The sequence below is a fragment of the Stenotrophomonas sp. 63632_Sma genome (assembly GCF_056482875.1).
This window is the reverse complement of sequence record NZ_CM151220.1, coordinates 2,312,406-2,540,127: the sequence shown is the minus strand read 5'-3', so window position 1 is coordinate 2,540,127 and position 227,722 is coordinate 2,312,406. Positions and strand designations below refer to the sequence as shown.

Below are 227,722 nucleotides of genomic sequence, written 5' to 3'. Positions count from 1 at the left end.
GGTGGCGGCGATGGCCGGCGCGGTGGACATCAACTCGGTGGCGCCCGGCATGGCCGCGGCGCTGCTGTGTACCGCTGCCGGCCTCGGCGTCGCGATTCCGGCGCTGTTCGGCTATAACTACCTGGGCGCGCGTGCCGAGGCGATCGGCGCGGACATGGCGGTGTTCATCGACGAGTTCGCCGCGCGCCTGGCCGAAGAGCAGGACGGGCGCGGCCCGGCCGCGGTCCAGGGCTGAGGGGCGCGCCATGGGCCAGAAGGCGAAGTTCGGCATCAAGAAGCGCGAGAAGGGCATCAACGTGACGCCCTTCGTCGACGTGCTGCTGGTGGTGCTGGTGATCTTCATCCTGACCAGCAATGCCTCCATCCCCGGTATCGAGGTCAATCTGCCGAAGGCCAGCAACAGCGTGGCCCTGGAAAAGCCGAAGACCAAGGCGATCACCATCGACCCCAGCGGCCAGGTGTTCCTGGATGCCTACCCGGTGACGATGGCCGAGCTGGAAGACCGCCTGCGTACCGAGCGCGCGACCACACCGGATTTTCCGGTGATCGTACGCGGTGATGCGCAGGTGCAGTACGCCCGCGTGGTCGAGGTACTGGACCTGCTGCGGCGGCTGGAGCTGGCCCAGGTCGGCCTGGTCACCGGCAAGGCGCAGGGCTGAGGCATGACGGCCCATCAACCCCCTCGGCCGGAGCCCGGCATGCGCGGTCGCCAGTTGCTGGTGACCGTGGCCCTGGTGCTGGCCGCGTTGCTGGTGCTCGGTATCGCGGTGTGGTGGCTGTTGTTCAAGGACACCGCCAGCACCCGCCGGCCGGTGGTGCAACCGCCGATGCTGGCGCTGCCCCCCCCTCCGCCGCCGCCCCCGCCGCCCCCGGAAAAACCACCGGAGCCGGAGACGCCGCCGGAAGAGACGATGCCCGAGCCGGAGCCGCTGGATCAGCCGACGCCGGCCGAAGAGCCGACGCCGACGCCGGATAACAGCGATCCGGTGACGATGAATGCCGACGCGCAGGCCGGTGGTGACAACTTCGGTATCCAGTCCGGCAGTGGTGGCGGTTCGTCCGGCGTTGGCCGTGGTGGCGCCGGCAACGCTACCTACGGCCGCTACCTGGGCTACCTGATGCAGCAGGCGATCTCGCGCGACGACAAGGTCAAGCGCCTGGCGTTCCAGCTGCAGGTGAATGTGTGGCTGGCCAACGACGGCCGCCTGGAGAAGGTCGAGCTGGTACGCGGCAGTGGCAACGAGGAGGCCGACGCGGCCGTGCTCGATGCCCTGCGTCGCATCGGCAAGGTTGACCAGGCACCGCCGCCGTCACTCGATTTCCCCGCCCGCGTCCTGATCCAGGGCCGCCGGCCCGGGGCCTGATTCCCGACTTCCATGATTCCCCTTCTTTCGATGAGAACCGTGATGAACGACCACGTCCGCGCACGAACCGACTCCCGCCGCCCGCGGCCGGCCCGACGGGCGCTGCTGTGCTGCGCCGTGCTGCTCAGCCTGGCTGCACCGGCCGGTGCGATGGCCGCCGAAACCACCATGGTCAAGCTGATCAAGGGCCTGATCGCCAGTGGTGCACTGAAGCCCGAAGACGGCCAGGCGTTGTTGGTGCAGGCCGAAGCCGAAGCGGTGGCCGCACAACGCACCGCAGCCAGCGGCAGCACGGCCGCCAGCGGTGGCGTGGCCCTGGAAGCCGGCGACGTGCGCGTGCCCTACGTGCCGCAGAGCGTACGCGACGGCATTCGTGACGAGGTGCGCCAGGACGTGATGGCGCAGGCCAAGGCGGAAGGCTGGGCGGCACCCAACGAAGTGGCCGAATGGACCAAGCGCATCAAGGTCACCGGTGACATGCGTGTACGCAGCGAGTCGCGCTTCTACTCCGAGCGCAACAGCGACATCGTGAGCAACTGGGCGTCGATCAATTCCGGCAACGGCTTCGATACCAACACCAATACCAACCTGCAGCTGCCGCCGCTGCTGAACACCCGCCAGGACCGCCGCAACCTGTGGCGCATCCGTGCCCGCCTGGGCATCGAGGCCACCATTGGCCAGCACACCACGGCCGGCGTGCGCCTGGCCAGCGGCAGCAGCAATGGCCCGGTGTCGACCACCGAGCAGCTGGGTGGCGGCCTGAGCAAGAAGGACGTGTGGCTGGACCAGGCCTGGCTAGCCTACAGCCCGGCGGACTGGGTGACGGTGCGTGGCGGCCGCTTCGGCAATCCGTTCTGGACCAGCGACACGCTGTTCTCCAACGATCTCAATTTCGATGGTCTGGCCGCGAACCTGAAGTATGACTTCGATGGTGGCGACCTCGACCTGTTCGGCAACCTCGCGGTGGTACCGCTGGAGTACACCTCCGACAGCTCGCCGAGCCAGAGCAAGGTCAAGACTCCGAACGAGAACAAGTGGCTGTCCGGTGCCCAGGTGGGCGTGAACTGGCGCTTCAACGACGACAACGCGCTGCGCGCGGCGCTGGGTTACTACGACTTCAAGAACATCAGCGGCCGCCTGTCCTCGCCGTGCGCACTGTATGCAGGCGCGGTGGGCTGCGACACCGACTGGTCGCGCCCGGCGTTCATGCAGAAGGGCAACACCCTGATGCTGATCCGCGACATCGCGCGCAATCCGCTGGACCCGGCCAACACGCCCACCCCGCAGTATGTCGGCCTGGCCTCGGCGTTCCGCCTGGCCACGCTCAACCTGCGCTGGGATACACAGCTGGCCCAGGGCGTCGGCCTGCGCCTGGATGTCGACTACATCCGCAATCTGGCCTACGACAAGCAGGCCATGTTCAATCGTGCCAACAACGGCATCGTCAACAACTACGGCGCCGGTGGCACCGCCAGCATCGATACCTTCCGCAGCGGCGACACCGCATGGATGGTGCAGGCCACCTTCGGTGCCACCGAGCTGAAGGAGAAGGGCCAGTGGCAGGCGCTGCTGGGCTACAAGCACATCGAGGCCGACGCACTGCCCGATTCCTACAACGACCCGAACTTCCACCTGGGCGGCACCAACGCCCGCGGCTACTACGTGGGCGGCGCTTACGCGCTGGATGCACGCAGCTGGATCAGCGGCAAGTGGATGGCGGCCAAGGAAGTGTCCGGCGCGCCGCTGTCGATCGACGTGTTCCAGCTGGAGTTCAACACCGGGTTCTGAGTGGCGGGCGTGATGCGGATCACGTCGTGCGTGGCGGGGGCGCAGCGATGCGCCCGTCTAAGGAAAGGAGACCACGCGTTGTTCAAAAGGAGGAGTGGATGAGCCGTCGCAAGCTGTTCGAGAGTACCGAACCGTCCAGCCAGGTGCTGGGTGTTGGACCGGCCTATGTTTCAGTGGAGGGCCTGCGCCAGCACCTGGCCGAGTTCCTGCTGTATGCGGGCCGGCCGGTGGTGATCATGCGCGGGCGCAGCGAAGTGGGCTATTTCCTGCCGGCGCGCTGCTGGCGCCAGCGTGACGATGATCCGCTGGCGGCGGCTGCCGCCGACCAGCTGCTGGATGCGGCCGGTTTCCAGGCCGAGGACATCCAGCAGGTGGAGCAGGAATTCAACGCCATGCGCCAGCGCACCGTGCTGCATTCGCGGCGCTGAAGCAGATCCACGCCACGCGTGGATGGGGTTACGCTGCGCCCCCGCGCTCGCTGGTGATGCGCGCACCTTCACGCATCACCAGCGTCACCGGGGTCTTTTCCACCACCTCCAGCAACCGCTGCCACTGCGCATCGCTCAGCTCGGCGCTGGCATGCAGCACGCGGTGCACGTGGAAGCGTCCATCTTCGTCGCGTTCCGAGCGCAGCTCGGCATGGAACTCGCCCAGCTCCCAGCCCTTGCGTTGCGCATACATGCGCAGGGTGATGGCGGTGCAGGCGGCCAGCGAGGCCAGGTACAGATCGAAGGGCGCGAAGCCCTTGCCCTGACCGCCCAGCGAGGCGGGCTCGTCCGCGTCTACATCAAAGCTTCCATTGCTGATGTGGTGCAGGTAGTTGTCGCCGGTCGAAACAATGCGCGCGTAGGCCATCGGAGTCTCCATCTGTCTATAGCGTTGAGCCATGCTCGACCAACCCACTGTAAAGTCGAGCCGTGCTCGACTGCTCCAAAAGGCGGCGCCAGCCAAGGCCAGCGCCGCCACGAAATCACTCGGTACGATCGTACGAGAACTGGATGCCTGCCGTACCACCGGTTTCGATGAAGAGGTTCATGAACGCCGGCACCGTTTCCGAGCGGGCCCAGTCGCGCTGCAGCTCGCAGAACAGCTGCGGCACGCTGATCAACTGGCCCCCGGCTTGTTCGATGCGGCGTAGTGCTGCGTCATGCGCCGCCAGCGAGGTACCGCCAACGGCATCGACCACCACGTACACCTCATAGCCTTCCTTCAACGCATCCAGGGCCGGGAAAGTCAGGCAGGCCTCAGTCCACAGCGCAGTCATGATCAGCTTGCGACGGCCGGTCGCCTCCACCGCCTTGCGGAACTCGACGTCCTCCCAGGAATTGATGGTGGTGCGGTCGTAGGTGGGGTAGTCGCCCAGCACCTTGCGCAGCTGCGGAATCGGCGGCTTGTTCAGGCCGGTCTTGACGTTGACCGTCGAATGCACGATCGGCAGCCCGTAGGCCACTGCGGCCTTGGCGGTGCCGACGATGTTGTTGACCAGCAGCTGGCGGTCCATCGAGGCGATGGAGTTCACCTGCACCGGCTGGTAGTCGATGATGATGAAGGCGGAATTCTGCGGGGTCAGCAGGTGGTCGCTGGCCGGGTCGCGGATCGGTTCACTGGACATGGTGGGTCTCCGGTTGGGAGGGGGCCGGCGGCTGGCGGGCACCCCGGGGGCAGCTCAGCTGCGCTGCGAATCCAGCTGCTCCTGGTTCTTCTGCACGTCCTGCGCCTTCAGGTAGCTTTCGATCAGCAGCTGGTAGTTCGGGAAGATCTTCGTGTAGACCTCGGCCCACTGCTGGGCATCGTCGCGGTTCCAGCTGCGCTGGATTTCCGAGGTCACCGCGGCGGTGTCCATCGGCACCACGCCGGCCTGCACCACGCGGGCCAGGGTGATCTCTTCGGCCATCTTCGAATAGGTGCCCGAGGCATCGATCACCGCGAACACCTGGTAGCCATCGGCCACGGCGGCGATCGACGGGAAGGCCATGCACACGCTGGTGATGGTGCCGGCAATGATCAGCTGCTTGCGGCCGGTAGCCTTCACCGCAGCAACGAACTCAGGGTTGTCCCAGGCATTGATCTCACCCTTGCGCGCTACATACTGGGCATGCGGGGCGGCCTCATGGATCTCCGGAATCAGCGGACCGTTCGGGCCCTGCGGGACCGAGGCGGTGGTGATCACCGGCATCTTTGCCAGCGTGGCCATCTTCGCCAGCGCAGTGGCGTGGGCGCGCACGCGGGTGAATGGCATGTCACCGATGGTCTGGAACAGGCCGCTCTGGTGGTCGATCAGCAGCATCGCGGCGTTGTCCGGATCGATCACCGGGCGGGCACCATTGAAGTTGGCGGGGGTACTCATGGTCAGTCTCCTGGGGAAGGTGGGCGTTGGCCCATTGGCGCGACGGGTCATCGCCCGCCGCGCGGAAGCGCTCAGTGCGCGATCCGGCCGAAACGGCCGCTGTTGAAGTCGTTGACCGCCTGTGCGATCTCGGCCTGGCTGTTCATCACGAACGGGCCATAGCCCACCACCGGCTCGTCGATCGGCTCGCCGCTGAGCAGCAGCACAGTGGCGTCGCTGTCGGCGTCGACGAACACGTCCTCGCCGCTGCGATCGAAGGTGACCAGCTGCGCCTCGCCGACCGGCTGGCCGCCGTTGATCCGGACCGAGCCCTTCAGCACCACCACCGCCAGCGTGCGGCCATCGGCCACCGGCAGTTCGGCGTGGTGGCCCTGCTGCAGGCGGATGTCCCAGACATCCATCGGCGTGTGGGTACGTGCCGGACCGGCGTGGCGGTCGAAGCGGCCCGCGATGACACGCACGCGGCCGGCGCCCTCAGGCAGATCCACCGAGGGGATCTCTGCGTCAAGCAGGGTCTGGTAGCCCGGTGCGCCCATCTTGTCCCGCGCCGGCAGGTTGACCCAAAGCTGGACCATGTCCAGCGTGCCGCCGCGCTTGCTGAATTCCGGTGTGTGGAATTCCTCGTGGAGAATGCCGGAGGCCGCCGTCATCCACTGCACGTCACCCGGGCCGATGGTGCCGCCGGCACCGGTCGAATCGCGATGCGCGACCTCGCCCTCATAGACGATGGTGACCGTCTCGAAACCGCGGTGCGGATGCTGGCCGACCCCACGCGGGGTATCGCTGGGGGCGAAGGTGTACGGGCCGGCATAGTCCAGCAGCAGGAACGGGCTCAGGTGCTGGCCGTGGGTGTTGTAGGAAAACATCGAGCGGGCGGGGAATCCATCGCCCACCCAGTGCGGGCGGGGGGCGCTGTAGGTACCGGTGACACGCTTCATGGCGATCTCCTGGCCGGGGCTGCCGGCCGCTGTTCTTCGTTGCAGGAGACGATATCGCCGCGACAATTGGGCCGGTAGACGCCAATATTTGCCGTCATAGTCCCATCTGGTGAACAATGGCGGCAGGCCGTGGGCCGCAGGAGATCGCCCCGTGTTCATCGCAGATATCCGCCGTTGTGACCTCAACGACCTGTTCTATTTCGCCATGGTGGTCGAGCACGGCGGCTTCTCGCAGGCCGGGCGGGCGCTGGCGATGCCCAAGTCGAAACTGAGCCGGCGCATCGCGCTGCTGGAAGAACGGTTGGGCGTGCGCCTGATCCAGCGCTCGACCCGGCGTTTCTCGGTCACCGAGGTCGGCCAGGACTACTACCGCCATTGCAAGGCAATGCTGGTCGAGGCGGAAGCGGCCGAAGAAGCGATTGCGATGTCACGCGCCGAGCCGCGCGGCACCATCCGCCTGGCGTGCCCGATCGCGATCCTGCACGCGCGCATCGGCCCGATGCTGGCCGACTTCCTGGCCCTGCATCCGCAGGTGACGATGCAGCTGGACGCCACCAACCGCCGCGTGGACGTGGTGGGCGAGGGTGTGGACGTGGCGATCCGGGTAAGGCCGCCGCCATTGGAAGACAGCGACCTGGTGGTGCGCGTGCTGGCACGCCGGGTCTGGTGCACCAGTGCCAGCCCGGCGCTGCTGCAACGGTTGGGTACGCCGCAGGTGCCGGCCGACCTGGCGATGATGCCGACCGTCGATCTGGCCTCGCCCAGTCAGCAGCATGTGTGGGAGTACATCGGGCCGGACGACGTGCAGGCCAGCGTGCATCACCGCCCGCGCCTGGTCAGCGATGACATGATCGCGCTGCGCGCAGCCGCGGTGGCCGGGGTCGGGCTGTTGATGCTGCCGCGGATGATGATCACCGATGAGCTGGACAGCGGCGCGCTGGTGCCGGTGCTGCCGGAGTGGGTGCCGAAGCACGGCATCGTGCATGCGGTGTTCCCTTCGCGGCGTGGGCTGCTGCCTGCCGTGCGTGCGTTGATCGATTACCTTGCCGAGCGTTTCGAGGCGTTGGACGAACCGTAGTCCTTCATCCACGCATGGCGTGGATCTACTGCGGAGCCGAGCGTGGGCTCGGCGCTACCAGGCTTTGCTTGCCGCCTGCGGCTGCGCAGCCCACAATCCACATCCGGACCGTCGCCATCACGCCCATCATTCCCCGGTCCGGCCTTGGCACCTATGTCTCCCAATGCCCTGGCGCTGGTCGAGCTGCTGATCCGCGAGCGCCGTGCGTTGTCTCGCTTCATCGCGCGCTATCTCGACCCGGCCAGTACCGAGGACACCCTGCAGAACCTGTACCTGAAGGCCAGCAGCGTGCCCGGTGATCCACCGATCCTGGAGCCGCGCGGCTATCTGTACCGGATGGCCTATCACCATGCCCTCAACCGCAGCCAGGCCGACGCCCGCGAGCGGCGCGCGATGGCCGAGTACGCCGCCGACATGGCCGAGGCGGGCCACGACGGCGAGGCGCAGGCACTGGACCAGGCACAGCTGCGCGAGATCACCCAGACCATCCTCGCGCTGCCAGCGCAGGTCCGCGAGTGCTTCGTGCTCAACCGCTACCTGGGCCTGAGCGAGCGCGAGATCGCCACACGGCTGGGTATTTCCAAGAGCCTGGTCGGCAAGCACGTGCTGCGCGCGGCACTATTGATCCAACAGCACCAGCAGGGAATGCATCGATGAGCGGCGATTGCCGTGGGCAGATCGCGCCCGCCATTGTCACAACAGGAAAGCGCACCCGTTCGCGGTGCGGCAGGCCACAACCATGACCACGTCCGAACCCTCGCCGCGTCAGGCCAGGCAGGCGTTGCGCTGGGTGATCCGGTGCAGTGCAGGCCCGCTGCCGGAACGCCAGCAACTCACCCTGCATCGCTGGCTGCAGGCCGATTCACGCCATGCGCTGGCCTGGCGCCAGCAGCAGGCCTTCTGGCAGGGGCTGGATGCCGCCGGGCCCGACGTGCTGGCGGCGCTGCCTGAACTGACCGCCGACCGCCAGGGATTGCGTCCGGTCGCACCGCGCCGTCGCCTGCCATGGCTGTTGGCCAGCGCCGCCGCTGTGGTTCTGATGGTCGCGGCCGCACCGCAGGCGCTGTTGCTGGCACGCAGTGACCTGCGCAGCAGCGATACACCACGCGTGGTGCAGCTGGAAGACGGCAGCACCGCCGTGCTCGATGCGGGCACCGCATTGGCGGTTGCGTTCGATGGCCAGCAGCGGCACCTGCGCCTGCTGCGCGGCCAGGCCTGGTTCCAGGTGGCCCATGAGGCGCGACCGTTCCAGGTCGAGGCGGCGGGCGGCCTGGTCCGTGACATCGGTACCGCCTTCAGTGTGTCGATGCTGGATACCACGGTCACCACCCAGGTCAGTGAGGGTGTGGTCGAAGTGCGGCCGGGCGATGGCAGTGTGCAGCGCCTGCATGCGGGGCAGTCACGGGCGTTCCGTGACGGTCGCTGGCTGGAGTCTGTGCGGCTGGAAGATCCCGAGGCCGTGGCGCCATGGCGGCGAGGTGAGGTCGCGATCGACAATCTGCCGGCCGCGCAGGCCATCGCCGATCTGGCGCGCTATCGGCGTGCACCGGTCTGGGTACTGGGCGGGCAGGGCGCGAACGTGCGGGTCAGTGGCCTGTTCCACCTGCAGCAGCCGGAGACCGCCATTGATGCCGTGGCCGCACAGGCAGGACTGCGCGTGCAGCGCTTGCCCGGTGGCGCGCTGGTGGTGTGGTGAGGCCCGCGCAGCACCTGGATGAACGGGCCGCATGAAAAAAACATGAAAAAACCGTGGGCACCTGCAGTGTCCCGCTGTCTATAGAGGTATAGCCAGAGCGAAACACCGTTTTTCCTCAAGCCAGACACACCACCGGCACCGGATGTGCCCGTGGTCCAGCCACGCTTGAGGAGTTCCTGTCCATGCCGTCCACGGCATCCGCCTGTCATCGTCGCGCCACCGTTCTGGCCCTGGCCGTTTCCACCGCATTGCTGCCGCTGGCCTGGGTGCCGGCCGTGCAGGCACAACCGGCGATCGTCGCGCCGGTGCGCCAGTACGCCATCCCGGAGCAGCCACTGGCTGATGCCGTACGTGCCTTTGGCCGCCAGGCCGATGTGCAGGTGGTGTTCCGCAGTGACCTGGTGGAGGGCCGCCGCTCCAGTGCGGTGAGTGGCGAGTACAGCCAGATGCAGGCGCTGCAGCAGCTGTTGCGCGGCAGCGGCGTGCGCGCACAGCGTGGCATGGACGGTACCTGGAGCCTGCGGGCCGCAGCGGAGGCGGGTGAAGGGGAAGGGCTGCGGGTGACCGAAACACTGGACGTGGCCGGTCGCCTTCAGTCGGAAGGGGGTGAGGCGCGCGATCGGCGCGGCTACGATGATGTGTTCGCGCTGGACCTGACCACGGCGTATTCGGGGCGCGACCGGGTGGAGCGCTATCGCGGTTCCAATCCGGCCGACGTGGTCAAGGATCTGGTCGGCGTGTTCAGCGGCGATGCGCGCAACAGCGGCGCGCTGGACGTCAACATCCGTGGCATCCAGGGGCCCGGGCGGGTGCCGGTCAGCATCGACGGTGGCGAACAGGCGCTCACGGTCTGGCGCGGCTACAACGGCGTCAGCAACCGCAACTACATCGATCCCAACCTGATTGGTGGCATCCAGGTCATGAAGGGGCCAGGGCTGGTGCGCGATGTGCACAGCGGGATCGGCGGTGCGCTGGTGATCAAGACCATCGACGTTGACGACATTGTTGCTGCCGGCGAGCGCTTCGGCGGGGAGCTGAAGATCGAAGGCAGCAGCAATGCGGTGGCACCGCGCCTGCCGCGCCTGCACACCGGCGAGGATTACCGCACCGTGCCGGGGTTCCCGCAGGGCTCGCCGAACTCACCCTATAACGACCGCACCCTGGTGGTGCCGGTGAAGTCGCGCAGCGGCAACAACCCCTTCGATGGCGAAGACCAGGCCTGGCGGTTGGCACTGGGCGTACGCGGCGACAACGTCGACCTGATGGCTGCCTACGCCTGGCGCAAGCGCGGCAACTACTTCTCCGGCAGCAAGGGAAGCGCGTACTACGACCAGGACCGGCGCGAGCAGTACGAGTACCAGGGCATCGACTACATCACCACGCTGGCGCGTTACTTCAAACCGGGCGATGAAGTGCCCAATACATCCAGCGAACAGGAGTCCTGGCTGGTCAAGGGAACCTGGCAGATCAACGACGACCAGCAGCTGAAGGCGACCTGGCGGCGCACCTTGTCCCACTACGGCGAGATCATGCCGTCGCGCATCCTGTCCGCGCCCGACTACGGGCGTATCCAGTGGCCGCTCAGCCGGGTTGCGTCCGATGCCTGGAACCTGGAATACCGCTTCCAGCCGGCCGGCAGCCGCTGGCTGGACCTCTACGCCAACCTGTGGCGCACGGAGACGGACAGCGATACCTACAGTGCTGGCGGCTTCCCGAACTTCGCAGTGGGTAATCCGGCATGGAACCCGGATGCCAGCCCGATCCTGCGCAACACCGCGCTGGCCAACGCGCGCAACGACCGCACCGGCCTGATCCTGAGCAACCGCTTCGCCCTGCATTCGACCCTGGACCTGACCGTGGGTGGCAACTGGCAGTACGAGAAGCTCGGCTCGAGCGATCCGTACTTCGGTACCACCGATGGCTGGCGTATGTTCCCGCGTGCCGGGCGCCGACAGGAGGGCGAGGGCTACCTCACCCTGGAGTGGCGGCCGGTTGACTTCCTTACCCTCAATGCAGGCGTGCGCTACAGCCGCTACTGGGCCTTCGACGATTTCCTCGAAGCGCACCCCGAGCTGCTGACCAAGGGCGTAGGTGGCAAGGAGGCGCAGTACACCGTGAACGAGTTGCCGCCCCGTCCCGCCAATCTGCAGGCCCGCATCGACGCGTTGGAAGCACGCCGCGCCGTATGGGAAAAGCGTGGCATGGGCTGGTTCATCGATGACAGCATCCGTGCCTTGCTGGCGCCGTACGAGACGCCGCGTCCGGTCAGGTACACGCGGCCCTGGCTGCCCGATGCCGATGGCAACTACACCCGCGCCGGCAATCCCTGCCTCAATGGCGAAGTGGCGGCCATTCCCGGCGTGCAGCCGGTGTTCGCCGGCAGCGACCAGGTCTGCAACATCGGCAACAGCGTACAGTCGCAGCCGGTCGATGCACGCAACAGCCGCCGCCGCGACCATGCCTGGCTGCCGACCTTCTCGGCCACTGCACACCTGTCCCCGGCCGCCCGTGCCTACGTGCGTTACAGCGAAGCGGTGCGCTTCCCGAGCATGTTCGAAAGCACGATCGCCTTCTCCGGCAGCCTCAATCCGCTGCATGCGCTCAAGCCCGAGCACGCCTACAACTACGAAGTGGGCTACGTGCACAACCTGTCGGCCCTGTTCGGCAACACCGCCGATGCCGACGTCAAGCTGGCGTACTACGTGCACAAGACCCGTGACGTGATCGAGCGCGATGGCAACTTCCTGTTCGACAACATCGACAAGCAGACCATCCGTGGCATCGAACTGCAGGCCCGCTTCGACAACCGGCGCTTCTTCACCGATCTGGGCATCACCCGCACGTTGGAAAACGAGGTGTGTGACGAGAGCACGGCGGTGCTCCTGGATGCGAACCGCGGCCTGGTCCCGAACTGCGTGCAGGATGGTTTCGTCGGTGGCTACCTGCTGACCCAGGCCATTCCCAAACTGTCGATCAACTGGTCGCTGGGCACGCGCCTGTTCGATGAGCGCCTGGAGCTTGGCAGCCGCATCGTGCACTACCAGCGCCACGAGAACCCTGATCTGCAGGCCTACCGTGACCGCCTGCTGAGCGGTGGCAGCGGCCTGCTCTGGCAGAACGTGCCGTTCACCTGGGGAAACATCACCACCGTCGATGCCTATGCGCGCTGGCGCTTCAACGAGCATGCCAGCGTCGAACTGGTCGGCAGCAACCTCGGCAACCGCTACTACGTCGATCCAGCCACGCGGTCCACGCTGCCGGCCCCGGGTCGCACCCTGAAGCTCGGCGTCACCGCACGCTTCTGATCTCCCACCTTCAAGCGTTGTACCCGTAGTTCCCTCAATCAAGGAGCAATACCATGAAAATGATCTCCCGTTCGGTTCTCGCCGTTGCCGCCTCGCTGGCTCTGGTCGGTGCCGCGCATGCTGCCGATATCGTCGGTGCCGCCAGTGCCAAGACCGATGCCGAGCTGTACGTGGCGGTTGGCGAGTCGCAGGTCAATGGCGGCCCGCACCGCGCTGGCAAGGCCGGCATCGGTGTCGGTACCGTGTCCCAGGCCAAGCCGGTGGACTTCCAGGGTCTGAGCGCCTACTCGGCACCTACCACCGTCAATGGCGTGACGGTACGTACCCTGGCCATGCCGATCACCGGCGCACCGGGCAGCCACGCCGGCATGGGCCACTTCAACTTCGTCAAGGTCGGCAGTGGCGATGTCTGGTTCGGTGAATGGTCCAAGGATGGCGCCGCCGGTGGCTTCAACAACCGCCAGGTCTACTTCGTTGGTGACCGCGCCGGCACCACGCTGCCCGCTGGCGTGGCGTCCTACACCGTGGCTGGCCTGAACAAGTTCAACGGCAGCAACCTGCTGAGCGGCACCTTTGACGCCGACTTCGGCGCCGGCACCCTGGATGGTGCGCTGTCGGGCAACGGCCTGAACCTGGCCATCGTTGCCAACATCAACAGTGCCGACGCATCGTTCGCCGGTTCGGCCACCGCCAACGGCAGCGTTGCCGGCACCACCCAGGGGCAGTTCTTCGGCGCCAACGCGGCCGCCCTGGCCGGTATCGCCACCTTCAGCGGCAACAGCCAGTACGACACCGCCTTCGGCGGCAGCAAGAACTGATTGCCACGCCCCTGACGGGGCAGGGCAGGGACAAGCCGCGATCCGCCAGTCCCTGCTTCGGCCCGCTGCATGCACCACCACGGATCGACCATGCGCCATCCCATCTTCCTTGTCGTACTGCTGCTGGCGGCCGCCGACGCTCGCGCCCAGCAGGACGATCTTCGCCGCGTGCTCGAACAGGGCACCGACCTGCGCCACCAGCAGCAGGACCAGCAGCGCCTGCAGCAGGCCGAGTCGGAGCGACCGACCATCACCATCGACGGCCAGACCCTGCGCGTGGAGCGCACGGTCGACGATCTGGGCCAGGCGCTGTACCTGTCGCTGCAGCATCAGCAATGGGGCGCCGCGCAACGCTTCCTGGATGAATACATCGAACTGCCCGGCCACGACCCGTTGCTGCGCCACTATGCGCAGGGCGGCCTGGCGCGGGTGGCCGGCAATCACCACCGCGCGGCCAACGAGTACGAGGCGCTGCTGGAGGCACAGCCGGATTTCCTGCCGGCCCGCCTTGAACTTGCGCGCGTCTACGCCGAGGACCAGCGCGATCGCGATGCGGTGGCGTTGTTCACGGCGATCGCGGATGGCATCAGTGCCGATGACCCCGCCACCGCAGGTGTACGCGGTCGGGTGGACGCCTATCTGGCTGCGCTGCAGGCGCGCCAGCGCTGGAAAGGCGCGCTGTCCGCCGGCCCGGCATGGAGCGACAACATCAACCGTAGTTCGGCCAGCCGCACCTGCCTGTTTGGGGTAGGCGACACCTGCATCATCCAGCGCAATCTTCCCGATGCCCAGCGCGCCATGGGCCTGGACTATGACGGTAACCTCGAACGTCGCTGGGCCTTGAAGGGCCACCATGGCGTGTACGTGCGTGGCCTCGCATTCGGCCAGGCATGGCGTGGGCACAGCGCCTACAACGAGCTCAATGCCAACGTGCAGGCGGGTTACAGCTGGCGTAGCGCACGGCATACCCTGCAGATCGCCCCCAGCTATGACTATCAGGGCCTCGGCAACCGGGCCCTGCAAGGCGGTAGCGGGCTGCATGGCGAATGGCAATATGCGCTGGACGCGCGCAGCCTCCTCAAGCTGGAGGCCGACTGGAAGCGCCAGCGCTATCGCCAGCGTGGCCTAGCCAGCAATTACGACGGTGAGCTGGCCGCGGTGTATGCCACCTGGTTCCGTGCGCTCAACCCGCGCTGGACCCTCTTTGCCGGGCTGGACCTGAGTGACAGCAGCGCTGCCAACCCAGCCAACGGCTATCGCCAGCGCGGCGTGCGGCTGGGTGCGGCGCGCCGGTGGATGGGCACCACCGCCACCGTATTCGTCTCGTTGCGCGAGCGCGACTACGACGCGTGGAGTCCGCTGCTGGAGGCGCGGCGTGAGGACAGCGAACAGAACCTGATCGCCATCGTGCGCAGCGAGCGCCTTGCCGTGGCCGGGCTGGTACCCAGCCTGAGCCTGCGCTACGCGCGCATCGACAGCAACGTTGGCTGGCTGTACAGCCACGACCGCAGCCTGCTCAGCCTGAAGTGGGAGCGGGCCTTCTGAACACGCCGCTGCAATGCCGCGGTGAACGGGCCGTGGCTGCGATCTTCATCCATCATCACGCGCTCTTGTAGCCCGGTTCGCGCATCCTGCGGGCGTTGCGGCAGAGCTGGGCCGCGTGTATCGAGGAGCGCCGGTCGTGCTGGAAGCGGGCAACAAACCAGAGGGCCTGAAAGGGCTGCGTGTACTGGTGGCGGAGGATGAATTCGCCATCGCGATGTTCCTGGTCGACTATCTGGAGCTGAAAGGCGCACAGGTGGTGGGGCCGGCTGGTGACCTGCAGGCGCTGGGGCAGCTGGTCGATACCCATCCCATCGATGTGGCATTGCTGGACATCAACCTGGGCGGTGAGCAGGTCTATCCGCTGGCCGATCGGCTGGCCGAGGCCGGTACGCCCTTTCTGCTGACCTCCGGTTACGACGACAACCTGCCCAGCCGCTTCGCCAGCGCGCCGCGCTGTACCAAGCCTTATCACATCGAAACCCTGGTGCAGCAGCTGGCCGGGCTGGTGGCGGCGCCGCAGGTCTCTGCGGGCATCGCCTGATTGCGCGGCATGTCGCGCCGTCCTGAAGGCATCCACGCTGCCAAGCTGCGTGGCTCGATGCCGCCTGCGCCGCGCCTGCATGCGCGCCACGATGGCATGGCCGCGCGCATCGCCCGCCATGACTGGTCGTCCACGCCATTGGGCGCCTGTGAGCAGTGGCCGCCCCACCTGCGCGCCACCGTCGACCTGATGCTGGCCCACGGCTTCCCGATGATCGTGCTGTGGGGCGAGCAGCTGGTGCAGCTCTACAACGACGGCTATGCCGAGATCCTGGCCGACAAGCATCCCGGCGGGCTCGGCCAGCCGACCCGCGAGTGCTGGCCCGAGGTGTGGCATATCAACGGGCCGATCTACCAGCGCGTCTGGCAGGGCGAAACCATCACTTACGAGGACAAGCTCTATCCCCTGGCGCGCCGCGGGCGGTTGGAGGACGTCTGGTTCACCATTACCTACAGCCCGATCCGTGGCGAGGAGGGGCGCATCAACGGCGTGCTGGTGACCATGTTCGAGACCACAGCGGCACATGTTGCCCAATTGGCACGCGAGCGCGAAGAGCAGAAGCGGCGGGAGGCGGACCGGCGCCTGGCATTGGCCTTCAAGGTGCTGCCGGTAGGTGTCTGCATTGTCGACACCGAGGGGCGCTTGCAGCTGTCCAACGACCAGATGCGTGCCTACCTGCCCAGCGGCAAGGTGCCTTCCACGGATGAGGTGAACCTGCATCGATGGCGTGGGTGGCATGCGGACGGTAACGCCATCGAGGCGCACGACTTCGCCATCGCGCGCGCAATGCGCGGCGAGACCGTGGTGCCGGGGCTGGAGTTCCAGTACCTGCATGATGATGGCCGCGCGCGCTGGACCCGGGTCGCTGCCGCGCCCCTGCGCGATGGCGACGGTGAGGTCAGCGGGGTATTTGCCATCGCGGTGGACATCGACGACCTCAAGCGTGCCACTGAGCGTCAATCGGTATTGCTGGCCGAACTGCAGCACCGGGTGCGCAACATCATGTCGACCATCCATGCCATTGCCTGGCGGACCCGCGAGTCGGTCAGCAGTGTGGATGAATACGCTGAACGGTTGTGCGGGCGACTGATGTCGCTGGCACGCACGCAGAGCCTGCTGACCCGTGGTGCCAATGCCGGCGTCTGCCTGCGTGGCATGCTCGAAGAGGAGATCGCTGCGCAGACGCCGGCAGCGGCCGCCTACCGCCTGCAGGGCGAGGACGTGCTGCTGCCGCCGAAAGCAGCCGAAGTACTGTCCCTGGCGATCCACGAATTAGCGACCAACGCGCTGAGGCATGGCGCGCTCACCCATGAGGATGGCCGGATCGAGGTCACCTGGGATCTGCAGGTTCAGGCCGGCCAGCCATGGCTGGGCCTGCACTGGTGCGAGCGTCATGCCGAGGTGGAGGACTGGGAGCTGCCACGCCAGCGCGGCCTGGGCCGGGCGCTGATCGAGCAGCGCGTGCCGTACGAGCTGGCTGGCAGCGGGGAGCTGCGCTTTGGCCCACAAGGCCTGGATGCCTGGATCCGCTTCCCGTTGCGGGAGCGCGACAGCCTGCTGCAGACCGATGCTCCGGGCGCGGCGGCGGAGGGTTCCGTCAGGTAAAGGTCCATTTATCCCCAATTGGGCCAAATTGGGCATAATGGCCTCAACTATCCCCGTCTGGAGCCGTGCCATGACCCTGCCGCTGGATCTGCCTGGCCTCGAAAAGGCCCCGGCCTCGTCGGTGAAGACCCGTGGCTGGCCGAGCCTGATGCGCACCGTGCGCGAGAAGCAGGCACTGGTCATCACCAACCACAATCATCCGGAAGCGGTGATCGTGGATATCCGCACGTACCAGGAGCTGCTGGCCAAGGCCGCCGGCGGTGACGCCGGTGAGCGCAGTGAAGAACTGCTGCGCCTGCGCGGTGAGTTCGACCAGACCCTGGCCAGCCTGCAGCGCGGTGAGGGGCTGGGCAAGGTGCTGGGCCAGCCGATCCGCCGTGGCCGCAAGGTCACCCTCGGCCGTCCGCTCTGAACGATGGGGCGGATCCTGGTGCTGGCCGGCGTCAATGGCGCCGGCAAAAGCTCGCTGCTGGGTACCTGGCTGGAAGCCGAAGGACTGAGCTGGTTCAACCCCGATTCGTTCACCCGCCGCCTGGTCGAGGCTGGCTGGCCGCTGCCCGAAGCCAATGCCGAGGCCTGGCAGGAAGGCACCCGCCGCCTGCGCCAGGCCATGGCCGATGGCACGGACTTCGCCTTCGAAACAACGCTGGGTGGCAACACCATTCCGCGCCTGCTGCGCGAGGCCTGCGAGCACCATCACGTCGCGATCTGGTTCTGTGGCCTGGCCACGGTCGAGCTGCACATCGCCCGCGTGGCGGCGCGGGTAGAGGCCGGTGGCCACGATATTCCGGTGGAAAAGATCCACGCCCGCTTCGATTCGGCGCGCGAGAACCTGTTGGACCTGCTGCCGCACCTGGCTGAGCTGCATGTCTACGACAACAGCGCGCCGGCCGACGCAGAAGGCTGCGCCGCGCCCCTCCCGGTGCTGGCGATGGAGCGCGGCCAGCTGCAGTACCCGGTCTCGGTGGCCGAACTGCTGCACACGCCGGACTGGGCCAAACCCATCGTGATGCGCGCGATGGAGTTGGACACCCCGCAGTAGATCCACGCCATGTGTGGATGTCTTTCACGCATCGCGCGAAACCGCGCCGTGCACGACTGGGCGCCACCGGAGCTGCGGTTAGACTGACCGCACACTCATGGAGGACGACATGCACGGACCTGCGACGTTCCGCTCCACTTCGATCTGTCTGGTGCTTGCTGCGCTGGCGCTGTCCAGCCTGACGGCGACGGCCGCGCCTGCCGCGTCCAAGCGGGTGGCGCCGCCGCCCAGCCTGGTACAGGCCTACCACGCCGCCGAAGCCAACCTGCGGCTGATTCCCGGCGACGACATTGAATCCGATTTCCGTCCGGTGTGGACCGCTGTTGCCGACCTCGATGGCGATGGCCGTGCCGAGGTCGTGTACTTCTATACGTCCACCTACACCGGCGGCAGCTTCGCGCAACGCAATGTGGTGGCGGTGATGACGGCGCTGACGGCAAACGATCCGCGCGGCCAGGAGAACCCGAACAGCCTGTCGCCGGTGGAAGCAGAGGACTATGCCGCCATCCGCCAGTATGGCTATGGTGACGACGCGGTTGAACAGATTCCAGGCGCCATCCGCGCGATCCGCATCCAGGGTGATCGCATCATTGTCGATTTCACCGTCAGTGCCGGGGCGACGGTCTGCGAATGGAAGAGCCCGAACCGCCACGTCTGTCCGCCGGACGGAAACTACACATGGACGCTGCGTTGGACGCCGGGGAAGCTGACCCGCATCAAGAAATAGCGCCAGGTAGCGCCGGGCGTATCCGCCCGGCGCCACAGGCCCCATGTAGATCCAGGCCATGCGTGTGGCATTTCGCGGCGAGCCTCAGGCCGGTTTCGCCTGCTCGGGCTCTGCAACGTCCGGCAGCGGCGGCAGGCTCGGGTCCACCGTGACCGGCACATCGCTCTTCAACAGCGCCGCAGCTTCCCTGTCGCTGCCGACGGCCGGCGGTGAACCACGCAACGGCAGGCCGGCGGTTTCCTTCACGAACAGCATCGTGATCAGGCCGACCACCGCCGCGCCCATCAGGTAGTAGGCCGGCACCAGCGGGTCGCCGGTACGTTCCACCAGCCACGCGGTCACCAGCGGCGTGGTGCCACCGAACAACGATACCGAGACGTTGAAGGCGATCGACAGCGCGCTGTAGCGCACCGGGGTATAGAACAGCGCCGGCAGCGTGGACGGCATCGAACTGGTGAAGCACACCAGCGCCAGGCCCAGCAGCATCAGGCCAAGGAAGATCATCCAGTCGTTGCCGCTGCCGACCAGCAGCAGGCATGGAATCGCCAGTACCAGCAGCGCGATGCAGGCGCCGATGATCATCGGGCGGCGGCCCAGCCTGTCACTGAACAACCCGCCGACAATGTTCAGCGGCATCATCACCAGCATCACGATGATGATCAGCAGCAGGCCCTTGCTCTCGGCGTAGCCCATGGTGACGCTGAGGTAGCTGGGCATGTAGGTCAACAGCATGTAGTCGGTGACGTTGAACACCAGCACCAGGCCCATGCACACCAGCAGCTGGCGGCCGTGCACCTGGAACAGCGCGCCAAGCCCGGGCCGATCATGTTCGCGCTTCTCGGCTTCCTCGGCGAAGGCGCGGAATGCCGGGGTCTCTTCCAGCTTCATGCGCATGTACAGGCCGAGCAGGCCCAGCGGGCCGGCCACCAGGAATGGAATGCGCCAGCCCCAGTCCAGCATCTGTTCGCTGCTCAACAGCATGTGCAGCGCGGTCACGGTACCGGCGCCGGCGATGTATCCGCCCAGCGTACCGAACTCCAGCCAGCTGCCCATCAGGCCGCGGTTGCGGTCGGTGGAATACTCGGCGATGAAGGTGGCCGCACCGCCATACTCGCCGCCGGTGGAAAAGCCCTGCACCACACGCGCCAGCAGCAACAGCACCGGTGCCCAGATGCCGATCCGCTCGTAGGAAGGAATCAGGCCGATCGCAAAGGTACCCAGCGCCATCAGGATCATGGTGAACGCCAGCACCTTCTGGCGCCCATAGCGGTCGCCGAGCGGGCCGAACACCAGGCCACCGAGTGGACGCACCAGGAATGCCACGGTGAAGGTGGCAAAGGCCGCGATCACCTGTGCGGTGGGATTGCTCGACGGGAAGAACACCTGGCCGATGGTGACGGCCAGATAGCCGTAGACACCGAAGTCGAACCACTCCATGGCATTGCCGAGTGCAGCGGCACCGACGGCGCGCTTGAGCATGGGCTTGTCGACGACGGTGATCTCATCGACCTTCAGGTGGCGGCGGCGTTTGAACCAGCCGAAGTGGGCATGGGAATCGGGCGTGTCCTGCATAGGGGCTCCCTTGTAGGTATGGAATAGGGGAATGGGTGCTGTGGTGTGTCCCGGAAATCGGAAACGGCGATGCAGGCGCAAGTGGCGCAGGGGCATCGGAAGGGGGCGTGGGGGCCGGGGAATGTGTGCAGGCGCAACGCCACGCGCACGGCAAAGCACCGCCGCAAGGGCGGAAACGCGGCAACGGGATCACAACGGCCGCGCAGTTGGCAGCCGCGTGTCACATCAGCGTGTGGGGATGGCAGGCCGTGGGCCTGCGGGCGTCATCCGCCGGGATCCAGCGCGAGGCGATGGAAATGCAGGGCGGGAGCAATCGTGGCAAGCGAAGCGCCGGTCGGCAGTGCTTCCCACGTAACAGGTGCGCCCGTCACGTAGTGGGTCGTGTCGATCATCCGTTCATCATAACGGCACCGGCGTGAGCGTGCAGCGAAGCGGGCTGATCTGCACGCTGTGTTCCACGTCGCCTGTTCAGAAGGCTCAGGCCGACTTCGCCAGCAAACCGAACACCGTGCAGGTAATCGCCAAGGCGCCCGGCAGTGCCAGTTTCCGCGTGACCAGTGCGGCGCCGATCATCGTGAGCACCGAGAGCATGATGGCCAGGGCGAAAAACGGTTGGCCCTGCAGGAACTGGTGGATGCAGCCGGCGCAGCCGGCAATGGCCAGGCTGGTGGCGAAGCAGATGTGGAACAGTGAGCCAGCGTGCACAGAGGTTCCTCGCGATGATGGAGGCCATAGCGGCAGGCCTCCCGGTAAATTTAGGGCGGATTTCAGATTGCGATGACGGAATCACATCCTGTACGCGCTCTGGTGACATCGGCGTGCATAAGGTGGAGCACACACCCACTTTTCAAATTGATGGAGGATGCAATGGCGCGGACGATTCCCGAAGGAACGCTGATCGTGGTAGCCGACGGTGGTTCGGCACGGGTGTTTACCAACGTGGGCAGCAACCATCAGTTGACCCTGAAACAGGAGGGCGAGCTGCGCCTGCAGGACATCAGTGAGCAGGGCGTGTCCGGGCAGGGGCCTGCGGGTGCCGTGCCGAAGGACATGTCGGTCTCGCAGCTCAACGAGGCGACGTTCGCCAAGCAGGTGGCCGAACAGCTCAATGAGGATGCCTTGAAGAACCGCTATGCGCACCTGGTGTTGATCGCCGACCCGACCACGCTGGGTCGCATTCGTCCGCTGCTGCATAAAGAGGTCCAGGCGCGATTGCTCGGGGATATTGCCAAGGACCTGACCAACGCGCCGCTGGAAGACATCCAGAAGGCACTGGCGGCGTAGCGCTCATGCCGTTCATGCGTGATCACCTTCCGAACGAGCCCACCTCTGCGGGGGTGGCGGCGCAGGCTGGGTGGCAGGTGCTGGAGTTCGGTGCGCCCTGGTGCGGTCATTGCCAGGCCGCGCAGCCCGCGTTGCAGGCCTTCGTCGAAGCGAACGATCTGGCGCATTGGAAGATCGAGGATGGCAAGGGAAGGCCATTGGGGCGAGCGTTCAAGGTGAAGCTGTGGCCGACAGTGGTGCTGCTGCGCGATGGAGAAGAGGTCGCGCGGGTGGTGAGGCCGCTGGACAGCGCGGACCTCATGTCGTTGCAGAACGCGCTTCCCGGTTGACGATTGAACCCGGCGGGGGACACCGGGCAGTCGCACTGCAGCATGCGGCGTGACAGGCCCGGTGCTAGCATCCGGCTACCACCTGAATCGATCCAAACGCCGATGCCCACGCTGGACCGTCATCTCCTGATCGCTGTCGCCGCCACGGCAATGCTCGCTTCCGGCCTGGCGTCGGCCGCTCCCGCCAAAACCGCCGCCGACAAGGCCTACACCTCGGTCGACCCGTTCATTGGTACTGGAGGTGAAGGCCACACCTACCCGGGTGCCACGGTGCCGTTCGGCATGGTCCAGCTCAGCCCGGACACACGCATCCAGCCACGCGAAAAGGCCTATGGCTGGGCAGCCGGCTATCGCTACGACGACAGCAGCATCGTCGGCTTCTCGCACACGCATTTTTCCGGAACCGGTCATTCGGACCTCGGCGACATCCTGCTGATGCCGTTCACCGGTAATCCCGGTCTGGAGCGCGGTGATCCGGAAAAGCCGCGTAGCGGTTACGCGTCGCGCTTCCGCCACGATAACGAGAAGGCTGAGCCGGGCTACTACGCGGTCACCCTGGATGACTACAAGGTGCGCGCCGAACTGACCACCAGTGCGCGCGTGGGCGTGCACCGCTATACGTTCCCCAAGGGCACCGACGCCAAGGTGCTGCTGGACATGCGCACCAGCATGTACGACTACCCGGGCAAGGTGCTGTGGTCGCGGGTACGGGTGCGCGCCGACGGCACGGTGACCGGCTTCCGCGAAACCCGTGGCTGGGCGCCGGGCCGCCAGCTGTATTTCGCGATGCGTTTCTCGCGGCCGCTTTCCGGGCATGAGCTGCACAACACCGAGCAGGACATTGTCTACAAGGGCTTCCCGCCTCCGGGCGAGAAGGATCCGGCGCAGCGCGCACAGATCGAGGGGCGCCAGCTGGTCGGCACCTTCGCCTTCGGCAAGCTGGATGCACCGCTGGTGGTCAAGGTTGCGATCTCGCCTGTCAGCGAAGCCGGTGCCATTGCCAACCTCGACGCGGAAGTGGCCGGCTTCGATTTCGACCGCGTGCGTGCGCAGGCAAAGCAGGAATGGACGCAGGCGCTGTCGGTGCTCGATATCGATGCGCCGGAACATGCGCGACGCAGCGCCTATACCGCGCTGTACCACACGATGCTGGGGCCGACGTTGTTCATGGATGCCGATGGCCAGTACCGCGGTTCGGACAACGCCGTGCACCAGGCCAAGGGTTATACCAACTACTCCACGTTCTCGCTGTGGGATACCTATCGCGCGCTGCATCCGTTGCTGACCCTGGTGCAGCCGGAGAAGCGCAACAGCGACTTCGTCAATTCCATGCTGGCCCACCATGAGCACAGCCCCTACGGCATGCTGCCGGTGTGGTCATTCCATGGCCTGGAAGACTGGTGCATGATCGGCTACCACGCCGTGCCGGTGATCGCCGACGCCTACGTGAAGGGCATCCGTGGCTTCGACGCCGACAAGGCGCTGAAGGCGATGGTCGAGACCGCCAACTACGGCCCGTACGATGGCATCGCGCAGTACCGCGAATTGGGCTACGTGCCGATCGACGAGGAAGGCGAGGCCGCCAGCAAGACGCTGGAGTACGCCTTCGATGATTGGACCATCGCGCGCATGGCGCAGGCGATGGGAAAGACCGAGGTTGCCGCTACCTTCGACAAGCGCGCCGGCAACTGGCGCAATGCTTTCGACGAAGACACCGGCTTCATGCGCGCGCGCAAGCGTGATGGCAGCTTCCGCACCCCATTCGATCCCAGCGCCAGTGGATACGGCACCGACTACACCGAGGGCAATGCCTGGCAGTACTCCTGGTACGTGCCGCAGGATGTGGCCGGTCTGGCGGCAGCGCACGGTGGCAGTGACAAGCTGCTCGCGCGCCTGGACGAGGTGTTCAACGCCAAGGTCGACCCGTCCATCTTCGAGCACATGGAAGACATCACCGGGCTGATCGGCTGGTATGCGCACGGCAACGAGCCCAGCCACCACGTCGCCTACCTGTATTCGTATGCCGGCCAGCCGTGGCGCACGCAGGCGCGCCTGAAGCAGATCATGGATACCCAGTACGCCGACCGCCCCGATGGCCTGGCCGGCAATGATGACGTCGGCCAGATGTCGGCGTGGTACGTGTTCACCGCCTTGGGCTTCTACCCGGTGGCCCCGGGCTCGGGCGAGTACATCCTGGGTCGCCCGTTCCTGCCGAAGACCGCAATGCGCCTGCCGAACGGCAAGACGTTCACCATCGTGGCCGATGGACTGGATGACAAGCACACCTATGTGGGCAATGTGAGCCTCAACGGCAAGCCATTGCAGCGCACCTTCCTGCGCCACGACGAGATCCTGGCAGGTGGCGAACTGCGCTTCAGCATGCAGGCCGAGCCGAACAGGGACTGGCCGGGGCAGGGCGCGCAGGCGCCGTATTCGATGAGCCGTTGATGATGGGTAGGTGCCAACCAAGGTTGGCATCTACCGGAATCCGCCGGCTGGGGTGCTTTTGGTAGGTGCCAACCTTGGTTGGCATGCAGAACATCAACGGCGCCAACCAAGGTTGGCGTCTACCGGAATCCGCCGGCTGGGTGCTTTTGGTAGGTGCCAACCTTGGTTGGCACACGGGACGTCAACAGCGCCAACTAAGGTTGGCATCTACCGGGATCCGCCGGCCGAGGTGCCTTTGGTAGGTGCCAACCTTGGTTGGCACGCGGAACATCAACGGCGCCAACCAAGGTGGGCGTCTACCGGGATCCGCCGGCCGAGGTGCCCTTGGTAGGTGCCAACCTTGGTTGGCATGCGGGACGTCAACAGCGCCCACCAAGGTGGGCGTCTACCGCATGGCGTGACCGGGTAGGTGCCAACCTTGGTTGGCACGCAGGACGTCAGCGGGATCGAAACCGCATCCCCACCCGCGCGCCACCGATCGGGGCGGTATCGATCACCAGCGCCGCATCATGCCGCTGCGCGATCTCGGCCACGATCGCCAGTCCCAGCCCACAGCCATCACCTTCACTGCTGGCCCGGTAGAAGCGTTCCGTGACGCGCGCGCGCTCGGCCTCGGCAATGCCGGTGCCGTCATCGTCCACCCACACCTGCACGCCCTCGGCATCCTGCTGTAGTCCCAGGGTGATCACGCCTGGCACGGAACCGTAGCGCAGCGCGTTGTCCAGCAGGTTGCCCAACGCCTCGCGCAGCAGCTGCGGATCGCCCTTTACCTGCACGTCGTCGTCGGGCCCGTCATAACCCAGGTCCACGCCTGCAGCCAATGCACGGTCCGCATAGCGCTCCACCAGGCTACGCGCCAACGCGGCCAGGTCCACTGGCTGCAGCGGCAGTGCGCTGCCATGTGGATCTTCGGAGCGGCTCAGCATCAGCAGTTGGTTGACCAGATGCTGCAAGCGGGCCAACCCGGCCAGCGTGCCGGACAGCGCCAGCTGCTGGGCCTGCGGATCATGCTGGCGCAATGAGCTCTCCAGCTCCACCTGCATGGCCGCCAACGGTGTGCGCAGTTGATGTGCGGCGTTGCTGACGAAGCGCCGCTGCGCATCCTGCATCGCGTCCAGGCGCTGCAGCAGGGCGTTGTAGGCCTCAACCGCCGGCCACAGTTCGCGCGGTGCCTCCTGCGCCGGATCCAGCGGTGCCAACGGATCCGGCCGCGGGCTGGCCAGCTTCCGTGCGACCAGGTTGGCGTGGCCTGCGGCGGCGCCGGTGCCGGACCAGGCCAGCCACGCCGCCAGTGCCAGGATCGCGGCCTGGAACGGAACGCTGGTCAGCAGCAGCTTGCGTTCCAGCCGGTGGCGCTTGCGCAGTGTCTCGGCCACGCGCAGCCGGATGTCATGGCCCGGCCCGGCGCTGACCACCACTTCGACCATGCGCACCGGTTGACCACGCAGGCGCGCATCGTAGTAGACCGCATCGTCATTCGCGGCGGCGCTCGCCGGACGTGGCAGTGCCTCGGGCAGGTCGCCATACAGGCGCCCGCCATCCGCATCGACCACTTCGCCATGCACTTCGTCGGCGGTGTCCCAGGTGAACATGCGTGATACCGCCGGGGTGATCTCGATGGATGCGCGGCCGTCCTGCACCGTCACCAGCTCGGACAACGACATCGCCGAATCCAGCAGCCAGCGGTCGTAGACCTGGCCGGCGTAGAAGCGCGCCAGCGCGAACGAACCTACTGCGCTGCACAGCAGCAGCACCAGCAGCGGCAGCCACAGGCGTCGCAGCAGCAGGCCGCGCAGGCTGTGCACGCGCTCAGTCACCCACGGCCTCCAGCCGGTAGCCAAGGCCACGCAACATGCGGATGCCGACGCCGGCGCGCGCCTGTTCCAGCTTGCGGCGCAGGCGGCTGACATGCACCTCGATCACCGACAGGTTGGCCTCGTGGTCCCAGCTGTAGAGCCCATCGAACAGGCGCTGCTTGGTCACGGTGCGGCCGGGGTGCTGCATCAACGCTTCGACCAGCGACAGCTCGCGTGCGGTCAGCTCGATGCGCTGGCCGTCCACCTGCACTTCGTTGCGGATGCTGTCGAAGCACAGCCGGCCCAATCGCTTCTGCGCCGGTGCGTCACTGCGGCGGCGCGACAACGCACGCAGGCGCGCTTCCAGCTCGCCCAGCGCGAATGGTTTTGCCAGGTAGTCATCGCCGCCGCGGTCGAGGCCGAGGATGCGGTCCTCCACGCCATCGCGTGCGGTCAGGATCAGTACCGGCAAGGTGGCGCCATCGTTGCGCAGGCGCGACAGCAGGTCGAGGCCATCCACGTCCGGCAATGAAAGGTCCAGCACCATCACGTCATAGGGTGCACTGGCCAGCGCGGCCGGCGCGTGCAGCCCGCGCGAGAGGTGGTCGCACAGATGACCGGCGCCCTGCAGGGCACGGATCAGTCCATCGGCCAGTGCGGCGTCGTCTTCGATCAGCAGGATTCGCATTGCAAGCTTCGTGCAAGGTTGGGGCAAGTTTGGCGCAAGTCCGTCACCTTACCGTGACGTGCATGAATTTCTCCCCTCGTCTTGCGGTCGTACTGGCCGCCCTTTTGTGCGCGCCTGCGGCTTCGGCGCTGTCCCTGGCAGAAGCGCAGCGTGCAATGGAAGCGCACAACCCGGACCTGCGCGCCGCGGCACTGGAGCTGCGCGGGGTGCAGGGTGACGCGCAGACGGCGGCGCTGCGCCCGGCCACCGAGCTGTCGATCGGCACCAGCAAGATCAGCCCCAAGCACGGCATCGGACCGGGGCGTTGGCAGGACAAGCGGGTGGACAGCACCGTGGGCCTGGGCTGGACCTGGGAACGCGGTGGCAAGCGTGCGTTGCGCATCCGCCAGGCCGACGCGCTGCTGGAAGTCGCAGGGCTGGAGATGCTCGATACCCGTCGCCGACAACAGGTGGCACTGCATGAAGCCTATTTCAGCCTGAAGGGCGCGCAGGAGCGGGCCCAGATTGCCGACGCCAACCGGCAGAGTTCGGCCGAGCAGATGGCGGCGGCGGATAAGCAGGTTGCGACAGGGGCGATGGCACCGGTGGATCGCGCGCGCCTGGCTGTGGACGACCTGGCTGTGGCGGACGCGGCGCGCGAGGCAGCATTGGATCTGCGTGACGCGCGGAATGTGCTGGGGATGCTGCTGGGCAGCGATGACAGCCGCGACCTCAGTGCTGATGACCCCTGGCCGGATGCCAGCAGCGTGGCCGATGTACGCGCGTTCGACCCGCAGCAGCGCGCCGACCTGCGTGCCGCGCGCTCGCGCCTGGCGGTTGCTGATGCAGGCGTGGCCCTGGCGCGCAGCGAGCGCCATCGCGATATCCAGCTGGGCGTGGAGGCCGAACGAGAGCCGACCGACATCAGCGGTGTTACCTGGGGCGTGTCGTTGACCATTCCGCTGGGGGGGCCGTCGCGGGCGCGCGGCGCGATCCAGCGTGCCGAGGCCGACCGTGACAGCGCCGCGCTGGAGCTGCAGGTGCTGCAGCGCGAAGCACGCGCCGAGCTGGACCAGCTGCAGGCCAGCGCGCAGTCCGCCGCACAGCGCCGCAGCGACTATGAGGGACTGCAGTCCGACGCCGCACGCAAGGCGGTGCAGGGCATCGAACTGGCGTACCGGCGCGGTGCCGCCAATCTGACCGATCTGCTGGATGCGCGCCGCAGCTGGCGCGACTTCGAGGCCGCACTGATCGAGGCGCGCACCGACCATGCCATTGCACTGGCGCGCTGGGAAGCCGCCACATCCGTTGCCGAAGGAGAATCCCGATGAAGTCCACCGTCGCCTATCGCCCGCAGGCGCGATACGCCGTGCTGCCCGTCTTGCTGGCGCTGATCCTGCTGGGCGGCTGTGGTCGAGAGCCAGCTTCCTATCTTGAGGACGCACCTCGGGTCAGTGCCGGCCAGATTCAGTTTCCTTCCGACAGCCGCCAGCTGGACGTGCTGCGCAGCGAGACAGTGAGTGCCGGCGCCAGCGCCAGCCTGCAGCTGCCGGGCCGGGTGGTCTGGGATGAGACGCGCTCCAGCGCACTGCACACGCCGCTGTCGGGGCAGGTAGCGCGCATCGAGGTACAGCCGGGGCAGAAGGTGAAAGCCGGCCAGGTCATCGCCTGGATCACCTCGCCCGAGTTCGGCCAGGCTCAGGCTGAAGGTGCCCGTGGTCGCGCCGAGCTGCAGCAGGCACGCAAGGAACTGGACCGTACCCGCGAACTGCATGCGGCGGGAGTGGCGTCGGGTCGTGAACTGGACGAGGCCGAGGCAAACTTCGCTGGCAGTCAGGCTGATCATGCACGCGCTGCCGCCTTCGCCAAGGCCTATGGCAACGGCCAGCGCGTCGATCAGCGCCTGCCACTGCGCGCGCCCATCGATGGCGTGCTGGTGGAGCGGCGGATGAGCCCGGGCATGTCGGTCAGCCCGGACAGCGAACAGCCGTTGGCAGTGATTGGCGATCCGGACCGCCTGTGGCTGTTGCTGGATGTTCCTGAGAGCCTCGCCGGACGCTTGAAGGCTGGCATGCAGGTGAGCGTGCCGGGTGCAGATGGCCAGCCGCTGCAGGCGACCCTGCAGCATGTGGATGACTTCGTCGACAGCGAACGCCGCGTGGTGCAGGCGCGCGCCGAGCTGGACAATCGCGCACGCGGCTTCAAGGCGGGACAGTATGTGCGCGCCCAGGTGGCGTTGCCGGCCGAGGGCGGTGTCTCGTTGCCCGATGCGGCGGTGCTGCTGATCGACGGCAAGCAGGTGGTGTTCGTGGAAGAGGGCAAGGGCCGCTACGTGCGCCACGCCGTGCACGCCGAGGAGCTGGGTGACGGTCGACTGTGGGTGCGTGACGGTCTGGCGGCTGGCAGCAGGGTGGTGGTCGAAGGGGGCCTGCTGCTGCAGCAGCTGGTCGACAGCGCGCCAGCGGCCGCCAGCACCGGCGCGGGGCATGCCGCCCCATGATCGATCGCCTGATTGCCTATTGCCTGCGCCAGCCGCTGATGGTGATGCTGGCACTGCTGTTGTTCATCGGCGGCGGCATCGCCGCGTTCCGCGTGCTGCCGGTGGAGGCCTTCCCGGACGTCTCCGACACCCAGGTGACGGTGGTGTCGCTGCACCCGGGCCGCGCCGCCGAAGAGGTGGAACGCGAAGTGACGATGCCGCTGGAAGTGGCCTTGTCCGGCATTCCGCATTCGGTGCGGGTGTTCTCGCATACCCAGTTCGGCCTGTCGATGATCATCCTGACCTTCGACGACAAGGCCGACGACTATTTCGCGCGGCAGCAGGTGCTGGAGCGCCTGCAGGGCGTGGAGCTGCCGGAGGGCGTGACCCCGGAGCTGGAGGCGATGAGTTCGGCGGTGGGCGAGATCTACCGCTACGTACTCAAGGGCCCGCACATGACGCCGACCCAGCTGCGCACCGTGCAGGAATGGACGATGGAGCGCAGCCTGCGCACCGTGCCGGGCGTGGCCGATGTGATCAGCTTCGGCGGGTTCGCGCGCACCTTCCAGGTCAAACCGGACCTGGACAAGCTGCGTGATCGCGGCATCAGCCTCGGTGAATTCGCCGAGGCGCTGGAGAAGGGCAGCTCCAATGCCGGCGGCGGCTACGTGGAGCGTGGCCAGCAGCAGTTCCTGATCCGCGGCGTGGGCCTGATGCGTTCGCCGGGTGACTTCGGCAACGTGGTGGTGGCGCAGCGAGGTGGCACGCCGATCCTGGTGCGCGACCTGGCCGGCATCGCCGATACCGGCCTGCCACGGCAGGGCCTGGTCGGCCAGGACGACAATGACGATGCTGTGTTCGGCATGGTGCTGATGCGCAAGGGCGAGAATCCGTCCGACGTACTCGACGCCCTGCATGCGCGCATCGCCGAGATCGAAGCGAACCAGCTGCCGGCCGGGGTCAGCATCGAGCCGTTCTACGACCGCTCGTGGCTGGTGTCGACCACGCTGAAGACCGTCTTCCGCAACCTGCTGGAAGGTGCGGTGCTGGTGTTCCTGGTGCTGTGGCTGTTCCTGTACAACGCCCGCGCCGCGCTGATCGTGGCGGCGATGATGCCGCTGGCGCTGTTGTCGACCTTCCTAGGCCTGCACCTGTGGGGCGTGCCGGCCAACCTGCTGTCCTTGGGTGCGATGGACTTCGGCATCATCATCGATGGCGCGGTGATCGTCACCGAGCACATTGTCTCGCGATTGTCGAAGCTGCCACCTACGGCTGATCGGAAGACGCGGTTCTCGACGATTCTTTCCGCCGCATCGGAAGTGGGCCGGCCGACGTTCTTCTCGATGCTGATCATCATCGCCGCGCACATCCCGATCTTCACCCTGCAGCGCCAGGAAGGCCGCATGTTCGCGCCGATGGCGTACTCGGTGACCTCGGCCCTGATCGGTGCGTTGATCCTGGCGCTGACCGTGGTGCCGCTGTTCTGCTACTGGTGGCTGCGACGGGACCGCATGCGCGATGGCAATCCGCTGATGGACCGCCTGACCGGCTGGTACCGGCCGGTCCTGGAGCGTGCGTTGGCCCGACCGCGTGCGGTGGTGCTGACCGCGGTCGCATTGCTGGTGGGTACGTTGGCACTGGGTACCCGCCTGGGTTCGGAGTTCCTGCCCGAGCTGGACGAGGGCTCGATCTGGCTGACCGCCACGCTTGACCCCAGCACCAGCCTGGCCGAAGCACAGCAGCAGTCGCGGCGCATCCGCGAGCTGGTTGGAACCTTCCCGCAGGTATCGACGGTGGTGGCCAAGCTGGGGCGGCCGGAAGACGGCTCCGATGCCAAGGGCGCCAACCAGATCGAGGCACTGGTGGCGTTGAAGCCGGAGAAGGAATGGCCGAAGGGGGTGGACAAGCGGCAGCTGGTGAGCGACCTGCAGCGCACGCTGGAGCAGCGCATTCCGGGGCCGGAGTTCTCGATCTCACAGCCGGTGCGCGACAACATCCTGGAGAGCATCTCGCAGATCAAGGGCCAGGTGGTGATCAAGGTCAGTGGCTCGGATCTGGACGTACTGAACCGGCAGGCGCAGGCGATCCTGGGCCAGGTGCGTGGCGTGGAGGGCGTGGAGAGTGCCTTCATCGACCGTGATGGCTCCTTGCCGCAGCTGCAGATCGAGATCGACCGCGACCGCGCTGCGCGCTATGGCCTGAACGTGCGCGACATCGACGAAGTGATCGAGACTGCACTGGGCGGGCGCCAGGTCGGCGAGCTGTGGGAGGGCGACCGCAGGTTCCCGATCACGTTGCGCCTGGACGATGCCGACCGTGACCTGCAACGGCTGCGTACGGTGCCGGTGGGCATCGGCGATGGCCACACGGTGACGTTGTCCGACGTGGCCGACTTCCGCATGGCCAGCGGCGCGATCAATATCTCGCGCGAAAACGCACAGCGGGTCAAGGCGGTCAGCATCTTCATCGCTGGTCGTGACATGGGCAGCGTGGTGGCCGACATGCGCAAACGCGTGGATGCCAGCCTGCAGCTGCCGGAAGGCTACCGGCTGGAGTGGTCCGGCGAGTTCGAGAACCAGCAGCGTGCGATGAAGCGGCTGGGCTGGGTGATTCCGCTGTCGGTGCTGCTCATCTTCGTGCTGCTGTTCGATGCCTTCAAGGACATCAGCAGCGCAGCACTGATCCTGGCCAACGTGCCCCTCGCGATGATCGGCGGCATCCTGGCGTTGTGGTTGACCGGCATTCCACTGTCAGTGTCGGCGGCGATCGGATTCATTGCGTTGTTCGGACAAGCGGTGCTGAACGGGGTAGTGATGCTCAGTCGTTTCGCCCAGCTGCGCGAACAGGGCATGGACCTGCTGCAGTCGGTGGTGCAGGGCTCGCTGCAGCGCCTGCGCACCGTGCTGATGACCGCACTGCTGGCGATGTTCGGCCTGCTGCCGATGGCGACCTCGCATGCGATCGGTGCAGAGACCCAGAAGCCGCTGGCGGTGGTGGTGATCGGTGGCCTGCTGTCGGCGATGCTGCTGACCCTGCTGGTGCTGCCGACGCTGTACTACTGGGTGCACCGGCGCCGCGAGGCGCGCGCCGGATGATCGGCACCGTAGATCCACGCCATGCGTGGGTGCGACCCGGCCGCCAGGCATGGCCCGGTAGGTGCCCACCTTGGTGGGCAGGCGGCGACGCGCCCACCAAGGTGGGCGACTACCTACACCATCCCGCCATTGGCGCGCAGCACCTGCCCGTTGATCCACCCGCCATCGGCACCGGCCAGGAAGGCCACCGCACCGGCGATGTCCTCCGGCGTACCGAGCCGCTCCAGGGGATTCATCTTCGCCAGCCGCTCGATCAGTTCCGGTGACTTGCCCTCCAGGAACAGGTCGGTGGCGGTCGGGCCGGGAGCCACCGTGTTCACCGTGATGTTGCGCCCACGCAGCTCCTTGCTGAGGATCGCTGCCATCGTTTCCACCGCCGCCTTGCTGGCCGCGTACACGCTGTAGTTTTCCAGCCTGATGCCGACCACGCTGGTGGACAGGCTGATCAGGCGGCCGCCGTCGCGCACCCGCCGCGCGCTCTCGCGCAGCACGTTGAAGGCACCCTTCAGGTTGATGCCGATGACCCGTTCGAACAGCGCGTCGTCGCTGTCGGCCAGCGGCGCCAGCTGCAGCACGCCGGCGCTGTTCACCACCACGTCGATACCGCCGAAGCGCGCCTCGATGGCGTCGAACAGCTGGCGCACCGCCTGCGGGTCGGCCACATCGGCCTGCAGCGCGATGGTGTGCGCGCCAGTGGCCGTGAGTTCGGCGGCCAGTGCCTCGGCATCGTCGCGGCGGCCGGCGTAGTTGATCGCCACGGCATGGCCGTCGGCGGCCAGGCGGCGCGAAATGGCCGCGCCGATGCCACGGGAACCGCCGGTGACCAGGGCGATGCGGCGGGCGGAGGAGGTGGGCATGGTTGGTTCCAGCAGGGCGCGCCGGACTGGCGCAGTGCCATCTTCGCCATCTCATCAGTTCGGATAATCATGCATAATCCGCCAACATAATCCGGATTGCCGAACAATGGACCGATTCACGGCCATGCGCGCCTTCGTCCGCATCGTCGAGCGCCGCAGCTTCACCCGGGCCTCCGAGGACCTGGGCCTGCCGCGGGCCACGGTGACCGATGCGATCAAAGCACTGGAACAGCGGCTGGGCGTGCGCCTGCTGCACCGGACCACGCGGCTGGTGGTGCCCACCCTGGAAGGGGAAGCGTTCTATGGGCGTTGCCTGCGCCTGATCGCCGACATGGACGATGCCGAAGCCGCGTTCCGTGACGTGCCGCCACGCGGCCCGCTGCGGATTGAAGTGCATGGCACGCTGGGCCGGCACCTGCTGTTTCCGCATCTGCCGGACTTCCTGCAGCATTACCCCGAGATCGAACTGGAGGTCAGCGAAGGCGACCGCTATGTCGACCTGCTGCGCGAAGGCGTGGATGCGGCGTTGCGGGTGGGGACGCTGGCCGACAGCGATCTGGCGGCGCGCCGGTTGACCATGCTGCGGGAAGTTACGGTGGCCGCACCGGGTTATGTGCAGGCGCACGGTGTGCCCGAGACCATCGAATCACTGGAGCAAGGCCACCAGATGGTCGGCTATCGCTCCAGCGCCACCGGCCAGCTGATTCCGCTTGAGTTCCAGCAGGGTGGGCAGGTGCGCTATGTGCCGCTGCCCGCGCGGGTGAGGGTTTCCGGCGCGGACGCATTCCTTGGTGCCGCCTTGGCGGGTCTCGGCATCATCCAGGCACCGCGCTACCGGATGGACCCCTACATCGCGAGCGGGCAGCTGGTCGAGCTGTTGCCGGACGCGCCGCCGACACCGAGTCCACTGAGCCTGGTCTACCCCCGCAACCGCACACCGTCGCCGCGGCTGCGGGTGTTCATCGACTGGGTGGCCGGGGTGTTCGACCAGATGAGGTAGTGCCGGCCGCTGGCCGGCAACTGCAACACGCGTGATGTGCCAAGGTTGCCGGCCAGCGGCCGGCACTACCGGGCCGATGCGCTTGGCAGCACCAGCTCGAACACGGTGCCGGTTTCATCGGAGGCCACGCTTACCGTTCCGCCATGCGCCTGTGCAATCGCACGGGTGATCGCCAGGCCCAGTCCGGCACCTTCGTGGCGGCCACGCTCGCCGCGATAGAAGCGATCGAACAGGCGCGGCAGTGCTGCTTCGGCAATCGGCGGGCCGAGATTGTGCACGCTGACCCTGCACACGCCATCGCCCTCGACCAGCTGCACCCGCACCTCGCTGCCCACGGCTGCGTGCTTCAACGCATTCGACAGCAGATTGGCGATCGCCCGGTGCAGCATCAGACGGTTGCCTTCCACGCTCGCCACGCCGTCGCGGCGCAGGGTCAAGTGTCGGTCCTCGGCCAGCAGGTCATAGAATTCCAGCAGCGAATCCACCACCGCATCCAGCGCCACCGGCTCACGCGAGGGCAGTGCGCCCGGCGCTTCGGCCTGCGCCAGGTACAGCAGGTCGCCTACGGTCTGCGCCAACTGCTGCAGCTCCTCGGCGCACGAGGCCAGCGTCTCGCGGTAGGCCTCGTTGCTGCGCGGGTGGGCCAGCACCACCTGTACCTGGGTCAGCATGTTGGTGATCGGCGTGCGCAGCTCATGGGCCAGATCACCAGAGAACTCGGTCAGGCGCGCGAAGTCCTGCTGCAAGCGCGCCAGCATGCCGTTGAGGGTCTGCGCCAGCTGTTCCAGCTCGGCCGGCGCACTGCGCGCGTTCAAACGCCGCTGCAGGCGCCCGGCGGTGATCTGCCGGGCTTCATCGGCCAACGTGCGCAGCGGTCGCAGCGTGCGTCGCACTACGTAGCCGCCGAGCAGGCTGCTGGCCACGGCGGCGCCGATGATGGCGATCGCCAGAAGATGGCGGAAGCGCTGCAGGAAATCGGCATGGCGGTCGTCATCGATGGCCAGCAGGGTGACCAGCTGGCTGCCGTCGGCCAGGGTCTGGCGCAGGTGCAGCGCATGCATGCACGTTCCGTCGGCAAGGATCCAGTCGTGCCGCCGGAAGGCACTATCGATAGGCTGGCTGCGGGCGTGTTCGCGCAGCAGCGCCGGCGCGGTGGAGAACAGCACGGTGCCGCGCGCATCCACAATATGGAAGGCGATGTCGGGATGGTGGCTCAGCGCCTCTGCCAGTCGCTGCCCGCGAACGGACGCAGGCCCATTGCCGGCCAGGTCGCTGATCAACGCGACCTTGTTCTCCAGCTCGTTGAAATCCTGTGCGACCAGATCGTGACGGGCACTGACATAGATCCCCACGCCCAGTGCCGCCAGCACCAGCGTGGCCACGGTGGCGAACAGCAGCGTCAGCCGCACCGCGATGGAGCGGCGCAGGCTCATCCGTTGCGCGCGGCGCCGTCGTCCGGCGCCTCCAGCACATAGCCCATGCCGCGCACGGTAATGATCAGCTTGTCGGTGAAATCATCGTCGATCTTCGCGCGCAGGCGGCGGATCGCCACGTCGATCACATTGGTGTCGCTGTCGAAGTTCATGTCCCACACCTGCGAGGCGATCAGCGAGCGCGGCAGCACTTCGCCACGGCGCCGTGCCAGCAGCTCCAGCAGGGTGTACTCCTTCTGGCTGAGCGCGATGCGCTGGCCGCCACGCTCCACCCGGCGGCGCAGGGTATCCACCACCAGGTCGGCAATGACGATGCGTTCCACCTGGGGCACGGCCTGGCCACGGCGCAGCAGCGTGCGCACGCGCGCCAGCAGCTCGGCGAAAGCGAAGGGCTTGGCCAGGTAGTCATCGGCGCCCAGCTCCAGGCCCTGCACACGGTCGGCGATGCTGCTGCGCGCGGTCAGGAACAGCACCGGCAGCGGCCAGCCGGCTCCACGCAGCCGCGACAGCACGGTCCAGCCATCCAGGCCGGGCAGCATCACATCGAGGATGACCAGCTGGTACTCGCCACTCTCGGCCAGATGCAGGCCGTCGATGCCGTTGCTGGCGAGGTCGACCACATAGCCGGCCTCGATCAGGCCCTGGCGCAGGTAGTTGCCGGTCTTGGGTTCGTCTTCGACGATCAGCAGTTTCATGGTGCGGCCATCATCGCAGCTTGGGCGTGGGCTGGCTGCGCAGTCTCATGCCAGCGGATCCAGCGTGCCGAGAATCGCGACACAGGCCAGCACCAGCAGAGCCAGTACCGATTCGCAGGCCAGGCTGTGGCGCAGTGAACGCAGCGGCCTGGGCTGCCAGCCGCCGCGGATGGAGACCGCCAGCGCCGGCACCAGCCGCCAGCGATGCAGCGCGGCCAGGCCCAGCATGCCACCCACCAGTGCCAGCTTGAGCAGCAGCCAGCGTCCATGCGCGGCGCCGGTCAGGGTCTGTATGGAACCGCCGAGATCGACATAGGTATAGGTGCCGGTCATCGCCAGCAGGGCGACGATGATCGTGCCGGGCAGGGCGAAGCCGTGCGCGGCCTGCCATAGTTCGTGGGTGCGCTCGCGCAGGCTCGGCCCTTGCCGCCGCAGTGCCAACTGTACGATGGCGGCGATCGCACCGATCCAGGCACCGGCCGCCAGCAGGTGCACGATGCCGGCAGCAAGACGCAGCCGGCCAGCGACCCCATCGCCAGCAGCGGCGTGGCCGTTCCAGGCGAGGCTGGCCAGGGTCACCGTCGAGAGTGCCAGCAGTGCGGGGCGGCGCAGGCCCTGTACCGGGCGATTGACTGCCAGCAGCGGCAGCATTGCCAGCAGGGCCAGGATGCGCAGCAGTCCCGCCTCGCCCACCGGCGTACCGGTAAGAAACCAGCGCGCTGTCTCGCCATCGATGTCGACCGGTGATATGCCAAGCACGCCGGACAATCGGGTGACCACATCGATGCCGACCAGCACCAGTGCCACCAGAACGAGGGCCAGCGAGACGCTGCGCGGCAGTCCGGGGCGGACGAACAGCATCCGCCCGAACAGCAGCATCAGGGCCAGATACAGCGCCAGCCGCAGCGCATACGGCGAAAGCTCGGCCACAGCAGCGGCCTTACTTCACGGTGAAGCGGTAGGTGCCGGTGATCGGATGGCTGTCCTGGCCGACCGCGCGCCACTGCAGCGCGTAACTGCCGGCGGGCAGCGGCTTGGCAAAGCGCGCGCGCAGGGTGTGGCCGTCCTCGGAGATCTCCTGCGCCGTGGTTGGCATCGCCATCTTCATGCGGCCGTGGTCCATGCTCAGTTCGATGCGGGTGGCACGCGGCATCACCTTCTCACTGAACTGCAGCTCGATCTGGCTGGCCGGGGCCACGGTGGCATTGGCCGCTGGCGTCGAACGCACCAGGCTGGGATGGGCCAGCGCCAGCGGCGCGGCCGAAAGGCCGGACAGCAGCAGGGCGAGCGGGGCGACGCGGAACAGGGAGCGGGTCATATGCGGATCACCGATGAGGAAGTGGCCTGCAGGGTGACGTCCACCGCCTTTCGAGGCCCTGACTTGGACATTACCAGTTCGTAATGTTGGCGGCCGGCACTACCGGGCCCGTGACTGCGCGATCCATGCTGACGGCGAACAACCGACCACACGCCGGAACGCCGCGCTGAACTTGCTGGGATTGGCATATCCGCTGGCCAGGGCAACGTCGGTGACACGCCGGCCCTGCGCGAGTTCGGCGCGCGCCCGCTGCATGCGGTGCTGGGTCAGGAAGGCATAGGGCGGCAGGCCAGTGGCCGCACGCAGCGCGCGGCCGAACGTCGCGGCCTCCATCTGCACTGCAGCGGCCAGCTGTGGAACGGTCAGCGCCTGGCCGTGTTGCGCGTCGATGTAGGCCTCCAGTTGCCGCAACCGTCGTGCCGACAGTGGGGACACCGTGCCACGCGCCTGGCGCGGCTGACCGGCAAGCTGACCCAGGCGGTGCAGCAGCACCTGCGCGCCATGCTCGAGGAAGCCGGGCAGGCAAACATCAGCCTGCGCGCTGCACCACAGCGCCTGCAGCACCGAAGTGATCACCGGGTCGTGGTGCAGCCGCGCCGCCAGCGGCTGCAGGTGTTGCAACGCCCGCGCGTCATGGAGGAGGGCGTGGGTATCGATGGCGATGCCGAGCAGATCGACCGCGGGGCTGGCATAGGTGCCGGTGTCTCCTGGCAGCACCAGATTGAACTGGCCGGGCCGCCACGGCGCCTGCAGCAGGCCGTTGAGGGTGCGCTGCTGCAGCCGTCCGCCGCCGCCCACGGCCAGGCCCAGGCGAAGCTGGTGCGGATGGCCCATCTCGCCTTCGCTGGCCTCGAAGCGATGGCGCAGCAGCACCACCGCCCCGTCATCGCTGGCGTAGGCAGCAGGGATCTGCGACCGGGTTTCCTGCAGCAACTGGTCGGCGAGGGCGGGCATCACGGATCCGGGAATGGAGCGGCGCTGCCGGAAATGGAGTGGCGGCAGGGTGCGAATGTTACAGAATAACACTCTTGTCCCGCGCTGCTGCCGCCCGCGCGTCCGCCACTCCATCCGTCGAGGTTCCCGCTTTGAAGTCGTCCACGCCTGCTGCCGCGCTCATCGCAGCATCCCTGCTCGTTCCTGCCTTGCCCGCCCTTGCCCAGCAGGCCGACCCGGCCACGCTCGACGGTGTCCGCGTCACCGGTTCCAAGCGCGATACCCCTTACCTGAAGAGCGATCTGTCGGTGACGGTGCTCGACAGGCAGGCCCTGAAGGAAGCGGGCGTCACCGAGTTCCGTGACCTCGACAAGCTCGCGCCGAACGTCAAGTTCAACGCGATGGGCCAGCTCAGCAACATGTTCATCTCGATCCGCGGCATCGAGTCCAATCCATTCCTGGTCAATCGTGCCTCGGTCTACATCGATGGCATTCCGTTCCGCGAACTGAGCAATGCCGTGCTCAACCAGGTCGAGTCGGTGGAGGTGCTGCGCGGTCCGCAGGGCACGTTGTATGGCGCCAACAGCGAATCCGGCCTGGTGCTGGTGCGTACACGCGGCCCGGCCGATGCGCGCGAGGGCGAGGTCAACCTGCGCAGCACCTGGTTCGGCAATGGCAACGGCACGGCCCTGGATGGCTTCCTCGCCGGGCCATTGAGCAGGGACGGCAGCCTGTCCGGCTCGGTGGCGTTCATGGGCTCCGATGAGGATGCCTACCTGAAGAACCTCACGCCTTCCGGTGCGCGCGGCAAGGTCGGCGAAGGCTACCTCCAGGGCAAGCTGCGCTGGCGGCCGAGCGACTACGTGTCGGTGAACGCGCTGGCCTATCACCTGCGCACCCGCGCGCCGGGCATGTTCGAGTATGAATACCTGCCGCTGGATACCGGCCTCTACAACCGCACCTACGGCACTTCGCTCAATGGCGGGCGCCGTGCGGGTGACTTCACCTACATCAACGACGCGCCCAAGCGCACCGAAAAGGACGAAACGGTGGCCGGCCTCAGTGCGCAATGGCAGCTGCAGGCCGGCACGCTGGACGTGGCCGCTTCCTGGCGGGACGAGGAGGTGACCTCGGCCGGCTACGACTTCGACATGACCAACAGCCCGGCATTGGCCGGTCGCATCTACGACAGGAAGAAGGAATGGACGGCCGAGGCGCGCTTCAGCTCGCCCAGCGACCAGGCGCTGACCTGGATGGCCGGTGTGTCGACCTACCGCAACAGCAAGGATTCGATCCTCGGCACCTTCGTCGGCCCGGCGCTGCACGGGCTGGACAGCTACAACCTGGCACCGCGGCAGACCTCCAAGGGCGAGGACTACAGCGTCTTCGCCACCGCCAGCTATACCTTCCCGGCGGTGCCGAAGCTGACGGCCAGCGCCGGCCTGCGCCATGAGCAGGCACGGCGCTCCACCGAACAGCGTGCCGGTGCGCTGGATCTGGGCGCCGGTGGCCGCGTGCTGTACCGCGATGCCGCGCTGGCACATACCTTCTCGGCCACGCTGCCGCGGGTGTCGCTGCGCTACGACGCCACTGACGACCTGTCCTTCTACGCGGCCTCGGCCAAGGGCTACATTCCGGGTGGCTTCAATCTGGCTGCGGCGCAGAGCGATGTGGTCAACGACAAGGTGCTGCGCTACGAGTCCGAGCGCATGTGGAGCCATGAGCTGGGCTTCAAGATGAACCTGGCCGGCGGTCGTGGCCACATCGGTGGTGCGCTGTTCCACATCACCTCGGACAACTGGCAGGAGATCCAGGTGGCCACCGATGGCAACGGCCGCCCGATCTCGTCGGACTACGTCGGTTCGGATGCCTCGATCCGTTCGCGCGGTGCCGAGCTGGAGGGCGTGTTCGAAGTGCTGCCGGGCTTCACCCTGATGGCGAATGTGGGCTACGTCGATGCGAAGTACACCAAGCTGTGGGTCAGCGTGGACCAGAACCTGGATGGCAAGCGGGTCAAGCTGACCCCTCACTACACTGGCTATCTGGCGGCGCGCTATCAGTTCGAATCGGGCATCCATGCACGGCTGGAATCGCAGTTCACTGGCTCCAGTGCACTGGATGAACGTAACCGCGCGTTCCAGCCCGCGGTGGCCGTACTTGGTGCGCAGCTGGGCTATGAGACCGGGCCGTGGAGCGCGCGGGTGTTCGTGCAGAACCTGACCAACAAGCGCCGCATCAATGGCCTGATCTTCGACAACCTGGCCTTCGGGCGCGACGGCAACTACTACGGCCCGGTGGACAGCCCGCGGATCTTCGGCGCGGAAGTGGGGTACCGCTTCTGAGGAGGCGGGCCGCGCGCCGGCCAGCGGCCGGCGCTACCGGTCCAACGAAACGGTAGTGCCGGCCGCTGGCCGGCATCTTCGGAACGCTACCTGTGGCCGTGCAATGCCCGCCGGTTGCCGATGTGCGCGCATGCCAGCAGCACGCCACCGCAGGCGGTGGCCACGCCATGCCACAGCAGCGATTCCTTCAAGGGCAGGTACAGCGACGCCGACACCAGCAGGATCGCGCCAACCACGGCCAGCCGCACCGGCAGCCAGCGCCCATGCCGGTGCAGCCCGGCCGTGGTACTGGCCAGCGCCAGCGTCGAGGCCATCAATGCGAACAACCATTCCCAGCGCGACATCATCAACAGCAGCGTCATCACGCCGTGGCCGGGGTGCTGGAACGAGCGCAGCGCCATCATTGCCGCTGGCACGAAGGCCAGCAGCAGTGGCAGGGCGATGCAATGGGCGGCGCAGGCCAGCGACAGCCAGGCGCCGGCCAGATCGAAACGGGGATGCCAGCGTGCCGAAGTTGGCGGCTGGGCCAGAGCCCTTGCGGGGGTCGGGGGGATGTGGTCCATTATGTTACATAGTAACAATTGGAGTCTCCCCCATGAAGCTTCCTGCTGCTCTTTTCCTGCTGCTGGCTGCCAACGCGGCCCAGGCACACGATGTCCGCCAGCACGCGCCACACGTGCACGGCCAGGCCACTGTTGATCTCGCTCTCGACCAGGGAACGCTGGAGTTCGCCCTGCAGGCACCGGGTATCGGCATACTTGATTTCGAGCGACCGCCCGCCAACGCGACCGAGCAGGCCGCGCTGGCACGGGCTACGGCAGTGCTGAAGGGTGGCAGCTGGGTTACTTTGCCCACCGCGGCAGGCTGCCGTCTGGCCAGCGGTAAAGCCGATGCAGAGGGCTTCGACGCGACGGCCGCCGCGCCGCCGCCAGGGCAGCATCGGCACGCAGGTTTCAGCGCAACGCTGCAGTACCACTGTGCCAAACCTGCCGAGCTGCGCGCCATCGTCTTACGCCTTCCCGTGCTGTTCCCCGGCCTGCACGAAGTCATCGTCAACAGCGCAACCGCAAATGGCCAGAACCGCAGTGTGCTGACCCCGGACAATCTGCGCGTGGTGCTGGCTCCGTGAGCGCAGCACCGGTGATTGCGTTGGAAGACGTGCAGTTCGGCTACGACATGCGGCTGGTGCTGGATATTCCGAAGTTGTGGATCGAGCAGGGCAGCAGCGTGCTGTTGCGTGGAGTGAGTGGTGGCGGCAAGAGCACCCTGCTGGGCCTGCTGGCGGGTGTGCTGATGCCCGGCAAGGGCCGTGTCGAGGTGGCCGGCCAGGCGTTGCAGGGCATGAGAGGTGCCGCGCGCGATCGCTTCCGTGCCGATCACCTGGGCGTGATCTTCCAGCAGTTCAACCTGCTGCCGTTCCTCAGCGTGCGCGACAACATCGCGCTTGGCCTGCGCTTTTCGCGCCTGCGCAGCGCGCGCATCAGTGGGCCGCTGGATGCCGAGATCGCCCGCCTGCTGCAGGCCCTGCAGCTCAATCCCGAGCTGATGCAGCGGCGCGCGGGTACGCTCAGTGTTGGCCAGCAACAACGCGTGGCGGCCGCACGTGCGCTGATCGGCCGGCCGGCGGTGCTGTTGGCCGACGAGCCAACCTCGGCACTGGATCGCAAGGCCGCGACCGCGTTCCTGCAGTTGATGTCCGTGCAATGCCAGGCAGCCGGCACCACGGTGCTGGTGGTCAGCCATGACGACAGCCTGCAGCCGTTGTTCGACCGCACGATTTCACTGTCCGAGATCAACCACGCAGGTTGCACCCATGCTTGAACTTGCCTGGGCCAGCCTGCGCAGCCGCGCATTGAGCGTCAGCCTCACCGTGCTGGTGATCACCCTCAGCGTGGTGCTGCTGCTCGGTGTTGAGCGCGTGCGCACGCAGGCGCATGAAGGTTTCGCCAGCACCGTCTCAGGCACTGACCTGATCGTCGGTGCCCGCTCCGGGCCGGTGAACCTGCTGCTGTATTCGGTGTTCCACATCGGCGACCCGACCAACAACGTGTCCTGGCAGTCCTACCAGGAGCTGTCCTCGCTGCCGCAGGTGAAGTGGGCGGTGCCACTGTCGCTGGGCGATTCGTGGCGCGGCTACCGGGTGGTCGGCACCAGTGGCGGCTACTTCGAGCACTATCGTTACGGCGCGGGGCATGCGCTGGCATTTGCGCAGGGGCGGCCGTTCGACGATCTGTACGACGCCGTGATCGGCGCAGAGGTGGCGCACGCGCAGAAGGTCGGCCTCGGCGACGAGATCGTGCTGGCCCATGGCACCGGCGCGGTCACGTTGGCCACGCATGCCGACAAGCCGTTCCGTGTGGCTGGCATCCTGCAGCGCACCGGCACGCCGGTCGATTCGTCGGTGCTGGTCTCGCTGCCGGCCATCGAGGCGATCCATGTCGACTGGCGCTCCGGCGTGCAGCTGCGCAGCCAGAGCGTCAGCGCCGAGCAGGCGCGCCATCTGGACCTGACCCCGACCAGCATCTCCGCCTTCATGCTTGGCCTGAATTCGCGCATCGCCACGTTCTCGGTACAGCGCAGGATCAACGAGTATCCGGATGAGGCGATGCTGGCGATCCTGCCCGGCGTGACCCTGCAGCAGCTGTGGCAGTCACTGGGCACGGCCGAGCGGGCTCTGCAGCTGATCAGCGCGATGGTGGTGCTGCTGGGCATGTTCTCGCTGGTGGCGCTGCTGGTCTCGACCCTGCAGGAGCGCCGGCGCGAGATGGCGGTGCTGCGTGCCATCGGTGCACGCCCTGGCTATATCGCCAGCCTGCTGGTGGTGGAGGCGGTTGCGACCAGCGCGTTTGCCTGCGTGCTCGCACTGGCCGCACTGGTGGTGGCCAGCCTGGCCGGGCGTGGCTGGGCGCTGGCCAACTTTGGCCTGTCGATCACCCACATCTGGCCGGATGGCCGCGAACTGGCGTGGGTCGCAGGTGTGCTGGCGATCAGCGCGGTGGCCGGCCTGGTACCGGCGCTGCTGGCCTATCGGCGCACGCTGGCCGATGGCCTGTCACCCGGGGGCTGAGCATGCGCTGGTTGCCGCTGTTGCCAATCTTGCTGGTGCTGAGCGCCTGCGAACGCCCGGTCGATACCGGCGTGCAGGCGCTGACACCGTCGCCGGTGATCGATCGCGATGCCCCGGCAGCTGCCGAGGAACAGGAACTGGACTGGTTGCAGATGATGCCGAAGGAAGAACTGGCGGCGCTGGAGCGTGGCGAGGGCCCGGAGGTCGAGCACAACGGCAACCGGCGCATGCCGCAGTTCGGTACGTTCCGCACCGTGGACACCGTATTGCAGCGGCCGGTGCGCTTGCCGGGTTACGTGGTGCCGCTGGCCAACGCGCAGGACGGGCGGCTGACCGAATTCCTGTTCGTGCCGTACTACGGCGCCTGCATCCATGTGCCGCCGCCACCGCCGAACCAGATCGTGCACGTGGTGCTGCCGCGCCCGATCGAGATGCCGGACATGTATTCGCCGTTCTTCCTGGCCGGTACCCTGCGTGCCGAACGGCTGGACGATGATCTGGCCGGTTCCGCCTACACCATGCGCGATGCGCAGCTGAGGCCGTATGAACCGTAGTCATCTGCTGTTGGTGCTGGGATGCGTCTGGTTGGCAGGCTGTACGTCGCCGGGCGACGATGCCGTCGTGGTCACGCCGCAGGGCAAACCGGCGCCCTCCGCAACGACCGAGGCGCCCATCGACCGCTGGGATGCACTGCGGCCCGACGAAGTGACCTACCAGCGTCCGCCGCCGCAGATCGGCCTGTCACGCAATGGCATGGACGGGGTGGGCGGGCTGATCGATGACACCGGCTCGGGCACGCCACCGGGGCAGGAGATCGACCATTCCAACCCGGATCGCGCCAAGCAGTTCGGCTCTTCGCGCGTGGTCGACGCTGTCGACGGTCGCGCGGTGGATCTGGATGGCTACGTGGTGCCGCTGGGCACCAACGACGCGGGACTGGTCGAGGAACTGTTGTTCGTGCCGTTCTACGGGGCCTGCATCCATGTGCCGCCACCGCCACCGAACCAGATCATCCATGTGACCCTGGCCACGCCGATCGCACTGGGAGACCTGTGGGACCCGTACCGGCTTGCCGGCCGCCTGCAGGTCAAGCGCTTCGATGCGGATATCGCCAGCGCGTCCTACGACGCGGCGGCGGCGACACTGACGGCGATCCACAATTGATGCGTGCGCGCTGGACCATCGTTGCAGCAGCCTTGCTGGTGGTGGTTGCGCTGCTGGTGCGGTGGCAGCGGCAGGCTGCACCCATCGCGCCACCCGCGATCGCATTTCCGCCGCCTTCGTCCGATGCCCGCCAGCGCATCGAACAACGCCTCGGCGAAGACCACGCTTTTCGCAACGACGTGCTGTTCCTGCTTGCGGCGACCTTGCGCGACCGCTGCCAGCCGGCACAGACGGGGCTGCTGGCGCGCATGGCCAATCGTGCATCGTTGCCGGTGCTGGCGGCGGTCAGTGCGGTGACCCAGAAGGATCCAACGCTGGACCGGCCGATCTACCAGTACATCCAGCATCGTGCCGACGCCACGCGCTGTGGCCAGCCGCTGCAGATGCCGTTGGCCGGCGGGCGCAGCATGCAGGTGGACATCGAACAGTACGCGCGCACCTTCCCGGACAGCTATTTCGATCCGCAGCGCAGCAGCGAACCGCGTGATTTCGGCGGCCTGTCGCTGCAGCAGCGGGCCGGTAACGCCTGCAACAGCGTGGTGTATTCGGTGTTGCCGCTGGGTGGCACCGATTGGCGATGCAGCAGCCTGCGCGCCAATGCCCGTGCGCGGGTGCGCGGGCTGTGCGAGGACGAGCTGCGGCGGCAGCATGGGGCAACGGGCGGGGAACTGGACATGGCCGTGGGGCAGGGCATGCAGGGTGCGGTGGTGTCGGCGATTGCCGCGCTGCCGGAAGACTGCCGATAAGCGTTTACCAGTAGAGCCAGGCCATGCCTGGCTGGCGGTTCAGCCAAGCAGACTTGCCCCTACAGACCCTGAACTGGTGGATTCCGAAGATCATAACTATACAGGATATCCGGTATAGTTCTGGCTGTACTCCACCCCCACCAGGTTCTCCCATGGCTTTGTCCCAGCCCCTGGCCGGTGCTCCGGCCCTGGCGCGTGCCCGTCGCTGGGCGCTGTTGTTCACCGTCGCCGCCGGCCTGCTGCTGGTTACGCTCGACAACTCCGTGCTCTACACCGCACTGCCCACCCTGACCGAGGAACTCTCGGCCAGTGCCGGCCAGGCACTGTGGATCATCAACGCCTATCCGCTGGTGATGGCCGGCCTGCTGCTGGGCGCGGGCACGCTGGGCGACCGCATCGGCCACCGCCGCATGTTCCTGATCGGCCTGGTGGTTTTCGGCACCGCCTCGCTGGCGGCGGCCTTCGCCGACAGCGCCGCACAGCTGATCGCCGCCCGTGCGTTCCTGGCGGTCGGTGCAGCGGCAATGATGCCGGCCACGCTGGCGCTGATCGGCCTGAGCTTCCACGAAGAGCGCGAGCGCAACATTGCCATCGCGATCTGGGGCTCGGTGGCCATCGTCGGTGCGGGCCTGGGTCCGATCATCGGCGGCTGGCTGCTGCAGCACTTCTGGTGGGGCTCGGTGTTCCTGATCAACGTGCCGGTGGTGGTGGTGGCCTTCGTCGCTACCCTGCTGCTGGCACCGGAAGGCCAGCGCGATACCTCGCGGCCGTGGGACCTGGTGTCTTCGTTGCTGGCATTGGCGGCGCTGTCCGGCCTGGTGCTGGCGATCAAGTCGCTGATCGCCACGCCGCCGTCGTATGCGCTGGGTGCCGGTGCGCTGCTGTTGGCGGTCATTACGGGTGCGGCGTTCGCACGCCGCCAGCAGCAGCTGCCGTACCCGCTGCTGGACTTCGCGATCTTCCGCAATCCGGCGTTCCTGGCCGGCACGCTGTCGGCGGTGTTCACCCTGTTCGCGATGGCCGGCCTGCAGCTGGTCACCACCCAGCGCTTCCAACTGGTAGCGGGCTTCACCCCGCTGCAGGCGGGCCTGCTGGTGTCGGTGGCGGCGCTGGGCAGCCTGCCCAGTGCGCTGCTGGGCGGCAGCATCCTGCACCGGGTCGGCCTGCGCCCGCTGATCTGCGGCGGCCTGGCCGCAGGTGCGCTGGGTGTCGGCGTGGTGGCGTTCGGCTTCCCGCACGGCCTTGGCTGGGTGGTGGCTGGCATGGCGATCACCGGCTTTGGCATGGGCTCGGCCATCTCGGTGGCGTCCACTGCCATCCTCAACAATGTGCCGGCGCACCGCGCGGGCATGGCCTCGTCGGTGGAAGAGGTGTCCTACGAGTTTGGTGGCCTGCTCGCGGTGGCGATGCTGGGCAGCCTGAGTGCGGCAATGTACGGCGCCTTCCTGCCGGTCTCGGCGGACATGCCCGAGCTTGCCCGTGACGGCTTCACCCAGGCGCTGCACGTGGCACGCGAAAACGGGCAGGGCGAGTGGTTCGCGCTGGCCACGGCCGCGTATGACCGCGGCTACCAAATCGTGCTGCTGGTGATCACGGCAGTGCTGGCGATGGGCGCGACGATTCTGGCGCGCCTGCTGCGTGGCCGCGTTGGCAGCCGCGAGGGCGCGGCCGATCGCGTAAAATGAAACGATGAGAACCAGCAAGCGCGACCGCATCCTCGACGCCGCCGTCAACGTGATCAATCGTGACGGCGTGCGTGCGGTGACCTTCGAGTCGGTGGCGGCCGAGGCCAAACTGACCCGCGGCGGCCTGCTGTATCACTTCCCGTCGCGCGAGGCGCTGCTGCGCGGCATCGACGAGCATCTGGTGCAGGCCTGGGAAGCGTCGATGGAATCGCTGCTGGGCAAGACCGCAGGTGAGGCCACGGCGCTGGAGCGCTACCAGACCTTCGTGCGTGTGTCGGCGCAGAGCGCCACCCGTGCCGAGCTGATGTTCATGCTCGAATCGGCTGACCCGGACGCCGACGAGCGCCCGTGGGGCCCGGCGGTACGGCGCTGGGCGCCGTTGCCACCGTCGGCTGCGGAACAGGATCCGGCCGCGCTCGACAATTTCGTAGCGCGGCTGGCGGCCGATGGCCTGTGGATCTATGAAGCGATGTACGAAGGGCAGTTGGATGAAAGCGTGCGCGCCCAGGTGGCCGAACGCATCGCCGGGCTTCTGGCGAAACCCGACGTGTCGCCGCCCTTGTAGAGTCGAGCCATGCTCGACTGCTCTTCGCTCCGACCACGAAAACCCCGCGCTGCGCGCGATAGTCGACCAGCGGTCGACTCTACCCTTCTCCATTTACCCAGCCTGTGCTGCGGTCGCCGCCAACCACGCCCTCGGCGAAGCCCCCAATCGCTTGCGGAACGCCTTCGACAACGACGCGGTATCGGCAAACCCGACTTCGATCGCCACCTGCTTGACCGCCACCCCGGCACGCAGCTGCGCACAGGCCAGGCTCAGGCGCCAGTCCAGCAGATAACTGGCCGGCGTGGCCTGCATCACCTCCTTGAACACCGCTGCAAAGGCGCTGCGCGACATGCCAGCGGTGGCGGCCATGCGCGGCAGCGTCCACTCGTCCTGTGGCGCCTGGTGCATCGCCACCAGCGTACGGGCCAGCCGCGCATCGGACAGCCCGCGCATCAGCCCGTGGCTGACCCCGGCCGCATCGGGATGATCCACCACCCAGCGCAGGATCTGGATCAGCGCCACTTCGAACAGCCGGTTGGTCAGCAGCCGCGAACCGCAGCGTTGGCGGTCGGCCTCGGTGAACAGCAGATGCAGGGTGTCGTCCAGCTCGTCGATCGCGGCCAGTGGCACCACCATCACCGGCGGTAGCGACTGCACGATGGGATTGCGCGCGCCGCCATCGAAGTCGAGTGTGGCGCAGGTGAAGTCCGGGCCATCCAGTGGCGCATTGAAGAACACATGATGCAGCGGCTGCGGGTACAGCAGCAGGCTCGGGGTGTCGATCTTCAACCGCGGCAGCGCGATATCGCCGTCGGGGTGACGGACCTCCATTTCACCCTGGCGCAGGATGTGCAGGAACGCACGACCGGGCTGTGGCTCGAAGACATGGCGCCCGCACAGAGGTCCGCTGTGGAACAGCGCGGCCTGCACTCGGAAGCGTTCCAGCAGAGAGGACAGGCGGTCGGGTGCGGAGGTGTCGGTGGGCATGCTCATGGACGACTGGACAACATGTGTGGCTAATTACGACCAATACGTCCGTAGAGTCTACCTAGGATGAGCGGGTCGTCCAATCCGGGCGCTTTCCCAAGGAGATCCACCATGTCCCGTGTCCCCCTGATCGATGCCGCCAACACCACCGCCGACCGCCAGGCCCTGCTGGGCCAGGTCCACGCCGCGTTCGGCGCCACTCCGGCCATGTTCCGCGCCGTGGCCAACTCGCCGGCCGCCCTGCAGAGCATGTGGGGTTCGTTCGGCGCGCTGGGCGGCGGTCGCCTGTCGCCGTTGCTGGGTGAGCAGATCGCCGTGGCCATCGCCAACCGCAATGCCTGCGAATACTGCCTGGCGGCGCACACCGCACTGGGTCGCAAGGCTGGTGCCAGCAGCGAGCAGATGGCCGCCGCGCAGATCGGCCAGTCCAGCGATCCGGCCACCTCGGCGGCACTCGACTTCGCGCTGAAGGTGGTTGAACAGCGTGCACAGATCACCGACGGTGATGTGCAGGCGCTGCGCGCAGCCGGCTTCGATGACGAGCAGATCGTCGAGATCCTCGCCCATGTGGCGCTCAACCTGTTCACCAACTACGTCAACGTGGCGTTCGACGTGCCGGTGGACTTCCCCAAGGTGGCGCTGCGCTGAGGTCCATCAGGCCGGGGGCGTCTTGCTCCCGGCCGTTCTCAGTTATCGTGGCTTTCGTCCGCCTGCAGCCGTTCGGGATGGGTATACACATTGAACCCGCTCTCCCGCGCGAATCCGACCAGGCACAGTCCGGCGCTGCGGGCCAGGTCGATCGCCAGCGCGGTCGGCGCCGACACCGCTGCCAGCACGCTGGCACCCGCACGTATCGCCTTGCTGACCATCTCATAGCTGGCGCGGCTGGAAATCACCAGCAACCCGCCGTCGATGGCGTGCTCGTTGTGATGCAGGGCGCCGATCAGTTTGTCCAGCGCGTTGTGGCGGCCCACGTCCTCGCGCACCCAGCCGATGCGCCCACTGGCATCGGCCCAGGCGGCGGCGTGCGTCGAGCCGCTTACCGCATTCATCGGCTGATGTTGTGCCAGCGTGGCCAGTGCCCGCTGCAACGCGGCATGCGGATAGGTGCGACGCTCGCGGATCTGCGGCAGCGGGCGCAGCACATCCTCCAGCTGGCGCGTGCCGCACAGGCCGCAGCCACCGCGACCGGGCAGCAGGCGCCCATTGGCCGGATCCAGATCGGCACCGGGTGCGTCTTCGGAAACGGTCATCTGCAGTTCGATGCCCTCCAGCTGCGGGCGGACCTCGATCGACAGCAGTTGCGAGGGCGTAGTGATCAGCCCCTCGCTGAGCGAAAAACCCAGCGCGAAGTCTTCCAGGTCGCAGGGCGTGGCCATCATCACCGCGAAGGCGGCCCCGTTGTAGCGCAGTGCAACCGGCACTTCCTCGGCCACCACGTCGACCTGCTGCTGGTGCCCCTCGCTGCGCCAGCGCTGCAACGGGCGCTGGGCCGTACCGGCAGGCGGGATGTGCGGCGGGGTCGAGTCAGGCATGCAGCGCGTCCGGGCAAGGGAAATACGCAGGTGGTGGACCACCCACGGCTTCGAGAATAGCGCAGTGGCCGGGCGCTGACGCGGGTGTAACCGTTGTCATGGCACGCTGCGCTGAAAACAGCGCCTGCCTCTGGCGAAGCGGCCTTGTCCGTGCTTGACTGCGGGGCTGGCCGCGCTGCAGAAGCCGCATCTGGCCCGTCTCGTGCCGTTGATTGTTGTGTTCCTCCTGCCAGGTTCCCGAACATGTCCGAGCAGAAGCCGCCGCGTTACAAGCCCTACAACCAGCCGGCCGGTGGCTGGGGTGCCGCTGGTGCCACGGCCAAGGTGCTGTTGCAGCAGAGTGTGATCGGCAAGGGCTCGAAGGCGCTGCTGGCAATGAACCAGCCCGGTGGCTTCAAGTGCCCCAGCTGTGCGTTCCCCGATGCCGACGAACGCAAGAAGCTGGAATTCTGCGAGAACGGTGCCAAGGCGCTGGGTTGGGAAGCCACCCAGTTCCGTGCCGGCCGCGAGCTGTTCGCCCAGCACACGGTCACCGAGCTGATGGCGCAGACCGACTACTGGCTGGAAATGCAGGGCCGGCTGACCGAGCCGATGCGCTACGACGCGTCCACCGATCACTACGTTCCCTGCAGCTGGGATGAGGCGTTCGCCTTGATCGGCCGTCATCTGCAGGCGCTGGACAGCCCGCACCAGGCTGAGTTCTACACCTCCGGCCGCACGCCCAACGAAGCCGCGTTCCTGTATTCGATCTTCGTGCGCGAGTTCGGCACCAACAATTTCCCGGACTGCTCGAACATGTGCCACGAGCCGACCAGTCGCGGCCTGCCGCCGGCCATCGGCGTGGGCAAGGGCACCATCGTGCTGCAGGATTTCGAGCACGCCGAGGCGATCTTCGTGATCGGCCAGAACACCGGCACCAACTCGCCGCGGATGATGAGCAACCTGGTCGAGGCGCGCAAACGCGGCATCCCGATCGTGGCGGTCAACCCGATGCCCGAGCGTGCGCTGATCCGTTTCGCCGAACCGCAGGACATGGTGCAGATGGCCACGTTCGGTTCGACCGAGATCACCAGTGAGTTCGTGCACATCCGCATCGGCGGCGACCTGGCCCTGATCAAGGGCATGATGAAGGTGATGTTCGAGCGCGAAGCGCAGGGCGAGCGCGTGCTTGACCATGAGTTCCTGTCAGAACACACGGTGGGCCTGGAGGCGCTACGCGAAGACGTGCTGGCGCAGGACTGGGACGAGATCGTGGAGGTCTCCGGCATCACCCAGGCGCAGATCCGCCGCTGCGCCGAGATCTACATCCGCTCCAAGGCCACGGTGATCTGCTATGGCATGGGCCTGACCCAGCATCAGTATGGTTCGACCCTGCTGCAGCAGGTGGCCAACCTGCTGTTGCTGCGTGGCAACTTCGGCAAGCCCGGTGCCGGCATCGGGCCGATCCGTGGCCATTCCAACGTGCAGGGCGACCGTACCGTCGGCATCGACGAGAAACCCAAGCCGGCCTATCTGGACCGCGTGCAGCAGGTGTTCGGCTTCGATCCGCCGCGCGAGCACGGTCATCATGTGGTCGAATCGATCGAGGCGATGCTGGACGGCAGCGCCAAGGTGTTCATCGGTATGGGCGGCAACTTCATCCACGCCGTGCCCGATACGCCGCGCGCGTACGAGGCCATGCGCGGCCTGGAGCTGACGGTGGGCATCGCCACCAAGCTCAATCGCGGTCACCTGGTGCATGGCCGCGATGCCTTGATCCTGCCGGTGGTCGCACGTTCGGAGCGCATCGTTACGCCTGCCGGCGAGCAGTTCGTCACCATCGAGGACGCGATGTCGAACGTGACCGCTTCGCGCGGCGTGCTCGAGCCGGTCAGCACGGACGTGCTCCCGGAGGTCGAGATCGTCTGCCGCATGGCGATGGCAACATTGCCGCACAGCAAGGTCGACTGGGCGGGGTGCATGCATGACTACGCTCCCATCCGCGAGCTGATCGCGGCGGTGTACCCGGAGATCTACACCGGCTTCAACGAGCGTATCCAGCAGCCGCACGGCTTCCATCTGGACATTCCGCCGCGCCGCCGGGTGTGGCCCACGCCCAACGGCAAGGCCAACATCCTGGTGATGCCAGGCCTGCACGTGGACGCGCCGGTGGACGATCCCGGGATGCTGCGGCTGGCCACAGTGCGCTCGCACGATCAGTACAACACCACCATCTACAGCTACAACGACCGCTACCGCGGCGTGTACAACGATCGCATGGTGCTGTTCATGAACATCGAGGACCGGCTGGCGCGCGGGCTGGAGAAGGAGGCGCTGGTCAGCCTGGAGACAATCAGCGGCGATGGCGTGCAGCGGCGCATCGAAGGCCTGACCGTGCTGGACTACCCGATGCCGCGCGGCGCCCTGGCCGGTTACTACCCCGAGTTGAACCCGCTGCTGCCGCTGGACTATTACGATCGGGTCAGCGGCACGCCGGCGGCCAAGTCGATTCCGGTGCGGATGCGGGCGATGGCCGAGGCGATTGCGTGATGCGTTCATCGGCTATCATCAACGGGTGAACCTGCCTGGCCTGCTGCTGAGATGGATGCTTCTCCTTGCCCTGGTGCTGAATGCACCGGCGCTTGCGGTTGCCTCATCCTCGTACGCGGTGCAGTCCAGCGCGGACCATTGCGCCGCACCGCATTTGGCGGCCATGGCCGGATGCTGCGACGAGGCAGCATCAACGGTCTGCCAGAGCAATGAGTGCGAATGCCCGCCGGCCAGCCTCGGCATGCTGGCCACCCTGAGCGGAACGCCAGCGTCACCCTGGCGTGAGGCGCCTTTGCCAGCCAGCACCCAGCAACGCGCACCGCCGCCGTTGCTGGATCCGCTACGCCCTCCCATCGTGTGATTCCCTGCAGGCCTCAAGCGCCTGCCGTAGCTGCTCGACTCATTCTCGACTCTGCCTGTGCCTTCGATGCGCAGGCAGCGGGCCGCGTTGCCCGCATCTGCAAAGGAATCAACACCATGAACCGTTCTCTCTCCCTCGGCCTGCTGCTGGGCACCGTGCTGGCCAGCACCGCCTGCGCACGTGCAGCTGAAGAATCGCCGGCCGCACCGGTTGCCAGCCAAGCCCCGGCGGCACCGATCAAGGCCAGCCCGTCGCAGGTGGATCCGGCACTGCCCATCGCCATCGTGCACAAGACCGCAAGCTGCGGCTGCTGCGGCATCTGGGTCGACCACCTGAAGGCCGAAGGCTTCCAGGTGGATGTTCGCGATACCGATGACATGAACCCGATCAAGGTCCGGCTGGGTGTGCCGGTCGGCAAGGCGTCCTGCCACACCGCCGAGATCGGTGGTTACGTGGTTGAAGGCCATATCCCGGCCGAAGACATCAAGCGACTGCTGGCCGAGCGGCCGGCCGCGCGCGGCCTGGTGTTGCCGGGCATGCCGGCCGGCTCGCCGGGCATGGAAATGCCGGATGGCTACGTGCAGCCGTACACCGTTGAACTGGTGCGCAACGATGGCACCACCGAGCCGTTTGCCCAGCACGGCCAGGGCGGCTGACAGGCGGCGGTGCCGGTCGTCCTGACCGGCACCCTTCGGAGAGCCGAGCCCACCCTCGGCGTGCTCTTTGTAGAGTCGAGCCGTGCTCGACTGCTCTGCTTCAGTCGAGCAAGCTCGACTCTACAGAATCAGCGGGCCCCGGCTGTTTCCTTGGCCAGCTGCGCGTCGAACTTCTGTTCGGCCGCATCCGCGTAGGCCTTGCAGGTCAGTGCCTTGGCACCGGCCCTGGCACCCGCAGCGTAGTCCCAGTTGCTGGCACCCGGATGCGGGGTCAGCAACACGTCGCAGGGCAACGCCCGCACCGTCGCGAAGCTGCGTTTGTAGTCATCGACCAGGCGCGGATAGCGCGCATTGCCCTGCAGCTGGTAGCCCGGTGCACTCAGGCTGTCGGCATAGGCGATGCGCAGCGGCTTGCCCTCGCGGGTATCGGTCCAGGTCCACGCGGTGCTGCCCGGGGTGTGTCCCGGCATGAAGTGCGCGGTGAATTCTATGCCGCCCACCTCGACCACCTCGCCATCCATCACGATGCGGTCTGCACTGGCAGGCGGGTAGGTGATGCCATCGCCGAAGTGCAGGTCATCGCTGCCGCCACGCGCCAGCAGCACTGCCGATTCCGCGTTGGCGACCACATGCGCGCCGCTGCGGCGCTTCAGTTCCGCCACTGGGCCTGCATGGTCGGCATGCGCATGGCTGAGCAGGATCAGCCGCAGGTCCTGCGGTGCCACGCCGCGTGCCTTCATGTTGTCGAGCAGGTGGCCGGCCATCTGTGGCATGCCGCCGTCCAGCAGCACCGCACCTTCGCTGGTCTGTACCAGCAGCGCGGTCAGGTTCTCGGTGCCGATCTGCCAGGTGTGGTCGGCAATCTGCAGCGGTGCCATCGGCTGCAGCCAGGAAGCATCCACGGTGTAGGCCCGCAACTGCGGCAGGGGTGTCTCGGCGCCACTGGCGTGCGCGATCGGGAGAGCAGTGACCAGGGCGAAGGCGAGCGGGGAGAAACGCATGGTTCACGTCCGTTTGAAGGAGGCCCAGAAACTAGCATGGGCCTCCTTCATCGCGTCGCGCATAGATTTCATGGCTCCCATAAGGGCGCCATGGATCAGTACCGGTACTGCCACCCCAGCGTCAGCACCCGGCCGCGGCCCGAAAAATAGCTCGGGTTCGACGGCGTGGTCTGCGAGTAGTAGCTGATGTACTGCTTGTTCGCCAGGTTCTGCACGCCCAGCGTGAAGGCGTGCTTGTCCAGCACGTAGCGGGCCACAAGGTCCAACGTGGTGTAACCCTTGAACTCCGCCACCCGCGCGCCACGCAGGTCGAAGTCGCGGTCGAAGGCGTGGCTGGCCTGCAGGCGGGTGCTCAGCTGTGGTGTCCAGCTCTGCTCCCAGAATGCGGTCAGCCGGTTCGGCGCGATGTTGACGCCGGCCAGGTCGCTGTCGAGGCGGCCATCGACGTCGGCATCGTAGCGGCCGTTGGCCCGTGCATAACCCAGGCCCAGCCGGCTGTCGCCCAGGCGCAGGCGCAGGTTGCTTTCGAAGCCCTCCACGCGGGTGGCCTGGCGCTGCACCGCATAGGCATCGATGCCCGGATCGTAGATCAGCACCGAGCCCAGCTTGGATTCGGAGGTGTAGTAGGCGATGTCACCGCTGAAACGACCCTCGTCGTACTCCAGGCCGATCTCGCGGTTGTCCGACACCACCGGTGACAGGTCGATGAGATTGTCGACGCGTTGGCCGTCGCGATTGATTGCACGCAGCACACGGCCGACGTCGGCCACGGTGTAGCCTTCCGAATACGAGGCGTAGGCGTTGAGGCGGTCATTGATGTACCAGACCGCGCCGAAGTTGGGCAGGGTCTCGCTCATGGTCGGCTTGCCGCCAGCCACCTTGCGCGCGCCGTAGCGGGGCAGGGTGGTGTAGTCGCCTACTTCCAGCTCGCCCTTTTCGTAGCGCAGGCCGCCGGACAGCATCAGGTGGTCGGTTGGCCACCAGTGCAGCTGCAGCAGCGGCGACAGGCTTTGATAGGTGGTCTGCGGTACCCAGTTCATGCCGCTGGCCAGCAGCACCTGGTGGGTGCGGTCGCGCAGGCCGTCCAGGCCCAGGGTCACGTCCAGCGTGGTGTCGGCGATGCGGGCCCAGCTCTGGGTCAGCTTGAAGCCGCGCTTGTCCGATTCGTTCTGGGTCTGGTCCCAGGCGGCGTTGGCGCCGGTGTTGCCCCACGGATCCCACTGGCTGGCGCCATAGCGGCCTTCGAAGTCCACCGCGAAGGCCTGCGCCTGGAAGCGGCCACCGAGCAGGTCGGCGGCGCTGTAGTCCAGCGTCAACGAACGCGAGCGGTTCATCGGTGGATCCAGCGGCGTATCGCCGGGCACCGAAATGGTCGGGCGGCCGGTGCGGTAATCACCGTTCACCGCCAGGTAGTTGTCCAGCCCGCGCAGCTCGTAACGGTTGGCCATCAGCTGCAGGCGGTGGCCCTCGGGAATGTTCCAGCCCAGCTTGGCGAACACGTTCGACGAGGTCGAATCCATCAGTTCGCCCTGCGCGTTGGTACCGATCGAACGGCCCTGGCCGTCGTGATACAGGCCCTGCTTCTCATAGGCCAGGCCGGCCACCAGATCGAACTGCTCGCCGCGCACGCCGACCAGTGCCGAGCCGCGCTGGCCATTGTCATCGCGGCGGCTGGGCAGGGCCGAGCTGTAGCTGATGTTGGTGTCGAGCAGGAAGGCGCCCGGCTCGCTGGGCGCGCTGCGGGTGATGATGTTGACGATGCCACCGGTACCGCCGATGCCCTGCAGTGCGTTGGCACCGTGGATGACCTCGATGCGTTCGATCATCGCCGGATCGATGGTGTGCGAATCACGTGAGCCATCGCGCAGCGGCGTCGACTGCGGCACGCCGTCGACCATGTACAGGATGCCGCGGCCGCGCATGGTTTCGCCGTAGTTGGACATCTTCTCGCGCGCCGGGGCAAATGCCGGGATCTGCGCCGACAGCACGCGCGAGACATCCGAGCCCAGCGCCAGCTGCTGCGCGATGTCCTCGCGGGTCAGCACGGTGATGGTGTTGGGCATCGCGGTCTCGCCCTGCGGCATGCGCGCGGTCGAGGCCGATACCGTGACCCGGGCCAGCGAAGTGGTCGTGGCCTGGGACGCTGCCGATGACGCGGCCCGGGCCGGAGCGCGGGGCTTGGGGGATGCCGGCGTGGCACTCACCACGAACACCCCCGGCGAGCGCTCCTGCATCGCCAGGCCTTGCCCGGCCAGCAGGCGCTGCAGGGCGTCGTGCGGGGTGTAGCGGCCGTCGAGGGCGGGCGCGTTGCGGCCGCTCACGCTGTCGGCCGCGAACAGCAGCTGGATGCCACTCTGCCGCGCCAGCGAGTTGAGCGAAGTTTGCAGCGGGCCGGCCGGCAGGTGCAGTTCGACGGGTGCGGACGCAGCGGACTGCGCGGTGGCGGGCAGCGCCGCACACAGGCAGGCAGCGAGCAGGGTGGGGGCCAGGCGGCGCAGCGCGGCGGGCGGAACAGGGCGGGTCATGCGGGGGTCCTTCGGAAGGGTTCAAGCACTTGCCGGATGGGACGGCGCGCAACCCACCCTCGGCGTGGCAATCAATCGCGGGCGCGCAGATGCAGGCTGCCGTCGGCGGCGGTATGCACCTGGACCGGCAGGATCTCCGGCAGCAGCGCGACCGCCGTCTCGGCACGATCGGCATCGAACACGCCCGACACCTGCAGCGGACCCAGTGCCGGGTCGTCCAGCACGATCGGACGGTCGTGATAGCGCTGCAGGATGCGCAGCACCTCGCTCAGTGGCATGCGGTCGAACTGCAGCCGGCCGGTGGTCCAGTCGGCCAGGTCCGGATCCACGGCTTCCGGCGGAGACAGCGACCCCGGCTGGGCCAGCAGGCGCTGCCCCGGCTTCAGCCGCTGCTCGGTGCCGCCGCCATCCACGCTGACACCGACCTCGCCGCGCCACAGCGTGACCTCGCTGAGATCGCCCTGGCGGTCAACATCGAACACCGTGCCGTAGTTGCGTACCTGTACCGGCCCGGCATCGACCTGGAAGCGGCGCCATGCCGAATGCTGCACCTCGAAGCGCGCATGGCCCTGCGCCAGCAGCACCTGCCGCGAACGCAGATGGCGACGGACCTGCAGGTGGGTTCCTGCGTCGAGCAGCACGCGGCTGCCGTCCGGGAGCTCGATGTCGCGGCGCTCGCCGACGGCGGTCTGGTAGTCACGCACCTGCCAGGCCGGGTCGGCCAGCAGCAGCGCGGCGGCCGCCAGCAATAGCACCGGCAGTACCCGTTTCGCGCCAGATCCGCCGCGGCGCCGCTGCAACTGCTCCGGGCCTGGCAACGGGAAACGCTCCTTCAGTGCCTCCCGGTGCTGATCGAGCGTGTCCTCGGCGGACGGTTCGGTGGGCTGCGACGGCGGTGCCGGATCGGGTGATGCAGGACTCACCGCAGCGCACCGTGCAGCCGGCAGTCGGCCATGGCCAGGCGCAGATGACGTTCCACTGCCTTCAGGCCGATGCCCATCCGCTGCGCCACCTCGGCCTGGGGCAGCTCGTGGATCTTGTGCAGGATGAACACCTGCTGCCGCCGGCAGGGCATGCGCTCGATGCTGGTGGTCAGCCGCTGCAGCGCCTGCTGGCCCTGCGCCTGGCGCTCGGGTCCGGGGCGCTCGCAGGCGCCTTCGGGGAGCTCGGCGCGGGGCTCCACCCAGTGCCGGCGCAGATCCTCGGCGCGGCAGCGGTCGACCGCCGCATCGTGGGCGATCCTGCGCAGCAGCGCGATCGGTTGGCGGGCGTCATGCGCGGCCGGGCGTTCCAGCAGGCGCACACAGACATCGTGCACCACTTCGCGGGCCAGCCCGGGCGAGCGGAACCGGCGATGCAGGTAGTCCACCAGTTCCTCGTAGTGGCGCACCAGCGAGGTCACCAGCGGCAGCGCAGGTGGGCGGGGAAGTGTCGGCTGGGACATCCGGACGGGCAGCAAGGGTGAAAGGCGGGTGCCGGGAGGTCATCCCTGCGCAATGACGCAATACTAATGGGAACTGTTCTCGTTTGCCATGCCGCGATCGTCAGGGCGATTGTTCGCCGCGCCTGGAAAGTGAATCCACGATCATCGGCTGGAGCGCAGAATCGGCCACGGCTAGCCTGCCTGCAGGCTCAAGGAGGTGGACCATGCATGTGCTTCTGGTGATGGTGGGTGGCGTCGTGCTGCTTGGGGTGTTCCTGCTGTTCGGGCGGCTGTGGAGCGTGGGCACCTCACAACTGCCCACGGCCCTGATCGCATTCGTTGCCACCTGGCTGCTGGTGACGGTGGCCAACCTGTGGGTGGGCGTCAGCAGGGCCGGCTACGGGATACGTGAAGAACTGCCGATCCTGCTGCTGGTGTTCGCGGTGCCGGCCCTGCTGGCCGGTCTGCTCTACTGGCGCCTGGCGCGCTGAAGGAAAGCCATGAGTACACGACTGCGATTGCCGGCCCTGCGCCAGCGCGACGGCCACCACGCCCGCGTGACCTACGAAGAACTGTTCTTCGACCTGGTCTACGTGTTCGCGGTCACCCAGCTCAGCCACCACCTGTTGCACCACCTGGACCTGGCCGGCGTGCTGCAGACCCTGGTGCTGTGGTTTGCGGTGTGGCTGGGCTGGCAGTATGCCTGCTGGGTCAGCAACTGGTTCGATCCGGAGGCACCGCGCATCCGTGGCCTGCTGTTTGCCACCATGCTGTTGGCCTTGTTGATGTCCTCGTCCATTCCCGAGGCGTTCGCTGACCGCGCCTGGGTGTTTGCCGGGGCCTACGCCACCATGCAGGTCGGGCGCACCGCCTTCGTGCTGCTGGAGGTCGGTCGCACGCATCCCCTGACGCCGAACTTCCGTCGCATGCTGGCCTGGGTGAGCGTGTCGGCCTGCTTCTGGCTGGCAGGTGCGGCAGCCGAGGGCAATACGCGGTTGGCGCTGTGGGCGGTGGCGGTGGCGTGCGAATACGTCTCACCGATGTTCGGCTTCGCGTTCCCGGGGCTGGGCCGTTCGCACACCCGCGAGTGGACCATCGAGGGCGGGCACCTGGCCGAGCGCTGCCAGCTGTTCGTCATCGTCGCACTGGGCGAGACGCTGCTGGCGACCGGTGGCGTGCTCAGCGAGATCGAACAGTGGAGTGGGGCGGTGGTGTCGGCGGTGCTGGCAACGTTCGCCGGCACGATCGCCATGTGGTGGCTGTACTTCGGCATCTCCAGCCGCGACGCCACCGAGGCCATCAGCCATGCCGAAGACCCGGGCCGGATGGGGGCCAACTTCCACTATGTGCATGCGTTGCTGATCGCCGGGATCATCGCTACGGCGGTGGGCAATGACCTGGTCATGGACCACCCGCACGCTGCGGTGACGCCGGTGTATGCGACGGTGCTGGTGGCCGGCCCGTTGATCTACCTGCTGGGCAGCGCGCTGTACAAGCGCGTGGTATACGGGCGCGCACCGTACTCGCATCTGATCGGTGCGGTGGCGCTGGGCGTGCTGGGCGTGGTGGTGCCGCAGACCCATCTGCTGGCCGCTGGCTGGTTGACCAGCGCGGTGCTGCTGGCGGTGGGGTTGATGGATACGCGGTTGAAGCACCGTCTGCAACGGGCGTGATCAGCCCTCTGCCGGGTAGAGTCGAATGTTGGTCGACTGCTCTTCCACAAGGTTGTGGAAAATCCCGCGCTGCGCGCGATAGTCGACTGACAGTCGACTCTACCGCCGCCCTCTACCGCCTGAGGTGGCCTGGCCGAGCGCGGCGGCCATTGCCGCAAGCTTGCCGACCGTGTTGAGGTTGCGGGCGGTGCCCTGCTGGGCATAGGGAATCCGCAGGCGTGAGTCGGCCATGCCGTCGCCATAGTGGACGAAGATCTCGCGGGTACCCAGAGCCAGCTGCTCATCGCGCAGGCCGGTCACCCCGGCCAAGGGATCCGTGGGCAGTGCCTCATCCACGAACAGCGCGACCACGCGATTGCCGGCGGCATGCGGAAACGGATTGCGGGCGGCAACCGCTGCGATCTCGGCTGCGGAGCGCACCAATACACCCACCGGTTTTCCGGCATAGGCCTGCAGCCGTTGGCCAAGGGCTTTCCGCACGCCGGCTTCGTCAAGTCCGCTGCGGAACACCACGTTGCCGCTGGCGATATAGGTGCGGACGTCGGTGAAGCCGGCGTCTTCGCACATCGCCACCAGTTCAACCATCGGCAGCTTGCCGGTACCTCCGACATTGACTGCTCGCAGCAGTGCGACATGCACGCTCATGGGGAACCTGCCTGCAAGCGGTCGTACATGCGCACCAGGTCGACCAGCGTACGCGCGCCCATCTTGCGCATCACCTGCGCGCGGCGCACTTTCACCGTGATCTCGCTGACCCCGAGGTCGCCGGCGATCTGCTTGTTGAGGCGGCCGCGCACCACACCGTCGACCACCTCGCGCTCGCCGGCGTTGAGGGTGTTCCAGCGCTGCTGCAGGGCATCGAGTGCCTCGCCGTCACGGCGGCGCTGGCGGTCGATGTCGATCCCCTTGTGGATAGCATCCAGCAGCTCCTGGTCACGGAACGGCTTGGTCAGGAACTCGATGGCGCCGTCCTTGATCGCGTTGACGCCCATCGCGATGTCGCCGTGGCCGGTAATGAACACCACCGGCAGCTGCAGGCCGTGGCTGCCCATCGTGCGATGGAACTCCAGCCCGCTCTGGCCCGGCATGCGTACGTCCAGCACCAGGCAGGCCGGCGCATCTTCCAGCTCATGTTCGAGGAACGCCTGGGTGGAGGCGAAGGCCCGCACCTGCAGGCCCATCGAGGCCAGCAGGTCTTCCAGCGCGGCGCGCACCGACGGATCGTCGTCGATCACGTAGACGATGGGTGCCGGGTCGGTGATGGGTGCAGCGGGCTTACGCATGGGGAGAATCCGTGGCGATGGGCAGGTCGAACACGAAGCAGGCACCGCCGCCTGCCGGTCGTTCGGCGCGGATCTGGCCGTCGTTGGCCTCGATCATCGAACGGCTCAGGCTCAGACCAAGGCCCAGTCCGTGCGACTTGGTGGTCCAGAACGCATCGAACACACGCTCGGGATGATCGGCGGGCAGGCCGACACCGCGGTCGCGCACGCTGAGGCTGATCCGCTGTCCGTCGCGTTGGGTCAACAGGGACAGGCGGCGATCGGCAGCGGGCACTGCTTCCATCGCGTCCACCGCATTGAGGATCAGGTTGCCGATCACCTGCTGCACCTGCACGCGATCGGCTTGCACCAGCGGCAGGTCGGCATCGAGCAGCAGGGCCACGGCCACGCCGTGCTGGTCCAGCTCGCTGCGCGACAGCGCCAGCATTTCCTCCACCGCCTGGTTCAGGTCGAACGCGCGTCGTTCCGGTGCGGCACCCTGGGTCAGGCCGCGGATGCGGGCGATCACGTCACCGGCGCGATGCGCGTCGGCCAGGATGCGGGCCACGGTCTGCCGGGCCTTGTCCACGTTCGGTGGGTCCTGCGCCAGCCAGCGCTGGCAGGCCTCGGCGCTGCTGGCGATGGCCGCCAGCGGCTGGTTCACTTCATGGGCGATGGAGGTGGTCAGCTCGCCCACGGTCGATGCGCGCGCCACCCGCAGCAGCCGGCCCTGTGCTTCCTGCACTGCGGCCTTGGCCGCTTCCATCTTCAACGCCAGGTAGGTGGTGATGCCGATCACCAGCATGCCGATCACCGAGTTGACCAGGCCGATGCGGTAGGTGCCGAAGCGGGTGAGGAAGAAGCTCAGGGCGGTGAGTGCGATGCAGGCGATGGCCAGGCTGATCAGTCCGCGCGCGGCGAGTACGCGCGATGCGGCGAGGATGACCGCTGCGTAGAAGCAGGCCGCCGCCACGGCGTAGTCGGTGACGGTATCGACCAGGAAGATCGCCGCCATCACGACGATCAGGGCCAGCAGCACCAGCGGGCGGCGGGGCGACAGCGATGGCATCGGGGAAGCTCCCGGGCGTGGGCGGAAAGGATAGCAAAGCCGGCATTGGTGGATGCCGACCTGGGTCGGCGTGCTCTTGTGTGGTGGGTGCCGACCGTTGGCCGGCACAAACCAGAACGATGCCTGGTAGTGCCGGCCGCTGGCCGGCAACTGCACGGTACTTCCGGAGATCACGGGGTTGCCGGCCAGCGGCCGGCACTACCCCAGCGGTGGGCATGCCGAGGCGATGCACGGTGCGTCCGGGGATCATGAGGTTGCCGGCCAGCGGCCGGCACTACTCCTCCAGGCTGGCGTTCCAGAACCCCTGCAGCACGCCGGGGGTGGTCGCCAGCGTGGCCAGCACCGCATCCAGTTCACCGGCATCCACCGTGGTGGCATACAGTACGGCTTCTATCTCCACGTCACGCTCGCCGAATGGGCGCTGGTCCACCGCGCGTACCGGGTAGTGCGCCTGTTCAAGCAGCAGCAACAGCTGGTCCAGCACCTCGGCCTGCTGCTCGCGCTGGCAGACCACGTTGATTGCATAGGTCGCCTCGCTGAACGCCTCCGGCAGCGGCTGCCGCTGGATGCGGTTCACCACCGGCCGCAGCAAAGTGTTGGCGGCCAGCACGAACACGGCCGCCAGCACCGCCTCCGGCAGCAGCTTGATACCCGCGCAGGCACCCACCGCCGCCGAGCCCCATAAGGTGGCCGCGGTGTTCAGGCCGGACACCTGCGCACCGTCCTTCATGATCGCGCCGGCGCCGAGGAAGCCCACACCGGAGATCACATAGGCCACCACGTGCAGTGGCGACGGCGGGCCGCCGTACAGGTCGTGGAAGCGCACGGCCAGGTCCACGAAGACGGCAGCACCCACCGCCACCAGTGTATTGGTGCGCAGGCCGGCGGTGCGTTGACGCAGCAGTCGCTCCAGGCCGATAACGGTGCCAAGCACGAACGCCACCGAGAGGCTGATCAACGAGCTCAGGGTCGCGCCGGCGTTGAACGCCGGCAGGTTCGGATTGATGTCCATTGTGTTTCTCCCTGGACCAGGCGGCGGGCGCTTACTGCCAGCCGTAACGACGGATGTAGATCTTCTTCAGCAGGGTGGTCAGCACCGCGTAGCCGAACAGGATCGCCACCAGGAACGGCCAGTAGCCGGTCGGCAGGGCCTGCAGCTTGAAGTAGCCAGCCAGCGGGCTCATCGGCAGGGCCACGCCGATGGCCATGATCAGGCCGGTCATCACCAGCAGTGGCGGCGCGGCGATGCTCTGCAGGAACGGCACCTTCGGCGTACGGATCATGTGCACGATCAGGGTCTGGGTCAGCAAGCCGACCACGAACCAGCCGGACTGGAACAGGCCCTGGTCGGCTGGTGTGCGCGCATCGAACACGTACCACATCAGCGCGAAGCAACTCAGGTCGAAGATCGAGCTGATCGGCCCGAAGAACACCATGAAGCGGCCAATGTCTGCCGGGTTCCACTTCAGCGGCTTGCGCACCAGCTCCTCGTCCACGTTGTCGAACGGAATGGCGATCTGCGAGATGTCGTACAGCAGGTTCTGTACCAGCAGCTGCAGTGGCAGCATCGGCAGGAACGGCAGGAAGGCCGAGGCCACCAGCACCGAGAACACGTTGCCGAAGTTGGAGCTGGCAGTCATGCGGATGTACTTCAGCATGTTGTTGAACGTGCGCCGGCCCTGGATGACACCTTCCTCCAGCACCATCAGGTTCTTTTCCAGCAGGATGATGTCGGCGGCCTCCTTGGCGATGTCCACCGCGCTGTCCACGCTGATGCCGATGTCCGCCGCACGCAGCGCCGGTGCATCGTTGATGCCATCGCCGAGGAAACCGACCACCTTGCCCTGCGCACGCAGCTCGCGCACCAGCCGTTCCTTGTGCAGTGGCGTCAATCGGGCGAACACACGGTGGTGGTGCAATGCACGCGACAGTGTGCCGTCGTCCATGCGCTCGATCTGTGGTCCGGTCAGGATGGTGTCCGCGTCCAGCCCGACCTGGGCACAGACGCGGGCGGTGACCAGCTCGTTGTCGCCGGTGAATACCTTCACTTCCACACCATGCGCGGCCAGCGCCTGCAGCGCCTGCGCAGCCGATTCCTTCGGCGGATCGAGGAAGGCCACGTAGCCGACCAGGGTTAGCCCGCATTCGTCAGCCTGCGAATACACGGTCTGGCTGGCGGCGGTTTCCTTCATCGCCACTGCCACCACGCGCAGGCCCTGTTCGTTCAGTTCTTCGGTGGTCTGCCGCACGCGCGCCAGCCGCTGCTCATCCAACGGCTTGTCCTCGCCGTTCTCGCGCACCGTGCTGCATACCGCCAGCATCTCTTCCACCGCACCCTTGCAGATCAGCTCATGGTGGTCCTCGCGTTCGGACACCACCACCGACATGCGGCGGCGCTCGAAGTCGAACGGAATCTCATCCACCTTGTGGTAGTCCTGCGACAGCCGCAGCGAGCTCTGCAGCTCCACGTGCTCCAGCACCGCACGGTCGAGCAGGTTGATCAGCCCGGTCTGGAAATGGCTGTTGAGGTAGGCAAACTTCAGCACATCCTCCGAATCGTGACCGAACACGTCGGTGTGCCGTTCCAGCGCGATCTTGTCCTGGGTGAGGGTGCCGGTCTTGTCGGTGCACAGCACTTCCATCGCGCCGAAGTTCTGGATCGCATCCAGGCGCTTGACGATCACCTTGCGCCGCGACAACAGCACCGCACCCTTGGCCAGGGTGGAGGTGACGATCATCGGCAGCATTTCCGGGGTCAGGCCTACCGCCACCGACAGCGCGAACAGGAAGGCCTCGGTCCAGTCGCCCTTGGTCCAGCCGTTGATCAGCAGCACGAACGGCACCATCACCAGCGCGAAACGGATCAGCAGCCAGCTGACGCTGTTGACGCCGGCCTGGAACGCGGTGGGCGCACGGTCGGTGGCGGTGCTGCGCTGGGCCAGGGTGCCGAAGTAGGTGCGGTTGCCGGTGGCCAGCACCACGGCGGTGGCTGTGCCGGACACCACATTGGTGCCCATGAACAGCAGGTTGTGCTGCTCCAGCAGGCCGGCCAGGCCGTCGCCGGGGTGCGCGAACTTCTCCACCGGCAGCGACTCGCCGGTCATCGCCGCCTGCGCCACGAACAGGTCCTTGGCGGTCAGCACGCGGCAATCGGCCGGAATCATGTCGCCGGCCGACAGCACGATGTGGTCACCGGGCACCAGCTCACGGATCGGCAGGTCCAGCAGGCGGGCCGGGCGACGGCTGTGCAGGTGCGCACCGAAGTACTGGTCGGCCACATCGGCGGCCTCGGTGCCCGGATTGCGGCGCAGCACGCGTGCGGTATTGCCGACCAGTGCCTTCAGCCGCTCGGCGGCACGGTTGGAGCGGCCTTCCTGCACGAAGCGGATCAGCGTGGACAGCAGCACCATCGCGCCGATCACGATCGTGGCCTTGATGTCCTCGGTCAGCCAGGACACCGCCGCCAGTACGGTCAGCAGCAGGTTGAACGGGTTGCGGTAGCACTGCCACAGATGGCGCCACCACGGCAGCGGCTTTTCGTGATCCACCTCGTTGGGGCCGAGCGTGGCCAGCCGCTCCTCGGCCTCGTGCGGGCTGAGGCCATCGACGTGCGAGTCGAGCGCAGCCAGCAGGCGCGGCTCGTCCAGCTGCGACAGGGTGACCAGGCCGGTGGTGAGCGCGAAAGGTGCGGCTTCGGCACTGCCCGGGCCGAAGCCGGCTTCGGGCATGGCGCGACGGCCGAACAGGTTGCCTGCGCGACGGCTGCGCAGGAAGGCATTGAACCAGGCGTTGAGCAGGCTCATGGGAACTCCTTGAATGTCAGAGCCGGCCGCGGCCGGAACACGAACGGAACGGATGCAACGGTTCAGGCGTGGCGCATCGCCAGCACCGCCGGCGACCACGGCTGCATGTGCAGGCGCTGGCTGCCGCCGATGCACAGCGGCTTCATCGCATCGCGAAGGGGGTAGGGCAGATGGCGCAGCACGTTGATACGTTCGCTGATCGGCAGCAGCGACAGTGCATCGGCGACCACGCGCGGCGAACCGAGCGACAGCGAACGGGCGAAAATCACGGGGCCGTGCTGCAGCAGGTGGCTGCGCAGGGCGGCAACATCGCGCTCGCCGATCAGGCGGCGTAGGGTGATGTAGAGGATCTTGTAGGACATGGGGGTGATCTCCAGGCAGGCGGCGCCTGGCGATCCCCCGTCACTCAGGCAGGCAGGGACCGGCGGGCAGGCGCCAGGAACAGGCAACAGGCGGGCATACGGGGCGCGGTGCGCCCGGCAGGGTCGGGGTCCATCTGCGTCTCCATGAGGGGAGGGAGCCAGCCAGGGTTGCCCTGGCCAGTGGCGCCATTGTCCGCCCCTGAATGAGGCAGTCCTAGAGGCTCGTGGGTTAGCCCGGCTATACCTTGGTATAGCCGGGCAAGCATCGCGCCAATCGATGGCGCATCAAGGGATCAATGCGAGGCACTGGTCTGCTTGCACACGTCGTACTCGCCGCGGCTCAACGTCTTGTTGCGATCGGTATCGCAGGCGTGCAGTCGTTCTGCCCAGTCCGGCGCAACCGCATCGACTTCGGCCAGGGTGACGATGCCGTCCTTGTCCTTGTCCAGCGATTCATAGGCTGGAATCAACTTCACTTCGGTTACGTCCTCGGCCGCGGTGGCCTTGCTGGCTTCCTGCGTTTTGGAACAACCGCCCAGCAGAATGCCGGCCGAGAGGATGAGGAGAGCGGGAAGGTAGCGGAAACCGGTCATGGCGTGCTCCTGAGGAGGGGGCGGTCCACCGGTGTGGTGGCCACGGCCGGATCTTCGGCGGGGGACTGTAAGCCGGTTGCGAAGAATGCAGGCAAGCGTGCACGCAAGTAGGGCGCCGTTCACCGCGATGGCGCCGGTCCAGCGGGTCAGGACCGGCAGACTAGGAATCGCTTCAGATGCGTAGGACATGTCCGGCTTTTGCAACTTTTTGCATATCGAGATTGTGATGCGGTCGTGAAAATTCGCGCTCGCCTTTCCCTGCGGGCCCGCCATGCGTCGTCTTCTCTCATTGATTCTGTTGGTCATCCTGTCTGGTAGCGCGCACGCATCCACACCCCAGATCAACGTAGGCGTGCTGTTCGACTATCTGCAGCCCACGCACAGCAACCTGCTCAAGCGCATCCGCAACACCGGTGACGCCACGGCTTACGTGCGGGTTGAAGTCACCCAGATGCACTTCGATGCGGAGGGCAAGGCCAGCGAAACGCCGGTGGATACCACAGCGCTGGTCCGCAACACGCCGGATGCGCAAGGAGTCATCGCCAGCCCCAGTCGCCTGATCATCGCAGGCAATGGACAGCAGGCCACACGCCTGGTGTATCGCGGTGCGCGTGACCAGGAGCGCTACTACCGGTTGCGCTTCATCCCGGTGGCGCCAACGGCCGAGGACTTCTCGATCAGCGAAGAGCAGGCCCGGGAGGCTGCGGAGCTCACCTCGGCCATCCGCGTGTTCACCGGCTACGGCACGATCTTCTTCGTCGCGCCGGAGAACCCGCACTACGACACGCTCATCGAGCAACAGCAGGTACGCAATCGCGGTAATGCCACCGTGGTGCTGGACAACCTGCGCCAGTGCGAGCGCGACCGTCCCGATACCTGCACGCCGGGAATCATCGCGCATGTGCGTCCCGGCAACAGCTACGCGCTGCAGGCTGCCGAGCACCAGTTCCTGCGCTTCGAGCTTCGCGAAGGCGACAGCCAACGCAGCATCGACTCACGCCGTTAAGCCCACTTCCACCGTTGGATCTGTCCCGAACGGGCCTGCCAGGCGCCCGCTGGGACGGCGTTGCCCTTGCCTGGCACCTTGATTCCTACCCTTGAACCTGGAGTGCATCCATGTCCCTGAAGACCACCCTGCTGGCAGCGGCTACCGCCCTGCTGATCACCCCGGCCATTGCCCTGGCCGCGACCGAAACCAAGTCGATCACCGTCAACGTCACCGCTGATGTGCCGAACACCGCTGGCCTGCAGGTGTCCACCCCCGATGGCTGGGAAGGCCTGCCGCAGAACCTGCCGTGGGATACCGCCCGCCAGACCCTGGGCGATCTGACCGGCCGTGTCATCAACATCAAGTCGCCGGCGGCCATCACCGCCTATCTGTCTGCGCCGGCGCAGATGGCCTCGGCCGCCGACGTGGTCGACCTCGCCGTGAAGCTGGACAACGTGGTGGTGCCGGCCACCTCGGCCGCCAAGATCACGGTGGCCAATGCCGCACAGGCCGCGGCCGGCAAGTCGTTGGCGTTTGCCATTACCCCCACCGTGCCGACCGATGGCTACAAGCAGGGCAGCTACGGCGGCCAGTTCCACATGATCTTCGAAAGCGATATCTGACGATCATGCAGCTTCGTGCCCTTCCTGCCGCATCGCAGATGCAGCGGGAGGGCACGGGCATCCGCCCATGAAACGACCCGTCCGTCCCGCATCTCCGGCCCTTGCGCGATTGGCTGCCGGCATCGGCGCCGTGGTGTTTGCCGCGTCCAGCCATGCCGCCGGTCTTGCGCTGGGTGAGCTGCCCAGCCTGCTGGAGCAGCGCGAGCGCATGCCTGCGGAGTTCCGTGAGCACCTGTTCGGCAATCCGCTCACCGTGCGGGTGGAGCTGGACGGGCGCTACCTGGGCGACGCCGAGGTGCTGCTGCACGAAGACAATCGCGTGCAGCTGATCGGTTTCGGCGAAGCCCACGGCAGCCCGCTTCCGCAGACGGAGCGTTCGCGCTGGGCAGACGTGCTGGCCGAGCCGGTGGCGCTGGGTGTGTGCAGCCAGCAGTGTCGCGGATTGGCGGCGCTGCACTACAGCCTGTCCAATTCCCTGCTCAGCCTGCTGACCCAAGCAGGTGCGCACAAGGAAGGACGCCACGTCGCGCTGCCGGAGCGCGGCAGCCATGGACTGATCGTCCGCAACAGCGTGGCCGTGCATGGCGGCCAGGAACAGCAGACCTCCGCGCGCTACAGCGCTGAACTGCGCGGCAGCGTCGGCCGCTGGAGCACGGTAGGCAGTTACCAGTACTACGCCCAACCGGGTAGCCGCGAGCACTATCTCAGTGCCCTGCATGCCCAGCGCGAGCTGGGCGACCATTTCGTGCGTGCAGGCTACTTCCTGCCCACCTTCGAAGGCATCATCCGCCAGCCGCGCGCACCCGGCACGCAGATCGATACCGCGCTGGGCTTCATGCTCGGCTCCTCGGACGTGCTGCTGGCCGACACGCGCAGCCCCAGTGTGTACCCGGTCTATGTCACTGCCAGCCGCGAAGGCGTGGTGGAGATCCTGCGCGACGGCAACCTCCTGTCCACGCAGGCCGTCAAGCCGGGCATCCAGGAGATCGACACCCGGCGCCTGCCCGGCGGCATCTACGACGTGGAACTGCGGGTCATCGAGGACGGCCACGAAGCCTCGCGTGAGACCGCGTCGATCCACAAACCAAGTCGATGGAGCGACCCCAGCCGCCGCTGGCGCTACAGCGTGTTCGCTGGCCAACAGCGGGGCCTGCTCGATAGCGGTCGCGCACTGCAGGAGGGCAGGCTGGCCGCGGGTGCGGTGGTCAATTACCTGGTGCATCCGCGGGCGGTGGCCGGTGCCACCGTGCAGCAGATCGGCACGCGCCGCGCGGCGGGGCTGTCGATGGACTGGCAGGCCAGCGACCGCTTCAGCACCTACACCAATGCCTATACGTCCAGTGATGCCGGGCGCGGCGTCGACCTGCAGGGGTTGTACCGCTACCGCGCCGGATCGGTAGTGGCCAACCATGCGCGCAGCTGGGCAGAACAGCGCCAGCGTGTCCTGCCCGGTGACGGCTCGGTGCCGCGTTGGGAAACCCGCGGGGGCTGGCAGGACACCACCGCGGTATCGATCACCCATCGCTTCAGCCATCGCGACAACGCCAGCCTGCGGGTGGCGCGCAGCTCGGGCTTCACCAAAGGCACCGGCATCGATGTGTCCTATGGACGTCGGGAGACCCTGTTCGGCAGGCACGACGTGAACTGGCGGGTCTCGGCCTACGACCGCCCTGGCAGTCGCTTCACCCATTACCGCCGTCAGCGCGGGATCGACCTCACCGTCAGCGTATCGCTGGGCAGCGAGCGTCGCAGCTACAGCGGCAGCCTGGGCAGTCGTACCGGCGAGGGCGGCCAGCGCGACACCTACGTCAGCGCGGCAGCGACGCAGCGTGTGGATGGCAAGCTTGTGCAGACCGTGAACGGGATGATCAGTACTGAGCGCAGTGGCATTGGCGCTGGAGCAGGTGCGTACCTGCAGAGTTCGTTGCTGGAAGGTGATGTGCAGCTGTACCGTGGCGCGGGCTCGGGCCACGTCAGTGGCAGCGCCAACCTGGACAGCACGCTGGTGATCGGCGGTGGCCGTGCTGCGGTGCTTGGCCAGGGCCGCAGCGGCAGCGTGGATACCGGCATCATCGTCGACGTGCGCAGCGACTACTCCGACGTGATGCTGCGTGGCGACGACAGCCGGGGCGGCGGTGTGGAGTTGAAGCCGGGGCGCAACTTCGTGCCGGTAACCGCGTACCGTGCGGGCCACGTGCAGTTCGACTTCCAGGGGCGGCATGCTCCCGCGGCCACGCTGCAACCGGCAACCATCAGCTACCACCTCAACAAGGGTGGGGTGATGCACGCTACCGTGGATGTGTTGCGCACCTTCACCGTAATGGGCCAGGTGCTGGATGCCGACGGCAACGGCGTGCGCGGTGTACAAGTGATCAACCATGCCGGGCGCAGCGTCAGCCAGGAGGAGGGATTCTTCACGCTGGAGCTGAGCGCACGCGCGCCGGTGGTGGAGCTGCGCTATCCGAACCTGGTGAGCTGCGTGCTGACGATGGAAGAGGGGCGCTATCCACGGGAGGGGGATGTGCTGATGGTGGGTGGCATTCGTTGCCCCGTGTCATTGGCTGTGAAGTGATTCAGGACCAATAGGAGGTCTCAGTTGAGATGAAAGCGGTGATGGGTGTGGTGGTCTTGTTCATTCTGTCGCAGACATTTCCTGCAGAAGCGCAGGTGGTGGAGAGGACTGTCTCCGGTGAATTTCGGCCGAATGCGCTGAACCCGGGCAACACTTCCTTTGAAAACACGACACCACGTGGGGGGTTCTGCAATTGGCGGCCCGCTGAGTGCGACAGAAGCGGGGCCTACATCTTCGATCTTGGCGCGAGAACGTATTGGACCAAGTCTGGAGATGGCGATCCAGCATCTCGCAGGGATACCACATACGTGCGCTTCCCCGCCCCAAGAGCCGTCACGGTCCGGGAAGTAAGAACCGGTGCAGAGTTCGATGTGACCATCAGTTTCATGGCGATTTCGCTGTACTTGAGTTTCGGCCGGGGTCAGGATCCTTGGTACTACGGTACTGCGGGGGGCTGCACCGCTATTCGTGGGGCGGGCGGATTAGGTTGGTCACACGGAGGATGGGGTGTCCGCACTCCGTCCAATCCTCAGGAATGTTTCAGCACCGTTGCTAGAAACGGCCGAAGCTACTCATATCGGAATGTTGGAATTGGCCTCAATGTAGAGCTTCCGAATACGACCGCACTGCAGTCGGGGCGATATGAGGCTTCAGAAAGCTGGACTACTGGAGGAGCCGGGGCGGACATTGATCTTGGAGACAATATTACGGGGGTTGAGTCAATACGATTGAACTTCGTGTTTGATGTGATGCATGACTTCAATGTGCGCTTCTCAGAGTCCGCGCCCAGCGCGAAGCTGGCTCCAGAAGAAGGCTGGTCGCAGTGGATTGACCATGGTCGCCCACCCAAACGATTGAGTCAGGAACTGCCGTTCCATCTGACCACGTCGATGGACTTCAGTATGAAGCTTCGGTGCGAGTACGACGCGGGTGATCGCTGTGGGATACGCAACTCCCGCGACGACGTGATAGCGCCAGTGGAGATTGATGTGACGATTCCCGGTATGAGCACTGTGCGCGATGGACGGCCTGCGCAGAACACAGCGCTGCTGCCGGATGATGCGCGGGCGCCACGCTTCACCCCGGATGGCTATCTGATGCAGCGGCGTTCGACGCTGCGATTTACCGCTGGTCGCGAGGCGGTGACGGAGATGCTGAAGTCGCCCGGTTCGCATTGGCAGGGCAACATGACGGTGGTGTTCGACGCCAATCCGTGACAGGAGGGCAGAGCGGCTGGGTAGAGGCGACCAACAGCCGGCTCTACCTGCAACCGGCGGGATGCCGGTCAGCGGCCGCCACTACCCACGCCGTCAGAAGCGGTCGGCAAACGCGTCCGTGGCCCGCACCAGTGCATCGACCGTCGCCGGCTCGTTGGCGCTGTGGCCGGAAGTCACCATCTCCAGCTTTGCTTCCGGCCAGGCCTTGGCCAGGTCCCAGGCGCTGCGCGGCGGGCAGATGATGTCGTAGCGGCCCTGCACGATCACGCCGGGCAGGTGGCGGATGCGATCGATGTCGCGCAGCAGCTGGTCCGGTTCCAGGAAGATGCCGTTGCGGAAGTAGTGCGCTTCGATTCGGGCCTTGGCCAACGTGTCCAGCGGATCATCGGTGGACACCGCATCCACCTCGTGCTGCAAGGTGGCGGCGTTGTCCTCCCAGCCTAGCCAGGCTTGCGCGGCGGCGATGCGGGTGGCCTCATCGGCGCTGTCCATGCGCGTCCAGTAGGCCGCGATCATGTCGTTGCGCTCGTCCTCCGGGATATAGGCCTCATACCGATCCCAGCGCTCCGGGAAGATCCAGCGCGCACCACCGTTGGCCTCGGCAAACCAGCGGTTCTCGATCTCACGACCGAGGAACACGCCGCGTACGATCAGGCCAGTGGCGCGCTCAGGATGTGCCTGCGCGTAGGCCAGCGACAGGGTCGAGCCCCAGGAACCGCCATAGACCAGCCAACGCTCGATGCCGAGGTGCTCGCGCACCTTCTCGATGTCGGCCACCAGATCCTGCGTGGTGTTGTCGCGCAGCTCGCCGAACGGTGTGGAGCGTCCGCTGCCACGCTGGTCGATCAGCACGATGCGGTAGCGTGCCGGGTCGAAGAAGCGGCGATGGGTGGGCGAAATGCCGGCACCCGGTCCGCCATGCAGGTACACCACCGGAATCCCGTCGGGCGTGCCGCATTCCTCGATGTGCAGGGTGTGCAGATCGCTCACTGGCAGGGTGAACTCGCGGTAGGGCTCGATGGCGGGGTACAGGGTGCGCATGGCAGGCGTCTCACAAGCAGGGGCGGCCAGCATAGCGCCGCCGCCTGTGGCCTGCAGCGGCGGGCTCCTGCGCGGTGCTGGAAATGGGCTGGCCGATGCGCATAAGCTGCCGCGATGCAAGCGACCACGGCCGGGACGTCCACCTTCAACCTCACCCTCGGCAGCGGCGCACGCGAGCTGCTGAAGTGGATCGCACTGCTGACCATGACTGGTGATCACGTGGCAAAAGTGGTCTACGGCGGCTACCTGCCGGTCATAAGCGAACTGGGGCGCATCGCGTTCCCGCTGTTTGCACTGGTAATGGCCTGCAACCTCGCCCAGCCGGGTGCAGACCTGCGCAAGTCGATCCGTCGCCTGGCCGTATGGGGCGTGGTCGCGCAACCGCTGCATGCACTTGCCTTCGGTCCCTGGTTGCCACTCAACATACTGCTTACTTTTGCCCTGGCTGCGGTGGCGGTGCATGCACTGGCCAGCAATCGCCCACTGCTGTTGCTGCTGGCGGCGGGCATGGCGCCGATGCTGGTGGACTACCAATGGGCGGGCGTCGGCTTCGTGCTGCTCGGATGGCTGGCGTTCCGCCATGGTGCGTGGTGGCTGCTGCTGATCGGGCTTGCTGCAGTGTGCTGGGCCAACCACAACGGCTGGGCGTTGCTGGCCGTTCCTGTGTTGCTGTTGGCGGCGCGGGTGCCGTGGCAACTGCCGCGCTGGCGCTGGGCGTTTTATGGATACTACGTGGGGCATCTGGCGGTGCTGGCGTTGATTGCTCGTCTGCTTGCGTAATGTCGGAACTGGCATGTGGCATGTCCCTGAATGCCGGATGCGGTCAAGGAATGCGCGATGCCGATGCGGGTGAAGCATGCCGTCATCGGCGTAGTGCAAGTTGTTGAATCTTCGGCTCGATTGTCGATATGCGACAATGCTGCCACTGCGTGAACGTTGCTGTCTTTGCACTTGGGTTGTTGGCGCCTGCCACCCCGTTGTGCTCATGATGGGGTGCCATCGAAAAAGGATGGCCGGGGCCTGGAAACCCCGTTGGTCGCGTGTAGTTTGCGCTCGCCAGCCGGCGTCGCCTTGTGCGGCGTCGGCTGGCATTCCGTTCGAGCTTTATGGCGGGCGGTGCGTGGAGGTGGGTGAAAACCCACCTGCCGGTTAGTGCTTACGCGACCACCGGATTTCCAGCCACGTACCGTCCGCCGCCTTTGTTAAGGGCGGTGGTCCTGCATGCCTTGCACGGAGACCTGCCATGAATGCATCGGAGTTCCCCCATCAGCGCGCCCCGGCCAATGCCGATGAGGGGCACGACATCCCGCCCGATCCCAACAGCCTGACGACCCTGCTGCATCGCATCGGGTTGGGCGCGGCTGCTGACGGTCAGTCTTGGCCCGAGCGCCATCAACTGCCGGGCCGATGCATGGCGTTGGCCGATGCTGATGGTGCGCTGGCCGGACTGCGCATCGTGCAGGAAATCCTGCTGGCGGCAGAACGCGCCCGCCAGAATGGCGGCCCGGACCAGTACGTCGGCGATCGAGTGATGGAAGGGCTGAAGCTGGCTGCGCTGGCGTTGACCAGCCATGCCATTTTCCGCCTGCAGCCGGGTTGAACGGGTAGGCCGAGGTTCAGTAGATCCACGCCATGCGTGGATGCTTCTGGCGGATCAACATGGAGGCAGCCAGGCATGGCCTGGCTCTACTGATGAAGCGAGTCGAGCATGGCTCGACTCTCTAGGTGGCGAATGCCAGTAGATCCACGCCATGCGTGGATGCCTTTCAGAAATCCATGGTGGCCGACAACAGCACCGTTCTCGGCGCACCCAGCGCCAGGCTCGACAACAACGGCATGCCCCAATACGCCTTGTTGGTCACGTTGTTCACGCTGGCGCGCAGGGCAAGCGGTCGGCTCGCCACCGTGGTGCTGTAGCGCGCACCCACATCAAACAACGTGCGCCCCGGCACCGACAGGCGGTTATCGGCACTGATGTACTGCTTCGACATCGCGGTGGCATTGCCGGTCAGGGTCAAGCCCTCCAGCGCGGGCACATCCCATTCCACGCCCAGCTTGGCCTGCCGCTGCGCAACAGCAGTAGCAATGCGGCCTTCATTCACGCCACCGGCCGTGCGGGTCAGTTTCGGCTGCACGTAGGCCACGCCGCCCAGCAGGCGCACGCCGTCCAGCGGTGCACCGAAGAAGCCCCATTCCACGCCACGGTTCCGTTGTTCGCCACCGAACGAGAAGATATTCGTGACCGGGTCGGTGTAGCTGCTCGGGCGCTTGATCTCGTACACGCTGAAGGTGTGCGCGAAGCTGCCCAGGTCCAGTTTCAGGCCCAGCTCCTTCTGCTTGGTGCGGAACGGTGCGAACACATCGCCGGCATTGGCAGCGGTCATCGGTGCGGTGGCGCCCTGGCTTAGGCCTTCGATGTAGTTGGTGTAGACCGAAAGCTTATCGGTGGCCTTCGCCAGCAGGGCGGCGGCCGGGGTGGTGGCGCTCTCGTCATAGCGTGAGGTGCGCGTACCGCTGGCCACGTTGAAGGTCTCGCTGACCACCTGCTGGCGACGCACGCCTACGGTCAACTGCACGCGGTCATCGGCGAAGGACACGGTATCGGCGAAGCCGAGACTGTCCAGCCGCAGTTCGGTGTGCGAGATATGCGGCGCGATGAACGGCGCGGCCGGGCCCCACACCGGGTTGTAGAGGTTGGTGGTCCAGTCCCAGCCCGGCACGCTGCGGCGGCCGTAGTCGTTCTGGGTGTGCTGGTAGTGGGTCACGTTGGCGGCCCACTGATGGCTCACGCTGCCGGTACGGAAGCTGCCGCGCAGGCCGGCATCACCGGACTGCTTCTTGATGTCGAAGGCGAGCTGGCCGATCACCGTGCTGAAGTCGCCGGCTGGATTGAGGATCTGCGCGCTGATCGAACCGTTGTAGCGGTAGTCGGTCTTGCTGGTGCCATAGGCCAGGTAGGCCATCAGGTGTTCGTTGATGTCCAGCTCGCCGCGCAGCATCGCGCCCTTGTCCTGGCTGTCCACGTAGGCCCAGTCCGGGTTGATCAGGGTGTCGCCACGGGGCGGGCGCGGAATCGCCACGCCCGGCGCCAGGCCGACGCCACGGGCCGGGCCGTCCACGCGGTCGTCGGCGCTGTACAGATCGGCGGACAGGCGGGCGCGCTCGCCGCGCCAGTCCAGTGCCAATGAACCCAGCTGCACCTTCTTGCTCTGCTTGCCCACTGCGCCGTCGCCATCACGGTAGGCGCCGTTGAAGCGGATGCCGAACTGCTTGTCGGCGCCCAGACGGCGGCCCACATCCACATGGGTACCGAATTGCGCATCGGAAGCGAAGTTGGCGCTGACCCGCAGCAATGGTTGCTCGCTAGCACGCTTGGGCACCAGGTTGACGCTGCCACCGACCGAGCCGCCCGGTGGCATGCCGTTGAGCAGGGCGGACGGGCCCTTCAGCACCTCGATGCGCTCGAACATCTCCGGCGAGGTGCGGTAGTACGGCGCCATGCCGCTGAGGCCGTTGAAGGTGGTATCGCTGGTGCTGGAGGCGAAGCCGCGGATGGCGTAGTTCTCGCTCCAGGAACCAGTCACGCCGTTGCTGAACACCGTCGGGTCGGTGGCGGCGATGACGTCAGTGAGGTCCTTGGCCTGGCGGTCGCGGATGAAGGCTTCGGTGTAGCTGACCGTACTGAACGGCGTGTCCATGAAGTCCTTGTCGCCGAGCAGGCCGACCCGGCCGCCGGAGGCCACCTGTCCGCCGGCATAGTCGCCGGTCACCCGGCGCTGTTCCTGCACCTGCACCGAGGGCAGAGTGGACGGCACGGATTCGGCCAGCGCGGCAAACGAGGCCAGCAGCCCCATTGCCAGGACTGACACCCGGTAGCGCCGGGCCATCGGCGGATGCATCTGCCCGCGGCTCGCGGCGGCCGCTGCGGGCTGCAGGGGAGAGGAAAGGTGGTACACGGTCATGCCAGGTTCCTGTGAATCGCAGGTGCGAACGCGCCTGGCGCGCTGCCGACGGCAAGCACGGGGGAGGGCGCGGCGCAGGGTTGTCGGCTGGGTGGGGACCTGGCGGGAAGTGAGCCTTGGGCTCGATCGCGGACGGCGGCGGGGTTGCGAACCTCACGCATTCCGAATTAGTTGAGTAAATTAAACTAAACCATATGAAGCGGACAAGAGGGTCCCTTTGCTGGCACCCTCGCTACGGTATGAACATGCACCCTGAAACCCCGGCGTCGGCCCGTGGCCGTCCGCCCACCATCACCCCTGATCGTCTGGCCGACATCGGCATCAAGCTGGGCCTGCCGAACCTGACCATGGCCAACGTGGCCGCCGAGCTGGCGGTGACCCAGGCCGCGGTCTACAAGCGCGTGGCCAATCTGGAGGCCTTGAAGCGGCTGGTGGCCGACACGGTGTTCCAGCGCTGGCAGATTCCGCGAGCGTCGGCCGATGCACCGGGCGGTCTGCAGGCTTACCTGCTGGGGTTCGTGGATTCGCTGTGCGAAGTGGTGAAAGCGCACCCCGGGCTGCCGCCGTACCTGCTGCGTCGTTCGGTGGCGACCACGCCAATGCTGGAGAAGATCGCCTCGCACCAGGCCCATGTGGCCGAGGTGTTCGGCCTGCCGCTGGACAAGGCGCGCTGGCTGCTGGCCACGATCGCGTTCTACTGCATTGCCGGTGCGAATACGGTCTACGGGATTGCCGACGACGAAGAGGGCCAGGTGATCACCGAGTTCAAGCAGGGCATGCGTGCGCTGGTGATCGGTTCGCTGGAGGTGTTGGAACTTCGGTAGATCCACGCCATGCGTGGATGCCGTTGCACGGCTCCCCACGGCCCCATCCACGCATGGCGTGGATCTACAATGCAGCCATGCCTGCCACACCCACCCTCGATGATCTGCGCCGCTACGCGGTGGCGCGCACGCTGTTCAAACCCACCACGCTGCTGACCGCGATCCGTCGCCTGGGCTTCGTGCAGGCCGATCCGATCCGTGCGCCCGCGCGTGCGCAGGACCTGACCCTGCGCCATCGGGTGAAGGACTACCGTGCCGGTGATCTGGAGCGGCGTTATGCGCGCCTGCCAGTGGAAGAGGATTGCCTGGTGAACTACGGCTTCCTGCCGCGCGAACATCTGGCGCTGATGCACCCGCGCGTGTCCAAGCGCGAATGGGATGCCGAAACCCAGCGCCGCGCGGCGGACGTACTGGCCTTCGTGCGCGAGCGTGGCAGCGTGCATCCGCGTGAGGTCGACCAGGCGTTCGCGCATGGTCGGGTGACCAACTACTGGGGCGGCACCAGCAATGCCAGCACGCACCTGCTGGAGGGCATGCACTACCGCGGGCTGTTGCGGGTGAAGCGGCGCGACAGCGGCACCCGCATCTATGCGGTTGCCGACCACGCCGAGGCGGATGCCAGCGAGCAGGCGCAGATCGAACGCGCCGCCGCCCTGATCGACCTGGTGGTACGCAAGTACGCGCCGCTGCCATCGGCCAGCCTGACCTACCTGGTGCGCCTGCTGGGCTACGGCGCGCCACATCTGGCCGAGCAGACCCGGCAGGCGTTGAAGCTGGCCAAGCAACAGCTGGCCAGCTGCACGCTGGACGGCACCACCTGGTACTGGCCGGCCGACGAAAACCCGCGCTCGCGCCGGCATGTGCCGGACGATCAGGTGCGCCTGCTGGCCCCGTTCGACCCGGTGGTGTGGGACCGCCGCCGCTTCGAGCTGCTGTGGGGCTGGGTCTACAAGTTCGAGGCCTACACGCCTGCGCCGAAGCGCCAGTACGGCTACTACGCGCTGCCGGTGCTGTGGCACGACCAGGTGGTGGGCTGGGCCAATCTCAGCGTACGCGACGGTGAACTGGCGTCCAGCGTGGGCTACGCCGGCAAGTCACTGGCCCGCGACAAGGTGTTTCGCGGCGCGCTTGAAGACGAACTGCAGCGCATGGCGGAGTTCCTGTAGCGCCGAGCGGCGCATGGGTGCCTATCGCTCCCGGTGCCCACCAAGGTGGGCATCTACCAAAGCAACGCCGCGCAGGCCCGGTAGTCGCCAACCTTGGTTGGCGCTGGCTTCCATCGGTGCCCACCAAGGTGGGCATCTACCAGAGCAACGCTCCTAAGGCCCGGTAGTCGCCAACCTTGGTTGGCGCTGGCTTCCATCGGCGCCCACCAAGGTGGGCATCTACCGAAGCAACGCTCCTAAGGCCCGGTAGTCGCCAACCTTGGTTGGCGCCGTGGTGTATCGGTGCCCACCAAGGTGGGCATCTACCGATTCCACCGCCCATGCGCCACCATCACCAACACCACCACGCCCGCGGCAACGCTGGTGTGACCGGACAGCGCAGCCAGACCAGAACCCACGCCCAACCCGCGCATGGCAAACACGGTGCTGAACACCAGCAGCGCCCAACCTATGGCCCGCAGCTGCTGGGTTGCCTGCGCGCTCAACGCACGACGCAACACGTCCCGCTGATGGCGCTCCATCGCCAGTGCCAGGCAGGCGAACGCGGCCAGCGACAACACGAACAGAATGACGTGGATCATGCACTGGCCTCCGGTGCCGCAGTGCGTGGCGCGGCAGACGGCCGTGCACGCTTCACCTTCGGCGCATGCCGCCAGGTGCGCCACGCCAGCAGCGTGTGCAGGGCGGCCAATGCCAGTAGGGTCAGGTCGGTGCCAGCGAATGCCCAGTCGCCCGCGGCCAGCGTGCGCCACAGCGGATGCAGCGTGGTCACCGCAGTCAGCACCGGCAGCAGCGCCAGCAGCAACGCCGCCAGCAGGAACTGTTCGATCCATGCACGCTTGGGTGTGCGCATCGTGGCGTGCACGAACATGGCCGCCCAGGTCAGGAAGAACACATGCACCTCCCACGCCGCGCGCCCGTCCATGGTGATGGGCAGCAGGCGGTTGGCCCATAGATAGGCCGCCATCGCCACCGACAAGCCGGCGACGGTGGCGATGTTGAGACGCTCGACCAGGCGGAAGCCGAAGTAGGGGCGCTGCGGATCAGGCAGCTGCGCGCGGCGCTTGACCGTCCATAGCACCAGCCCGGTGCCGACCATGGCGGTGCCGGCCAGGCTGACGATGAAGTACAGCCAGCGCAGGGCGGCATCGGCGAAGCGGCCCAGGTGCAGGCCATACAGCACGCCCTGGGTATCGGCGGCGACGCCCGAGTGTTCCTTGATCTGCAGCAGCTGCCCACCGCTGCCGTCGAACAGCAGATAGTTCGGGGTGGTCGAAACACGGCTGGACTGCGCACGCACCACGGCCACGCGTGCGTTCTCGTCGCCGGGATTCTGCACCTGCACGCTGCCCACCGCGCCGGCTCCCCAGCGCTGCTCGGCCTGCTGCACCAGTGCACCGACGTTGGTGAGCGGAGCAGGGTGGCCGGCGGCCTTCTGCGGTGGCAGGAACAGGCGCATCTCGCTGACGACCTCGGCCTGCTGGCGCTTGTCCGGCAGCTTGGCCAGGCCCCACGGCATGTACAGTACCGCCAGCATCACCAGGCCGCTCCAGGTGATCATGAAGTGGAACGGCAGGCCGAGTACCGACAGCGCCGCATGCCCATCCAGCCATGAGCGCTGGCCCTTGCCCCAACGGAAGGTGAAGAAGTCGGCGAAGATCTTCTTGTGGGTGATCACGCCGCTGACGATCGCCACCAGCATGAACATCGCGCACAGGCCGACGATCCAGCGACCCCACATGGCTGGCATGTAGTGCAGATTGAAATGGAAGGCGTAGAAGAAGTCACCGCCGCCGGTGTCACGTGCCTGCAGCGGTGCACCGGTGCTGGCGTCGAACAGGCCCGAGTCGAAGCCATGCCGGCCACGCCCGCCCGGGCTGGCCCACATCGCCGACACCCACGGCATGCGCGTGCTCGGCAGGCTGAGGTTGATCTGGCTGGCCGCAGGCGTGTCGGCCATGATCGCCGTGACGGTACGCTGCGCAACCACAGCGGCGTCCGGCAACACGGCCGGTGTGGCGATTTCCGGGCGGGTGTAGCGCGAGAGCTCGTCGCGGAAGTAGCTGGCGGTGCCGGTGAGGAACATCGCGTACAGGATCCATCCGGCCAGCAGCCCCACCCAGATATGCAGGTCGGACATGGTCTGGCGGATGCCGCGTGGCTTCGGAGTGCGATCGACCTTGCTCATGCAGCGCCTCCGTTGCCGACCGTCTGTGCGATCAACCACAAGGGCAACGCGACGAGGAGCAGGCCCAGCCACGCGCGCCACGCCGAGCGCACCGCGAACACCCAGACCACGGCGCCGGCGTACAGCAGGAAGCTGGCCAGCATGCCAGTGAACACGGCCTGGCGACCATCGATGGGCAGCGCCAGTGCCGCGATGCTGCACAGTGCGGCCAGCACATAGCCGCCGAACAACGCGGCGATGATGCGTGAGACCAGGGGCAGCCAGGTCAGCACGGAGGCGGTACGGGAAACGGTCAAAGCACTTCTCCAGGGCACCACGCGCAATGGCGTGGCGCCCTTGAAACGAGGATCAGAAATCGATGGTGGCCGACAGCAGGGCGGTGCGTGGCGTACCCAGCCCCGAGCCGAGGCTGCCCGCCCAGTACGCCTTGTTGGTCACGTTCTGCACGGTGGCACGCAGTACCAGCGGATGGCCGGCCGCTTGCGTCGCATAGCGGGCACCGAGATCGAACACGGTGCGGCCCGCCACCCACTGGCTGTTGTCAGCAGTGATGTAGCCCTTGGACAGGCTGACCGCGTTGCCGGTGAGGGTGAGGCCGGCCACGGTCGGCACGTCCCATTCGACGCCGAGCTTGCCCTGCCATTGCGGTGTGGCCGTCGCCAACCGACCTTCGTTGACGCCGCCCTGGGTACGGGTCAGCTTCGGCTGCAGCCAGCCGATGCCACCGAGCACGCGCAGCTGTTCGGTGGCCTGGCCGAACACGGTCCATTCCACGCCCCGGTTGCGTTGCTGGCCTCCGAACGAGAACACGTTGGTCGCCGGGTCGGTGTAGGAGCTGGGCTTTTCGATCTCGTACACGCTCAATGCGCTGGCCAAGCGGCCGAAGTCGAACTTGGCACCGACCTCGCGCTGGCGGGTCTTGAACGGCGGGAACACGTCGCCCGCGTTGGCGGCGGTTGCCGGGGCGGTGCTGCCCTGGCTCAGGCCTTCGATGTAATTGGCATACAGTGACAGGCGGTCGCTGGCCTTGAACAGCAGTGCACCGGCCGGGGTGTTGGCGCTGGCGTCGTAGCGTGCGGTGCGCTTGCCTGTGCCGCCATCGAAGGTATCGCTGAGCACGGTCTGGTGACGGATGCCCAGGGTCAGCTGCACACGATCATCGATGAAGGACAGCGTATCGGCGATGCCGAAGCTGGTGGTGCGCACTTCCGCGGTCTTCGGCAGCGACGCATCACTGAAGCTGCGGTCGATGGCAGGGCCCCACTGCGGGGTGTAGATATTGGTTACCCAATCGCGGGCCAGCAGGTTGCGCTTGAAGCCGAACTTCTGGTCGTGCTGGTACCAGGCTGCACTGATGGCCAGCGCGTGATCGACCGCGCCGGTGCGGAAACGCGCCGACAATCCGGCTTCGGCGGTGTCCTTGCTGTAGATGAAGCGTTGGTGGGCGAAGTTGTTGCGGAAGTCGCCGGCGGTGTTGGTGATCAGCGTGGTGGCACTGGCGATGGAGTCGAAATCGGTATGGCCGTGGCCGTAGCTGGCATGCGCCTGCAGGTAGTCATTGATGTCGAACGACCAGCGCAGTGCGGCGGCCTGGTCCTTGACGGTGCTGAAGGTCCAGTCCGGTGCAAACAGGGTGCTGGCTTTCGGCGGGCGGGGCACGGCCAGGCCGGGCGCCAGCGAGACGCCACGGTTGAGGCCATCCACATGGTCGCGGCTGCTGAACAGGTCCAGCGACACCTGCGAGCGCTCACCACGCCAGTCCAGGCCGAGCGATGCGAGCTGCGTCTTGTGCTGCTGGTGGTCGGTGGCGGTGTCGCCGTCGCGATGCACGGCATTGAGGCGTACGCCGAACTGCTTGTCCGCGCCGAAGCGGCGGCCGACATCCAGGTGACCGCCCCACTGCGCGTCGCTGCCGTAGCTGGCGGTGAAGCGGGTCAGCGGCGTGTCGCCTGCACGCTTGGGTACCACGTTAACCGCACCGCCCACCGAGCCACCGGGCGGCATGCCGTTGAGCAGCGCGGACGGGCCCTTCAGCACTTCGATGCTCTCGGCCAGTTCGGGAGTGACGCGGTAGTAGGGGATCAGCCCGTACAGGCCACCAAAGCCGATATCCGACGAGGCGACACCGAAACCGCGGATGTTGAAGTAGTCGGTGATGCCACCACTGGAGCCACTGTTGTAGACGCTGGGGTCGGTCAGTGCGATGACCCGCACCAGGTCCGGCGCCTGGATGTTGTCGATGAAGTCGGCGGTGTAGCGGGTGGTGTTGAACGGCGTGTCCATGAAGTCGAGCTCGCCGAGCAGGCCGACGCCGCTGCCGCGCGTGACCTGGCCGCCGGCGTAGGTATCGGTGGGTGCGGTCTTGTCGGCGCGCACGTTCACGGTGGGCAACTGGCGGGCGCCATCGGGTGCATCGTTGGCGTGTGCGGCGGTGGCGATCAGCAGGGTGGGCAGCAACGCCGCACGGGCGGCCAGAGACAGCGCCGAGCGGCGTGGGAGGGGCAGGGTTCGCAGGGGGAGGGACATGGCGGTTCTCGTGTGGTGGGTCGTGCGATCGGCCAGCACGGCGCCGTCTGTGACCTGCAGGGGCAGGACGACGCGGGCTGTGGAATGGCTGGCAGAGGGCACGGCACTGCCGCTGTGGCAGTGCTGCACGCGAGGTGCGTGGGCGATCTGTGGCTGGGTGGAACGAAGCGCGGGGCGCGGATACTGCGGGGTGGATCAGATATCGTCGGCGAGGTCGTCGAGGTCCTGCAGGCCACCGCCGCGTGCCAGCACGCGCTCGTAGTTGCGGCGGCGACGCTGGTCGGTCTCGGTGGTGGTCTCGCCACGTTTCCAGTAGCCGGCCACGGCAACGTCGCTGCGTGGCAGGCCGACCGTTTCGATGAAGTGGCGGCGCAGGGCACGCATTTCCTCGCGCTCGCCGGCCGCCCAGACCGTGCTGCCGGGTTCCGGCCGCAGTTGGCGCGCCTGCTGCAGCAACGGCACGTCACCGGTGGCGAGGCGGAGCACGCGGACACCTTCAATGGCGGGCAGTTCGTCTACCGGGAATGCATCATCCGAGGCGATCCAGGCCTCTGCGCGCAGGTCGGCCGGCCACTGCTGCAGCAATGCAAACAGGGCAGGGATGGCGCTTGGGTCGGCGAACAGGAGGGCGCAGGTGCCCTCGCGCTGCGGTACCTGCAGATGGGGGCGCGGTCCGGTCAGATCGAAGGCATCACCGGGGCGCAGCGCACGTACCCAGGCCAGCATCGGCCCCGGCGCCTCGTGCAGCACTACGTCCAGGGTGAACTGGCGGGTGTTGGGATCGAGGCTGCGCACGGTGTAGATCCGTGACACATCGCCGAACGTGGCGCCGAGCTGGATGCGCACGGCGGTGTTGGCACGCTGCCAGGGCGCGAGTTCTGCATGTTCCGGCAGCTGGACCACGAGGCGCAGCAGGCTGGCGCACGGCTGTGCAACCGCGACCACCTGGACCTGCAGCGCCTGCAGGCCGCGATCATGGTCGGCGCCGCGCAGCGGCCCGGCCGGGGTGATTGAAGTGGGGGACGCGGACATCGACAACGATCCTGGACACTGCAAATGCGAATTAGTTACATCATAGTAAACTAAATTGATCGTGCCGCAACCGGGGCCTGTCCACGGACCGCAGCGACGCGTTGACCACGGCGTCGCTGCGGACCACCATGACGGCCCTTGCCCGCGCACCGCGCAGGAACCGTTACCGCATGGCTGCACCGAAAAAGACCGCTGCCCGTGGGCGACCGCCCACCATCACCCGCGAGCGCATCGCCGACGCCGGCATTGCCATGACGCTGCCGGGGCTGAGCTTCGTGGGCGTGGCGGCGGCGTTGGGGGTCAGCCACATCGCGCTGTACAAGCATGTGGCGAATCTGGCGGCACTGCGCGAGCTGGTGGCCGAGGCGATCTTCGAGCGTTGGCAGGCACCGGCACTGGATGCCGCTGGCCGGCGCAGCATCGAGGAGGATCTGCGTGCGTTCCAACGTTCACTGCGGACGCTGGTGGACGGGAATCCGGGCCTGGCGCCGTTCCTGGTCAGCCACGGCGCGAAGACACCGGAGATGCTGGCGCGCATCCAGCGCCACCATGCCGAATTCAGCCGCGTGCATGATCTGCCGCTCGAGCAGGCGGCGTGGCTGCTGTCGACCGTGGCCTATCACGCCGTGGCGTTGGCCGACACCGTGTACTCACGCCATGCGGTGGTGGATACCACGCGACGCCCGCTGGATCGGAAGGCGCAGGAGGCCGAGTTCGACCGCAGCATGGAAGCGTTGATCATCGGTGCATTGGCGATGTGCGGGCGCACGGCAGGCGCGACGTAACCGCCAATCCTGGTTGGCACCGTTGCCCCGGTAGTCGCCAACCTTGGTTGGCGCCGCGATACATCGTTGCCCACCAAGGTGGGCATCTACCGGTCACGCGGCGTCCTTGCGCTCCGCATCCTCCATGCCGGGGCTGACGCGGCGGCCGATGTCCTTCCGCGAGGTAACCGCCAATCCTGGTTGGCACCGTTGCCCCGGTAGTCGCCAACCTTGGTTGGCGCCGCGATGTGTCGGTGCCCACAAAGGTGGGCATCTACCGGTCAAGCGACATCCTTGCGCTCCGCATCTTCCATGCCCGGGCTGACGCGGCGGCCGATGTCCTTCCGCGAGGTAACCGCAAATCCTGGTTGGCACCGTTGCCCCGGTAGTCGCCAACCTTGGTTGGCGCCGCGATACATCGTTGCCCACCAAGGTGGGCATCTACCGGTCAAGCGGCGTCCTTGTGCTCCGCATCTTCCATGCCGGGGCTGACGCGGCGGCCGATGTCCTTCAACCGCGCCAGCTGATCCACCATCGACGGTGCATCATCCAGGCTGCCGACGAACGTCCACAGATAGGTCATCACTGCATACACATGGCCCGGGGTAACCCCATCGGTGGTGGCGAGACGGCCGATGGTGAGCGCGAACAGTACCGCTGCCGCTGCGCCAACGACCACGAAGGCACCCGCTTCGCGATCGGAGAGCAGGATGCGCAGCCGCGACAGCGTGGTGTAGTGGCGACGCAACACCGAGGGGCTGACCCGGTCAACCAGTCGGATTTCATGTTCCAGCCGGTTGTTCAGCCGCCCATGCAGCTGCTCGTTGCGGCGTGCGAACGACGGCATCAGCAACACTGCGCCAAGCAGCGCGATCAGGCTCGCTGCGCCCACCAGCGGTTCGATCACCAGCAGCATCACCGCCGCACCGAACATCGATACCAGCGCGGTGGCGATGATCGGCACGTGCTTCTCGAAGAAGTCGACGAACTCGCGGGCCAGCACCACGCGTGCGGCCGAGGTGGAGGTGGCGTGGCCCAGCCTGCGCTGTGCCTGTACCACATTCACCGCCAGGTCGGCATAGATGCGGGTGAAGGTACGGGTATCGACCGCACGGCGGGCGGCACCGACCAGCCAGAACAACAGCACCACGCCGGCGTAGGAGATGGCGTGGCCGATGTCGCCGCGGATGATCGCGTCCACCGCGAAGCCGGCAAACAGCGGATAGGCCAGCAGCAGCGCATTTTCCAGCGCCACCAGCGAAAAGGTGCCGGTGAGCTGCCACGGATAGGTTCGCAGGATGGCCTTGAGCGTGGCGGCCGCGTTCTGTTGGCCGATGCTGCCGGCGGCGGCCGCCGGATCGTGTGGGGGTTTCATGGGGATGCCTGGGTGGGTCGGAGTCAGGGCAGGGGACGGATGCCTGCCATCTCCCGGATCGCGCCCAGTATCTGCAGCCCTTTGGAGCGGGCATGGAGGATCGATGGAGATTGCGTGGAGAAGCCGGCGGCGTTCAGCGATGCAAATGCCCACCAAGGTGGGCCGCTACCAGGGCAGTGTCTACCGCCTCAACGGCGGGCATGCACCGGCCAGCGGATTTCGAAGGCACTGCCACCACGTTCGGTGGCCCGGCATAGCGCTGTTCCGTGATGGGCCACGGCAATCGCACGCACCACGGCCAGGCCAAGCCCGGAGCCACCACTCTGCCGCGAGCGGGAAACATCCGTGCGCTGGAAGGCTTCGAAGATGCTGTCGCGAAGGTCGTCCGGCACACCGGGGCCGCCATCTTCCACCGTGACGGTGCAATGGCCTTCGGCCAGCGTCACGTACACCCGCAGCGGGCAGGGAATGGCATGGCGACGCGCGTTCTCCAGCAGCGCCAGCACCGCCTGGCGGATGCGTGCAGGATCGCAATCCGCCAGCGACGGCCGTGCGTCCAGCGTTACCGAGAACCCGCTTTCGTTCAGTGCCTCGGACATGGCTTCCACCACCGCGGCCACCTGCACGCTGACATCGCTGCGCTGCAGGCGCAGATCCAGGTGGCCACTCTCGGCCAGGCTGACCACGCGCAGGTCCTCGATGATGCGGGTCAGGCCTTCCAGCTGGGTGAGCATGCTGTTGAACTGCTCCGGGCCCGGCTCGAACACGCCTTCGGCGATGCCCTGCAGGCGGCCGCGCAGGATGGTCATCGGCGTGCGCAGTTCATGCGCGATCGCCGCGTTCCAGAACACCCGGTTCTCGGACATCCGGCTCAGCCGTTCTGCCATGGAGTTGAAATCGCTGACCAGCGTGGCCGCTTCGGCCATCGTGGTATCACCACCGCGTGCACGCGCTTCCAGATCGCCACTGGCGACCCGGCGCAGGCTTTCGGCCACCGAGTTCAACGGCGTGATGATGCGCCGGGTCAGGCGCGAGGCGACCAGCGTGGCGAAGATGACGACCACGGTGGCGGTCAATCCGATCCACAGCCATTCCAGCCCGGACGGCATGATCGTTTCCGGCTCGTCGTACCAACGCGGGTAGAACACCTCCATCAGGTAGTAGAACAGGTAGAAGCCGCTGATCGACAGCACCGTCGAGCACAGCGAGGCGACCGTGATGGACAGCGTGATCTGGCGGCCGATGCTCTTGCCTTTGGGGTTCATCATTCAGTCCAGGAAGCGGTAGCCGACGCCGCGGATGGTGGCGGGAATGCCGATCACGCCGACATCCTCCAGCTTGCGCCGCAGTTTGCTGACATGGCTGTCGACGGTGCGTTCCTGCGCATCGCCTTCGGGCAGGCAGGCATGCAGGAGATCGGCCCGCGCATGCACCTGCCGTGGCGCACGCGCCATGTGCACCAGCAGCCGGAACTCGGTGAGGGTGAAGTTCAGCTCGTGCACCTGCTCGCCATGGCGCACGGTCACCTCGTGGCTGCGCAGGTCGATCTCGAAGGGCCCTTGGCGGATCAGTCCGTTGGGCGCTTCGACCAGGGGCCGGGAACTCCGGCGCAGCACGGCCTGGATGCGGGCGACGATCTCGGCCGGATTGAATGGCTTGGCCACGTAGTCGTCGGCGCCCACGCGCAGGCCGGTCAGCTTGTCCACGTCCTGGTCGAGCGCAGTGAGCATGATGACCGGGGTGTTGCCGATCCGTCGCAGTTCGCTCAGCACCTGCCAGCCATCCAGTTTTGGCATCTGCACATCCAGCAGCACCAGGTCCGGACGCAGTTGGCGGTGGCTGGCGAGTGCCGCCTCACCGTCGGCGGCGCGGGCGCTGCGCAGGCCGGAACGGGCCAGGTAAGCACTGAGGATGTCAGCGATTTCGCCCTCATCTTCGGCAATCAGCACCAAGGGTGCCTGTCGGGTACGGAGATCGTGTTTCATCGCGTGCTGCGGGTTCGGGGCAAGGGTGGGCAAGGGCGGGATCAGGGGCAGGGTCATCGTCGGCACTGCATGTCCTGCGCCTCTTCGTTGGCAGCCCAGGCCAGGGTGGCCAGCACCAGCGTGCGCTGCAGGCTGGGTTCCACTGCACCTGGGCCGCGCAGCTGCTGCAGCACCAGGGTGGACACCGCCGCCGGCAGCTTGCTCCAGCGCGATGCCATGGGGGTGGTGTTTACCCGGGCCTGCAGCCGCGAGGCCATGCCCAAGATGGCGCGCAGGCGCAGTGCCAGCAGGGCGACGACCACGAGAGTGGCTAGGGCGAGCAGCAGATGCAGGGTGACGTCGGCGACCGGGTGCGTTGCCGCCCAGACCGCCAGACCAATCAGCGCCAGTGACGCGAGAGCGCCGGAACGGCCGGTGCCACCGGGCCCATCGCTGCGGAACCCCACCAGGGCGGCGGCCCCGAAGCCCGCCAGCAGCGGGGGTAACGGATCCGGCGCGGCCAGCATCCAGCTGGTGGTCGATGCCAACACGACGGCGATCAACCACGGCGAAGGCGCACTCCACGCCAGGTAGGCACGGCGCACATCGATGGGTGGCAGGTCTGGATGGGAAAGGGACACGGCAGGCGGGCAGTCGGCGAGGCCGACGAGGCTAGCGACCGTTGATGGAGACTCGGTCGAGATTGTGTCGAGATTGCGTGGACGCAGGCTGCAGCATTCAGGCGCGGGGCTGGTGCCTGAACGGCTGCCGCGCCTCCATGCAATCTCCACAGTGGCTCCAAGAAACGTCCATCCGCGGCTTCCAGACTGCGGTTTCGGCGGTCGCATTGGGCGACTGCACGCAGCCGGGCGTTTCGATGAGCAACCGCAGGACCTGGATCATTGCCGCTACGGTGGCCACATTGGCCGCCGGCGCTGGATGGTGGGCGTTCGCCGGCGGCGATGATGCCGCGCTGATCACTGCGCCGGCAAGGGTGGCGGATCTGGAGAAGACCGTACAGGCGGTCGGCCGGGTCCATCCCAAGGAGCTGGTGGCGGTGGGTGCGCAGGTGTCCGGCCAGGTCAAGCGCCTGCATGTGGTGCTGGGCCAGCGCGTACAAGCCGGTGATCTGATCGCCGAGGTCGATTCGCAGCCGCAGCGCATCGCACTGCGCAGCGCCGAGGCGGCTACCAATACGCTGCGTGCCCAGCATGCCGCCAGCGAGGCTCGCTATGCGCAGGCCAGTCGCGCTTACCAGCGGCAGTCGCAGCTGGTGGCGTCGCGCCTGGTGTCACAGGAAGGTTTCGAAGCCGCACGCGTGGCACGCGATGCGGCACGCTCAGAGGTGGCCGCGCTGCAGGCGCAGATCGACCAGGCCGTGACCCAGGTCGAAACCGCACGGATCAACCTGGGCTATACCCGCATTGTGTCGCCCAGCGACGGCTACATCGTGGCCATCGTCACCAAGGCCGGGCAGACGTTGAACTCGATGCAGACCACGCCGACCATCGTGATGCTGGCGCAGATGGATACGATGACCGTGCGCGCCGAGATCGCCGAGGCCGACGTCGAGCTGGTGGCACCGGGGCAACCGTTGTGGTTCTCGACACTGGGGCCGAGCGGCCGCCGCTATGAATCCCACCTGCAGCAGCTGGAACCGGCGCCGTCCTCGATTGCCGACGTCGCCACCGGCAATGCGGGTGGCTCTGCGCAGACGCCGAAGGCGGTGTACTACGCCGGCCTGTTCGACGTGGCCAATCCCGGCCTGAAGCTGAAGCCCTCGATGACGGTGAAGGTGACCCTGCAGCTGGCACGGGTTGCCAACGCGCTGCAGGTGCCATTGACGGCGCTGACCGATTCGGATGGCAAGGACGGCAGCCGTGGAACCGTGCGCGTGCTCGACACCAAGGGCCGCGCCCAGGAACGTGCGGTGACGACCGGCCTGCGCACCGCCACCGCCGTGCAGATCCTGTCCGGCCTGCGCGAGGGTGAGAACGTGGTGGTCGGCCAGGCGCCCAGCGGCGGCGAATCCGAACCGACCAGCCTGCTGGGGATGTGAGCATGGCCGACGCACTGCTGGAACTGCATGGCGTATCGCGCGCCTATCGCTCCGCTGCCGGCGAGGTGGTGGTGCTGAAAGACGTTTCGCTGCGCATCGATGCCGGCGAGTTCATCGCCATCATCGGCCCCTCGGGCTCGGGCAAGTCCACGTTGATGAACATCCTTGGCTGCCTGGACCGGCCGACCGACGGCAGCTATCGGGTGAACGGCGAGGCCACCGAGCAGATGGCGCCGGACGCGCTGGCACGCCTGCGCCGCGAGCATTTCGGCTTCATCTTCCAGCGCTACAACCTGATGGAGAACCTGAGTGCCACCGAGAACGTGGCGCTGCCGGCAGTCTATGCCGGCGTGGAGGCGGACGTGCGCACTGCCCGTGCACGCACGCTGCTGGAAACGCTGGGGCTGGGCGAACGCATGGCGAACCGGCCGAGCCAGCTGTCCGGCGGCCAGCAGCAGCGCGTGTCCATTGCCCGTTCGCTGATGAACGGCGGCGCGATCGTGCTGGCCGATGAACCCACCGGCGCGCTCGATCACGCCAGTGGTCAGCAGGTGATGGCCGAGCTGAAGCGCCTGCATGCACAGGGCCACACGGTGATCCTGGTGACGCACGATGCAGCGATCGCCGCCAACGCGGCGCGGGTGATCGAGATCGCTGACGGCCGGGTGGTGGCCGACCGCGGCGAGCGGGGATCGCGTGCTGTGGCTGAAACTCCCGGGACCGAACGCGGCGCGTCGCCGGTCACCGAGCGCCGCGCACGCATGGACGCAGTTCGCGAAGCCGCGCGCATGGCCGTGCGCTCGATGCTGGCCCATCGCCTGCGCACGCTGCTGACCATGCTCGGCATCATCATCGGCGTAGCGGCCGTGGTGACTGTGGTTGCGCTGGGCAAGGGTGCACAGGCGCAGGTCGAATCACAGATCAACGAACTGGGCGCCAGTACGCTGGAGATCTTCCCGGGCTCGGATTTCGGTGACCCGCGCTCGGCGGAGATCGAGACGCTGGTGGTGGGCGATGCGCACCATCTTGCGGCATTGAGTTACGTGGACAGCGTAAGCCCGAACCTGAGCGGATCGGTGGCAGCGCTGCAGGGCAACCGGCGTGCCAACACCCAGGTGCTGGGCGTGGGGGCCGACATGCCCCGCGTGCGTGGGCTGCGGCTGAAGGCCGGCCGCTTCTTCACCGACGCCGAAGTCCATGCGCACCGTGCCGTGGGCGTGGTCGACCAGAAGGCCGCCAAAGCGCTGTTCAGCGACAGCCCGATTGGCAGCACGGTGCTGCTGGGCGGCATGCCGGTGGAGGTGATCGGTGTGGTCGGGGCCAATGCGTTCGCTGGCGTTGCAACCCCGACGGTCTACGTGCCGTATACCTCGGCGGCCTCGCGGCTGCTGGGCAGCGAGCGCCTGGAGAGCATCACGGTGCGTGTGCGCGACGACGTGCCCACCAACGCCGCCGAGGCCTCGCTGGGGGCCGAGCTGGAGCGGTTGCATGGCCGTCGTGACTTCTTCATCTACAACGCCGACCAGATCCGCAAGGCGGTGATGAAGTCCAGCCAGACCATGGCCGCGTTGGTTTCGGCGATTGCGGCGGTGGCGCTGGTGGTCGGCGGGGTGGGGGTGATGAACATCATGCTGGTCTCGGTGAAGGAGCGCGTGCGCGAGATCGGCGTGCGGCTGGCGGTGGGCGCGCGGCAGGGCGACATTCTGCGCCAGTTCCTGATCGAGGCCGTGCTGATCTGCCTGTTCGGTGGCGTGCTGGGGGTGCTGTTCGCATTCGGCGTGGGTGCGCTGTCCAGCCTGCTGTCGCTGGGTGTGCCGTTCCTGTTCACGGCGGGCCCGGTGCTTGCCGCGCTGGCGTGCTCGTCTGCGATCGGGCTTGGCTTCGGCTACTTCCCGGCGCGCAGCGCGGCACAACTGGACCCGATCCAGGCGCTGGCAGCGGAGTAGGCGCAGGCCCGGTGCGGGCATTTGTGGAGCCGAAGGCAACGGCAGGAGCCGTTGCCTTTGGCTCCACAGGTGCAGCCTCAGTATGAGGGACGCGGATGCGTGCGCACGCGTGCACGCTCGCGATACAGGCGGCTGTCGGCGCGCTGCAGGGTGTCGGCCACCGTCTCGCCGGGTGCATGGTGGGTCGCGCCCAGCGAGAAGGGCGTGGGTGACTGCCCGGCATGCTGCGCATACCACTGCTCCAGCGCGGCCAGCCGTCCCGGTTCCGGTGCAGTCAGCACCACCATGAACTCGTCGCCACCCATACGCACTACGCTTTCCATTGACCCCAGTGGAGCGCGCAGGAAGGCGGCGAACTCGACCAGCACCGTGTCACCCCGTGCATGGCCCTGGGTGTCGTTGATCTGCTTGAAATGATCCAGATCGAACATCAGGCAGGCCCAAGGCTGGTCGATCAGTTCGTCCAGGCGGGGCAGGAAGCGGCGGTTGTAGCTCTGGGTGAGGGGATCCTTGAAGGACATCTCGCGCAACTGCTGTTCCTGCATCCGCAGTGCGGTGACGTCCTGCGCATGGCCGAGCACGTAGGGTGGGGTGGCCTCGTTGTCGAGCACGTTGTGATACGCCCAGAAATGCCGGGTACCATCGGCGGCGATCAGCTCGATGACGCCGGCATCGGTGTGGTTGACTGCGATGCGTTCCAGATACGCCTTGAAGGCGGCGCGTTTCTCCGGCGGCATCAGGTCACACAGGCTGCGCCCGATCATGTAGCTCTCATCGAAGCCCAGTGACTGCACGGCCGCTGGGTTCACCGAGGTCAGCACGCCCTCCAGCGTGTGGGTGCAGATCAGGCCAAGGCTGTAGTGGAACAACCGCCGGTAGCGGGTTTCGCTGGCTTCCAGTGCATCCAGCGCGGCGCGCTCCTCGGTGATGTCCTGTATGGCCCCGACCAGCCGCGGCCGGCCATCGACCTGCTGCCGGCCTCCAACCACGCGGGTCCAGATGGCTCGTCCGTCGGCGGTGGTCATCGGCAGCTGCACCTCCCACGACGTGCCTTCATCGATGCAACGCTGCACCGCCGTGCGGATGATGTTTCGGCTGTCCTCGCGATAGAACGAGAGCGCAGTTTCGAGCGTCGGTTCGAAGTTGCTGCGCACGCCGTGGATCTGCTTGGTTTCGCGGGTCCAGCGGACCTCGTTGCTGACCAGGTCCATTTCCCAGCCACCCACCCGGGCCGCGCGGTTCGTGCGCTCCAGGAAGTCCTCGCTGCGCTTCAGCTCACGATGCAGGGCCTTGGCCTGGCCGACCTGGGCCATCAGCGTGCTGCGCTGCTCCAGCACCTGGGTGGTGACCCGGGCCAGATGCACCATCAATTCGCGCTGCGAGGGAGACAGAACGCCCGGCATCGGGTCGAGCAGGCACAACGTTCCAATGCGAGCGCCGTGCGCCGAGCCCAGCGAGATGCCGGCGTAGTGGCGGATGCGCGGGCCGCCGGTCACCAGCGGGTTGGTGGAGAATCGCGGATCCTGGCGCGCGTCCGGAACTTCGAACAGCTCATCCTGTTGGATCGCATGCGTGCAGAAAGAAATCTCGCGTGCGGTCTCGCTGACACCTTCCAGCCCGATGTTGGCCTTGAACCACTGGCGCTCGTCGGCAACAACTGAAATCAGAGCCATGGTCATGCCGGTAGCGGCACGCGCGGCGGCGACGATCGCATCGAAAACGGGCTCTGGCGGTGTATCGAGCAGATGCAGGCGGTCGAGTTCAAGCAGTCGTTCGGCTTCGTCCATGGCGCGTTTCAAGGCTGGGGGGCGAGGGCGGCTTCGGCGGCTGTCATGCACCACGCTAGTGCGTAGCGCGTTATGTATCGCCACGACGGGGTGACGCCGACGTGACGCGTCCCGGTCAGGGGTTGCGGGGCCCGCGCGAGGGGCGCACCGAAACGTGACGGTGGTCGCGAACATGCCAACGCCAGGGAAAGTCCACCGCACGGGTGATGCCGATGCGGGGCCCGACCACCGGATCCTCGGGGGGAGGCACGCCATCGCAGGCAATGACAATGCCGTGGCTGCCGGTCACCAGGTCTGCGCCATCGAAGCCGCGGTCCAGCCCGAAGGCCTGCGAGAGCTTGCCGGGGCCGCTGGCCAGATCATGGTCACGTCGGGCCGCCGGGCGCAGTTCGCGCATTCGTTCCAGCCCCGCCATCGGCTCGGCGGCCCGCAGCAGGACGGCGACGCCCTCGCCGATTTCGCCGCAGACCACGTTGCTGCCCCAGTGCATGCCGTAGGTGAAGTAGACATACAGATGGCCGGCCTCACCGAACATGCTGGCGGTGCGTGGCGTCTGCCCGCGATAGGAGTGCGCGGCCGGATCGATGCTGCCGGCATAGGCCTCGACCTCGACGATGCGCGCCGCGCGACCATCGTTGCGTACCAGCAGCTTGTTGAGCAGCTCGGGCGCAACGTCGGTCGAAGGGCGCTGGTAGAAGCGGCGCGGAAGGATCTGCAGTGAAGCGGGCAACCAGTCCGGCACGGTAGTGGCAGGCTCGGGTGAAAGACGGTGGCACTGTGGCATCGGTCAGGTGAAACGGGCGCAGACGCAGCATCATTCCGGCGCAGGCGGCGCGGCCAGTGCCGCGCGCCGCGCGGCATAGACTTCGGGCGTCTGGGGCTTGATGAACAGTGCAACCAGTTCCGGATACTCCCGCTTCACCGCCGTTTCGATGCGGGTGATGCAGGCTTCAATCTGCGGGGTCCGCCGATCGTCCTCGAACTCGGCACTGAGCATCGCCACGACCTGTTCCGGCCCCATCTGCATGGTGGTCACGCCGTTCGCGCGACGCAGGTCCGGATCGGTTTCGGCCACCGCCATGATTCGCTCGGCCACCGCGGGGTGGGCAGGCTCTCCGACCAGCAGGCCCTTGGTCTCACGCGCCAGAAGGAAGGCGGTTGCGGCCAGCACGCCGGCGATGCACAGTGATGCAACGCCATCAAGCACCGGCATTTCCAGCAGCTGGGCGGCCAGCAGCCCGATCAGCGCGAAGCCCAGGCCCAGAAGGGCGGCACTGTCCTCCAGCAACACGGTGAAGGTGGACGGGTCCTTGCTGCGGCGGAATGCTTCGAAGTAGCCGAGTTTGCCCTTGGTACGCCGGAATTCCCGCAGCGCTACCCACCAGGAAGCACCCTCGAACAGGATGGAAATGCCCAGCACGCTGTAGCTCAGCGCGTGGTTGCTGGCCGGTTCCGGCCGACGGATGTGCTGGATGCCCTCGTAGGCCGAGACGCCGGCACCAGCCGCGAACACCAGCAGGGCGACGATGAAGCTCCAGAAGTACAGCTCGCGGCCATAGCCGAAGGGATGTACCGGGTCAGGGGCCTTGCCTGCACGACGCAGGCCGTACAGCAGCAGTACCTCATTGAGGGTGTCGACCAGTGAATGCACGCCCTCGCTGAGCATGGCCGAGCTGCCGGAGATGCCGGCAGCAATGAACTTTGCGATGGCAATGGCCAGGTTGCCCGCGAGGGCGGCGTAGATGACCAGACGGGAACCGGTGGGGGCAGACATCAAGGCAAGGGGGAGGGCAGGTGGATGCCTGATCTTGCGGACGGGCATGTCCCCGAGATGTGCACGTGTCCGATGTGCCGGGGCCGGGCAGGCGCCCAACTGCCGCTGCGATCAAGCCGGTTAGGAGGCAGGATTGCAGACGCCAGGCCCTACGCTGGGGTCAGTCCTCGTGGCCAACCGTGTTCGAAGCGACGTTGACTATTCTCCGTAACCTGAAGAGACTTCGATGAATCACAAATTTTCCTGGTCCGCCCTCCTCAGTCTGTTGCTCTGCGCCAGCGTCGCGCGGATCTCCAACACCCTCCTGCTCGCTGCGGGTGGCAAATTTTTCGTAGCGGCAAGCGCAGTCCCGATCGCAAGCTGGGGACGCCCTGGATACGGGCTGCTGATCGTCATCGGGTTCCTCGCGCTGGCGACCTGGTACTTCGGCGAGCGCGCGAAGGCCGTGCATAAGGCTCTGCCCGCCCGTTTCTTCATCTGATACCACCGTTTTTGCCCGGGGTGCCGGCCAGCGGCCGGCACTACCGTTCAATCCGCCATCACACGACCAATCGCATCGGCCAGCAGCGCCCGCACCCGCTCCGGCGGCAGGTCCGGATCGCGCACGGCGCGCATGGCCAGACCTTCCACCAGCAGCCGCAGCAGCAGGGTGCGGCCTGCAATCTGCTCCTCGTCCACGATCCGGCCCTGATCGGCATCGCGCTGGCGCAACCAGGCATGGATCGCGGCACTGGTCTGCTTGTCATGGGTACGCAGCACCTCGGCCAGCATCGGGTCGCGATGCGCCTCGGCATTGATCTCTGCATACAGGGCCACGCTGGCGATGGCATTGCCGTGGATCGGCAGCACTTCGCCGCGCGCCCATTGCTGGTAGCACTCCAGCAGCCCATCAATCAGATCGGACGCCACCGGCATCTCGCTGATCGAGGCCTGGTCGTGGCGCAGCTGGCGCTCGATCAGGGCCAGGATCAGGGCGCGCTTGTTGGCGAAATAGCGGTACATCAGCCCCTGGCTGATCTCGGCCTCGGCAGCGATATCGCCGATCGAACCGGCATGGAAACCACGGGTGATGAAGCACTTCTGGGCGGCGTCGAGGATGCGCCGGCGCTGGGCTTCGGCATGGGCTTCGGCATGGGCGGCGGCAGGGGCGTCAGCGGGTGCGGCTAGGGCGGTTTTCGGCGTCATTGCATGAAGTCGGGGCGTCCAGAGGCGGGATAGTACGTCACAAAAGGTGTGAATGAACGGTCATTCATTTGTAATTCCCGCCTCCCAGACTGCGCCGGCCTTCTCCTTCCGCGAATGAGTCCGATGCGCCACGCCCTGCTGCACCGCCCGCTGCTCACCCTCGCCATTGCCGCCGCACTGCCGGCGCTGGCCCATGCCGAAGACAGTCCCAGCGCCGACGCCGAGGCATCCGCCGATGCCGCGCGCACCGTGGTCGCCCTTGACCAGGTGATGGTGACTGCGCAGAAACGCGCCACCAACCTGCAGGAGACCCCGATCTCGGTATCGGTGGTCGATGCCGAAGCGCTGAAGGACCGCAGCGCGATTTCGCTGGGCAACTTGTCCGATGGCTCCATCCCATCACTGCGGGTCACGCCGTTCGCTACCCGTAGTTCTGCGCTGAACATCGGCATCCGTGGCATCGGTGCCTCCGGCGACGCCAACCAACCGGCCCGCGATGCCGGCGTCGGCATCTACGTCGACGGGGTGTTCATGGGCCGCGCGCAGGGCCTGGGCAGCATGCTCTACGACGTGGAGCGCATCGAAGTGCTGAAGGGGCCGCAGGGCACGCTGTTCGGCCGCAATACCGAAGGCGGCGCGGTGAGCATCGTCACCAAGGCGCCGACCGGCGAGTTTGGCGGCAACGTCAGCGCGGGCGTGTCCAACTTCAGCGGCTACAACAGTGCGCTGCACCTGGATCTGCCCAAGGTGGGCGATGTCAGCTTCAAGATCGACGCCGTGCAGGCCAAGCGTGGCGGCACCACAGACAATCCGATGCGCGGCGAGCGTGACTTCAACAGTTACGACAAGCGCGGCGCCCGCCTGAGTGCGCTGTGGCAGCCGAGCGATGACTTCTCTTTGTTGTACGCGTTCGATCGCTCCTATGATGCCACCACGCCATATCACACTCAGGTGCTGGTGCCAGGCGCCTACCTCAGCCCCCTGCAGAAGGCCGGCGCCAGCCAGGATCGCCGCGACAGCGCCATCCTGGGCGGGCCGCAGGAAGACAACATCGGACGGACCAGTGGCCATCTGTTGAACCTGTCGTGGACGCTGAACGACAACCTGGAGTTGAAGTCGATCAGTTCCTACCGTGAACTCACCCAGGGCCAGTTCGACATGGGCCTGGTCGATGCGATTTCGGCCTATGGTGGCGCCGGTACGCCCTTCGGGCGTTACAGCCTGGCCCAGGTCTACCAGCACCAGTACAGCCAGGAATTCCAGCTCATCGGCAACACCTCGCAGGTGCAGTTCCTCGGTGGCGCGTTCTACTACCACGAGACCGCTGGTGACAATGCGCAGACCCCGAACATGCTGGTCTGGGGGCCGGGTGGCAACAGCTACACCGTGAATCCGGCGACCAACCCGCTGGATCTCTCGCGGGTACGCATCGATCGCGCCAGCAAGGCCTGGACCGACAGCCTGGGCGTCTTCGGCCAGGCCACGTGGACCCCGGAAGCGATGCAGCGGCTGCACCTGACAGCGGGTGGCCGCTATACCCGCGATGACAAGAAGGGCAGCCTGTACATCGTCAATGGTGCGGCGACCAACCTTGCGTTCAAGGATCGCTGGAGCCGTTTCGACCCGATGGTCAATATCGCCTACGACCTCGGCGAGCACGCGATGGTCTATGCCAAGTACAGCACCGGCTTCAAGGCCGGCGGTGCCAACTCGCGCTCGACCAACTACAGCGCGTTCGGTCCTGAAGAAGTGACGGCCTATGAGCTGGGCTTCAAATCGCAGTTCTGGGACAACCGCGCGCGCCTGAACCTGGCGGTGTTCGATTCGACCATCGCGCACAAGCAGATGGACTTCTCGCTGCCGTTCGACCCGAACAGCGGCGAAACCCGCACCACCATGGTCACGACGAATGCATTGAGCGATGGCAAGTCGCGCGGCGCGGAGCTGGAGTTCAACGTGATGCCGGTAGACAACCTCACCCTCGGCCTCAACTACGCCTATACGAAGATCGACGCGCAGACCGCGTCGGACCCGTTCGGTGCAGGGGTGCAGGTAACGGTCCAGCCGCTGCTGGCGCCGAAGAACGCCGGCAGCCTGTCGGTCGACTACCTGGTGCCGTTCGCGAACTTCTCGGCACTGAAGTTCCATGTGGACGGCAACTGGTCCGATGGCTACTACACCAGCGAGTACGACCAGATGCTGACCGACAGCTCGTTCGTGGTGAACGCACGGGTGGCGCTGGTGGATGTGCCGGTCAACAGCACTGGCACCACCATGTCGTTCTCGTTGTGGGCACGCAACCTGCTGGATGAGCAGCACCTGTTCTACAAGATCAACAGCGCGGCGCTGGGCCAGAGCGGCATCTTCAACGATCCGCGTACCTTCGGCCTGGAAATGGCCGTCAACTTCTGATTCGAACGGAGAATTCCATGAAGCACCGCTCTACCGAACTTGTCCTGGCCGTGATGCTCAGCCTGCCGATGGCCGCGACGGCTGTTGCCGCTGATGCGCCGCAGGCCGCCGCCGCGAAGCCGACGGCCGTTGCGAACGTGAAGCCCGTCGCTGCCGATGCGCAGCGCGTGATCCCGCTGCAGGGCGCCTGGAACGTGCGTACCTTCGCCGGCCTGCAGGGCCGCCACGGTCCGATTCCGGCCGATGCGTTCGTGCGCACCGCAGACCTCGGCCGCCTCACCGATGCCGACCGTGATGACCTGGCCGCGGCCGGCGTGAAGCTGGATATCGACCTGCGTACCGCCGATGAAGAGGCGCAGTCGCCGGACCTGCTGGCCAAGGATGATCGCTTTGCCTACCAGCGCATTTCGCTGATGGGCACCGAGAAGATGGACCTGCAGAAGATGATGACCAGCTTCCCGGATACGCTGGGCGAGGCCTATGTGCAATGGCTGGGGCACAGCCAGCCGCAGTTCAAGCAGGTGTTCCAGCGCATTGCCGCGCAGCAGGACGGTGCCGTGCTGTTCCATTGCACGGCCGGCAAGGACCGCACCGGCATCATCGCTGGCCTGCTGCTGGACCTGGCGGGTGTGCCGAAGGCAGAGATCGTGCACAACTACGCGATCTCCGCGCACTATCTGGAAGGGCAGCCGAAGGACAGTGCGATGAACGCGCAGATCATGGCGCTGATCAAGCAGAACCCCGAGATCGCCCGCAAGATGGCTGGCATGTCCGGTACCGCACCGGACAACATGGAGCAGTTCCTGGCGGCGTTGCACAGCCAGTATGGTGGTGCGGAAGGGTACCTGAAGTCGATCGGAGTGAGCGAGCAGGAGATCCAGCAGTTGAAGGTACGGCTGGGGCAGGCTGGCTGAAGACTGCCAGGCTGAAGGCAGGTGCCGGACAGCCCGGCACCTGCCGTGCGTCATCACGGCTGCGGCGGCGCTACCAGGATGGCGGCATCCAGTACCGGGAATGTCTGCGGTGCCTGGCCGGACGATGCGACCAGGCGGATCTCCAGCGTGGTCGTTCCCCCATCGGCGGCATTCAGTGCCTGCAGGGCCCCCAGTTTCTGCGGCAGCGGCACCGCGAACGTGGTTGGGTGGCTGTGATCCATCCCGGCCATGGTCGGCCCGAAGAACGATACGGTGCCGGCGTAGTACGGACTGTCGGCCGCCACGGAGGCGGTGCCCGCCGGTGCGTTGATCAGCACGTCGAACTCGCGCGTATTGTTCAAGCCGCGTGGTCGCTCCAGGGTCACTTCGGCAATCAACTGGCGCGGGCCCGATGTGGTCAGGTGCGCGCGCACCGCCTCATTGGGGACAGCCACGCGGACGGCGCCATCGGAGCGTGTGCCGCGCACCAGCCGCACCGCGCCGGCAGCTGCTGGCAGCGTGACCGCCTCCAGCATGTCGTTGCGGCGCGCGTAGACGTAGTCGTAGTCGAAGGCCCTGGTGGAGAAGAACGCACTGGCCGGACGCTCGCCAACGGGCTTGCCCTGTGCATCGACGAAGAAGCGGAACGGTTCGTTCATGAACTGGCGCCGCTGGTCGACATTGACGGGCATGATCGGCTTGCCGCGGGATTGCTGCAGCTGGTTCCACACATCCCACAGGCGGTCCATGTTGGCGTGGTGCAGGTAGAAGATCGGATCGAGTGGTGACAGGAAGTTGGTCATGTTGCCGTAGGGGCCGGGATCGACCGCGCCGACGCCACCGATGCAGTTGTGCACCTTGTTGTGCGGGAATCCTTCCAGTACCGAGAATTTCGTGGCGCCGTCTGGCTGCACCACATGCGAGGCGGTGCGTGAGCTGGTGAAGCTGCGGCTGACATCGTCGTTGTAGAACTCGACCGGCGACAGCCCCGCGTGGATGGTGTCGGGAGACACGGCCGAAGCGGTCTTTGCATCGAAGCCGGGATTCTCGCGCCAGAGGTAGCGGGCGCCGCAGGTGATCGCATAGGCCGCATTGCCCGAGATGCCGGTCTTTTCCGCGACGCTGTAGCCGGTCACATCGTTCCAGACATCGTCTGCAGTGAGGTAGCCGCGGAACTTGAGCTGGCCGCGTTGGCCTGCATCCAGGGTGTCCCAGTAGCGCTGCAACGCCGGGCGCATGAACCGGGTGAAGACCGCCAGGTTGCGCGTATACGGCGCGTAGGCGCTGTCAGTGGGCGTCAATACGCCGTCGAACATCGCCGGGGGAATCCGTGGCAGCTCGGTCCAGTCCCAGTAGGGCATGGCGAACTGCGGATCACCGCTGAGCGTGCGGATGGTCTGTTCGAAGTAGCCGACATAGCCACGGTGCCAGACGTAGAACCACCAGTTGCCGTGCGGGCAGTCCATCAGGTGCACGAAGGCGTTGCGGAACCAGTTGCGTGGATCGTCTGCCGGCAATGCCAGCATGGCCTTGATGCCGCGTGCATAGCTGGCCAGCATGCGCTGGCCTTCGGGGCTGGTGACGTTGTAGCGGTGGTAGCGTGCCTGTGCGGCCTTGCCGGCCGGCTCAGCACCGCTGGCCCAGGCCCCGGGTGCTACCAGTGACGCCAATGAAGCGCTGGCGGTGGTGGCAAGAAAATCACGACGTGTGTAGCGCATAGCCTTCCCCCTGGTGATTGGTTGAACCGCGTTGGGTTACAAATCACTGGCAGGACCGGCGGCAGCGTGGCGGCCGGCCCGACGGGGACATCCAGCCCCGCCGCTTCCACCGGCAGGTGCAACGATGGCAGGGGTGGAAGCGGCGGTAGTATAGGCATGGCAAACAGAGCTGATCTGCGAAGCAGGCCACAGTCGCAGGCGCGTACACATCTGCCCGGCTGAAGCTGTTCACCGTCGTCGTTGCGACGTTGTCGATCAGCCAGGCATGGCCTGGCTCTACTGGTCGGGTTTCACCCTTGCCACCCGTTTCCGGTACTCGTACACGTTGTCACCGCGTATGCGCTTTTCCTCGGTGCCGGTGACCCGGCCCACCTGCTGGTCTGAACCGGTCACGGGCTGCGCCTCGATCTCGGTCTCGTGCTCGAAGGAATGCGATTTGTCGGTGTTGCGGTAATAGCGGTACAACGCCCAGTACAGCGCGGTTGCGCCGGCCGGACCTGCCGCCAACAGCCAGAGGCCACTGTCGTCGCTCATGTCGATGCCACCAGGAAGGCAATTGCGAGGGCTTCAATGACGGTGCCGGTGGCAAGGGCCGCCAGCAGCATCTTCCATTGCTGCACGGGCACGCTGCCCATGGTTTCGCCGGTACGGCCGTTCACCGCGATGTAGTGCAGCATGCCGCCGTTCTTGCCAGGCTGATGGTACGAGTACAGCCAGACCGGCAGGTACATCGACACCCAGCGGGTGCCATGCACCTCCAGCTGTTCCTGCTCCCAGCGCACGCCGCGGTTGTAGCGCTTCACCGAGCCTTCCACCTGTGCGCGGGCAATCGACAGCAGCTGGTCTTCCAGCCGCGGCCGCAGCTTTTCCACATCCAGGTTGCGCTTCTCCGAAGTGAAGCCGGCCAGGTAGGAGGCGTTCCATTTCACCGCGTTCTTGGTATCGAACGGCAGGATGGTGTTGATGATGTTGTTGGTGTTGGCGCGGGTATCCAGGTTGCCGCGCTCGGCCGAGGATTCCAGCGGAAGATCGTCGACGGTGAAATCGACCTGGCGTTCGACCTGGTAGACATCGGCGTCGTAGAGGGTGCGCTTGTTCTTCTCGCTGCCGACCGTGTACTCACGGGTCTTGATCTCGCCTTTGCCGGCCACCGCAGCGCTGACATTGCTGTCGACGATCATGTAGGGCAGGAACACGCCCACCACGTTTTCAGGGGTGAACTGGTCCTTGAACGCCTTCAGCGCGAACATCCGGCGCTTGTCGACGAACTGGCGGATGCGCGCGACCGCATCGTCCTTCTTGATGTGGAAGGGCAGCACCGCATCGGGTACCGCGCCATTGGCAATCTGCTCGTTGACGCCGAAGACGTGGCGGCACCAGTGGCAGCGCGCCGTCATCGTGCTTTCGGTGTTGACCGTGACTTCTGCGCCACAGCCCGTGCACTTGAAGGTCATCAACGCCGAGGTGTCGGCATCGATGTCGCGTGCGCCGGAGGCGATGACGGTGCCGCGCAGCTGGTCGATGGCCTCGCCCAGCCCGAACTCCTCCTCGACGCGTGCGCCATGCCATTCGTGACGGCAGTACAGGCAGACGAGGATGTCGGTACCGGCCTTGGGCCGGATGTCGGTGGCGCCGCATTTGGGGCAGCGGTTGAGGCCGTCCTTCAGCTCGCTGGCCGAAGTATCGATGGCCACAGGATCGGGCGCTTCCACTTCATCGCGGATGGCCTGTGGCAGCTTCGAGGTGTCCAGCGGGAAGCTGCCGGGCAGGGGAGGGACGTCCTGCGGCGAACCGGGCCCATCCAACGACGCCGCCGGCAAGGGCGGCGGCGTCGCGGGCGCGGATCCGGGCAGCGGCGGTGGGCCGTTTCGGGGATCGGACATGTTCGTTGTGCGTCCTGCTGTTACAGGCCCAGTGCCTTGGCTTTCAGGGCGTCATAGTCGCTCTGGGTGATCAGGCCCAGGTCCAGCATTTCCTTGGCCTTCTTCAGCTTGGCGACCGGGTCATCCGCGGCCGGAGTGACCGGCTGCTGCATGCCACCCACTCCGAACATGCCCGAGGCCATGCCGACGCCGACCAGGCCGGCCGCGCCGCCGTTCTCGCCGGCCGACTGGATGCCCTGGGCGACACTGGCCTGCAGGTTGGAATTGCCGCGCGAACCGGACAACGCATCGGCGCGCTGCACGGTCTTCAGCAGTTCGCGGGTATTGGCGTCGTATTCAATCGAGACGATAGCGGTCTTGACGATGGCCAGGCCACGGTCGGACTTCCACTGGTAACCCTGTTCGACCGCAGCCGACAGGCTCTGCGCGAAGCCCAGCGAGTCCTGCTGCAGCTTGGTGATGCGGTTGCCCTTGCTCGGGTCGTTGGTATACAGGCTGAAGGCCGGCGCCAGCGAACCGACCACTTCATTGAACAGCTGGCTGGCCGCGGCGTTGTCCAGATCGGTGAAGTCGAACACCTGTCCCGGCTGCAGGTAGCTGGCCGGTACGAAGTTCTTCACAAACAGGATCGGGTCGATGATCTTCAGCGTGTACGAACCACGCGTGACCGCGCCGACCTGGGTATTGAGGAAGCCGTCGTCCCAGTAGATTTCCGATTGGGTGCCGAAGCGGTTGTCCGGCAGTTCCTTCAGCGAGACAAAGTAGGCCGCCTGCTGCGAGCCGGGCTGGCCGCCGAACTTGAAGCGTTCCCAGCTCTGCTTGATGAAGGTGCTGACCAGGCCGTCACCGGCGAAGATCGACTGCGAGTTCAGATCGTCAGAGCGCCACTCGTAGCCGCCCGGTTCGGCGACGAACGCGGTGATCGCGCCGTCCTGGAACAGCAGCAGGCCATAGCCCTCCGGCACGATGATCTTCGAGCCGTTGGTGATGATGTTGGACGAGCCGCTGGTGTTGGAGCCGCGGCCGGCATTGGTGCCCTGCGGCACCGCCGCGAACAGCGCCGCCGTGGACGGCAGGCCCGCCGGCACGGTGTAGAAGTCCTTCCACTGGTCGGCCAGCACACCGCCAACCGCACCCTTCACCGCCTGTACCAGACCCATGACCAACTCCCTGTGATTCGAGGGCAGGCACCATGCCTGCCGAGCTGGACTGAATATAGCAGTGGCCGGGGGCGGCTGTGGTGCCGGTGGGTGAATGCCGTCTCTGCCTTCGACCGCTTGTGCCGCGAATGGCTCAGCAGGTCCGGGCAGTAGATTGATCTGGCGTCAGGGCGCCCCACCGGGACATAATCAGCCTGCCTCGAGCGAGGCAATATGAAATTCAGAGTATCAACGGACGAACAGGGGGATTCATGGATGTTATTCGCGTTCTGGTTGAAGAGCCTTCCGAAGGCAATGTAAGAAACGGCCTGGCGTCGATGCGTTCGGGCATGGCACGTGTGGTTGAAGTAGGTGCCATGGAAATGGATGATAGTGTCCGGAAGATGGCCGAACATTTCTCGAAGATGCTGGAGGACGGCTTTTTGGCCTCGACTTCAGTCGTTGTGGATGAAATCGAACTTTCGTTGGCCGTAACCGCAAGCGGCGGCGTTGAGTTGCTCGGGAAGTTCTCTGCTGGGACCCAGGCGGGGCTTAAGCTCAAGCTCAAGCGGAAGGGCTGATGAGATGAGTACTGAGGCCAGCAGTTTCATCGAGCGTCGGAAGCGGGAGCAGGATCATCCTCTAGGCAAAGTGCGCCCGGAGCTGATCGCGGAGATTGCCGAGGAACTGGAACTACCTGCGGCAACTGGCTTGCCAGATGCCGCCTGTCGGGTGCAGATGGTTCTTCAGGATCTGCGGCCCCTGCTTCCAGAGTCCATCATCAGCCGCCTTGACGATGGTCGGATCTCAGCTGCGGAAATCTACGAGTACAACCCAGCCATATACGTCCAAACGTTCCAGGACGGGAGTTACGGCATCGTGATGACATCAGCGCTCCCCGAGTATCTCTATCGGGTCGCAAGGCCTCTTTCCAGTGCGCTCATTCGCCTTGAAAGCAACCCTTCCAAGGGGCTTGAGCTCGACGAGTTAGCGCGCATCCTGGGCGAGATTGTCTGGTGGCAGTGCGAGGGTAGTTTCGGCCCTGACTACGAAATCTCAAAGCATCAGCGCGTCTATGCCAGCGAGCTCGCCATGCGTGCTCAGCGTTTTCTGGTTGCACATGAACTCGCGCATGTGATGTGCGACGTTGAGGATAAGCTGCGAGAGGCGCGGCCAGAAGCCGTCGGGCCCGTGGAGGAGGAGCTTGTTTGCGACTACATCGCGGTGCAGCTCTCGATGCACGCCAGTTCGGCGCGTGATGATGATCCGAATTTCCACATGCTCAACTATGCAGCTGCGGAGTTCGCGCTACAGTCGTGGTCCTTGCTGGAACGCTTGGGCGATCATGCGACTGATGCGGGCTCTCATCCTGCTCTCCCAGATCGGCTTGGGGCGATGCGACAGGCACTGCGCGATTGCTGTGAGGATGAAGCGACGTTCGAACAGATCGTATTGGTTGCAGATCTGATCGATCGTGCATTCGCCCGGGCTGCTGATCTGTTGCCAGACATCGAAGTGCGGTTCTCCGCCGACGCCGATGCATTCGCATGCGACATCCATGCACTTCTTGATGAGTGCTCGCTCGAAGACGTCCCTGACTACTCCCGATTCCGGGAAGAGATCAGGCCCATTCTTGGGCGTGGCTATCCAGTAAAGCTCGTCGAGGCGGTGCTGAGTCCGGTGATCGATGGGTTCTTCCTCGCAAACCGATCGGGATCGCCTGAATTCTCTGATGAAGAGATCAAACGGCGCTTTCGCCGGATGAAGCTCCTCTATAGTCTGCAGGGCAATTATTCAAAGGCGATGGACACACTTCTGGAGTGTGTATTCAGTCGATACCGATAATGAGGGCAGTGCAGCCGTCCCAGCCATGCCGATGACTGGCTGGGACGAGTTGTTCAAGTAGCTACAACATGTACGGAATCTTGAACGCCAACGTGAAGTCCGGCGCATCCGGGGTCAACCCGATACCCAGCAGCGTCACCAGCGTGGTGTGCTGGTTCAGCGCATAGGTCACGCCCAGGTTAAGTGATGCCGCATTGGCATCACTGCCGATTACCTTCATCCACTTGCCGCCCTGGAAGCGGGTGGAAGCGCGTGCGCTGATGCGGTCACTGAAGGACAGGCTCAGGCTGGTCCGCTCGTTGAATGCGAAGGCCACGCCTGCGCCGAAGTACACCGAGCCGCCCAGCTTCACATCGCCCGGGTTCACCGTGTCCGGATTACTGTCGATGTCGTTGAACCCGCGCGGGATGGAGTGCACGTAGCCGATGTTGGCAAACAGGATGGCCGGGTCGGCGGTCTTCACCATCGACAGGCCCAGGTTGGCCTGCCATACGCCGTTGCCAGTGGGTTGCTCGCGCGGCACGGCGAAGCGGATGTAGTCGTCGTCATCGCGCTCGATCACCTTCCAGTCCAGGCCGTAGGGTGCGCGCCCGGTGGGGGCGGTGACGCCGCCGGTAAGCACGGTCTCAGGGCGCCAGCCGCGTTCGCCGAACAACCGGTAGTTCGCACTGAGCCCGATATCACCCAGGCCGTTGCCGTTGGTCTCTTCCTGTGCAATGGCGGCCGCTGCTCCGCCGGCGCCGCCCTTCTGGTATACGGTGCGCCGAGCCAGGTAAGGCACGTCCAGGTTGAGCGTCAGGTTCGGGCTGACACCCCAGCGGGCCGCCACGTTGTAGGTCAGCGAGTCGGACTCCACGTTCTCGATGGCGATATTGCCGAGGAAAATGGCGTCCAGCGCGAGGAAGCCGTTGAGGGTGAGCTGCTTGCGGTCGTAGCGGGCGTAGGTGAGGCTGTTCTCGATGGTGAAGCGGCGGGAGAACAGGGCCGATTGCTGTTGCTTCACGTCGTCCACGCTGCGCCGCGACTCCTGCTTGGCCTGTTGCGCCTCGGCGGCGGTACTGGCGTAGCCCTCGCTGCTCGGAGGGACCGCGGCGGCGGCCGCCTGCGCCAATGGCGCGGCCGGTGGGGCTGTGACCGGGCCAACCCGCCCGCTCAAGCGCGCCTGCATGGCCTGGACCTGCATGTCCAGTTCGCGTAACCGCCGCACTTCCTGTGCGTAGTTGGCCTTCAGCTGTTCCAGCTGGTTGGCCAGGGCCTGCACGTCAGCGCCATCGTCGGACGTCGGCGGTGCGGCAAGGGCGGTGCCCGCCAGCGCCGCCAGCGCCAACGGGGTGATCCTCATCAGGGTGTGCATGTTGGTGTCCTGCGTTGTGGAGCGTTTCCCCCAATGCCAGGCCCTGTTACTGGCCTGGCCCCATGCCGCGGTTCAACGCAATCGCCTGGGCCACGTTCTGGCTCAACGGCAGGTTGCTGCCCACGGCGTTGCGCACCAGCTCCAGCCGCAGCTGGTTACTGGCGATCTGGCCGTCACCGGCGAGGGCGATACCCTGGCCGACGCTGCCATTGCGGATCCACTGCTGCACCAGCCCCTGGCCATCCACCTGCAGCAGCAGGCGTGCCTGGTTGCCTTCCAGCACGGCGGTCGCGCTGGCGCCGGCCTGCTGCGCGGTGACGTTGCCTGCGCCATCAGAGAGAACGGCTGGCACGCCACCCTCGCGGACGGTCAGCGTGGTGACGTTGCGCGCGACATTGCCATCGCCGGCCACCTGCACGCTCTGCACCAGGCCGCTGGCGTTGGCCAGGCCGCTGCTGTCGATGCTGCGTCCGTGGGTATCGGGCAGCGGCGCATCGGCTGCCGTGACATGCACGCTGGGCTGGAAACTCAGCTTCGGCGCGCCACCACCACGGAAGTCCATGCCCAGGGTGAGGCTGCCCTGCAGCGTCGCGCCGTTGCTGGCCTGCCACTGCGACACCATGGTGACCCCGAACCAGGCAACGTTGTTGCCACCCACGGTGTAGCGCCCCCGCATCAGGCTCAGTTCCGGGTCCGGAATTTCCTTCAGGCCGCGACCGGGAGCGCCCTCTGCCGCCTGCAGGGGCAGGGAAGGGAAGGCCAGCAGCAGAGCCATCATCATCGGTTGGCAGAACATGGTCGAACCTCCTTCAGAACAGGTCGGCGTGGCTGAAGCCGAAGTCGACCAGTTCGGCATCGGTTATCGGCCCTTGCCGCGCGTAGAGCGCGCGGGCGCTTGGCCGTTCGCTGGGTTGCAGAAGAGCGGTGTTGCGATCGAAGTCGCTGCCGATCACCACGAAGACCGCGCGCGATGGCCAGGCGGCCAAGAACTCCGGAAGGGCCAGGCTGCGGTTGCCCAGGATCGGGTCGGCCACTTCCACGATGCCGTTGCGCACCTGCTTGAGCACCACGAAATGGCGGAAACCGCGCACGTCCATCAACACCAGTCCTGGCACGCGAAGGGTGCGCAGTCGTGTTTCATCGATGCGGTAGCCCCGACCGCGCATGCCCAGCGATTCCACGTAGCGCTTGATGTCGAGCAGCGAGAAGCCGCGCTCGGCTACCAGAGCGGGATCGGAGACCCCCATCATTCCCTCGATCACCGTCGCCTCGTCGGTATCAAGGTGGTAGGCGTGGCGCAGGATGGTGGCCAGCGCGGCGGCCCCGCAGCTGTAATCGGTGTGCTGCCGCACCACGTTGCGGTAGCGCCGCTCCTGCATGCTCTCCACCTTCTGCTGCAGCAACGCGCCATTGGGCAATACGCCGCTGAAGCGCACCTCGCCCGCCCACGCGGAGGCGGTACCCAGCAGCAACAGCATCGCCAGCAGGCGCATCGAGAGGCGGCAACGGATCATCACGTTCTCCGGCAGCAGGGGGGAGCCCCTGTCCCAAGGGGGAGGAGGAACAGGGGCTCCCGGGACCCGGCCATTGGCGGACGGCCGGGGTGTTGCGCTTACTCGCCGCTGCCGCCACCGCCGCCGGTGCTGGGCTGGGCGACGGCCAGGGCCAGGCTGTTGGCCTGCAGGTTGCCGGTGCCCGCAGCAACGTTCACGCCGATGTTGCCGGAGGCGCCGGAGAAGGCACTGCCGGACAACGCCGAGGTGTTGGTGGCGTTGACGTTCACCCAGCGCGTGGTGCTGACCGTGCCGCTGAGGCTGGCGTACAGATCGGCCACGCCCAGTTCGACGAACTGGCTGGTGCCACTCTCACGCGTATCGAAGCCCAGGCCGCCCACTCCCGGCCGGTTGGGGTTCATCGTGGCGTTCTGGATCTGGTTGTCCAGGTCGATGTGGCCGGTGCTGTTGCCACCCGGGTGTGGCAGCTCGCCACTCCACGTATCCAGGTAGTAGTTGGCCATCTGGTAGGCGTTGCCGGTACCGCGGTAGGTGCCCGCGCCATAGGCCAGCGTCAGGCCGCTGACGCCGCCACGCATGCCGACCTGCACGGTATCCGTGTAGGACTGCACGAAGCCGGCATTGCTGACCGTGTTGCCGGTGGAGACCTGGTTGGAGCTGATGCTCGACTGCGCCACTGCGGTGGTCGCTACCGAGGCCGCAAGCGCGTTCTTCTGCTCGTTGTTGTTGCCCGAGGCGATGTTCACGCCGATGTTGCCCGAAGCACCACCGAAGGCGTTGCCGCCGAGACCTGCGGCGTTGGTGACCCCGGAGTTCATGGTGGCGTTGCCGAAGCCGGCCTGGTTGACGAACACCTCGGCGTCGGCCATGCCGAAGCTGAAGGACGCGTCGGCAGCGGACAGCGACGCGGCATTGTCCTGCGCGTTGTTGTCGCCGGACACCACGTTGAAGCCGAGATTGCCCGAGGCGCCGGCACCCACGCTGTCACCGATGGAAGCACTGTTGGTGACCAGGCTGTTGCTGGTGACGTTGTTGCTGATCGACTGGCGGTTGTCGATCACGGCAATGGCCGCCGAGTCGAGGTCGATGTCGCCGGTGATGTTCGGGTCACCGGAGAAATTGATGTCGGTGCTCAGCCGCAGGTCCTTCTCCAGGTTCACGTCGACGCCGTGGTTGTTCTTTTCCTTGCGTTCGTCGGCCTGGATGTTGCTGTGTTTCTGCACATTGACATTGACGGTGCGGTTGCGTACGTCGTTGTCGGTGTGGTTGTGCGTGTCGTTACGGGTTTCGCTGACGGTGTGGTTGTGATTGATGTTCGCGTTGGCGTTCTGGTTGTCCCAGCCATTGGCCGCAGCGGCGGTCGAGGCAGTGGCAATCGCCATGGCGAGCATGGTCTGTTTGACGGTCGCTTTCATGGTGCCCTCTCTCTCATCAGGTGGTGCATCGGTTGGGTGGTTGTCACGGGCGGTCCTGCACGACCAGGCCCAATACGTTGGCCGTGTCGTTGCCGTTGCCCGCGATCTGATTGAGTTGCAGGACCCCGTCGAATCCCCGCAGTGCGGTGCTGGCTACACCTGCGCTGCGGGTGCCCGTCGCGACGCCGTGACCGGTGTCGTCCCGCCCCCCTGCCAACGCGGAACCCTCGGCGGCCAAGGCCGTATCGTCGGTTTCGCGTATGCCCTGTCGGGCCAGCGTCGCGCTGACGACGTTGAGCGTCGTGTTGGCGATGCCGCTGGCCTGGTTGATGGATGCGATGCCACTGGCACCGGCCAGTGCGTCACCGCCAATGAATGCAGTGGCCTGCAGCGGCCCGGACAGCACGCGGTTGCCCTGCTGCAGTTGCCGCGCATTGATCGCGACGTCGGCGCGATCACCCTTGGCGATACCCCGTAGGTTGGCCTGCACGTTGAGGTCGCCGGCGGCCTGGTTCACGGCGATGGCGCCATTTGTTCCGGCAAGTGCGTGGCCGTCGATGCGGGCCACGTCGAGATAGGCGAGCATGCCGCTGTAGTCATCGGCCCGGGTCGCCCAGGGCGCGGCAGCGAGCAGCAGAAGCAACCCGTGCAGCGGCTTCATTTTCCACCTGCCGGGGCCGTGCCCTGCAGCGGGAACTGGGCCAGTGCGCCGCGCACGGTATCGGCGATACCGCGGGTGCTGCTGCCGACCGCACCGAGCGGCCCACTCATGGCACCCCCCAGATTGCTGCCGACCATGCCGTCGCCACTGCGGCCCAGCGTGCCGCCCAGGGCCTGCTGGGTGACCCGTTCAACGGTGGTGCCACCCGGAGCCCCGATGGACGCAGCCTGGCCGGCGCCCATGCCGGCATAGTCCTCATCGCTCAACTCGTCCATGCCGGTTGTTGTGCCGCCGGCACCCAATGCGGTGGCGATCTCGCGCTGCGGCTTCGGGTCGGCAATCAGCGCCATGCCCAGCGGTGCCATGCGATATGCCGGGCGCGCGGATACATCCCGCAGCAGGACGATCTCGCCCGGTTGTGCCTTCACGCCTTGACGGGCGCCGGATGCGGATGCGCCCGCGCCAACCGACAGCAGGGCCACTGCCAGTGCTGCGGCCAGGCCGCGAATCAGGGTGGAGCCGTCCATGCCGATCTCCCGCGATGGGTGCGGCGGAACCACGCATCAACCGTGCCAACTCCGAAGTGCCCACCGGCCAATGTCGGCACCGTGCCGCACCTGACCGGGCTGCTGCCACGCTGTTACAGGCACGTCGTGGAATTGTTGGGATTTCGAAGCCCCAGGCACCGCAGGGCAAGGGCGGCGGGCGACTGTCGCATCCGTGTTACAGGTGGCGTCGCGGTCTGCAACGGTGCCGCTTCAGCCAGGAATTTCTTGACGCACTGCTCATTGCGCCGCCGTTTAGGGAAGCGCTAGGATCCGCCCAACAAAGGCCGCCCCGGTGGCCGTAGAGGTCCCGGCGGGGGGCGGCACGCCGGTGATTGCCTGACAGTCCGCCGACGGTGTCCGGATGCTGGGGGAAGCATGGCAGCGGTCCCGGAGGCTTCAACGTCACGTTGCGTGCTCTGGTTTGGCGAGCCGTTGGCGAACGAGCGCAGTGCGCTGGCGGCAGCAGGCTGGTATGTGCGCAGCATCCGTCCCGATCCCGCCATGGCGATTGGCCTGCGCGGGCGCGATCGCTTGCTCGCCGTGCTCGATCTGCGCCACCTCGATGCGGTCGCGCTGCAGCTGCTGGTACCGTGGATCGAGCAGCACCGGCATCTACCCTGGCTGGCGGTACTGCCACCGGGTGCCGGACCTGCTTCAGCGGCCTGGCTGCCGTTGCTGCAGCGATGCCGTGCCCGCTTCACGCTGCCGTTCGGCCTGCAGGATCTGGTCTGCGCAATGCGCCAGCAGTTCGACGCGGATGATCCGCCTGTCGACGCAACCTGCAGCAGGCAGGGACCGCACGCATTGATTGGCGAAAGCGCTGCGCTGCATGCGGTGCGCACGGTGCTGCACAAGTTCGCGCCGGTGGAGCTGCCGGTGCTGGTCACCGGCGAAACCGGTACAGGCAAGGAACTGGCCGCACATGCGCTGCATGCGTTGTCGGGGCGTGCTGGCAGGCCTTTCATTGCGGTGAACTGTGGTGCGATTCCGGCCAACCTGGTGCAGTCAGAGCTGTTCGGCCACGAACGTGGCTCGTTCACCGGTGCCGACAAGCGGCAGATCGGCGTGTTCGAATCCGCGCACGGCGGCACGGTGTTTCTGGACGAAGTCGGTGACCTGCCGTCGGAGGCACAGACCAGCCTGTTGCGTGTACTGCAGGAAGGCACCTTCGAGCGCGTCGGCAGCAGCCAGCCGTTGCGGGCGGATGTGAGAGTGCTGGCTGCCACCCACGTGGAACTGGAACACGCGGTGGCGCAGGGCCGGTTCCGCAGCGATCTCTACTACCGTCTGAACGTGCTGCGCCTGCTCATGCCACCATTGCGTGAGCGCGGTGCCGATGTGCAGCTGCTGGCCGAACACTTCCTGCGCTGTTTCCGGCAGCGCCACAGCGTGCGTGCACGCGGCTTTGCGCCGGCCGCACTGCAGGCCATGCGGCGTTTCGAATGGCCCGGCAACGTACGCGAACTGCTGAACCGTGTGCAGCGTGCAGCGATCATGGCCGAGGGCGAGCTGATCAGCGAGCGTGACCTGGAGCTGGGCGCATCGGTGGCGGTCCTGCCTGGGGCGATGCTGCACGATGCGCGGGGGCAGGCCGAGCGCGATGTGCTGCTGCAGACCCTGCGCCAGACCGGCTACAACGTTTCCGAGTGCGCGCGGCAGATGCAGATCTCGCGGGTGACGGTGTATCGCCTGTGCCGCAAGCACCGGTTGGAGCTGCCTGCGCAGCGCTGATCAGCCGGCCGCCAGGTGCTTGAACAGGCGCAACGGCTTGCCCGTGACGCGCTCGATCACGCCCTTGGCTTCCAGGTCCAGCTGCACGGCCTTCAACCACCAGCCGGCGGTGGCGCCTGCCGGGAACAGGGCGGTGGGCAGGTGCGGCAGCAGCGCCTGCTTGGCCTGCGCAACGGTCAACCCTGGCGGTTGCGCAGGCAGGGTCTGCAGCAAGGCATGGCGCATGGCGAGATACTTGGCACGATCCACGCGCTGGATGTGCCCGGGCGTGGTGATGCTCTCGATCTCGATCCGCTCGGGCTCAGACATGGCTATCTCCAGCGACTTCGATGCGTGGGCTGCGGAAGCCCATGGCGATCCACGCCTTCATCAACCGTGCATGGAACCGCAGCGACCGGGTCTGCAGGTTCGGCACATCGTCCGGAAGGACAGACGCATCAGGAAGATCACTGACCATCGTCCGCATCTCCACGGCGGGTCTTGCCGATGCGGGCCACAGCAGGCCATACAGGCTCAGCCAATGGCCGCCACTGAACTCCAGGAACAGCGGCGTATTGCAGCAGCCCGCCAGGACGCGGCGGCTGCCGCCCCTGCTGGACAAGCGCAACGCGCGCAGCATGGCATGTCCGGCATCGATGCTGACGCGATCCTTGCGGTGCATTACGAAGAGCGTCTGGCCGTGCGGGCCCAGGACGTCCGGTGCTCGGGGCATCGACTGCAGCATGGCGCCGGCCTTGCGGCAGCTGTCGCAGCAGCATTCGACGGTGGCAATGGGTTGGCCCGTGGCGGTCAGGTGCACCTGGCCGCAGGCGCAGGCAAGGGACTGGTGTGAGGCCATCTGCGTTTTCTCCTGGGGTTTCATCCTCTCGACGAACCGGGGCGCCGAAAATCGACACCATCTGCCTTCAAGGGCGCATCATCCGAAAGCGGATGCGGTACAGGTCCAACCCTGCACCGTCCGCGCGCCGCGCCGAATAGGTCAAGGTGTCGGGTTGCGAGCCATCCAGCATCGCGCCGTAGCTGTCGCCGGAGGCCTCGTTCAAGGGGGAGGGCAATGCAAGGCCCGCGTCATAACGGCCTCCACGCTCGTAGGCAATGAACTGGCGTACCGGTGCACTGCCGAAGTCCAGGGCGCGGGCAAACACCAGCGTCCGGCCGTCGCCCAGGAAGGTGGCATCGAACTCCTGCGCTGCGGTATTGAGGTCTCCCGGCAGCGGCCGTGCCGGCTGCGCCATGCCACGGACCATCGCTGCGACGTAGAGGTCATGGCCACCCGCACCGCCTGCGCGATCGCTGGAGAACAGCAGCGTGGCTGCGTCGGGCGAGAGCATCGGCGCGAATTCATCGGCCGCGCTGTTCACTGCCGGGCCAAGATTGACCGGCTCCCCGAATCGACCGTCGCTCCCCATGCTGACCCGGTACAGATCGTCGCCGCCCTGGCCGCCTGCGCGATCCGAACAGAAATACACCACGCGGCCATCGGCGGAAAAGGCGGGATCGAACTCACGTCCCGGCGTGTTGAACGGCACCGGCGTCGCCGGCCGCCAGCGCTGCCCGTTGTGGCGCGAAACCCATATGTCATACCCGCCCGGACCGCCGGGCCGGTTGCGGCTGAACCACAGTGCGGTCTTTCCGTCCGGGCTCAAGGTCAGTCGAATCTCGTCGTACTGCGTGGATGCAATGCCCGGAGCAAAGCGCTCGGCCGGGCCGACGATCTGCAGCACCCTGGATGGAGACGCGCAAGGCGACGCAGACACCAGCAGCATCACGGCCAGCAGCGCCTTCATGCCTGCCGCTCGAAGTCGCTGACCCAGTTGGTTTCCCAGCTGCGTCCGCCATCGGTCGAGGCCGCCTGTTCCCAGCGCGCCGAACGCGGGGTAATGCGTGACCAGATCACCCGCGTCTGGATTGCTCGTCCGTCGTGCTGGTCTTCGCCGAAGAAGCGACCGACACCGGCCTCGAAACGGCCGAGCAGTGGCGCGCCGATCCGGGTCGGTTCCCGGCCATCCAGCCACCAGCTCAGCCAGTGCCGCTCAGCCGCATTCCAGGCGCGGATGCCCATGCCGCGCAGCGGCGCTCCTGGCACGTCCATCAGATTGTCACCTACGTTGCCGAATCCTCCCAGTACCGGCCAGTTGTGCAGGGTGCCGTTGAACGCGTCCCACGCATCGCTGCCTGCCAGTCGGGCGCGCAGGCGACGATGGCGCACGTTCCAATGGCCCACCAGAAAATCAAAATCGCCCGGTGCATCCGGCAGCTTCGGAAGCGGCGAGGGGGCCGCAGCCGTGCGGCGGAACCAGTTGCGCCAGTTCACCTCCCAGTGCGCACCGGCGTCGTCGGAGAATGCCTGTTCCCACCACGGCTCCTCGCCGTGGATGGCGTGCCACCGGAACCACACGTCGATGGGGCGTCCGTCGATCCGGTCGGTGCCGCGAAAGTCGCCGGCATCGCCCTTGAAACCGCCGCGTACGGGGGCTTCGATATGGGCAGGATTGCGGCCATCGATCCACCAGATCGACCACGTGGAAGACACCGGATCAAAGGCACGCACGCCCAGGCCCCTGTAGGGACCCGAAGGCAGTGCCATGACGTTGTCATCGATGGTGCCGAGCCCGCCCAGGGTGAGCCAGACCGCGCTGGCGCCCGTGAAGGACTCCCAGCGGGTATCGCCCACCAGCCGCTCCTTCAGGCGTTGGTGCCGGACCAGCCAGTTGCCCTGCAACCATTTCCAGTCTTCGCTGTGACTGGCCAGGGCCCATCCGGAGGGCAGGGCGGTGGACGCGGCCGTGGCGGCCAGGGTGACCAGGAACTGCCGTCGATCCATATGCGTGATCCCCTACCGAAGGTGCCCCCATCGTTGCGGGTTCGAAGGGGATTGACCACGCAGATATCGGGGCTCAGGCTAAGTCACACTTATGGTCACCCAACGCCAGCTGCCATCGCTTGCCGCCATCCGCGCCTTCGAGGCGGCGGCGCGGCTGGGCAGCTTCGCGCGTGCCGCCGAGGAGCTCGACACCACTGCGGCATCGGTGAGCTATCACGTGCGGCGGCTGGAGGCCCAGACCGGTACCTGCCTGTTCCTGCGGCACGCACAGCACGTGGAACTGACGGTGGTGGGTGCCAGCGTCGCGCAGGAAGCCACCCGGGCATTCGACGCACTACGCGCCAGCTTCATGCGCGCCGCTGGCATGGATGCGGCGCGACTGCGCCTGTCCGTACTGCCAACGCTGGGCACCAGTTGGTTGACGCCGCGGCTGGGTACGTTCCGCGCCCGCCATGGGCAGCTCCTGCTGGAACTGGACCTGTCGGCAGAGCCGCAGGATCTGGCCGCCGGCCACTTCGATGCCGCCATCCGCAACGGGCATGGCGAGTGGCCTGGGCTGCAGGCCACGCCCTTGTTCCCCAGCGTTTTCATGCCGTTGTGTGCGCCGGCGCTGCTGCCGGCGGCCCGTGGGCTGGGCAGCACCGCGCTGGAGATTCCCCTGCTCGGTCGCCCGGATTGGTGGGCCCTGTGGTTCGCCGCGCACGGGCACCTTCCACCGCCGGCACCAGGGAGTCTGGTCACGCCCTTCGCCGTCGAGCATCTGGATGTCGGTGCCGCGATCGCAGGGCAGGGCATCGCCATCGGCTCGCCGATCCTGTTCCAGGCCGAGCTGGAGAGCGGGCGCCTGGTGCAGGCGCATCCGGGTGTCGCCAGCGACGGTCGCAGCTTCTGGTTCGTGGCGCCCTCGGCGCGGAGTGGGAGCGCCAAGGTCATCGCATTCCGTGACTGGGTGGTCGAACAGGCCGCCGAGGCACGGCACGCAGCACGCCATCATCTGGCCCAAGCGGTGACGCCGTGAACCAGAGCCCCGAACTGCTGCGACGCCTGCTGCGTGCCAAGGACCGGATGGACCGGGCCAGCCATGAGGAATGGCCAGTCACACGCCTGGCCGAGGTCAGTGCGGTGTCGCCGGCGCACTTCGCCCGCTCGTTCAAGCAGGCATTCGGGCTGCCGCCGCACCGGTATCTTCTCAGCCGGCGCATCGAACGGGCCGTGGCGATGTTGCGTGACACCGACCTGCCGGTCACCGAAATCGCCCTGCAGACCGGGTGGAGCAGCCTGGGCACCTTTGGCCGCATCTTCCGTGACATCACCGGTGACAGCCCGGGCAATGTGCGTGAGCGTGAGCGTGAGCGTGCAGGCCAGGCGGCGTCGGCCAGCGTGCCGGAATGCCACGCACGTGCCGCACAGCGACCGAACCTGAAGATCGCAGTTTTGGAGAAGCGTCGCCGCGAGGCGGTTGCTAACGTGGACCCCACCTGAGGGAGGTCCCATGACGAACACTGTGAACACGGTCGGCCTGTATGTGCGCGACCAGGATGAGGCGCTCGCGTTCTATGTCGGCAAGCTCGGCTTCGAAGTGCATACCGATGTACGCAACGGCAGCTACCGCTGGCTGACGGTACGCAGCCCGGGCCAGGACGGTTTCCAGCTGGGCCTGTTCGTGCCTGGCCCGCCCACCCACGATGCGGCCACCGCGCTTTCGCTGCAGCAGCTGGTGGCCAAGGGCGCAATGCCGCCGCTGGTGCTGGCCGTGGATGACTGCCAGGCGCGCTACACGCAATGGCTGGCGCTGGGCGTGGAATTCACCCAGGAGCCGATCGAGCGCTATGGCGCCGTGGACGCCGGATTCCGCGATCCATCAGGCAATGGCTGGAAGATGATCGAAGCCCGCTCCGAGACGAGGCGCCGGCAATGAGCCGCGGTGGCTGGGCACGGCCCGTGCACCGTTGGACCTCGATTGTGTTCACCCTGGCGGTGATCGCCAACTTCGCCGTTCGCGGGCTGGGGCAGGGCGAACCTGCAGCGTGGATCACCTATTCGCCGCTGCCGCCGCTGTTCCTGCAACTGTTCACCGGCCTGTACCTGTTCGCGCTGCACTACGCCGGAAGGCGCCGCAGCGCCGCATTCGTCGCTGCGGGCTGAGGCAAGGTCAGGCGACCGCGTCGACCGCATGGGCGGCAAGCAGGGCGGGTAGGTCTTCCATGCGCTGGAAGATCACCTGTGCACCCGCTGCACGCAGGGCCTCCGGCGTACTGTGGTGCGGACCGCCTTCACTGAAGCCGAACACGGTTGCGCCAGCGGCCACACCGGCCGTTGCACCGGTAACAGTGTCCTCGATCACCGCGCAACGCTTCGGGTCCACGCCCAGCGCAGCGGCGGCGGCCAGATAGACATCCGGATGCGGCTTGGTGTGCGGCATGTCCTGGCCGCTGAACACGTGGGCCCCGAAGGCATCAAGGATGCCGACCTTGCCCAGCTGCAGCTTCACCTTGTGCAGGTCGGCACCGGAAGCGCAGGCGATCCGCCCGCCGGTGGCCGCAGCGATCGCGCGCACGGCCTCGGGTGCCCCCTGGATCGCTTCAAGGTCACGTTCCAGTGCCTGGTTGCGCTGCCGGCGGAACTCCTCCAGCCATTCCTCGGTGAATGGCTTGCCGGTGCGCTCTGCGATCAGCCCTGCCAGATGGGCCACGGACTGGCCGAGGAAGACTTCACCCGCCTGCGCCGGGGTCAGCGGCCAGCCGCGTGCGGTCAGCATTTCCGAAAGCACGCGGGCGACCAGCGGCTCGGAATCAACGAGTACGCCATCGCAGTCGAACAGCACGGCATCGAAGGGGAAACGGGACATCTACAGCTCCAAGGGGCAATGCGGTGGTGCAATTGCCCGCCATTTTCCCATAGCCATCCTTGCGTGGCACCCGGAGCGGGTGCCATCCATTCCCGGCAGGCCGATCAGCCCAGATCACAGCCCGCCGGCTGCGGCCAGGTGGTGGCCGGCAGCATGTTCTTCAGCGAAGCGGGCGCGTTGATCGCCACATAGCTGGCGCCCAGCAGCTCCTCCAGGTCGGCGATGGTCACCAGGTAGTTGTCCAGGCTGCCCAGGTTCGCTTCATTCGGGATGATCCAGCTGATCGCCTTGGCGGTGCCGGTGTTCGGATCGCGGGTGATGATCGTCTTCCAGAAGAACTCCGGGGTCGGAATGCCGTGGCTGGCAAGGAAGTAATCGTTGGACGCGTCGCCGTAGACCACGCCGCCGTAGACATCCACCGGCGCGATGTCGCGGTAGCACTCGGCCACGTTTTCGGCCTTCACCCAGACGCCCTGATTGAAGCTGGAAACCTGCGGAACGATATTGGACATGTAGTTGGCGCGACGGATGTAGGTCGCGTTGTAGTCCATGTGGTTGGAGGTCACCAGATGGCCGCGGTCATAGCCGCTGCGGATGCTGGCATACGCAGCGGTGCTGTTCTGGCCGAGGCAGCCGGCCGGCAGGTCCGGGTCTTTGTAGAAGCTGGACGGGCGCGCGGCCGAACCGGTGTCTGCGGTCAGGGTGTATTCGTAGCGGGTGGCGCTGTGGATGCTGCAGTCGTAGGTGAGCACGAAGCCGCCCTTGTTGAGGGTGACGACCTGGGCCTGGGCAGCGCCGGCGAAGGCGCTGAGGACAAACGCGAAGAAGAAGGTTGCAAGGCGCATTGCGGTTCTCCAGCAGAAGTTCAGGGCGCAGCCGTCCGCCACGACCAGGCCGGGGCGAAGTCATGTGGAGACGTTGCGGAGTCGGGTGCTGCGGATTGCGGTAGGGCCTGACCGCATGGGTGGGGCCGTGCAGGCCCTGCGGTGTCGTAAGCGTCACAAGCTGTCGGCTTTCGGTCAATGACGAAAAGGCGAAGCTGTGACCGCCCGCAAGCACTGGAGATGTGTCAGATCAGGAAGCGGAGACTGAAACGAGCGCATGCTACTGCAGACGCGCCTCGCAACGTGCAGGCTGTCCCCTTCCCCCGCCGGATTTGAGCCATCACCAATCTGGGATTGATGTCGCATTTCTATTCAGGTGGTCAGGCTAAGCTGCGGCTGGGGAAGTCGGGCTGCCAGCACCGATGGGCCGCGCAAAGCGGGCCAGGTGCATACAGGGAAGGAGCTTGGACATATGCGCAGTTCGAAGGCCGCGTCGTACGCAGCGTCGGTGGCCGCCATCTTGGGTGGCTTTGGCCTGATCCCCTTCAGCGTCTCTCACCCAAGGGCGGCATCAGGCCGAGTGCTCGGTCCCATCCGGCCGATAACATCGTCGGGTCGAGCTCCATTGAGCCTCTGTCGACGATGCGAATCCGCTCATTGGACAACCTGCGAAACCCTATCTTCGCAAATGTCCATGAGTGCAAATGCACTCATCCGCATCGTGTTGGTCGACGAGCCGCGTTGACATATCCAATCACCTTCATTGCGTGAAGTTCGGCCCAACAGCACGGGCGCGATGATGATGTTCCACGTTTCGAGAAAAGAGGAGCGGACGATGCACAAGCAACGCTGGAGGAAGATGCGTGGGCTGGTGGGATTGCTTCTGACGACACTGGGCTTTTCGGTGTCTGCCAAATCCGGCGATATCGATCCAACGATCTACTCCTATTCGCGCGCCTATGGCGTGACAGAAAGGGAAGCGGCCCAGCGACAAACGGCTACGATGAGGGCGGGGCAGCTCGAAAGACAGTTACAGGCCCTGCATCCTGAGACGTTTGCGGGTCTTTACATCGAGCATGTGCCTGACTTCCGCGTAGTGGTGAAACTCACTTCCACGCCGGTACAGACCCTGCGAAGTTTCACGACGGATTCACGCTATACAGCTGTGATCGCCCCTCAATCAATGGAGATGATGCACGCGGTGCAAGACGAAGGAGACGCACAGTTGCGCTCCGCAGGCATCGAGTTTATGTCGGGCATCGACATCAAGCGATCCATGGTCACATTCCACGTCAAGGATGTTGACAGAGCAACCCGTGCAATGTGGCGTCTACTACGCGCAGTTGACTTCGTCGAGCTATTGCCCACCACCGGTTTTGTGGAGACCACCACTATTTCCGGAGGGCACCGGATCAATGGGTCTTCCCAACGCTGCACCACTGGCTTCAACGTCTTTGATGCCGATAACGATCTTGGCATTACAACTGCCGGTCACTGCGACAACGTGGCAACCTACGTTGGCCTTTCTTCACCACTTGTATTCCAGTCCGAGAACAATCAAGGGGACTACGATGTACAGTGGCACAAAGAGCCGAGTTCGGGCGCACGCCATGCTCAGAAGAATCAGATCGAGCTGGTTGCCGGGCCGACTCCGACACTGGACATTACCAGCACCCTGCCATCCACTTTTCTTCCAGTGGGCGCGTCAGTCTGCAAGAGCGGATATGCCGGCAGCTACATGTGCGGCACGATCATCGACAAGAATTCGCACTCGAACCATAATAATGCGATCGGCAATTACATCCGCGCCACTAGCACGACAGGTGATGCGATGTCAGTAGGAGGCGACAGCGGTGGCCCGGTGTTCGTAGGGAACGCAGCGGTCGGCATCATCCACGGGCGCGGCGACACGGGAACGGCTTACAGGAATGATCTGTTCTACATGCCCATCGAGCGCATCTCGTCCCTGGGTCTGACCGTACTCACCGAATCGTTCGATATCGAGAAAATCGACGAAGTGTCAGGGCGCTATGCATCGAACATTCCCGTGGAGATCGACTTTCGGGGTAAACCCAAGTTTCCGCTGACGCTCTCCATCACCTCTGTCAACTGCCTTCCGTCGCAGCCATGCGGAACGTGGTCCTTCGACTTCCCTGAGAAGACCCAGACGCCATTTGTGTACGCCTGGTCCTGTGCGCTCATCGAAGGACTCTGGTGGGATAGCCCACCCATTACCGCCATCCTGCAGAGCTCGCTCAAGGATGCGTCCGGTCTGGAAACTTCAGCGGTGGAACACAAGGTCAATTGCTCTGTCTTCTGATGTTGGCATTCGCTTCGTCCACTCAACTGGAAGGGCCTGTTGAAAGTCGCCGTTGCGCCGCCGTGTCTCACCGCCACTGATGGGGAATGAGGCATGTTGACGTCCATCCATCCTTAAGTGAGAAGGAGCGTCACAGTCTCGATCCGCGTGAAGCCGCGATTCGTCATGCTGCGTCGCAAGGTGCCACCCACCATTCGCACTGGTACGGTCCAACCCGTTGCACCACCACCGACGGGGACAGACGACGATGCGCAAGGTATTGCTGCTGTTGATCCTGCTGACCGGACTGGCGCCCACCGCCTGGGCCGCCACGGTCAAGACCACCCACCGGACCATTCCCAGCTGGGATGGAACGCCTCTCGGGGCCTTCGTCATCGAACCGCAGGACGCGGGCAGCGGGCGCTATCCACTGCTGGTGATGCCCAGCAGCTGGGCGGTACCGAGCGTGGAGTATGTGGGGGTGGCGCAGTCGCTGGCGCGGCGCGGCTATGTGGTGATCAGCTACAGTTCGCGGGGTTTCTGGGAGTCCGGCGGCAGCATCGACATCGCAGGGCCAGCCACGGTCGAAGATGTCAGCGCCCTGATTGATTGGGCGCTGGACAACACCCGCGCCGATCCGGCCCGGATCGGTGTTTCGGGCATCTCCTACGGCGCAGGCACCAGCCTGCTGGCGGCGGCGCGCGATCCACGCATCAAGGCCGTGGCGGCGCTGAGTGGCTGGGCCGATCTGCAGGCCTCGCTGTACAGCAACGACACCCCCAGCGCGCAGGGCATCGCCTTGCTGGTGGCAGCCGGCCTGGCCACCGGCCGCCCGGGACCGGAACTGACGACCATCAATCGCAATGTACTGGTCGGCAACTACCAGGGCGCGGTGGATTCGCTGTTGCCGGTGGCGGCGCAGCGCAGCCCCGGGTCCAGCATCGATGAGATCAACGCCAACCAGCCAGCGGTGTTCCTCGCCAACGCCTTCAACGACAGCCTGTTCCCGCCGGGCCAGCTGGTCGATTTCTTCACCCGGTTGAAAGGCCCCAAGCAGTTGCAGCTGCGCCATGGCGATCATGCGCTCAACGAAGCCTTTGGCGCTCTGGGTGTTCCCAACGAGGTCTACGATTCGGTGGGCGACTGGTTCGACCATTACCTCAAGGGTGAAGCCAATGGCATCGATCGCCAGCCTGCAGTACAGCTGAAATCGCAGAAGGGCAGCTGGAGTACCTATCCGAACTGGGAGGCGACCAATGCCGGCGCTGTCAGCTATGCGCTGAGCGCACCCAAAGGACTTCTGCTGCCCACGGGCGGCCTGGTCGCGAGCGGCAGCAGCACCGGCTGGAGTTACCGGATCGGCAGCGGGCTGCTGACCGCCGCCAATTCCGGCGTGGCGATGGCCTCCGGTGCATTGCAGATGATCAACCTGCCGCTGGGCGCCTATGTGCCCTTCGTGGGCCGCAACGCCGCAGGTGTCTGGCAGGGGCCGATCCAGTGGAGTGCGCAGCGCCTGGATGGAACGCCGGAGGTACGCTTGACCGTCACGCCCAGCCGCGCCAACACCACGCTGTACGCCTACCTGTACGCCGAGGATGTGCTGGGCAACGGCCAGCTGATCAGCCACAAGCCCTATACGCTGCGTGGTGCCACGCCGGGGCAGGCGAAGACCATCGACCTGCGGTTGGAAGCCAGCAGCTGGAACCTTCCGGCCGGCAGCCGCCTGACCCTGGTGGTGGACAGCGTGGACCTGCGGTACGCGGGCATCAGCCAGCTGGGTGGCACGGTGACCTTCAGTTCACCGGCGAACGCGCCGTCGATGCTGAAGCTGCCGCTGCATTGATGGAAGGCCGCGCTCGTTGCGGCGGGCGCGGTACGCCAGGCTGGAAAACTGCGAGACTGGCGTTGTTCCGGCAAAGGGATGAATCCATGGTCATTGCAGGGCTGCTGCTCGGTGCGGTGCTTGCGGCGCCCACCGCGGAAGGCGCGCCGAGCGATTGGTCGGACACGCTGTTGAAGGATCTGGACGCTGCCGACGCCGCCATGCGCGGCAGCCATCCGGGCGCCGTGGATCTGCGGAATCCGGGTTTCGTTCCGCAGCTGGAGGCCGCCTCGGCGCTTGCCCGCTCGCGCGCGGCCAATGTCGACAGCTTCGCAGGCTACTGGTGGGCGATGAAGGGTTACGCAGCCTCCTTCAATGACGGTCACGTCAGCCTCAACGCGCTTGCCGACGCTCCCGATCTTCCAACGCAGTGGCCGGGGTTCCTGACCGGTTTCGACGGTGATGCGCAGGTGGTCATGACCGTGGACGGTGGTCCGGGCCATCCGCCGCTGGGGGCTCGATTGCTGTCCTGTGACGGCATCGATGCGCAGACACTGGCTGCGCGCCGGGTGGGTGACTTCAGCGGGCGCTGGAACCTGCAGGCCAGCCGCATCCAGGGTGGCGGCGAAGTGCTGCTGGAGCAGGGCAATCCGTTCGTGTCCACGCTGCGCAGCTGCGTTTTTCAGGTGGATGGACGCGAGAAGCCCTACGCGCTGCAGTGGCAGCCACTGCAGGCGGCACAGCGCAAGGCGCGCCTGGCCGATACCCGGCGCAGCTTCCGCCCGGCCAATGGCTGGCACACGATGCCAGGCGGTGGCTATTGGATCACCACCAGCAGCTTCAATGCCGACCCTACGGAGCAGAACTTCAAGGAACTGACCGCGCTGCTCGAGCAGCTTGCTCCAGAAGCCGCAGCACTGCAGCAGGCACCGTCGGTCGTGCTGGATGTGCGTGGCAACAGTGGCGGTGCTTCGCAATGGAGCATCGAACTGGCGCGATTGATCTGGGGCCGTGCCGCCGTGGACGCGCTGTCCGATCCCAGCTGGGTGGAGTGGCGGACCTCCGAGGCCAACATCGCCCAGTTGCGCGGCTTCCTGCAGAAGCTGGTGCAGGCGCCCGACGCGTCGCCAGAGCTGCGTCGCATGCTGGAATCGGTGACGACGGGCATGGCACGGGCACGCGGCCGGGGTGAGGCAGTGTGGCGCGAGCCATCCGAGGCCAGGGCAGATACAGCTGCAACCGCAGGCCCGGCCGCTCCGCTGCGCAGGGGCAGGGTGGTGATCGTGGCCGATGCCTCCTGCGGCTCGGCCTGCCTCGATGCACTGGATCTGTGGAAACGGCTGGGCGCGATGCAGGTCGGCGTCGAGACTTCGGCCGACAGCCTCTACATGGATGTCAGGCCGGAGCGGCTGCCGAGCGGCCTGGCCAGGATTTCCGTACCGATGAAGGTTTTCCGAGGCCGGGTGCGCGGTTCCAATGAACCGCATGTTCCGGATCGTCGCTTTGACGGCGACATGCGGGACACACGCGCACTGGAAGCGTGGCTGCTGGCGCTGTGAGGACGCACCTGCCCATGACGCGGGATTCCCACGTGCTGTTGCCGGACGCAACGCTGGGTCAGCGCAGGTCCGGTGGATTCATCGAAGCGTCGCGGACACAGGGATCACCGGCGTCCGGTGTCAGGCGCGCCTCGATGTCCGGTGGAAACTGCGGAATCCTGCTGGTCTGCATCACCACCCAGCGCATGATCGTGTGCAGGTAGTTGAGTGGCAGCATCGTGAGCCACATGAAACCCGGGAGCTGCGCGTCTTCGGCGAAGATTCGCTCCTTGCCGGACGCGAAGCTCTCGCGCTTGCCGTCCAGCGGCATGCAGCAGTGCACCGCGTCCACGACGGCTGCCGGTCCTTCTTCCATGTAGCGCCGCAGGAACTCCCAGTGGGCATGTGCGTTCTCGATGCGAGAGGTCGCGATGCAGAACGCGAACGTCTCCCGTACTGTGACGCCATCCGCGTCCAGGATCAGTCCGCGGACATCCCAGTTGTACCATCCGAAGGTTCCGGTTCCGCGGCCAAGCGTGAAATAGACCTGGTCCCAGGGCACGCTGAGGGTGGTGCCATCCAGCCGGAACACGTGTATCTGCCGGTGCTTGCGATCGAGCGCGATCGGATAGTAGGTCCAGCGGAACAGCTCGAGGCAAGCCACCCAGATGCTCGCTGCAGTGAAGGCGGCCAGCATCGCCATGCCGATGAATATCGCCTCCCACAGGCCATTTTCGTTGGGTAGCCTGTTCACGATCAGCAACCAGAGCAGCATCAGCACGCCGCCCAGCCCGAAGGCAATGCCGATCGCGCCCAGCAGGGCTGCAAAGCCACGCGCGGCGAACCAGCGATCCACCGAAACCAGGCCGTTCGAATTCATTTTCACCACGCACAGCTGTGCCAGCGGCACGACATCCAGCCGCTTCTTCTGCAGCAGGCGGTGCTCGCGATCAAACGCATTCAGTGGGCGGTTGTTGGGAAACTTGCGCGTGTATCCGGTGTAATCCATGGGCGATCCCTGCGCGATTCCGGCGCCCGTTGGATTCTAGCGGGATTCTCCCGGGGGGAGATCAGCGACGAACGTCGAACGGGTGGCTCTCCATCAGTGCCCGGACTTCAGCTTCGCGGGCAGGGCTGAAGTCGCCGGGAACAGCGTGCTTCAACGCGCCCGCGGCCAGTCCGAAGCGGACGGTGCTTTCTGCGTCCAGACCGGACAGCAATCCGTGCAGGACGCCGGCGGCAAAGGCATCGCCACCGCCGATGCGATCAACGATGCCGGGCAGCGGCCTCGGAGGGGCCTGCGCGCGGGTTCCATCGCGTCCCAGCAGCAGCGCACCGAGCACGTGATGGTCGGCGCTGATCACCTCGCGCTGGGTGCAGGCCAGCCACCGCAGGTGCGGGAACGCGGCAAAGGCAGCGGCGGCAGCGGCTTCGGTTCGGGCGACCGCGTCGTCCTGCGCGAAGTGCAGCCCCAGCACCAGTTCGATGTCCCGATGATCGGCAAAGGCAATGTCGGCCTCGGCGAACAGCTCGCGCAGGATCGCCGCTGCGTCGCCATCCCAGCGTCGCCACAGTGAGGGACGGTAATTGCCGTCGAAAGACACCTGCACACCGGCCGCGCGAGCCGCACGCACGGCACCCAGCACCGACTCGGCCACGTTGGCGCCCAGCGCCGGGCTGACGCCCGAGACATGCAGCAGGTGCGCGCCGGACAGCAGGGCGGGCCACGCATGATCCTCGGCGCTGCTGTTTGCGAATGCAGAACCGGCCCGGTCATACACCACTTCACTGGCGCGCTGCACCGCACCGGTCGCCAGGAAGTACAGGCCCATGCGGTCACCCTCCACTTCACGCACGCCGGCCACGCCCACGCCATGCCGCCGCAGCTCGGCCACGGCATGCCGGCCCAGCGCGTTACCGGGTACTGTGCTGACCATCTGCACATCGTGGCCCAGGCTGGCCAGCGAGACCGCCACATTGGCCTCGGCGCCTCCCACATGAACCTGCAGCTGCGGCGTCTGCAGCAGTAGTTCACGACCGGGTGCGCCCAGGCGCAGCAGCAACTCACCGAAACAAACGACGCGGCTCATCGGTTCTCTCTCACTCGGGGGTGGTGCAGCCCAGCATGCGCAGATCGATGGCATCGGCCATGCGCCGGTAGCCTTCGTCGTTGGGATGCAGATGGTCGCGGGTGATCTCGTTGGGCAACGATTCGGCTGCCTTCGGGTCACGCAGTGCGGCATCGAAATCGATGATGCCATCGAAGCCGCTGTTGCCGCCGCGTGCCCACTGGTTGATCGTGGTGCGGGTGGCGGCGGACACGGGCTCGTAGCGCTCGGAACCGCCGAACGGGGTCAACGTACCCAGCCAGGCGCGGATGCCGTGCGCATGCAGCCGCGCCGCAACCTGTTGATAGCCCAGCAGCATGTCCGCCGCATTGCGTCCAGGCAGCGGCTGCGCGCCACCGCCGTGGCGGATGTCATTGATGCCTTCGAACAGGATCACCTGATCGGCATCGGCCACCGCGATCACATCGCGATCCAATCGTGACAGCGCACTGTGGCTGCGGCCATGGTCAAGCAGCTTGTTGCCGCTGATGCCCTGGTTGAGTACCACGAACCGGTTCGGGCAGGCCTGCTGCAGGCGCTGCGCCAACCGCTCCGGCCACTGGTTGAAGGTGCCGCGACGTGCGGTGGCGCCTTCCGTGATGGAATCGCCCAGCGCCACGATTACCTGGGGACGATCATCACGCTGCACCATCACTGCCGAGAACACGTTCTGCTGGTAGCTCAGCCGCACGCTGTCGGCAACCGATGTCTGCCTGCCGTCCGCTACCCGCACTTCGGTGCGGCGCACGGCGGGATGGGTAGGCTGCGGGAAGTAGGCCGTTACGCTGATCTCCTGCAGCGCCGCCACCGGCATCGGTACCGGGTCGCTCAGCAGCGCGGCACCCACCGGCACCTCGATGACCGCGCGGCCATCCACCGTTGCCGGCAGCGGTGCGGCCTTGCCGTTCTTCACTCCCACACGCAGGTCCTCGACCCGCAAGGGCGCCGTGCCGAGCTCGTTGCTGATGCGCAGCCGCAGCGCATCGCCACGGCTGCCGATACGCATGTCCTGGCGCACGGTCTGTGCGGCGAACTGTACCGGCGCATCGGACGTTCCGTCCTTGCGGTCGGGCGCGGGCGCGGCCGTCCAGGCAGTGACCCACACGGGTGCGGCCCACACAGCGGGCGCCGTCATGGCGGAGCAGAGCGTCAATGAAAACAGAAGTGTCCAGCGCTGCATGGGCAGGAGTCCGGTCAGGTGTCAGGAGAAGTAGGTGCCGCCGTTGACGTCCAGATTCGTGCCGGTGATGAACGCCGCCGCATCCGAGGCCAGGAATACAGCAGCGTCGGCGGCTTCGTCCGGTGCCCCTTGGCGGCGCAGCGGGGTAGCGCCGGCAACCGCCGTGCGCACTTCCGGCTTGGTGAACTCATCATGGAAGCGGGTGGCGATCATGCCGCAGCACAGTGCATTCACGCGGATGCCCTTCGGCCCCAGCTCCTTGGCCATGGCACGGGTGAAGGTCATCACTGCCGCCTTGGCGGTGGCGTAGATCGATGCCCCCGGGCCGCCGCCATCACGACCTGCCTGCGAGGCGAAGTTGACGATGGCCGCGCCGTCACGCATGTGCGGCACCACCGCGTGCGTGGTCAGGTAGGTCGAGGTCAGATTCAGGTCCATCACGGCGTGGAAGAACGCCGGGTCGATGTCGGCCAGCGGCCGACGCTGCACCATGCCACCGGCCACGTTAACCAGCAGGTCGATACGCTCGCCGAACGCGGCCTGTACCGCAGCGACCAGGCCGGCCACGGCGGCGGCATCGGTGACGTCGGCGCGATGCACGATGGCCTGGCCACCGGCCGCCTGGATCTGTGCCAGCGTTTCCTGGGCACTGGCTTCATCATGGGCGTAGTTGATGCAGACGCGTGCACCGGCGGCAGCCAGTTTGATCGAAACGGCGCGGCCGATATCGCGGCCACCACCGGTGACAATGGCCACCTTGTCCTGGAACGACATGCGGAAAACTCCTTGGTTTGCGGGGGAATGGATGTACTTGGAAAAGAAGGAGACCCAGGCTCAGCCGCCGCGACGGTCGAGCTTCTGGATAGGTCCGGTCCACCACCACAGCGCAGCCAGCGACAGCGGCACCAGCGCGGCAACGAGGATGAAGATCGGGGCGTAGGAATGGCGGGTCAGCACCGGCACCAGCCAGGTGGTGATCAAGGTGCCGGCGACCGCCGCCAGGCCACCCAGGCCTGCCAGCGTGCCCACCGAACGGCCGTCGAACAGGTCGCCGGGCAGGGTCTGGATGTTGCCGATGGCTACCTGGAAGCCGAACAGCACCGCAGCGATCGCCAGCACTGCCAGCAGCGGCTGGTTGGCCAGCACAGCACCCAGCAGGGCAGGGGCCATGATCACGCACCCCAGGGTGATGGCCAGCTTGCGGGCGCGGTCCACGCTGTGTCCGGCGCGGATCATGCGACCCGACAGCCAGCCGCCACTGAGGCTGCCCAGCATCGCGCCGACGAAGGGTACCCAGGCGAAAAGGCCGATCTGCTTGATGTCGAAGCCGAAGGTTTCAGCGAGATAGATCGGCAGCCAGGACACGAACAGCCACCAGATAGGATCCAGCAGGAAGCGGCAGGCGAGCATGCCCCAGCTCTGGCGATGGGCCAGCAGCTCGCGCACGCTGGCTTTGGGCGCCGCCTCTGTCTGCTGCCCGGCCTGGTCTTGCTGGATCAGCCGGCGCTCGGCATCGCTCACCCACGGATGCTTGTCCGGCCCGGCGCGGTAGACAAACAGCCACGGCAGCAGCCACAGGAAGCCGATCGCACCGACCAGCACGAAGGTGCCGCGCCAGCCCAGCCACAGATAGAGGCCGGCGATGGCGGGTGCGGAGACGATCGCGCCGATCGACGCACCCGCGTTGAACACGCCCTGCGCCAACGCGCGTTCGCGCGCAGGGAACCACTCGGCATTGGCCTTGACCGCGCCGGGCCACGCACCCGCTTCGCTGATGCCGAGCATCGCCCTTACCAGGCTGAAGGAGAGCATCGAATGGGTGATCGAGTGCAGCGCGATCGAGATCGACCACACGCTGATCGACAGGGCGAACCCCAGGCGCGTGCCGATCATGTCGAACAGGCGGCCGAACAGGAACTGGCCGGCGGCGTAGAACAGCATGAACACCGTTACCAGCAGGGCATAGTCGTCCTTGGTCGCGCCTACTTCCCTGGCGATTTCCGGCCACATTACCGCCAGTGCATTGCGGTCGATGTAGTTGATGACCGTAGCGACTGCGATCAGGCCCACGATCAACCAGCGCACTGCTGAACGCACCGGCACCTTGCGCAGGTTGGCCACCACGGCAGGGCCGTTCATTTTCCGTCACCCTTGCTGCGGTCCATGCGTGCATGGCTGCCGCTCCAGCGGTAGGCATGGCCGTCCAGGATCACGCTGTGTTCGCCCTTGGCGCTGCTGTCGTCGGCCACGCCGAGGGCGATGCGTGCACCGCTGGCCAGGCGCAGTTCGATCACCTCTGCATCGCTGCCCCGGCTGCGCACGATGTCCTTGATGCGGCTGTCCGCACCGTGCACGTACTCGGCGGTGCCGTTGTACTCGCCATGCGGCTCCAGCACGCTGAAGAACGTGACGTCCTTCTGGCCGTCCACGCGTTGCAGCAGGGCCGGTTCACGGCGCAGGTTGAATTCCGGATCGTTGGCACCGCTTTCCACCAGCAGCGCCTGCGCAGGCGCACTGCTGCCGAAGCGGTAGGTGTAGAAGCGCCCATCCAGCAGCCACGCCAGGGAACGCGGTTCGCTGCCGGGCGAGCTGCGTGCATCCAGCCACAGGTGCTGGTAGCCGTTGTCCTTGCCCAGCACCGGGCGCTGGGTGGGGAAGTGTTCTGCCTCGAAGCCGGTGGTGACGATGTGGCCGTTGAAGTGCAGCGGCAGGTCGTAGCGCGCGGCCTTGTCGCCGTGCACCTGCAGCAGGTCCAGCACCACCGGCAGGCCCAGGTCGGGGTGGCGCAGCAGCGCCTGGGTGCGGGTGAACACCACGCCGGGGTAGGCATCGCGCATGGTCGCCGAGGCAACCTGGGTATCGGCATCGGCCTGGAAGAAGCGCACCTGCGGGGCATGCTCCTCGCCGCGCTTCCAGTCGCCCTTGAAGTGGCTCTGTTCGTCCACCACCAGGGTGTTGTGGGCCACGGTCTGTTTGGCCCAGCTGCGGTTCTCGGCCAGGTAGATGCCACCCCGCTTGGCTTCCACGTTGAGGAAGCGGGCAGCGCCGTAGTCGGTCACCACCGGATTGCCGTTGTCGTAGAACAGCCAGTTGAGTTTGTCGAAGTGGCCATGGCCCATGCCCTGCATCGTGTCCTTCTGCACCAGCGCCTGGCCGCGTTCGCCGTTCATGCGCAGGATCGCCAGGCCACCGCGGTCGCCGTCCGGGCCATCGCGCAGCAGCATCGGACGGTAATCGAAGGGCTTGGCCTTGTTGGCGGCCAGTGCTTGCGCCACCTGTAGTCCCTCGGGGGACAACAGCAGGCGTTTCTGCTGCTGGGCCACCGACAACAGGCGGTCGTCACCGGTGCGCGCATAGGCGATGCTGATACCGGCCACCAGTTCCTCGGTATCGATGCCCTTGTCCAGGATGGCATCGTTGATCGGGAAGAACAGGCCGTCATAGCTGGACTGCACCAGCACATCCACGGCCTTCAGCAGCACGCCGTCGCGGCGCGCGAAGATCCTGCGCTGCGGCTCGTTGCGTTCGATGGCGTTGGCGAACAGCAGGAACGGTGCCAGTGCGTAGCGCTGGTAGTACGGGCCTTCCTCGTAATAGCCATCGGGCGAGAACAGCAGGTCGATCTGGCGAAGGAAGCCGAACTGATCGTTCTTCTGGCTGCCGCGCAACGATTTCTCCACCAGCTCAGGGTCGCGCAGCACGTAGCCGGTCATGCCAGTGGCGGCCACCGCCCAGGTGGCGTGGTTGTGGATCTGGTCGTAGTTCTTCGGCTCGCTGACGAGGAACTCAGCCATCGGCCGGAACACCTTCGATTCGATGGTGTCGCGGTCCTCGGCGGACAGCGCGTCGCGGATCGCGTCGTAGCCCTGGATGGCGTTGACCAGCCACACCGAATCGTTGAGCACCTGCCAGAACACGCGGCCTGGAATCTGTCCGCGGCCTTCGGGGTGCGGGCCCAGGGTGGGGTAGAGCCTGGCGTACTGCAGCAGCATGTCGCGCGCGTAGTCGACATAGACCTTGTCGCCGGTCAGCCGGTACAGGGTGCCGGCCGCCATCAGGGCCTGGTAGTTGCGCTTGTGCTGTTCATGGGTGCGGCCGCCGCCCTTGTCCTTCGGTACCGGCACGTCGATACCGGCCTTCATCATCTTCTTCAGCGATTTTTCCGTGCGCGCCTGTTCCTTGGCGAACCACGGGTAGCGGCCGCCTTCGCTGGCCATCCGCTGCCACTGCGCTGCGGTCACCAGCACCGGCGCGGTGTCGGCCTGCCTCGCTGCGGCAGCGGGGGCTGCGAACAGCGGCGCGGCCGGCAGCAGGGCAAAGGGGGTGGCCAGGGCCAGGGAGACGAACAGCGGCTGCAACCTCATCGATCAACTCCATTGCGGGTGCGTGACAGGGCAACTTCGCCCACCTTGGGATACCAGTCGACGCCGGTCGCCTCGCGCGCGGTCATCGCCAGGGCAGGATCGGCGCCCACGGCGGGCAGGGCGGGCGCGGCCACCCACAATCCGCTGGCAGCCTGCTGCAGGCTGACGCCACGCCCCTCTACGCCGCCCGGGAATACGGTGCTGGCTGCCGGTGACTGCACGTTGCCACTGAAGTCGATGCCGGCCAGCGAACTGGCGGCATTCGGCGGGTTCCTGCTGGTGCGGTTGACGATCAGGTTGGCGCTGAAGCGGCTGTTGCTGGCGGCGACCACGATGCCCTTGGCTTCATCATGGCCGACGCCGAAACTGATCTTCGCCACGTCCACGAAGGTATTGCGGCTGATCGTGGCATTCACTACCGGCGCATAGCCGGACAGCGGCGGATCGGCCTGCGCGTCCATCACCGCCAGCGCGGAACGGTTGCTGGAGCCGGCCAGCCGTTCGAAGTAATTGTTGCTGACGGTCTGGTCGGCATTGATGATGCGCACGCCGCCGGTGCCGGCCTTGTCGTCGCCCAGAAACACGTTGTCGATCACCCGGTTGCCGTTGCCATGGCGTAGCGTGAGCGCGCCGGCCGAACGGTAGAACACGTTGCCGCGGTAGGTATTGCCGCCGGACTTGTTGCTGATGATCTCGGTCTCGCCGTCGCAGCCTTCGAACCAGTTGTTCTCCACCGTACTGTTGGAATCGCTCAACGAAGTGTCGCTGGTGCCGACGCGGAGGGTTTCGCCGCCGTTGACGCCCAGCGCCGGGCGCGGTCCGAACCAGTTGTGGTCGATGCGGTGCTGGTTGTCCAGGCCCTGGGTGGCATCGCGCACCACCACTACCGTGGGCCCGGCGTTGGTCTTGCCGCGCAGCTGGCTGTGATCCAACCGGTTGTTGCTGCCATACAGCGATACCCAGTAGTCCTGGTCGCTGGCATCGGGGTTGGTGTAGTCATCGATCACCAGGCCGGTCACCCGGCTGTGGCGGGCCACCGCCTTGCTGGATTCGCGGAACGCCACCACCGCATCACCCGGCGTATAGCCGTTGCGGAACACCAGGTTGGACACCTGCAGGTAGCTGCCCGCCAGGCGCAGGTCCGAACGTCCGCTGAGGACGACCTTGCCGGCGGTCTGCGCGCGCAACACGATCGGCGTGGCTGCCGTGCCCTGGCCTTTCAGCAGCAACCGCGCGTCGGTCCAGGTGCCGTCAGCCAACACGATCTCATCGCCGGGCTGCAGCGCCGAGGCGGCGGTAGTGAACTCAGCGACATCGTGGACGAGCCAGCTGGCTGCACTTGCCGCTGAAGTGGTCAGGCACATTGCCAGACCAGTGGTCAGGCAAAACAGTGATGGATTGTTGAGCGGATATCGAGCAAGCGGACGAATGCGCATGAAATCCTTCCAGAGACGGCCGGGCCGTCGTTTCAGGGTTGGTCTGCATACCACTTCCCGGTCCGTTGTAAGCCAGCTTTCGCGCAAAGTCATGCTGCATGAGCACATTAAATTGCATTCAACTGGTATGGATCAAAGGCATTTGAACATTCGCATACCAATTGGTTGACATTTTCATGTCGCCGTGCCGAAGCTGCGTCCCACGCCTGGCATGCAGGCGATCCTTTGGGAGGAGGAAACCATGCGGCGACCCGCCGGAGCAGTGCACAGCATCTCGTTGTCCCCCACACCCCTGATCCTGGCGCTGCTTGCCGTGCTGGCGGGCATGCCCGCGGCCCAGGCGCAGTCCAGCAAGGACGCGTCAGGGCAGGATCCCACCACGCTGGACCAGGTGCAGGTCACCGGCATCCGCGAATCAATGCAGAGTTCGATCAACAAGAAGCGCGACGACACGGTCATCGCCGACGTGCTCTCGGCCGATGACATCGGCGACCTGCCGGCACCGTCGCTGGCCGATGCGATCGAGACCTTGACCGGCGCCGCCTCGACCCGCGACAAGACCGGCGCCTCGGAGATCTCCATCCGGGGCCTGGGCGCCTTCCTCAGCAGCACCAACTTCAATGGCCGCGAGATCACCAACGGCAGCGGCGACCGCTCGGTGAACTTCAACATGTTCCCGGCCGAGCTGATCAACACGGTGGCCATCTACAAGACCCAGCGCGCCGACATCATCGAAGGCGGCGTGGCCGGCACCATCGGCCTGGAAACAGTGCGCCCACTGGAGTACGGCAAGCGTGCAGCGCAGCTGGACCTGCGCGGCAGCTGGGCGGAGTACGACAGCAAGTACCGTCACAAGGACGGCATCGGCTATCGCGGCACCGCCAGCTACATCGATCAGTTCGAGTTCGGCAACGGGCAGAAGCTGGGCATCTCGCTGGGCTTCCAGCGCCTGGACGGCACCGATCCGGAAGAGAGCATTACCAGCGGTTCCACCTGGTATGCCTGCGATGGCACGCAGAACGTGGGCAATGCCAACTGCAACGAAGTGTCCGCGCAGGCCATCGCCAACGGCGCGCCGTACTACCTGGTGCCGAGCAGCCGCATCTACCGGCTCAAGCAGGAGCGCAACGACCGGCAGAGCGAGTTCGCCGCGCTGCAGTGGCGGCCAAATGATGTGGTTGAAGTGAACCTCGATTTCGAGCACACCGAGCGCAACTGGTATGAGAACCGCAGCGATCTGAGCCTGTCCAACGCACGACGCGGCATCACCCAGCGCGAGGTTGACGAAGACGGTATCGTGCGCCACCTGCACGGCAGCACCTCGATTGATTCCACCTCCAACCGCTACTGGCGTGGCGAGGAATACACCGGTGGTGGCCTGAACCTGATCCTGCGCCCGACCCCGGCCTGGGAGCTGTCTACCGATCTTTCCTACTCGCACACAAATCGCCTCGACAGCGAGCGCATGACCCGCCTGCGCGCCAACCAGCGCGACGTCAACAATGCCGTCGTGCCCGGTATCAGCAGTGGTGCCACCGGCTACGTGGACTATGACTGGGACTGGCACGGCGAAGTGCCCAGTGTTGCCCTGGCGCCGAACTTCGACCCCAACAACTGGGACGCCTATACGGGGGCGGCGCGGGTGACCTCCAGCGCCACCGAGAATGACCACAGGATCAAGGCCGGCCGCTTCGATGCCAGCTTCATGCCGGAGTCCGGTTTCTTCACCCGCATCAAGGGCGGCGTGCGCGCCAGCCAGGCCGACTACCGCCTGCGCGACAACACCCTGGTAACCGACTACGACCAGCGCGTGGCGGCCGACAAAGCGAAGATCATCGCCGCCAACCAGGCCTGCCGTGCACCCTTCCCGCAGGATGACTTCATGGATGCCGCCAGCGGCAACACGATCTCCTCGTGGGCGTACTTCGATCCGAACTGCCTGTACCAGTCGTTCCGCGGCAGCCTCGACAGCGGGCTGGATCCGGGTTTCCAGGATCCGAACAATGTCGATATCACCGAGAAGACACGCGCGCTCTATCTGATGGGTGAGTTCAGCAGCACCCTGTTCGGCTTGCCGGTGACCGGCAACCTCGGCCTGCGCTGGGTCAAGACCGATGTTCGTTCTGAAGGCGTGCGTACCGGGCTGCGCATCGAGGACAACGGTGACGGGACGATCCGCCTGCAACCCACCGGCGAGTACAGCACGCAGGTGTTCAAGGCGGGCAACGACAAGCTGCTGCCCAGCCTCAACGCGGCCTTCGAGCTGCGCCCGGACGTGTTGCTGCGGGTCGGTGCATATCGCGCAATGTCACGGCCGGACATTGCCGCGCTGGGTGCCGGGCGCACCATCAATGTGAGCAGTGATGCCACCTACGGCAACCTGGCCGACGCGCTGGATGACATCAGCGCCAGCGGCAACCCGGCCGCGCAGCCGCTGATGTCCTGGAACGGCGACCTTTCCCTGGAGTGGTACCCGAACCCGGACACGATGCTGGCCGGCGCGGTGTACTGGAAGCAGTTCAACGGCGGCACCGCCACTGCGCTGGTGCCGGAGACCTACACCATCGACGGCCAGAGCGTGACCGTGCCGGTGCGGCAGCAGGTAACCACCGACGAGAACAGCACGCTGACCGGCTTCGAGCTGACCGCTACCCATCGACTGTCGTACCTGCCCAAGCCGTTCGACGGGCTGGGTTTCAAGCTGAGCTACAACTACGCCGATGCCGACTACCGGACCCAGGACTCGCGACTGGGCGAGCAGCTGGCCAGCGATGGCACGATCATTCCGGCCATCGTGCCACCGGCTGGCCTGAGTGGTTTCTCGCGGCACGTGCTGTCCGGCTCGATCTACTGGGACGTCGGGCGCTTCAACATCCAGGCCATCGGCAAGTTCCGCTCGCACTACTACCAGGACTTCACCGGCAACACCGCGCAGCAGAACCGCTACTACGATGACAACACCAGCGTGGACCTGCGCCTGCGCTACCGGGTGAACAAGCAGTTGTCGCTGTCGCTGGAGCTGATGAACCTGACCAACGAGCCGCGCGTGGCCTACCAGCCGCTTTATGGGAACTTCCGCGAAGTGGTGACCTACGGGCGGCGTGCGTATTTCGGTGTACGATACAAGTTCTGAACAGGGCGGCGCGGCCAGTGGTCGCGCCGTCGCTCCAACCGGACCCTTGCCGGCCGCGGTGGCAGGGCAGGGACCCGGAAGGAATCGCCAAGGGTCAGCCGCATGTCCGCCAACCGCCTTTACCAGACCATCGCTGCCAAGCTCCGCAAGCTGATCGAGGATGGCGAATTTCCGCCGGGCTCGCGGCTGCCGGGCGAGCGTGAGCTGGCCGAACGGTTCGGTGTCAGCCGGGTCACCATCCGCGAAGCCGAGATCGCACTGGAAGCGCAGGGCTGGATCGCCATCCGCATCGGCTCGGGCGTGCATGTGAAACCGCGCCCGACGCAGGCGTCCGGCGGGCTGCCGGATGTCAGCGCCTTCGACCTCACCGCCGCCCGCGCGGTATTCGAGGCCGAGGCCGCCGCTCTGGCTGCCAGCAATCTGGATGATGCCGGCATTGCCGAGCTGCAGGCGTTGGCCGAAGCGCTGTGCCGTCGCGACCTGAGTGACGCGGAAGCCGGCGAGTACGACCGCCGCTTCCACCTGGCCATCGCACGGCTTTCCGGCAACCCGGTGGTGGAATTCTTCGTGCAGCAGATCTGGCGCATGCGCAGCGAACTGCCGCGGGTGACCGAGGTCTATGCCCGGGTCTGCCATGATGATGGCGCCAGCCGTGCGGACGAGCACATGGCGATCTTCGAAGCCCTGCGCGCGCGTGATCCGGTGGCCGCGCGCAATGCGATGCGCCATCACTTCCAGCGCCTGTTCGAAGCCATGCTGCAGGCGACCGAAAGCCAGGCGCTGGAGGAGATCCGCCGCCGTACGCAGCAGGACCGCGAACGGTTCATGGCAACGACGCGGATCTGAGCGCCGCGTTCAACACAATCGGCGCTGCGACCTTCAGCAGGGCAGCTCGCGCTCGAAGCCTGATGGATATGAGAAATGGGCATGACTGCGCCGATGCCCAGCCTGTCCGCAATGCCTACACTGCCCGCGGGTCATAGACGGCCCGTTGAGAAAGCTGCATACACACAAGGAGCAGGGTATGAAGTTCTCGCTGTTGGGCGCGGCGCTGCCATTGGTGCTGGCACTGAGTGGAGTCCCCGGTGGGGGCGTCAATGCAGGACCGATCGCGGGCACCGCGACCGCCACTGTAGTTACGAAGGCCACGTACGCGCCGGATTCGCTGGAAGCCGGCTACATCGTCGATTGGATCAAACGGAATTCGCCCGCCTACGCGCCGGCGTTGCAGACGGGCGAACTGGCCATCTCGCACAGCTATCAGTCTGCTGGCAGCCTGAAGCCGGCCGGTGCGGCGGGCCCGCCTGTTCCATTGCCTGCACGCGGTGTGGAGGGCGAGGTCATCTCGATCTCCAATACCTTGCCGAGCGGTGCTTCCGAGTCGTGGACATACCGGTGGTCGAGTGGGGCGTGGAAGCTGATCAAGTACAGCTTTGATGCATGCCAGGGCCCCGCCGCCATTGGTGCGAAGGGATCCGGCACGGAGATCGCTGCGAAGGGACCTTGCATCGACTGAGGGTGACCGGTCCTGGCAGAACTGAACCAGGTCTGCTGCAGAGCAGTGGTGCCCCGGGAGATCATCGTCCCGGGGCGCCGCTCCATACCTTGGCGTGCCCTGCATCGTGTCCTTCGAGCATTGACCTCGGCGATCGGGCGGGGATCACTTACGGCCCGAGCCAGTCGCTGGGTCATGCAACCCACGCAGCTTCTTCTTGTTGATCTTGCCCACGCTGGTCCGCTCGATCGATTCCACGAAACTGACCCGTTCCGGAATCGCATACCGTGAGATGTCCCCTGAGCGGCTTCGCGCAGCGACCAGTTCGATGATCTCCGCTTCGGTCACCTCACTGCCAGGCTGCCTGACCACCAGCGGCAACGGCCGCTCGCCCCATTTCGTGTCGGCGATGCCGATCACCGCGACTTCGCTGACCGCCGGATGCAGGGCGATGATGTCCTCCAGGGCGAGCGAGGAGATCCACTCACCGCCGGTCTTGATCACATCCTTGATCCGGTCGGTCACCCTCAGGTAGCCGCTTTCATCGATGTTGCCGATATCCCCGGTATGCAGATAGCCTCCTGCCCACAGTGCTGCAGATGCATCCGGGTTGTGCAGGTAGCCCTGGGTGAGCCAGGGTGCGCGCACGACGACCTCTCCGGTGGCGATGCCGTCGTGGGCGACATCCTTCATGTCCGGATCGACGATGCGCAGGTCCACCAGCGGTACCGGTATGCCGGCCTTGGTGCGCAGCGACAGCACCTCATCGGCATCGGTCATGCTGTCCACGTCGATCTGGGCGATGGTGAGCAGAGGGCAGGTCTCGGACATGCCATAGCCGCCGAAGATGTCGATGCCCCGCGCCAGCGCACGCTGCGCCAGCGCACGCGGCAGGGCCGCACCGCCGATGATCACCTTCCAGCCCTCCAGGTCGGTCTGCGCCGCGTCCGGATGCTCCAGCAGCATGTGCAGGATGGTTGGCACGCAGTGCGAGAAGGTCACCTTCTCACGGGCGATCAATGCCAGCAGCGTCGCAGGCAGGTAGCGCCCCGGATAGACCTGCCTGATGCCCATCGCCGTAGCCACGTAGGGCAGGCCCCACGCGTGCACATGGAACATCGGGGTGATGGGCATGTAGACATCGTCACGATGCAGGCGGCCTTGACTGGGTGCACCGCCAAGCGCGGCCATCGCCGCCAGCGAATGCAACACCAGCTGCCGGTGGCTGAAATACACGCCCTTGGGCAGCCCGGTGGTTCCGGTGGTGTAGAACACCGTGGCACGGGCGTTCTCGTCGAAGTCCGGGAAGCGGACGATCGGCGTGGCATCGCGCAACCCCGCTTCGTACTCGGTGGCGAAGCCTGGCGGCAGCGGACCGCCTGCATCGTCCAGCAGGATGCGCGTGCGCAGGCCCGGCAGCTGCTCGTCGATGGCGTCCAGCAGCGGCAGGAACTCGCGGTTGGCCAGGATCACCCGCGCCCCGCTGTGGTTCAGCGTGTAGGCGATCTGCTCTGGGGCCAGGCGCACGTTCACCATCATCAGCACCGCACCGATCATCGGCACAGCGAAGTAGGCCTCCAGGTAGCGGTTGCTGTCCCAGTCCATCACCGCCACCGTGTCGTCGTGGCCGACTCCCAGCGAGGTCAACAGGCCGGCCAGCTGGCCGATGCGCGCCTGCAGGGTGCGGTAGTCGAATCGGACCTGGTCGCCGTAGACGATCTCCTGTTCAGGGCTCACCGCCAGCGGCATCAGCAGCAGCTGCTTGATCAGCAGTGGATAGGCATTGGCATCGGGAGTGGGGGCGGATGACATGGCATTTCCTCGTGGGCGGCGTTGCGGTCGCCGGCCTTCTCCGCACCACACTAGCAAGCCCTTCCTGCTGCACCAGCGTACCTAGGTACCTGTTCCTGCGCGCACCCGATTTGATAATCTCGCCAGGACATGCCCACCCTGCTCATCGCCGACGATCACCCTTTGTTCCGCGCGGCACTGCATCGCGCGGCGGAAGAGGCGGTCGCCGATCTGCAGATCAGCGAAGCTGATTCGCTGGACAGCGTGCTGGAGGTGATCGAGAACCAGTCGATCGATCTGATGCTGCTGGACCTGCACATGCCGGGCAACCACGGACTGGCCGGGCTGGCCACGATCCGTGCGTTGCAGCCGGGCCTGGCGATCATCATCGTCTCCGCCAACGAGGAGCCGCAGGTCATCCGGCGTGCCATCGACCTTGGCGCCGCGGGCTATCTGCCCAAGAGCTCGGGTTTGAACGAGCTGCAGTCCGCGCTGCAGTCCGTGCTGGAGGGCGAGCGCTGGATCCCGGCGCTGCTGCGCGAACCGGTGGCCCGGGTGGCGACGTTCAGCAGGGATGCCGACCTGGCCGCGCGCCTGGCCAGCCTGTCGGCACATCAGTACAAGGTACTGGGGCTGGTGGCCGAGGGCCTGCTCAACAAGCAGATTGCCGACCGGCTGGGCGTACAGCTGCGCACGGTCAAGGCGCACATGACACGCATCATGGAGCGGCTGGGCGTGCGCAACCGCGCGCAGGCCATCCGCGTGCTGCACGAAATGGGATTGGCCGATCCGTCCCGGCAGATCGAAGAACTGCCTGAGCCCTGACCGGTCAGGGCGTGGTACTGGCCGCCAGCAGGTGGTTGATCGCCCAGCGCAGCGCCAACGGTTTGAACGGCTTGTTGAGCAGGGACAGCCCAACGCCGCGCACCGCCTCGCGCGTATCGCTGCCGGCATCCGCACTGAGGATCACCGTCGGACGCGGCCCATGCATGCCTACCAGCCGCTTCCACAGCGCAACACCGGTATCGCCATCATCCAGGTGATAGTCGAACAACCACAGCGCCGCCTCGTGCGCTGACGGTCCGATGTCATCGGCTTGGCCTGCCGCGATGACATCGCAACCCCAGGAAAGCAGCAGCTGCCGCATCGCCTCCAATGCGTCCGGGTCGTTGTCGACCACCAGCACGCGGACTCCCTTAAGCGCGCTGCTGGCGGCTGCCGGCGGCGAGCTGCGCGGGGTCGCAGGGGGTGCTGCGCGTTGCACGCTGATCGAGAAGGCCGAGCCGTGCTCGGGCACGCTGCGCAGGTGCAAGGGTGCGTGCAGCAGGTCGGCGATGCGGTGTGCGATGGTCAAGCCCAGGCCCAGTCCCTGGCCGTTGCTGCGATCGACCCGGTGGAATTCCTCGAACACCACCGCCTGCTGCTCCGGAGCAATGCCGGGGCCGGTGTCATGCACACCGATCAGCAGTGCCTGTCCCTGGCGGCGCACACCGAGCAACACACCGCCATGGCGGGTGTAACGAATGGCATTGGCCAGGAAGTTCTGCAGCACCCGGCGCAGCAGCAGGGGGTCGCTATGGACCCAGGCCTGGCTCCGCACATGGCGGAACTGCAGGCCGCGCGCCGCCGCCAGTACCGCGAACTCCTGCGCGAGCGGATCCAGGACGGTCGACAGCGCGAAGGGGCGCGGATCGGCGACCAGTCCACCCGCCTCAAGCCGGGAGATATCCAGCAGCCCGGACAGCAGGTCGTCGGTGGAGTCCAGCGCACCACGGATCTGGCGCAGGAAACTGTCGAGGAACTCCGATTCGATGTGCTGCGACATCGCATCGGTCAGCAGCTGCGCCGCATGCAGTGGCTGGATCAGGTCGTGGCCGACCGCCGTCAGGAAGCGTGTCTTGGCAACGTTCGCGCGCTCGGCTTCGTGCACTGCCTGTTCCAGCCGTGCGGTGCGGTCCTGTACGCGGCGCTCCAGGGTTTCATTGCTGCGCTTGAGCGCTTCCTCGGCGCGGCGGAAGGCGGTGACGTCGGTGAAGGTGGCCACGTAGCCACCGCCGGGCATTGGATTGCCACGGATCTCGACGATGGTGTTGTCGGGGAAGATCCGTTCGGACAGATGCGGCGTGCCACGCCGCATGTGTGCGGCGCGACGCTGCAGGGCCTTGTCGCGAGAGTCACCAGGGCCGTCGCCGATCTTCAGTTCGGCCAGCGCCCACGCTGTCAGATTGACCACCGGCTGCCCGACCTGCAGCAACTCGGGCGGAAACTTGAACAACGCGGCGTAGCGGCTGTTCCAGGCTACCAGCTGCAGCTGCGCGTCGACCACGCTGATGCCCTGGCTCATGTTTTCCAGCGCCGCTTCCAGCAGGCGCTGGTTGAAGCGCAGCGCCTGGGTGGCTTCGCCTACAGCACGGGTTACCGCATCCAAGGGCGCGGCACCGCCATCGCGAGCGGCCTCCACCAGCAGGCGCGCCATTCCCGCGCCGACCACGGCGCTCAGTTCGCGTTCGATGGTGATGACCCGGTCGTCGTCCAGCAGCTGCCCGGCATGCCCATCCATCAGTTGCCGGGCCCGCTCCTGGCCGAGGAAGCGTCCGGCCGTCCTGCGCAGCGAGGCTGCTGCCACCGCATCCCGTCGTCGCGGCAACGAGGGACGCACCGCGCGCGACACCAGCGCAACCGTCAGCAGGTTGACCGCCAGACTGGCGCCCATGCTGATGGCGATATGGCCCGATTGCAGGCGCAGCGAGACCACGGACAGCCAGTGCAGGTCATCGGGGCCCGAGGCTGGGGGCGTGGCAGGGATCACCATCGGCAGCAGCACCAGCCACAGCCAGGCCAACGACCCCAGCACGATGCCGGCGATGATGGCCGGAGAGGGCGTGCGCGGGCGATACACCGCCAGCAGGACCGCCGGCGCCAGCTGCGAGAGGGCGGTGAAGGACATCAGGCCGAAATCGCTGAGTGCCTCGGTGTCGCTCATCGCCCGGCTGTACAGCCACGACATCAGGAACACGGCGAGGATGCCGGCACGGCGGAAGGCCAGCACGCGTGGACGCAGGTCGGCCGCCGCGGCACCGCCGGCTATGCCGTCCAGCAACCGTGAGCCGAAGCCATGGTTGCCGAGCATGATCGACAGGGTCAGCCCCGAAAGGATCATCATGCCGGTGGCGGCGCTCAGGCTGCCCAGATAGGCCAGCAAGGCCAGCAGGTGGTGGCCACCGGCCTGCGGCAGCGCCAGCACGTATAGGTCAGGCGACACCGATGCGGGCAGCTGCGCGGCACCGGCCAGCGCCATCGGCACCGACGGCAGCCCGATCAGCAGCAGGTAGACCGGGAACAACCAGCGTGCCGTCCTCAGGTCCGAGGTCTGGCGCAGCTCGACCACGCCGACATGGAACTGGTGCGGCAGGGTGAACGCGGAGATCGCGCCCAGCGCGACCATGGTCAGATAGTCCGGCATGATGGCCGGTGGCGGCAGCTGCGCCATCTTTTCCAGCAGCGGCGTGCCCGCCTGGCGCACCGACAGCGCCGCATAGAGGCCAATGGCGAGCAGCGCCACCAGCTTCAAGACCGACTCCAGCCCCAGGGCGACCACGATGCCACGATTGGGCTCGGTGGCCGATGCCTTGCGTGCACCGAACAGCAGGGTGAACGCGGCCATTGTCAGGGCGAACCAGAACGACATGTCCAGCTGCGCGGCAGCAGGCGCGAAACGATCGCCCAGCAGCGCGCCCAGGCCCTGACTGACAGCCTTCAACTGCAGGGCGATGTAGGGAATGATGCCGAACAGTGCCACCAGGGTGATGGTGAAACCGAGGCCGCGATCGGCACGCAGTCGTGCGACGACCAGATCAGCGATGGTGGCACTGTTGTGCTGCTTGGCCAGCCGCCCCAGGCGGAGCAGGAACGGCAGGCCGAAGGCAAAGATCAACGCCATGCCGGCCAGGGTGGGTGGAATGGGGAAGCCCCATTGCAGTCCCTGCGAGGCCGCGCCGTAGTAGGTCCACGCGGTGCAGTGCACGGCCAGCGACAGCGCGTAGATGAGCGGCCATGCCTTCGAAAGCCGGTGCCCCCGGCGCTCACCCCACAGCGCCACGCCAAACAGCAGTGCGGTCCATGCAATGCAGGCGAAGAGGACGATGGAGGGCGTCAACATCGCTCCAGTGTAGGGAGAGAACCGGGCAGGGTGGTGCTAGGGGACGGCCACGATCAGTGACAGCTGCTCAGCGACCAGTGCCAGCTCACCATCGGCAACCCGCTCGACGGCCTTGCGCTGGGTCAGCAGCCACTGGCCCGGCTGGCGCGCGTCCAGCGACAGCAGCTGCGAGCGTACCCGTACCCCGGACCCGCTGGGTACCGGCGCCAGGAAGCGGACCTTGTTGAGGCCGTAGTTGAGCACATGGGCGATACCGGGGAAGCCGGTGAGGGCGGCCACATCGTCCTCCACAGTGAGCGAGAGCAGCAGGAAGCCGTGCGCGATGGTCTGCCCGCCCGGCAGCTGCGTCTGCGCGCGGTCTGGATCGACGTGGATCCAGTTGTGGTCGCCGGTGGCGTCGGCAAAGGCATCGATGCGCGCCTGGTCCACGTGGGTCACGCCACTCACCCGCTCGCTGGCCGCCCACTGCTGCAACGCCTGCAGCGCGGGAGGCAGGTTGCTGTCTGCACTCACGCCACACGCTCCAGCAAGGTCAGGATCGCGTCACGTGCCTCTGGCTCGGACAGCATCGGAGCGTGTCCCACATCCGGCACTTCCACCAGGCGGGCACTTTCCGAGGTGGCCGCCATCTGCCGCGCGACATCGGCCGGCAGGATGTCGGACAGCGCACCGCGCACCACCAGTACCGGCACCCGTGCGGTCAGCCCACGAACCGCACGCCACAGCACCGGCCGCAGCAACCACAGCAGCCACGGACGTGTCGTTCGGATCACGGCCGGATCGTAATCCAGCTCCAGCAGTCCATCGCTGCGCGGGCGGAAGGTGCGCACCGCCATCTGCCGCCAGTCGTCGGTACTGAAGCGAGGGAACGCGGCCTTGCCGATGGATTCCACGTAAGCGGTGGCCTGCACCAGGTCCATCGGCGGCACCGGCTTGCCGGCGTACTTGCCGATCCGTGCCAGCGCCTCACGCGGCACCTTGGGGCCGGCATCGTTGAGCACCGCGGCCGCGATCCGCTCGGGCGCGCGCGAGGCAAGGGTGATGGTCACCAGCACGCCCAGCGAGGTGCCGACGAATACCGCCTTGGCGATGTTCTGCGAGCGCAGCAGCGCAACCATGTCATCCGCATAGGCACGCGGGTTGTAGCTGGACGGGTCATATGCGCGTTCCGACCCTGCGCGACCGCGCAGGTCGACCGCGATCACGCGCCAGCCCTCGGCGGTGAGCACATCGGCAAGCGCATCGAAATCGGCGCCATTGCGGGTCAGCCCGGGAATGCAGACCACCGTGCCACGCGCTGCCTGCCCCGCATCGGGTGCATGGTCGCGCGCGTGCAGGCGCAACCCATCATTGCTGTTCCAGTACAGGTCGTCGTAAGACTGCGTCATGCAGAAGCTTCCTGGAGATCGTAACGGATGCGCTAGAAATCGTAACGGACGCTGAGGCTATATTGGCGTGGCGGACCATAGAAGCCAATCAGCGTGCCGACCGCCGGGATGTTGTAGCCGGTGGTGCGGTATTCCTTGTCGGCCAGGTTGGTGCCCTGCAGCGAGAAGGTCCACGCATCATCCAGGCGCCAGATGACGCCGGCATTGACCAGCCCGTAACCCTGCTGGCGGATCACCGGGCTCAGGTCGGTGGTCGGCCACACCTCGCTCTGGTAGCTGTAGCTCACCCGTGCCGACAGGTTGCTGCCATTGGCCAGCTCGGTACGGTACTCCACGTTGAATGCACCTGAGAATTCCGGTGCATTGGTGAACTTCATCTGCCTGGCCACGTTGACGCCACGATCCATGTACTCGTCGTACTTGGTATCCAGCCACGCCAGGTTGCCAGAAATCAGCCAGTGCTGGCTGGGCAGGTACTGGTACTCGACCTCCAGGCCCTTGACGGTACCCGCGCCGGCATTGGTGAAATCGCCGAAGAAGGAATCGTCGATGCCATCACCATTGGTATCCAGGCCGGTGAAGACCGATAGCTGGATGTCCTTGTACTTGTTGTAGAAGGCCGACAGATTGAGGAACAGGCGCTGGTCGAGGAAGGCCATCTTGCTGCCGACCTCGTAGCTGTCCACGGTCTCGTCATCGAACGGTTCGGCCGAGCGCGGCACGGCCACAGCGTTGGCGCGGATGTTGTAGCCACCGGACTTGAAGCCACGCGTGGCCAGGCCGTAGACCATGATGTCCGGAGTGATCTGGTAGTCCAGCGAGACCTTGGGCGAGACGTTCTTGAAGTTGGTCTTCTTGTCGAAGTCCGCGGTCACCGCCACCGGCCGGCTGAAACCCGGGTCGGCGTACAGGCGGTTCAGCACGATCGCGCGCTTGTCCTCGTCGGTGTAACGGGCGCCTACATCCAGCTTGAGTTTGCTGGTCAGGTCGAAGGTCCAGTCCGCGTACAGCGCGATGCTGTCGGTCAACACCTTGCCCTGGTTGTCGGCGAACTGCGCACTGAAGTAGTTGTTCTGGATCTGGCCGCCCGCCTCGCCACTGAACTGGTACAGGCCGACGACACCGCGCACCCGGCCGCCGGCATCGTAGTTCAATTGCACTTCGTTGCTGACCTGGTCGTCGTGATAGGTGCCACCCACGTCGGCCAGCTTGACCGGCGCGGTATCGAAGTCGATGTTGGCCTCGCTGTCCGATTCACGCTTGGCGACCACGTACTTCAGCGCAATGTCCTCGTTCGGCCGCCAGTTCACCGTAGCCGAGGCACCCTTGCTCTCCACGTTGTTGAGGTTGCGCATGCCCGAGCGGATGTCATAGCGGCTGTCCATCGGCGGGTATGCGCGCAGGAACGGATTGGGCGCCAGCATCTTCGAACCGCGCATGCCGGACTGGTCATCGATCCAGTCCAGTGCGAACTGCACGTCGAAGTCATCGCCCGCGTACGCGCCGACGTTCAGTCGGGCGGCATTGATCTGCTTGTCGCTGACCGGCTGGCCGTTGAAGGTGTTCTCGCCAAACCCGTCGTGGTTCATGCTGGCCACCGCCACGCGGGCGCGCAGGCCACTGTCGGCGCCGCCAATCGGGCCGCCGATGGCCGCCTTCGCATCCAGCTGGCTGTAGTTGCCCACGGTGATCTGGGCGAAGCCCTCGGTCTGGGTGGGCAGGCCGCGCGAGATGTACTTGATCGCGCCGCCGATGGTGTTCTTGCCGTAGAGCGTGCCCTGCGGGCCGCGCAGTACCTCGATGCGCGAGACATCGAACACATCCAGCAGCGCACCCTGCGGACGTGCGATGTAGACGTCATCCAGGTAGATGCCGACGCCCGGGTCCGCGCCCCAGGTGGGGTCGGACTGGCCGATGCCACGGATGTAGGCAGTGACCGTGCTGCTGGCGCCGCGCGCCGCGTAGATGGTCAGGTTGGGCACCTGCGCATCGAGGTCGCTGATGTCCTGGACATTCATCCTGTCCAGCGCCTCGGAGGTAAATGCGGTGACGGCAACCGGCACCTCCTGCAGGGTTTCCTCACGCTTGCGCGCGGTGACCTTGATGCTGTCCAGGTTGGTCGGCGAAGCGGATCTGCCTGCCGTCGGTGATTCCTGTGCCAGTACCGGCCCCGTGGCCAGCAGCGCGCCGATCATGAGACTCAAACAATTCCGTTTCATTCGGTCCTCCCCCAGGCATGAGCGTGCGGATGGCCCATTGCCACCCCTGCAGCCAAGGCTAGCGGTGTCATCGGCCAGCAGCGAGTGGACCTAGGTCCAGTCGGCAGCGGCCCGTGGATGCGGATACTGGGCGCGCCCCCAGCCGGAAGCGGTCCCCGGTACTCCTTCATCCACGACTCACGCACGAGGATCTGGTCATGAAATCCGGAATCGATTCGATCAAGGCGGTACTGCTGGTGTTGTGCAGCTGGCTGGCGATGGCGGGCAGCGCGGTTGCCGCTGGCCCGGCCGGGCATTGGGATATTGGCCTGTACGGCAATCTGTTCGGCGCCCGCGAGTACCAGGTATGGGTGCCGGCCGGCTATAACGACAGCCAGCCGCTGCCGCTGCTGCTGGTGCTGCATGGCTGTGTGACCGGGCCGAACCTGATGGGCGAGGCATCAGGCTTCAATGATGTGGCCGACACGGAGGGGTTCATCGTGGTCTACCCCCGGCAGAACGTCACCTCCAATCCGGCCCGCTGCTGGAACTGGCAGCTGCCGATCAACCAGGCCCGCGACAGCGGCGAAGCATCGATCCTGGCCGGCATCGTGGACAAGGTGAAAGCGAGCTACAGCGTGGATCCGCACCGGGTGTATGTCACCGGCATTTCCGCAGGCGGTGCGATGACTTCGATCATGCTGGCCTGCTACTCGGATGTGTTCGCCGCCGGCGCCATCCATTCCGGCGGCATGTTCAAGGGTGCGACCACGATTTCCGGTAGCGCCTATGCGTTGCTGGCCGGCAGCATCTATTCGCCGGACAGCAATGGCCGGCTGGCCTGGCAGTGTTCGGGCTCGCCGTCACCGCGTCCGATCCCGGTACTGGTGTTCCATGGCAGCGCCGATCTCACCGTCAATCCGGTGAACGGGCAGCAGGCCGTGCGCCAGTTCCTGCAGACCAATGACCTGGCCGACGATGGCCTGGACAACGATTCGGTGAAGTACCTGCCGACCAGCACCTACCAGGGGCAGGTGCCGGGTGGGCGCGCTTACACCGTGGACACCTATGCCTATGGTGGCAGGACGCTGGTGCAGCACTACGTGGTGCAGGGCATGGGGCATGCCTGGAGCGGCAGCCAGTCCGGCCTGCCGTTCACCGACCCGAAGGGACCGGATGCCACGCTGATCACCTGGTTGTTCCTGAAGGACTACCAGCGCTGAGGGGAAGGACAATCCTTGCCGGTGCGGGAGCCACGCGCTCCCGCATCCGTCAACGTGGCTCCTGCGGCCGCTGATCGTCGGCGTCCGATGCCCGCTGCCGAGTGCCTCGTTCCGCGAGGAAGCGCTTGGGTGGTGCACCCACGGTCTTGCGGAACATGGTCACGAACGCTCCGGCACTGTCGTATCCCAGGTGGTCCGCAACGGCCTGTACTGTCCTGCCTTTGGCCAGCAGCGGCAGCGCGACCACCACATGCAGCTGCCTGCGCCAGCGCCTTACGCTTAAACCGGTTTCTCCAGAGAACAGGCGTGACATGTTGCGCTCGCTCATTCCAATCCGGCTCGCCCAGACTTCAAGCGTTGCCCGTTCGGCTGGCGTGTCCAGCATTGCGTTGGCAAGCCGGCGCAACCTTGCATCGGATGGCATGGGCAGATGGAGCCACTCCGGTGGCGCGGCGATCAGCTCATCCAGGAACACGGCCATCAGGCGGTCCTGCGCGCTGCCGGGCTCGTAGTGCCCGGGAAGGGCGGACGCCCGCTCCAGCAGGGCCTGCATGAACGGGGTGATCGCCATTGCAGCGCAGTGCGTCGGCAGCCCCGGCACGACACCGGGTTCCACGAACACCACGAACCCGTGCGGCCGCCCACTGCTGCTGGCCCGATGGGACAGGCCACCGGGAATCCAGATCGCACCCTGTGGGGGAACCACCCACAGGCCGGCTGCGGTCTCCAGCATGATCAAGCCGCGCGTGGCAACCAGCAGCTGTGCCTTCCGGTGCGCATGGAAGGGCATCTGCCAGGCATCTGGAATGGGGTCCAGCCCAAGCACCATCACCGGAAGATCGACACGGTCCGGATAGTCGGGCCCAACCTCGCTCAGCCCCGCAATCGAAATCTCCACGCCGGACCTACGACCCAGAACTACGCCGGGCAGTACGGCGGCGCTTACTCGTCATCGCGTGCCGACACCGCTTCGCGCCTGTGCCAGATACAGATCAGTCCCATCAGGACATGGACGATCGGCGCGTCCTTTCCTGTGGTTTCGGTGGTCCGTGGCTGTTCAATCACGCTGACATCCTCTCTTGTTGAGGATGGGAAGCGTATGCGGCAAGCCCGCAGGCGTCATTCGACAGTTCCGCCAGGTGATTCACCAATCCGGCCATCTCTGTCGACGTGGCCCCAGGGAAGGGAGGGTTCGGCCCAGGATTACAGCGCCGGAACCGTGATCCTCTGCAGGTCGAGCTTGGCCCGCAGGGCGTAGTGCTTGCGGGTGACCGGTACCACGCAGGTCAGGCGCGGGTCGACATAATCCTTGAACAGCGGCGGCCGCGGCGAAGACAGATAGAACGCGCGATCCTGCTTGACCGCTGCCGGCAGCAGAACCTCGCTGAGGTCGCTGTCGGAGGCATCGGTGACGAGGCAGGGCGCATGGCTGAACCCGAGCCGGCGCAGCAGGTACAGGCGATGGGAGCCATTGGTCAGCACCATGCGCCTGCCGAACCGGGTGGCGCTGATCAGGTTGTCACTGAAACCCAGATAGATGACGACGGCGTGGCTGGCTGCGCCGAACGGCTCGTAGTCGGCGATGGCAGCCGGATCGAGGGTCGCCACATCGAGGAAGCGCAGGTCGTTCGAGGTGGACGCGAAGGTGTAGCTGCCATCGGACTGGGTGAAGCGCACTTCCGGATGTGCATGGCTGCCGCTGCGCGCGACAAGCTGCATGACCTCCTGCGCGGTGGGCGAGGCGGTCAGGGATGCCGCCAACTGATCGATGTGACGCAGGTTGATGCACTCCTGGAAGATCACCAGTCGATCGATCTCGACCATCTGCCAACTGCGTGGCAGAACACTCGTCATCCGGTGCATCGAGGGTTGTCGCAGCGTCTGCTCAGCCAGCGGCAGCATCTCATCCGCCAACGCATGGACATTGATGGCGTCGGCCTCACCGGCTTCCTTCTGCTGCAGCCTCAGCACCTCGGCACGTGCCGTCCGCCATTCCTCCACCAGCGCAGCCTCGTCGAAGCGTCCCGGGGGGCAACGCTCCCGTACGAAGCGGATGAGCTTCGGCAGGGGAAACATCCCCTTCAGCAGAAGCGTGGGATCCAGCCCGTCAGCACTGATTTCGGTGTTCATCCCTCTTGCCTCTCATGTGTCGCATCGACAGCGGGCCGTTGGCGTCGTTCGTCACGCCAAAATAATATGTTATATCGTAACATTTCGATGCCTTGGCGGCAATCGCCCCGCACTGTGGCGGCGATGGTGGCTTGGCTGCTCCGTATCCAATGCAACGCGATCCAACGCAACGCATGGATACATCCACTGACTAGAGGAGATGTTCATGAACGAGCTGATTGAGCTGGGTGTAGTGGCAGGACAGCAGAACCCTGAGGATCAGGGTGTGGGAGGCGAACTGATCGAGCTGGGCTCGGTGGTTTCGGAAACGAAGGCGCACAACCACGGCACGTTGTGGGATGGCGTGTTCCCGACCACGTCGCCCTGATCTTCCGCACAACGTCGCATCTGCGGTGCATGCCCTGCATGCACCGCTTCTCCGGTTCCGGCGCAGGAGCGCATGATGGAGCAGGCAGCCGCCCCGTACTTCCTGTCAAAGCACGCCCACGTCTGTGTCACCGGCGATGCGATGGTGATTCTGGACCAGGCCACGGGTAAGTATCTTTCCCTTGAAAGGCGCGGCGCCGCGGGCCTTGGCAAGCTCGTTCTCGATTGGCCCCTGCAGTCCGATGACGCAAGCACGCCAAGGCTTCTGCAGGCCTTGATCGACCGCCGCCTGATCACCGCGGACCCGCTGCTGGGCAAATCCGCCGCCAGCCCTGCCATTACGCTGCCACGGTACTGGGTGCGCGAGGGCGCACCTCGCGGCCGTCCACCGATCATGGCTCGGGACCTGCGTCGTTTCATTGTCTCGTGTGCCCATGCCGCCTGCAGCAGAACATTCCTTCCTTTCAGTGCCACGGTGTCTGCCGAGCGCCGTCGAGCGGATCACCACCACGGCACGCATGTGAGCATTGAAGAACTGGCGTCGCGGGTCCGGGTGTTCGACTGGCTACGACCCCTGGCCTTCAGGAAAACTGATGAGTGCTTTCTCTACTGCCTGGCGATGCGCGAGTTCCTGTCGAAGTACGGCATCGTGCCGCGCTGGGTGTTCGCGGTCAGAACCCAGCCGTTCGCCGCGCACTGCTGGTTGCAGCACGGCGATCACGTGCTGACCGACATTCCCTTCAACCTGCGCCGGATGGTTCCCATTCTGGTGCTGTAACCAAACCTGACGCATGTACCGATACATCGCCGTGCTCTGGAACACCCTCTCTGACGCCGCAACAGCCCAGGCGCAACAGGCCGTGCAACGCATCGAGGCCGCGCTGCCTGGCATTGGTTGCGTGTTGAACGACAACGGTGCTGCGATCTATGCGCAGAGTGACAACCCCGGCTATTTCGAATCCAGTCGATCGGATGCGCTGGTGGTACTCGGTGCGTTCTTCCACAAGGATTTCAGCGAAGGCACCGTGCCCGGCCGCGTGCGCCTCGATGCGGGCTCGGCCGACACCGCCTGCAGCAGCCTTGGCCGGAGCATCGTCCAGCAGTACTGGGGGCGATACGTGGCGTTTGGCTACCAGCCAGAGACAGCGAGTTGGTTCGTGCTGCGCGATCCCACCGCGGAGATCCCGTGCTACATGACCACCGTGGGCCAGTTGACGGTGGTCTTCTCCAACATGGAAGACTGCCTGCTGCTGGGCCTGCGCGAGTTCAACGTCGACTGGTCATTCCTGTCCTATTCGCTGCTGTATCCGTTTCGTGATGGCCTGCAGACCGGCTTTGAGGAAGTCACTGCCGTCGAAGCCGGTGAGGCGGTTTCGATCCGGAACGGCGAACCGGTGGGCCGGCAGTGCCAGTGGAATGTGGTGCGGCTGGCCCGCGACGCGCCGATCGAAGATCTTCAGCAAGCCGTGTCGCTGGCGCGTTCCACGCTGCTGGGCTGCATCGGTGCACTGGCCAGCCCGCACCGGCGCATCCAGCTGCAGCTGTCGGGCGGTCTGGATTCCTCGATCATCCTGGCCGGCCTGTTGCAGGCGCCGTCGGCACCGGAGGTGACGTGTGTTCACCACTACGATGATGGCATCGGCGCCGACGAACGGCTGTTCGCGCGGATGGCAGTGCAAGGGGCCAGTGATTCCTCGGGCAGGCGTTGCGAATACATCGAGTACCGAAGGCAACCTCACTGCGCGCTGGAAGAGATCATGACCTTCCCGCGTACAGCCCGGCCGGCGCATTGTTCCGGCTATCTTCTCCACCGCCGTGACGTGGCCTTCGACGGTGACACCGTGCAGTTCACCGGTGTTGGCGGTGATGCGGTGTTCCTGCGTTTCAAGGGCAATGCCGCTGCGATCGACTACGCCTGGCGGCGCGGCATCGACCGGGATTTCTTCCGCGTCGCCTTCGAAACCGCGCAGTCCGGCGATTCACTGTACGGCGTGCTGAAGGATGCGATGGTCCATGGTCTGCTCAAGCGGCCAGGCAGCATCAATGGCCGTTGGGGCAAACCGTGCCCATGGGTGCGGGTGGACCGCGCCGAACAGGATGGCCTGCAGCCGGCCTGGTTGCGGCATGCGCAGGCGCAGGGCCATCGCGTATCACCCTACAAGCTGGCCCATATCGGCCGGATGGTGTTCCCGACCAGCGTCCTTGATCCGTTCGAAGGCGCCGGCCACTGGCATGGTGTATCGCCGATCAGTGCGCAGCCGCTTGTTGAACTGTTCGCGCGCATTCCGCTGCACCTGCTCATCGCGGACGCGGAAGACCGCACCATCGCGCGGCGTGCAATGAAGGGACTATTACCGGATGCGCTGCTGTCGCGGAAGGTGAAATCCTATCTGGATGATCACTCCGTGGCGGTCACCCAGGGGCACAAGCAGTTCATCAGGAATCTGCTGGTTGACGGCATGCTGGCCAAGCGCGGCTATCTCGACAGCGCGCTGGCCGATGCCGGCATCCAGCAGGTCGGCCCGGACCACTCATCGCAGGTGCTCGGCATCTTCGGCCCGCAGATCAACATCGAAGCGTGGCTGCGGCGCTGGTCCGGCCAGCGTGGCGCGCAGGCGGCCGCCGTGGCCTAGGCGCTGCGGCTCATTTCTTCCAGGTACAGGCTCTCAAGATCGTTCGCGGTGATCGTGCTGGCATCAAGCGTCCTGCGCAGGCGGCCGGCCCGCATCAGGCCGATCGTGGTCGCCACCTCACGGGCACGGAACAGATCGTGGGTGGCCATCAGGATCGCTGTGCCGCGATCGCGTTCCCGCACGATCAGCTCGTGGAACTCGGCTGACGCCGTAGGGTCCAGGCCCGCGGTGGGTTCATCCAGCAACAGGGCCCTGGCTTCCTTGACGATGGCCAGTGCGATGCCGACCTTCTGCCGCATGCCCTTGGAATAGAGGCCCACGCGTCGCCCGAATGCGTCGGTCGCCAGGCCGGCGGACCTGAGTGCGTCCTTCAACCGCGCTGGCGAGCGTTCCTCGACACCGGCCAGGCGCGCGAAGTAGTCCAGATTCTCGTAGCCGGTCAGCTCGTCGTACAGCGCCACGGTCTCGGGGATGTACAGCAGCCGCCGGCGTACCTCCTGCGGCTGCTGGTGCGCACTGAGACCGTCCACTTCGGCCGCACCGGAGGTGGGTTTCAGAAAGCCAAGGAACAGCTTGATGGTGGTCGACTTGCCGGCGCCGTTGGCGCCCAGCAGGCAGAAGATCTCGCCGGGCTTCACCTCGAAGCTGACGTCATCCAGCGCCCGATGTGCACCGTGTTCCATGACCAGGCTTTTTGCAGACAGCATGTGGACGTCTCCTCAGGGCGTTGCCAGCCGGCTGCGCAATGCACCGGCTGCAAGCAGGACAAGCAGGGTGGCAATGATCAGTGCGGCGAGATCGGCCAGGACACCACGTTGGGCGACGCCGGCTGTTTCGTGGAACTGGAAGCGGGGCAGGGTGTCGTACTCTTCGAAGGTCTGCGGCGCGTCACGATCCAGATAGGCCTTGTGCAACAGCCGCCGCGCCTGCCAGAAGGAGTGGACCTGTCCCTGGAAGTCGAGCGCGCGGTCGGCATCCGAGCCTGCGATGCGGTCGAGCGCGTCCTGTGTCGCGACGGCCGGCAGCAGCAGCCGCACCTTGTCCAGAACCTGGCGATATGCGGCCTCGGCCTGCGCATGCGAGGCGATCAGGCGTTCCAGTTCCCGGTCAGCTGCAACCCGATCGGCGTAGGCCTGGCGCGCAGTGTCGGAGATGACGGGGGACGGCGAATTCACTGGCGCCGACCTCGCATGCTCGCGCCGCTGGCGCGTGGCGATATCGGACTGCATCGCCTTTACTTCGGTGGCGAACTGCATCTGTGACGGCGGCGGCGCGATCAGATTCACCGTGGCCAGCGCCAGCGACGGCGCCATGACCACGATCAGCAGCCACAGCGCGCCGGCGGCGATGGCCGCCTCGGTGGTGCGCCGGGCAAGGCAGCCGATCAGCAGTGCAAGGGCCAGCCAGAACGCGCCGTACAGGAGGACGGTCAGGGCCAGCATGGCCAGGCCCGCAGGACTGCGCGCGCCGGCCCCGATCGTCACCGCCAGGAGGATGGCCAGTGCGGGCAGCAGCACCATCAGGCCACGGGCCAGCACCTTGACCATCAGCAGGCGCGTTGCCGACACCGGCTGTGACAGCACCAGCGCCGCGATGCCGCGCTCGCGCTCACGGGACCACAGATCGTGGGTGGCCACGAGAATGACCAGCGGCAGCAGGAAGACGATGACGAAGGCGAGGTCGAACCGTCCCGCAGCCCGTGCCGCTGGATTGCCGATGTCGGCCCAGACGTGCTTGAGCAGCTGGGTCGGATCGCCCAGCGCGACCACATCGGCGGTGTAGGGGTAGGCGTCTGCCTGGCCGATCGACAGCGGTGCCATGGCGGCAGGCGCAAGCACCGGCTGAGTGCGGGGCAGCACCGAGGGCGCCTTGCCGACGAATGCCCGGCTGCGTTCCTTCGTCTGTTGTTCTTCCTGCTTGATCAGGGCGATGGCCGCCTCCCGCTGGTCCACCCATGCGCGGCCGTTCCACGCGGCGTAGGCACCCAGCCCGAGCAGCAGGACAAGCAGCACCGGCAGCGCTCGATCGCGCAGCAATCGGCGGATCTCATAGCGGGCAATCGACACAACGTTCATGGCGATCTCCCCAGCTTCCGAGCGGAGATGAGCACCACCACGCAACCCAGCATCAGCCAGACCAGCAGAATGACGAGATTTCCGCGCTGCGCGGCAGCGGTACCGGCCAGGGTCTGTTGCGGCGGCCGGTAGTGCACTGAACGGGTGATGCCGGCGATGTCGGCCACATGCTTCCCGCCTTGTGGTGCCTTGTGCAGTTTCACTTCCTGGTTGAGTGCCTGGATCAACCGATAACGGTAGTCCTCCACGCCGCGCAGGAACGCCAGATGCGCCGGGAAATCCGTGCCGGCGAAGGCGCGCGACCAGGACTGCAGCGCCAGCGTCGGCGAGGCAAGGCCAAACAGGCGCTGGGTGGCGTCCTGCTGCTGGTAGGTGGCATGCAGGCGATCGAAATGGCGGTTGTAGACGCGCGTCGAGTTGGCCTCGGCAAACTCCAGCGCCACACCGCGGAAGTTCAGCGGCAGGTCGTCAACGCTGTCGACCCGGTAGCGCGCCATCAACGCCGTGCGCAGGGCATCAAGGCGTTTGTCGGCCGGGTCATGGCCATCCGCGCCGTTCTCCGCTTCTTCGGTCACGCCGGTCCTGAACGCCGGTGCCGAAGGGGTCGGGTACAGGGATTCGGCAACCGCAGGCGCCACCCTCGGCAGCAGCAGTGTGGACACCACCCAGAAGCCGAGCAGCACGACCAGTGACGTCCGTGCCGAGCCGGCAAGTGCCGACACCCCCACGGTAAGTGCACAGAACACCAGCAGATAGAGCAGGTAGGCGGCCGCCAGTGCGAGCAGGGCGGCAAGATCCGTGGCGTCGCCGTACTGGATGGACAGCCCCGGAAGACTGATCAGCAGCATGGCCATCACCAGCAGCAGCGAGGCGGCCGCCAGGGCAATCAAGCGTCCACAGATCAGCACGCCGGCCGAGGCGCCGGTGCCGAGTTCCTGGCGCAGCGTCTCGCGGGCCACATCGCCGGACAGTGTGGCGAACCCGGCCAGGATGATCAGCAGCGGCGCCACCACCTGCAGCGCCCACGCCGCAGAGAAACCCTCGAAACGGCTGAGTGCGGTGCCACCATCCACGGCACGGTGCCGGGCCGGGTTCTGCGCGTGGCCCTCGATGAACACCGAGGTTCCCAGGTAGTCCGTCAGCCCCGGGTCCAGTGCAGCCAGGGGCCGCACAGGGGCAGCAATGGCACGCCCCACATGTGCGGCGCTATGCGGGTCGATTGTGCCCTGGCTGTCCCAGAGCCGCGCCTCTTCCTCGCTCATTGCCTGGCGCTCCTGCGCCTGCAGGGTCAGGCGTGCAGCACCACTGAGCACCGATGCTCCCGCAATCAGCAACAGGGCAAGGGCGAGCCACAGCACGCGCCGCTCGCGCCACATCAACGTGAACTGGGTTGCCGCAACAGCAAACGCCTGCTGGATGGCCATGACGGACCGGGACAAGGCAGGGGCTTCGGCGCGCATGGCGGCTTACCAGCGGTGGGTCAGCGACATGGACAGGAAGCGGCCCAGCGCTGTCGCATTGGTGGGGTCGTAGCCGGTGTTGATGCTGTTGACGATGAACGGCGGATCCCGGTCGAGCAGGTTCTGCACGTTGAACGCAAGCGAGGTGCCACGCTGCGGGTCCGCCGATGCACCGAAGTGGTAGGCGAGGTTCAGATCTACGGTCGTCCAGGAGCTGATGTGGGGCCGGGCGACATTGGCGGGGTCGCGATAACTGTCCACGTAGTTCACGAAGATCCCCGCCGCGGCCTGCTGCCGGCTCAGCGCGATGCCACCGCGCATCTTGAGGTCCACCGGGTAGTACACCGAATTCACCGCATCCACCTCGGGCGACGTACTGGTCACGCGCCGCTTCGACTCGATGATGTACTGCCCGGCCAGGTTCAGCCCGATGTGGGTCTGGCCGGCATCGAAGCCATAGGATCCGCTGAAGTCGACACCACGCTGCCGGGTAAAGGCGTTGTTGCGGAAGCGGTTGTCGAGGATCACCTGGCTGTTGGTTTCGTCCGTGCCTGGCGGCAACGCATACGGCCCCACGCGCGAGACGAACAGGCCCAGCCCCGATACGCCCAGCTGGCGTGCCTGCTGGATCTGCTGCTGCGTGGGATTGGTGGTCAGGATGTCTGCGTAAGGTGCGGTGGACTGCAGGAACAGCGACGGGAAGCTGCCGCCGAAGCCGCTGCCGATACGGTCGGCGTATTCGATGTGGTAGTAGTTCGCATCGATCTTGAGCCCCGGCAGCGACGGCGGCGCGAACGAGAAACCGCCGGTCCAGGTCTTGGCCCGTTCGGGGCCCAGATCGGGATTGCCATTGGAGAGCATCATCAGGATGGTGTTGCCATTGGCTGCACTCGGGTTGGGCACGTTCGCCACCACCACGGTGTTGTTCAACTGCATGTCCTGGTACACCGGCGCCCGGTAGGAACGACCATAGCTGGTACGGAACGAAAGCCCCTGGGTCGCCTCCCACAGCAGGCCAAACTTGGGGTTCAGCGTGGAACCGAAATCGCTGTAATCGTCATAGCGCGCTGCCGCAGTGAAGGACAGGCTGCGCACGCCCGGCATGTCCTTCAGCAGCGGGATGTTGAGCTCGCCGAAGGCGGACCTGATCGTTCGATGCAGATCGAGCGGCTTTTCCAGGCCGCGGTGATCGATCAGTTCATAGCCATCGCGGCGATAGCCCGCGCCGAATGCCGCGCGAACCCCACCGGCGGGCAGGCTGAACAGCTCTCCGTCGGCGACCACATCCAGGTAGCGGGATTCGGAGTTCGTATCGGTCGGTGGCGCCGTACTGGCCGAACTGCCGGTGATGGTGGTGCGCTGATAGGACACATCGCTCCTGCCGAACCCGGAATTCAGGCGCGCCTGCCACCCGCGTGGAAGATCCAGGGTGAGTCCCGCGAACAGGTCGAACTGGCGCGTATGCGGGAACAACCGGGTTTCGTCGGCCGTGCCGGAAATGGTGGTGTCCATCTCGCGCTTGGCGAACGAGCCGGTCACGTTCAGGGTCAGCACATCGCTGAGCTGCTGCACGCCGTCCACGTACAGGCTGTGGCGCTTCGAACCGGGATAGAGGTCGTACGGCTTGACCCGCACGTTCTTCGAGAAATCCTTGTCCACCGCCGGCAGGTTGCTCTGCTTCAGGAACTCGTAGCTGGCCAGCACATGGCCACCATCCCACGACCAGCCTGCCGACTGCGAGGCCTGGTATTCCTCCATGCCGCCGGTGGTCACGGCGCCGTAACGCACAGCGGTCTCATACCCGGTGAAGTCGCGGCGCAGGATGATGTTGACTACACCGCCGACCGCATCGGTGCCATAGATGGCCGAGGCACCATCGGTGAGGATCTCCACGCGTTCCACCGCACTCAGCGGTATCAGCGAGACATCCACGTACTGGTAGCGGTTCGACGAGGTCACGCGGTGGCCGTTGATCAGGGTCAACGTGGTGCCGGTTCCCAGACCGCGCAGGTTGATGGCGGTGCCCTGGCCGAAGTTGTTGCCGGTATCGCGGTCGACGCCAAGGTTGGCGACGTTGGCCCCATTGGCGCCACCGCCGAAGTTCTGCGGCAGTTTCTCGAACAGCTGCTGCACGGTGGCCACGCCGGTGCGGTCGATGGCCTCCTTGTCGATCACGATCACCGGCGAGGCGCCTCCGCCAATGGCATCGCGGATGTTGCTGCCGACCACCAGCACCTTGTCCAGGGTGGCGGTCGGCGCCTCGGGTGCTGCGCCTGCGGCCCGCGAACGCCGGGCATCGCCGGGGTTCTGGGCGATCGCAGGCACGCTGGCCAACAGTGCAGCGGCAATGCTGAGGGCCATGAGCGCGCGTGGCATGGCAGCGGATACGTTCGTCATTCCCCGGTCCATCGATCCCATCCGAAAGTGGCCTGCGACGTGGCTACGTCGCTCCTGAATGGATATGTTATAGCATATCATTCTGGGGTTGAGTCCACGCCGGAACCAGGCCGATGAAGAAGACTGCTGCTCCGCCGCCCGTCGCTGAAATCCTGGGCACGTACTGGAAGGCTGACCGCAGGCTGCTGCTGCTCATCGCCGGCAGTGTCGTGCTGTCCAGCCTGGCCAATGTTGCGGCGCCCTATCTTTTCTCACGTCTGATCGACCGTCTGCCCATCGACGGGGTCGGCGCTCTCGCGGGCGGCTTCCTGCTGTATGCGGTCATGCTTGGCGCTGGCAGCGCCCTGCAGAACACCGTGCAGTACCTGTCGTTCCTCAGCGGCGAGAATCTTGGCTTCATCACCAGTACCCGCTACTTCGCCCGTCTGCTGAAGAAGACCAACAGCTTCTTCCTGGAGTACAACGCCGCCGAGCTGCAGGTTGCAGGGGAGAAAGGCCGTGGCGCGCTGAAGATCGTGGTGCAGCTGGGGCTGGTGGCCTTCATTCCCAGTGCGCTGCAGATCCTGCTGACGCTGATAACGCTGGGTGCGTTGATCAACCTGCAGGTGGTGGCCATCGTGCTGGCCTACGGCACGGTAGCCGTCACGCTTTCCGCCATCGCTACCCGGCGCGCACGCATCCATCGCGAAGCTGCGGTCGAGGCCGGCCAGCAGAACGCGCGCTTCGTCGGCAATGCCATGAATGCCATGGAGACGCTGCGCCAGTTCGGCGGCAGCGGCTGGATGGTGCAGCGCTTCGAGCAGAAGGCCCAGGAGGTGCGCGACAGCTGGCGCGCCTACGTACTGCGGCGGATCGGCTTCATTGCGCTGCTGGGCATCGGCCTGGCGGTCGAGTTCATCGTTACCTTCCACCTGTTGCTGCCGCGCTACCAGAGCGGCGGCCTGAGCGTCGGCGACATCGTCCTGTTCAATCTGCTGCTGCTCCAGCTCAACATGCCGTTCGAGATGATCGCCCGTTCGATCGATGACGTTGCGCGCTCGTGGAGCATGCTGGCTCCGCTTTCCACCTTGTGGGCGGCGCCCGAGGAGCAGCAGGTGGCCGATGCCCAGCGCTTTGCGGGTGAAAGCGGCCGGCTGGCGTTCGAGCGGGTCAGCCACCGCTATGGCAACGGTCGCGGGGTAAGCGATGTGTCCTTCGAGGCCGAACGTGGCGGCATCAATTTCCTGATCGGGCCGACCGGGGCAGGGAAGTCGACGCTGTTCAAGCTCGCCCTGAAATCGATCGATCCCCAGCGTGGCCGGATCCTGGTCGATGGCCTTGACCTGTCCCGGATCGACCGTGCGGCCTGGCATGCCGCTGTCGCGGTGGTTCCGCAGGATGTCATCCTGGTCAACGAAAGCCTGGCCGACAACATCCTGCTCGGGCGCGCGCGTGATGATGATCGGCTGCGGCATGCCGCACGCAAGGCTGCGATCCTGCCGTTGATCGAGGCGCTGCCCGAGGGGCTGGAAACCACGGTGGGCGAGCGGGGCCTGAAGTTGTCCGGCGGGGAACGCCAACGCATCGCGATTGCCCGTGCACTGTATGGCGAGCCGGCGATCCTGTTTCTGGACGAGGCAAGCTCCGCGCTGGATGAGGCCACCGAACGCGAGATCATGGACCATATCCGCGCACTGGCGAACGATGTAACCGTAGTGGCCATCACCCATCGGCGAGGCATCGTGAGCCCGACTGACCGGGTGATTGATCTCGGGGGCGATCGCTGAGCGGCTTGGTCATGGCGACCGACCCGCGCCAGACCTAGAGCAGCAACAAGGCCCCGATCAGCGCAGGCGGCATCACCAGCGCGCCGACGCGCAGGAAGTCGAGCGCGCTGACATGCTCGCCCTCGCGGCGCAGCGCCACCAGCCACAGCATCGTGGCCAACGAGCCGGTCACCGACAGGTTGGGGCCCAGGTCCACGCCGACCAGCAATGCGGCGCGGGTCTGTGCCGGCAGGTCGGCCATCTGGCCCAGCGAGCCTGCGGCGAGGCCGACCGGCAGATTGTTGGCCACGTTGCTCAGCAACGCCGCCGCGCCACCGGCCAGCCAGCTGGCCTGGTGCGGTGATGCCTGCGCCACGGCCTGCAGCGCGCTGGCCGCCGCCTGGATGACACCGGTCTGTGCTACCGCTTCCACCAGCACGAACAGGCCGGCCACCAGCGGCAGTACGCCCCATGACACATGGCGCAGCAGCGGCAACGGGCTGCGTCGTTGGCGCATCGCCACCAGTGCCACACTCAGCGTGCCTGCGCAGAACGTGGCCAGGCCGAGCGGGCCGTTCAGTGCGGAGGTCACCAGCAGCACGGTGCCGGTGAACAACACGCCCAGCGCGCTCAGCCGGCCGCCTTCGGTCAGCGGGCGATGCGCCGGCGCCGCCACCAGCGGCTGCGCGATCTCGCGCCGATGCACCCAGCGCAGCACCAGATAGGTGGCGCCGATCGCGGCCAGCGACGGCAGCGCGAACTGTGCCAGCCACTGCATCAAGGGCGGCATGTGCTGGCCGTACACCACCAGATTGGCCGGGTTGGAAATGGGCAGCACGAAGCTGGCCGCATTGGCGATGAACGCACAGACGAACAGATAGGGCAGGGGGTTGGCACGGGCCGCCTTGCAGGCTGCGTAGACCGCCGGGGTCAGCACCACCGCCGTGGCATCGTTGGAAAGAAACACGGTCACCAGCGTGCCGACCAGGAACACCAGGTCGAACAGGCGTCGTCCCGAGCCTCCCGCATGACGGACCGCGTACAACGCCAGCCAGTCGAACAGGCCTTCGCGCCGGGCCAGTTCGGCCAGCACCATCATGCCGACCAGGAACAGATAGACATCGCGGCCCTCGGCCACCGCGTGCAAGGTCGTGCCGACCGACATCGCTCCCAGCAGTGGAAGCAGAAGAGCAGCCCCCAGTGCCCACACGTACTCCGGAATGCGGAATGGCCGTAACAGCAGGCCTACGGTGGCAATGGCCACGGCCGCCCAGATGAGGAAAGAGGAGTAGGAAGCGAGCATCGGGCGGGGTGTCTCAGCGGCGCCGACGCGTACCTCGCAGGAACGCGCCCGCTGCAATCACGGCAGTTCGGGGAAGGCGGCATCATACTCCGTGAGCCGCGCCCGAGCTGTGGAGCCCAGCCCATGCTTGTCTGCTTGCCGCGTGCCCCCGGCACCCACGCTCCGCGAACGTTTTCTTCGGGCGCTCTTCACCGTCGCTCCGCTTAGAGTGAAGGCCACTCAAAGTCTCACGCATGGAATCAACGATGTCCGAATACCGGGACTGGATCTTCAATGCCAACGGCCGAACCCTGGTGGCCCGGGTGGAGCTGGATGGCGACGGCGGCGGCACCATCAACCGCTACCAGTTGACTCCGGGTCCCGCGCAGTCCGGGCTGTGCATCAAGGTAGCCTCGCAGGCCGAAGCCGCAAAGAAGCTCGAAACCGAGGTGGAGAAGCTGCTCGGCCCAGAGTGGTGAGAGGGCTTCGCTACGGCAGAAGCGTTGAGAGGTCGCCAGCGCAAATCCGCAATCTCATTCCATGCGACGGCCGACCGTATTCTTCGGGCCATGCATTCACCCTCCAGCCCTCCCGATTTCATGACCGCTACCCGGCCCTCCGGCTGGGTGCAGAGCGGTGACCGCTGGGACCTGTGGTGGAACGGCCGCTGTGTGGCCAGCGTCGTGCCGCATGCCGTGCTCGGCGTCCGCCTGTTCCTCGCCGCGCGGAAATCACCCCAGCCCAAGGTCGTGGCCGCCGTGAATGCTCGCCAGGCCAAGCGCTACGCCGAGCGATGGTGTGCCGCCCGGCTTTGCCCGCAGTTGCGGTTGCGCGATGCGGTGGCGCGGCTGGTAGATACCGGTGCTCTATCACCTCCGGCGCCTACGCGGGAGCAGCGGCAGCAGGCCCGCCGCCTGGCCGAGGCCGGGGCGGGGGAGATGGGACGGATCAAGGCGGCGCTGGCGCCGCGGCCCCCGGCGATGCTGGCCAGGCCCGAGGTGCCGGGGCGGGGTGGAGCCTGGTCGATACCAGGCCAGGCTCCGTCAACCCGGCGGCCGGAAGGGAGTGCGTTCCCGGCCAAGGCTACGCCGAAAGTTCCTCGCGCACGATCCTTGCCCCTTCGCTGAGCGCACGCAGCTTGCCCCGTGCCACTTCACGGGCCAGTGGCGCCATGCCGCAGTTGGTGCTCGGGTAGAGCTTGTCGGCATCCACGAACTGCAGCGCCTTGCGCAGGGTGCTGGCCACGTCTTCAGCCGTCTCCACCGTGCTGGAAGCCACATCGATGGCGCCGACCATCACCTTCTTGCCGCGCACCAGCTCGATCAGGTCGATCGGCACGTGCGAGTTGTGGCATTCCAGCGAGATGATGTCGAGGTTGGAGGTCTGCAGCTTCGGGAACGACTCTTCATACTGGCGCCACTCCGAGCCCAGCGTCTGCTTCCAGTCGGTGTTGGCCTTGATGCCGTAGCCGTAGCAGATGTGCACGGCGGTCTCGCACTTCAGTCCTTCGATCGCACGCTCCAGTGCGGCCACGCCCCAGTCGTTCACTTCGTCGAAGAACACGTTGAAGGCGGGCTCGTCGAACTGGATGATGTCGACGCCAGCGGCTTCCAGCTCCCTCGCTTCCTCGTTGAGGATCTTCGCGAATTCCCAGGCCAGCTTCTCTCGGCTCTTGTAGTGCGCGTCGTACAGGGTGTCGATCATGGTCATCGGGCCGGGCAGGGCCCACTTGATCGGTTGCGTGGTCTGCCGGCGCAGGAACTTCGCATCCTCCACGAACACCGGCTTGGGCCGGCTCACGGCGCCGACCACGGTCGGCACGCTGGCGTCGTAGCGGTTGCGGATGCGCACGGTTTCGCGCTTCTCGAAATCGACGCCGCTGAGGTGCTCGATGAAGGTGGTGACGAAGTGCTGCCGGGTCTGCTCACCGTCGCTGACGATATCGATGCCGGCGTGCTGCTGTTCCTGCAGGGACAGGCGCAGGGCATCCTGCTTGCCTTCGGTCAGGCCTTCATCCTGCAGCTTCCAGGGCGACCAGAGCTTTTCGGGCTCTGCCAGCCAGGAGGGCTTGGGCAGGCTGCCGGCGGTGGAGGTAGGGAGCAGTTTCTTCGTCGACATTGCGTTCTGTGTCCTGGGGCGAATGGGGAATCGGTGGATCAGCGGGCAGCCCACTGCTCAAGCACGGCGCGATACGGCTTGATGAAGTGCTCTTCGGTGAATTTGCCCTGCTTGACCGCCAGCTGGCTGCGCTCTTCGCGGTCGTAGACGATGCGGGTGGAGGAGTAGTCCTGGTGCTTCAGGCTGGGCTGATAGACCTTGCCGGCCACGGAATTGGCGTTGTAGATCTCCGGCCGGTAGATCTTCTGGAATGCCTCCATCGTGCTGATGGTGCCGATCAGCTCCAGGTTCGAGTAGTCGCCCAGCAGGTCGCCCTGAAAGTAGAACGCCAGCGGCGCGACGCTGCCCGGCGGCATGAAATAGCGCACCTGCAGGCCCATCTTGTCGAAGTACTGGTCGGTGGGGGAGAACTCGCCCTGGCGATACTCCACGCCCAGGATGGGATGGTGGTTCTCGGTACGATGGTAGGTCTTGCTGCTGGAGACGCTGATGCAGATTACCGGCCCCTTGCTGAAATTGGCGCGGTAGGCCTCCGATTCCAGGAAGTGCTGGAACAGCTTGCCGTGAAGATCACCGAAGCCTTCCGGAATGCCGAAGGTGGCCTTTCCCTCGTTGCTGGCCGGCAGTACCACGCTGAAGTCGTAGTCGCGCACATAGGACGAGAAGTTGTTGCCGACGATGCCCTCGGTGCGCGCGCCGGTGTGCGTGTCGACGATGGTCGGGCGCAGCACTTCGATCAGCGGGAACGGATCGCTGCCGTCGGCTCCATCGATGTGCATCTCCACCGAGATGATGTCCAGCTCAACGGCGTAGCGGTCCGCACTCGGGTTGTCCCAGTGCGCCAGATCGTTGAAGCGGTTGTTGATCATGCTGATCGTGTTGCGCAGGTTCTCCTGGCGGGACTCGCCGCGAGCCAGGTTGGCGAAGTTGGTGGTGATGCGCGTGCCGTCAGCGGGCTGGTAGTCCTCGTTGAAAGGGATGCGCGTGATGCTGAAGGTGAAGTTCTCGGTCGTCATGGGCGGCGTTCCGGGTTGCGGGGGTGACATCCGAATGCGGGTCGCTGGCATTCGGCATTCAAAGCACTGCAGCGGTCTCGGCAGTGGCAGGCGCTGCGCGATGGGACAGGGCAAGCAGGGGCAGTGCCCGCTGCACTGCCAGCCGTGCGCGCTGGATCAGGGCCTCGTTGTGCACGCGGCCCTCGGCGAAATCGCGGTCGGTGGCGTAGACGCCGAGGGGCAGGGTGCGCGCCTGGAAGAAGCTGAAGAGCGGCCGCAGCTGATGGTCGATCACCAGTGCGTGGCGCTCGCTGCCGCCGGTGGCGGCCAGCAGGATGGGGGTGTCGACCAGCGCATCCTGGTGGATGAAATCGAAGAAGTGCTTGAACAGGCCGGTGTACGAACCGCGGTAGACCGGCGTGGCCACCACCAGTACGTCTGCCTGTTCAACGGCCACCAGCTGCCGCTCCACAGCCTCGGGCAGCTGCGAGCGCCACAGCGCACCGGCCAACTGCGGCGCCAGTTCGCCCAGCTCGATCAGGTGCGGCTCGCAGGCAACGTCCTCGCCGATCAGGTCCAGCAGGTACTCGGCCAGGGTTGCAGCCCTGGAGGGGCGCTGCAGTCCGCCGGAGACGGCGACGATACGGAGGGGGCGGGTCATCTGTTCGCTTTCAGCAGGAGGGGGAACTCCTTCGGGCGATCTGCGGGGGCGCAGTCCTGCAGGCCGGCGAGGTGACCGGGCTGGCAGGCAACCGAAGGCATGACCCGATCCTAGTCATGCCCTTCCATGACGTAAAATGGTATTACTTCACCAATCCATGAGCGGTATTCATCGTCATGTTGGAACGGATCCACCTCAGCATCGTGCAGCAGGTCGAGCAACGGGCCCCCCGCCCCCCCCCCCCCCGCGTGCCCAACCTGACCCAGTCAGCCCTGAGCCACAGCATGAAGAAGCTGGAGCAGCAGCTCGGCACCGATGTCTGGCTGCGCGAAGGCCGCAGCCTGCGCTTGACCCAGGCCGGGCAGTACCTGCTGGCGGTGGCCAACCGCGTGCTGCCGCAGCTGGACCTGGCCGAGGAGCGCCTGGGCCAGTTCGCACAGGGCGAGCGCGGCGCACTGCGCATCGGCATGGAATGCCATCCCTGCTACCAGTGGCTGCTGAAGATCGTCTCGCCGTACCTGGCCGCCTGGCCGGACGTCGATGTGGACGTAAAGCAGAAGTTCCAGTTCGGCGGTATTGGCGCGCTGTTCGGCTACGAGATCGACCTGCTGGTCACGCCCGATCCGCTGCTGAAGCCGGGCCTGAAGTTCGTGCCCGTGTTCGACTACGAGCAGGTGCTGGTGGTGGCCAGGAATCACGCCCTGGCCAAGGTGGATCACGTAAAGCCGCGCCAGCTCGGCCAGGAAGTGCTGATCAGCTACCCGGTGCCGTTCGAGCGCCTGGACATCTACAACCAGTTCCTGCTGCCGGCCGGCATCACGCCGCGGCGCCACAAGACCATCGAAACCACCGACATCATGATGCAGATGGTGGCCAGCGGCCGTGGCGTGGCCGCGATGCCGCGCTGGCTGGTGGAGGAATATGCCGCACGCATGGACGTGGTGCCGGTGCGCCTGGGGGCGAAGGGCATTCCCAAGCAGATCTACCTGGGTGCGCGTGAGGCCGATACGGGTATCGACTATCTGCAGGCCTTCGTCGAGCTGGCCCGGAACAGCACGCCGATCGCCGGCAATGCAGGCGGAGCCCGTTGATGCCCGCACCTGGATCGCAGCGGACGGAAACCTTCATCGACGCGTTTTCTCTGGAAGTGAGCGCGAAGGCCATGCCGGCACTGCGTGCGGAAGCGGATCGCATCGCTCCGGGAACGACGATCTCGATCCCTTACCTGGCGAGCGAGGACGACGACGCCCGGCTGGCGGCCGCGTGCACGGTGCGCGAACTCGGCTTCGAACCGATGCCCCATCTCTCTGCCCGCCGCATCGGGTCGCGTGCGGCGCTTGCGCGGTTCCTGGAACGCGCCACCAGCGAAGCGGGGGTAGAGAAGTGCCTGCTGATCGCCGGTGATCTTTCCGCGCCCGCAGGGCCGTTTGCCGACAGTACCTCGATCATCGAGACCGGCCTTCTTGAGCGTTACGGCATCAAGGTTGTGGCCATCGGCGGGCATCCGGAAGGCCATCCGGTGATGACCGCCGAGGACCGGTGGCACGTGTTGGAACGCAAATGCCAGGCCATCGAGGCGAGAGGCATGGCACCGCTGATCATCACCCAGTTCGCCTTCGATGCCGATATCGTGCTGGCCTGGCTGGATGCGCTGCGCGCCCGTGGCATCACGGTTCCGGTACTGGTGGGCGTGCCGGGCCCGGCCAGCATTGCGCGGCTGGCGCGCTACGCCGCGATGTGCGGCGTGGGTGCCAGTGCATCGATGCTGGCGCGGTACGGCATCTCGATCGGCCGGCTGCTGGGAACGGCAGGGCCGGAGGTGTTCATGGATCGCCTGCTGAGTGGGCTGACGGACGCCCATGGCCCGGTCAGCCCGCACTTCTTCCCGTTCGGTGGCATTGCGCCATCACTGGGCTGGATAGAGCGGTACCGGCGGCGCACGTCGACCGCCAACGTTTGATGCTCTATCGATGATCGCGTGGCTGGGCCCTTCAGCCCGGCAGTTCGCACTTCATCTTGCCGTCCACGTAGTACGGCTTGGGTACGTTCGGGTTCTCGCTGGTCTTCTCGAAGACCACCTCGAACGAAGCCGCATCGGGCGAGCCCTTGCGGTCGGTGCACGCGTCCTGCAGCTTCTTCTTGACCGCCGCGATGCCCGCATCGCGATTGGCACCGTCGGCGCTGTTGGTCAGGTTCACGGTTTCGGCCGAGGCCAGTGGGCTCAGTGCAAGCAGGCAGCCGGTCAACATCAGGGTGTGCAGCTTGGTCATGGTCATACCTCGTGGGTCTCCAATGAGGTCCCAGCATAGAGGCAGGCTGTTAAAGGCCCGTGGCCGCCCCGGTTTCGGGGCCGGTTCTCCCGCATTCGTCGTCGAACACGTGAGGTTGGTCGGACGTTTTCCCTTCGCGGGAGGTGTTCGGCTAGGCTGCAGCGACTGACCGCAAGGATGACGTCCCCCATGATCCGCTGGCTGTTCCTCGCGCTTGCCGCGCTGCCGCTCGCTGCCGGAGCCGTTGTCATCCGCCACGATGTGGACGATGCCCGATACCGGATCGAGGGATCCGAGTTTCCGGCCCTGGCTGACATGCCGGGCGAAGGGCAGGGCGTTCTGATCGCGCCGCAGTGGGTGCTGACAGCAGCGCATGCCGCGCCGATGGAAGGGATGGGGCAGGCCATCACCATCAACGGCAAGGACTACGGCGTGGAACGTGTGGTCGTGCATCCCGGCTACAGGAGAATGCCCGACGCACTGGGTAAGGAGGCGCTGGCGACGGGGAGCCCGGCGAAGATCCATGCGTTCCTTGCCGGGTCGGATGACATTGCACTGATCCGGCTCGCAGCGCCCGTGAACGATGTGCAGCCCGTGTCGCTCTATCGCGGCAGTGCCGAGGTCACGCAGGTCGCCGCCTTGATCGGAAAGGGCGCCACTGGCAATGGGGCGATTGGACTGGTGCCGGGCGGGCCGCATCGCACATCGCTGCGGCGCGCATACAACGCCATTACCGGTGGCAATGATCGCTACCTCTGGTATCGGTTCGATGCCCCGCCACAGGGCCTCCCACTGGAAGGCGTATTGGGCAACGGCGACAGTGGCGGCCCGCTGGTCATCGGGGAACACGGCGCGTGGCAGCTGGTGGGGCTGGGCTCGTGGATCAGCGCCGTTCCCGAGCATGCTCTTGAAGCCGGCTTCTATGGCCAGGTGGTGCACAACGTGCGGGTATCGCGCTATGTGGGCTGGATCGAGAGCGTCCTGGGCGCGCCCGACTACCGCCGCTCCGTAACACTCGAAGACTGACAGCTGTCACTGGCCGCGGGCCGCGTGATTGCCAATAGTGAGCGCCATGGCGAGGACACCTCGCTACCACTCATCACAAGGGGACCGCTCGTGAACATGCTCCAGCAGATCGTCTCGCAGACACCCGCCTGGGTCTGGCTTCTCCTGGCGTTCCTGGTCACACGCGGCATTGCCGCGATGAAGCCGGGCGAAACGTCACTGCAGAAACTGGCCGTCGTGCCTGCGCTGTTCACCGTCTGGGGCGCCTGGTCGATCAGCCATCGCTATGGAGTGTCCTGGAGCGCCTGGGGCAAGTGGCTGGCCGGCATCGGCACCGGCGCGGCACTGGGGTGGCTGCTGCTGGGCCACGTGAAGCTGACCCTGGATGGCGCCACCGGAACGCTCTGGCGCAACGCGGACTTCAGCCTGCTGCCGCTGCTGCTGATCACCTTCCTGGTGAAGTACGGCTTCGAAGTCGCATTTGCGGTGTCGCCGCCATTGATCGCCAATGCCGGCGCCAGTGCGGCCTACCTGCTGCTGTCAGGGGGCTTCACCGGCCTCTTCATTGGCAAGTACTGCTGCTATCTGGCCTCGTTGCGACTGGACGCGGCGGCGAAAGGGTGGAAAGCGGCAACCTGAACCTCATTTGCGCGTGACGCGTCACGCTAATGCTGGTTTCAGTGGCACGGGCAGGAAGGTGCGCCGCCACTGGCGGGGCCCCCAGCTCAGCATGCTGGTAGCGGGCATCGTTCCGGATGCCCGCTGCCCAAAGCCGCATCATTTCGGCATCAGTACAGTGTCGATCACGTGGATCACGCCATTGGACTGGCCTACATCAGCAATGCTGATGCCCGCTTTGCCTCCCTTGGCATCGATAACCCACAGCTTGCCTTCGTGGAGAGAGATCGTAAGTGGTTCGCCCTGCACGGTCTTCAGCGTCGCCTTCCCGCCATGCTTCCTGGCGTCTGCAACGAGCTGCGCGGAAGTGTAGGTGCCTGGCACCACGTGGTAGGTAAGAATCTTGGTCAGTTGTGCCTTGTTTTCCGGTTTAACCAAGGTGTCGACAGTCCCGGCAGGCAGCTTGTCAAAGGCTGCATTGGTAGGGGCGAAGACGGTGAAGGGACCCGCCCCGTTGAGGGTGTCGACCAGGCCCGCCGCCTTGACTGCGGCGACCAGGGTCGTGTGGTCCTTGGAGTTGATGGCGTTCTCGACGATGGTCTTGGTCGGATACATCGCTGCGCCACCAACCATGACAGTGTTGGCGGCGAAGCTGGAAGAAGCTGCTGAAACAAGGACGGCGAGGCTGACTGCGGCGGAAATTCTCTGGAGAGCGTTCACGGTGCGACCCTCGGATTGGCGCCCGCAATGCGCGGGCATCCTCATTACGGCCCGGGGCGCGGATTGGATGCAGCGGATTCTGCTCCAATCGTTTCGCGCCACGCAGTTCGGCAGGAAGGCCGCCATTGGCTTTGCTTACAGGCTCCAATCAACCCGCATGCCGGCGATCAACGCATTCGGCAGGTCGCGCTGGCGGGCGGGTTCGTTGAACTGGTCCGGATGCACGATGTAGTGCAGGTTCGGTGCGATCCGGAGCTGCGGGGTGAGCTGGATGCCATAGCTCAGTTCCATCATCACCTGGCTCCCGTGCGGCGTGCCGCTACCGCCTGCCGCGGCACGGGCAAGGCGCAGGTCCTCCAAGGCGATGCTGCTGTACTTCTGCTGGGTCACAACGAACGCGATGCTGTCCTGCGGCCGGCCGGCGAACGTGCCTTTCTGCACCACGCCCGCCTGCAGGAAATGATCCTCGATCAGCTGGCCGGAGGTGCCCTTGAGCGCCGCACCGAACAGGGTCAGGCCGCGCCCGGCACCATCCCCGGTGAGTTGCTGCTCGAAGCGGGCGAACACCCCGGAGCGACCACGGCGGTTCGCGTAGTCCTGGCCACTAGGCAGCGCCGGGGTGCCGTTGGCATCGCGCAGCGGATCCAGATAGGTCGAGTTGTCCTGCCAGCCACCGAGTTCGTAGCGGGCTTTCAGTCGTGCCGAAGCAGGGCTGCGCCAACCGAGCGTGTAGGGCACGATCCAGCCGGTGGCCTGACTGGTACTCCATTTCAGGCCGTGCTGGCCGTCCTCGGCCTGGCTGGGATCGACCTGGTAGGCGCCGACGCGCACATAGACATCGGGCGTCACCCAGGCCGTGGCATCGGCCATCCAGCTCGATACCGGCCACCAGGTGAAACTGCTGGTGCGGAACACGTAGGTCGGGTTGCCGCAGGCCGAATTGCCCTGGAAGTACTGGCACAGCTCCGAACCGAGGTGATGGATGTTGGCGACGCTGCGCCCGGCTTCCAGCACCAAACGGTCGTTCAGCAGTTTCTGTTCAAGCGTCAGGTTGGCCAGGCGCGTGCCCTGGCCGCCGTAGATTTCCTGCACCGAGGTGCTGTTGCCGGTACGGCTGTTGTCCAGGTTGGTGCCATGGCGGTTGATGCCGTAGGCCTTGATCGTCGCGCCCCGCCAGCCAAACGCAGCGTTCAGGTTCACGTCGGCACCGAACATCAGCTGGCCGGCATACGCCGTGCCGCCGCGCTTGCCGCCATCGAGCGTGGCGGCTGCCTCGCCGGTGTATGCCAGCTTGGGGGTGAAGACGTCACTCGCGTCGGCGGCTGCGGCCACGGACGGCAGGGCCAGCAGGATCGCTAACGGCAACAGGCGGCGGGAAGGGGAGGTCATGGGCGAGGTTCCGTTTACAGGGTGGGAGCCGTGACCGGCTTCTTGAGGACGCGCAGCGCGACGGCGGTGACGGCCACGCCGGCCACCAATGCCAGCAGGTAGACGCCAAGGTGCGTGACTGCGTTCGGGATCGGCAGCACGAACACGCCACCGTGCGGCACCTTCAGCTCGACGCCTGCGGCCATCGAGATCGCACCGGCCACGGCCGAGCCGAGGATCAGCGCCGGAATGGTGCGCAGCGGATCGCGTGCGGCGTAGGGGATCGCGCCCTCGGTCACGAAGCTGAGACCGAGCACGCCCGCGGCACCGGCGGTGCCGCGCTCCTCGGCGGTGAAGCGGTTGCTGAACAGCCATGTGGCCAACGCGATGCCCAGCGGCGGCGTCATGCCGCCGATCATCGTCGCAGCCATCGGCGTGTAGACCTGGCTGGAAATCAGTGCGGTGGAGAACGCGTAGGAGGCCTTGTTGACCGGCCCGCCCATGTCCACCGCCATCATTCCGCCCAGCAGCAGGCCGAGCAGGATGGCGCTGCTGCCCTGCATGCCGCGCAGCCAGTCGGTCAGCCAGGCCAGCAGCCCGGCGACCGGCGTGCCGATCACGTACATCATCAACAGGCCAACCAGCAGCGTGCCCAGCACTGGCAGGATCAATACCGGCTTGAGGCCTTCCAGGCTGCGCGGCAGGCGCAGCGCACGGTTGATCCAATGCACGCCGTAGCCGGCGATGAAACCGGCCAGGATGCCGCCAATGAAGCCTGCATCCATGTTGACCGCGACCAGGCCGCCGATCATGCCCGGCGCGATGCCCGGGCGATCAGCGATGGAGTAGGCGATGTAACCGGCCAGTGCCGGCACCATCAACATGAAGCCGGACTTGGCACCGATCTGGAACAGCGACCAGGCCAGCGTGCCCTTGTGTGCATCGTCGAAGGCATAGATGCCGCCGAGCGCGAACGCCAGTGCGATCAGCAGGCCGCCGGCAGTAACGAACGGCAGCATGAACGACACGCCGGTCATCAGGTGCTTGTAGGGGCCGGTGGCCCTGGCCTTTTCGGTGGTGCGGCCTGAAGCCGGCGTACCCGCCTGCACGCCGGCCTCGGCCAGCGCCTTGCGGATCAGGTTCTGGCCGTCATTGATCGCCGGCTTGGTGCCGCTCTTGAACAGGCGTTTGCCAGCAAAGCGCGACAGATCGACTTCGCGGTCGGCGGCGATCAGCACCAGGTCGGCGGCAGCGATTTCTTCGTCGCTCAATGCGTCCTGCGCGCCAACCGAGCCCTGGGTTTCCACCCGGATCGCGTGGCCCAGTGCCTTGGCGGCCTGCTGCAACCCTTCGGCTGCCATGAAGGTGTGGGCGATGCCGGTCGGGCAGGAGGTGACGGCGACGATGCGCTTGCCGGCGTCCGCGGTGGGCGCGGTTGCCGACGTCGCGGCAAGCTGCGCCAGCACGGCAAGCGGGTCGTCCAGCACTTCACCGAGGCTGGCGCGTACGACCTGGGCGTTGCCGAAGCGTGCGGCATCCGCCTCGCCGTCACCCACCAGCAGCAGCTGCGTTGCGGCGGCGGCCTGCGTGGCGGGCAGTGCCCCGGTCACGCCCTGGTCGCTGCGGATTTCGATCGCCAGTTCGAGCCCTTGCTGGCGGGCGGCGCGGCGCAGCGCTTCGGCGGCAAGAACCGCCTCGATGCTGCGTTCGCCTGCGGCGATGACTACGGTGGAAGCTTGCATGGGCACTCCTGGAATTCTTCGGGTTCGTCCTTGCAGGAGGGGGCGGGCCAGCCGCAGCACCCTCTGCAGGGGTTTCAATCCAACCGCTCGATCAGTACATCGCCGGTCCACGCGCGCACCTGCGCCGGGTCCAGGCGTCGCGCGTCGCCGCTCTCTAGCCGGCTCATCGAGAACGCCGTTGCCAGTCGGGCGCATCCCGTCAGATCCTGGGAGGGCTCCAGCAATGCGGCGGCAATGCCGGCGACCATGGCATCGCCGGCACCGACCGTGCTGCCGCGTGCCAGTCGCTCTGGTCGCGCGACCAGAGCGCCGCTGCGATCAATGAACAGCGCGCCGTCAGTGCCCATCGAGATCGCTACCAGTGCGACTCCGCGTTCCACCAAGGCCTGGCCCGCAGCCCGCAGGGCGCTGCGATCCGGCAGCGGCGTACCGGTCCAAGCCTCCAGTTCGTGGCGGTTGGGCTTGATCGCGTAGGGCAGTGCGCCCTGTGCGCCGCTCAACGCCGCGGCCAGCGCGTCGCCACTGGTATCCAGCAGTACGCGCGCACCGGCGGCGCTCGCCTGCGCCTGCAGTCTCGCCCATGCATCGGCTGGCAGCCCGGACGGCAGGCTGCCGGACAGCACCACCGGCAGGTCCGGCTGGAGCAGGGCGTCGAGTCGGCGCGATACCGCGTCCAGATCGGCGTCACACAGTGACAGGCCGGGCAGGTTGATGTCGGTGGTCTCGCCGCTGGCCTCTTCGACCAGCTTGATGTTGGTGCGGGTGCGGCCCGCAATGCGCAGGCAAGCGTCTGCGATGCCGCGCTCGGCGAACAACCCGCTGAACACGCCGTCGTTGCCATTGCCGAGCACGCCCATCGCGGTGGTCGGCACGCCCCAATCGGCCAGGCAGGCAGCCACGTTGATGCCCTTGCCGCCGGCGTCGTCGCGCGAGCTGCAGGCACGATGCACCTGTCCCGGATGCAGGTGCGCCAGCCGCACGGTCTGGTCGATCGCCGGGTTCAGAGTAACGGTGAGGGCCTGGGCGCTCATGCGTGCGCTCCATCAAGGGCACGCACCTGCTCGGCGGTTTCGCAGTCCAGCGCGGTGTTGGCCAGTGCTTGCAGATCGGTCAGCGCGTTGCCACGCAGGCGCGCCTTCACTGCCGGAATGTCGTTCGGGGTCATCGACAGTTCGTCCACGCCCAGGCCGGCCAGCAGCATTGCACCAAAGGGATCGCCGGCCAGGCCGCCGCAGACGCCAACCCAGCGCCCATGCAGGCGTGCACCTTCCACAGTGGCGCGGATCGCGCGCAGCACGGCCGGGTGCAGGCTGTCGGCCTCGGCGGCGAGTTCCGGGTTCTGGCGGTCGATCGCCAGCACGTACTGGGTCAGGTCGTTGGTGCCGATCGAGAAGAAGTCGGCATGGCGCGCCAGTACATCGCTCTGGGCTGCTGCGGCAGGGACTTCAATCATGATCCCGATCGGCACTTCGGGTGCCTCAAGCGCGGCGCGCAACCGTTCGCAGATGGCGCGCAGCGCGATCAGCTCGGGCACCGAGGTGATCATCGGAAACATGATGGACAGGCGTGCGCCGTCCTTCGCCGCGCGATACAGCGCACGCAGCTGTGGTTCCAGCAGGTCGGGGCGGCGCAGCAGCAGGCGCGCGCCACGCACGCCGAGGAACGGATTTTCCTCGCGTGGCAGCTCCAGGTGGGCGACCTGCTTGTCGCCACCGATATCGAGCGCGCGCAAGATCAGCGGGCGGCCGTCGAGTGCCTTGGCCATCGCCACGTACGTGGCGTACTGCTCCTCCTCGCTGGGCGTGCTCCCGCGCTCGAGGAACAGGAATTCGGTGCGCATCAGGCCGACGCCTTCCGCGCCTTGCTCCAGTGCCAGCGGCACCTGCTCGGGCAGGTTGACGTTGGCGCCGATGTCGATGCGGTGGCCGTCAGGGGTCTGTGCCGGCTGCGCGCGTTGCGCCGCTTCACGCTCGCGGATCTGCTGCTGTTCGGCGATCCACGCACGTGCCGAGGCGAGATCGGCCTCGGACGGAGACAGATAGAGGCGCCCGCTGCTGCCATCGATGATCGCCTCGCTCCCCGCGCTGATCGTCAGCAGCTCTGCGCCAGCGGCGACCAGCGCCGGCAGGCCCAACGTGCGCGAGAGGATCGCGGTGTGCGAGGTCGGCCCGCCCAGCGTGGTGGCGAGGCCGAGCACGCGACCGGTGTCGAGGTTGGCCGTGTCGGACGGCGACAGATCAGCAGCGAGCAGGATGCAAGGATGTGCAGGCAGGTCGGCAATGCCGCCACCCGCCGCGGACGGATCAAGCTGTACCAGTACGCGCCGGCCCACGTCACGCAGGTCGGCGGCGCGCGCGGCCAGCACCGGGTTGCCCAGTGCCGCCAGGCCGGAGGCGATCTGCTCGATGGCCTGGTGCCAGGACCACGCAACGCCATGGCCTTCGACCATCAGCTGGCAGGTACGGGTAATCAGATCGGTGTCGTCGAGCAGCGCGGCCTGCGCCTTGAAGATTGCCGCATCCGAGGCGCCGAGCCGGCGCTGGGTGTCGTCCTGCAGTGCGGCCAGTTGTTGGCGGGTGCGGCTGAGCGCGTCCTGCAGGCGCGCGCCGCCTTCGCCGAGCGGGGTGGGGCGGTCGGCGACCTCTGCCCGCGTGCTGGCCAGTACATGCACCGGGCCAATCGCCAGGCCAGGGCTGGCGCCGATGCCGACGATCGCCGCCTGTGCGTCAGGCGGATTCCAGCCCGCAACCGGCGCGGCCTTGCGCTGCGCCGCGCGCTCGGCATCGGCCTTTTCCTGCGCAATCAGCCCGTCCATGACCTTACGCAGCGCGGCCAGCAGGGCTGGGGCATCGGCGCCCTCGGCAGACACGCTGACCGCGTCGCCATGGCGCAACCCGAGCTGCAGCAGCGCCACCAGGCTTTTGGCATCCGCAGCCTGATCGCCCGCACGGACCTGTGCGCGGGCCGCGAAGCTGCGCGCCGTCTCGGCCCAGCGCGTGGCCGGGCGTGCGTGCAGCCCGTTGGGATAGGCGATGTTCCAGTCGAAACGGTCGGCCAGGTCAGTCACCGGCACATTGGGGGCCGTGGTCGCAACATCGCCGGTCAGCGCGCTGATGATCTCGCTCGCATCTGCCGTGGTGAACAGGCGCTGCAGCGTTGCGTCATCCTGGATCAGTCGGGTCAGCCGGCGCAGCAGGGTGATGTGGGTATCGGACTGGGCGGCAATGCCGACCACCAGGCGGGTGACCTGACCCGGATTCCACTCCACGCCTTCCGGAAACTGCAGCACGGCAATGCCATCGCGGCGCACCAGGTGACGGTCCTCGCCCAATCCGTGCGGAATGGCCACGCCATGGCCGAGGAAGGTGTTCGCCAACACCTCACGACGCCCCATGCTGGCCTCGTAACCGGGCGCAACGCAGCCGGCGGCGACCAGCATCTGCGCCACCTGGGCAATGGCGTCGGCCTTGTCGAGCGCCCGCGCATCCAGGCGGATCAGTTCCCGGCTGACGGGGGCAGGGGTGGTCAAGGGCTGCAAGGCGGGCTCCGGGAAGGGGGTGCTGTGGCGTATTGGGAACGTTCCCAGTTCCTATTTCAATGTGCACTGCACAAAAAGCCAATAGTCCTTTGGCGTTAGCATTGTCCTGAATGGCCATCCGGCCTCGAGCAGCGAAAGTTTCCGGGAACGGTTCCAATGAGCATCAGCATCAACGACGTCGCGCGCGTGGCGGGGGTCTCCAAGTCCACGGTGTCGCGCGTGCTCGGCGGCGGCCCGGTCAGCGAGGCCGTGCGTGGCCGGGTGGAGGCGGCGATCCGCCAGACCGGCTATCACCCCAACCTGCAGGCACGGCGCCTGCGTGCCCGGCACACCGGCATCATCGGGCTGATCGTGGCGGACATCCGCAACCCGTTCTTCACGGCGCTGATCCGAGCGGTGGAGGAGGTTGCCTATCGTGAAGGCCTGCGCGTCACCCTCTGCAACACCGACGAGGACCCCGAGCGCGAGGCGCTGTATCTGCAGTTGATGCACGAGGAGCGCATCAGTGGACTGATCTTCGCGCCCACCCGGACCACGGTGGGCCGGCTGGAGCGGCTCACACTGGACTATCCCACGGTGCTGGTGGACCGCGCCGCACCCGGCGGGTCGATCGACAGCGTGGTGCTCGACAATCCGGCCGCGATGGCGGGCCTGGTCGAGCATCTGGTCGCGCGTGGCTATCGCCGCATCGGCGGCCTGTTCGGCAGCACCAGCACCACGGCGGCCGAGCGTCGCGACGGCTATCTCGCTGCGATGCGTACGCATGGGCTGGAGCCGGATTATCGCGAGGTTGAGCCCACGGCTGAAGCGGCCATTGCAACGGTCGAACAGTGGCTGGCTGGCCCATCGCGGCCGGAGGCGCTGGTCGCCAGCAACAGCCTGCTGCTCATGGGAGCGTTGAAGGCCGCCCGCAGTGCAGGCCTGGCAATTCCGGACGCGCTGGCGCTGGCGGGCTTTGACAACGAACGCTGGACCGAACTGGTCGAGCCGGGCATCACCGTGATCGAACAGCCGGTCGAAGAGATGGGGCGCGCAGCGATGTCGCTGTTGCTTGAGCGCCTGCGCGCGCCGGAGCTGCCGGTACGCCGGCTGGTGATGACCGGCCGGTGCGTGGTGAGGGGATCAACGGCCTTGCGATGACCTCGCGGCTGTTTGCGGCCGTCCATCGATGGATACCCTCGCGTATATGTGGGTCATGGCTGCTCCTTCGCCCGGCCCCATTCCGCCGATGAACGTGGCCAGTTTTACGAACAGGCGTCGCACGCATGGGCGCAGCATGTTCAGCTCAATCCTCAGACGTCGTCTGGCAGTTTCGATTCCTGGCGGACGATGTGATCCCGGGATGACCGCCCCGGAACGTAAGCGCACTGACAACGGCCAGGGCGCAGGCACAAGCGCCCGCGTAAACCATGGCCAGTCGGTAGCCGAAAAGCAGCGACTGATGCGCTACGTCAAGGGACACTGCCTGGCCAGTGGCCGCCAGCTCATCCAGGTGCGCAGTACCTGCGGACAACCCCTCCGCAAGCGACCGCAGATGCGAAGGGTCACCGCCGGGCAGGTTCGTTTCAAGTGCGTAGTAAGTACCTTTCACCAGAATCAACCCCACCACCGCGATGTTGATGGCCAGACTGATGAATCTGGCACTGGTGTCCATGCCGGATGCCATGCCGGCGCGATCGCTGGGCACGGAACTGGTCGTCGTGTTGGTGATGGGCGTATTGATCACGCCCAGGCCCGAGCCTGCAAGAATGCAGCCTGGCAGCAGGGTCAACCAGCTCGCGTTTTCCGCGCCTGCACCGATCGCCATCATGAGCATCCCGCCGCCCATGGCAAACATCCCAGCGGGGACCACGCGCTCAGGCCCGAAGCGCACAGCGAGACGCTCGCCATAAGGCGGCAGCAGCAGCGACGGCAAAGTGTATGCCAGGACAGACAGGCCGGTCGCGATGCTTGAGTAGCCAAGTCCGTGCTGGAAGAACAGTGGCAGGTACACCATCAGTGGCCAGAAACTGAAGTTCATGCCCATCGAGCCCAGCAATGCGCCGGAGAAGCGCCGATTGCCGAAGATGGAAAAATCGAACATCGGGTCCGGCGCCCTGCGCTCGACCGCGATGAATACCGCCAGGCTGATGACGGCAACCAGAGCGGCCACCATGGAAGAGGCGCTTGCAAGGCCTGCAGGAATGCCCTGGGTGATGTACCAGGTGAAGGAAAAGACGGCCACTGACAGCGAGACGATTCCTGCAAGGTCCAGTTTCCGCTGGCTTGGCGCCCACGATTCCCGGATGCCCAGAACGGCGAGAGCCGTCGCGCCCACTGCCAGGGGCGCATGCACCAGGAACACCCAGCTCCAGCTGCTGATGACAACAACGCCAGCACCAATGACCGGCCCGAAACCCAGCCCTATGCCAAAGACCACGCCCCAGATGCCAAAGGCCTTGGCGCGCTGTGCGGAGTCACTGAACTGATGGGAAAGCACTGTAAACACGCAGACCAGCATTGCGCCTCCCGCCGCACCCTGCAGCGATCGAGCCACGATCAACGCCGTTCCGCTTCGAGCAAGACCGCAGGCCAGGGATGTGATGCCGAACAGCAACAGGCTGATCACGAAGATGCGCTTGCGCCCGTACCGATCCGCCAGTGCGCCAGCGGCCATCAGCACCGTCGTGCAGGCGAGGGTGTAGGCATTCATGATCCACTGCAGGCCGCTGAAGCTGCTGCCAAGCTCTGTCTCCAGAATCGGCAGGATGACCGGCACGCTGGAGATTTCCAGCCCGAACATCAGGGAAGCCAAGCACGCCGCAGAAAGCGTCAGGCGGTCTCGAGCAGCAGATGAAAGGGAAGTCATGGGTCTCCTCAGGCAGGTCCGGGATCTGGCGCACTGCCGGGTCGACTGCAGCTGCGCGTTTCAAGTGAGCGGCCATCTTGGAGGGACTTCCATGATGATAAAAATGATTTGATTTAATAGAATTGATCAATCCTCATCATGGATTGCCCCGGTGTTCTTTGACCCCGACCTGCTGCGCGCCTTTGTCGCCGTCGTAGAGACCGGCGGCTTCACCAAGGCGGGTGAGCGCATGAACCTCAGCCAGTCCGCCATCAGCCACCAGATCCGGAAGCTGGAAGAGCAGGCGGGCAGCGCCTTGCTGAAACGGACCACGAGAAGCGTGACTCTCACCGAAGACGGCGAAGACTTCCTGCGACATGCCAAGCAGATTCTTGCTGCCCAGAGCCTGCTGGTTCGCCGGTTCCAGAGGGCTCCCGTTACCGGGGCAGTGCGCCTGGGTGTGCCGGAGACCTATGCCGGCGACCGGCTGACCGCAATGCTGTCGCGCTTCTCCCGCAGGTTCCCCGCGGTGCGGCTGGATGTAGCCGTGGAGTCCTATGGGGCGCTGAACGAACAGATACAGGCGGGAACACTTGATCTGGCGGTGAACCTGTTCCTGCGGGAGGACGTTGAGTGGCCGGTTCTGAGGCGGACACGTTTCGTCTGGGCCATCGGTTCGGGATTTGAGCACGAACCGGAAAAGACGCTGCCACTAGCACTCGCGCCCAGCCCGTGCATGCACCGCGACGTGTGCATCGGAGCACTTGTTGAAGCCGGCCTGGAATGGCGCGTCACCTTTACCTCGGCGAACCAGCAGGGCCTGCGATCAGCTGCAAAGTCCGGGCTCGCCATCACTGTCGCTCTTCAGGATGACATCCAGGATGGCCTGATGATTGCGGGCAGTGGACTGGGCCTTCCTGTGCTCCCCGCAGCGAGCTTCCGGCTGATGCGCAGTGCAGCCGTGCGGACGCCTGCGATCGAAGCGTTGGAGGAACAATTGCTTCGCGCAGGCGATGGCGCGTGTTCGGTCCGCGCACTCAGCGCGGTGGGCTGAAGCGCAGCGCACGCACATTCCAGACCAAGCAGTCCATAACCGGCCTTCCACGTCGAAGTAGCATCGACGTTTGGAGCATTGAGCACTTCCGCTGAATGCGTTCGGTCTACGGAAGCTATTGGATGAACATGAAGCGGACGACGGCGGGCGGCCCCGCTCCCGTGCGCGGTGATCGGCGGGATACCGAGATCCGGAACTACGTGATGAACCTCGGCCCCCAACATCCTGCGGCACATGGGGTACTGCGCCTTGTGCTTGAGATGGATGGCGAGACCGTTGTGCGCGCGGATCCGCATGTGGGCCTGCTGCACCGGGGTACCGAGAAGCTGGCGGAGTCCAAGCCCTTCAACCAGTCCATCGGCTACATGGATCGGCTGGACTACGTATCCATGATGTGCAATGAACATGCCTACGTACGTGCGATTGAAACCCTTCTGGGAATCGAGGCGCCCATCAGGGCACAGTACATCCGCACGATGTTCGATGAGATCACCCGTATCCTCAATCACCTCATGAACATCGGAACGGGCGCGCTGGACCTGGGCGCCATGGCCGTGATGCTCTATGCATTCCGGGAACGCGAAGAGCTGATGGACTGCTACGAGGCGGTATCCGGCGCTCGAATGCATGCCACGTATTACCGGCCCGGCGGTGTGTACCGTGATCTGCCTGACCAGATGCCGAAGTACAAGGAGTCACGCTGGAAGAAGGGGAAGGAGCTGCGGCGGCTGAACGCCGCGAGAGAAGGGTCGCTGCTCGATTTCATCGAGAATTTCACCCGCGAGTTCCCGAACCGCATTGATGAGTACGAAACCCTGCTCACCGACAACAGAATCTGGAAGCAGCGCACGGTGGGCATTGGCGTTGTGAGCCCGCAGCAGGCCATGGACTGGGGCATGACCGGGGTGATGCTGAGAGGCTCGGGCGTGGCATGGGATCTGAGGAAGAAGCGCCCCTACGCGAAGTACGATGCCGTTGACTTCGACATTCCGGTCGGCACCGCCGGTGACTGCTATGACCGCTACCTGTGCCGGGTCGCGGAGATGCGACAGTCCAACCACATCATGAGGCAATGTGTCGACTGGCTTCGCGCCAACCCCGGCCCGGTGATGCTCCACAACTTCAAGGTGGCGCCGCCGTCCCGGCAGGAGATGAAGTCCGACATGGAAGCGCTGATCCATCACTTCAAGCTCTTCAGTGAGGGCTACCAGGTGCCGGCAGGTGAAACCTACGCAGCGGTCGAGGCGCCCAAGGGCGAGTTCGGTTGCTACCTGATCTCCGATGGCGCCAACAAGCCGTTCCGGGTGCACCTGCGTGCTCCCGGCTTCGCTCATCTCTCTTCTCTGGATGAAATCGTCAGGGGCCACATGCTGGCGGATGTCGTCGCCATGATTGGCACCTACGACATTGTATTCGGCGAAGTGGATCGATGAGGAACCGGGTCAGCCCACACATGGGCTGAGCCACGCTCCGGCGGCCGCGAAGGGAACAGCCATGTGCAGCCTGAGTAGGTCTTCCACGGTGCGTGCCCCGCCCATCTCCAGGTCGAGAATGCCGGGCTCCAGGATTGATCCCAGCAGAACACCGACCGCGATCGCATGAAGGCTGCGCGCCGCAGTGGCTGTATCAACGCCCTCACGGAGCTGGCCCAGTGCTCCTGCACGCTGGTATACAAGCTCCAGCATGCGGACCTCCGGCATCGCGCACGCCGCGAGCACGTCGCCTATGCCGCCCAGCTCATGTGATGCACCAGAGCGCAGCAGAAGCTCAACCGTTCGGCGAACGCGTGGGGTGCGGCGCGTGTGATCAAAGACCCTGACCAGGTCCGCAAACAGAAGCTTGAACGGGTCATTACACTGCCGGATGGCGGCTTCCCGCAGTCCTTCGGGTGCATCTGGCCGCCCTCGCGCGGAAAGTTCACCCAGCAGGTTCTGACGGGACCCGAAGTGCCAGTAGATCGCGCCGCGCGAATAGCCGCACTCGGTGGCGATCAGCTCCAGCGTGGCGCCGGCGGGCCCATGGCGCAGCAGGCACACCAGTGCGGCATCGAGGATCCTCTCACGCGTGGCGTGTGCGTCCTCCCTGGTTCTTCTAGCCATGGCACGGTTGCATCCCTGCTGTTCGATGAGCGCCCGGCCGCGCGTTCTGATCGTCCTTAGACAAGGCGATGGGACGGACCGTGGCCACAGCGCTGCACCGGGATCTGCGGCGTTTGAATGTCGATCTTCGGTTCATTGGCTGGGGCAGGGCAGGACAGTGAGCCAAGCCACAGACCATCGGCGGCGAGACGCGCAGACCTCAGCGCGGGATCGTCGGCCTCGGACGGCTCGGTGGCCAGCTTCTTCTTCATCCACTCGATCCACTGCGACGCGGATACCTGGGTCAGGTCCAGGCGGATGATCAGGGCCGAGAGCATTGCAACGTCGTGCCGCCTGCAGCCCTCGACCACCGATTCCACGTAGGCGTGGGTGAATGCGCCGGGGCGGAGCCCGTTGGCACGCATTCTCCGTTCCACATCCTGATTGAAGTTCTGCAGCCAGCACGAGAAAGTGGCGTCGATGAGATCCTGCTTGCAGTAGAAGTGATGGAACATCGCGCCACGGCTGACGCCCGAGCATTCGAGAATCTCACTGACGGTCACCGAAGACCGACCATTGCGGACGATAAGCGCTGCCGTTTCGCGGATGAGTATGCCGGGCACACGCACGGACGAACTGTGGGTAGCGTTCAAGAGAGTTTTCCTCATGTAGCGGGCGACGAACGATCCGCCAGGCCGGTACGGCCTGGCGGGTTGCCGTTCGAGCCAGTCAGTGATGCGCCGCGGATGCTTCGCTTTCGGCGCTCTTCCGGGAAGCGATGGGCCTGCCGATTTCAATCTCAGGGTCCCCCTTCTCGGGCTGCCATGCCCCCAGCGCCAGCTGCACCTGCACGTGGGCCATCAGCAGCCCGGCCTGTGCCGCCGCAAGCTCTCTGCGCGCCTTTTCGTGCAGCGCCTGCTGCTGCAGGCCGGCATCCTTCGGCTCGATTCCGGCGTCCACGCGGGAAGAGGCATAGGCCGAAGATCTGCTGCTGAGTGCCTCGGCATTTACCGCCTGCTGCATCCTGACCTGGGAACTCGTCCACGCATGCAGGGAGTCCTCACTCTCCTTCAGCGCCGTCAGCACGGTCTGCTCGAAGGCATGCCAGTTCTGATCACTGCCGGCGCGAGCGGCTTCCTCCCTGGCCTTCTTCCGGCCAAAGCTCAGCCACTCCCACTGAAGCTCCGGGCCGGCCGAGAAGCGCTTTGCACTGGAATCGCCCAGCGAACCGAACGGTGCAAGGATGCCGCCGAAAACATTCAGCGTGAGGCGCGGAAGGTGCGCGCGCTCGGCGAGTACGACGTTGCCAAGGCTTGCTCGCAGTAGTGCATCGGCCTTGGCGACGTCCGGCCGCCGCGCCAGGAGGTCGGTCGGCTGCGCAAGCGATGCAAGATCCGGTGGGGCCGGCAGTGGAGCCGGGGCCAGCAACGCCTCCCAGGCGTCATCCTGCGCGGTCGGCGGGCGGCCCGCAAGAACCGCCAATGCGGCCCTGTCCGCCTGCAGCCGGGTAGCGGTTGCCGCCTCCTGCGCCACCAGCTCGGCATGTTCGGATTCGACCGCAAGTGCCTCCCTGCGATCGACCAGCCCGGCCGCATACCGTGCCTTCACACGCACAACGCGCGCCTTGCTCAGCTCAACCTCCCGCTCAAGAGAGGCCAGGTTGATCTGGTCCATCCTGAGCAGGAAGTAGTTCTTCGCAACCTCGGCCTGGAGCACTGCGGCAGCTGATCTCGCGTCAGCCGCCGCCGCATCGGCCTTGCGATCGGCCATGGCTGCGGCGGTGCCAATGCGCCCAAACAGATCCAGCTCCCAGGAGAACATCTGTCCGGCGGACAGCAGCCTCTGGGAAGGGGGGCGGGGAAGATCCTGGCGATAGGGATCCGCTTCGATCTGGGCGGACTGCATGGCTTCGGCCTTGACCTGCAGCGCACCGCTCGGCAGATAGTCCTTGCGCGCCGCGCCTGCCAGCGCCCGCGCTTCCACCACGGCGGCAAGGGCAGACTTCAGGTCATGATTCCCGCGCATGGCCAGGCTGACCAGTGCATCCAAGTTGGGGTCGGAGAAGTCCTTCCACCATTGCCTGTTGGGCGTCCCGGGCAGCACATCCGCATCCAGCGCCGCCGGCGTGGGTGCCTGGCCCACATGATGCCGGGCTGCGGCGTCAGGGATCCCGGTCCTGGGGGCCACAGAGGCGCAGCCAGAAGACAGGGCCACAAGCACAGCAATCGACAGGCAGGCAACTCGGTTTCCAATAGCCATGATCATGCCTCCTCGGCCGGGTGAATGCGGTAGAGCGCGGCATACAGCGCTGGAATGAGACCCAGCGTGATCAGCGTTCCAAGGGCAAGGCCGCCGATCATCACGATCGACATGCTGGTCCACATGGAGCCGCCAAACAGCAGCAGCGGGACAAGGCCGAGAATGCAGACCATCTTGGTCATGACGATGGGCCGCAGGCGCTTTGCCGCAGCCTCTTCAATGGCCTGGAGAGGAGGCAAGCCATCGCGCTGGCCTTCGTCGATCGCATCGATGAGCAGAATCGCGTTGTTGACGATGATGCCGGCAAGTGCGAGCAGCCCCAGTGTTCCGATGAAGGTCAGGCTGGTGCCACTCAGCTTGAGTGCCAAGGTCGCGCCGATGACCACGAACGGAATGCTCGCCAGGACGATCAGGCTCTTGCGGATGCTCTCGAACTGCCATACGAACAACAGGAACATGGCAGCAAGGCAGAGCGGGAGCAGCTTCTCGATGCCTTCGTTGGCACTCTTGCTCTCTTCGATCTCGCCACCGAGTTCAACCCGCACGCCCTGCTTGCGGAATTCGGAAAGAAGTGGCTCGACCTTGTCCGCGATCCCCTGGGCGGTCAGCTCGGAGCTCTTTGCAAGCACGGTGACCGCGCGCGTCTGGTTCACTCGCTGGATTGAAGACAGCTGCGGCGCCAACCGAAGCTTGGCCACCTGGCCCAGGGGCACGCTTCCGCTGCCATCCGCCTTCTGGATCGGGAGTGCCTCAAGCTGGCCGATATCCGTGCGCAGTGCCGCCTCTCCGCGGAGGATGACCGGGAGAACGGTGTCGCCCTCACGATAACGGGAGATCGTTGCGCCGGTCAGCAGCATGTCCATGCTCTTGGCGATGTCCGCGCTGCTGATGCCTGCGGCCTGGGCCTTGGGTTGATCGACGTCCACATCAAGCTGGACAACCTGGCGTTCGGCATCGCTGGATACATCCACCATCCCCGGCGTGTCCTGCAGCGTGCGCAGCAGCTTCTCGGCGGCAATCCGATGTGCGCCGTCGCTGCTGGAGATACGGAACGTCGCGACGCCGGCATCCGAAGATCCCATCGAGAACCGCTTGGGCTCCACCCGCACATCCGGGAAGTGTGTTGCCATCACAGAACGCAGCCGCTCAATGGCCGCTTCATGCTTGACGCCCTTCGCAAGGGACAGCACGGCATACGCGCGGTGTCCTGCGGGAGTAGGGGGATTCAGTGCCAGAATGAAGCGTGGGCCACCATCGCCCATGTACAGGGCGTGGCTGGAGATCTCCGGAACGAGCTTCTCGTCGGCCAGTACCTTGCTGATCTGGTGAGCAACCGCCATCGTATTGGCCGGGCTGGAATCCGGGGACAGCTCGATGGCCATCTGCAGCTGATGGCGCTCGGACGGCGGCATCAGCTCGTTGGGGACGGTGGTGAACAGCCAGCCGGAGGTTGCCAGCAGCGCAACCATTACACCGATGTAGATGGCCTTGTGCCCGAGGATCCAGCGGACCTTGCCACGGTACCAGCCCGTCAGCCGCTCGACCGCGAGTGCGGTGCGGCTGAGTTCGGCATGGTGATGGGCAAAGTGCTTGCACAGCAGCGGAATCAGGGTAACGCCGATGACCAGCGACAACAGCAGGGCGATGGCCATCACGATGCCGAGACTGCGCAGATACTCACCGGTTTCCGTGCTGGAGATGGCCAGCGGCATGAACGCGAGGATGATCGCCAGCGAAGAAACCAGAAGCGGCACGAACATCGTGCTGCCTGCGTGAGCGGCAGCCTGGTCCGGCGTCTCACCCAGCGAAAGCCGCCGCTCCATGTCTTCGGCAACCACGATCGCGTTGTCAACGAACAAGCCCAGGGCAATGATGATTGCACCCACCGAGATCATGTGCAGATCGATGTTCAGGATCTTCATGATCGCCATCGTCCCCAGCACCGTGGTCGGCACGATGGCGCTGACGATCAGGCCGGTCCTCATTCCAAGGAACAGCACGACGACCGCCATGACGATGGCCAGGGTTTCCAGGAAAACCTTGGCAACGCGCAGCAGCTGGGTGGAAACAACCTCGGCCTGATCCGTGATCTGGACAAGCTGCATGCCGGCCGGCAGCGTTTCCGAAAGCCGTTCAACATCGCCTCGCAGCAGATCGGCGAAGCTGACCACGTTGAGCCCCGGTGCCATGGAGACCGCTATCACCACGGCCGGCGTGCCATTCACGAATGCACCGGTCATTGGCGGGTCCTGGGTCACCCGTTCCACTCGCGCAAGGGCGCCCAGCGGCACCGAGCCACCCTTCGGCAGCGGAATCGGCGTGCTCTTCAGCTGGGAGGGGTTGTCGGCGTCACCGCTCACGTTGAGCGTGATCTCCGAACCTCCGATCTCGACGTAGCCCGCCGGTGCAATGACATTGCGCCTGGAAACCGCATCGGCAATCACATTGGGGTTGAGCCCACGCGCAGCCAGGGAAGGCACGTCCAGGATGATCTGGACCTGCTCGTCCCTCACGCCGTGCAGCGAGACACGCTCGACCCCGGGCAGCCGGAACAACTCATCGCGCAGGCGGCGGGCTTCTGCCCGAAGCTCGCCTGCGTTATAGCCATCGCCGGTCAGGCCCATGGTCATCACCGCAACCCGACCGAATTCGTCGTCCACGACCGGGCCAATCGTTCCCTCGGGAAGCTGGCTCTGGATGTCTCCCATGCGTGAGCGCAACCGTTGCCACACGATGGGAATCTTTTCCGATTCCACGGTGGGGTAAAGATCAACGTAGGTGAACGCAAAGCCTGGACGAACAGTCGTCCGGATGCGCTTGACCTCCGGCATGCCACGAATGCTCTCCTCGATCGGGCGAGCGACCAGCTGCTCGACCCGGTCCACGCCGGCGCCCGGCATGAAGCTGAGTACCGTCGCCGTGCGAATGGTGATAGGGGGCTCTTCAGTGGACGGGAAGTCCAGCGCCAGAATGAGGCCGGTGAGGACGATCGCAACGATCGCCAGCAGGGTCAGGCGGGGACGCGCCAATGAGAATGACGAGAGGCTCATTGTTCTGATCCCATCTTCATGTCGACCGGTTTGATCTGCGTGCCCGGGCGGATGGCCTTGGCACCCGCAACCACGACGCGCTGACCGGCGGAAATCTGCCCGCTCACCTCGATCCAGTCACCGTGATACTGACCCAGATCTACTTCCGCCAGCTCGGTCGTCTTGCCATCCTTTGCCAGCCGAAGCACCTGGCCCTTGCCGCCAACGGCAGACGGCAGAACAGCCCGAAATGGCACTTGAAGCCTGGCTGGGCCTGTATCCGTTCCAGTGATCCGGACCGACCAGGTCGAACCCACGGTCGCCGCCTCGGGCACTGCGATGTATGCGGTACGCACGCCGCCTGCATCAACGCGGCCGTCGACACGGAGCACCTTGCTCGCCACGGTGTCCGAGCCGCTGATCAGGTTGACCACCTGCCCAACAGCCAGGGGAGCAGTGCCCGGAATCGCGACAGACAGCTCGCGGCCCGCACCATCGACCTGGATGGCAACAGCGCCGGGGCCCACGGACTGTCCAACTTCAACGTTTCGGGCAGCCACGACTCCGTCAAACGTTGCCTTCAGCGTGGCTTCGCCTTGCGACCAGCCGGCGAGCTCGTGCTGTGCGCGGGCATTGCGGACGGCCGCATTCGCAGCCGCCAGTTCGGCCTTCGCGGCGGTCATCTCCGCCGGGCTGAGCGCATCAGCCTTCTGCGCAACATCCAGTCGCTCGACGCGTCGCTGGACCTCGTCCAGTGCGGCCTGCGCGCGTGCGACGTCGCCGGCAGCGGACGCCTCCTGCGCTGCAAAGGGGACCGGATCCAGTCGAGCAAGCACCTGTCCCTTGCGTACAACGTCACCCGGTTCAACAAGTACCGCGGAGACCTTTCCGGAGACCGGGAAGGACAGCTGTCCTCGCTGCGTGGCACGCACGGTGCCGATGTAAGCGCGCTGATCGCCAGCAGCCTGTCGAACGGAGGCGACATACGCGGTGCGGGCTTCTGCCGTCCCGCTCTCTGGTGTATCGGAACATCCCGTCATCGCGGACAGGGCAATGGCCAGCGCGCTGAGACGAGGCACCAATGACCAGGTCATATGGGTTTTCACGTTCGATTCCTTGTATGGGTGGTCAGTTCCACAGACCAGCGCGGTGTGGTCAGGTCTGCAGGCGGCGTAAATTTAGGGGGATACCTGCACCCCGAACAGGACAGTTGTGGACACGCGGGGGCTCAAACAGGTCAACTGGGACAGATGGCGCGCCTGGTGATCCCTCGTCGCATGAGATGTCCCAGCCTGAATCTGGTCAGCGACGTGAGGGCATGGTTACTGTCGGTGCCCTCAAAGGGACATTGGAGGTCGGGCAGGGGACCCAAAAGGCCAGAATGTGTCCGCCACGTTGAAACAGGTCCCCTGGCGGCCCGACTATGTGGGCGTCGCACTACCTTTCGAATACGTGATGGCCCCTATCCCCAAGAATTTGCCGGCATTCAAGGACTGGCCTGTCGCCGGCGAGGATCCCGCGCTGGATGCTGCCGGTCTCCAGGCTTCTGAAGATCCAAACGCCGCAAGCGAATCGCAGATTGCCGAAATAGTGCCTACCGGGGCGAGGGCAATCCTCGGCTTGGTCGAGGACCGGGGGTTCTCTCCGGAAGAGCTATGCCGCGGGCTCGGCTTCACTTATCGCGATCTATCAATGAGGGACGTGAGGCTGTCCTACCGCCAGATGCGCCAGTTGTTCATGCGGGCTGAGCGTTTGCTGGGCGAACCTGCGCTGGGCCTGGCACTGGGAGCCAGACAGACGCCCATTTCCTGGGGCGTACCCGGATTGGCAATGCTCACCTGCGAGACCTACGGCGATGCACTGACGTACGGCCTCACCCATCAGCAAGCCATCGGCTCGATGCTGATCCACACGGTGGAGGAGGTGGGAAGGGAAGTGAGGATGGAAGTCCGGTTCAAACGATTCGACATTCAACTGGAGTCGGTGCTGGTCGAGGACGCGTTCGCCGGATTCGTTGCGGTCAGCAGATACGTGATTGGACCATCATTCGCGCCACTCAGGGTTGATTTCTCACTCCCCAAGCCCTCTGATCCTGAAGTCTATCGACGATTCTTCCAGTGCCCTGTCCGCTTCGATGCTGGCGTCAATCGCCTGACCATAGACTCACATTGGCTGAGCGCGCGCTTGCCCGGTTTCGATCGGGTCAATTCAAGAATTGTCCGAGAGCAGTTGGATTCACTTCTTCCAACGCGAGGGGGCCGCAATGAGATTGTTGAATCCCTGTCGAGCCACCTTCGATGTGATATCGAGTCAACGACCAAGCAGAGCGAACTTGCGAGCCTGATCAATGTCAGTGAAAGAACGCTCCGCCGCCGCCTGAGCCGCCAGGATTCCAGTTATAGGGAGATTCGGGACGAAGCGAGGTATGAGCGCGCCCGCGATCTCCTGCTGAACTCAGAGTTGAGCATCGCCGAAATTGCAGACGCGGTTGGATATTCCGACGCCCGTGCATTCCGCCGCGCATTCAAGCGTTGGGCGGGTTGCCTGCCAACCGAGTTCCGGGAATCCAGGTAGACAGCATCCACCCTGGTTCCAGCACGGCGGGTAGCCATCGGTAGAGACCGGGCCACCCAATGACGTCGGGGCTGCCGCCGGGCCGTGCTGCCGGTGGTGGTTGCGCGTCTGTAGTCCATTGCACCAGTGCGTGTGCAGTCCTCTCCAGCCACCCCTCCTTCACCTGGGTAGAACCATGAAGCGCATACGGCTGTTTGAATCGAAACTCGCGGCGAGATTCCTTGAGGTCGATCGATTGGCGCGGGAAGGCGCTACGTTGAAGAACGTGGCTGAGAACATGCGCACGATCACCATTGCGGTGACGATGCTGATCGTGGTGGGGCTGCTGATGGACGTTCCGGCGTCCGTCATTCGTGTGGCGGCCATCGCATGGGGGTGCTGGGCATTGGTCTATGCGCTGCTTGCCGCAGCACAAGCAGGACTTCTCTTTGTCCTGCTGCTTGGCGAGGTGGCCCTGTTGAAGCACATCCTCATCCGGATTGGATTTCTCAGAGGCGCCATTGCCACAGGATTCGCGGTGCTTGTCGTGATCATCATGGCAGTGTCGTGCGTGCTGTTCGATCCGAAGCACATGTTGCATTGGTGATTGCCGACATCCTGCCGACACCCTGCAATCGTCGGGCCCTGCATTCCGGACCGGCCAAGGCGAGCCCCGCACATGGGGGATGTTCGACCTCGATTGATTCCGTTCCACTCAACCTGTGAAAGTCATGCACTCTGCAATTCCCTGCTGCCGTCGTCATTCATCAGGCGGCGATCGAACTGCCACTCTGGCCAGAACATCCGGTTCCGGACGCGTCGCGAAAGGCAGCTTGTGGCGGCGGGTTCCGCGGCTCCTCGCAGGAGTGGGAATGCTGTTGCTGGCCGCATGCAGTCCGGTGCATGTGGTCAGGTCAAACCAGGCCAGGACCTATGCAGGTCTCAGCATCCACGGGGAGCGTCGGATGGAGATCGTGCCAGCGGGTAGCACGCACGGGCACTTCCAGACGGTGACTCTCGCCCCCGTCCTGCTGATGCCAGAGGTGGCTGCAACGCTGAGCCCGGGCGTCGGTGATCGCCTCAAGGCTGCCGTAAGCAGTCAGCTGCAGCGGCAGATCGACAGGCGCCTGGGCCGGAGTGGGGCAGGGCGACCGGGAACGGGGCTGTTGCTGCTTGCAAGGATCACCTCGGTGAAGGAGGTGTCTGTCGGCCTGAACATTGCCACATCGGTCCTGATGGGGCCGGTGAGCAAGGGGCAGCTTTCCCTCGAGATCGAGGCGATCGACGCAGGCACTGGCAGGCAGGTAGCACTGCTGCTGCTCGCCGACGAAGCCGATATGAGGGACATCCGGAAAAGCTACACCCCGGACGGTCATGCCAAGGCGCTTGCAGGCCGGTTCGCGATTGAGGCGGTGGAGTTCATCGCGCCAATGGTGCGATCACGGCAGCTTCCCGGAGAGCGCAACTGCCGTGCGCTTCACCCCGGTTCCCAGGCCTCATCCGAACCGCGGCTGCAGGAAAGGGAGGGGGTAGGGAGTTCCAATTGCAAATGACTCTCACTACACTTGCGGCATCCCACCCCTTCCGCCGCCTATGGCGGCCAGAACTCCGGCTCCCAACGTGAATTCCCCGCCCCACCTGTGCAGACCGCAGGCATTTGCCCTGAGGGTGATGTGTCCACGCTAGGCCCGGGCACGGGCAGCAACGCAGATCGGGCCTCGTCCACGGAGGCAGGCATTCCGGAAGACGCCTCGCCAATGGGCGGCAACCTCCTTGCGAAAGCCTATGCCCGCTGGCGCGGGCCCATTCTGCGCAGCCTTGCGCGTGTCAGAGGTGCGGACGGTGAGGACGCCCTGCACGACGGTGCAGTCAAATGGCTGGCGGCAAACCCTGCACTGGCCTCGTGCGACCAGCAAGGCGCCTATTTCCGGCGAACGGTGATGAACACCGTGGCCGATGAGTATCGTGAGCACACCGCAGGTCGCCGTCTCCAGACCCTGCCACTGGCAGATGCCGAGGATACGGGCCAAGCCATCACCAGCGATGAATCACAGTGCCCGTTGCAGCTCAGCGCCCAGCGGCAGCGCCTGGAGCGCCTGCGAGAAGCGCTGGCCGAGCTGCCGGAACGTCAACGCGAGGCCTTCGTGCTCTGCCGCTTCGATGGGCTGACCCAGGAGGACGTGGCCGCTCGCATGCAGATCTCCCGCCGCATGGTGGTCAAGCACCTGTCGCGAGCGGTTGCCTACTGCGAAGTGCGGGTACGCTATGCGTCTCTGGCACAGATGCAGGAACTGCATCGCCCGACCAAGGCGGGCGAGGCGTTGGCGCCTGCCATCGATGCTGATTTTCCCTACCGATGACCGATCTCCCTTCTGCCGCAGGTTCCGACCCGTTTGCCCTGCATGAGGCGGCCGCCGCATGGATGGTGCGGCGGCAGGATGAGGACTGGCAACCGGAAGAAGAGGCGGCCCTGCAGCACTGGCTGGCCGGGAGCGAAGCGCACCGACAGGCGTTCGCCGATGTGACCAGAACTTGGCACGACCTGGGCCTGCTGCCACGCCCCGTACTGGCCTCGGACGCGCATGCGGTGATCACCCCAGCAGTACCTGCACCTGCCGCTCTACGGCGGGGCAGGGCGGCGCGGCGTGCACGCTCGTGGCGCCTGCCCCGCATTGCGGCGGCTGCCGCCGCGGCAATGCTGGCCTTGGGGTACGTCGGCTACGGTTGGTACACCGCGCCCAGCTACGTACAGGACGTGGCCACCGGTGCGGGCGAGATACGTGATCTTCAATTGCCGGACGGCTCACGGATTTCACTCAATGCACGCAGCACGCTGGCGGTGCATTTCTATGGGTCCCGTCGTGAAGTGGTGCTCAGCCAGGGCGAGGCGTTCTTCGAGGTCGCCCCGGCGGCCGACCGACCCTTCACCGTCGATGCCCAGCGCAGCCGGGTGACGGTGGTCGGCACGGCCTTCAATGTGCGCAATGGGCCGGGCGAAGTCGTGGTCAAGGTGCTGCATGGGCACGTGCGGGTGCAGCCGGATCGCGCCGAAGGTGCCTCGCCGGTCAGCCTGCGCGCCGAACAGGGCCTGGCCGTTACCACGCTCACCGCTGCTTATCGCCCCATCGCCGCAAGCGCAGACAGCATTGGCGGTTGGCGAAATGGACGCCTGGTGTTCCGGCGCACCCCGCTGGACGAAGTGGCGCAGGAGGTCGGGCAGTATCTGGGCCATCCCGTCACGTTGGGCCAGCCAGGGCTGAAGTTCCTGCCGGTCTCCGGCTACGCAGCCACCGATGCCCCGGCCACCTTCCTGGAAGCGCTGCCGGATCTGTTGCCCGTGCAGGTGACCCGCACTGCCCAGGGCGGCTATCGCATCGACGAACGGCCTGTCACCCGCTGACGCCGGAACGAAAATTTCTTCCGGCGCGGGTTCCCACCCCACCGCCATTTTCCGTTTACCCCAGTGAGGCCAGTAGCGGCCAAGCATGATGGAGCGGTAATGGGGTACATGAAGATCAAGCGCGCACTTGTTGCTGGCGCGTTCTCTACGGGGGTACACGCCAAGCGGCTGCCGTTGCTGGCACTGTGCATTTCCAGCGCGCTGGCAGCGCCGACCATTGCACAGGCGCAGCCGGCTGCGCGCGTGCAGTTCGATATTCCGGCGCAACCGCTGGATGCCGCACTGCGCCGCTTTTCCGAGCAGTCCCGGCAGCAGGTGCTGTTCAGCGAATCGGCGGTGGCGGGCCGTCGCGCCCCGGCCTTGACCGGCAGCTACACGCCGCAGGAGGCACTGGCGCGCCTGCTGGAGGGGAGTGGCGTGCGTGTCAATGCCACCCGTCCGGGCGTGTTCACCCTGGCCCAGGAAGCAGCAACACCTGCGCGCAGCAAGGAGGCCCAGACCACCCTGCAGACCGTGAACGTGACCGCCAATGCCCCAAGCGATGGCGCTTACACGGCACGTGAACTGAGCCTGGGCAAGCTGGGGCAGAGCATCCGCCAGACCCCGCAGTCGGTCAGCGTGATCACCCGCCAGCAGCTGGACGACCGCAACCTCACCACGCTGGACGAGGCCCTGGCGCAGACCACGGGTGTGACCAAGACCGCCCGCAACTTCGGCAACCACAAGTTCTCGATCCGCAGCTTTACCGTGGACGACAGCAACTATCTGGTCGACGGCGTGGCCGGCATCGTCTATGCGCCCGTGGGTTGGCTGCCGATCGACACCGCGGTACTGGAGCGCGTTGAAGTGCTGCGCGGTGCTGGTGGCATGATGCTGGGTGCAGCCGACCCCAGCGGAGCAATCAACATGGTGCGCAAGCGCCCGCGCGACCAGGCTCATCTGGATCTGGCCGCAACCGTGGGCTCGTGGGACAACTACCGTGTCGAAGTCGATGGCGGTGGCCCGCTCAATGCCGCCGGCAGCGTGCGCGGCCGACTGGTCGCCGCCTACCAGGACCGCGATTACTTCCAGCGGGGCACCTCATCGAAGACGCCGGTGGCCTATGGGGTGATCGATGCCGATCTGGGCACGGATACCACGCTGACCTTCGGCCTGCGCCATCAGGCCAGTGACACCGACGGCTACTGGCTGTTCGGCCTGCCGCGCTACACCGATGGCGGTGCGCTGGACATCAAGCGTTCCACCTCGCTCATCCAGGACTGGAACCGGCAGGAGGGCTCCGTCGACGAAGCCTTTGCAGAGGCGGAGCACCGCTTCAACGAACGCTGGAAGGCACGCCTGTCGGTGAACCGCACCGAGTCGGACCTGGACCAGCGTGTCGCGGTTCCGCTGGGCGGGGTGGACCGCGCCACCGGCATCGGTTCGCGCTTCTATGACATCTATTTCAACCGCTCGCGCGTGCGTAGTGATGGCATCGACCTGCACACCACCGGCAGTTTCGACGCCTTCGGCCGCAGCCATCAGCTGCTGCTGGGCGCGATGTGGTCGCGCCAGCGTACCCGCCAGAGCTCGGCGGACCTGGCCATCGACGTGCCGATCAATGTCTACGCACCCGACCACAGCGCCATTGCGCAGCCGATGCAGCCCGCGTGGGACTGGTCAGAAAACGCCCGCGCCCAGCAGAGCGGCGTGTACAGCAACCTGCGTCTGCAGCTGGCAGAACCGCTGCACCTCACGCTGGGTGGCCGGCTGAGCTGGTTGAAGTACCAGTCCAGCGATGGCTTCACCGGCGCCAAGAGCCGCGACTACGAACAGAAGCACGAATTCACCCCGTACGCCGGCCTTGTCTACGACCTGGGTCCGCAATGGTCGGTCTATGCCAGCTACGCCGATACCTTCCAGCCGCAGAGCTCGTACGTCACCGCGTCCGGCTCGGTGCTGGATCCGGCCATCGGCGCCAACTACGAGCTGGGCGTGAAGGGTGAGTTGAACGATGGCCGCCTGAATGTCTCCGCCGCAGTGTTCTCCATCCGCAAGACCGGCAACGCCGTGGTGGACGAATCCGACCCGGGCAGCTGCCGTGGCTCGCTGGCGTCGTCCGATTGCTACCGCAATGGCGGCAAGCTGCGCAGCAAGGGCTTTGAGCTGGAGGCCAGCGGCGAACTGGCGCCGGGCTGGCAGATGATGGCGGGCTATACCCACGTCACCAGCCGCGACGATGAGGGCGCGACCATCAGCGCCGAGACGCCCCGCCACCTGCTGCGCCTGTCGACGTCCTACCAGCTGCCGGGCAAGTGGAACGCGTTCTCTGTGGGCGGTGGTGTATCGGCACAGAGCAGCTACTCCTATCCGGCCTACGACGACCCGGACTGGCGCATGGGCGCAGCGGGACGTGCCGTGTGGGACCTGCGGGCCGGCTACCGGATCAATCCGCGCTGGAGCGTAGGCGTCAACGTGGCCAACCTGTTCGACACCCGCTACTACGCGATGATCAGCCAGATCCGCCGCGGCAACTTCTTTGGCGAACCCCGCAATGTGATGCTGACGCTGCGCGGCTCGCTGTGACCTTCCGCAACCGGCGGGGCAACGGCCTGCCCGCCACGGGGCAGGCATGAAAGCGGGCTTTCGGCAGAGCATGTCGTGGCTGCACACCTGGTGCGGCCTCACCTGTGGCTGGTTGTTGTGCGCGATTTTCCTGACCGGCACGCTCAGCGTGTTCCGTGAGCCGATCACGCGATGGATGGAGGCCGGCCCCGTGCCGGTGTCCTCGCCAGCGGTGGACACCGCAACGCAGGCGGTGCGTGCGCAGCACTGGCTGGCCGCCAACGCCGCCGATGCCCGGGCATGGCAGATCCGTTGGCCTGCGCAGCACGGCTGGCCGCTGGAGCTGTCATGGGAGGATGGCGACGGCACTGCGCACGAACGCTGGGTGGATGCCCGCGCCGGCATGCCACAGCCTCCACCTCGTCTTCGGGAAACCGAAGGCGGGCGCAACTTCATGTCCTTCCATTACACCCTGCACGGCGGCATGGCCGGCTACTGGCTGGTCGGCTGGATCACCGCCTGCATGCTGCTGGCGCTGGTGTCCGGCGTGGTGGTGCATAAACGCATCTTCAAGGACTTCTTCACCTTCCGCCCGGGCAAGGGACAGCGCAGTTGGCTGGATGCGCACAACCTGAGTGCCGTGCTGACCCTGCCGTTCCTGTTCATGATCGGCTACACCGGGCTGACCTTCTTCTACAGCAGCTATCTGCCGTGGCCGGTGCATGCGGCCTATGGCGATGCCGATGACGCCTATGCGCGCTACGAAGCCGAGCTGGCGCCTGTGCAGCCAGCTCCGCCGGGCATCCTGGTATCCACCGCGCAACTGCCGGACGTGCAGCAACTGCTGGCACGCGCGCACGCCATCAGCGGGCAGCCACCGGCACTGATCGTGATCCAGGCGCCCGGCACCGTGCACAGCGTGGTGGAGGTGATCGGTCGCAAGCCCGTGGGGCGCGCAGACAGGCATCTGCTGACCGAGGCCAGCCGGGTGACGTTCGATGCTGCCAGCGGCGCGCTGCTGCAACAGCATGGTGCACATCCGCATGTCATTGGCGCCGTACAGGTGCACGAAACCATCGAAGCACTGCACAAGGCCGATTTCGGCGGCTGGCCGATGAAGTGGCTGTACTTCATCAGCGGCCTGCTGGGCACGGCGATGATCGCCATCGGCACGCTGCTGTTCTCCATCAAGCGGCGCAAGCGCAGCGAGCATGAGTTCGGCGCGGCCACGGCGGGCATCTACCGCTGCGTGGAAGCCTTCAACGTGGCATCGCTGGCCGGGGTGGCGCTGGCAAGCATCGTCTACCTGTATGGCAATCGGTTGCTGCCATTGGAAATGAGCGGTCGCAGTGCGTGGGAAATACGCATTTTTCTTGCGGCCTGCGCTGCCTCGGTGCTGCACGCGCTTTGGCGCCCACCTCGCCTGGCCTGGATCGAGCAGCTGTGGCTGGCCGCAGCGCTGTGCCTGGCACTGCCGCTGGTGAACATGGCAACCACCGGTCAAGGCATGCTGATGTATCTGCAGCGCGGTGCATGGCAGCAGGCCGGCGTGGAGCTGGTCGCACTGGCATTCGGGTTGATGCTGGCAAGAATGGCCCTGATGCTGCAGCGCCGCTGGCCACGGGCGCAGGAGGCGGCGCGCCCGGCCAAGCCTCCGGCCGGGCGGGAACCGGCCTATCGCTGGCAGGTGGCGAGCCGCGTGCTGGCCGCCTCGCTGGGCGGATACCTGATCACTGCCGTTACGGCCACGGCACTGGCGTTGTTGTTGCCCGTGCTGGCAGGGGTAAGGACAGCCGTTTCGGTCCTGGCCAGTTCACTGCTGGGGTTCGTGCTGTTCATTGCCGTTGCTGCGGGCGTCTTCAGTGCCCGCAGTGTTGGGAGGGTGTGGCTGAGTCTGGCGGCGGGGAGTGCCCTGATGGGGTTGCTGGTGGCGATGCTGCGGACGGGGTGAGGCCAGGGGGGGGCGTTGGCCTGTCACATGCTTCCGTCCAGGCTCTTCCGGAAGAACGCCCCCAGCGCTGCAAACGGAATCAGATCGGTGCGGTCGTACAGATCCACATGGCCTGCACCCTTCACCCACAGCAGTTCCTTCGGTTGTCCCGCCAGCCGGTAGGCCTCCTTACTGAATTCCTTTGAATGCGCCTGATCACCCGCAATGAACAACATCGGACGCGGGGAGATGGTCTCGATGTCGTTGAACGGATAGAAGTTCATGAACTTCACGTTGCTGGTCAGCGTCGGGTGGGTGGTGAGCTGCGGTGATGAGCCGGCCGGCGTGAATTCGCCACGCGGCGTTCGGTAGAAGTCGTAGAACTCGCGCTGGATCGGATGAGTTTCTGCCTCAAGCCTATGCACCGTGCCGGAGGTGTACTGTGCGGCGCCGCCCTCGGCTTCGACCCAACGCTGGCGCGCGGCAGCAGCAATCACGGCCTTGCGCTGCTCAACGCTCTGCGAGCGGTTGAGGGCACTGCGGTTCGCAGCGCCCATGTCGTACATGCTGACGGTAGCAATGGCTTTCATGCGCGGGTCGATCTTGGCCGCACTGATCACGAAACTGCCACTGCCGCAGATGCCAAGCAAGCCGATCCGTTCGCGATCCACCTGTGGCTGCGTGCCCAGGTAATCGACGGCTGCACTGAAGGCCTCGGCATAGATGTCCGGCGCAACTGCATTGCGGGGCTCGCCCGCACTTTCACCCCAGAATGACTGGTCGATAGCCAGGGTCACGAAACCTTGTTCAGCCAGCTTCTGTGCGTAGAGATCCGCACTCTGCTCCTTCACCGCGCCCATGGGATGGCCCACGATGATGGCGGGTAATGCTTGCCCAGGCCTGCGGTTCTTCGGCACGTAAAGATTGCCGACGATCTGCATGTGGTACTGGTTGTTGAAGCGCACCTTCTCGCTGGTGAGCTGAGTGCTGTGATAGAAGTTGTCCGCGCCGTGGGCCATGTCCTGTCCAACTGCAGTGAGGGGGATGGCCGCGAGGACCAGAGAAAGCAGCAGCGTCTTCATTCGCGCATCTCCGAATACTGTTCGTCGCTTACTTTCTCCAGCCACGTCACCGGGCTGCCATCCACCGCCTCGGCAATCGCGATGTGGGTCATCGCCACTGCGGCACTTGCGCCATGCCAGTGCTTCACGCCCGGGGCGATCCACACGGTGTCACCCGGACGGATCTGCTGGCGTGGCTGACCCCACTGCTGCACCCAGCCCACGCCCGCTGTCACGATGAGGGTCTGGCCCAGCGGGTGGGTGTGCCAGGCCGTGCGTGCGCCGGGCTCAAATGTGACCGTTGCACCGCCTACGCGTGCCGGCGCAGGGCGTTGGAAGCCGCCGTCGATGCGCACGTTGCCGGTGAAGTAGTCAGCGGGGCCCGCCACGGAAGATGCGCTGCCAGCAGGCGTTATGCTCAGATCGTCACTGGCCGGGCCGCCGCCGGTGGCAGGCGCAGCCATGGATATCAACGTGCCGAGAAGCATGGACATGGGGAGTACTCCAGGAGTTGGGGGATTACCAGGCGTAGGCATTGGGCGCCTCGCCACCGGGGCCAGGCCAGATCGCATCCAGTCGAGCCAGTGAGGCATCTGAGAGCTTCAGGGCAGGGGCCTTCAGGTTCTGCAAAAGCTGGTCCACCGTGCGCGGCCCGCTCAGCGCGGTGGTCACCACCGGGTTGTGCAGCAGCCAGGCCAGCGCCACGTCGGCGGGCACCTCGCCCAGCTCATCGCAGAACGTTTCATACGCTTCCAGCTGCGGGCGCAGCTGTTCGATACGCTGCAGGAGCTGCGGGGTAGCGCGTCGGCCATTGGCGACCTTCTTCAGCATGCCTCCCAGCAGGCCCATGCCGATCGGGCTCCAGGGGATCAGGCCCAACCCGTGGTAGCGCAGTGCCGGGATCACTTCCAGCTCCACCGTGCGCTGGGTCAGGTTGTACAGGCTCTGCTCGGCCACCAGGCCGAAGGTGTGCCGCGCGGTGGCCACGCCCTGGGCGGTGGCGATGTCCCAGCCGGCAAAGTTGCTGCTGCCCACGTAGGTGATCTTGCCTTCGCGGATCAGCTGTTCCATGGCCTGCCAGATTTCTTCCCATGGCGTGGCCCGGTCCACATGGTGCATCTGGTACAGATCGATGTGGTCGGTCTGCAGTCGGCGCAGGCTGGCCTCGCAGGCGCGGCGGATGTGGTACGCCGACAGCCGGCGATCATTCGGGCCCAGCCCCATCGGCTGGTACACCTTGGTCGCCAGTACCAGGCCATCACGCTTGCCACTGCGCTTGAGCCAGCGCCCAATGATCTCTTCGGAGAGGCCGAAGCCCTGCGCCATGCCCGGGGACTGCGGTCCGCCGTAGACGTCGGCGCTGTCGAAGAAGTTGATGCCGGCATCCACGGCGGCATCCATGATGGCGAAGCTGGTCGGCTCGTCGGCAAGCTCGCCGAAGTTCATGGTGCCAAGACCCAGCCGGCTGATCTTCAGGCCCGAGCGGCCCAGAGAGGTGTAGTGCATGGGGAACTCCTTCAGGAATGGACAGGCAGGCGATGGTGCTGCACCGAGCGCGCAGCGATGCAAGACGTCACCGCCGAGCCCATCAGCAGGACAGCGCTGAACCAGAACGTGGCGCGGTAGCCCTGGTGGTCCAGCAGCAGGCCGCCCACGGTCGCACCGATGGCGATGGCCATCTGCACCACGGCCACCATCAGGCCGCCACCGGCCTCGCCGTCATCGGGCAAAGTGCGGGCCAGCCACGACCACCAGGCCACGGGCGCCGACGTGCCAAGCAAGCCCCACAGGGCGAACAACACCGCCACCCTCGGCAGCGTGTTGCCGAGCAGGATCATGCACCCAGCCACCACGGCCATCAGTACGGGCAGCAGCACCAGTGTGCGGAAGAGTGCCTTGTGCACGAAGGGCTCGATCAACAACGTGCCGGCCAGGCCCGCAGCACCCATCAACAGCAGCAACAGTGACAACGTCGAAGGCGATACGTGCAGCGTGGCTTCCACGAATGGGCGCAGGTAGGTGAACAGCGAGAACTGGCCCATGAAGAACAGGCTCACGCCCGCCATGCCCCACGCCACCGGCGGGCGCTTCAACAGCGCGAACACATTCCACGAAGCGCGCCCGTCGGTCGCCTTCATCGATGGCAGCGCGGCGATCTTCCACAACAGGGCCACCACAGCCACCGGCACCAGCGAGAAGAACGCGCCGCGCCAACCGATGATGGCGCCGAAGTAGCTGCCCATCGGCGCTGCAATGACCGTGGCAAGCGCGTTGCCGCCGTTGACGATGGCCAGTGCACGGGGCACCTGGTGCGAAGGAACCAGGCGCATGGCGGTGGCCGCCGACATGGCCCAGAAGCCACCGATGGCCACGCCGATCAGCGCACGGCCCAGCATGAACACCGGGAAGCTGGGCGCCAGTGCCGCCAACGTTCCCGAGAGGATCATTGCGGTAGTGAGGCCCAGCAGCAGCCATTTGCGGTCCAGCTGCCCGGCCAGTGGCGAGACCAGCAGGCTGGTGACCAGTGCAAATGCACCGGACACCGCGATCGCCTGGCCTGCCTGGCCTTCACTGACCTGCAGGTCGGTGGCGATGGGCGTCAGCAGGCTGACCGGCATGAATTCGGAAGCGACCAGCGCGAAGGCGCCGAGTGACAGGGCCAACACCGCGCCCCATTCCCTGGGGGATGCCGAGCGGACAGGCGCGGCCATGCCTGCCCCAGCCGGGGGGAGATTGAGTGAACTCATGAAGGTATCCAGGCCCAGAAGGGCGACAACGGCGGAAGGTTCCGGCGGCCGGACCTCCCGTGGTGGGGGAGGGGGCCAGTCTGGACCACACGCTGGCGTTTGATTAGATAATCAATTTCGAATGGGTCAATTAGTTGCGCTAATCAATCCCTGTGACACACTGCACGCATGGCACGACGCAACTTCAATGACCTGCTGGCTTTCGTGACCGTAGCGCGGGAGGGCAGCTTCACCCGTGCGGCGGGCGTGCTGGGGGTTACCCAGTCCGCACTGAGTCAGGCCATCAAGACCCTGGAAGAGAGTCTCGGTATTCGGCTGCTGACGCGCACGACGCGCAGCGTTTCGCCGACCACGGCAGGCGAGCGCCTGCTGCAGTCGATCGGCAACCACTTCGACGACATCGAAATGGAGCTCGAAGCTCTTACTGCATTGAGGGACACACCGGCCGGGCAGATCAGGATCACCAGTGGCGACCACGTACTGCGCACGGTGCTGCTGCCCAAGCTGATGCCGCTGCTGCACCGCTATCCGGACATCCGCATCGAGTTCGATGTCAGCTATGCACTGCGTGACATCGTTGCCGACCGCTTCGACGCCGGTGTTCGCCTTGGCGAATCCATCGACAAGGACATGGTCGCCCTGCCCATCGGCCCACGCCTGCGCATGGCCACCGCAGGGACGCCGGGCTACTTCGCTGCGCACGGAATGCCGAAGGTGCCGGGCGATCTGACTGGTCACCGGTGCATCAACATCCGTCTTCCCACCAGCGGTGGACTGTATGTGTGGGAGTACGAGAAGAAGGGTCGCGAGATCAATGTGCGCGTGGATGGCCCGCTGGTGTTCAGCACGTCACCGCACATGGTCGATGCCGCGCTTGATGGCCTGGGCCTGGTGCATCTGCCCGTTGATGAGCTGGCACCCCATCTGGAAAGCGGCCGCCTGGTGCGGGTACTGGAGGACTGGTGCCCGCTGTTCCCCGGCTATCATCTGTATTACCCGAGCAGGCGGCAGCCTTCCCCGGCGTTCAGCCTGGTGCTGGAGGCATTGCGGGTCTAGGTCGATGTTGCCTCGATGACCGTCCGGCATCACAGCCGCGATGGGCTCACTGGAACTGGATCGCCGCCCTGCAGCCGGCCCTCGCGTGCGGGTTCTTCGCTACCGATCCGGAAACGTGCCGCATCCCAACCGATGCAGAACGCGGCAAGAGTTTGACCAGGCGGAACGCACGCTTGGACAGCCCACCCGTCTACTGGGCGGGGCACGTTCTACGAGTACCTTGCAATGCGTATTCTGGACCTCCTGGACACGCTGCGTTCACGGCCACCGACACCCGCGCTCACCACACTGCACCTCCCTTACGCACAAAGAGGTGCGACATGGCCACCTGTGATGTCTGCGGCAACAACTACGACAAGAGTTTCACCCTGCAGCAGGGCGGACGCAGCGGAACCTTCGATTCGTTCGAGTGCGCCATCCATGCATTCGCACCGCGCTGTGCACATTGCGACTGCGCAGTTATCGGACATGGCGTTGAAGGAAAGGGCCAGATCTTCTGCTGTGCACATTGCGCCGGTCATGCCGGTGTACAAGGTGTAGCGGACCGGGCCTGAGCTGCCTCGGTTTGACCCTGCCGATTACGCAGAGACCAGCGACGAAAGTCGAGCGACCCGGGCTGCACCCGAGTTCACCAGCACTGCCAGTGCACGCCGTTTCTGGGAGGGCATCGCCGCCACAGCTTCCAATGCCACCACGACCTCGAACTCCCTGGCGTTGGCGTCCAGCGCCGTGGCCAGGACACACGAGTCGGCCGTCATGCCAGTGAGGCAAAGACGGCGTACTCCCAGCTTGGCCAGCAGAATCGGCAAGGGACTGGCGAGGAACGCCGAGTGCTTGGGCTTGAGCACGAAATAGTGGCCGGGCAGGGGGGAGAGGGTTGTGGCAATTCGGGCAGCCGTCCCCCCGTCCCGCTGGCACTGCTCCACTTGCTGGCGGAAGTCCCGCTTCCAATCTGAGAAGTTGTCATTGGCATAGATGACTGGCCACCCTTGGTCATCGAAGTGGTCTCTCAGGCGGCGGATCTGCCGGGCCGCCTTCTCTGCCGCTGGCGCCAGCGCATCTGCACCTGGGAAGTCGAAACGACTGAACATGTCGATGATCAGCAGGGCGGTAGAAGGGCGGCGTGCCATGCCTCAATCTCCTGTCTGGGCATGGGGCGCTTCGACCGGCTTGGACTGTGGCGAATCCTTCTGGCGCAGGAAGATGGTCAGCACAACCAGAGACAGCACGGCCAGAAACTCACTTTGCCAGTTCTGCATGGATTCGAACCAGAACGTGCTGCTGGCCAGGTGCTCGAGAAAGCCCGGCACTGGCAGGCCCTGCAGCTGCTGCTCGGCTTGTTCGGCTCGCCAGCTTCCCAATGCGTGCAGCGTAAAGCTGGTCAGGAACAACAGGCCGAAGGCGATCGCAAGCGAGTGCCCGTAGATGACTTTCCATGCGCCACCACGCCTGAAGGGCCAAGGCGTCGGCCCCGGCTCGATGCGATTCTGTTCCTGCGCAGGGTCCAAGGGCCGCGATTCGGCCGAACCGCGCTGGCGCAGGCTGACCGTCAGAAGCACGTACATCCCCATCTGCAGGAATTCGCTCTCCCAGTTCTCAAATGTGGCGCTGACGAAATGCCCGGTTGCCAGGTAGTGCCAGAGATCGATCGGCGTGCGTCCGTGCTGCACCAGCTCCTGGTTGTGCACGTGATGTCCCGCAATTGCCTGCCCACCAATGAATACGACGGTGAGCACAAGCAGCACCAGCGAGAGACCGTTGCGCTTCCACATGCAACACCTCGTTCAGGCTGTTCCAGAGACCATCCATGAAGCTTGCGCGGTCGCAGCGCCATGACTTGTGATTGCTGCGCATCCAGAATGTGATGTGGTCTCAACGTTTCCCTGTTGGATCGGGATCAGGACGCTCGTAGTCCTCGGGCACGGCCTTCGGACCATCGCCGTCGTCAGGCATGTCGTGCTCCTTCCACTTGGATCGATCATTGCGCCGCTTGTCAGGCGTATGGGCCTTCGACTGATCATCCACGTCCGTGGTCGGATTGAAGGGGAGTTTGTCGGTCATGGGTTGCTCCTGCAGCAGGAGGTTGAAGCGTGCAATCAATCCGGTTAACGCGGTGACGTCGCGAAATGAACACCATGCACACCGGGATGTCACCGCAGGGGGAGGGGGGGGTTGCGATGCTGGAACCCCCTCTTGCTGGAGAAGCGCGATGCAGGCATTGACCTACCACGGCCGCAAGGATGTACGTGTCGAGACCGTGCCGGACCCGGTACTGGCGGCTGACGACGATCTGATCCTGCGTGTTACCGCTACCGCCATCTGCGGCTCGGACCTGCATCTGTATAGGGGCAAGATTCCCGATCTGCACGACGGCGATGTGCTGGGCCACGAATTCATGGGCGTCGTGGAAGAGGTCGGCAGCGGCGTCACCCAGGTCAACCCGGGGGATCGGGTGGTGATTCCCTTCGTGATCGCCTGTGGTGAGTGCTTCCACTGTCGGCTGGCCGAGTATGCCGCCTGCGAAACCACCAATACCGGCAAGGGCGCCGCGCTGAATCAGAAGGGCCTTCTGCCGCCGGCCGCGCTGTTCGGATACAGCCATCTGTATGGCGGGGTTGCCGGTGGCCAAGCGGAGTTCGTGCGCGTGCCCAAGGCGAATGTGGGCCCGCTACGTATTCCGGAAGGCGTAGCCGACGAGCAGGTCCTGTTCCTGTCTGACATCCTCCCCACCGGCTACCAGGCCGCGCTGAACGCAGGGGTGAAGCCGGGCTCAACGGTGGCCATCTTCGGTGCGGGCCCGGTAGGGCTGATGAGCGCGGCCTGCTGCCGGCTGCTGGGGGCGGAGACCATCTTCATGGTCGACCATCTTCGTTACCGCCTGGACTATGCGCGCCGGGCCTACGGGGTGACCCGCATCGATTTCAACGAGATCGAAGACCCGGCCGATTTCATTCTTGCCCACACCAGTGGGCGGGGCGTGGATGCCTGCATCGAGGCGGTAGGCTTCGAGGCCGAGGGCAGTGCGCTGGAGTCAGCATTGACCGCCGTGAAACTGGAAGGCAGCAGCGGCGTGGCGATCCGGCAGTGCATCGCGGCAGCACGCCGCGGCGGGGTGGTCAGCATCCCAGGCGTCTACGCCGGCTTCATCCATGGCTTCCTGCTGGGTGACGCGTTCGACAAGGGGCTGACGTTCAAGATGGGGCAGACCCATGTGCAGGGACTGATGCCGGAACTGCTCGACGCAATCATGGAAGGAAAGCTGGACCCGGGTGACATCATCTCGCACCGGATGCGCCTGGCCGATGCAGCGCAAGGCTATGCAATGTTTGATGCCAAGGACGACGACTGCCGCAAGATCGTATTGACACCTTGAGCGTGCCGACATGAGCGCGATCATCATGACGTGCGTCTATGCGCTCTGGTTGGCCGCCGGTTGGCTCGACTTCCATTTCCACCGGCGTACCGACCTGCCGCACACCTCTGCGTTGCGGGAAAGCTCATTGCACGGGCTGCAGCTACTGCTGATTGGCAGTGGCGTTCTGGCATGGCTCCTGCTGGAGAATACCCGGTCACTCGTCGCGCTCCTGGCGCTTCTGGTCACCGCACACGCGATCACCGGCTATTTCGACACCGTCAGCGCGGACGGTCGCCGGCGTATCAGTCCAGCGGAGCAGCACGTACACAGCGTGCTCGATGCCGCGCCCTGGGTTCTGCTGGGCTGGGTCGGCTGGCACGCGCAGCCGCGGTGGTCGCTGAGCGTGGATCCTGCGGCGCTTGAGGCCTGGTGGCTCGTTCTGCTGCCTGCGCTGGTGCTGGTGGTGCTGCCATGGCTGTGGGAATTGCAGCAGTGCCTGCGCGTGAGGCAGCAACGGCGTGGGACAGGTGCGTGAGGATCACTGCGCAGGGCATTCATTTGCCCGCCACACCTCCAAGACAGTGATGTGACCGCCTGCCGCCTACTTTCATGACATGTCTTCATTGCAGAAGCCCTCATGCAGGATGTGACGCCGCCATCATCATTGATCAACCGCGCCAGCCAGCTACTCGTCCAGCAGCCTGAACTGCCATTACCGGGATGCGGGCAGACACTGGATCGTTGGAGGGCGCTTGCGGCGTTGGGGGGCGAAGATCTCTGCCTGGCCAAGGTGCTGGAGGCACACTACGACGCGCAGGCGATCATGGCCGAGTTGAAGGCCCCGTCGGCTACTGAAGGCCAACTGTGGGCGGTGTGGGCCGCAGAGGGCCCGGCGAGCACACTCCGCATCGACGCCGAGGGCAGGCTGCGCGGGGACAAGCCCTGGTGTTCGGGCAGCGCCTGGGTGGATGCCGCATTGGTCACGGTTCGCAGCGCTCAGGGGGTGTGGCTATGCCAGGTCGCGGCGGAGCACTGGACGACGCTGTCGGGTGAGCCTTGGCCCGCCGTCGGCATGGCCGGGATTCCGTCCACCACCGTGCGCTTTGATGCCGCGCCGATGGTGATACTGGGCGCGCGCGATGACTATCTGCAGCGACCGGGCTTCTGGCATGGAGGCGCGGGTATTGCGGCGGTCTGGTTTGGCGCAGCGGTCGCGCTGGCCGAGCGCATGCGATCCGCCTGCACCGAGGGAAATCGCGCACGTCTACTGGGCGAAGTGGACCTCGCGCTGGCGCCGGCCGCGGCGCTGCTTCGCGAACTGGCGGCACGCATCGATGCCGAGCCCGAATCGGCGCATCGCGAGGACGTGGTGCGGGTACGTTGCGTGATCGAGCGTGCGGCCACGCGCGTGCTGGATCTGGCGGGTCGGGCCCTGGGCCCGGCCCCCATGTGCCTGGAAGACGCCCATGCCCACCGCTGCGCGGACCTGGCCGTGTTCCTTCGCCAGAACCACGCCGACCGCGATTGGGAGTGGTTGGGTGTGCAGCGGGCGGCCCAGGAGGCGACATGGGCGCTGTAGCCAATGCACCGCTGCAAGGCGAAGGAACCCAGGAGCAGGCATGGCTGCGCTGCCATTGGCTCTGGCAGCAGCCGATCACACCGGCAAGCGGGCTGTGCACAGGGCATGACCGCCTGGTGGTGGTCGCGCCGCACCCGGATGACGAAATCCTCGGCTGTGGCGGACTGCTCCATCACGCAGTGGGGCAGGGCATGGAGGTGAGCGTCGTTGCCGTGACGGACGGCGAAGCATGCTATCCGGGCGAGCCGTGGTGGACGCCAGGGCGCTTGCGGTCGGCACGGCGGGCGGAGCTTGCCGCGGCCCTTGGCGAACTCGGCATCCCGGCCGGTTCCATATTTCACCTGGGTATCGCCGACGGCGCGGTCAGCACGCACGAACAGGGCCTGGAAGGCTGGCTGCAACAGCATCTGCAGCCGCGTGACCTGGTCCTGGCGCCATGGCGGTTTGATGGCCACCCCGACCATGAAGCGGCAGGGCGTGCTGCCTGCCGCGCCGCCCGGGCGGTGGGGTGCCGCCGCTTGGAGTACCCGGTCTGGGGATGGCACTGGTTGGATCCGGCCTGTGCACATATGGCGTGGGAGGTGCCCAGACTGGTCGACATTTCAGCAGTGGCGGCCGCGAAACGAAACGCGATCGCGCATTTCCGGACGCAGACGGGCGACGTGCCGGGCTTGAACAGCCCTCCGGTGCTGCCCGCGCATGTACTGACCCGATTCTTCCGAAACTACGAGGTATTCCTGGCATGAGCGCGCAACCGTACTTCGATGACCTGCATGAGCAGGAGGACCCGTTCGGCTACCGAAGCCGATGGTATGAAGAACGCAAGCGTGCACTGCTGCTGGCAAGCCTGAGCCAGCGCCATTTCATTCGCGGGTGGGAGCTGGGTTGTTCCAATGGCGTGCTGACCGAGGCCCTGGCCGCCCGCTGCGAGCGCCTTCTGGCAACCGACATCAGCCCGCGTGCTGCGTTCCAGGCGCGCCGCAACCTGGCCCACCTGCCGCATGTGCAGGTCCACTGCGCCAGCCATCCCGAGCAATGGCCGCCGGGCCGCTTCGATCTGATCGTCTGCGGCGAAATGGGCTACTACCTGGGAGCCGGCGCGCTGCGCGAGCTGCGCACCGGTATCGGGGAAGCGCTTCGTGATGATGGACTGCTGGTGGCCTGCCATTGGCTGCCCTCGTTCCCGGGGCGCGCGAGCCGCACCGAGGTCGTGCATCGATGCCTCGGTGAAGGCCTGCAGGAGGCCTTCCACTATCGCGACGCGGACTTCGTACTGCAGGGCTGGACGCGCGGCGCGATGTCGTTGGCCCGACTGGAGGGCCTGCGGTGATAGGCGTGCTGGTTCCGGCCCACAACGAGGCCGCCAGCATGGAGCGGTGCCTGCAGTCGATCAGGAGGGCGGCCCTGAATCCCGGGCTGGGTGGCGAAGCGGTGGAGGTGATTGTTGCGCTGGACGATTGTTCGGACGCCACGGAATCCATCTGCGCCCAGCAACGGGTTGATACGCTGCGGTTGGATGCACGCTGCGTGGGCATCGCCCGGGCCGCCGCCGCCGCCGAGCTGCTGGGTCGGGGTGCAAGATGGCTGGCGAGCACGGACGCGGACAGCGAGGTACCTCCTGAGTGGCTGATCGCACAGCTTGAGGCACGCCCGGACGTCTTCTGCGGGCTGGTGGACATCGCAACGAACTGCAGCGCCGAGGAGCGCCTGCGCAAGGCGTTCCGGAGGCGGCAGCAATGGGGGGACGATCATGGGCGTATCCACGGTGCGAACCTGGGTGTTTCCGCCCAGGCCTATCGTGCGGCAGGCGGCTTTTCGCCGCTGCACTGCGGGGAGGACGTCCAGCTGGTGAGGACATTGCAGCGCCTCGGCGCTGATGTGCGGTGGGCGGGTGCGCCGCTCGTCATGACCAGTGCCCGCCTGGCAGGACGCGCGACAGGGGGATTTTCAGCCTATCTGGCGGAGATGGGAGCGGCGGGCGCCGCTTCGGCGGCGGGCCAGCCAATCCTGTTGACTTGAAAATCAGGCATTTCGGCGCGCCATGGCGGAATGCAACGGAAATGCTGTTAAAAACCCCGGTTCGCCGGGCAATATGTGACCAATTCACGTTTGGCGTTTACGGTCTCTCAACGACACCGGCCTTAGATTGAGCGACCGGGAGAGCAGGAGCGCCACCATGCCGAACAGAGCGATTGTCTATGTCAGCGAAGCCGTCGCTGGATTCACGTCCGCGCGCTTGGAAGCACTGATGGAAGATGCGGCCCGCTTCAACCGATCAGCGGGTGTGACCGGCGTGCTTCTATTCGACGGCCGGCACTTCCTGCAATACATGGAGGGCCCCGCCGATGGGCTGGATGTGGCCTTCTCCCGCGTCAGTGGCGCCGGCAGTCACACCGACCTGATGGAGCTTGCTCGCGGGCGTGTCGGGCAACGGCGGTTGCCGTTCTGGCCAATGCGCTGCCTGCCAGTCAGTGCGGATGAGCTGCGGATGATCGCCCTTGCTGACTGGACCAGTTTCATCCAGCGGGCGGCGACGAACCAGGCGGGAGCTACCGCGATGGAAAAGCTCCTCTCGATCGTCGAACCCTATGCTAAAGCGGCCTGACTGGTCGACGCGTTGCTGTAGGCCGACCCTCCCGAATTTCGCAGGGCGGCGCAGGACAAGTGAAACGGGTTTTCCCTTGCTGACACCCCACTGAGTTGACTGCGACGCAGGATCAGTGCGTGGTCAAGGGCGTGCAGGCATCGCCCATCACGCGTTGGACGGCCTGCTGCAACTGGGCGATGTGGAAAGGTTTGGCCACGAAGGCCGCGCTTCGGTGGCGCTGCGGCACCAGTTGGTCATAGACCGCAGACACAAACAGGAACGGGATGCCAAGCTCGGCCAAGCGATCGGCAACCGGAAAGACCACGCCGTCACGAAGCTCCACATCCAGCACGGCGCCATCGAACGTCTGCTTCTCCAACAGCCCCATCGCATCAAACACGCTATACGCATGGGTTACCTGGCCCCCCCCGTCTTCGAGCGCCTGCTCCATCAGTGCGGCCAGATCGAACTGATCCTCCACCAGCAGCAGGTTGCACCTGCGCCGGCTCATATCGGGTTGCATGCGCGCATGCCTGTATTGCCTCGGGAACTGCAGTGTGTGCTGTGCTGCATCAAGGCTGCGAGTGTGGAATGTCAGCCCGGTGCGAAGCTGGGAAGGTGTCGCCAATGCTGTCGAGGTGGCGTGGAAAGAGCCCGGCGTTCCTTGACGGCATTTTGGCAGCGGCCATGGATTATTGCCGCCATCTTCGACACTGGAGCTTCTGCCATGCATCGACCTGGAACCGATCCCGCTTCGCCACGCGTGCTGCGTGTCGAGAGCATGTCCCTGGACTGCGGTGGCACCGCCGTTGTTGTAGAGCTTGACCGGACACCCGAACGGGTATGGATGAAGTCGCTGAAGCGAGCCGTTCAGGCCAACACCGCCCTGGAGGGGGCGCAGGCCAAGTTCGATGGCCGTTTTGTGTATTTCGTGGGCATGGAGGAGAGTGGGAATCGCGTCCAGCATCACGTGATGCAGGCGCTGATTTCGGCGGAACCGGGCCGCGACCCGGCCAGGCCCAGGGGTTTCCCGGGCGCGGCACTCTCCAGCTCGATGACCGCCTGAGTGCGACCTGCGCCGATACGGCATTCCGCCTTGATTGCCACTGTCAGCCCATGCCGGCCGCCGTCGCGGCTGAAGCCCGCCATGTGCTGGCACGCGTGCGCACATCTGAAGCGCACGTTGCGTGTAGACGCGATGCGCAGCGGCCACGCCACAGCTCGACGCAACCTCCACACCGGTCTCACCGCGCGTACGATGCGCGTCGCTAAGGTAGGGCTGTCTGCAACAACCGGTGGTGTCATGCCTCTTCGCGCAATTGCCTATGTAAGTGAAGCGTCCGACAGCCTGACTGCGGAACGACTGCAGCAGCTTGTGATGGACGCGGTGCTGTTCAATGAATCCGCCGATGTCACCGGTACGCTGTTATTTGATGGCAGCCGCTTCCTGCAGTACCTCGAAGGCCCCGAAGCGGGGATCAGCAGCGCGTACAAGCGGATCCTGGCAGCCGGCAGCCACAGTGGCGTGGTCGAACTCAACCGGGGGAGGGTGGGCCGGCGGCAGTTCCCCCATTGGCGGATGTGCTGCGTGCGGGTGGATGAACTGGCGCTGGGAAAGATTGCCATCTCCGACTGGACAGGCTTCGTGCGCAGCGCATCGGCGCTGGCTTCAGGCACCAGCGCGCTCGATCGCCTGCTGTGGGTGACGCAGTCAAATGTGGACGGCGCCGCCAGCAGCGCTCTGGAACCTGACGGCTGGGTGGCGCGGTGAACACAGCTCCGTCGCCGCCTGGTCCGACACGCATTGGTTGCGCTGGCTGGTCGCTGTCCCGGTCGGCGCAGGGAGCCTTTGGGCAGGGCAATAGCGTTCTTCAGCGCTACGCCACCCGCCTGCCCATGGTCGAGATCAACTCCTCGTTCTACCGTCCGCACCTGCCCAGCACCTATGCACGGTGGGCTGCGAGCGTGCCGGACTATTTCCGCTTCGCAGTGAAGATGCCGCGCTCGATCAGCCATGAACACCGGCTTCGCGATGCAATGCCACCGCTGCAGCGGTTCCTCGATGGCGTGCTGGCACTGGGTGACAGGTTGGGTCCGCTGCTGCTCCAGTTGCCACCCAGCCTGGCATACGAACCGGCGACGGCGGAGGGATTTCTGCATGGTCTGCGTGCACGTACCCAGGTCGATGTGGCCTGCGAGCCGCGCCATCCCAGTTGGTTCACTATGGAAGCGGACGCCCTGCTGAGCGACCATGGTGTTGCCCGGGTTGCAGCGGATCCGGCACGGGCACCCTCAGCTGCGATTCCCGGCGGGGACCGCACGTGGAGCTATTGGCGCTGGCACGGCCAGCCGCAGATCTATCGAAGCGCCTACAGCGAACAGACCTTGGCGGGCCTGGCGCGGGAGCTAGAGCTCGAATCGGATACGCAACGATCAGTCTGGTTCGTACTGGACAATACCGCGCTGGGCCACGCCACCAGCAACGCCCTGCGCCTGCAGGCCCTGCTGCAGGAGGGAGAGCATGCCTGAGGGACCATCCATCGTCCTGCTGTGCGAGGCTGCGAGGCATTTCAAAGGGCACGTCGTCCGCGCGGTTTCAGGGAACAGTCGGATCGATCTGTCGCCACTTCAAGGACGCAGGGTGAAAGCCGTTCGAAGCTGGGGCAAGCATTTCCTGTTGGAGTTCAGCCACCAGACCCTGCGCATCCATCTGATGATGTTCGGCAGCTGGCGCATCGACGAACGGAAGCCAACCCCTGCGCGGGTGTCCCTGGAGTTCGACAATGGCGAGCTGAACTTCTATGCCTGTTCCGTAAAACTCATTGGCGAGCCATTGGACGACGTCTATGATTGGCGCGCGGATGTGTTGAACGATGCCTGGGATCCGAAGCTGGCCCGGCGCAAGCTGAAGGCAATGCCAGGCGTCCTGGTCTGTGACGCGCTTCTGGACCAGACAATCTTCGCCGGCGTCGGTAACATCATCAAGAACGAGGTGCTGTTCCGCATAGGCGTGCACCCGACCACTCGCCTGGGTAACCTGCCGCCGCGCAAGCTCACCGCCTTGATCACGCAGGCACGCACCTACAGCTTCGATTTCCTGGAGTGGAAGCGCCGCTTCGAGCTGAAGAAGCACTGGCAGGTACACACGCGCAGGATCTGCCCGGTCTGCGGTGGCCCGATCAGCAAGCTGTACATGGGTACCACCCGGCGGCGCACATTCTTCTGCCCGAACGACCAGGTGCTGTACGAACCCTGAGGCCGCCTTCCATGGCGGCCGGGCTGCATTCGACGCGGCTCAGGCAGCCTGCGCGGCCTTGGCATTGCCGCCGCCCTTGGCCAGCAGGGTCAGCTTTTCATCGGTCGCCTTCTCTTCCTCCAGCGTCTCCAGCAGCAAGGGAAGGGCATCCTTGTAGCCCAGCTGTTTGGCCAGCGCGGCGATGGTGCCGTAGGATGCAATTTCGTAATGCTCGACCTTCTGTGCGCCACCGATCAGGGCGGCATCGCGCACAGGGCCCTTGTCGATGCTGTCGATCACTTCCTTACCTTCCTCTACCAGACCTTCCATTGCCGCGCACTTGATGCGCTTCAGGCGGATCCCAAGCACCTCCACTACCTGGTCGATGCGCTCGATCTGGCCCTGGGTTTCTTCCAGATGCGTTTCGAACGCCGCCGCCAGATCCGGATTCTCGGCCGCACGGGCCAGGCGCGGGAGGGCCTTGGTCAGCTGCTTCTCGGCGCTGTAGATGTCCGAGAGTTCGTGGATGAACAGGTCTTCCGCCGTCTTGATAGCCATAGTGGGCTCCGCGTTGAGTGGAGCGCTCAGCGTAGGCGTCGCCCGGTTGCGCCAAAGCAGGGGCCAGGTGAAGGCTGCATGGGAACGTCAGCAGAAAGCCTGCGCGCCGTCTTCACGAAGCGGCGCCTGTCACTGTGTGTGGCTGCATTTCAATGCCGGCAGGCCTTCGGCATGGCTTCAGGATGGCATCGCAGCTTGGGACTGCTTGCGTCCCCGGTCGATGGCCTCCGTCGGAACAGCCCTGCAAGGCCCTGCCAGGCAGTGCCTTGCACCAGGACATCCACACGCGGGTCTGCCGTCGTCGCGGCGCCTTTCAGGCCTCGGCGGCCGCGTCCACCTCGCAGGGCATGCAACGCTCTTTCTTGAACTTGATGTCTGCCGCGGTCTTCGCCAGCGCCTCGTAACGCTGGCGAATCTCTTCAAGGTGAGCGGGCTCCATCGATTCCAGGTTCAACAGCTCCTGGTTGGCATCCTTGCTGACCCGGATCAGCTCATCCAGCTTGATGTGCAGCGCGGCCGTATCGGCGTTCTGCGTATGCTGGATCAGGAACACCATCAGGAAGGTCACGATGGTCGTTCCCGTATTCACCACCAGCTGCCACGTATCATTGAAGTGGAAGGCCGGCCCGCTGGCGGCCCAGGTGATGATCACCCCCAGCGCGGCGACGAATGCGCCCAGGCTGCCGGACAATCGTGCCGTTGCGGCCGCCACACGGGCAAAACCGCGCCGGATCACGCGTCACCTCCCGCGGCCTCCTTATCCGTGCGGCGGTCTGGCAGCGTGACCCGCTCCCCAAGGCGCTTGGCCTGCTCTTCCGGGGTTGGTGCAGCAACAAAGGGAGAGATCGGGTCACTGGCGGGGAAGGTTTCCTGCAGCGCTTCGTCATGGTTGCGGCGGTTGTGCAGCTTCGCCTGCAGTGGACTGACAGGATCGGGATTCTGCGCTTCCGGGTCCGGGTGGGGAAGGTCTTTCTGATCACGTTGCATGGTGAATCTCCAGGTTGATCACCACCAGTCAGGTGGCGGGCCCAGCATAGGAGTGCACTGTGAGCGGCCCCATCAAGAGTGGGGCAACGTGATGTCAATCCTTCAGGCAATACGCGTTAACAATCAGCAGGGCGGGGGAGCGTTGCACCGGCCGCGACGGCGCCAGGCCATCACCTGGCCCACCACGGCCGTCAACAGCAGCATCGCATTGGTGACCACGAAGACGGTGCTGCCCAGCATCGCGCTGTACACCGTAAACAGCGCGGACGCGGTCATCTGGCCCACGAACAGCCACTTCGATACCGCTTCGGGGTTTGGCGACTGCCACTGCTTCACCATCTGCCGGATCAACGTCGCCATCAGGACCGCCGTGGCGATCCAGCCAAGTACATCGGGATGCATGATCGCCTCCTATCGTGCAGATGACTCACGCTAGCCCTTGGCCGCGCAACGGCGTAGCAAGGGGAGGTGAAAGTGGCATTCCACCTCCTGCGCCCTCACACCATTCACTCCGCAGCAGCGAGAATGGCCTACCGGGCGCGCCCATTGCGCGGCCCGCCCGCCGAATGCAGGAACGCTGAAATGTCCAACACCCCCTTTGGTGAATCGTCATGCGCTGCCGCCGCCAGCGGTTGCGTCAAGGTGCGTGGTGCCCGCGAGCACAACCTCAAGAATGTCGACGTTTCCATTCCGCGTAACGCACTGGTGGTTTTCTCCGGCGTATCAGGTTCCGGCAAGTCATCGTTGGCCTTCGGTACCGTGTTCGCCGAAGCGCAGCGGCGCTACTTCGAATCCGTCGCGCCCTATGCAAGGCGCCTGATCGACCAGGCGGGCGTGCCCGATGTGGATGCCATCGACGGGCTGCCGCCGGCAGTGGCCCTGCAGCAGCAGCGCGGCGCCAGCAATGCGCGTTCATCGGTGGGCAGCGTGACCACGCTATCCAGCCTGGTGCGCATGATGTACTCGCGTGCCGGTGCGTACCCGGCCAACCAGCCCATGCTGTACGCCGAGGACTTTTCGCCCAATACGCCACAGGGCGCCTGCAGCACCTGCCATGGCCTGGGGCATGTCTACGAAGTAACCGAAGCGCTGATGGTTCCGGACCCGTCGCTGAGCATCCGTGAGCGCGCCATCGCTTCCTGGCCGCCGGCATGGCATGGCCAGAACCTGCGCGACATCCTGGTCACGCTCGGCTACGACATCGACATACCGTGGAAGAAGCTGCCGAAGAAGGACCGGGACTGGATCCTGTTCACCGAGCAGGCCCCCACCGTGCCGGTCTATGCCGGGTTCACGCCCGCCGAGACCCGCGCCGCACTGAAGCGCAAGCAGGAGCCCAGCTACATGGGCACCTATACCGGCGCGCGCCGCTACGTGCTGCACACCTTTGCCAATACCCAGAGCGCGCTGATGCGCAAGCGCGTGTCGCGCTACATGGAAGGCCGGTTGTGCCCGGCCTGCCACGGAAAGCGCCTGAAGCCGGAGGCGCTCTCGGTCACCTTTGCCGGGGTGGATATCGGTGAGTTCATGCGGCTGCCGCTGGACCAGCTGGCGGCGCTGCTGGAGCCCATCGCACAAGGTGATTTCGGCGCGCACAGCAAGGGCGCTCGCACCAACAGGAGCGCGACACCCCGCGATCGCGCCCGGAGGGCCGCGAGTGGCCAGGCGACCCACGAGGGCGCTCCGGACGTGCGCCTGACCTCGGCCTTGTCCGAAGAGAAGCGCCTCGCCGCACAACGATTGGCAGGCGGAGTCATGGCGCGTGTACGCCAGCTGCGTGACCTGGGCCTGGGCTATCTCTCGCTGGACCGTGCGACGCCAACCCTGTCAGCCGGCGAGCTGCAGCGCCTACGGCTGGCCACGCAGCTCAGCTCGCTGCTGTTTGGCGTGCTGTACGTGCTTGATGAACCCTCGGCCGGCCTGCATCCGGCCGACAGCCAGGCGCTGTACGACGCACTGGAACGGCTGCGCGACGGCGGCAACTCGGTGTTCGTTGTTGAACACGATCTGGAGCTGATGCGCCGCGCGCAGTGGCTGGTGGATGTGGGTCCGCAGGCGGGGGAACACGGCGGGCGCGTTCTCTACAGTGGCGAGCCCGACGGCCTGCGCCAGATCCAGGATTCACGCACGGCCCTGTATCTGTTCGACCAGGTGCCGGCGCCTGCCAGCCAACAGCGTAGCGCCAACCGCTGGCTGGAACTGAAGGGCATCCACCGCCACAACCTGCAGGGCGTGGACGCACAGGTGCCGCTGGGACTGCTGACAGCCGTGACCGGCATTTCCGGCTCCGGCAAGTCCAGCCTGATGGCGCAGGCGCTGCCCGAGCTGTTGCTGCTGCACCTCGGGCATGAGCCTGCCGACGACCGCGCCGATAGCGCGCCCACCGACGGACCGACCGTGATCGAAACGACGCGGGGCACATTGGCAGGCGATATGGACGCGATCCAGCGGGTGGTGCAGGTCGACCAGAAGCCCATCGGCCGCACGCCGCGCTCCAACCTGGCCACCTATACCGGGCTGTTCGATCACGTGCGCAAGCTGTTCGCCGCAACGCCGGCCGCGCGCCGCCGCCGTTTCGATGCCGGCCGCTTCTCGTTCAACGTGGCCAAGGGCCGGTGCGAGACCTGCGAGGGCGAGGGTTTCGTCAGCGTCGAGCTGCTGTTCATGCCCAGCGTCTATGCGCCGTGCCCCACCTGCCACGGTGCGCGTTACAACGACGCCACGCTGAAGGTGCAGTGGAATGACCGCAACATCGCCGAGGTCCTGCAGATGACGGTGGACCAGGCGCATGCGTTCTTCAGCGAGGAAGAGGCCATTTCACGCCCGTTGCAGTTGCTGCAGGAGATCGGCCTGGGCTACCTGCGGCTGGGCCAGCCAGCCACGGAGCTTTCCGGCGGTGAGGCGCAACGCATCAAGCTGGCCACCGAGCTGCAGCGCAGCCAGCGCGGGCGCACGCTGTACGTATTGGACGAACCCACTACCGGCCTGCATGCATCGGATGCGGACAGGCTGCTGGTGCAGCTGCAGCGGCTGGTGGACGCGGGCAATACCGTGGTGATGATCGAGCACGATATGCGGGCGGTTGCACAGGCGGACTGGGTGATTGACGTAGGCCCCGGAGCTGGCGGGGCAGGGGGCACCATCGTCGCGAAAGGAACGCCGCAACAGGTGGCTCGCGCCAAAGGCAGCAGGACGGCGCCGTTCCTTGCCAGGGAGCTGGCGCTTATGTAGAGCCGAGCCATGCTCGGCTGACGAAGAATCCACGCACGTGGTTCCAGCACTGCACTCATCAACAGATGCGGGCTATGGACAATCAGGGCATCCACTGCAGTGCAGGTTGTACTCAACGGGCTCGGCGGTGATTCCAGACGCATCCTTCAAGGTAATCCGCTCCCTCCAGGTCAACGGGGGAGGGGGAATGACGGGAGGCGGGTAGAGCACGATGGGGTAGAAGCAGGCCCATGTGTAGTTGAGCGGGGAGGGCATCTTGTCCGGCAACGTTTCCGTGGCGGGTTCGCAGGGCCCGCTCGGGCACACGGGGCGCTCCAGCGTCAACTCTATCGGGAACTTCGGAACTCCCTTGTACGCAACCGGAACGGAAAATGGCCTGAAATAATTTTCAGTGCGATCTGCGATGCCGGTAACTTCAAAGGCCTCCGTCAATACGGAAACACCAAGTGCTGAAACCCGCTCGATGGGCATGTAGAACAGGTCGTTCTCAAATCCCGTGTCTTCACCGCCCCGGCCGTGAATGACGCCGAGGGCCGCATTGTTCGAAAAGACCGGCCCACCGCTGTCACCTTCGACGCTGAGAGGACCTGGAGAAAGGTTGCGTGCACGGATGTACCTGCCTATGGCCCCATTATGATTGGACCTTGAATTCATATCCTCAATGGTCCCGCATGCGTAGTGGCCATGAATTCCACTCTTGCAGATCACATCCCCCACATGCGTCGAACTGGAGGGGAGCGTGCTGGTTATTTCGAGCGTCTGCGACGGACCATTGATCAGGGAGATTTCATTTGTCTGCGCGTGGCGCGGGCCCCTGGGCGGCTCTTTATGCCACTGGACATCGTAGTCGCCTACGTTCTGCTCGCTCTGGAAAACGAGAGGCGCGGCAATGCCCTGATAGGTCAGCGTATTGTCACAGTGACCGGCCGTGAGGACGCCAAGCTCACGATCTGCGTCGAAGACGTTGAAGCCAGTAGTGCAACTGAAGGCAGTACCGGTCAACTTATGGCCGCCGGAGATCGCGGTAGTGACAGTAAAGCCTTTCACTTGCTTGATCGCCATGAAATCGACAGCGCCCAGCAATGGCCGGAGTGCGCGTCTAGCGGCCGCTTCGTCCTTCACGTAAAAGGTCACAATGGACCGCTTGATATCGACGCCCGACTCGAACCCAACCTTCTTTGCGAGAAGCTGGGCCTCTGCCTCGGCTTGGGTCGCCAAGAGCATCTCGAGCGATTGAGCGGAAGTGCGGCCGGTAAATACAGGATCCTGCGTGTACTTTGCCAAGGTCTCTTTCGGCCTATTCGTGAACAGCACTACGATCTTGAATTCTGGCTCATGCTCAACGTACAAGCCACCAAACGTATCCGGCTCAGATGCCTGAATCCTGGCTTCCAGACCTGCCGCAGAGATCGATTTCATCGACCTGTATTTTGCTTCGGCCTCAGATACATTGAACGTTCGCGAGTAGGTGTGTGCCGTGGGGTTGCCAGTTATCGGCTGGCCGTGCAGGGAGAATGCGAACGCACCGAGGGCGGACAATGTCAGGGCACGCATGGATAGCTTCGTGCGCAGACTAATCATGGCTGCTCCTTTGCCTGACGCATCAAATGAATCGTCATGAGTGGGCCCGTACAGGCAGCCGGAATAGACGCAGCAAGACTCGAACGGAGCAGTTCACTTCCATGCCCCCCTCCGAATGATGCGGCGGTTCCGAATTCCATTATTTTCCCCGATCGGATGCTCTGCACGCCTACGGGAACGCCGCCCTTCATGGCCAGCGAGTAATCGTGAGGCCATGCTGCAAGATATGCCGTGCCACCTGGGTCCACGAAGTAGACACAGCCATTGATTGGCCTCAGTAACCCCCTGAGCAGTCCAGTTGCAAGGACCGCACTTTGCGCAGGCGAGAGCGTGACAAGTACCAGTGATCGGGCCTCCCTGGCGCTCGCCGACGGGGTCGCGGATGCGCCGCAGGTGGTCATCAGAAAAAGTAGAGCCGCAAGCGTTGCTGAAGAGCTGCCAGAGACCATGCACATCCCCACCTCCATGTCACAACCGATTGATGGTCCGCCTGGAAATCAATCGCATTATCAGCAATTAGGTTGCAGCGGACTTGAAGGTATTGACTTTCCCCGCCGTTAACTGTGACCACTTTCACGAACGCGTATTTTCAGCTTACCCGCTCCCTCCCTGTAAAGCAGAGTTATTGTGTGAAGGAGGGGGAGGATTATTGTCGGGGGCCGAGGTTCTGGCATGGCCATTTCCACGCCCTTGCAGCCGGGCCCGGATGAAATTCTGCACCGCCCGAATCCACGCGGCGACGGCTCTGACCGGGAAAGGACACGCGGCAGGGCAGAAACACGCTTATGTGGGACGGGCTCCGGCGCATTGCCGGAGCCCCTGTTGCTTACTTTTCCTGCAGGAAGCTCAGCAGGTCCTGGTTGACCTTGTCCTTGTGGGTGTCGGTCAGGCCGTGCGGCGCGCCCGGGTAAACAATCAGCCTGGCGCCCTTGATCAGCTTCGCCGACTGGCGACCGGAGATGTCGATCGGCACGATCTGGTCGTCATCACCGTGGATGACCAGCGTCGGCACATCGAACTTCTTCAGATCGGCGCGGAAGTCGGTGGCCGAGAACGCGGTGATCGAGTCGTACGTGTTCTTGTGGCCGCCCCGCATGCCCTGCGCCCACCACGCATCGATCAGCGCCTGCGACACCTTCGCGCCCGGGCGGTTGAAGCCATAGAACGGGCCCGACGGGATGTCCTTGTACAGCTGGGCGCGGTTGTCCATCTGTGCCTTGCGGATGCCATCGAACACTTCGATCGGCAGCCCGTTCGGGTTGTCGGCGGTCTTCAGCATGAACGGCGGCACCGAGCTGATCAGCACGGCCTTCTTCACTCGCCCGGTGCCATGCCGGCCGATGTAGCGCGCCACCTCGCCGCCGCCGGTGGAGAAGCCCACCAGGGTGACATCGTGCAGGCCGAGCGTGTTGATCACCGTGGCCAGGTCATCGGCGTAGTGATCCATGTCGTTGCCATCCCAAGGCTGGCTGGAACGGCCATGGCCACGACGATCATGCGCGATGACGCGGTAGCCGTGGTTGGCGAGGAAGATCATCTGCGATTCCCAGCTGTCCGAGTTCAGCGGCCAGCCGTGGCTGAAGGTAACCACCGGGCCGTCCTTCGGGCCCCAGTCCTTGTAGTAGAGCTGCACGCCATCGGCGGTGGTGATGTAGCTGGCGGTGCGCGCGATGCTGGTGACTGCCGCCGGCTTGGCCGGTTCGGCGGCCTGCGCGGACAGGCCGGCCTGGACCGAGAGGGCGAGGGCGGCAACGGCCAGGGAACGGGCAAAGGTGTTCATGCGGGGCGTCTCATGGGTGGTTGGTGAGACGTACTTTGCGACCGAAATCGGGCGTCTGGATGATGACATGTACGAATTTCTTGATAGATCGTCCTGAGCAAGCGTGCCCACGCGAAAGGCCGTCGTGCCGCCTGTTGACAGGGTAGAACGATCGTTCTACCTTGGCGCCGTGAACACAACCACCTCCGAAACCCAGCAGAAGATCCTGGCCACGGCCGAGGCGCTGATCTACCAGAACGGGATCCACGCCACCGGCATGGACCTGCTGGTGAAGACCTCCGGCGTTGCCCGGAAGAGCATCTACCGCCACTTCGAAAACAAGGACCAGGTTGCTGCTGCGGCATTGAATGCGCGTGACGTGCGCTGGCTCACCTGGTTCCA

Annotated in this window: 209 protein-coding genes (2 of these 209 only partly in view); 101 read left to right on the top strand and 108 right to left on the bottom strand. The window is 65.8% G+C overall.

Annotated features, from left to right (window positions below; all coding sequences use genetic code 11):
* The 5 genes from ACZK45_RS11830 to ACZK45_RS11810 form a co-directional block, all read left to right on the top strand.
* Positions 1-235, top strand: partial view of a DUF2341 domain-containing protein gene (locus ACZK45_RS11830; RefSeq protein ID WP_125893648.1) — the final stretch only. The gene continues 1,550 nt to the left of window position 1, outside the view; the window shows 235 of its 1,785 coding nt (coding positions 1,551-1,785); the start codon falls outside the window, past its left edge; the stop codon is at positions 233-235.
* 10 nt (positions 236-245) lie between these two features.
* Complete coding sequence (locus ACZK45_RS11825; protein WP_005409874.1) at positions 246-659, top strand: ExbD/TolR family protein; 414 nt, start codon at positions 246-248, stop codon at positions 657-659.
* 39 nt (positions 660-698) lie between these two features.
* Positions 699-1,364 (top strand): cell envelope integrity protein TolA, encoded by a 666-nt coding sequence (gene tolA / locus ACZK45_RS11820; protein ID WP_049399763.1) that lies wholly within the window; start codon positions 699-701, stop codon positions 1,362-1,364.
* 42 nt (positions 1,365-1,406) lie between these two features.
* Positions 1,407-3,152 carry a putative porin gene (locus tag ACZK45_RS11815; RefSeq protein ID WP_478444704.1) on the top strand — a complete coding sequence of 582 codons (1,746 nt, stop codon included), beginning with the start codon at positions 1,407-1,409 and terminating at the stop codon, positions 3,150-3,152.
* Between the two features lie 98 nt (positions 3,153-3,250).
* On the top strand, positions 3,251-3,580 hold the full coding sequence (locus ACZK45_RS11810) for a hypothetical protein (protein WP_478444703.1): 330 nt from the start codon (positions 3,251-3,253) through the stop codon (positions 3,578-3,580).
* A 28-nt stretch (positions 3,581-3,608) separates the two neighbouring features.
* Here ACZK45_RS11810 and ACZK45_RS11805 read toward each other — a convergent pair whose 3' ends face one another.
* The 4 genes from ACZK45_RS11805 to ACZK45_RS11790 all read right to left on the bottom strand — a co-directional run bounded on the left by ACZK45_RS11805 (position 3,609) and on the right by ACZK45_RS11790 (position 6,437).
* Positions 3,609-4,007 carry an OsmC family protein gene (locus ACZK45_RS11805; protein WP_071227964.1) on the bottom strand — a complete coding sequence of 133 codons (399 nt, stop codon included), beginning with the start codon at positions 4,005-4,007 and terminating at the stop codon, positions 3,609-3,611.
* Between the two features lie 115 nt (positions 4,008-4,122).
* Complete coding sequence (locus tag ACZK45_RS11800) at positions 4,123-4,764, bottom strand: hydrolase (RefSeq protein ID WP_005409869.1); 642 nt, start codon at positions 4,762-4,764, stop codon at positions 4,123-4,125.
* A gap of 54 nt (positions 4,765-4,818) precedes the next feature.
* Positions 4,819-5,499 carry a hydrolase gene (locus tag ACZK45_RS11795; protein ID WP_478444702.1) on the bottom strand — a complete coding sequence of 227 codons (681 nt, stop codon included), beginning with the start codon at positions 5,497-5,499 and terminating at the stop codon, positions 4,819-4,821.
* A gap of 71 nt (positions 5,500-5,570) precedes the next feature.
* Positions 5,571-6,437 (bottom strand): pirin family protein, encoded by an 867-nt coding sequence (locus ACZK45_RS11790; RefSeq protein WP_478444701.1) that lies wholly within the window; start codon positions 6,435-6,437, stop codon positions 5,571-5,573.
* A 151-nt stretch (positions 6,438-6,588) separates the two neighbouring features.
* Between ACZK45_RS11790 and ACZK45_RS11785 the strand changes: the two genes are divergently transcribed.
* From ACZK45_RS11785 to ACZK45_RS11735, 11 genes are all read left to right on the top strand, one after another.
* On the top strand, positions 6,589-7,515 hold the full coding sequence (locus ACZK45_RS11785; RefSeq protein WP_180838019.1) for a LysR family transcriptional regulator: 927 nt from the start codon (positions 6,589-6,591) through the stop codon (positions 7,513-7,515).
* A 153-nt stretch (positions 7,516-7,668) separates the two neighbouring features.
* Positions 7,669-8,172: an RNA polymerase sigma factor gene (locus ACZK45_RS11780; RefSeq protein ID WP_049462496.1), complete on the top strand. Its 504-nt coding sequence runs from the start codon at positions 7,669-7,671 to the stop codon at positions 8,170-8,172.
* An 82-nt stretch (positions 8,173-8,254) separates the two neighbouring features.
* Complete coding sequence (locus ACZK45_RS11775; protein WP_125893640.1) at positions 8,255-9,211, top strand: FecR family protein; 957 nt, start codon at positions 8,255-8,257, stop codon at positions 9,209-9,211.
* Positions 9,212-9,393: 182 nt separating this feature from the next.
* Positions 9,394-12,516, top strand: a complete 3,123-nt coding sequence (locus ACZK45_RS11770; protein ID WP_478444700.1) for a TonB-dependent receptor — start codon at positions 9,394-9,396, stop codon at positions 12,514-12,516.
* Positions 12,517-12,569: 53 nt separating this feature from the next.
* Complete coding sequence (locus ACZK45_RS11765) at positions 12,570-13,334, top strand: Slam-dependent surface lipoprotein (RefSeq protein ID WP_032129432.1); 765 nt, start codon at positions 12,570-12,572, stop codon at positions 13,332-13,334.
* Between the two features lie 90 nt (positions 13,335-13,424).
* Entirely contained in the window at positions 13,425-14,879 is a 1,455-nt protein-coding gene (locus ACZK45_RS11760; RefSeq protein WP_125893636.1) for a surface lipoprotein assembly modifier, read from the top strand.
* A gap of 136 nt (positions 14,880-15,015) precedes the next feature.
* Positions 15,016-15,420: a response regulator gene (locus ACZK45_RS11755; RefSeq protein ID WP_019337750.1), complete on the top strand. Its 405-nt coding sequence runs from the start codon at positions 15,016-15,018 to the stop codon at positions 15,418-15,420.
* A 9-nt stretch (positions 15,421-15,429) separates the two neighbouring features.
* Entirely contained in the window at positions 15,430-17,025 is a 1,596-nt protein-coding gene (locus ACZK45_RS11750) for a sensor histidine kinase (protein ID WP_478444699.1), read from the top strand.
* A 70-nt stretch (positions 17,026-17,095) separates the two neighbouring features.
* Positions 17,096-17,437 carry a type II toxin-antitoxin system prevent-host-death family antitoxin gene (locus ACZK45_RS11745; protein WP_005413623.1) on the top strand — a complete coding sequence of 114 codons (342 nt, stop codon included), beginning with the start codon at positions 17,096-17,098 and terminating at the stop codon, positions 17,435-17,437.
* A gap of 3 nt (positions 17,438-17,440) precedes the next feature.
* Positions 17,441-18,067, top strand: coding sequence for an ATPase (locus ACZK45_RS11740; protein ID WP_132810239.1), 627 nt, complete (start codon positions 17,441-17,443; stop codon positions 18,065-18,067).
* 109 nt (positions 18,068-18,176) lie between these two features.
* On the top strand, positions 18,177-18,794 hold the full coding sequence (locus ACZK45_RS11735; RefSeq protein WP_125893630.1) for a hypothetical protein: 618 nt from the start codon (positions 18,177-18,179) through the stop codon (positions 18,792-18,794).
* An 84-nt stretch (positions 18,795-18,878) separates the two neighbouring features.
* On the opposite strand, the gene proP is transcribed toward ACZK45_RS11735, so the two are convergent.
* From proP to ACZK45_RS11720, 3 genes are all read right to left on the bottom strand, one after another.
* Positions 18,879-20,366, bottom strand: coding sequence for a glycine betaine/L-proline transporter ProP (gene proP, locus ACZK45_RS11730; protein WP_478444698.1), 1,488 nt, complete (start codon positions 20,364-20,366; stop codon positions 18,879-18,881).
* A 263-nt stretch (positions 20,367-20,629) separates the two neighbouring features.
* Entirely contained in the window at positions 20,630-20,758 is a 129-nt protein-coding gene (locus tag ACZK45_RS11725) for a hypothetical protein (RefSeq protein WP_256200907.1), read from the bottom strand.
* An 85-nt stretch (positions 20,759-20,843) separates the two neighbouring features.
* On the bottom strand, positions 20,844-21,071 hold the full coding sequence (locus ACZK45_RS11720; RefSeq protein ID WP_197615645.1) for a hypothetical protein: 228 nt from the start codon (positions 21,069-21,071) through the stop codon (positions 20,844-20,846).
* 162 nt (positions 21,072-21,233) lie between these two features.
* Here ACZK45_RS11720 and ACZK45_RS11715 point away from each other — a divergent pair, with 162 nt between their 5' ends.
* The 3 genes from ACZK45_RS11715 (at position 21,234) to ACZK45_RS11705 (ending at position 24,427) form a co-directional block, all read left to right on the top strand.
* Entirely contained in the window at positions 21,234-21,650 is a 417-nt protein-coding gene (locus tag ACZK45_RS11715; RefSeq protein ID WP_019337746.1) for a baeRF12 domain-containing protein, read from the top strand.
* Between the two features lie 5 nt (positions 21,651-21,655).
* Positions 21,656-21,979, top strand: a complete 324-nt coding sequence (locus tag ACZK45_RS11710; protein ID WP_197615644.1) for a thioredoxin family protein — start codon at positions 21,656-21,658, stop codon at positions 21,977-21,979.
* Positions 21,980-22,081: 102 nt separating this feature from the next.
* Positions 22,082-24,427: a GH92 family glycosyl hydrolase gene (locus ACZK45_RS11705; RefSeq protein WP_478444697.1), complete on the top strand. Its 2,346-nt coding sequence runs from the start codon at positions 22,082-22,084 to the stop codon at positions 24,425-24,427.
* 437 nt (positions 24,428-24,864) lie between these two features.
* Here the strand turns inward: ACZK45_RS11705 and ACZK45_RS11700 are convergent, their stop codons facing one another.
* Positions 24,865-26,244, bottom strand: coding sequence for a sensor histidine kinase (locus ACZK45_RS11700; RefSeq protein WP_125893620.1), 1,380 nt, complete (start codon positions 26,242-26,244; stop codon positions 24,865-24,867).
* On the bottom strand, positions 26,237-26,911 hold the full coding sequence (locus tag ACZK45_RS11695) for a response regulator (RefSeq protein ID WP_125893618.1): 675 nt from the start codon (positions 26,909-26,911) through the stop codon (positions 26,237-26,239). Before ACZK45_RS11695 ends, ACZK45_RS11700 begins: the two co-directional genes overlap by 8 nt.
* Positions 26,912-26,973: 62 nt before the next feature.
* Here ACZK45_RS11695 and ACZK45_RS11690 point away from each other — a divergent pair, with 62 nt between their 5' ends.
* Genes ACZK45_RS11690 through ACZK45_RS11680 form a run of 3 tightly spaced genes read left to right on the top strand, consistent with a single transcriptional unit; the run spans position 26,974 to position 32,464 of the window.
* Positions 26,974-28,221, top strand: coding sequence for a TolC family protein (locus ACZK45_RS11690; protein WP_478444696.1), 1,248 nt, complete (start codon positions 26,974-26,976; stop codon positions 28,219-28,221).
* Positions 28,218-29,390 carry an efflux RND transporter periplasmic adaptor subunit gene (locus tag ACZK45_RS11685; protein WP_478444695.1) on the top strand — a complete coding sequence of 391 codons (1,173 nt, stop codon included), beginning with the start codon at positions 28,218-28,220 and terminating at the stop codon, positions 29,388-29,390. Before ACZK45_RS11690 ends, ACZK45_RS11685 begins: the two co-directional genes overlap by 4 nt.
* Positions 29,387-32,464, top strand: coding sequence for an efflux RND transporter permease subunit (locus tag ACZK45_RS11680; protein WP_478444694.1), 3,078 nt, complete (start codon positions 29,387-29,389; stop codon positions 32,462-32,464). Before ACZK45_RS11685 ends, ACZK45_RS11680 begins: the two co-directional genes overlap by 4 nt.
* Positions 32,465-32,577: 113 nt before the next feature.
* On the opposite strand, the gene ACZK45_RS11675 is transcribed toward ACZK45_RS11680, so the two are convergent.
* Entirely contained in the window at positions 32,578-33,321 is a 744-nt protein-coding gene (locus ACZK45_RS11675; RefSeq protein ID WP_478444693.1) for an SDR family oxidoreductase, read from the bottom strand.
* A gap of 106 nt (positions 33,322-33,427) precedes the next feature.
* On the opposite strand from ACZK45_RS11675, the gene ACZK45_RS11670 reads away from it, so the two are divergent.
* Positions 33,428-34,321, top strand: a complete 894-nt coding sequence (locus tag ACZK45_RS11670; RefSeq protein WP_197615637.1) for a LysR family transcriptional regulator — start codon at positions 33,428-33,430, stop codon at positions 34,319-34,321.
* Positions 34,322-34,386: 65 nt separating this feature from the next.
* Here the strand turns inward: ACZK45_RS11670 and ACZK45_RS11665 are convergent, their stop codons facing one another.
* From ACZK45_RS11665 to ACZK45_RS11645, 5 genes are all read right to left on the bottom strand, one after another.
* On the bottom strand, positions 34,387-35,754 hold the full coding sequence (locus ACZK45_RS11665; RefSeq protein ID WP_478444692.1) for a heavy metal sensor histidine kinase: 1,368 nt from the start codon (positions 35,752-35,754) through the stop codon (positions 34,387-34,389).
* Positions 35,751-36,449: a heavy metal response regulator transcription factor gene (locus ACZK45_RS11660; protein ID WP_478444691.1), complete on the bottom strand. Its 699-nt coding sequence runs from the start codon at positions 36,447-36,449 to the stop codon at positions 35,751-35,753. The genes ACZK45_RS11665 and ACZK45_RS11660 overlap by 4 nt, the downstream gene beginning before the upstream one ends.
* A 45-nt stretch (positions 36,450-36,494) precedes the next feature.
* Complete coding sequence (gene copD / locus ACZK45_RS11655; protein ID WP_279912154.1) at positions 36,495-37,379, bottom strand: copper homeostasis membrane protein CopD; 885 nt, start codon at positions 37,377-37,379, stop codon at positions 36,495-36,497.
* Positions 37,380-37,389: 10 nt separating this feature from the next.
* Positions 37,390-37,767, bottom strand: coding sequence for a copper homeostasis periplasmic binding protein CopC (gene copC, locus ACZK45_RS11650; RefSeq protein WP_125893600.1), 378 nt, complete (start codon positions 37,765-37,767; stop codon positions 37,390-37,392).
* 99 nt (positions 37,768-37,866) lie between these two features.
* Positions 37,867-38,721 carry a helix-turn-helix transcriptional regulator gene (locus ACZK45_RS11645; protein ID WP_478444690.1) on the bottom strand — a complete coding sequence of 285 codons (855 nt, stop codon included), beginning with the start codon at positions 38,719-38,721 and terminating at the stop codon, positions 37,867-37,869.
* 188 nt (positions 38,722-38,909) lie between these two features.
* Between ACZK45_RS11645 and ACZK45_RS11640 the strand changes: the two genes are divergently transcribed.
* Positions 38,910-41,042 carry a TonB-dependent receptor gene (locus ACZK45_RS11640; protein WP_478444689.1) on the top strand — a complete coding sequence of 711 codons (2,133 nt, stop codon included), beginning with the start codon at positions 38,910-38,912 and terminating at the stop codon, positions 41,040-41,042.
* Between the two features lie 86 nt (positions 41,043-41,128).
* Here ACZK45_RS11640 and ACZK45_RS11635 read toward each other — a convergent pair whose 3' ends face one another.
* A complete protein-coding gene (locus tag ACZK45_RS11635; RefSeq protein WP_125893594.1) occupies positions 41,129-41,605 on the bottom strand; it encodes a MerC domain-containing protein in 477 nt (158 codons plus the stop codon).
* A gap of 32 nt (positions 41,606-41,637) precedes the next feature.
* Here ACZK45_RS11635 and ACZK45_RS11630 point away from each other — a divergent pair, with 32 nt between their 5' ends.
* The 8 genes from ACZK45_RS11630 to ACZK45_RS11595 all read left to right on the top strand — a co-directional run bounded on the left by ACZK45_RS11630 (position 41,638) and on the right by ACZK45_RS11595 (position 48,269).
* Positions 41,638-42,171 (top strand): ZrgA family zinc uptake protein, encoded by a 534-nt coding sequence (locus tag ACZK45_RS11630; protein WP_180838717.1) that lies wholly within the window; start codon positions 41,638-41,640, stop codon positions 42,169-42,171.
* Positions 42,168-42,863, top strand: a complete 696-nt coding sequence (locus ACZK45_RS11625; RefSeq protein WP_478444688.1) for an ABC transporter ATP-binding protein — start codon at positions 42,168-42,170, stop codon at positions 42,861-42,863. The genes ACZK45_RS11630 and ACZK45_RS11625 overlap by 4 nt, the downstream gene beginning before the upstream one ends.
* Positions 42,856-44,109 carry an ABC transporter permease gene (locus tag ACZK45_RS11620; RefSeq protein WP_478444687.1) on the top strand — a complete coding sequence of 418 codons (1,254 nt, stop codon included), beginning with the start codon at positions 42,856-42,858 and terminating at the stop codon, positions 44,107-44,109. Before ACZK45_RS11625 ends, ACZK45_RS11620 begins: the two co-directional genes overlap by 8 nt.
* A gap of 2 nt (positions 44,110-44,111) precedes the next feature.
* Positions 44,112-44,663: a DUF3299 domain-containing protein gene (locus ACZK45_RS11615; RefSeq protein WP_197615627.1), complete on the top strand. Its 552-nt coding sequence runs from the start codon at positions 44,112-44,114 to the stop codon at positions 44,661-44,663.
* On the top strand, positions 44,653-45,273 hold the full coding sequence (locus ACZK45_RS11610) for a DUF3299 domain-containing protein (RefSeq protein ID WP_478444686.1): 621 nt from the start codon (positions 44,653-44,655) through the stop codon (positions 45,271-45,273). The genes ACZK45_RS11615 and ACZK45_RS11610 overlap by 11 nt, the downstream gene beginning before the upstream one ends.
* Positions 45,273-46,019, top strand: coding sequence for a hypothetical protein (locus ACZK45_RS11605; RefSeq protein WP_478444685.1), 747 nt, complete (start codon positions 45,273-45,275; stop codon positions 46,017-46,019). Before ACZK45_RS11610 ends, ACZK45_RS11605 begins: the two co-directional genes overlap by 1 nt.
* A 152-nt stretch (positions 46,020-46,171) precedes the next feature.
* Positions 46,172-47,704 carry an MFS transporter gene (locus ACZK45_RS11600; protein ID WP_478444684.1) on the top strand — a complete coding sequence of 511 codons (1,533 nt, stop codon included), beginning with the start codon at positions 46,172-46,174 and terminating at the stop codon, positions 47,702-47,704.
* A gap of 4 nt (positions 47,705-47,708) precedes the next feature.
* A complete protein-coding gene (locus ACZK45_RS11595; protein ID WP_478444683.1) occupies positions 47,709-48,269 on the top strand; it encodes a TetR/AcrR family transcriptional regulator in 561 nt (186 codons plus the stop codon).
* A gap of 93 nt (positions 48,270-48,362) precedes the next feature.
* On the opposite strand, the gene ACZK45_RS11590 is transcribed toward ACZK45_RS11595, so the two are convergent.
* Positions 48,363-49,244 (bottom strand): AraC family transcriptional regulator, encoded by an 882-nt coding sequence (locus ACZK45_RS11590; protein WP_180838710.1) that lies wholly within the window; start codon positions 49,242-49,244, stop codon positions 48,363-48,365.
* Between the two features lie 105 nt (positions 49,245-49,349).
* Here ACZK45_RS11590 and ACZK45_RS11585 point away from each other — a divergent pair, with 105 nt between their 5' ends.
* Complete coding sequence (locus ACZK45_RS11585) at positions 49,350-49,886, top strand: carboxymuconolactone decarboxylase family protein (RefSeq protein ID WP_125893574.1); 537 nt, start codon at positions 49,350-49,352, stop codon at positions 49,884-49,886.
* A 38-nt stretch (positions 49,887-49,924) separates the two neighbouring features.
* On the opposite strand, the gene fdhD is transcribed toward ACZK45_RS11585, so the two are convergent.
* Entirely contained in the window at positions 49,925-50,773 is an 849-nt protein-coding gene (gene fdhD / locus ACZK45_RS11580) for a formate dehydrogenase accessory sulfurtransferase FdhD (RefSeq protein WP_478444682.1), read from the bottom strand.
* A gap of 243 nt (positions 50,774-51,016) precedes the next feature.
* On the opposite strand from fdhD, the gene ACZK45_RS11575 reads away from it, so the two are divergent.
* Positions 51,017-53,302, top strand: a complete 2,286-nt coding sequence (locus tag ACZK45_RS11575; protein ID WP_478444681.1) for an FdhF/YdeP family oxidoreductase — start codon at positions 51,017-51,019, stop codon at positions 53,300-53,302.
* A 477-nt stretch (positions 53,303-53,779) separates the two neighbouring features.
* Positions 53,780-54,319, top strand: a complete 540-nt coding sequence (locus ACZK45_RS11570) for a DUF411 domain-containing protein (RefSeq protein WP_197615621.1) — start codon at positions 53,780-53,782, stop codon at positions 54,317-54,319.
* Between the two features lie 128 nt (positions 54,320-54,447).
* On the opposite strand, the gene blaL1 is transcribed toward ACZK45_RS11570, so the two are convergent.
* From blaL1 to ACZK45_RS11550, 4 genes are all read right to left on the bottom strand, one after another.
* A complete protein-coding gene (gene blaL1 / locus ACZK45_RS11565) occupies positions 54,448-55,320 on the bottom strand; it encodes a L1 family subclass B3 metallo-beta-lactamase (RefSeq protein ID WP_478444680.1) in 873 nt (290 codons plus the stop codon).
* A gap of 95 nt (positions 55,321-55,415) precedes the next feature.
* On the bottom strand, positions 55,416-57,845 hold the full coding sequence (locus ACZK45_RS11560; protein WP_478444679.1) for a TonB-dependent receptor: 2,430 nt from the start codon (positions 57,843-57,845) through the stop codon (positions 55,416-55,418).
* A 71-nt stretch (positions 57,846-57,916) separates the two neighbouring features.
* A complete protein-coding gene (locus ACZK45_RS11555) occupies positions 57,917-58,768 on the bottom strand; it encodes a FecR family protein (protein ID WP_478444678.1) in 852 nt (283 codons plus the stop codon).
* Complete coding sequence (locus ACZK45_RS11550; protein ID WP_032129471.1) at positions 58,765-59,289, bottom strand: RNA polymerase sigma factor; 525 nt, start codon at positions 59,287-59,289, stop codon at positions 58,765-58,767. Before ACZK45_RS11550 ends, ACZK45_RS11555 begins: the two co-directional genes overlap by 4 nt.
* Positions 59,290-59,492: 203 nt before the next feature.
* Between ACZK45_RS11550 and ACZK45_RS11545 the strand changes: the two genes are divergently transcribed.
* Together ACZK45_RS11545 and ACZK45_RS11540 are read left to right on the top strand one after the other, a co-directional pair.
* Positions 59,493-59,759 (top strand): hypothetical protein, encoded by a 267-nt coding sequence (locus ACZK45_RS11545; protein WP_125893560.1) that lies wholly within the window; start codon positions 59,493-59,495, stop codon positions 59,757-59,759.
* Between the two features lie 9 nt (positions 59,760-59,768).
* Positions 59,769-60,941, top strand: coding sequence for a low temperature requirement protein A (locus ACZK45_RS11540; protein ID WP_478444677.1), 1,173 nt, complete (start codon positions 59,769-59,771; stop codon positions 60,939-60,941).
* Between the two features lie 99 nt (positions 60,942-61,040).
* On the opposite strand, the gene ACZK45_RS11535 is transcribed toward ACZK45_RS11540, so the two are convergent.
* From ACZK45_RS11535 to ACZK45_RS11505, 7 genes are all read right to left on the bottom strand, one after another.
* Entirely contained in the window at positions 61,041-61,586 is a 546-nt protein-coding gene (locus ACZK45_RS11535; protein WP_478444676.1) for a DUF1697 domain-containing protein, read from the bottom strand.
* Entirely contained in the window at positions 61,583-62,224 is a 642-nt protein-coding gene (locus tag ACZK45_RS11530; protein WP_032129475.1) for a response regulator transcription factor, read from the bottom strand. The genes ACZK45_RS11535 and ACZK45_RS11530 overlap by 4 nt, the downstream gene beginning before the upstream one ends.
* A complete protein-coding gene (locus tag ACZK45_RS11525) occupies positions 62,217-63,272 on the bottom strand; it encodes a sensor histidine kinase (protein WP_478058304.1) in 1,056 nt (351 codons plus the stop codon). The genes ACZK45_RS11530 and ACZK45_RS11525 overlap by 8 nt, the downstream gene beginning before the upstream one ends.
* A 274-nt stretch (positions 63,273-63,546) precedes the next feature.
* On the bottom strand, positions 63,547-64,284 hold the full coding sequence (locus tag ACZK45_RS11520) for an MgtC/SapB family protein (protein WP_478444675.1): 738 nt from the start codon (positions 64,282-64,284) through the stop codon (positions 63,547-63,549).
* Between the two features lie 31 nt (positions 64,285-64,315).
* Positions 64,316-67,075: a magnesium-translocating P-type ATPase gene (gene mgtA / locus ACZK45_RS11515; protein WP_197615923.1), complete on the bottom strand. Its 2,760-nt coding sequence runs from the start codon at positions 67,073-67,075 to the stop codon at positions 64,316-64,318.
* A 62-nt stretch (positions 67,076-67,137) separates the two neighbouring features.
* Entirely contained in the window at positions 67,138-67,437 is a 300-nt protein-coding gene (locus tag ACZK45_RS11510) for a hypothetical protein (RefSeq protein WP_100434717.1), read from the bottom strand.
* Between the two features lie 293 nt (positions 67,438-67,730).
* Entirely contained in the window at positions 67,731-68,030 is a 300-nt protein-coding gene (locus ACZK45_RS11505; RefSeq protein ID WP_253143219.1) for an EF-hand domain-containing protein, read from the bottom strand.
* Between the two features lie 271 nt (positions 68,031-68,301).
* On the opposite strand from ACZK45_RS11505, the gene ACZK45_RS11500 reads away from it, so the two are divergent.
* From ACZK45_RS11500 to ACZK45_RS11485, 4 genes are all read left to right on the top strand, one after another.
* The gene (locus ACZK45_RS11500; RefSeq protein WP_478444674.1) at positions 68,302-69,036 is read left to right on the top strand and encodes a CS1 fimbrial subunit B flags: Precursor; all 735 of its coding nucleotides are present in this window, start codon (positions 68,302-68,304) and stop codon (positions 69,034-69,036) included.
* A gap of 110 nt (positions 69,037-69,146) precedes the next feature.
* Positions 69,147-69,641 (top strand): CS1 type fimbrial major subunit, encoded by a 495-nt coding sequence (locus ACZK45_RS11495; protein ID WP_100434714.1) that lies wholly within the window; start codon positions 69,147-69,149, stop codon positions 69,639-69,641.
* A 67-nt stretch (positions 69,642-69,708) separates the two neighbouring features.
* Positions 69,709-72,213, top strand: a complete 2,505-nt coding sequence (locus ACZK45_RS11490; protein ID WP_478444673.1) for a TcfC E-set like domain-containing protein — start codon at positions 69,709-69,711, stop codon at positions 72,211-72,213.
* Between the two features lie 29 nt (positions 72,214-72,242).
* Positions 72,243-73,430, top strand: a complete 1,188-nt coding sequence (locus tag ACZK45_RS11485) for a hypothetical protein (RefSeq protein ID WP_478444672.1) — start codon at positions 72,243-72,245, stop codon at positions 73,428-73,430.
* A 93-nt stretch (positions 73,431-73,523) separates the two neighbouring features.
* Here ACZK45_RS11485 and pip read toward each other — a convergent pair whose 3' ends face one another.
* On the bottom strand, positions 73,524-74,471 hold the full coding sequence (gene pip, locus ACZK45_RS11480; RefSeq protein WP_100434789.1) for a prolyl aminopeptidase: 948 nt from the start codon (positions 74,469-74,471) through the stop codon (positions 73,524-73,526).
* A 114-nt stretch (positions 74,472-74,585) separates the two neighbouring features.
* On the opposite strand from pip, the gene ACZK45_RS11475 reads away from it, so the two are divergent.
* Positions 74,586-75,251, top strand: a complete 666-nt coding sequence (locus ACZK45_RS11475; RefSeq protein ID WP_125894837.1) for a TraX family protein — start codon at positions 74,586-74,588, stop codon at positions 75,249-75,251.
* Positions 75,252-75,714: 463 nt separating this feature from the next.
* Positions 75,715-76,071 carry a hypothetical protein gene (locus ACZK45_RS11470; protein ID WP_478444671.1) on the top strand — a complete coding sequence of 119 codons (357 nt, stop codon included), beginning with the start codon at positions 75,715-75,717 and terminating at the stop codon, positions 76,069-76,071.
* Positions 76,072-76,237: 166 nt separating this feature from the next.
* Here the strand turns inward: ACZK45_RS11470 and ACZK45_RS11465 are convergent, their stop codons facing one another.
* Positions 76,238-78,433, bottom strand: coding sequence for a TonB-dependent receptor (locus tag ACZK45_RS11465; protein WP_478444670.1), 2,196 nt, complete (start codon positions 78,431-78,433; stop codon positions 76,238-76,240).
* 239 nt (positions 78,434-78,672) lie between these two features.
* Between ACZK45_RS11465 and ACZK45_RS11460 the strand changes: the two genes are divergently transcribed.
* Complete coding sequence (locus ACZK45_RS11460; protein WP_478444669.1) at positions 78,673-79,257, top strand: TetR/AcrR family transcriptional regulator; 585 nt, start codon at positions 78,673-78,675, stop codon at positions 79,255-79,257.
* 77 nt (positions 79,258-79,334) lie between these two features.
* A complete protein-coding gene (locus ACZK45_RS11455; protein ID WP_478444668.1) occupies positions 79,335-80,423 on the top strand; it encodes a DNA glycosylase AlkZ-like family protein in 1,089 nt (362 codons plus the stop codon).
* A 302-nt stretch (positions 80,424-80,725) separates the two neighbouring features.
* On the opposite strand, the gene ACZK45_RS11450 is transcribed toward ACZK45_RS11455, so the two are convergent.
* From ACZK45_RS11450 to ACZK45_RS11430, 5 genes are all read right to left on the bottom strand, one after another.
* A complete protein-coding gene (locus ACZK45_RS11450) occupies positions 80,726-81,004 on the bottom strand; it encodes a DUF3325 domain-containing protein (protein ID WP_478444667.1) in 279 nt (92 codons plus the stop codon).
* Positions 81,001-82,611, bottom strand: a complete 1,611-nt coding sequence (locus tag ACZK45_RS11445) for a PepSY-associated TM helix domain-containing protein (protein WP_478444666.1) — start codon at positions 82,609-82,611, stop codon at positions 81,001-81,003. Before ACZK45_RS11445 ends, ACZK45_RS11450 begins: the two co-directional genes overlap by 4 nt.
* Positions 82,608-82,907, bottom strand: a complete 300-nt coding sequence (locus ACZK45_RS11440) for a DUF3649 domain-containing protein (RefSeq protein WP_032129500.1) — start codon at positions 82,905-82,907, stop codon at positions 82,608-82,610. The genes ACZK45_RS11445 and ACZK45_RS11440 overlap by 4 nt, the downstream gene beginning before the upstream one ends.
* Positions 82,908-82,959: 52 nt before the next feature.
* Entirely contained in the window at positions 82,960-85,137 is a 2,178-nt protein-coding gene (locus tag ACZK45_RS11435) for a TonB-dependent receptor (protein ID WP_180837238.1), read from the bottom strand.
* A gap of 195 nt (positions 85,138-85,332) precedes the next feature.
* Positions 85,333-86,169 (bottom strand): siderophore-interacting protein, encoded by an 837-nt coding sequence (locus tag ACZK45_RS11430; RefSeq protein ID WP_012511171.1) that lies wholly within the window; start codon positions 86,167-86,169, stop codon positions 85,333-85,335.
* A 170-nt stretch (positions 86,170-86,339) separates the two neighbouring features.
* Here ACZK45_RS11430 and ACZK45_RS11425 point away from each other — a divergent pair, with 170 nt between their 5' ends.
* Entirely contained in the window at positions 86,340-86,954 is a 615-nt protein-coding gene (locus tag ACZK45_RS11425) for a TetR/AcrR family transcriptional regulator (RefSeq protein ID WP_478444665.1), read from the top strand.
* 427 nt (positions 86,955-87,381) lie between these two features.
* Here ACZK45_RS11425 and ACZK45_RS11420 read toward each other — a convergent pair whose 3' ends face one another.
* From ACZK45_RS11420 to ACZK45_RS11405, 4 genes are all read right to left on the bottom strand, one after another.
* A complete protein-coding gene (locus ACZK45_RS11420; RefSeq protein ID WP_006369083.1) occupies positions 87,382-88,308 on the bottom strand; it encodes an ABC transporter six-transmembrane domain-containing protein in 927 nt (308 codons plus the stop codon).
* 188 nt (positions 88,309-88,496) lie between these two features.
* On the bottom strand, positions 88,497-89,573 hold the full coding sequence (locus ACZK45_RS11415) for an ATP-binding protein (protein ID WP_253143205.1): 1,077 nt from the start codon (positions 89,571-89,573) through the stop codon (positions 88,497-88,499).
* A 3-nt stretch (positions 89,574-89,576) separates the two neighbouring features.
* Entirely contained in the window at positions 89,577-90,293 is a 717-nt protein-coding gene (locus ACZK45_RS11410) for a response regulator (protein ID WP_164162198.1), read from the bottom strand.
* A 53-nt stretch (positions 90,294-90,346) separates the two neighbouring features.
* Positions 90,347-90,913, bottom strand: coding sequence for a hypothetical protein (locus ACZK45_RS11405; RefSeq protein WP_478444664.1), 567 nt, complete (start codon positions 90,911-90,913; stop codon positions 90,347-90,349).
* Between the two features lie 236 nt (positions 90,914-91,149).
* On the opposite strand from ACZK45_RS11405, the gene ACZK45_RS11400 reads away from it, so the two are divergent.
* Positions 91,150-92,331, top strand: coding sequence for an efflux RND transporter periplasmic adaptor subunit (locus ACZK45_RS11400; RefSeq protein ID WP_197615911.1), 1,182 nt, complete (start codon positions 91,150-91,152; stop codon positions 92,329-92,331).
* A gap of 2 nt (positions 92,332-92,333) precedes the next feature.
* On the top strand, positions 92,334-94,277 hold the full coding sequence (locus ACZK45_RS11395; protein WP_478444663.1) for a MacB family efflux pump subunit: 1,944 nt from the start codon (positions 92,334-92,336) through the stop codon (positions 94,275-94,277).
* A gap of 77 nt (positions 94,278-94,354) precedes the next feature.
* Here the strand turns inward: ACZK45_RS11395 and ACZK45_RS11390 are convergent, their stop codons facing one another.
* From ACZK45_RS11390 to ACZK45_RS11380, 3 genes are all read right to left on the bottom strand, one after another.
* Complete coding sequence (locus tag ACZK45_RS11390; RefSeq protein ID WP_478444662.1) at positions 94,355-96,064, bottom strand: sensor domain-containing diguanylate cyclase; 1,710 nt, start codon at positions 96,062-96,064, stop codon at positions 94,355-94,357.
* Between the two features lie 115 nt (positions 96,065-96,179).
* Positions 96,180-96,806: a DNA-3-methyladenine glycosylase gene (locus ACZK45_RS11385; RefSeq protein ID WP_478444661.1), complete on the bottom strand. Its 627-nt coding sequence runs from the start codon at positions 96,804-96,806 to the stop codon at positions 96,180-96,182.
* Positions 96,807-96,878: 72 nt separating this feature from the next.
* A complete protein-coding gene (locus tag ACZK45_RS11380) occupies positions 96,879-97,838 on the bottom strand; it encodes a cation diffusion facilitator family transporter (RefSeq protein WP_478444660.1) in 960 nt (319 codons plus the stop codon).
* Between the two features lie 226 nt (positions 97,839-98,064).
* Between ACZK45_RS11380 and ACZK45_RS11375 the strand changes: the two genes are divergently transcribed.
* On the top strand, positions 98,065-98,319 hold the full coding sequence (locus ACZK45_RS11375) for a hypothetical protein (RefSeq protein ID WP_125894805.1): 255 nt from the start codon (positions 98,065-98,067) through the stop codon (positions 98,317-98,319).
* 47 nt (positions 98,320-98,366) lie between these two features.
* Here ACZK45_RS11375 and ACZK45_RS11370 read toward each other — a convergent pair whose 3' ends face one another.
* A complete protein-coding gene (locus ACZK45_RS11370; protein ID WP_478444659.1) occupies positions 98,367-99,023 on the bottom strand; it encodes a TetR/AcrR family transcriptional regulator in 657 nt (218 codons plus the stop codon).
* Positions 99,024-99,146: 123 nt separating this feature from the next.
* Here ACZK45_RS11370 and ACZK45_RS11365 point away from each other — a divergent pair, with 123 nt between their 5' ends.
* Together ACZK45_RS11365 and ACZK45_RS11360 are read left to right on the top strand one after the other, a co-directional pair.
* Positions 99,147-101,435, top strand: coding sequence for a TonB-dependent receptor (locus tag ACZK45_RS11365; RefSeq protein WP_185749967.1), 2,289 nt, complete (start codon positions 99,147-99,149; stop codon positions 101,433-101,435).
* Positions 101,436-101,452: 17 nt separating this feature from the next.
* A complete protein-coding gene (locus tag ACZK45_RS11360; protein ID WP_125894799.1) occupies positions 101,453-102,349 on the top strand; it encodes a tyrosine-protein phosphatase in 897 nt (298 codons plus the stop codon).
* 53 nt (positions 102,350-102,402) lie between these two features.
* On the opposite strand, the gene ACZK45_RS11355 is transcribed toward ACZK45_RS11360, so the two are convergent.
* From ACZK45_RS11355 to ACZK45_RS11340, 4 genes are all read right to left on the bottom strand, one after another.
* Entirely contained in the window at positions 102,403-104,067 is a 1,665-nt protein-coding gene (locus ACZK45_RS11355; protein ID WP_478444658.1) for a tyrosinase family protein, read from the bottom strand.
* 276 nt (positions 104,068-104,343) lie between these two features.
* Positions 104,344-104,601 (bottom strand): hypothetical protein, encoded by a 258-nt coding sequence (locus ACZK45_RS11350; protein WP_032127215.1) that lies wholly within the window; start codon positions 104,599-104,601, stop codon positions 104,344-104,346.
* Positions 104,598-105,950, bottom strand: a complete 1,353-nt coding sequence (locus ACZK45_RS11345; RefSeq protein WP_049461047.1) for a membrane protein — start codon at positions 105,948-105,950, stop codon at positions 104,598-104,600. The genes ACZK45_RS11350 and ACZK45_RS11345 overlap by 4 nt, the downstream gene beginning before the upstream one ends.
* Before the next feature lie 20 nt (positions 105,951-105,970).
* Positions 105,971-107,110 carry an SPFH domain-containing protein gene (locus tag ACZK45_RS11340; RefSeq protein WP_478444657.1) on the bottom strand — a complete coding sequence of 380 codons (1,140 nt, stop codon included), beginning with the start codon at positions 107,108-107,110 and terminating at the stop codon, positions 105,971-105,973.
* Positions 107,111-107,361: 251 nt separating this feature from the next.
* Between ACZK45_RS11340 and ACZK45_RS11335 the strand changes: the two genes are divergently transcribed.
* Both ACZK45_RS11335 and ACZK45_RS11330 read left to right on the top strand, forming a co-directional pair.
* Complete coding sequence (locus tag ACZK45_RS11335; protein WP_152906899.1) at positions 107,362-107,670, top strand: Pepco domain-containing protein; 309 nt, start codon at positions 107,362-107,364, stop codon at positions 107,668-107,670.
* A 4-nt stretch (positions 107,671-107,674) separates the two neighbouring features.
* Positions 107,675-108,934 (top strand): hypothetical protein, encoded by a 1,260-nt coding sequence (locus ACZK45_RS11330; RefSeq protein WP_478444656.1) that lies wholly within the window; start codon positions 107,675-107,677, stop codon positions 108,932-108,934.
* Between the two features lie 61 nt (positions 108,935-108,995).
* On the opposite strand, the gene ACZK45_RS11325 is transcribed toward ACZK45_RS11330, so the two are convergent.
* The 6 genes from ACZK45_RS11325 to ACZK45_RS11300 form a co-directional block, all read right to left on the bottom strand.
* Positions 108,996-110,288 (bottom strand): transporter, encoded by a 1,293-nt coding sequence (locus ACZK45_RS11325; protein ID WP_478444655.1) that lies wholly within the window; start codon positions 110,286-110,288, stop codon positions 108,996-108,998.
* A 46-nt stretch (positions 110,289-110,334) separates the two neighbouring features.
* The gene (locus tag ACZK45_RS11320) at positions 110,335-111,084 is read right to left on the bottom strand and encodes a hypothetical protein (protein ID WP_478444654.1); all 750 of its coding nucleotides are present in this window, start codon (positions 111,082-111,084) and stop codon (positions 110,335-110,337) included.
* Positions 111,085-111,097: 13 nt separating this feature from the next.
* Positions 111,098-111,802 (bottom strand): C39 family peptidase, encoded by a 705-nt coding sequence (locus ACZK45_RS11315; RefSeq protein ID WP_032127221.1) that lies wholly within the window; start codon positions 111,800-111,802, stop codon positions 111,098-111,100.
* Positions 111,803-111,900: 98 nt separating this feature from the next.
* Positions 111,901-113,217 carry an adhesin gene (locus tag ACZK45_RS11310; protein ID WP_125894785.1) on the bottom strand — a complete coding sequence of 439 codons (1,317 nt, stop codon included), beginning with the start codon at positions 113,215-113,217 and terminating at the stop codon, positions 111,901-111,903.
* A gap of 43 nt (positions 113,218-113,260) precedes the next feature.
* Positions 113,261-113,878: a hypothetical protein gene (locus ACZK45_RS11305; protein WP_125894783.1), complete on the bottom strand. Its 618-nt coding sequence runs from the start codon at positions 113,876-113,878 to the stop codon at positions 113,261-113,263.
* Positions 113,875-114,405, bottom strand: a complete 531-nt coding sequence (locus tag ACZK45_RS11300) for a hypothetical protein (protein WP_478444653.1) — start codon at positions 114,403-114,405, stop codon at positions 113,875-113,877. Before ACZK45_RS11300 ends, ACZK45_RS11305 begins: the two co-directional genes overlap by 4 nt.
* Before the next feature lie 396 nt (positions 114,406-114,801).
* Between ACZK45_RS11300 and ACZK45_RS11295 the strand changes: the two genes are divergently transcribed.
* Complete coding sequence (locus ACZK45_RS11295) at positions 114,802-116,157, top strand: sigma-54 interaction domain-containing protein (protein ID WP_478444652.1); 1,356 nt, start codon at positions 114,802-114,804, stop codon at positions 116,155-116,157.
* Here ACZK45_RS11295 and ACZK45_RS11290 read toward each other — a convergent pair whose 3' ends face one another.
* From ACZK45_RS11290 to ACZK45_RS11275, 4 genes are all read right to left on the bottom strand, one after another.
* Entirely contained in the window at positions 116,158-116,466 is a 309-nt protein-coding gene (locus tag ACZK45_RS11290) for a DUF6958 family protein (RefSeq protein WP_329913425.1), read from the bottom strand.
* The gene (locus ACZK45_RS11285) at positions 116,459-116,995 is read right to left on the bottom strand and encodes a GFA family protein (RefSeq protein WP_478444651.1); all 537 of its coding nucleotides are present in this window, start codon (positions 116,993-116,995) and stop codon (positions 116,459-116,461) included. Before ACZK45_RS11285 ends, ACZK45_RS11290 begins: the two co-directional genes overlap by 8 nt.
* A 67-nt stretch (positions 116,996-117,062) precedes the next feature.
* Complete coding sequence (locus ACZK45_RS11280) at positions 117,063-117,944, bottom strand: TolB family protein (RefSeq protein ID WP_478444650.1); 882 nt, start codon at positions 117,942-117,944, stop codon at positions 117,063-117,065.
* Positions 117,941-118,981, bottom strand: coding sequence for a hypothetical protein (locus ACZK45_RS11275; RefSeq protein ID WP_478444649.1), 1,041 nt, complete (start codon positions 118,979-118,981; stop codon positions 117,941-117,943). The genes ACZK45_RS11280 and ACZK45_RS11275 overlap by 4 nt, the downstream gene beginning before the upstream one ends.
* A 91-nt stretch (positions 118,982-119,072) precedes the next feature.
* Between ACZK45_RS11275 and ACZK45_RS11270 the strand changes: the two genes are divergently transcribed.
* Genes ACZK45_RS11270 through ACZK45_RS11255 form a run of 4 tightly spaced genes read left to right on the top strand, consistent with a single transcriptional unit; the run spans position 119,073 to position 121,126 of the window.
* Positions 119,073-119,999, top strand: coding sequence for a LysR substrate-binding domain-containing protein (locus tag ACZK45_RS11270; RefSeq protein ID WP_478444648.1), 927 nt, complete (start codon positions 119,073-119,075; stop codon positions 119,997-119,999).
* Positions 119,996-120,463: a helix-turn-helix domain-containing protein gene (locus ACZK45_RS11265; protein WP_478444647.1), complete on the top strand. Its 468-nt coding sequence runs from the start codon at positions 119,996-119,998 to the stop codon at positions 120,461-120,463. Before ACZK45_RS11270 ends, ACZK45_RS11265 begins: the two co-directional genes overlap by 4 nt.
* Positions 120,464-120,473: 10 nt before the next feature.
* Positions 120,474-120,899 carry a VOC family protein gene (locus ACZK45_RS11260; protein WP_071228312.1) on the top strand — a complete coding sequence of 142 codons (426 nt, stop codon included), beginning with the start codon at positions 120,474-120,476 and terminating at the stop codon, positions 120,897-120,899.
* Positions 120,896-121,126, top strand: a complete 231-nt coding sequence (locus ACZK45_RS11255) for a hypothetical protein (protein ID WP_478444646.1) — start codon at positions 120,896-120,898, stop codon at positions 121,124-121,126. The genes ACZK45_RS11260 and ACZK45_RS11255 overlap by 4 nt, the downstream gene beginning before the upstream one ends.
* A gap of 7 nt (positions 121,127-121,133) precedes the next feature.
* Here the strand turns inward: ACZK45_RS11255 and ACZK45_RS11250 are convergent, their stop codons facing one another.
* Positions 121,134-121,829 (bottom strand): HAD family hydrolase, encoded by a 696-nt coding sequence (locus tag ACZK45_RS11250; protein WP_478444645.1) that lies wholly within the window; start codon positions 121,827-121,829, stop codon positions 121,134-121,136.
* A 104-nt stretch (positions 121,830-121,933) separates the two neighbouring features.
* Positions 121,934-122,674, bottom strand: a complete 741-nt coding sequence (locus tag ACZK45_RS11245; RefSeq protein ID WP_478444644.1) for a DNA/RNA non-specific endonuclease — start codon at positions 122,672-122,674, stop codon at positions 121,934-121,936.
* Between the two features lie 814 nt (positions 122,675-123,488).
* On the opposite strand from ACZK45_RS11245, the gene ACZK45_RS11240 reads away from it, so the two are divergent.
* The 3 genes from ACZK45_RS11240 to ACZK45_RS11230 all read left to right on the top strand — a co-directional run bounded on the left by ACZK45_RS11240 (position 123,489) and on the right by ACZK45_RS11230 (position 128,333).
* Positions 123,489-124,973, top strand: a complete 1,485-nt coding sequence (locus tag ACZK45_RS11240) for a S1 family peptidase (protein WP_478444643.1) — start codon at positions 123,489-123,491, stop codon at positions 124,971-124,973.
* A 247-nt stretch (positions 124,974-125,220) separates the two neighbouring features.
* The gene (locus tag ACZK45_RS11235) at positions 125,221-126,795 is read left to right on the top strand and encodes an alpha/beta fold hydrolase (RefSeq protein ID WP_478444642.1); all 1,575 of its coding nucleotides are present in this window, start codon (positions 125,221-125,223) and stop codon (positions 126,793-126,795) included.
* An 86-nt stretch (positions 126,796-126,881) separates the two neighbouring features.
* The gene (locus tag ACZK45_RS11230) at positions 126,882-128,333 is read left to right on the top strand and encodes a S41 family peptidase (RefSeq protein WP_478444641.1); all 1,452 of its coding nucleotides are present in this window, start codon (positions 126,882-126,884) and stop codon (positions 128,331-128,333) included.
* Positions 128,334-128,391: 58 nt separating this feature from the next.
* Here ACZK45_RS11230 and ACZK45_RS11225 read toward each other — a convergent pair whose 3' ends face one another.
* The 7 genes from ACZK45_RS11225 to ACZK45_RS11195 all read right to left on the bottom strand — a co-directional run bounded on the left by ACZK45_RS11225 (position 128,392) and on the right by ACZK45_RS11195 (position 137,400).
* Positions 128,392-129,321 (bottom strand): DUF6708 domain-containing protein, encoded by a 930-nt coding sequence (locus ACZK45_RS11225; protein WP_125893106.1) that lies wholly within the window; start codon positions 129,319-129,321, stop codon positions 128,392-128,394.
* A gap of 61 nt (positions 129,322-129,382) precedes the next feature.
* A complete protein-coding gene (locus ACZK45_RS11220; protein ID WP_125893108.1) occupies positions 129,383-130,402 on the bottom strand; it encodes a sugar kinase in 1,020 nt (339 codons plus the stop codon).
* Positions 130,403-130,412: 10 nt separating this feature from the next.
* A complete protein-coding gene (locus ACZK45_RS11215) occupies positions 130,413-131,600 on the bottom strand; it encodes a GDSL-type esterase/lipase family protein (protein ID WP_478444640.1) in 1,188 nt (395 codons plus the stop codon).
* 21 nt (positions 131,601-131,621) lie between these two features.
* Positions 131,622-132,374, bottom strand: a complete 753-nt coding sequence (locus tag ACZK45_RS11210; RefSeq protein ID WP_125893112.1) for an SDR family NAD(P)-dependent oxidoreductase — start codon at positions 132,372-132,374, stop codon at positions 131,622-131,624.
* Positions 132,375-132,434: 60 nt separating this feature from the next.
* Positions 132,435-133,739, bottom strand: coding sequence for an MFS transporter (locus ACZK45_RS11205; RefSeq protein WP_049461096.1), 1,305 nt, complete (start codon positions 133,737-133,739; stop codon positions 132,435-132,437).
* Positions 133,736-135,964, bottom strand: coding sequence for an oligoalginate lyase (locus ACZK45_RS11200; protein WP_478444639.1), 2,229 nt, complete (start codon positions 135,962-135,964; stop codon positions 133,736-133,738). Before ACZK45_RS11200 ends, ACZK45_RS11205 begins: the two co-directional genes overlap by 4 nt.
* A complete protein-coding gene (locus tag ACZK45_RS11195) occupies positions 135,961-137,400 on the bottom strand; it encodes a polysaccharide lyase 6 family protein (RefSeq protein ID WP_478444638.1) in 1,440 nt (479 codons plus the stop codon). The genes ACZK45_RS11200 and ACZK45_RS11195 overlap by 4 nt, the downstream gene beginning before the upstream one ends.
* Positions 137,401-137,641: 241 nt before the next feature.
* On the opposite strand from ACZK45_RS11195, the gene ACZK45_RS11190 reads away from it, so the two are divergent.
* From ACZK45_RS11190 to ACZK45_RS11180, 3 genes are all read left to right on the top strand, one after another.
* Complete coding sequence (locus ACZK45_RS11190; protein WP_478444637.1) at positions 137,642-140,533, top strand: TonB-dependent receptor; 2,892 nt, start codon at positions 137,642-137,644, stop codon at positions 140,531-140,533.
* Positions 140,534-140,635: 102 nt separating this feature from the next.
* Positions 140,636-141,379, top strand: a complete 744-nt coding sequence (locus ACZK45_RS11185; protein ID WP_032127248.1) for a FadR/GntR family transcriptional regulator — start codon at positions 140,636-140,638, stop codon at positions 141,377-141,379.
* 178 nt (positions 141,380-141,557) lie between these two features.
* Positions 141,558-142,049 (top strand): hypothetical protein, encoded by a 492-nt coding sequence (locus ACZK45_RS11180; protein WP_253143186.1) that lies wholly within the window; start codon positions 141,558-141,560, stop codon positions 142,047-142,049.
* A 144-nt stretch (positions 142,050-142,193) separates the two neighbouring features.
* Here ACZK45_RS11180 and ACZK45_RS11175 read toward each other — a convergent pair whose 3' ends face one another.
* A complete protein-coding gene (locus tag ACZK45_RS11175; protein WP_478444636.1) occupies positions 142,194-143,840 on the bottom strand; it encodes a fatty acid--CoA ligase in 1,647 nt (548 codons plus the stop codon).
* 129 nt (positions 143,841-143,969) lie between these two features.
* Here ACZK45_RS11175 and ACZK45_RS11170 point away from each other — a divergent pair, with 129 nt between their 5' ends.
* Entirely contained in the window at positions 143,970-144,644 is a 675-nt protein-coding gene (locus ACZK45_RS11170; protein WP_032127250.1) for a response regulator transcription factor, read from the top strand.
* A 4-nt stretch (positions 144,645-144,648) separates the two neighbouring features.
* Here ACZK45_RS11170 and ACZK45_RS11165 read toward each other — a convergent pair whose 3' ends face one another.
* Genes ACZK45_RS11165 through ACZK45_RS11150 form a run of 4 tightly spaced genes read right to left on the bottom strand, consistent with a single transcriptional unit; the run spans position 144,649 to position 151,585 of the window.
* Positions 144,649-147,978: a hybrid sensor histidine kinase/response regulator gene (locus ACZK45_RS11165; protein ID WP_478444635.1), complete on the bottom strand. Its 3,330-nt coding sequence runs from the start codon at positions 147,976-147,978 to the stop codon at positions 144,649-144,651.
* Between the two features lie 36 nt (positions 147,979-148,014).
* Positions 148,015-148,491, bottom strand: a complete 477-nt coding sequence (locus tag ACZK45_RS11160; protein ID WP_253143184.1) for a MaoC family dehydratase — start codon at positions 148,489-148,491, stop codon at positions 148,015-148,017.
* A complete protein-coding gene (locus ACZK45_RS11155; protein WP_100434676.1) occupies positions 148,488-149,366 on the bottom strand; it encodes an alpha/beta fold hydrolase in 879 nt (292 codons plus the stop codon). Before ACZK45_RS11155 ends, ACZK45_RS11160 begins: the two co-directional genes overlap by 4 nt.
* A gap of 32 nt (positions 149,367-149,398) precedes the next feature.
* Entirely contained in the window at positions 149,399-151,585 is a 2,187-nt protein-coding gene (locus ACZK45_RS11150) for a TonB-dependent receptor (protein ID WP_478444634.1), read from the bottom strand.
* 197 nt (positions 151,586-151,782) lie between these two features.
* Between ACZK45_RS11150 and ACZK45_RS11145 the strand changes: the two genes are divergently transcribed.
* The gene (locus tag ACZK45_RS11145) at positions 151,783-152,787 is read left to right on the top strand and encodes an extracellular catalytic domain type 1 short-chain-length polyhydroxyalkanoate depolymerase (RefSeq protein ID WP_478444633.1); all 1,005 of its coding nucleotides are present in this window, start codon (positions 151,783-151,785) and stop codon (positions 152,785-152,787) included.
* A gap of 49 nt (positions 152,788-152,836) precedes the next feature.
* On the opposite strand, the gene ACZK45_RS11140 is transcribed toward ACZK45_RS11145, so the two are convergent.
* Positions 152,837-153,520 carry an AraC family transcriptional regulator gene (locus ACZK45_RS11140; RefSeq protein ID WP_238378259.1) on the bottom strand — a complete coding sequence of 228 codons (684 nt, stop codon included), beginning with the start codon at positions 153,518-153,520 and terminating at the stop codon, positions 152,837-152,839.
* A 470-nt stretch (positions 153,521-153,990) separates the two neighbouring features.
* A complete protein-coding gene (locus tag ACZK45_RS11135; RefSeq protein ID WP_478444632.1) occupies positions 153,991-154,917 on the bottom strand; it encodes a hypothetical protein in 927 nt (308 codons plus the stop codon).
* A 205-nt stretch (positions 154,918-155,122) separates the two neighbouring features.
* Between ACZK45_RS11135 and ACZK45_RS11130 the strand changes: the two genes are divergently transcribed.
* The 3 genes from ACZK45_RS11130 (at position 155,123) to ACZK45_RS11120 (ending at position 157,916) form a co-directional block, all read left to right on the top strand.
* Entirely contained in the window at positions 155,123-155,284 is a 162-nt protein-coding gene (locus tag ACZK45_RS11130) for a hypothetical protein (RefSeq protein WP_012511114.1), read from the top strand.
* A 75-nt stretch (positions 155,285-155,359) separates the two neighbouring features.
* Positions 155,360-156,061 carry a lasso peptide biosynthesis B2 protein gene (locus ACZK45_RS11125; RefSeq protein WP_180837151.1) on the top strand — a complete coding sequence of 234 codons (702 nt, stop codon included), beginning with the start codon at positions 155,360-155,362 and terminating at the stop codon, positions 156,059-156,061.
* Between the two features lie 13 nt (positions 156,062-156,074).
* A complete protein-coding gene (locus ACZK45_RS11120) occupies positions 156,075-157,916 on the top strand; it encodes an asparagine synthase-related protein (RefSeq protein WP_478444631.1) in 1,842 nt (613 codons plus the stop codon).
* Here the strand turns inward: ACZK45_RS11120 and ACZK45_RS11115 are convergent.
* The 4 genes from ACZK45_RS11115 to ACZK45_RS11100 are packed head-to-tail and all read right to left on the bottom strand — an operon-like array spanning position 157,913 to position 163,848.
* On the bottom strand, positions 157,913-158,623 hold the full coding sequence (locus ACZK45_RS11115; protein WP_478444630.1) for an ABC transporter ATP-binding protein: 711 nt from the start codon (positions 158,621-158,623) through the stop codon (positions 157,913-157,915). The two genes, ACZK45_RS11120 and ACZK45_RS11115, sit on opposite strands and share 4 nt — an antisense overlap.
* 12 nt (positions 158,624-158,635) lie before the next feature.
* Positions 158,636-159,991, bottom strand: a complete 1,356-nt coding sequence (locus ACZK45_RS11110; protein ID WP_478444629.1) for an ABC transporter permease subunit — start codon at positions 159,989-159,991, stop codon at positions 158,636-158,638.
* On the bottom strand, positions 159,988-161,430 hold the full coding sequence (locus tag ACZK45_RS11105; protein WP_478444628.1) for a DUF3526 domain-containing protein: 1,443 nt from the start codon (positions 161,428-161,430) through the stop codon (positions 159,988-159,990). Before ACZK45_RS11105 ends, ACZK45_RS11110 begins: the two co-directional genes overlap by 4 nt.
* A gap of 27 nt (positions 161,431-161,457) precedes the next feature.
* Entirely contained in the window at positions 161,458-163,848 is a 2,391-nt protein-coding gene (locus tag ACZK45_RS11100) for a TonB-dependent receptor plug domain-containing protein (RefSeq protein ID WP_478444627.1), read from the bottom strand.
* A gap of 113 nt (positions 163,849-163,961) precedes the next feature.
* On the opposite strand from ACZK45_RS11100, the gene ACZK45_RS11095 reads away from it, so the two are divergent.
* Positions 163,962-165,614 carry an ABC transporter ATP-binding protein gene (locus ACZK45_RS11095; RefSeq protein ID WP_478444626.1) on the top strand — a complete coding sequence of 551 codons (1,653 nt, stop codon included), beginning with the start codon at positions 163,962-163,964 and terminating at the stop codon, positions 165,612-165,614.
* 34 nt (positions 165,615-165,648) lie between these two features.
* On the opposite strand, the gene ACZK45_RS11090 is transcribed toward ACZK45_RS11095, so the two are convergent.
* Positions 165,649-166,896 carry an SLC13 family permease gene (locus ACZK45_RS11090; protein ID WP_197615182.1) on the bottom strand — a complete coding sequence of 416 codons (1,248 nt, stop codon included), beginning with the start codon at positions 166,894-166,896 and terminating at the stop codon, positions 165,649-165,651.
* Positions 166,897-167,141: 245 nt separating this feature from the next.
* On the opposite strand from ACZK45_RS11090, the gene ACZK45_RS11085 reads away from it, so the two are divergent.
* On the top strand, positions 167,142-167,354 hold the full coding sequence (locus tag ACZK45_RS11085) for a hypothetical protein (protein WP_012511105.1): 213 nt from the start codon (positions 167,142-167,144) through the stop codon (positions 167,352-167,354).
* 24 nt (positions 167,355-167,378) lie between these two features.
* Positions 167,379-168,002 carry a hypothetical protein gene (locus tag ACZK45_RS11080; protein WP_258015729.1) on the top strand — a complete coding sequence of 208 codons (624 nt, stop codon included), beginning with the start codon at positions 167,379-167,381 and terminating at the stop codon, positions 168,000-168,002.
* On the opposite strand, the gene ACZK45_RS11075 is transcribed toward ACZK45_RS11080, so the two are convergent.
* From ACZK45_RS11075 to msuE, 3 genes are read right to left on the bottom strand one after another with little or no spacing between them, the layout of a single operon-like run.
* Positions 167,959-168,993 carry a methionine synthase gene (locus ACZK45_RS11075; RefSeq protein WP_180837136.1) on the bottom strand — a complete coding sequence of 345 codons (1,035 nt, stop codon included), beginning with the start codon at positions 168,991-168,993 and terminating at the stop codon, positions 167,959-167,961. The two genes, ACZK45_RS11080 and ACZK45_RS11075, sit on opposite strands and share 44 nt — an antisense overlap.
* 38 nt (positions 168,994-169,031) lie before the next feature.
* Positions 169,032-170,009: a DUF1852 domain-containing protein gene (locus tag ACZK45_RS11070; RefSeq protein ID WP_121503311.1), complete on the bottom strand. Its 978-nt coding sequence runs from the start codon at positions 170,007-170,009 to the stop codon at positions 169,032-169,034.
* A 58-nt stretch (positions 170,010-170,067) separates the two neighbouring features.
* Positions 170,068-170,649 (bottom strand): FMN reductase, encoded by a 582-nt coding sequence (gene msuE / locus ACZK45_RS11065; protein WP_032127268.1) that lies wholly within the window; start codon positions 170,647-170,649, stop codon positions 170,068-170,070.
* Between the two features lie 176 nt (positions 170,650-170,825).
* Here msuE and ACZK45_RS11060 point away from each other — a divergent pair, with 176 nt between their 5' ends.
* On the top strand, positions 170,826-171,740 hold the full coding sequence (locus tag ACZK45_RS11060) for a LysR substrate-binding domain-containing protein (RefSeq protein ID WP_478444625.1): 915 nt from the start codon (positions 170,826-170,828) through the stop codon (positions 171,738-171,740).
* The gene (locus tag ACZK45_RS11055; protein WP_197615226.1) at positions 171,740-172,609 is read left to right on the top strand and encodes a methylenetetrahydrofolate reductase; all 870 of its coding nucleotides are present in this window, start codon (positions 171,740-171,742) and stop codon (positions 172,607-172,609) included. The genes ACZK45_RS11060 and ACZK45_RS11055 overlap by 1 nt, the downstream gene beginning before the upstream one ends.
* A gap of 31 nt (positions 172,610-172,640) precedes the next feature.
* On the opposite strand, the gene ACZK45_RS11050 is transcribed toward ACZK45_RS11055, so the two are convergent.
* Positions 172,641-172,919 carry a hypothetical protein gene (locus ACZK45_RS11050; protein ID WP_012511098.1) on the bottom strand — a complete coding sequence of 93 codons (279 nt, stop codon included), beginning with the start codon at positions 172,917-172,919 and terminating at the stop codon, positions 172,641-172,643.
* A gap of 189 nt (positions 172,920-173,108) precedes the next feature.
* Between ACZK45_RS11050 and ACZK45_RS11045 the strand changes: the two genes are divergently transcribed.
* Together ACZK45_RS11045 and ACZK45_RS11040 are read left to right on the top strand one after the other, a co-directional pair.
* Positions 173,109-173,945, top strand: coding sequence for a S1 family peptidase (locus tag ACZK45_RS11045; protein ID WP_478444624.1), 837 nt, complete (start codon positions 173,109-173,111; stop codon positions 173,943-173,945).
* Between the two features lie 96 nt (positions 173,946-174,041).
* Positions 174,042-174,563 carry a DUF6622 family protein gene (locus tag ACZK45_RS11040; protein WP_478445885.1) on the top strand — a complete coding sequence of 174 codons (522 nt, stop codon included), beginning with the start codon at positions 174,042-174,044 and terminating at the stop codon, positions 174,561-174,563.
* Positions 174,564-174,701: 138 nt separating this feature from the next.
* Here the strand turns inward: ACZK45_RS11040 and ACZK45_RS11035 are convergent, their stop codons facing one another.
* The 5 genes from ACZK45_RS11035 to ptsP all read right to left on the bottom strand — a co-directional run bounded on the left by ACZK45_RS11035 (position 174,702) and on the right by ptsP (position 181,910).
* Positions 174,702-175,301, bottom strand: a complete 600-nt coding sequence (locus ACZK45_RS11035) for a fasciclin domain-containing protein (protein ID WP_198283157.1) — start codon at positions 175,299-175,301, stop codon at positions 174,702-174,704.
* Positions 175,302-175,397: 96 nt separating this feature from the next.
* Positions 175,398-176,651, bottom strand: a complete 1,254-nt coding sequence (locus ACZK45_RS11030; protein WP_478444623.1) for a carbohydrate porin — start codon at positions 176,649-176,651, stop codon at positions 175,398-175,400.
* Positions 176,652-176,665: 14 nt separating this feature from the next.
* Entirely contained in the window at positions 176,666-178,372 is a 1,707-nt protein-coding gene (locus ACZK45_RS11025) for a PTS fructose transporter subunit IIC (protein WP_478444622.1), read from the bottom strand.
* Positions 178,373-178,446: 74 nt separating this feature from the next.
* Positions 178,447-179,403, bottom strand: a complete 957-nt coding sequence (locus tag ACZK45_RS11020; RefSeq protein WP_253143166.1) for a 1-phosphofructokinase family hexose kinase — start codon at positions 179,401-179,403, stop codon at positions 178,447-178,449.
* A complete protein-coding gene (gene ptsP / locus ACZK45_RS11015; RefSeq protein ID WP_478444621.1) occupies positions 179,400-181,910 on the bottom strand; it encodes a phosphoenolpyruvate--protein phosphotransferase in 2,511 nt (836 codons plus the stop codon). Before ptsP ends, ACZK45_RS11020 begins: the two co-directional genes overlap by 4 nt.
* A 156-nt stretch (positions 181,911-182,066) precedes the next feature.
* On the opposite strand from ptsP, the gene ACZK45_RS11010 reads away from it, so the two are divergent.
* Positions 182,067-183,050, top strand: coding sequence for a LacI family DNA-binding transcriptional regulator (locus ACZK45_RS11010; RefSeq protein ID WP_346484591.1), 984 nt, complete (start codon positions 182,067-182,069; stop codon positions 183,048-183,050).
* A gap of 145 nt (positions 183,051-183,195) precedes the next feature.
* Here the strand turns inward: ACZK45_RS11010 and ACZK45_RS11005 are convergent, their stop codons facing one another.
* Positions 183,196-184,758 carry an MFS transporter gene (locus ACZK45_RS11005; protein WP_478445859.1) on the bottom strand — a complete coding sequence of 521 codons (1,563 nt, stop codon included), beginning with the start codon at positions 184,756-184,758 and terminating at the stop codon, positions 183,196-183,198.
* 151 nt (positions 184,759-184,909) lie between these two features.
* On the opposite strand from ACZK45_RS11005, the gene ACZK45_RS11000 reads away from it, so the two are divergent.
* Positions 184,910-185,791, top strand: a complete 882-nt coding sequence (locus tag ACZK45_RS11000; protein WP_049401545.1) for a LysR family transcriptional regulator — start codon at positions 184,910-184,912, stop codon at positions 185,789-185,791.
* A gap of 128 nt (positions 185,792-185,919) precedes the next feature.
* Positions 185,920-187,224, top strand: a complete 1,305-nt coding sequence (locus ACZK45_RS10995) for an NADH-quinone oxidoreductase subunit D (protein ID WP_478445884.1) — start codon at positions 185,920-185,922, stop codon at positions 187,222-187,224.
* 9 nt (positions 187,225-187,233) lie between these two features.
* Here the strand turns inward: ACZK45_RS10995 and ACZK45_RS10990 are convergent, their stop codons facing one another.
* From ACZK45_RS10990 to ACZK45_RS10970, 5 genes are all read right to left on the bottom strand, one after another.
* On the bottom strand, positions 187,234-187,890 hold the full coding sequence (locus ACZK45_RS10990) for a TetR family transcriptional regulator (protein ID WP_132810136.1): 657 nt from the start codon (positions 187,888-187,890) through the stop codon (positions 187,234-187,236).
* A gap of 56 nt (positions 187,891-187,946) precedes the next feature.
* Positions 187,947-188,522 carry a TetR/AcrR family transcriptional regulator gene (locus ACZK45_RS10985; RefSeq protein WP_478445858.1) on the bottom strand — a complete coding sequence of 192 codons (576 nt, stop codon included), beginning with the start codon at positions 188,520-188,522 and terminating at the stop codon, positions 187,947-187,949.
* Between the two features lie 76 nt (positions 188,523-188,598).
* Positions 188,599-190,128, bottom strand: a complete 1,530-nt coding sequence (locus ACZK45_RS10980; RefSeq protein WP_153675660.1) for a TolC family protein — start codon at positions 190,126-190,128, stop codon at positions 188,599-188,601.
* A 2-nt stretch (positions 190,129-190,130) separates the two neighbouring features.
* Positions 190,131-193,178 carry an efflux RND transporter permease subunit gene (locus ACZK45_RS10975; RefSeq protein WP_478445857.1) on the bottom strand — a complete coding sequence of 1,016 codons (3,048 nt, stop codon included), beginning with the start codon at positions 193,176-193,178 and terminating at the stop codon, positions 190,131-190,133.
* The gene (locus tag ACZK45_RS10970; RefSeq protein ID WP_223276796.1) at positions 193,175-194,263 is read right to left on the bottom strand and encodes an efflux RND transporter periplasmic adaptor subunit; all 1,089 of its coding nucleotides are present in this window, start codon (positions 194,261-194,263) and stop codon (positions 193,175-193,177) included. Before ACZK45_RS10970 ends, ACZK45_RS10975 begins: the two co-directional genes overlap by 4 nt.
* Before the next feature lie 349 nt (positions 194,264-194,612).
* Here ACZK45_RS10970 and ACZK45_RS10965 point away from each other — a divergent pair, with 349 nt between their 5' ends.
* The 7 genes from ACZK45_RS10965 (at position 194,613) to ACZK45_RS10935 (ending at position 203,605) form a co-directional block, all read left to right on the top strand.
* On the top strand, positions 194,613-195,731 hold the full coding sequence (locus ACZK45_RS10965) for an AraC family transcriptional regulator (RefSeq protein WP_263010003.1): 1,119 nt from the start codon (positions 194,613-194,615) through the stop codon (positions 195,729-195,731).
* Positions 195,732-195,906: 175 nt separating this feature from the next.
* Positions 195,907-196,317, top strand: a complete 411-nt coding sequence (locus tag ACZK45_RS10960; protein ID WP_012511082.1) for a hypothetical protein — start codon at positions 195,907-195,909, stop codon at positions 196,315-196,317.
* Positions 196,318-196,582: 265 nt separating this feature from the next.
* On the top strand, positions 196,583-197,263 hold the full coding sequence (locus tag ACZK45_RS10955; RefSeq protein WP_180837104.1) for a DUF3313 family protein: 681 nt from the start codon (positions 196,583-196,585) through the stop codon (positions 197,261-197,263).
* Between the two features lie 204 nt (positions 197,264-197,467).
* Positions 197,468-198,070: an RNA polymerase sigma factor gene (locus ACZK45_RS10950; RefSeq protein WP_478445856.1), complete on the top strand. Its 603-nt coding sequence runs from the start codon at positions 197,468-197,470 to the stop codon at positions 198,068-198,070.
* Complete coding sequence (locus tag ACZK45_RS10945; RefSeq protein WP_346484585.1) at positions 198,067-199,110, top strand: FecR family protein; 1,044 nt, start codon at positions 198,067-198,069, stop codon at positions 199,108-199,110. The genes ACZK45_RS10950 and ACZK45_RS10945 overlap by 4 nt, the downstream gene beginning before the upstream one ends.
* Positions 199,111-199,218: 108 nt before the next feature.
* Entirely contained in the window at positions 199,219-201,675 is a 2,457-nt protein-coding gene (locus ACZK45_RS10940) for a TonB-dependent siderophore receptor (protein WP_478445855.1), read from the top strand.
* 46 nt (positions 201,676-201,721) lie between these two features.
* Positions 201,722-203,605 (top strand): PepSY-associated TM helix domain-containing protein, encoded by a 1,884-nt coding sequence (locus ACZK45_RS10935; protein WP_478445854.1) that lies wholly within the window; start codon positions 201,722-201,724, stop codon positions 203,603-203,605.
* Between the two features lie 23 nt (positions 203,606-203,628).
* Here ACZK45_RS10935 and ACZK45_RS10930 read toward each other — a convergent pair whose 3' ends face one another.
* From ACZK45_RS10930 to ACZK45_RS10915, 4 genes are read right to left on the bottom strand one after another with little or no spacing between them, the layout of a single operon-like run.
* Positions 203,629-204,666: an alpha/beta hydrolase gene (locus ACZK45_RS10930; protein WP_346484582.1), complete on the bottom strand. Its 1,038-nt coding sequence runs from the start codon at positions 204,664-204,666 to the stop codon at positions 203,629-203,631.
* Positions 204,663-205,139 (bottom strand): (R)-mandelonitrile lyase, encoded by a 477-nt coding sequence (locus ACZK45_RS10925; RefSeq protein ID WP_065723301.1) that lies wholly within the window; start codon positions 205,137-205,139, stop codon positions 204,663-204,665. The genes ACZK45_RS10930 and ACZK45_RS10925 overlap by 4 nt, the downstream gene beginning before the upstream one ends.
* A 25-nt stretch (positions 205,140-205,164) precedes the next feature.
* Positions 205,165-206,151: an aldo/keto reductase gene (locus tag ACZK45_RS10920; protein WP_346484581.1), complete on the bottom strand. Its 987-nt coding sequence runs from the start codon at positions 206,149-206,151 to the stop codon at positions 205,165-205,167.
* An 11-nt stretch (positions 206,152-206,162) separates the two neighbouring features.
* Entirely contained in the window at positions 206,163-207,392 is a 1,230-nt protein-coding gene (locus ACZK45_RS10915) for an MFS transporter (RefSeq protein ID WP_478445853.1), read from the bottom strand.
* Positions 207,393-207,560: 168 nt separating this feature from the next.
* On the opposite strand from ACZK45_RS10915, the gene ACZK45_RS10910 reads away from it, so the two are divergent.
* Together ACZK45_RS10910 and ACZK45_RS10905 are read left to right on the top strand one after the other, a co-directional pair.
* Complete coding sequence (locus tag ACZK45_RS10910; protein ID WP_197615165.1) at positions 207,561-208,448, top strand: LysR substrate-binding domain-containing protein; 888 nt, start codon at positions 207,561-207,563, stop codon at positions 208,446-208,448.
* Positions 208,449-208,768: 320 nt separating this feature from the next.
* Positions 208,769-209,002: a hypothetical protein gene (locus tag ACZK45_RS10905; protein WP_049422290.1), complete on the top strand. Its 234-nt coding sequence runs from the start codon at positions 208,769-208,771 to the stop codon at positions 209,000-209,002.
* 24 nt (positions 209,003-209,026) lie between these two features.
* Here ACZK45_RS10905 and ACZK45_RS10900 read toward each other — a convergent pair whose 3' ends face one another.
* From ACZK45_RS10900 to ACZK45_RS10890, 3 genes are all read right to left on the bottom strand, one after another.
* On the bottom strand, positions 209,027-209,578 hold the full coding sequence (locus ACZK45_RS10900) for a cysteine hydrolase family protein (RefSeq protein ID WP_346484579.1): 552 nt from the start codon (positions 209,576-209,578) through the stop codon (positions 209,027-209,029).
* Positions 209,579-209,581: 3 nt separating this feature from the next.
* Positions 209,582-210,220 carry a DUF6766 family protein gene (locus ACZK45_RS10895; RefSeq protein ID WP_197615163.1) on the bottom strand — a complete coding sequence of 213 codons (639 nt, stop codon included), beginning with the start codon at positions 210,218-210,220 and terminating at the stop codon, positions 209,582-209,584.
* Positions 210,221-210,320: 100 nt separating this feature from the next.
* Positions 210,321-210,509 (bottom strand): hypothetical protein, encoded by a 189-nt coding sequence (locus tag ACZK45_RS10890; protein WP_478445852.1) that lies wholly within the window; start codon positions 210,507-210,509, stop codon positions 210,321-210,323.
* Between the two features lie 148 nt (positions 210,510-210,657).
* Here ACZK45_RS10890 and ACZK45_RS10885 point away from each other — a divergent pair, with 148 nt between their 5' ends.
* The 7 genes from ACZK45_RS10885 to ACZK45_RS10855 all read left to right on the top strand — a co-directional run bounded on the left by ACZK45_RS10885 (position 210,658) and on the right by ACZK45_RS10855 (position 215,987).
* Positions 210,658-211,821 carry a zinc-dependent alcohol dehydrogenase gene (locus ACZK45_RS10885; RefSeq protein ID WP_478445883.1) on the top strand — a complete coding sequence of 388 codons (1,164 nt, stop codon included), beginning with the start codon at positions 210,658-210,660 and terminating at the stop codon, positions 211,819-211,821.
* A gap of 10 nt (positions 211,822-211,831) precedes the next feature.
* Complete coding sequence (locus ACZK45_RS10880; protein WP_478445851.1) at positions 211,832-212,338, top strand: hypothetical protein; 507 nt, start codon at positions 211,832-211,834, stop codon at positions 212,336-212,338.
* Between the two features lie 102 nt (positions 212,339-212,440).
* Positions 212,441-213,382, top strand: a complete 942-nt coding sequence (locus ACZK45_RS10875; RefSeq protein WP_478445850.1) for an acyl-CoA dehydrogenase middle domain-containing protein — start codon at positions 212,441-212,443, stop codon at positions 213,380-213,382.
* Positions 213,370-214,128, top strand: coding sequence for a PIG-L deacetylase family protein (locus ACZK45_RS10870; protein ID WP_197615161.1), 759 nt, complete (start codon positions 213,370-213,372; stop codon positions 214,126-214,128). Before ACZK45_RS10875 ends, ACZK45_RS10870 begins: the two co-directional genes overlap by 13 nt.
* Positions 214,125-214,712: a class I SAM-dependent DNA methyltransferase gene (locus ACZK45_RS10865; protein ID WP_180837078.1), complete on the top strand. Its 588-nt coding sequence runs from the start codon at positions 214,125-214,127 to the stop codon at positions 214,710-214,712. Before ACZK45_RS10870 ends, ACZK45_RS10865 begins: the two co-directional genes overlap by 4 nt.
* Positions 214,709-215,401, top strand: coding sequence for a glycosyltransferase family 2 protein (locus ACZK45_RS10860; RefSeq protein ID WP_197615159.1), 693 nt, complete (start codon positions 214,709-214,711; stop codon positions 215,399-215,401). The genes ACZK45_RS10865 and ACZK45_RS10860 overlap by 4 nt, the downstream gene beginning before the upstream one ends.
* A 157-nt stretch (positions 215,402-215,558) precedes the next feature.
* Positions 215,559-215,987: a BLUF domain-containing protein gene (locus ACZK45_RS10855; RefSeq protein WP_049463400.1), complete on the top strand. Its 429-nt coding sequence runs from the start codon at positions 215,559-215,561 to the stop codon at positions 215,985-215,987.
* A 112-nt stretch (positions 215,988-216,099) separates the two neighbouring features.
* On the opposite strand, the gene ACZK45_RS10850 is transcribed toward ACZK45_RS10855, so the two are convergent.
* Positions 216,100-216,492 carry a response regulator gene (locus tag ACZK45_RS10850; RefSeq protein ID WP_180837258.1) on the bottom strand — a complete coding sequence of 131 codons (393 nt, stop codon included), beginning with the start codon at positions 216,490-216,492 and terminating at the stop codon, positions 216,100-216,102.
* Positions 216,493-216,696: 204 nt separating this feature from the next.
* Here ACZK45_RS10850 and ACZK45_RS10845 point away from each other — a divergent pair, with 204 nt between their 5' ends.
* The 4 genes from ACZK45_RS10845 to ACZK45_RS10830 all read left to right on the top strand — a co-directional run bounded on the left by ACZK45_RS10845 (position 216,697) and on the right by ACZK45_RS10830 (position 219,225).
* Positions 216,697-217,035 carry a hypothetical protein gene (locus tag ACZK45_RS10845; RefSeq protein WP_197615158.1) on the top strand — a complete coding sequence of 113 codons (339 nt, stop codon included), beginning with the start codon at positions 216,697-216,699 and terminating at the stop codon, positions 217,033-217,035.
* Between the two features lie 237 nt (positions 217,036-217,272).
* The gene (locus ACZK45_RS10840; protein WP_134950744.1) at positions 217,273-217,740 is read left to right on the top strand and encodes a BLUF domain-containing protein; all 468 of its coding nucleotides are present in this window, start codon (positions 217,273-217,275) and stop codon (positions 217,738-217,740) included.
* A 125-nt stretch (positions 217,741-217,865) separates the two neighbouring features.
* Positions 217,866-218,498: a DUF72 domain-containing protein gene (locus ACZK45_RS10835; protein ID WP_478445849.1), complete on the top strand. Its 633-nt coding sequence runs from the start codon at positions 217,866-217,868 to the stop codon at positions 218,496-218,498.
* Positions 218,491-219,225: a DNA-formamidopyrimidine glycosylase family protein gene (locus ACZK45_RS10830; RefSeq protein ID WP_197615156.1), complete on the top strand. Its 735-nt coding sequence runs from the start codon at positions 218,491-218,493 to the stop codon at positions 219,223-219,225. Before ACZK45_RS10835 ends, ACZK45_RS10830 begins: the two co-directional genes overlap by 8 nt.
* 39 nt (positions 219,226-219,264) lie before the next feature.
* On the opposite strand, the gene ACZK45_RS10825 is transcribed toward ACZK45_RS10830, so the two are convergent.
* From ACZK45_RS10825 to ACZK45_RS10810, 4 genes are all read right to left on the bottom strand, one after another.
* A complete protein-coding gene (locus ACZK45_RS10825) occupies positions 219,265-219,762 on the bottom strand; it encodes a YciE/YciF ferroxidase family protein (RefSeq protein ID WP_005416567.1) in 498 nt (165 codons plus the stop codon).
* Between the two features lie 313 nt (positions 219,763-220,075).
* Positions 220,076-220,498 carry a low affinity iron permease family protein gene (locus tag ACZK45_RS10820; RefSeq protein WP_071228246.1) on the bottom strand — a complete coding sequence of 141 codons (423 nt, stop codon included), beginning with the start codon at positions 220,496-220,498 and terminating at the stop codon, positions 220,076-220,078.
* The gene (locus tag ACZK45_RS10815) at positions 220,495-220,749 is read right to left on the bottom strand and encodes a hypothetical protein (RefSeq protein WP_049463392.1); all 255 of its coding nucleotides are present in this window, start codon (positions 220,747-220,749) and stop codon (positions 220,495-220,497) included. Before ACZK45_RS10815 ends, ACZK45_RS10820 begins: the two co-directional genes overlap by 4 nt.
* Positions 220,750-220,872: 123 nt before the next feature.
* Entirely contained in the window at positions 220,873-221,151 is a 279-nt protein-coding gene (locus tag ACZK45_RS10810; protein WP_219630815.1) for a hypothetical protein, read from the bottom strand.
* Between the two features lie 180 nt (positions 221,152-221,331).
* Here ACZK45_RS10810 and ACZK45_RS10805 point away from each other — a divergent pair, with 180 nt between their 5' ends.
* Positions 221,332-223,980, top strand: a complete 2,649-nt coding sequence (locus ACZK45_RS10805; RefSeq protein WP_125893207.1) for an excinuclease ABC subunit UvrA — start codon at positions 221,332-221,334, stop codon at positions 223,978-223,980.
* Positions 223,981-224,052: 72 nt separating this feature from the next.
* Here ACZK45_RS10805 and ACZK45_RS10800 read toward each other — a convergent pair whose 3' ends face one another.
* Both ACZK45_RS10800 and ACZK45_RS10795 read right to left on the bottom strand, forming a co-directional pair.
* Positions 224,053-225,561 carry a S1 family peptidase gene (locus tag ACZK45_RS10800; RefSeq protein ID WP_478445848.1) on the bottom strand — a complete coding sequence of 503 codons (1,509 nt, stop codon included), beginning with the start codon at positions 225,559-225,561 and terminating at the stop codon, positions 224,053-224,055.
* An 826-nt stretch (positions 225,562-226,387) separates the two neighbouring features.
* Positions 226,388-227,341 carry an alpha/beta fold hydrolase gene (locus ACZK45_RS10795; protein ID WP_478445847.1) on the bottom strand — a complete coding sequence of 318 codons (954 nt, stop codon included), beginning with the start codon at positions 227,339-227,341 and terminating at the stop codon, positions 226,388-226,390.
* 169 nt (positions 227,342-227,510) lie between these two features.
* Between ACZK45_RS10795 and ACZK45_RS10790 the strand changes: the two genes are divergently transcribed.
* Positions 227,511-227,722 carry the 5' end (the start) of a TetR/AcrR family transcriptional regulator gene (locus tag ACZK45_RS10790; protein WP_478445846.1) on the top strand. 358 nt of this gene lie beyond the right edge of the window, so 212 of the gene's 570 nt are visible here — the first part of the coding sequence; the start codon lies at positions 227,511-227,513; its stop codon lies off the right edge, out of view.

Coding starts and splice junctions, on each gene's coding strand:
- ACZK45_RS11780 (WP_049462496.1), top strand. CDS start 7,669: ATGTCTCCCAATGCCCTGGCGCTGGTCGAGCTGCTGATCCGCGAGCGC.
- ACZK45_RS11570 (WP_197615621.1), top strand. CDS start 53,780: ATGAACCGTTCTCTCTCCCTCGGCCTGCTGCTGGGCACCGTGCTGGCC.
- ACZK45_RS11810 (WP_478444703.1), top strand. CDS start 3,251: ATGAGCCGTCGCAAGCTGTTCGAGAGTACCGAACCGTCCAGCCAGGTG.
- ACZK45_RS11195 (WP_478444638.1), bottom strand. CDS start 137,400: ATGCGCATTCGTCCGCTTGCTCGATATCCGCTCAACAATCCATCACTG.
- ACZK45_RS11055 (WP_197615226.1), top strand. CDS start 171,740: ATGCCCGCACCTGGATCGCAGCGGACGGAAACCTTCATCGACGCGTTT.
- ACZK45_RS11205 (WP_049461096.1), bottom strand. CDS start 133,739: ATGAACGGCCCTGCCGTGGTGGCCAACCTGCGCAAGGTGCCGGTGCGT.
- ACZK45_RS11320 (WP_478444654.1), bottom strand. CDS start 111,084: ATGTTCTGCCAACCGATGATGATGGCTCTGCTGCTGGCCTTCCCTTCC.
- ACZK45_RS11685 (WP_478444695.1), top strand. CDS start 28,218: ATGAAGTCCACCGTCGCCTATCGCCCGCAGGCGCGATACGCCGTGCTG.
- mgtA (WP_197615923.1), bottom strand. CDS start 67,075: ATGAGCCTGCTCAACGCCTGGTTCAATGCCTTCCTGCGCAGCCGTCGC.
- ACZK45_RS11560 (WP_478444679.1), bottom strand. CDS start 57,845: ATGACCCGCCCTGTTCCGCCCGCCGCGCTGCGCCGCCTGGCCCCCACC.
- ACZK45_RS10830 (WP_197615156.1), top strand. CDS start 218,491: ATGCCTGAGGGACCATCCATCGTCCTGCTGTGCGAGGCTGCGAGGCAT.
- ACZK45_RS11545 (WP_125893560.1), top strand. CDS start 59,493: ATGCATGTGCTTCTGGTGATGGTGGGTGGCGTCGTGCTGCTTGGGGTG.
- ACZK45_RS11140 (WP_238378259.1), bottom strand. CDS start 153,520: ATGCTGGAGACCGCAGCCGGCCTGTGGGTGGTTCCCCCACAGGGTGCG.
- ACZK45_RS11455 (WP_478444668.1), top strand. CDS start 79,335: ATGCCTGCCACACCCACCCTCGATGATCTGCGCCGCTACGCGGTGGCG.
- ACZK45_RS11575 (WP_478444681.1), top strand. CDS start 51,017: ATGTCCGAGCAGAAGCCGCCGCGTTACAAGCCCTACAACCAGCCGGCC.
- ACZK45_RS11360 (WP_125894799.1), top strand. CDS start 101,453: ATGAAGCACCGCTCTACCGAACTTGTCCTGGCCGTGATGCTCAGCCTG.
- tolA (WP_049399763.1), top strand. CDS start 699: ATGCGCGGTCGCCAGTTGCTGGTGACCGTGGCCCTGGTGCTGGCCGCG.
- ACZK45_RS10815 (WP_049463392.1), bottom strand. CDS start 220,749: ATGCAACGTGATCAGAAAGACCTTCCCCACCCGGACCCGGAAGCGCAG.
- ACZK45_RS11280 (WP_478444650.1), bottom strand. CDS start 117,944: ATGAAGGCGCTGCTGGCCGTGATGCTGCTGGTGTCTGCGTCGCCTTGC.
- ACZK45_RS11450 (WP_478444667.1), bottom strand. CDS start 81,004: ATGATCCACGTCATTCTGTTCGTGTTGTCGCTGGCCGCGTTCGCCTGC.
- ACZK45_RS11525 (WP_478058304.1), bottom strand. CDS start 63,272: ATGCCATCGCTGTCGCCCCGCCGCCCGCTGGTGCTGCTGGCCCTGATC.
- ACZK45_RS11325 (WP_478444655.1), bottom strand. CDS start 110,288: ATGCACACCCTGATGAGGATCACCCCGTTGGCGCTGGCGGCGCTGGCG.
- ACZK45_RS11050 (WP_012511098.1), bottom strand. CDS start 172,919: ATGACCAAGCTGCACACCCTGATGTTGACCGGCTGCCTGCTTGCACTG.
- ACZK45_RS11765 (WP_032129432.1), top strand. CDS start 12,570: ATGAAAATGATCTCCCGTTCGGTTCTCGCCGTTGCCGCCTCGCTGGCT.
- ACZK45_RS11350 (WP_032127215.1), bottom strand. CDS start 104,601: ATGAGCGACGACAGTGGCCTCTGGCTGTTGGCGGCAGGTCCGGCCGGC.
- ACZK45_RS11770 (WP_478444700.1), top strand. CDS start 9,394: ATGCCGTCCACGGCATCCGCCTGTCATCGTCGCGCCACCGTTCTGGCC.
- ACZK45_RS11760 (WP_125893636.1), top strand. CDS start 13,425: ATGCGCCATCCCATCTTCCTTGTCGTACTGCTGCTGGCGGCCGCCGAC.
- ACZK45_RS11585 (WP_125893574.1), top strand. CDS start 49,350: ATGTCCCGTGTCCCCCTGATCGATGCCGCCAACACCACCGCCGACCGC.
- ACZK45_RS10840 (WP_134950744.1), top strand. CDS start 217,273: ATGCCTCTTCGCGCAATTGCCTATGTAAGTGAAGCGTCCGACAGCCTG.
- ACZK45_RS10935 (WP_478445854.1), top strand. CDS start 201,722: ATGAAAGCGGGCTTTCGGCAGAGCATGTCGTGGCTGCACACCTGGTGC.
- ACZK45_RS11300 (WP_478444653.1), bottom strand. CDS start 114,405: ATGGACGGCTCCACCCTGATTCGCGGCCTGGCCGCAGCACTGGCAGTG.
- ACZK45_RS11305 (WP_125894783.1), bottom strand. CDS start 113,878: ATGAAGCCGCTGCACGGGTTGCTTCTGCTGCTCGCTGCCGCGCCCTGG.
- ACZK45_RS11115 (WP_478444630.1), bottom strand. CDS start 158,623: ATGCTGTCTGCAAAAAGCCTGGTCATGGAACACGGTGCACATCGGGCG.
- copC (WP_125893600.1), bottom strand. CDS start 37,767: ATGACCCGCTCCCTGTTCCGCGTCGCCCCGCTCGCCCTGCTGCTGTCC.
- ACZK45_RS10885 (WP_478445883.1), top strand. CDS start 210,658: ATGCAGGCATTGACCTACCACGGCCGCAAGGATGTACGTGTCGAGACC.
- ACZK45_RS11465 (WP_478444670.1), bottom strand. CDS start 78,433: ATGACCGTGTACCACCTTTCCTCTCCCCTGCAGCCCGCAGCGGCCGCC.
- ACZK45_RS11415 (WP_253143205.1), bottom strand. CDS start 89,573: ATGAACCCCAAAGGCAAGAGCATCGGCCGCCAGATCACGCTGTCCATC.
- ACZK45_RS11315 (WP_032127221.1), bottom strand. CDS start 111,802: ATGATCCGTTGCCGCCTCTCGATGCGCCTGCTGGCGATGCTGTTGCTG.
- ACZK45_RS10930 (WP_346484582.1), bottom strand. CDS start 204,666: ATGAAGACGCTGCTGCTTTCTCTGGTCCTCGCGGCCATCCCCCTCACT.
- ACZK45_RS11635 (WP_125893594.1), bottom strand. CDS start 41,605: ATGGACCACATCCCCCCGACCCCCGCAAGGGCTCTGGCCCAGCCGCCA.
- ACZK45_RS11245 (WP_478444644.1), bottom strand. CDS start 122,674: ATGCGCCTTGCAACCTTCTTCTTCGCGTTTGTCCTCAGCGCCTTCGCC.
- ACZK45_RS11025 (WP_478444622.1), bottom strand. CDS start 178,372: ATGCAAGCTTCCACCGTAGTCATCGCCGCAGGCGAACGCAGCATCGAG.
- ACZK45_RS10910 (WP_197615165.1), top strand. CDS start 207,561: ATGGCACGACGCAACTTCAATGACCTGCTGGCTTTCGTGACCGTAGCG.
- ACZK45_RS11690 (WP_478444696.1), top strand. CDS start 26,974: ATGAATTTCTCCCCTCGTCTTGCGGTCGTACTGGCCGCCCTTTTGTGC.
- ACZK45_RS10950 (WP_478445856.1), top strand. CDS start 197,468: ATGGGCGGCAACCTCCTTGCGAAAGCCTATGCCCGCTGGCGCGGGCCC.
- ACZK45_RS11425 (WP_478444665.1), top strand. CDS start 86,340: ATGGCTGCACCGAAAAAGACCGCTGCCCGTGGGCGACCGCCCACCATC.
- ACZK45_RS10875 (WP_478445850.1), top strand. CDS start 212,441: ATGCAGGATGTGACGCCGCCATCATCATTGATCAACCGCGCCAGCCAG.
- ACZK45_RS11595 (WP_478444683.1), top strand. CDS start 47,709: ATGAGAACCAGCAAGCGCGACCGCATCCTCGACGCCGCCGTCAACGTG.
- ACZK45_RS11200 (WP_478444639.1), bottom strand. CDS start 135,964: ATGAGGTTGCAGCCGCTGTTCGTCTCCCTGGCCCTGGCCACCCCCTTT.
- ACZK45_RS10865 (WP_180837078.1), top strand. CDS start 214,125: ATGAGCGCGCAACCGTACTTCGATGACCTGCATGAGCAGGAGGACCCG.
- ACZK45_RS11675 (WP_478444693.1), bottom strand. CDS start 33,321: ATGCCCACCTCCTCCGCCCGCCGCATCGCCCTGGTCACCGGCGGTTCC.
- ACZK45_RS11130 (WP_012511114.1), top strand. CDS start 155,123: ATGAACGAGCTGATTGAGCTGGGTGTAGTGGCAGGACAGCAGAACCCT.
- ACZK45_RS11745 (WP_005413623.1), top strand. CDS start 17,096: ATGACCCTGCCGCTGGATCTGCCTGGCCTCGAAAAGGCCCCGGCCTCG.
- ACZK45_RS11500 (WP_478444674.1), top strand. CDS start 68,302: ATGCGTCGTCTTCTCTCATTGATTCTGTTGGTCATCCTGTCTGGTAGC.
- msuE (WP_032127268.1), bottom strand. CDS start 170,649: ATGACCCGCCCCCTCCGTATCGTCGCCGTCTCCGGCGGACTGCAGCGC.
- ACZK45_RS10855 (WP_049463400.1), top strand. CDS start 215,559: ATGCCGAACAGAGCGATTGTCTATGTCAGCGAAGCCGTCGCTGGATTC.
- ACZK45_RS10890 (WP_478445852.1), bottom strand. CDS start 210,509: ATGACCGACAAACTCCCCTTCAATCCGACCACGGACGTGGATGATCAG.
- ACZK45_RS10800 (WP_478445848.1), bottom strand. CDS start 225,561: ATGATTAGTCTGCGCACGAAGCTATCCATGCGTGCCCTGACATTGTCC.
- ACZK45_RS11390 (WP_478444662.1), bottom strand. CDS start 96,064: ATGGACGAAGCCGAACGACTGCTTGAACTCGACCGCCTGCATCTGCTC.
- ACZK45_RS11355 (WP_478444658.1), bottom strand. CDS start 104,067: ATGCGCTACACACGTCGTGATTTTCTTGCCACCACCGCCAGCGCTTCA.
- ACZK45_RS11615 (WP_197615627.1), top strand. CDS start 44,112: ATGCGCTGGTTGCCGCTGTTGCCAATCTTGCTGGTGCTGAGCGCCTGC.
- ACZK45_RS11035 (WP_198283157.1), bottom strand. CDS start 175,301: ATGCCCGCGCATTGCGGGCGCCAATCCGAGGGTCGCACCGTGAACGCT.
- ACZK45_RS11040 (WP_478445885.1), top strand. CDS start 174,042: ATGCTCCAGCAGATCGTCTCGCAGACACCCGCCTGGGTCTGGCTTCTC.
- ACZK45_RS11165 (WP_478444635.1), bottom strand. CDS start 147,978: ATGTTGACGCCCTCCATCGTCCTCTTCGCCTGCATTGCATGGACCGCA.
- ACZK45_RS11170 (WP_032127250.1), top strand. CDS start 143,970: ATGCCCACCCTGCTCATCGCCGACGATCACCCTTTGTTCCGCGCGGCA.
- ACZK45_RS11180 (WP_253143186.1), top strand. CDS start 141,558: ATGAAGTTCTCGCTGTTGGGCGCGGCGCTGCCATTGGTGCTGGCACTG.
- ACZK45_RS11150 (WP_478444634.1), bottom strand. CDS start 151,585: ATGAAACGGAATTGTTTGAGTCTCATGATCGGCGCGCTGCTGGCCACG.
- ACZK45_RS11100 (WP_478444627.1), bottom strand. CDS start 163,848: ATGACGAACGTATCCGCTGCCATGCCACGCGCGCTCATGGCCCTCAGC.
- ACZK45_RS10995 (WP_478445884.1), top strand. CDS start 185,920: ATGAAGCGGACGACGGCGGGCGGCCCCGCTCCCGTGCGCGGTGATCGG.
- ACZK45_RS10920 (WP_346484581.1), bottom strand. CDS start 206,151: ATGCACTACACCTCTCTGGGCCGCTCGGGCCTGAAGATCAGCCGGCTG.
- ACZK45_RS10965 (WP_263010003.1), top strand. CDS start 194,613: ATGGCCCCTATCCCCAAGAATTTGCCGGCATTCAAGGACTGGCCTGTC.
- ACZK45_RS11445 (WP_478444666.1), bottom strand. CDS start 82,611: ATGAGCAAGGTCGATCGCACTCCGAAGCCACGCGGCATCCGCCAGACC.
- ACZK45_RS11250 (WP_478444645.1), bottom strand. CDS start 121,829: ATGTCCCGTTTCCCCTTCGATGCCGTGCTGTTCGACTGCGATGGCGTA.
- ACZK45_RS11610 (WP_478444686.1), top strand. CDS start 44,653: ATGAACCGTAGTCATCTGCTGTTGGTGCTGGGATGCGTCTGGTTGGCA.
- ACZK45_RS11510 (WP_100434717.1), bottom strand. CDS start 67,437: ATGTCCTACAAGATCCTCTACATCACCCTACGCCGCCTGATCGGCGAG.
- ACZK45_RS11045 (WP_478444624.1), top strand. CDS start 173,109: ATGATCCGCTGGCTGTTCCTCGCGCTTGCCGCGCTGCCGCTCGCTGCC.
- ACZK45_RS11340 (WP_478444657.1), bottom strand. CDS start 107,110: ATGGGTCTGGTACAGGCGGTGAAGGGTGCGGTTGGCGGTGTGCTGGCC.
- ACZK45_RS10835 (WP_478445849.1), top strand. CDS start 217,866: ATGGTCGAGATCAACTCCTCGTTCTACCGTCCGCACCTGCCCAGCACC.
- ACZK45_RS11735 (WP_125893630.1), top strand. CDS start 18,177: ATGCACGGACCTGCGACGTTCCGCTCCACTTCGATCTGTCTGGTGCTT.
- ACZK45_RS10925 (WP_065723301.1), bottom strand. CDS start 205,139: ATGTCCATGCTTCTCGGCACGTTGATATCCATGGCTGCGCCTGCCACC.
- ACZK45_RS11460 (WP_478444669.1), top strand. CDS start 78,673: ATGAACATGCACCCTGAAACCCCGGCGTCGGCCCGTGGCCGTCCGCCC.
- ACZK45_RS11725 (WP_256200907.1), bottom strand. CDS start 20,758: ATGATCGACACGACCCACTACGTGACGGGCGCACCTGTTACGTGGGAA.
- ACZK45_RS11240 (WP_478444643.1), top strand. CDS start 123,489: ATGCACAAGCAACGCTGGAGGAAGATGCGTGGGCTGGTGGGATTGCTT.
- ACZK45_RS11645 (WP_478444690.1), bottom strand. CDS start 38,721: ATGCCCGCCCTCGCCGACCAGTTGCTGCAGGAAACCCGGTCGCAGATC.
- ACZK45_RS11430 (WP_012511171.1), bottom strand. CDS start 86,169: ATGTCCGCGTCCCCCACTTCAATCACCCCGGCCGGGCCGCTGCGCGGC.
- ACZK45_RS10990 (WP_132810136.1), bottom strand. CDS start 187,890: ATGGCTAGAAGAACCAGGGAGGACGCACACGCCACGCGTGAGAGGATC.
- ACZK45_RS11420 (WP_006369083.1), bottom strand. CDS start 88,308: ATGAAACCCCCACACGATCCGGCGGCCGCCGCCGGCAGCATCGGCCAA.
- ACZK45_RS11670 (WP_197615637.1), top strand. CDS start 33,428: ATGGACCGATTCACGGCCATGCGCGCCTTCGTCCGCATCGTCGAGCGC.
- ACZK45_RS11060 (WP_478444625.1), top strand. CDS start 170,826: ATGTTGGAACGGATCCACCTCAGCATCGTGCAGCAGGTCGAGCAACGG.
- ACZK45_RS11095 (WP_478444626.1), top strand. CDS start 163,962: ATGAAGAAGACTGCTGCTCCGCCGCCCGTCGCTGAAATCCTGGGCACG.
- ACZK45_RS11680 (WP_478444694.1), top strand. CDS start 29,387: ATGATCGATCGCCTGATTGCCTATTGCCTGCGCCAGCCGCTGATGGTG.
- ACZK45_RS11660 (WP_478444691.1), bottom strand. CDS start 36,449: ATGAAACTGCTGATCGTCGAAGACGAACCCAAGACCGGCAACTACCTG.
- ACZK45_RS11290 (WP_329913425.1), bottom strand. CDS start 116,466: ATGTCTGAGCCCGAGCGGATCGAGATCGAGAGCATCACCACGCCCGGG.
- ACZK45_RS11520 (WP_478444675.1), bottom strand. CDS start 64,284: ATGGACATCAATCCGAACCTGCCGGCGTTCAACGCCGGCGCGACCCTG.
- ACZK45_RS11345 (WP_049461047.1), bottom strand. CDS start 105,950: ATGTCCGATCCCCGAAACGGCCCACCGCCGCTGCCCGGATCCGCGCCC.
- ACZK45_RS11270 (WP_478444648.1), top strand. CDS start 119,073: ATGGTCACCCAACGCCAGCTGCCATCGCTTGCCGCCATCCGCGCCTTC.
- ACZK45_RS11630 (WP_180838717.1), top strand. CDS start 41,638: ATGAAGCTTCCTGCTGCTCTTTTCCTGCTGCTGGCTGCCAACGCGGCC.
- ACZK45_RS11740 (WP_132810239.1), top strand. CDS start 17,441: ATGGGGCGGATCCTGGTGCTGGCCGGCGTCAATGGCGCCGGCAAAAGC.
- ACZK45_RS10805 (WP_125893207.1), top strand. CDS start 221,332: ATGTCCAACACCCCCTTTGGTGAATCGTCATGCGCTGCCGCCGCCAGC.
- ACZK45_RS11665 (WP_478444692.1), bottom strand. CDS start 35,754: ATGAGCCTGCGCCGCTCCATCGCGGTGCGGCTGACGCTGCTGTTCGCC.
- ACZK45_RS11550 (WP_032129471.1), bottom strand. CDS start 59,289: ATGTCCCAGCCGACACTTCCCCGCCCACCTGCGCTGCCGCTGGTGACC.
- ACZK45_RS10810 (WP_219630815.1), bottom strand. CDS start 221,151: ATGCATCCCGATGTACTTGGCTGGATCGCCACGGCGGTCCTGATGGCG.
- ACZK45_RS11225 (WP_125893106.1), bottom strand. CDS start 129,321: ATGGATTACACCGGATACACGCGCAAGTTTCCCAACAACCGCCCACTG.
- ACZK45_RS11110 (WP_478444629.1), bottom strand. CDS start 159,991: ATGAACGTTGTGTCGATTGCCCGCTATGAGATCCGCCGATTGCTGCGC.
- ACZK45_RS11335 (WP_152906899.1), top strand. CDS start 107,362: ATGGATGTTATTCGCGTTCTGGTTGAAGAGCCTTCCGAAGGCAATGTA.
- ACZK45_RS11490 (WP_478444673.1), top strand. CDS start 69,709: ATGAAACGACCCGTCCGTCCCGCATCTCCGGCCCTTGCGCGATTGGCT.
- ACZK45_RS11075 (WP_180837136.1), bottom strand. CDS start 168,993: ATGTCGACGAAGAAACTGCTCCCTACCTCCACCGCCGGCAGCCTGCCC.
- ACZK45_RS11600 (WP_478444684.1), top strand. CDS start 46,172: ATGGCTTTGTCCCAGCCCCTGGCCGGTGCTCCGGCCCTGGCGCGTGCC.
- ACZK45_RS11705 (WP_478444697.1), top strand. CDS start 22,082: ATGCCCACGCTGGACCGTCATCTCCTGATCGCTGTCGCCGCCACGGCA.
- ACZK45_RS11210 (WP_125893112.1), bottom strand. CDS start 132,374: ATGTCGTTCCAGGACAAGGTGGCCATTGTCACCGGTGGTGGCCGCGAT.
- ACZK45_RS11135 (WP_478444632.1), bottom strand. CDS start 154,917: ATGAACACCGAAATCAGTGCTGACGGGCTGGATCCCACGCTTCTGCTG.
- ACZK45_RS11365 (WP_185749967.1), top strand. CDS start 99,147: ATGCGCCACGCCCTGCTGCACCGCCCGCTGCTCACCCTCGCCATTGCC.
- ACZK45_RS11530 (WP_032129475.1), bottom strand. CDS start 62,224: ATGCGTAAGCCCGCTGCACCCATCACCGACCCGGCACCCATCGTCTAC.
- ACZK45_RS11470 (WP_478444671.1), top strand. CDS start 75,715: ATGAATGCATCGGAGTTCCCCCATCAGCGCGCCCCGGCCAATGCCGAT.
- ACZK45_RS11825 (WP_005409874.1), top strand. CDS start 246: ATGGGCCAGAAGGCGAAGTTCGGCATCAAGAAGCGCGAGAAGGGCATC.
- ACZK45_RS11030 (WP_478444623.1), bottom strand. CDS start 176,651: ATGACCTCCCCTTCCCGCCGCCTGTTGCCGTTAGCGATCCTGCTGGCC.
- ACZK45_RS11535 (WP_478444676.1), bottom strand. CDS start 61,586: ATGAGCGTGCATGTCGCACTGCTGCGAGCAGTCAATGTCGGAGGTACC.
- ACZK45_RS11070 (WP_121503311.1), bottom strand. CDS start 170,009: ATGACGACCGAGAACTTCACCTTCAGCATCACGCGCATCCCTTTCAAC.
- ACZK45_RS10900 (WP_346484579.1), bottom strand. CDS start 209,578: ATGGCACGCCGCCCTTCTACCGCCCTGCTGATCATCGACATGTTCAGT.
- ACZK45_RS10975 (WP_478445857.1), bottom strand. CDS start 193,178: ATGAGCCTCTCGTCATTCTCATTGGCGCGTCCCCGCCTGACCCTGCTG.
- ACZK45_RS11275 (WP_478444649.1), bottom strand. CDS start 118,981: ATGGATCGACGGCAGTTCCTGGTCACCCTGGCCGCCACGGCCGCGTCC.
- ACZK45_RS11085 (WP_012511105.1), top strand. CDS start 167,142: ATGTCCGAATACCGGGACTGGATCTTCAATGCCAACGGCCGAACCCTG.
- ACZK45_RS11695 (WP_125893618.1), bottom strand. CDS start 26,911: ATGCGAATCCTGCTGATCGAAGACGACGCCGCACTGGCCGATGGACTG.
- ACZK45_RS11370 (WP_478444659.1), bottom strand. CDS start 99,023: ATGACGCCGAAAACCGCCCTAGCCGCACCCGCTGACGCCCCTGCCGCC.
- ACZK45_RS11800 (WP_005409869.1), bottom strand. CDS start 4,764: ATGTCCAGTGAACCGATCCGCGACCCGGCCAGCGACCACCTGCTGACC.
- ACZK45_RS11795 (WP_478444702.1), bottom strand. CDS start 5,499: ATGAGTACCCCCGCCAACTTCAATGGTGCCCGCCCGGTGATCGATCCG.
- ACZK45_RS10945 (WP_346484585.1), top strand. CDS start 198,067: ATGACCGATCTCCCTTCTGCCGCAGGTTCCGACCCGTTTGCCCTGCAT.
- ACZK45_RS11220 (WP_125893108.1), bottom strand. CDS start 130,402: ATGAGCCGCGTCGTTTGTTTCGGTGAGTTGCTGCTGCGCCTGGGCGCA.
- ACZK45_RS11330 (WP_478444656.1), top strand. CDS start 107,675: ATGAGTACTGAGGCCAGCAGTTTCATCGAGCGTCGGAAGCGGGAGCAG.
- ACZK45_RS10895 (WP_197615163.1), bottom strand. CDS start 210,220: ATGTGGAAGCGCAACGGTCTCTCGCTGGTGCTGCTTGTGCTCACCGTC.
- ACZK45_RS10880 (WP_478445851.1), top strand. CDS start 211,832: ATGAGCGCGATCATCATGACGTGCGTCTATGCGCTCTGGTTGGCCGCC.
- ACZK45_RS10850 (WP_180837258.1), bottom strand. CDS start 216,492: ATGCAACCCGATATGAGCCGGCGCAGGTGCAACCTGCTGCTGGTGGAG.
- ACZK45_RS11475 (WP_125894837.1), top strand. CDS start 74,586: ATGCAAGCGACCACGGCCGGGACGTCCACCTTCAACCTCACCCTCGGC.
- ACZK45_RS11815 (WP_478444704.1), top strand. CDS start 1,407: ATGAACGACCACGTCCGCGCACGAACCGACTCCCGCCGCCCGCGGCCG.
- ACZK45_RS11395 (WP_478444663.1), top strand. CDS start 92,334: ATGGCCGACGCACTGCTGGAACTGCATGGCGTATCGCGCGCCTATCGC.
- ACZK45_RS10795 (WP_478445847.1), bottom strand. CDS start 227,341: ATGAACACCTTTGCCCGTTCCCTGGCCGTTGCCGCCCTCGCCCTCTCG.
- ACZK45_RS11805 (WP_071227964.1), bottom strand. CDS start 4,007: ATGGCCTACGCGCGCATTGTTTCGACCGGCGACAACTACCTGCACCAC.
- ACZK45_RS10845 (WP_197615158.1), top strand. CDS start 216,697: ATGCATCGACCTGGAACCGATCCCGCTTCGCCACGCGTGCTGCGTGTC.
- ACZK45_RS11120 (WP_478444631.1), top strand. CDS start 156,075: ATGTACCGATACATCGCCGTGCTCTGGAACACCCTCTCTGACGCCGCA.
- fdhD (WP_478444682.1), bottom strand. CDS start 50,773: ATGCCTGACTCGACCCCGCCGCACATCCCGCCTGCCGGTACGGCCCAG.
- ACZK45_RS11775 (WP_125893640.1), top strand. CDS start 8,255: ATGACCACGTCCGAACCCTCGCCGCGTCAGGCCAGGCAGGCGTTGCGC.
- ACZK45_RS11710 (WP_197615644.1), top strand. CDS start 21,656: ATGCCGTTCATGCGTGATCACCTTCCGAACGAGCCCACCTCTGCGGGG.
- ACZK45_RS11190 (WP_478444637.1), top strand. CDS start 137,642: ATGCGGCGACCCGCCGGAGCAGTGCACAGCATCTCGTTGTCCCCCACA.
- ACZK45_RS10915 (WP_478445853.1), bottom strand. CDS start 207,392: ATGAGTTCACTCAATCTCCCCCCGGCTGGGGCAGGCATGGCCGCGCCT.
- ACZK45_RS11375 (WP_125894805.1), top strand. CDS start 98,065: ATGAATCACAAATTTTCCTGGTCCGCCCTCCTCAGTCTGTTGCTCTGC.
- ACZK45_RS11295 (WP_478444652.1), top strand. CDS start 114,802: ATGGCAGCGGTCCCGGAGGCTTCAACGTCACGTTGCGTGCTCTGGTTT.
- ACZK45_RS10870 (WP_197615161.1), top strand. CDS start 213,370: ATGGGCGCTGTAGCCAATGCACCGCTGCAAGGCGAAGGAACCCAGGAG.
- ACZK45_RS11185 (WP_032127248.1), top strand. CDS start 140,636: ATGTCCGCCAACCGCCTTTACCAGACCATCGCTGCCAAGCTCCGCAAG.
- ACZK45_RS10825 (WP_005416567.1), bottom strand. CDS start 219,762: ATGGCTATCAAGACGGCGGAAGACCTGTTCATCCACGAACTCTCGGAC.
- ACZK45_RS11155 (WP_100434676.1), bottom strand. CDS start 149,366: ATGACGCAGTCTTACGACGACCTGTACTGGAACAGCAATGATGGGTTG.
- blaL1 (WP_478444680.1), bottom strand. CDS start 55,320: ATGCGTTTCTCCCCGCTCGCCTTCGCCCTGGTCACTGCTCTCCCGATC.
- ACZK45_RS11750 (WP_478444699.1), top strand. CDS start 15,430: ATGTCGCGCCGTCCTGAAGGCATCCACGCTGCCAAGCTGCGTGGCTCG.
- ACZK45_RS11620 (WP_478444687.1), top strand. CDS start 42,856: ATGCTTGAACTTGCCTGGGCCAGCCTGCGCAGCCGCGCATTGAGCGTC.
- pip (WP_100434789.1), bottom strand. CDS start 74,471: ATGCGCACCCTGTACCCCGCCATCGAGCCCTACCGCGAGTTCACCCTG.
- ACZK45_RS11285 (WP_478444651.1), bottom strand. CDS start 116,995: ATGGCCTCACACCAGTCCCTTGCCTGCGCCTGCGGCCAGGTGCACCTG.
- ACZK45_RS10960 (WP_012511082.1), top strand. CDS start 195,907: ATGAAGCGCATACGGCTGTTTGAATCGAAACTCGCGGCGAGATTCCTT.
- ACZK45_RS10955 (WP_180837104.1), top strand. CDS start 196,583: ATGCTGTTGCTGGCCGCATGCAGTCCGGTGCATGTGGTCAGGTCAAAC.
- proP (WP_478444698.1), bottom strand. CDS start 20,366: ATGCAGGACACGCCCGATTCCCATGCCCACTTCGGCTGGTTCAAACGC.
- ACZK45_RS11380 (WP_478444660.1), bottom strand. CDS start 97,838: ATGTCTGCCCCCACCGGTTCCCGTCTGGTCATCTACGCCGCCCTCGCG.
- ACZK45_RS11590 (WP_180838710.1), bottom strand. CDS start 49,244: ATGAGCATGCCCACCGACACCTCCGCACCCGACCGCCTGTCCTCTCTG.
- ACZK45_RS11310 (WP_125894785.1), bottom strand. CDS start 113,217: ATGAAAGCGACCGTCAAACAGACCATGCTCGCCATGGCGATTGCCACT.
- ACZK45_RS11605 (WP_478444685.1), top strand. CDS start 45,273: ATGCGTGCGCGCTGGACCATCGTTGCAGCAGCCTTGCTGGTGGTGGTT.
- ACZK45_RS11400 (WP_197615911.1), top strand. CDS start 91,150: ATGAGCAACCGCAGGACCTGGATCATTGCCGCTACGGTGGCCACATTG.
- ACZK45_RS10980 (WP_153675660.1), bottom strand. CDS start 190,128: ATGGCTATTGGAAACCGAGTTGCCTGCCTGTCGATTGCTGTGCTTGTG.
- ACZK45_RS11145 (WP_478444633.1), top strand. CDS start 151,783: ATGAAATCCGGAATCGATTCGATCAAGGCGGTACTGCTGGTGTTGTGC.
- ACZK45_RS11410 (WP_164162198.1), bottom strand. CDS start 90,293: ATGAAACACGATCTCCGTACCCGACAGGCACCCTTGGTGCTGATTGCC.
- ACZK45_RS11715 (WP_019337746.1), top strand. CDS start 21,234: ATGGCGCGGACGATTCCCGAAGGAACGCTGATCGTGGTAGCCGACGGT.
- ACZK45_RS11495 (WP_100434714.1), top strand. CDS start 69,147: ATGTCCCTGAAGACCACCCTGCTGGCAGCGGCTACCGCCCTGCTGATC.
- ACZK45_RS11230 (WP_478444641.1), top strand. CDS start 126,882: ATGGTCATTGCAGGGCTGCTGCTCGGTGCGGTGCTTGCGGCGCCCACC.
- ACZK45_RS11215 (WP_478444640.1), bottom strand. CDS start 131,600: ATGCAGCGCTGGACACTTCTGTTTTCATTGACGCTCTGCTCCGCCATG.
- ACZK45_RS11540 (WP_478444677.1), top strand. CDS start 59,769: ATGAGTACACGACTGCGATTGCCGGCCCTGCGCCAGCGCGACGGCCAC.
- ACZK45_RS11260 (WP_071228312.1), top strand. CDS start 120,474: ATGACGAACACTGTGAACACGGTCGGCCTGTATGTGCGCGACCAGGAT.
- ACZK45_RS11005 (WP_478445859.1), bottom strand. CDS start 184,758: ATGACTTCCCTTTCATCTGCTGCTCGAGACCGCCTGACGCTTTCTGCG.
- ACZK45_RS10905 (WP_049422290.1), top strand. CDS start 208,769: ATGGCCACCTGTGATGTCTGCGGCAACAACTACGACAAGAGTTTCACC.
- ACZK45_RS11255 (WP_478444646.1), top strand. CDS start 120,896: ATGAGCCGCGGTGGCTGGGCACGGCCCGTGCACCGTTGGACCTCGATT.
- ACZK45_RS11505 (WP_253143219.1), bottom strand. CDS start 68,030: ATGACCGGTTTCCGCTACCTTCCCGCTCTCCTCATCCTCTCGGCCGGC.
- ACZK45_RS11010 (WP_346484591.1), top strand. CDS start 182,067: ATGAGCATCAGCATCAACGACGTCGCGCGCGTGGCGGGGGTCTCCAAG.
- ACZK45_RS11790 (WP_478444701.1), bottom strand. CDS start 6,437: ATGAAGCGTGTCACCGGTACCTACAGCGCCCCCCGCCCGCACTGGGTG.
- ACZK45_RS11235 (WP_478444642.1), top strand. CDS start 125,221: ATGCGCAAGGTATTGCTGCTGTTGATCCTGCTGACCGGACTGGCGCCC.
- ACZK45_RS11485 (WP_478444672.1), top strand. CDS start 72,243: ATGAAAGCGGTGATGGGTGTGGTGGTCTTGTTCATTCTGTCGCAGACA.
- ACZK45_RS11435 (WP_180837238.1), bottom strand. CDS start 85,137: ATGTCCCTCCCCCTGCGAACCCTGCCCCTCCCACGCCGCTCGGCGCTG.
- ACZK45_RS11090 (WP_197615182.1), bottom strand. CDS start 166,896: ATGCTCGCTTCCTACTCCTCTTTCCTCATCTGGGCGGCCGTGGCCATT.
- ACZK45_RS10940 (WP_478445855.1), top strand. CDS start 199,219: ATGAAGATCAAGCGCGCACTTGTTGCTGGCGCGTTCTCTACGGGGGTA.
- ACZK45_RS11020 (WP_253143166.1), bottom strand. CDS start 179,403: ATGAGCGCCCAGGCCCTCACCGTTACTCTGAACCCGGCGATCGACCAG.
- ACZK45_RS11175 (WP_478444636.1), bottom strand. CDS start 143,840: ATGTCATCCGCCCCCACTCCCGATGCCAATGCCTATCCACTGCTGATC.
- ACZK45_RS11125 (WP_180837151.1), top strand. CDS start 155,360: ATGGAGCAGGCAGCCGCCCCGTACTTCCTGTCAAAGCACGCCCACGTC.